205 protein-coding genes, 2 tRNA genes, 1 other RNA gene, 2 riboswitches and 1 other annotated feature (1 of these 211 cut by a window edge) are annotated in these 230,686 nt (G+C 44.3%); of the genes, 129 read left to right on the forward strand and 79 right to left on the reverse strand.

The window, feature by feature from the left end:
* A tRNA-Tyr gene (locus R7P72_RS09030) sits at positions 1 to 67 on the reverse strand.
* Between the two features lie 292 nt (positions 68 to 359).
* On the opposite strand from R7P72_RS09030, the gene R7P72_RS09035 reads away from it, so the two are divergent.
* Both R7P72_RS09035 and vmeF read left to right on the forward strand, forming a co-directional pair.
* A complete protein-coding gene (locus tag R7P72_RS09035) occupies positions 360 to 1,454 on the forward strand; it encodes an efflux RND transporter periplasmic adaptor subunit (RefSeq protein ID WP_005378593.1) in 1,095 nt (364 codons plus the stop codon).
* Positions 1,454 to 4,567 (forward strand): multidrug efflux RND transporter permease subunit VmeF, encoded by a 3,114-nt coding sequence (gene vmeF, locus R7P72_RS09040; protein WP_005378591.1) that lies wholly within the window; start codon positions 1,454 to 1,456, stop codon positions 4,565 to 4,567. The genes R7P72_RS09035 and vmeF overlap by 1 nt, the downstream gene beginning before the upstream one ends.
* An 80-nt stretch (positions 4,568 to 4,647) precedes the next feature.
* Here the strand turns inward: vmeF and R7P72_RS09045 are convergent, their stop codons facing one another.
* A complete protein-coding gene (locus tag R7P72_RS09045) occupies positions 4,648 to 5,223 on the reverse strand; it encodes a porin family protein (RefSeq protein WP_005378589.1) in 576 nt (191 codons plus the stop codon).
* A 214-nt stretch (positions 5,224 to 5,437) separates the two neighbouring features.
* Here R7P72_RS09045 and R7P72_RS09050 point away from each other — a divergent pair, with 214 nt between their 5' ends.
* Complete coding sequence (locus R7P72_RS09050) at positions 5,438 to 5,755, forward strand: DUF1244 domain-containing protein (RefSeq protein WP_005378586.1); 318 nt, start codon at positions 5,438 to 5,440, stop codon at positions 5,753 to 5,755.
* Between the two features lie 62 nt (positions 5,756 to 5,817).
* On the opposite strand, the gene R7P72_RS09055 is transcribed toward R7P72_RS09050, so the two are convergent.
* Positions 5,818 to 6,912, reverse strand: coding sequence for a PLP-dependent cysteine synthase family protein (locus R7P72_RS09055; RefSeq protein ID WP_005378582.1), 1,095 nt, complete (start codon positions 6,910 to 6,912; stop codon positions 5,818 to 5,820).
* Positions 6,913 to 7,051: 139 nt separating this feature from the next.
* Between R7P72_RS09055 and R7P72_RS09060 the strand changes: the two genes are divergently transcribed.
* Positions 7,052 to 7,516: an Lrp/AsnC family transcriptional regulator gene (locus R7P72_RS09060; protein ID WP_005378579.1), complete on the forward strand. Its 465-nt coding sequence runs from the start codon at positions 7,052 to 7,054 to the stop codon at positions 7,514 to 7,516.
* A 456-nt stretch (positions 7,517 to 7,972) separates the two neighbouring features.
* Entirely contained in the window at positions 7,973 to 11,014 is a 3,042-nt protein-coding gene (locus tag R7P72_RS09065; RefSeq protein ID WP_005378577.1) for a hypothetical protein, read from the forward strand.
* 68 nt (positions 11,015 to 11,082) lie between these two features.
* Here R7P72_RS09065 and tesB read toward each other — a convergent pair whose 3' ends face one another.
* The gene (gene tesB, locus R7P72_RS09070) at positions 11,083 to 11,943 is read right to left on the reverse strand and encodes an acyl-CoA thioesterase II (protein WP_005378575.1); all 861 of its coding nucleotides are present in this window, start codon (positions 11,941 to 11,943) and stop codon (positions 11,083 to 11,085) included.
* A 240-nt stretch (positions 11,944 to 12,183) separates the two neighbouring features.
* Between tesB and R7P72_RS09075 the strand changes: the two genes are divergently transcribed.
* On the forward strand, positions 12,184 to 12,618 hold the full coding sequence (locus R7P72_RS09075; protein ID WP_005378572.1) for a YbaY family lipoprotein: 435 nt from the start codon (positions 12,184 to 12,186) through the stop codon (positions 12,616 to 12,618).
* A 30-nt stretch (positions 12,619 to 12,648) separates the two neighbouring features.
* Here the strand turns inward: R7P72_RS09075 and R7P72_RS09080 are convergent, their stop codons facing one another.
* A complete protein-coding gene (locus R7P72_RS09080) occupies positions 12,649 to 12,951 on the reverse strand; it encodes a DNA base-flipping protein (protein WP_005378570.1) in 303 nt (100 codons plus the stop codon).
* Between the two features lie 257 nt (positions 12,952 to 13,208).
* Here R7P72_RS09080 and R7P72_RS09085 point away from each other — a divergent pair, with 257 nt between their 5' ends.
* The 7 genes from R7P72_RS09085 (at position 13,209) to udp (ending at position 21,506) form a co-directional block, all read left to right on the forward strand.
* Entirely contained in the window at positions 13,209 to 13,952 is a 744-nt protein-coding gene (locus tag R7P72_RS09085; protein ID WP_005378568.1) for a hypothetical protein, read from the forward strand.
* A 152-nt stretch (positions 13,953 to 14,104) separates the two neighbouring features.
* Entirely contained in the window at positions 14,105 to 16,108 is a 2,004-nt protein-coding gene (locus tag R7P72_RS09090; protein ID WP_213895473.1) for a GGDEF domain-containing protein, read from the forward strand.
* A 137-nt stretch (positions 16,109 to 16,245) separates the two neighbouring features.
* Positions 16,246 to 16,342: signal recognition particle sRNA small type (gene ffs / locus R7P72_RS09095), an RNA gene on the forward strand.
* Between the two features lie 212 nt (positions 16,343 to 16,554).
* On the forward strand, positions 16,555 to 17,289 hold the full coding sequence (locus R7P72_RS09100) for an RNA methyltransferase (protein ID WP_005378485.1): 735 nt from the start codon (positions 16,555 to 16,557) through the stop codon (positions 17,287 to 17,289).
* Positions 17,290 to 17,534: 245 nt separating this feature from the next.
* A complete protein-coding gene (locus R7P72_RS09105; RefSeq protein ID WP_005378483.1) occupies positions 17,535 to 17,954 on the forward strand; it encodes a CBS domain-containing protein in 420 nt (139 codons plus the stop codon).
* A gap of 172 nt (positions 17,955 to 18,126) precedes the next feature.
* A complete protein-coding gene (locus R7P72_RS09110) occupies positions 18,127 to 20,433 on the forward strand; it encodes a zinc/cadmium/mercury/lead-transporting ATPase (RefSeq protein WP_005378481.1) in 2,307 nt (768 codons plus the stop codon).
* A 314-nt stretch (positions 20,434 to 20,747) separates the two neighbouring features.
* Positions 20,748 to 21,506, forward strand: a complete 759-nt coding sequence (gene udp, locus R7P72_RS09115; RefSeq protein WP_005378479.1) for a uridine phosphorylase — start codon at positions 20,748 to 20,750, stop codon at positions 21,504 to 21,506.
* A 157-nt stretch (positions 21,507 to 21,663) separates the two neighbouring features.
* On the opposite strand, the gene R7P72_RS09120 is transcribed toward udp, so the two are convergent.
* Positions 21,664 to 22,824, reverse strand: coding sequence for a DUF1887 family protein (locus R7P72_RS09120; protein WP_005378476.1), 1,161 nt, complete (start codon positions 22,822 to 22,824; stop codon positions 21,664 to 21,666).
* A gap of 163 nt (positions 22,825 to 22,987) precedes the next feature.
* Entirely contained in the window at positions 22,988 to 24,979 is a 1,992-nt protein-coding gene (locus R7P72_RS09125; RefSeq protein WP_005378474.1) for a methyl-accepting chemotaxis protein, read from the reverse strand.
* A gap of 269 nt (positions 24,980 to 25,248) precedes the next feature.
* Here R7P72_RS09125 and hinT point away from each other — a divergent pair, with 269 nt between their 5' ends.
* From hinT to R7P72_RS09160, 7 genes are all read left to right on the forward strand, one after another.
* Complete coding sequence (hinT, locus tag R7P72_RS09130; protein WP_005378473.1) at positions 25,249 to 25,599, forward strand: purine nucleoside phosphoramidase; 351 nt, start codon at positions 25,249 to 25,251, stop codon at positions 25,597 to 25,599.
* 69 nt (positions 25,600 to 25,668) lie between these two features.
* Complete coding sequence (locus R7P72_RS09135; RefSeq protein WP_005378471.1) at positions 25,669 to 27,066, forward strand: COG3014 family protein; 1,398 nt, start codon at positions 25,669 to 25,671, stop codon at positions 27,064 to 27,066.
* A complete protein-coding gene (locus R7P72_RS09140; protein ID WP_005378469.1) occupies positions 27,066 to 27,458 on the forward strand; it encodes a YcfL family protein in 393 nt (130 codons plus the stop codon). The genes R7P72_RS09135 and R7P72_RS09140 overlap by 1 nt, the downstream gene beginning before the upstream one ends.
* 66 nt (positions 27,459 to 27,524) lie before the next feature.
* The gene (gene lpoB, locus R7P72_RS09145; RefSeq protein ID WP_005378467.1) at positions 27,525 to 28,115 is read left to right on the forward strand and encodes a penicillin-binding protein activator LpoB; all 591 of its coding nucleotides are present in this window, start codon (positions 27,525 to 27,527) and stop codon (positions 28,113 to 28,115) included.
* Positions 28,116 to 28,139: 24 nt separating this feature from the next.
* Entirely contained in the window at positions 28,140 to 29,021 is an 882-nt protein-coding gene (gene thiK, locus R7P72_RS09150; RefSeq protein WP_005378465.1) for a thiamine kinase, read from the forward strand.
* Positions 29,022 to 29,096: 75 nt separating this feature from the next.
* A complete protein-coding gene (gene ycfP, locus R7P72_RS09155; protein ID WP_005378464.1) occupies positions 29,097 to 29,639 on the forward strand; it encodes an alpha/beta hydrolase YcfP in 543 nt (180 codons plus the stop codon).
* A gap of 533 nt (positions 29,640 to 30,172) precedes the next feature.
* Positions 30,173 to 31,462, forward strand: coding sequence for an NAD(P)/FAD-dependent oxidoreductase (locus R7P72_RS09160; RefSeq protein WP_005378463.1), 1,290 nt, complete (start codon positions 30,173 to 30,175; stop codon positions 31,460 to 31,462).
* 76 nt (positions 31,463 to 31,538) lie between these two features.
* Here the strand turns inward: R7P72_RS09160 and R7P72_RS09165 are convergent, their stop codons facing one another.
* From R7P72_RS09165 to R7P72_RS09180, 4 genes are all read right to left on the reverse strand, one after another.
* Entirely contained in the window at positions 31,539 to 32,087 is a 549-nt protein-coding gene (locus R7P72_RS09165; protein WP_005378462.1) for a GNAT family N-acetyltransferase, read from the reverse strand.
* A 160-nt stretch (positions 32,088 to 32,247) separates the two neighbouring features.
* Positions 32,248 to 33,015: a peptidoglycan binding protein CsiV gene (locus R7P72_RS09170; RefSeq protein WP_021707672.1), complete on the reverse strand. Its 768-nt coding sequence runs from the start codon at positions 33,013 to 33,015 to the stop codon at positions 32,248 to 32,250.
* A gap of 7 nt (positions 33,016 to 33,022) precedes the next feature.
* Complete coding sequence (gene mfd / locus R7P72_RS09175; RefSeq protein ID WP_206958519.1) at positions 33,023 to 36,484, reverse strand: transcription-repair coupling factor; 3,462 nt, start codon at positions 36,482 to 36,484, stop codon at positions 33,023 to 33,025.
* 5 nt (positions 36,485 to 36,489) lie between these two features.
* Positions 36,490 to 37,059 (reverse strand): hypothetical protein, encoded by a 570-nt coding sequence (locus tag R7P72_RS09180; RefSeq protein ID WP_025766933.1) that lies wholly within the window; start codon positions 37,057 to 37,059, stop codon positions 36,490 to 36,492.
* 249 nt (positions 37,060 to 37,308) lie between these two features.
* Here R7P72_RS09180 and lolC point away from each other — a divergent pair, with 249 nt between their 5' ends.
* From lolC to lolE, 3 genes are read left to right on the forward strand one after another with little or no spacing between them, the layout of a single operon-like run.
* Complete coding sequence (gene lolC / locus R7P72_RS09185; protein ID WP_031778997.1) at positions 37,309 to 38,517, forward strand: lipoprotein-releasing ABC transporter permease subunit LolC; 1,209 nt, start codon at positions 37,309 to 37,311, stop codon at positions 38,515 to 38,517.
* Positions 38,510 to 39,217 carry a lipoprotein-releasing ABC transporter ATP-binding protein LolD gene (lolD, locus tag R7P72_RS09190; protein WP_005378457.1) on the forward strand — a complete coding sequence of 236 codons (708 nt, stop codon included), beginning with the start codon at positions 38,510 to 38,512 and terminating at the stop codon, positions 39,215 to 39,217. The genes lolC and lolD overlap by 8 nt, the downstream gene beginning before the upstream one ends.
* A gap of 2 nt (positions 39,218 to 39,219) precedes the next feature.
* Positions 39,220 to 40,464 carry a lipoprotein-releasing ABC transporter permease subunit LolE gene (gene lolE, locus R7P72_RS09195; RefSeq protein ID WP_005378456.1) on the forward strand — a complete coding sequence of 415 codons (1,245 nt, stop codon included), beginning with the start codon at positions 39,220 to 39,222 and terminating at the stop codon, positions 40,462 to 40,464.
* 149 nt (positions 40,465 to 40,613) lie between these two features.
* Here lolE and R7P72_RS09200 read toward each other — a convergent pair whose 3' ends face one another.
* Positions 40,614 to 41,123, reverse strand: a complete 510-nt coding sequence (locus tag R7P72_RS09200) for a DUF2062 domain-containing protein (protein ID WP_005387834.1) — start codon at positions 41,121 to 41,123, stop codon at positions 40,614 to 40,616.
* Positions 41,124 to 41,131: 8 nt separating this feature from the next.
* Between R7P72_RS09200 and R7P72_RS09205 the strand changes: the two genes are divergently transcribed.
* From R7P72_RS09205 to kdsB, 5 genes are read left to right on the forward strand one after another with little or no spacing between them, the layout of a single operon-like run.
* Complete coding sequence (locus R7P72_RS09205; RefSeq protein ID WP_025766929.1) at positions 41,132 to 43,387, forward strand: DNA internalization-related competence protein ComEC/Rec2; 2,256 nt, start codon at positions 41,132 to 41,134, stop codon at positions 43,385 to 43,387.
* 31 nt (positions 43,388 to 43,418) lie between these two features.
* The gene (gene msbA / locus R7P72_RS09210) at positions 43,419 to 45,167 is read left to right on the forward strand and encodes a lipid A ABC transporter ATP-binding protein/permease MsbA (RefSeq protein ID WP_005378453.1); all 1,749 of its coding nucleotides are present in this window, start codon (positions 43,419 to 43,421) and stop codon (positions 45,165 to 45,167) included.
* Positions 45,168 to 45,172: 5 nt separating this feature from the next.
* Entirely contained in the window at positions 45,173 to 46,180 is a 1,008-nt protein-coding gene (gene lpxK / locus R7P72_RS09215) for a tetraacyldisaccharide 4'-kinase (RefSeq protein ID WP_005378452.1), read from the forward strand.
* Positions 46,161 to 46,340: a Trm112 family protein gene (locus tag R7P72_RS09220; protein ID WP_005378451.1), complete on the forward strand. Its 180-nt coding sequence runs from the start codon at positions 46,161 to 46,163 to the stop codon at positions 46,338 to 46,340. The genes lpxK and R7P72_RS09220 overlap by 20 nt, the downstream gene beginning before the upstream one ends.
* Positions 46,340 to 47,095: a 3-deoxy-manno-octulosonate cytidylyltransferase gene (gene kdsB, locus R7P72_RS09225; RefSeq protein ID WP_005378450.1), complete on the forward strand. Its 756-nt coding sequence runs from the start codon at positions 46,340 to 46,342 to the stop codon at positions 47,093 to 47,095. The genes R7P72_RS09220 and kdsB overlap by 1 nt, the downstream gene beginning before the upstream one ends.
* Before the next feature lie 79 nt (positions 47,096 to 47,174).
* Here the strand turns inward: kdsB and R7P72_RS09230 are convergent, their stop codons facing one another.
* The 9 genes from R7P72_RS09230 to R7P72_RS09270 form a co-directional block, all read right to left on the reverse strand.
* Positions 47,175 to 48,734: a SpoVR family protein gene (locus R7P72_RS09230; RefSeq protein WP_005378449.1), complete on the reverse strand. Its 1,560-nt coding sequence runs from the start codon at positions 48,732 to 48,734 to the stop codon at positions 47,175 to 47,177.
* Positions 48,735 to 48,745: 11 nt separating this feature from the next.
* Positions 48,746 to 50,017 (reverse strand): YeaH/YhbH family protein, encoded by a 1,272-nt coding sequence (locus R7P72_RS09235; RefSeq protein ID WP_005378448.1) that lies wholly within the window; start codon positions 50,015 to 50,017, stop codon positions 48,746 to 48,748.
* Positions 50,018 to 50,064: 47 nt separating this feature from the next.
* Entirely contained in the window at positions 50,065 to 51,999 is a 1,935-nt protein-coding gene (locus R7P72_RS09240; protein WP_005378447.1) for a PrkA family serine protein kinase, read from the reverse strand.
* Positions 52,000 to 52,492: 493 nt separating this feature from the next.
* Entirely contained in the window at positions 52,493 to 52,993 is a 501-nt protein-coding gene (locus tag R7P72_RS09245; RefSeq protein ID WP_005378446.1) for a YfbU family protein, read from the reverse strand.
* Between the two features lie 136 nt (positions 52,994 to 53,129).
* Entirely contained in the window at positions 53,130 to 53,795 is a 666-nt protein-coding gene (locus R7P72_RS09250) for an energy-coupling factor ABC transporter permease (protein WP_005378445.1), read from the reverse strand.
* A gap of 154 nt (positions 53,796 to 53,949) precedes the next feature.
* Complete coding sequence (gene pflA, locus R7P72_RS09255) at positions 53,950 to 54,690, reverse strand: pyruvate formate lyase 1-activating protein (protein ID WP_005378444.1); 741 nt, start codon at positions 54,688 to 54,690, stop codon at positions 53,950 to 53,952.
* A 211-nt stretch (positions 54,691 to 54,901) separates the two neighbouring features.
* Positions 54,902 to 55,879: a lipid A deacylase LpxR family protein gene (locus R7P72_RS09260; protein WP_005378443.1), complete on the reverse strand. Its 978-nt coding sequence runs from the start codon at positions 55,877 to 55,879 to the stop codon at positions 54,902 to 54,904.
* Between the two features lie 152 nt (positions 55,880 to 56,031).
* On the reverse strand, positions 56,032 to 58,308 hold the full coding sequence (gene pflB, locus R7P72_RS09265) for a formate C-acetyltransferase (protein ID WP_005378442.1): 2,277 nt from the start codon (positions 58,306 to 58,308) through the stop codon (positions 56,032 to 56,034).
* 302 nt (positions 58,309 to 58,610) lie between these two features.
* On the reverse strand, positions 58,611 to 60,158 hold the full coding sequence (locus R7P72_RS09270; protein WP_005378441.1) for a DUF3360 family protein: 1,548 nt from the start codon (positions 60,156 to 60,158) through the stop codon (positions 58,611 to 58,613).
* Positions 60,159 to 60,611: 453 nt separating this feature from the next.
* On the opposite strand from R7P72_RS09270, the gene R7P72_RS09275 reads away from it, so the two are divergent.
* The 6 genes from R7P72_RS09275 (at position 60,612) to R7P72_RS09300 (ending at position 68,357) form a co-directional block, all read left to right on the forward strand.
* Complete coding sequence (locus R7P72_RS09275) at positions 60,612 to 62,087, forward strand: 54K polar flagellar sheath protein A (protein ID WP_318110452.1); 1,476 nt, start codon at positions 60,612 to 60,614, stop codon at positions 62,085 to 62,087.
* A gap of 264 nt (positions 62,088 to 62,351) precedes the next feature.
* The gene (locus R7P72_RS09280) at positions 62,352 to 63,122 is read left to right on the forward strand and encodes an ABC transporter ATP-binding protein (RefSeq protein ID WP_005378438.1); all 771 of its coding nucleotides are present in this window, start codon (positions 62,352 to 62,354) and stop codon (positions 63,120 to 63,122) included.
* An 83-nt stretch (positions 63,123 to 63,205) separates the two neighbouring features.
* Positions 63,206 to 63,976 (forward strand): ABC transporter substrate-binding protein, encoded by a 771-nt coding sequence (locus R7P72_RS09285; RefSeq protein ID WP_005378437.1) that lies wholly within the window; start codon positions 63,206 to 63,208, stop codon positions 63,974 to 63,976.
* 81 nt (positions 63,977 to 64,057) lie between these two features.
* Positions 64,058 to 64,798 (forward strand): ABC transporter permease, encoded by a 741-nt coding sequence (locus tag R7P72_RS09290; RefSeq protein ID WP_005378436.1) that lies wholly within the window; start codon positions 64,058 to 64,060, stop codon positions 64,796 to 64,798.
* Positions 64,799 to 64,801: 3 nt separating this feature from the next.
* Positions 64,802 to 65,479, forward strand: coding sequence for an ABC transporter permease (locus R7P72_RS09295; protein WP_005378435.1), 678 nt, complete (start codon positions 64,802 to 64,804; stop codon positions 65,477 to 65,479).
* Positions 65,480 to 65,633: 154 nt separating this feature from the next.
* The gene (locus tag R7P72_RS09300; protein WP_005378434.1) at positions 65,634 to 68,357 is read left to right on the forward strand and encodes an ImpA family metalloprotease; all 2,724 of its coding nucleotides are present in this window, start codon (positions 65,634 to 65,636) and stop codon (positions 68,355 to 68,357) included.
* 93 nt (positions 68,358 to 68,450) lie between these two features.
* Here R7P72_RS09300 and xthA read toward each other — a convergent pair whose 3' ends face one another.
* The 5 genes from xthA to dinG form a co-directional block, all read right to left on the reverse strand.
* Positions 68,451 to 69,257 carry an exodeoxyribonuclease III gene (xthA, locus tag R7P72_RS09305; RefSeq protein ID WP_005378433.1) on the reverse strand — a complete coding sequence of 269 codons (807 nt, stop codon included), beginning with the start codon at positions 69,255 to 69,257 and terminating at the stop codon, positions 68,451 to 68,453.
* Between the two features lie 95 nt (positions 69,258 to 69,352).
* The gene (gene rsmS / locus R7P72_RS09310) at positions 69,353 to 69,517 is read right to left on the reverse strand and encodes a pleiotropic regulatory protein RsmS (protein ID WP_005378432.1); all 165 of its coding nucleotides are present in this window, start codon (positions 69,515 to 69,517) and stop codon (positions 69,353 to 69,355) included.
* Complete coding sequence (locus R7P72_RS09315; protein ID WP_005378431.1) at positions 69,517 to 70,062, reverse strand: primosomal replication protein; 546 nt, start codon at positions 70,060 to 70,062, stop codon at positions 69,517 to 69,519. The genes rsmS and R7P72_RS09315 overlap by 1 nt, the downstream gene beginning before the upstream one ends.
* A complete protein-coding gene (locus R7P72_RS09320) occupies positions 70,059 to 70,844 on the reverse strand; it encodes a sulfite exporter TauE/SafE family protein (RefSeq protein WP_005378430.1) in 786 nt (261 codons plus the stop codon). Before R7P72_RS09320 ends, R7P72_RS09315 begins: the two co-directional genes overlap by 4 nt.
* A gap of 14 nt (positions 70,845 to 70,858) precedes the next feature.
* Complete coding sequence (gene dinG / locus R7P72_RS09325) at positions 70,859 to 72,934, reverse strand: ATP-dependent DNA helicase DinG (protein ID WP_005378425.1); 2,076 nt, start codon at positions 72,932 to 72,934, stop codon at positions 70,859 to 70,861.
* A 514-nt stretch (positions 72,935 to 73,448) separates the two neighbouring features.
* Here dinG and R7P72_RS09330 point away from each other — a divergent pair.
* Positions 73,449 to 74,528, forward strand: coding sequence for a porin (locus R7P72_RS09330; protein WP_005378424.1), 1,080 nt, complete (start codon positions 73,449 to 73,451; stop codon positions 74,526 to 74,528).
* Between the two features lie 76 nt (positions 74,529 to 74,604).
* Entirely contained in the window at positions 74,605 to 75,282 is a 678-nt protein-coding gene (locus R7P72_RS09335; RefSeq protein ID WP_017634732.1) for a DUF2057 family protein, read from the forward strand.
* Between the two features lie 85 nt (positions 75,283 to 75,367).
* Here the strand turns inward: R7P72_RS09335 and R7P72_RS09340 are convergent, their stop codons facing one another.
* Positions 75,368 to 76,069: a pseudouridine synthase gene (locus tag R7P72_RS09340; protein WP_213907072.1), complete on the reverse strand. Its 702-nt coding sequence runs from the start codon at positions 76,067 to 76,069 to the stop codon at positions 75,368 to 75,370.
* 311 nt (positions 76,070 to 76,380) lie between these two features.
* Between R7P72_RS09340 and R7P72_RS09345 the strand changes: the two genes are divergently transcribed.
* Complete coding sequence (locus R7P72_RS09345; protein WP_005378404.1) at positions 76,381 to 78,606, forward strand: NADP-dependent isocitrate dehydrogenase; 2,226 nt, start codon at positions 76,381 to 76,383, stop codon at positions 78,604 to 78,606.
* Positions 78,607 to 78,789: 183 nt separating this feature from the next.
* Here R7P72_RS09345 and cspD read toward each other — a convergent pair whose 3' ends face one another.
* Positions 78,790 to 79,008, reverse strand: coding sequence for a cold shock domain-containing protein CspD (gene cspD / locus R7P72_RS09350; RefSeq protein WP_005378407.1), 219 nt, complete (start codon positions 79,006 to 79,008; stop codon positions 78,790 to 78,792).
* A gap of 704 nt (positions 79,009 to 79,712) precedes the next feature.
* On the opposite strand from cspD, the gene clpS reads away from it, so the two are divergent.
* On the forward strand, positions 79,713 to 80,033 hold the full coding sequence (gene clpS, locus R7P72_RS09355; RefSeq protein ID WP_005378419.1) for an ATP-dependent Clp protease adapter ClpS: 321 nt from the start codon (positions 79,713 to 79,715) through the stop codon (positions 80,031 to 80,033).
* Between the two features lie 50 nt (positions 80,034 to 80,083).
* A complete protein-coding gene (clpA, locus tag R7P72_RS09360) occupies positions 80,084 to 82,351 on the forward strand; it encodes an ATP-dependent Clp protease ATP-binding subunit ClpA (protein WP_005387879.1) in 2,268 nt (755 codons plus the stop codon).
* A gap of 133 nt (positions 82,352 to 82,484) precedes the next feature.
* Here the strand turns inward: clpA and infA are convergent, their stop codons facing one another.
* The 3 genes from infA to aat form a co-directional block, all read right to left on the reverse strand.
* Positions 82,485 to 82,703: a translation initiation factor IF-1 gene (gene infA, locus R7P72_RS09365; RefSeq protein ID WP_001040192.1), complete on the reverse strand. Its 219-nt coding sequence runs from the start codon at positions 82,701 to 82,703 to the stop codon at positions 82,485 to 82,487.
* Positions 82,704 to 82,784: 81 nt separating this feature from the next.
* A complete protein-coding gene (locus R7P72_RS09370) occupies positions 82,785 to 83,486 on the reverse strand; it encodes an arginyltransferase (RefSeq protein WP_005378346.1) in 702 nt (233 codons plus the stop codon).
* The gene (gene aat, locus R7P72_RS09375; RefSeq protein ID WP_005378347.1) at positions 83,483 to 84,190 is read right to left on the reverse strand and encodes a leucyl/phenylalanyl-tRNA--protein transferase; all 708 of its coding nucleotides are present in this window, start codon (positions 84,188 to 84,190) and stop codon (positions 83,483 to 83,485) included. The genes R7P72_RS09370 and aat overlap by 4 nt, the downstream gene beginning before the upstream one ends.
* A 39-nt stretch (positions 84,191 to 84,229) precedes the next feature.
* Between aat and R7P72_RS09380 the strand changes: the two genes are divergently transcribed.
* Entirely contained in the window at positions 84,230 to 84,706 is a 477-nt protein-coding gene (locus R7P72_RS09380; RefSeq protein WP_005378348.1) for a glycine zipper 2TM domain-containing protein, read from the forward strand.
* Positions 84,707 to 84,996: 290 nt separating this feature from the next.
* The gene (gene aroA / locus R7P72_RS09385; RefSeq protein WP_005378349.1) at positions 84,997 to 86,277 is read left to right on the forward strand and encodes a 3-phosphoshikimate 1-carboxyvinyltransferase; all 1,281 of its coding nucleotides are present in this window, start codon (positions 84,997 to 84,999) and stop codon (positions 86,275 to 86,277) included.
* A 63-nt stretch (positions 86,278 to 86,340) separates the two neighbouring features.
* Here the strand turns inward: aroA and R7P72_RS09390 are convergent, their stop codons facing one another.
* The gene (locus tag R7P72_RS09390) at positions 86,341 to 86,589 is read right to left on the reverse strand and encodes a YciN family protein (protein ID WP_005378350.1); all 249 of its coding nucleotides are present in this window, start codon (positions 86,587 to 86,589) and stop codon (positions 86,341 to 86,343) included.
* Between the two features lie 434 nt (positions 86,590 to 87,023).
* Between R7P72_RS09390 and topA the strand changes: the two genes are divergently transcribed.
* The 4 genes from topA (at position 87,024) to R7P72_RS09410 (ending at position 93,827) form a co-directional block, all read left to right on the forward strand.
* Complete coding sequence (topA, locus tag R7P72_RS09395; RefSeq protein WP_005378351.1) at positions 87,024 to 89,654, forward strand: type I DNA topoisomerase; 2,631 nt, start codon at positions 87,024 to 87,026, stop codon at positions 89,652 to 89,654.
* A 595-nt stretch (positions 89,655 to 90,249) separates the two neighbouring features.
* The gene (gene glgC, locus R7P72_RS09400) at positions 90,250 to 91,467 is read left to right on the forward strand and encodes a glucose-1-phosphate adenylyltransferase (protein ID WP_005378352.1); all 1,218 of its coding nucleotides are present in this window, start codon (positions 90,250 to 90,252) and stop codon (positions 91,465 to 91,467) included.
* On the forward strand, positions 91,457 to 92,914 hold the full coding sequence (gene glgA, locus R7P72_RS09405) for a glycogen synthase GlgA (protein WP_005378353.1): 1,458 nt from the start codon (positions 91,457 to 91,459) through the stop codon (positions 92,912 to 92,914). The genes glgC and glgA overlap by 11 nt, the downstream gene beginning before the upstream one ends.
* A gap of 109 nt (positions 92,915 to 93,023) precedes the next feature.
* Positions 93,024 to 93,827: an alpha/beta fold hydrolase gene (locus R7P72_RS09410; protein ID WP_005378354.1), complete on the forward strand. Its 804-nt coding sequence runs from the start codon at positions 93,024 to 93,026 to the stop codon at positions 93,825 to 93,827.
* A gap of 31 nt (positions 93,828 to 93,858) precedes the next feature.
* Here the strand turns inward: R7P72_RS09410 and R7P72_RS09415 are convergent, their stop codons facing one another.
* The 5 genes from R7P72_RS09415 to torD all read right to left on the reverse strand — a co-directional run bounded on the left by R7P72_RS09415 (position 93,859) and on the right by torD (position 98,205).
* Positions 93,859 to 94,179: a DUF2007 domain-containing protein gene (locus tag R7P72_RS09415; RefSeq protein ID WP_005378365.1), complete on the reverse strand. Its 321-nt coding sequence runs from the start codon at positions 94,177 to 94,179 to the stop codon at positions 93,859 to 93,861.
* A 20-nt stretch (positions 94,180 to 94,199) separates the two neighbouring features.
* Positions 94,200 to 94,886 carry a TVP38/TMEM64 family protein gene (locus R7P72_RS09420; protein ID WP_005378366.1) on the reverse strand — a complete coding sequence of 229 codons (687 nt, stop codon included), beginning with the start codon at positions 94,884 to 94,886 and terminating at the stop codon, positions 94,200 to 94,202.
* Positions 94,887 to 95,000: 114 nt separating this feature from the next.
* Positions 95,001 to 95,591: a TfoX/Sxy family DNA transformation protein gene (locus R7P72_RS09425; protein WP_005378367.1), complete on the reverse strand. Its 591-nt coding sequence runs from the start codon at positions 95,589 to 95,591 to the stop codon at positions 95,001 to 95,003.
* 116 nt (positions 95,592 to 95,707) lie between these two features.
* Positions 95,708 to 95,797, reverse strand: a riboswitch (cyclic di-GMP riboswitch).
* A gap of 287 nt (positions 95,798 to 96,084) precedes the next feature.
* Positions 96,085 to 97,089, reverse strand: a complete 1,005-nt coding sequence (gene purR, locus R7P72_RS09430) for an HTH-type transcriptional repressor PurR (protein WP_005378368.1) — start codon at positions 97,087 to 97,089, stop codon at positions 96,085 to 96,087.
* A 468-nt stretch (positions 97,090 to 97,557) separates the two neighbouring features.
* The gene (torD, locus tag R7P72_RS09435) at positions 97,558 to 98,205 is read right to left on the reverse strand and encodes a molecular chaperone TorD (protein WP_005378369.1); all 648 of its coding nucleotides are present in this window, start codon (positions 98,203 to 98,205) and stop codon (positions 97,558 to 97,560) included.
* 266 nt (positions 98,206 to 98,471) lie between these two features.
* Here torD and torR point away from each other — a divergent pair, with 266 nt between their 5' ends.
* Positions 98,472 to 99,182 carry a two-component system response regulator TorR gene (torR, locus tag R7P72_RS09440; RefSeq protein ID WP_005378370.1) on the forward strand — a complete coding sequence of 237 codons (711 nt, stop codon included), beginning with the start codon at positions 98,472 to 98,474 and terminating at the stop codon, positions 99,180 to 99,182.
* 71 nt (positions 99,183 to 99,253) lie between these two features.
* Here torR and elyC read toward each other — a convergent pair whose 3' ends face one another.
* Positions 99,254 to 100,039 carry an envelope biogenesis factor ElyC gene (gene elyC / locus R7P72_RS09445; protein WP_005378371.1) on the reverse strand — a complete coding sequence of 262 codons (786 nt, stop codon included), beginning with the start codon at positions 100,037 to 100,039 and terminating at the stop codon, positions 99,254 to 99,256.
* A 114-nt stretch (positions 100,040 to 100,153) separates the two neighbouring features.
* Here elyC and cmoM point away from each other — a divergent pair, with 114 nt between their 5' ends.
* From cmoM to mukB, 4 genes are read left to right on the forward strand one after another with little or no spacing between them, the layout of a single operon-like run.
* Positions 100,154 to 100,945: a tRNA uridine 5-oxyacetic acid(34) methyltransferase CmoM gene (cmoM, locus tag R7P72_RS09450; RefSeq protein WP_031778994.1), complete on the forward strand. Its 792-nt coding sequence runs from the start codon at positions 100,154 to 100,156 to the stop codon at positions 100,943 to 100,945.
* 2 nt (positions 100,946 to 100,947) lie between these two features.
* Positions 100,948 to 102,285 carry a chromosome partition protein MukF gene (gene mukF / locus R7P72_RS09455; protein WP_005378378.1) on the forward strand — a complete coding sequence of 446 codons (1,338 nt, stop codon included), beginning with the start codon at positions 100,948 to 100,950 and terminating at the stop codon, positions 102,283 to 102,285.
* Positions 102,266 to 102,991, forward strand: coding sequence for a chromosome partition protein MukE (gene mukE, locus R7P72_RS09460; protein ID WP_005378379.1), 726 nt, complete (start codon positions 102,266 to 102,268; stop codon positions 102,989 to 102,991). The genes mukF and mukE overlap by 20 nt, the downstream gene beginning before the upstream one ends.
* 2 nt (positions 102,992 to 102,993) lie before the next feature.
* A complete protein-coding gene (gene mukB, locus R7P72_RS09465; protein WP_318110481.1) occupies positions 102,994 to 107,457 on the forward strand; it encodes a chromosome partition protein MukB in 4,464 nt (1,487 codons plus the stop codon).
* 143 nt (positions 107,458 to 107,600) lie between these two features.
* Here the strand turns inward: mukB and R7P72_RS09470 are convergent, their stop codons facing one another.
* The 7 genes from R7P72_RS09470 to R7P72_RS09500 form a co-directional block, all read right to left on the reverse strand.
* Complete coding sequence (locus R7P72_RS09470) at positions 107,601 to 107,753, reverse strand: hypothetical protein (protein ID WP_005378381.1); 153 nt, start codon at positions 107,751 to 107,753, stop codon at positions 107,601 to 107,603.
* Between the two features lie 227 nt (positions 107,754 to 107,980).
* On the reverse strand, positions 107,981 to 108,949 hold the full coding sequence (locus R7P72_RS09475) for an alpha-L-glutamate ligase-like protein (protein WP_005378387.1): 969 nt from the start codon (positions 108,947 to 108,949) through the stop codon (positions 107,981 to 107,983).
* Positions 108,950 to 108,952: 3 nt separating this feature from the next.
* Entirely contained in the window at positions 108,953 to 110,458 is a 1,506-nt protein-coding gene (locus R7P72_RS09480; protein ID WP_005378389.1) for an inactive transglutaminase family protein, read from the reverse strand.
* 11 nt (positions 110,459 to 110,469) lie between these two features.
* Entirely contained in the window at positions 110,470 to 111,216 is a 747-nt protein-coding gene (locus tag R7P72_RS09485; protein ID WP_005378391.1) for an ATP-dependent zinc protease, read from the reverse strand.
* Positions 111,217 to 111,493: 277 nt separating this feature from the next.
* Positions 111,494 to 112,465 (reverse strand): tRNA 5-methoxyuridine(34)/uridine 5-oxyacetic acid(34) synthase CmoB, encoded by a 972-nt coding sequence (gene cmoB / locus R7P72_RS09490; protein WP_017820038.1) that lies wholly within the window; start codon positions 112,463 to 112,465, stop codon positions 111,494 to 111,496.
* Positions 112,466 to 112,546: 81 nt separating this feature from the next.
* Positions 112,547 to 113,284, reverse strand: coding sequence for a carboxy-S-adenosyl-L-methionine synthase CmoA (cmoA, locus tag R7P72_RS09495; RefSeq protein ID WP_017635063.1), 738 nt, complete (start codon positions 113,282 to 113,284; stop codon positions 112,547 to 112,549).
* Between the two features lie 93 nt (positions 113,285 to 113,377).
* Positions 113,378 to 114,244, reverse strand: a complete 867-nt coding sequence (locus tag R7P72_RS09500) for a DUF72 domain-containing protein (RefSeq protein ID WP_047100838.1) — start codon at positions 114,242 to 114,244, stop codon at positions 113,378 to 113,380.
* A 273-nt stretch (positions 114,245 to 114,517) separates the two neighbouring features.
* On the opposite strand from R7P72_RS09500, the gene aspS reads away from it, so the two are divergent.
* The 21 genes from aspS to R7P72_RS09605 all read left to right on the forward strand — a co-directional run bounded on the left by aspS (position 114,518) and on the right by R7P72_RS09605 (position 133,527).
* Positions 114,518 to 116,296 (forward strand): aspartate--tRNA ligase, encoded by a 1,779-nt coding sequence (aspS, locus tag R7P72_RS09505; RefSeq protein ID WP_025766910.1) that lies wholly within the window; start codon positions 114,518 to 114,520, stop codon positions 116,294 to 116,296.
* 142 nt (positions 116,297 to 116,438) lie between these two features.
* Entirely contained in the window at positions 116,439 to 117,185 is a 747-nt protein-coding gene (locus R7P72_RS09510) for a YebC/PmpR family DNA-binding transcriptional regulator (RefSeq protein WP_005378402.1), read from the forward strand.
* A 92-nt stretch (positions 117,186 to 117,277) separates the two neighbouring features.
* Positions 117,278 to 117,799 (forward strand): crossover junction endodeoxyribonuclease RuvC, encoded by a 522-nt coding sequence (ruvC, locus tag R7P72_RS09515; RefSeq protein WP_005387909.1) that lies wholly within the window; start codon positions 117,278 to 117,280, stop codon positions 117,797 to 117,799.
* Between the two features lie 67 nt (positions 117,800 to 117,866).
* Positions 117,867 to 118,478: a Holliday junction branch migration protein RuvA gene (ruvA, locus tag R7P72_RS09520; protein ID WP_005378313.1), complete on the forward strand. Its 612-nt coding sequence runs from the start codon at positions 117,867 to 117,869 to the stop codon at positions 118,476 to 118,478.
* 287 nt (positions 118,479 to 118,765) lie between these two features.
* The gene (gene ruvB / locus R7P72_RS09525; RefSeq protein ID WP_085569636.1) at positions 118,766 to 119,770 is read left to right on the forward strand and encodes a Holliday junction branch migration DNA helicase RuvB; all 1,005 of its coding nucleotides are present in this window, start codon (positions 118,766 to 118,768) and stop codon (positions 119,768 to 119,770) included.
* 461 nt (positions 119,771 to 120,231) lie between these two features.
* Positions 120,232 to 121,818 (forward strand): cytochrome ubiquinol oxidase subunit I, encoded by a 1,587-nt coding sequence (gene cydA, locus R7P72_RS09530; RefSeq protein ID WP_005378311.1) that lies wholly within the window; start codon positions 120,232 to 120,234, stop codon positions 121,816 to 121,818.
* A 17-nt stretch (positions 121,819 to 121,835) separates the two neighbouring features.
* Entirely contained in the window at positions 121,836 to 122,972 is a 1,137-nt protein-coding gene (gene cydB, locus R7P72_RS09535; protein WP_006742909.1) for a cytochrome d ubiquinol oxidase subunit II, read from the forward strand.
* Positions 122,973 to 122,984: 12 nt separating this feature from the next.
* Complete coding sequence (gene cydX / locus R7P72_RS09540) at positions 122,985 to 123,092, forward strand: cytochrome bd-I oxidase subunit CydX (protein WP_000270284.1); 108 nt, start codon at positions 122,985 to 122,987, stop codon at positions 123,090 to 123,092.
* Positions 123,085 to 123,387 (forward strand): cyd operon protein YbgE, encoded by a 303-nt coding sequence (ybgE, locus tag R7P72_RS09545; RefSeq protein WP_005378304.1) that lies wholly within the window; start codon positions 123,085 to 123,087, stop codon positions 123,385 to 123,387. The genes cydX and ybgE overlap by 8 nt, the downstream gene beginning before the upstream one ends.
* A 172-nt stretch (positions 123,388 to 123,559) precedes the next feature.
* Positions 123,560 to 123,979 carry a tol-pal system-associated acyl-CoA thioesterase gene (ybgC, locus tag R7P72_RS09550; RefSeq protein ID WP_017820044.1) on the forward strand — a complete coding sequence of 140 codons (420 nt, stop codon included), beginning with the start codon at positions 123,560 to 123,562 and terminating at the stop codon, positions 123,977 to 123,979.
* Positions 123,969 to 124,667, forward strand: coding sequence for a protein TolQ (gene tolQ, locus R7P72_RS09555; protein ID WP_005378301.1), 699 nt, complete (start codon positions 123,969 to 123,971; stop codon positions 124,665 to 124,667). Before ybgC ends, tolQ begins: the two co-directional genes overlap by 11 nt.
* Positions 124,668 to 124,670: 3 nt before the next feature.
* Positions 124,671 to 125,114 carry an ExbD/TolR family protein gene (locus R7P72_RS09560; protein ID WP_005378298.1) on the forward strand — a complete coding sequence of 148 codons (444 nt, stop codon included), beginning with the start codon at positions 124,671 to 124,673 and terminating at the stop codon, positions 125,112 to 125,114.
* A 13-nt stretch (positions 125,115 to 125,127) separates the two neighbouring features.
* Positions 125,128 to 126,192 carry a cell envelope integrity protein TolA gene (gene tolA / locus R7P72_RS09565; protein ID WP_005378296.1) on the forward strand — a complete coding sequence of 355 codons (1,065 nt, stop codon included), beginning with the start codon at positions 125,128 to 125,130 and terminating at the stop codon, positions 126,190 to 126,192.
* A 15-nt stretch (positions 126,193 to 126,207) separates the two neighbouring features.
* Entirely contained in the window at positions 126,208 to 127,560 is a 1,353-nt protein-coding gene (gene tolB / locus R7P72_RS09570) for a Tol-Pal system beta propeller repeat protein TolB (protein WP_005387925.1), read from the forward strand.
* 30 nt (positions 127,561 to 127,590) lie between these two features.
* Positions 127,591 to 128,115, forward strand: coding sequence for a peptidoglycan-associated lipoprotein Pal (gene pal, locus R7P72_RS09575; RefSeq protein ID WP_005378293.1), 525 nt, complete (start codon positions 127,591 to 127,593; stop codon positions 128,113 to 128,115).
* 15 nt (positions 128,116 to 128,130) lie between these two features.
* Positions 128,131 to 128,883, forward strand: coding sequence for a tol-pal system protein YbgF (ybgF, locus tag R7P72_RS09580; RefSeq protein ID WP_005387926.1), 753 nt, complete (start codon positions 128,131 to 128,133; stop codon positions 128,881 to 128,883).
* Positions 128,884 to 129,134: 251 nt separating this feature from the next.
* A complete protein-coding gene (gene nadA / locus R7P72_RS09585) occupies positions 129,135 to 130,196 on the forward strand; it encodes a quinolinate synthase NadA (protein ID WP_042522106.1) in 1,062 nt (353 codons plus the stop codon).
* Between the two features lie 118 nt (positions 130,197 to 130,314).
* Positions 130,315 to 131,358: a potassium channel protein gene (locus R7P72_RS09590; protein ID WP_017635053.1), complete on the forward strand. Its 1,044-nt coding sequence runs from the start codon at positions 130,315 to 130,317 to the stop codon at positions 131,356 to 131,358.
* A complete protein-coding gene (locus tag R7P72_RS09595) occupies positions 131,358 to 131,774 on the forward strand; it encodes a DUF350 domain-containing protein (protein WP_005378281.1) in 417 nt (138 codons plus the stop codon). Before R7P72_RS09590 ends, R7P72_RS09595 begins: the two co-directional genes overlap by 1 nt.
* An 8-nt stretch (positions 131,775 to 131,782) precedes the next feature.
* Positions 131,783 to 132,352 (forward strand): DUF1190 domain-containing protein, encoded by a 570-nt coding sequence (locus R7P72_RS09600; RefSeq protein ID WP_053307470.1) that lies wholly within the window; start codon positions 131,783 to 131,785, stop codon positions 132,350 to 132,352.
* Positions 132,353 to 132,360: 8 nt separating this feature from the next.
* Complete coding sequence (locus tag R7P72_RS09605) at positions 132,361 to 133,527, forward strand: glutathionylspermidine synthase family protein (RefSeq protein WP_054866291.1); 1,167 nt, start codon at positions 132,361 to 132,363, stop codon at positions 133,525 to 133,527.
* A gap of 73 nt (positions 133,528 to 133,600) precedes the next feature.
* Here the strand turns inward: R7P72_RS09605 and R7P72_RS09610 are convergent, their stop codons facing one another.
* Positions 133,601 to 134,212 (reverse strand): YecA family protein, encoded by a 612-nt coding sequence (locus R7P72_RS09610; protein WP_005378278.1) that lies wholly within the window; start codon positions 134,210 to 134,212, stop codon positions 133,601 to 133,603.
* 51 nt (positions 134,213 to 134,263) lie between these two features.
* On the opposite strand from R7P72_RS09610, the gene R7P72_RS09615 reads away from it, so the two are divergent.
* The 3 genes from R7P72_RS09615 (at position 134,264) to R7P72_RS09625 (ending at position 137,868) form a co-directional block, all read left to right on the forward strand.
* Complete coding sequence (locus tag R7P72_RS09615) at positions 134,264 to 136,684, forward strand: hybrid sensor histidine kinase/response regulator (RefSeq protein WP_005378277.1); 2,421 nt, start codon at positions 134,264 to 134,266, stop codon at positions 136,682 to 136,684.
* A 502-nt stretch (positions 136,685 to 137,186) separates the two neighbouring features.
* Positions 137,187 to 137,636 (forward strand): L-alanine exporter AlaE, encoded by a 450-nt coding sequence (locus tag R7P72_RS09620; RefSeq protein WP_005378276.1) that lies wholly within the window; start codon positions 137,187 to 137,189, stop codon positions 137,634 to 137,636.
* Positions 137,637 to 137,780: 144 nt separating this feature from the next.
* Positions 137,781 to 137,868 (forward strand) — tRNA-Ser (locus R7P72_RS09625).
* Between the two features lie 273 nt (positions 137,869 to 138,141).
* On the opposite strand, the gene R7P72_RS09630 is transcribed toward R7P72_RS09625, so the two are convergent.
* The 3 genes from R7P72_RS09630 to R7P72_RS09640 form a co-directional block, all read right to left on the reverse strand.
* Entirely contained in the window at positions 138,142 to 138,270 is a 129-nt protein-coding gene (locus tag R7P72_RS09630) for a hypothetical protein (RefSeq protein WP_005378275.1), read from the reverse strand.
* Between the two features lie 349 nt (positions 138,271 to 138,619).
* Complete coding sequence (locus R7P72_RS09635) at positions 138,620 to 139,612, reverse strand: cytochrome d ubiquinol oxidase subunit II (protein ID WP_005378274.1); 993 nt, start codon at positions 139,610 to 139,612, stop codon at positions 138,620 to 138,622.
* 2 nt (positions 139,613 to 139,614) lie between these two features.
* On the reverse strand, positions 139,615 to 140,946 hold the full coding sequence (locus R7P72_RS09640; protein WP_005378273.1) for a cytochrome ubiquinol oxidase subunit I: 1,332 nt from the start codon (positions 140,944 to 140,946) through the stop codon (positions 139,615 to 139,617).
* Between the two features lie 820 nt (positions 140,947 to 141,766).
* Between R7P72_RS09640 and R7P72_RS09645 the strand changes: the two genes are divergently transcribed.
* Positions 141,767 to 142,015, forward strand: a complete 249-nt coding sequence (locus R7P72_RS09645) for a hypothetical protein (protein ID WP_005378271.1) — start codon at positions 141,767 to 141,769, stop codon at positions 142,013 to 142,015.
* 5 nt (positions 142,016 to 142,020) lie between these two features.
* Here the strand turns inward: R7P72_RS09645 and R7P72_RS09650 are convergent, their stop codons facing one another.
* The gene (locus R7P72_RS09650; RefSeq protein WP_005388404.1) at positions 142,021 to 143,010 is read right to left on the reverse strand and encodes a Solitary outer membrane autotransporter beta-barrel domain; all 990 of its coding nucleotides are present in this window, start codon (positions 143,008 to 143,010) and stop codon (positions 142,021 to 142,023) included.
* A 774-nt stretch (positions 143,011 to 143,784) separates the two neighbouring features.
* Here R7P72_RS09650 and R7P72_RS09655 point away from each other — a divergent pair.
* The 4 genes from R7P72_RS09655 (at position 143,785) to R7P72_RS09670 (ending at position 150,835) form a co-directional block, all read left to right on the forward strand.
* Positions 143,785 to 145,422 carry a methyl-accepting chemotaxis protein gene (locus R7P72_RS09655; RefSeq protein ID WP_054700793.1) on the forward strand — a complete coding sequence of 546 codons (1,638 nt, stop codon included), beginning with the start codon at positions 143,785 to 143,787 and terminating at the stop codon, positions 145,420 to 145,422.
* A gap of 466 nt (positions 145,423 to 145,888) precedes the next feature.
* Positions 145,889 to 147,028, forward strand: a complete 1,140-nt coding sequence (locus tag R7P72_RS09660) for an efflux RND transporter periplasmic adaptor subunit (RefSeq protein WP_213907075.1) — start codon at positions 145,889 to 145,891, stop codon at positions 147,026 to 147,028.
* 2 nt (positions 147,029 to 147,030) lie between these two features.
* Positions 147,031 to 150,192: an efflux RND transporter permease subunit gene (locus tag R7P72_RS09665; protein WP_132936549.1), complete on the forward strand. Its 3,162-nt coding sequence runs from the start codon at positions 147,031 to 147,033 to the stop codon at positions 150,190 to 150,192.
* 187 nt (positions 150,193 to 150,379) lie between these two features.
* The gene (locus R7P72_RS09670; protein ID WP_017635039.1) at positions 150,380 to 150,835 is read left to right on the forward strand and encodes a MarR family winged helix-turn-helix transcriptional regulator; all 456 of its coding nucleotides are present in this window, start codon (positions 150,380 to 150,382) and stop codon (positions 150,833 to 150,835) included.
* A 44-nt stretch (positions 150,836 to 150,879) separates the two neighbouring features.
* Here the strand turns inward: R7P72_RS09670 and R7P72_RS09675 are convergent, their stop codons facing one another.
* A complete protein-coding gene (locus R7P72_RS09675; RefSeq protein WP_005388415.1) occupies positions 150,880 to 151,836 on the reverse strand; it encodes an AEC family transporter in 957 nt (318 codons plus the stop codon).
* 601 nt (positions 151,837 to 152,437) lie between these two features.
* On the opposite strand from R7P72_RS09675, the gene trpS reads away from it, so the two are divergent.
* Positions 152,438 to 153,460 (forward strand): tryptophan--tRNA ligase, encoded by a 1,023-nt coding sequence (gene trpS / locus R7P72_RS09680; RefSeq protein WP_025766897.1) that lies wholly within the window; start codon positions 152,438 to 152,440, stop codon positions 153,458 to 153,460.
* A gap of 84 nt (positions 153,461 to 153,544) precedes the next feature.
* Here the strand turns inward: trpS and R7P72_RS09685 are convergent, their stop codons facing one another.
* Both R7P72_RS09685 and R7P72_RS09690 read right to left on the reverse strand, forming a co-directional pair.
* Positions 153,545 to 154,501 (reverse strand): hypothetical protein, encoded by a 957-nt coding sequence (locus R7P72_RS09685; RefSeq protein ID WP_054575121.1) that lies wholly within the window; start codon positions 154,499 to 154,501, stop codon positions 153,545 to 153,547.
* Positions 154,498 to 155,826, reverse strand: coding sequence for a sphingomyelin phosphodiesterase (locus R7P72_RS09690; RefSeq protein ID WP_047100810.1), 1,329 nt, complete (start codon positions 155,824 to 155,826; stop codon positions 154,498 to 154,500). Before R7P72_RS09690 ends, R7P72_RS09685 begins: the two co-directional genes overlap by 4 nt.
* A 291-nt stretch (positions 155,827 to 156,117) precedes the next feature.
* Between R7P72_RS09690 and R7P72_RS09695 the strand changes: the two genes are divergently transcribed.
* Both R7P72_RS09695 and R7P72_RS09700 read left to right on the forward strand, forming a co-directional pair.
* On the forward strand, positions 156,118 to 156,384 hold the full coding sequence (locus R7P72_RS09695) for a hypothetical protein (protein ID WP_017634954.1): 267 nt from the start codon (positions 156,118 to 156,120) through the stop codon (positions 156,382 to 156,384).
* A 155-nt stretch (positions 156,385 to 156,539) separates the two neighbouring features.
* Positions 156,540 to 158,168 carry a methyl-accepting chemotaxis protein gene (locus tag R7P72_RS09700; RefSeq protein WP_054575122.1) on the forward strand — a complete coding sequence of 543 codons (1,629 nt, stop codon included), beginning with the start codon at positions 156,540 to 156,542 and terminating at the stop codon, positions 158,166 to 158,168.
* Between the two features lie 125 nt (positions 158,169 to 158,293).
* On the opposite strand, the gene miaE is transcribed toward R7P72_RS09700, so the two are convergent.
* Both miaE and R7P72_RS09710 read right to left on the reverse strand, forming a co-directional pair.
* Positions 158,294 to 159,064 carry a tRNA isopentenyl-2-thiomethyl-A-37 hydroxylase MiaE gene (miaE, locus tag R7P72_RS09705; protein WP_047100806.1) on the reverse strand — a complete coding sequence of 257 codons (771 nt, stop codon included), beginning with the start codon at positions 159,062 to 159,064 and terminating at the stop codon, positions 158,294 to 158,296.
* Positions 159,065 to 159,161: 97 nt separating this feature from the next.
* Positions 159,162 to 159,926, reverse strand: coding sequence for a hypothetical protein (locus R7P72_RS09710; protein WP_005378247.1), 765 nt, complete (start codon positions 159,924 to 159,926; stop codon positions 159,162 to 159,164).
* A 313-nt stretch (positions 159,927 to 160,239) separates the two neighbouring features.
* Between R7P72_RS09710 and cysB the strand changes: the two genes are divergently transcribed.
* Both cysB and R7P72_RS09720 read left to right on the forward strand, forming a co-directional pair.
* Complete coding sequence (gene cysB / locus R7P72_RS09715; protein WP_005388967.1) at positions 160,240 to 161,214, forward strand: HTH-type transcriptional regulator CysB; 975 nt, start codon at positions 160,240 to 160,242, stop codon at positions 161,212 to 161,214.
* A gap of 53 nt (positions 161,215 to 161,267) precedes the next feature.
* A complete protein-coding gene (locus R7P72_RS09720) occupies positions 161,268 to 162,464 on the forward strand; it encodes a methyltransferase (RefSeq protein ID WP_053349491.1) in 1,197 nt (398 codons plus the stop codon).
* Between the two features lie 93 nt (positions 162,465 to 162,557).
* Here R7P72_RS09720 and ald read toward each other — a convergent pair whose 3' ends face one another.
* On the reverse strand, positions 162,558 to 163,682 hold the full coding sequence (gene ald / locus R7P72_RS09725; RefSeq protein ID WP_005378241.1) for an alanine dehydrogenase: 1,125 nt from the start codon (positions 163,680 to 163,682) through the stop codon (positions 162,558 to 162,560).
* Between the two features lie 156 nt (positions 163,683 to 163,838).
* On the opposite strand from ald, the gene lrp reads away from it, so the two are divergent.
* From lrp to R7P72_RS09755, 6 genes are all read left to right on the forward strand, one after another.
* Positions 163,839 to 164,333, forward strand: coding sequence for a leucine-responsive transcriptional regulator Lrp (gene lrp / locus R7P72_RS09730; RefSeq protein ID WP_005378234.1), 495 nt, complete (start codon positions 163,839 to 163,841; stop codon positions 164,331 to 164,333).
* A 152-nt stretch (positions 164,334 to 164,485) separates the two neighbouring features.
* Positions 164,486 to 167,533, forward strand: coding sequence for a DNA translocase FtsK 4TM domain-containing protein (locus tag R7P72_RS09735; protein WP_062730708.1), 3,048 nt, complete (start codon positions 164,486 to 164,488; stop codon positions 167,531 to 167,533).
* A 61-nt stretch (positions 167,534 to 167,594) separates the two neighbouring features.
* Positions 167,595 to 168,221, forward strand: a complete 627-nt coding sequence (lolA, locus tag R7P72_RS09740; RefSeq protein ID WP_005388103.1) for an outer membrane lipoprotein chaperone LolA — start codon at positions 167,595 to 167,597, stop codon at positions 168,219 to 168,221.
* Positions 168,222 to 169,577: a replication-associated recombination protein A gene (locus tag R7P72_RS09745; RefSeq protein ID WP_250159047.1), complete on the forward strand. Its 1,356-nt coding sequence runs from the start codon at positions 168,222 to 168,224 to the stop codon at positions 169,575 to 169,577.
* 91 nt (positions 169,578 to 169,668) lie between these two features.
* Positions 169,669 to 170,976 carry a serine--tRNA ligase gene (gene serS / locus R7P72_RS09750; protein ID WP_005437179.1) on the forward strand — a complete coding sequence of 436 codons (1,308 nt, stop codon included), beginning with the start codon at positions 169,669 to 169,671 and terminating at the stop codon, positions 170,974 to 170,976.
* Between the two features lie 196 nt (positions 170,977 to 171,172).
* The gene (locus R7P72_RS09755) at positions 171,173 to 171,439 is read left to right on the forward strand and encodes a DksA/TraR family C4-type zinc finger protein (RefSeq protein ID WP_033905078.1); all 267 of its coding nucleotides are present in this window, start codon (positions 171,173 to 171,175) and stop codon (positions 171,437 to 171,439) included.
* Between the two features lie 69 nt (positions 171,440 to 171,508).
* Here the strand turns inward: R7P72_RS09755 and bioA are convergent, their stop codons facing one another.
* A complete protein-coding gene (bioA, locus tag R7P72_RS09760) occupies positions 171,509 to 172,789 on the reverse strand; it encodes an adenosylmethionine--8-amino-7-oxononanoate transaminase (protein WP_213907076.1) in 1,281 nt (426 codons plus the stop codon).
* 130 nt (positions 172,790 to 172,919) lie between these two features.
* Here bioA and bioB point away from each other — a divergent pair, with 130 nt between their 5' ends.
* The 4 genes from bioB to bioD are packed head-to-tail and all read left to right on the forward strand — an operon-like array spanning position 172,920 to position 176,614.
* Positions 172,920 to 173,972 carry a biotin synthase BioB gene (bioB, locus tag R7P72_RS09765; protein WP_005378222.1) on the forward strand — a complete coding sequence of 351 codons (1,053 nt, stop codon included), beginning with the start codon at positions 172,920 to 172,922 and terminating at the stop codon, positions 173,970 to 173,972.
* Positions 173,959 to 175,110: an 8-amino-7-oxononanoate synthase gene (gene bioF, locus R7P72_RS09770; protein WP_053349495.1), complete on the forward strand. Its 1,152-nt coding sequence runs from the start codon at positions 173,959 to 173,961 to the stop codon at positions 175,108 to 175,110. The genes bioB and bioF overlap by 14 nt, the downstream gene beginning before the upstream one ends.
* On the forward strand, positions 175,110 to 175,931 hold the full coding sequence (bioC, locus tag R7P72_RS09775) for a malonyl-ACP O-methyltransferase BioC (RefSeq protein ID WP_005378220.1): 822 nt from the start codon (positions 175,110 to 175,112) through the stop codon (positions 175,929 to 175,931). The genes bioF and bioC overlap by 1 nt, the downstream gene beginning before the upstream one ends.
* The gene (gene bioD, locus R7P72_RS09780) at positions 175,928 to 176,614 is read left to right on the forward strand and encodes a dethiobiotin synthase (protein ID WP_005378217.1); all 687 of its coding nucleotides are present in this window, start codon (positions 175,928 to 175,930) and stop codon (positions 176,612 to 176,614) included. Before bioC ends, bioD begins: the two co-directional genes overlap by 4 nt.
* Before the next feature lie 81 nt (positions 176,615 to 176,695).
* Here the strand turns inward: bioD and R7P72_RS09785 are convergent, their stop codons facing one another.
* Entirely contained in the window at positions 176,696 to 176,899 is a 204-nt protein-coding gene (locus R7P72_RS09785; protein WP_054575128.1) for a hypothetical protein, read from the reverse strand.
* 473 nt (positions 176,900 to 177,372) lie between these two features.
* Between R7P72_RS09785 and htpX the strand changes: the two genes are divergently transcribed.
* From htpX to R7P72_RS09830, 9 genes are all read left to right on the forward strand, one after another.
* Entirely contained in the window at positions 177,373 to 178,242 is an 870-nt protein-coding gene (gene htpX / locus R7P72_RS09790; RefSeq protein ID WP_213907077.1) for a protease HtpX, read from the forward strand.
* 209 nt (positions 178,243 to 178,451) lie between these two features.
* Positions 178,452 to 178,871: a nuclear transport factor 2 family protein gene (locus tag R7P72_RS09795; RefSeq protein ID WP_005378211.1), complete on the forward strand. Its 420-nt coding sequence runs from the start codon at positions 178,452 to 178,454 to the stop codon at positions 178,869 to 178,871.
* The gene (locus tag R7P72_RS09800) at positions 178,868 to 179,593 is read left to right on the forward strand and encodes an SDR family oxidoreductase (protein ID WP_047100788.1); all 726 of its coding nucleotides are present in this window, start codon (positions 178,868 to 178,870) and stop codon (positions 179,591 to 179,593) included. The genes R7P72_RS09795 and R7P72_RS09800 overlap by 4 nt, the downstream gene beginning before the upstream one ends.
* Positions 179,594 to 179,605: 12 nt before the next feature.
* On the forward strand, positions 179,606 to 180,916 hold the full coding sequence (locus R7P72_RS09805) for an NAD(P)/FAD-dependent oxidoreductase (RefSeq protein ID WP_213907078.1): 1,311 nt from the start codon (positions 179,606 to 179,608) through the stop codon (positions 180,914 to 180,916).
* Between the two features lies 1 nt (position 180,917).
* Positions 180,918 to 181,736, forward strand: a complete 819-nt coding sequence (locus tag R7P72_RS09810; protein ID WP_053349497.1) for a DUF1365 domain-containing protein — start codon at positions 180,918 to 180,920, stop codon at positions 181,734 to 181,736.
* Positions 181,730 to 182,986, forward strand: a complete 1,257-nt coding sequence (locus R7P72_RS09815; RefSeq protein ID WP_025766883.1) for an SAM-dependent methyltransferase — start codon at positions 181,730 to 181,732, stop codon at positions 182,984 to 182,986. Before R7P72_RS09810 ends, R7P72_RS09815 begins: the two co-directional genes overlap by 7 nt.
* Positions 182,987 to 182,992: 6 nt before the next feature.
* Positions 182,993 to 183,505, forward strand: coding sequence for a DUF2878 domain-containing protein (locus tag R7P72_RS09820; protein ID WP_025766882.1), 513 nt, complete (start codon positions 182,993 to 182,995; stop codon positions 183,503 to 183,505).
* Positions 183,465 to 184,058, forward strand: a complete 594-nt coding sequence (locus tag R7P72_RS09825) for a chalcone isomerase family protein (RefSeq protein ID WP_053349498.1) — start codon at positions 183,465 to 183,467, stop codon at positions 184,056 to 184,058. Before R7P72_RS09820 ends, R7P72_RS09825 begins: the two co-directional genes overlap by 41 nt.
* Entirely contained in the window at positions 184,058 to 184,591 is a 534-nt protein-coding gene (locus R7P72_RS09830) for a DUF3833 domain-containing protein (protein WP_172677720.1), read from the forward strand. Before R7P72_RS09825 ends, R7P72_RS09830 begins: the two co-directional genes overlap by 1 nt.
* Positions 184,592 to 184,723: 132 nt before the next feature.
* Here R7P72_RS09830 and purB read toward each other — a convergent pair whose 3' ends face one another.
* The 3 genes from purB to mnmA form a co-directional block, all read right to left on the reverse strand.
* Positions 184,724 to 186,094 carry an adenylosuccinate lyase gene (purB, locus tag R7P72_RS09835; protein WP_213907079.1) on the reverse strand — a complete coding sequence of 457 codons (1,371 nt, stop codon included), beginning with the start codon at positions 186,092 to 186,094 and terminating at the stop codon, positions 184,724 to 184,726.
* Positions 186,095 to 186,247: 153 nt separating this feature from the next.
* Positions 186,248 to 186,865 carry a high frequency lysogenization protein HflD gene (gene hflD / locus R7P72_RS09840; RefSeq protein WP_005378194.1) on the reverse strand — a complete coding sequence of 206 codons (618 nt, stop codon included), beginning with the start codon at positions 186,863 to 186,865 and terminating at the stop codon, positions 186,248 to 186,250.
* A 10-nt stretch (positions 186,866 to 186,875) separates the two neighbouring features.
* Positions 186,876 to 188,000: a tRNA 2-thiouridine(34) synthase MnmA gene (mnmA, locus tag R7P72_RS09845; RefSeq protein ID WP_005378192.1), complete on the reverse strand. Its 1,125-nt coding sequence runs from the start codon at positions 187,998 to 188,000 to the stop codon at positions 186,876 to 186,878.
* A gap of 188 nt (positions 188,001 to 188,188) precedes the next feature.
* Between mnmA and R7P72_RS09850 the strand changes: the two genes are divergently transcribed.
* On the forward strand, positions 188,189 to 188,458 hold the full coding sequence (locus R7P72_RS09850) for a hypothetical protein (RefSeq protein WP_005378190.1): 270 nt from the start codon (positions 188,189 to 188,191) through the stop codon (positions 188,456 to 188,458).
* Positions 188,459 to 188,575: 117 nt separating this feature from the next.
* Positions 188,576 to 189,880, forward strand: coding sequence for an inosine/guanosine kinase (locus tag R7P72_RS09855; protein WP_005378187.1), 1,305 nt, complete (start codon positions 188,576 to 188,578; stop codon positions 189,878 to 189,880).
* Between the two features lie 127 nt (positions 189,881 to 190,007).
* Here the strand turns inward: R7P72_RS09855 and R7P72_RS09860 are convergent, their stop codons facing one another.
* On the reverse strand, positions 190,008 to 190,415 hold the full coding sequence (locus R7P72_RS09860) for an H-NS family nucleoid-associated regulatory protein (RefSeq protein ID WP_005378185.1): 408 nt from the start codon (positions 190,413 to 190,415) through the stop codon (positions 190,008 to 190,010).
* Positions 190,416 to 190,997: 582 nt separating this feature from the next.
* A riboswitch (Lysine riboswitch) is annotated at positions 190,998 to 191,180 on the forward strand.
* A 109-nt stretch (positions 191,181 to 191,289) separates the two neighbouring features.
* Between R7P72_RS09860 and tet(35) the strand changes: the two genes are divergently transcribed.
* The 9 genes from tet(35) to hisIE all read left to right on the forward strand — a co-directional run bounded on the left by tet(35) (position 191,290) and on the right by hisIE (position 200,437).
* Positions 191,290 to 192,891 (forward strand): tetracycline efflux Na+/H+ antiporter family transporter Tet(35), encoded by a 1,602-nt coding sequence (gene tet(35), locus R7P72_RS09865; protein WP_005378182.1) that lies wholly within the window; start codon positions 191,290 to 191,292, stop codon positions 192,889 to 192,891.
* Between the two features lie 180 nt (positions 192,892 to 193,071).
* Positions 193,072 to 193,209 (forward strand) — a sequence feature (His leader region).
* Between the two features lie 53 nt (positions 193,210 to 193,262).
* A complete protein-coding gene (hisG, locus tag R7P72_RS09870) occupies positions 193,263 to 194,159 on the forward strand; it encodes an ATP phosphoribosyltransferase (RefSeq protein ID WP_005378180.1) in 897 nt (298 codons plus the stop codon).
* Between the two features lie 5 nt (positions 194,160 to 194,164).
* On the forward strand, positions 194,165 to 195,457 hold the full coding sequence (gene hisD, locus R7P72_RS09875; protein WP_033905089.1) for a histidinol dehydrogenase: 1,293 nt from the start codon (positions 194,165 to 194,167) through the stop codon (positions 195,455 to 195,457).
* A gap of 18 nt (positions 195,458 to 195,475) precedes the next feature.
* Positions 195,476 to 196,516: a histidinol-phosphate transaminase gene (gene hisC, locus R7P72_RS09880; protein ID WP_213907080.1), complete on the forward strand. Its 1,041-nt coding sequence runs from the start codon at positions 195,476 to 195,478 to the stop codon at positions 196,514 to 196,516.
* Positions 196,517 to 196,585: 69 nt separating this feature from the next.
* A complete protein-coding gene (gene hisB / locus R7P72_RS09885; RefSeq protein WP_005378173.1) occupies positions 196,586 to 197,659 on the forward strand; it encodes a bifunctional histidinol-phosphatase/imidazoleglycerol-phosphate dehydratase HisB in 1,074 nt (357 codons plus the stop codon).
* A gap of 26 nt (positions 197,660 to 197,685) precedes the next feature.
* Complete coding sequence (gene hisH / locus R7P72_RS09890) at positions 197,686 to 198,300, forward strand: imidazole glycerol phosphate synthase subunit HisH (RefSeq protein WP_017821716.1); 615 nt, start codon at positions 197,686 to 197,688, stop codon at positions 198,298 to 198,300.
* Between the two features lie 12 nt (positions 198,301 to 198,312).
* Complete coding sequence (hisA, locus tag R7P72_RS09895; protein ID WP_005390889.1) at positions 198,313 to 199,050, forward strand: 1-(5-phosphoribosyl)-5-[(5-phosphoribosylamino)methylideneamino]imidazole-4-carboxamide isomerase; 738 nt, start codon at positions 198,313 to 198,315, stop codon at positions 199,048 to 199,050.
* On the forward strand, positions 199,032 to 199,805 hold the full coding sequence (gene hisF, locus R7P72_RS09900) for an imidazole glycerol phosphate synthase subunit HisF (RefSeq protein ID WP_004749837.1): 774 nt from the start codon (positions 199,032 to 199,034) through the stop codon (positions 199,803 to 199,805). The genes hisA and hisF overlap by 19 nt, the downstream gene beginning before the upstream one ends.
* A complete protein-coding gene (hisIE, locus tag R7P72_RS09905; RefSeq protein WP_005378160.1) occupies positions 199,802 to 200,437 on the forward strand; it encodes a bifunctional phosphoribosyl-AMP cyclohydrolase/phosphoribosyl-ATP diphosphatase HisIE in 636 nt (211 codons plus the stop codon). Before hisF ends, hisIE begins: the two co-directional genes overlap by 4 nt.
* Before the next feature lie 275 nt (positions 200,438 to 200,712).
* On the opposite strand, the gene R7P72_RS09910 is transcribed toward hisIE, so the two are convergent.
* The 4 genes from R7P72_RS09910 to R7P72_RS09925 all read right to left on the reverse strand — a co-directional run bounded on the left by R7P72_RS09910 (position 200,713) and on the right by R7P72_RS09925 (position 203,921).
* On the reverse strand, positions 200,713 to 201,228 hold the full coding sequence (locus tag R7P72_RS09910) for a YchJ family protein (RefSeq protein WP_005378159.1): 516 nt from the start codon (positions 201,226 to 201,228) through the stop codon (positions 200,713 to 200,715).
* Positions 201,229 to 201,315: 87 nt separating this feature from the next.
* Entirely contained in the window at positions 201,316 to 202,530 is a 1,215-nt protein-coding gene (locus tag R7P72_RS09915; protein WP_005378158.1) for an EAL and HDOD domain-containing protein, read from the reverse strand.
* Between the two features lie 98 nt (positions 202,531 to 202,628).
* Positions 202,629 to 203,366 carry a UDP-2,3-diacylglucosamine diphosphatase gene (gene lpxH / locus R7P72_RS09920; protein WP_005378157.1) on the reverse strand — a complete coding sequence of 246 codons (738 nt, stop codon included), beginning with the start codon at positions 203,364 to 203,366 and terminating at the stop codon, positions 202,629 to 202,631.
* Positions 203,367 to 203,426: 60 nt separating this feature from the next.
* Entirely contained in the window at positions 203,427 to 203,921 is a 495-nt protein-coding gene (locus R7P72_RS09925) for a peptidylprolyl isomerase (RefSeq protein WP_005378156.1), read from the reverse strand.
* Between the two features lie 202 nt (positions 203,922 to 204,123).
* Here R7P72_RS09925 and cysS point away from each other — a divergent pair, with 202 nt between their 5' ends.
* Positions 204,124 to 205,506 (forward strand): cysteine--tRNA ligase, encoded by a 1,383-nt coding sequence (cysS, locus tag R7P72_RS09930; RefSeq protein ID WP_005378155.1) that lies wholly within the window; start codon positions 204,124 to 204,126, stop codon positions 205,504 to 205,506.
* Between the two features lie 87 nt (positions 205,507 to 205,593).
* Entirely contained in the window at positions 205,594 to 206,172 is a 579-nt protein-coding gene (locus R7P72_RS09935; protein WP_005378154.1) for a thymidine kinase, read from the forward strand.
* Positions 206,173 to 206,232: 60 nt separating this feature from the next.
* Here the strand turns inward: R7P72_RS09935 and R7P72_RS09940 are convergent, their stop codons facing one another.
* From R7P72_RS09940 to R7P72_RS09950, 3 genes are read right to left on the reverse strand one after another with little or no spacing between them, the layout of a single operon-like run.
* Positions 206,233 to 206,871 carry a YdcF family protein gene (locus tag R7P72_RS09940; RefSeq protein ID WP_025766874.1) on the reverse strand — a complete coding sequence of 213 codons (639 nt, stop codon included), beginning with the start codon at positions 206,869 to 206,871 and terminating at the stop codon, positions 206,233 to 206,235.
* Positions 206,868 to 207,695: an NAD-dependent epimerase/dehydratase family protein gene (locus R7P72_RS09945; RefSeq protein WP_054729131.1), complete on the reverse strand. Its 828-nt coding sequence runs from the start codon at positions 207,693 to 207,695 to the stop codon at positions 206,868 to 206,870. Before R7P72_RS09945 ends, R7P72_RS09940 begins: the two co-directional genes overlap by 4 nt.
* An 18-nt stretch (positions 207,696 to 207,713) precedes the next feature.
* Entirely contained in the window at positions 207,714 to 208,592 is an 879-nt protein-coding gene (locus R7P72_RS09950; protein ID WP_005378151.1) for a LysR family transcriptional regulator, read from the reverse strand.
* 89 nt (positions 208,593 to 208,681) lie between these two features.
* Between R7P72_RS09950 and R7P72_RS09955 the strand changes: the two genes are divergently transcribed.
* Positions 208,682 to 209,128 (forward strand): PACE efflux transporter, encoded by a 447-nt coding sequence (locus R7P72_RS09955; protein WP_005378150.1) that lies wholly within the window; start codon positions 208,682 to 208,684, stop codon positions 209,126 to 209,128.
* Positions 209,129 to 209,171: 43 nt separating this feature from the next.
* Here the strand turns inward: R7P72_RS09955 and R7P72_RS09960 are convergent, their stop codons facing one another.
* On the reverse strand, positions 209,172 to 209,405 hold the full coding sequence (locus R7P72_RS09960; RefSeq protein ID WP_005378148.1) for a TIGR02647 family protein: 234 nt from the start codon (positions 209,403 to 209,405) through the stop codon (positions 209,172 to 209,174).
* A gap of 299 nt (positions 209,406 to 209,704) precedes the next feature.
* On the opposite strand from R7P72_RS09960, the gene focA reads away from it, so the two are divergent.
* Entirely contained in the window at positions 209,705 to 210,565 is an 861-nt protein-coding gene (gene focA / locus R7P72_RS09965) for a formate transporter FocA (protein ID WP_005378146.1), read from the forward strand.
* Positions 210,566 to 210,650: 85 nt separating this feature from the next.
* Here the strand turns inward: focA and R7P72_RS09970 are convergent, their stop codons facing one another.
* Both R7P72_RS09970 and R7P72_RS09975 read right to left on the reverse strand, forming a co-directional pair.
* The gene (locus R7P72_RS09970) at positions 210,651 to 210,788 is read right to left on the reverse strand and encodes a hypothetical protein (protein ID WP_005378145.1); all 138 of its coding nucleotides are present in this window, start codon (positions 210,786 to 210,788) and stop codon (positions 210,651 to 210,653) included.
* Between the two features lie 354 nt (positions 210,789 to 211,142).
* Positions 211,143 to 211,955 (reverse strand): ABC transporter permease, encoded by an 813-nt coding sequence (locus R7P72_RS09975; RefSeq protein WP_033905097.1) that lies wholly within the window; start codon positions 211,953 to 211,955, stop codon positions 211,143 to 211,145.
* 462 nt (positions 211,956 to 212,417) lie between these two features.
* On the opposite strand from R7P72_RS09975, the gene torE reads away from it, so the two are divergent.
* The 4 genes from torE to R7P72_RS09995 all read left to right on the forward strand — a co-directional run bounded on the left by torE (position 212,418) and on the right by R7P72_RS09995 (position 218,259).
* The gene (gene torE, locus R7P72_RS09980) at positions 212,418 to 212,597 is read left to right on the forward strand and encodes a trimethylamine N-oxide reductase system protein TorE (RefSeq protein WP_005378141.1); all 180 of its coding nucleotides are present in this window, start codon (positions 212,418 to 212,420) and stop codon (positions 212,595 to 212,597) included.
* Between the two features lie 50 nt (positions 212,598 to 212,647).
* Positions 212,648 to 213,832 carry a pentaheme c-type cytochrome TorC gene (gene torC, locus R7P72_RS09985; RefSeq protein WP_005378139.1) on the forward strand — a complete coding sequence of 395 codons (1,185 nt, stop codon included), beginning with the start codon at positions 212,648 to 212,650 and terminating at the stop codon, positions 213,830 to 213,832.
* Positions 213,833 to 213,858: 26 nt separating this feature from the next.
* Positions 213,859 to 216,321 carry a trimethylamine-N-oxide reductase TorA gene (gene torA / locus R7P72_RS09990; RefSeq protein WP_005378138.1) on the forward strand — a complete coding sequence of 821 codons (2,463 nt, stop codon included), beginning with the start codon at positions 213,859 to 213,861 and terminating at the stop codon, positions 216,319 to 216,321.
* A gap of 198 nt (positions 216,322 to 216,519) precedes the next feature.
* Entirely contained in the window at positions 216,520 to 218,259 is a 1,740-nt protein-coding gene (locus tag R7P72_RS09995; protein ID WP_005378135.1) for a glycoside hydrolase family 36 protein, read from the forward strand.
* 77 nt (positions 218,260 to 218,336) lie between these two features.
* On the opposite strand, the gene R7P72_RS10000 is transcribed toward R7P72_RS09995, so the two are convergent.
* Positions 218,337 to 219,551: a putative manganese transporter gene (locus R7P72_RS10000; protein WP_005378133.1), complete on the reverse strand. Its 1,215-nt coding sequence runs from the start codon at positions 219,549 to 219,551 to the stop codon at positions 218,337 to 218,339.
* Between the two features lie 186 nt (positions 219,552 to 219,737).
* Here R7P72_RS10000 and R7P72_RS10005 point away from each other — a divergent pair, with 186 nt between their 5' ends.
* Together R7P72_RS10005 and R7P72_RS10010 are read left to right on the forward strand one after the other, a co-directional pair.
* Complete coding sequence (locus R7P72_RS10005) at positions 219,738 to 220,643, forward strand: manganese-dependent inorganic pyrophosphatase (protein WP_005378131.1); 906 nt, start codon at positions 219,738 to 219,740, stop codon at positions 220,641 to 220,643.
* Between the two features lie 68 nt (positions 220,644 to 220,711).
* Positions 220,712 to 221,101, forward strand: coding sequence for a DUF2750 domain-containing protein (locus tag R7P72_RS10010; RefSeq protein WP_005378129.1), 390 nt, complete (start codon positions 220,712 to 220,714; stop codon positions 221,099 to 221,101).
* 82 nt (positions 221,102 to 221,183) lie between these two features.
* On the opposite strand, the gene R7P72_RS10015 is transcribed toward R7P72_RS10010, so the two are convergent.
* The 6 genes from R7P72_RS10015 to pspF all read right to left on the reverse strand — a co-directional run bounded on the left by R7P72_RS10015 (position 221,184) and on the right by pspF (position 227,635).
* Positions 221,184 to 221,975, reverse strand: a complete 792-nt coding sequence (locus R7P72_RS10015) for an ATP-binding cassette domain-containing protein (RefSeq protein ID WP_005378127.1) — start codon at positions 221,973 to 221,975, stop codon at positions 221,184 to 221,186.
* Entirely contained in the window at positions 221,972 to 222,967 is a 996-nt protein-coding gene (locus R7P72_RS10020; protein WP_005378126.1) for an oligopeptide/dipeptide ABC transporter ATP-binding protein, read from the reverse strand. The genes R7P72_RS10015 and R7P72_RS10020 overlap by 4 nt, the downstream gene beginning before the upstream one ends.
* The gene (locus R7P72_RS10025) at positions 222,967 to 223,854 is read right to left on the reverse strand and encodes an ABC transporter permease subunit (RefSeq protein ID WP_005378123.1); all 888 of its coding nucleotides are present in this window, start codon (positions 223,852 to 223,854) and stop codon (positions 222,967 to 222,969) included. Before R7P72_RS10025 ends, R7P72_RS10020 begins: the two co-directional genes overlap by 1 nt.
* A complete protein-coding gene (locus R7P72_RS10030) occupies positions 223,841 to 224,803 on the reverse strand; it encodes an ABC transporter permease (protein WP_005378122.1) in 963 nt (320 codons plus the stop codon). Before R7P72_RS10030 ends, R7P72_RS10025 begins: the two co-directional genes overlap by 14 nt.
* Positions 224,803 to 226,422: an ABC transporter substrate-binding protein SapA gene (gene sapA, locus R7P72_RS10035; RefSeq protein ID WP_213907081.1), complete on the reverse strand. Its 1,620-nt coding sequence runs from the start codon at positions 226,420 to 226,422 to the stop codon at positions 224,803 to 224,805. Before sapA ends, R7P72_RS10030 begins: the two co-directional genes overlap by 1 nt.
* Positions 226,423 to 226,627: 205 nt before the next feature.
* Complete coding sequence (gene pspF, locus R7P72_RS10040; protein WP_017820869.1) at positions 226,628 to 227,635, reverse strand: phage shock protein operon transcriptional activator; 1,008 nt, start codon at positions 227,633 to 227,635, stop codon at positions 226,628 to 226,630.
* 232 nt (positions 227,636 to 227,867) lie between these two features.
* Between pspF and pspA the strand changes: the two genes are divergently transcribed.
* From pspA to R7P72_RS10065, 5 genes are all read left to right on the forward strand, one after another.
* On the forward strand, positions 227,868 to 228,539 hold the full coding sequence (gene pspA, locus R7P72_RS10045) for a phage shock protein PspA (RefSeq protein ID WP_005378119.1): 672 nt from the start codon (positions 227,868 to 227,870) through the stop codon (positions 228,537 to 228,539).
* Positions 228,540 to 228,553: 14 nt separating this feature from the next.
* Positions 228,554 to 228,787: an envelope stress response membrane protein PspB gene (pspB, locus tag R7P72_RS10050; protein WP_005378117.1), complete on the forward strand. Its 234-nt coding sequence runs from the start codon at positions 228,554 to 228,556 to the stop codon at positions 228,785 to 228,787.
* Positions 228,780 to 229,169 carry an envelope stress response membrane protein PspC gene (gene pspC / locus R7P72_RS10055; RefSeq protein WP_025766867.1) on the forward strand — a complete coding sequence of 130 codons (390 nt, stop codon included), beginning with the start codon at positions 228,780 to 228,782 and terminating at the stop codon, positions 229,167 to 229,169. Before pspB ends, pspC begins: the two co-directional genes overlap by 8 nt.
* Before the next feature lie 161 nt (positions 229,170 to 229,330).
* A complete protein-coding gene (locus R7P72_RS10060) occupies positions 229,331 to 230,362 on the forward strand; it encodes an efflux RND transporter periplasmic adaptor subunit (RefSeq protein WP_005378114.1) in 1,032 nt (343 codons plus the stop codon).
* 1 nt (position 230,363) lies between these two features.
* A protein-coding gene (locus R7P72_RS10065; RefSeq protein WP_005378112.1) for an efflux RND transporter periplasmic adaptor subunit crosses the window boundary here: on the forward strand, positions 230,364 to 230,686 show its beginning. It continues 775 nt past the right edge of the window; 323 of the gene's 1,098 nt are visible here — the first part of the coding sequence; its start codon is at positions 230,364 to 230,366; its stop codon lies off the right edge, out of view.

Raw genomic sequence — 230,686 nt, forward strand, 5'->3', positions numbered from 1 at the left:
GGACGGATTCGAACCATCGAAGGCAGTGCCGGCAGATTTACAGTCTGCTCCCTTTGGCCACTCGGGAACCCCTCCAGAGGATTTTTATACTTAGTAAGATGTTTTCCCAACTCATCTCCCAAGTGCGGAGCGAATCATAGCAAACTCGCTCAGGCTGTAAAGCGTTTTTCTTACGTTTTTACGTTGAATGCTGTCTTTTTGGGCAAAGATGGTAGAAAGTCAGCGTTTTGTTTGTCCTTTGAACAGAAGAGAGGCGCGCTTTTTACTTGAATTTACACTACTTGACGTTAAACACCGTATCTACTGATAAACTGTAAGCAGTTTAATGACATAAGTTTATTCGTTTAGAAGTCAATATCATGAGCATGAAAGCCACGTTATCGTTATCTGTTTTAACGCTTTCTATATTACTGAGTTCTCCATCGGTTTGCGCTGCGATGCGAGGAGGCTCAGCGGTTACTGTTGTGACTGAACAAGTAGAAACGCATGAGATCAATCAATCCTTAACTCTTATCGGCAAATTAAAGGCAGCGGAGTCTGTGGTTGTCGCATCGGAAGTCGCCGGCAAAGTGAATCAAATCGCTGTTAAAGCGAATCAAAATGTCCAGCAAGACCAGCTATTAATTAAGTTAGATGACGATAAGGCTCAAGCCGCTTTGATTGAGGCAAAGGCGTATCTAAAAGATGAACAGCGTAAGTTAAAAGAGTTCCAACGTTTGGTTAAGCGGAATGCGATTACTCAAACTGAAATCGATGCACAAAAAGCCAGTGTTGAAATAGCACAAGCGAGGCTTGATGCTGCTCAAGCCAATTTAGCTGACCTCCATATTACTGCCCCATTTTCTGGCACTGTTGGTTTTATCGATTTTAGCCGCGGCAAAATGGTCAGTGCGGGTACTGAACTTTTGACGTTGGATGATCTTTCCGTCATGGAACTGGATTTACAAGTACCGGAGCGCTATTTATCGATGCTTTCTATTGGTATGGAAGTCATCGCTAAAACCAGTGCATGGGGTAGCCAGACCTTTACTGGTCAAGTCACAGGTATTGATACGCGGATCAGTGCCGAAACACTGAATCTTCGCGTGCGTATTGAGTTTGATAACCCAGAAAATCAATTGAAGCCGGGCATGTTGATGAACGCTTCACTAGCATTTCCTGCTATTAAGGCGCCAATCATTCCTGTTCAAGCACTTGAATACTCCGGAACTAAACGTTTTGTATATGTAATTGATGAAAATAACAAAGCTACTCGTCAAGAAGTGTCGCTAGGTGCTCGTGTTGGCAACGAGGTGGTGATCGAATCTGGTGTTGAGATTGGTGACAAGATTGTGGTTCAAGGCATTGTTAACATGCGTGATGGTGTCGAAGTGAAAGAAATTGTCGCGCCACTAAAAGCGAACACCACGGATGTGACACGCAATGACAGTGAATCGGATGAGGAAGAAAACTAATGTTACTGTCCGACGTTTCAGTTAAACGCCCTGTCGCGGCGTTGGTTCTGAGCATGCTGTTGTGTGTGTTTGGCTTTGTGTCATTCACCAAATTAGCCGTTCGTGAAATGCCTGATATAGAAAGCCCAGTCGTTTCTATCAGTACGCGTTATGAGGGTGCATCGGCGACTATTATTGAAAGCCAAATTACCTCCGTTTTGGAAGACCAGCTTTCTGGGATCAGTGGAGTTGATGAAATTAGCTCCACTACTCGTAACAGCATGTCGCGTATCACGATCACGTTTGAGTTAGGTTACGATCTCAACACAGGTGTGAGCGACGTGCGTGATGCAGTGGCTCGTGCTCAGCGCTCGCTACCTGATGAAGCGGATGACCCTATTGTTTATAAGAACAATGGCTCGGGAGAGGCGTCGCTCTACATCAATCTCAGTTCTGCAGAGATGGACCGTACTCAATTAACCGATTATGCCGAACGTGTATTGATGGACCGCTTTAGCCTGATCTCTGGGGTTAGCTCCATTGATCTCTCCGGTGGTTTGTACAAGGTCATGTACGTGAAGCTTAAGCCAGAACTAATGGCTGGACGTTCAGTTACAGCTTCGGACATTACATCAGCTTTGCGAAGTGAGAACCTAGAAAGCCCAGGTGGTGAAGTTCGCAACGACTCAACAGTAATGTCCGTGCGTACGGCTCGTACTTATAACACGCCTGAAGATTTTCAATATCTTGTCATTAAACGCGCAAGCGACAATACACCTATCTATTTAAAAGATGTAGCAGATGTCTTCATTGGTGCAGAAAACGAAAACTCAACCTTCAAAAGTGATGGTGTAGTAAACATCAGTCTTGGTGTGGTACCGCAGTCAGACGCAAACCCGTTAGAAGTAGCGAAGCTGGTTAGGTCTGAAGTCGATAACATCCAGAAGTTCTTACCAGAAGGTACACGTCTTGCGATAGATTACGACGCGACAGTGTTTATCGAGCGTTCAATCGAAGAGGTGTACAGCACGTTATTTATCACGGGCGGCTTGGTGATTTTGGTATTGTACATTTTCATCGGCCAAGCTCGTGCAACCTTAATTCCTGCGGTTACGGTTCCTGTTTCTCTGATTTCTTCGTTCATTGCCGCGTACTACTTTGGGTTTTCTATCAACTTGATCACCTTGATGGCGTTGATATTATCGATTGGTTTGGTGGTGGATGACGCAATTGTGGTTGTGGAGAATATCTTCCACCATATTGAACGCGGTGAATCGCCATTACTCGCCGCATATAAAGGCACAAGAGAGGTTGGTTTTGCTGTTATAGCAACAACATTAGTGCTGGTGATGGTGTTCTTACCGATCTCCTTTATGGATGGCATGGTAGGTCTACTATTTACAGAGTTTTCTGTATTGCTGGCTATGTCGGTCATATTCTCCTCTTTGATTGCCCTGACGCTGACGCCTGTATTAGGTAGTCAGATTTTGAAAGCGAATGTAAAACCAAATCGATTCAATGAAGCAGTTGATCGCTTGTTTAGCAAGCTTGAGAGTGGCTATCGCGCATTATTGAAAGGCGCATTAAAAGTACGTTGGGCTGCTCCCCTGGTGATTCTAGCTTGTTTGGGCGGTAGCTATTTCTTGATGAATCAGGTACCGGCCCAGCTGACCCCACAAGAAGATCGCGGTGTGATATTCGCGTTTGTGCGAGGTGCAGATGCTACGTCGTACAATCGTATGTCAGCCAATATGGATATTGTCGAAGACCGATTGATGCCATTACTAGGGCAAGGTTATCTGAAGTCATTCAGTATCCAAACGCCAGCGTTTGGTGGCCAGGCAGGAGACCAGACAGGCTTTGTGATCATGATTCTAGAAGATTGGAACGAACGTGATATCACGGCTCAGCAAGCCCTTAACAAAGTACGGAAAGAATTGGCGGGTATCCCAGATGTTCGAGTGTTCCCATTTATGCCAGGTTTCCAAGGTGGTTCGAGTGAGCCAGTTCAGTTCGTATTAGGCGGCTCTGATTACGATGAGCTCGTTGTTTGGGCTGAAATGCTAAAGAACAAAGCAGAAGAATCACCAATGATGGAAGGAGCAGAGATAGATTACTCGGAAAAAACGCCTGAGTTATTGGTTACAGTTGACCGACAGCGTGCCGCAGAGCTAGGAGTCAGTGTTAAAGACATTTCTGACACCCTAGAAATCATGCTCGGTGGTAAAAGCGAAACGACTTATGTTGAGCGTGGCGAAGAGTACGATGTGTATCTTCGCGGTGATGAAAATAGCTTTAATAATGCTGCAGATTTAAGTCAGATTTATCTACGCACGAATAGCGGTCAGCTAGTGACGTTAGATGCGGTCACAAAAATTGAAGAAGTGGCGGCCTCTATTCGTCTTTCTCACTACAACAAACAGAAGTCCATCACTATTACTGCCAACCTGTCGGAAGGTTATACATTAGGAGATGCGCTGAATTACCTAGACCAGGAAGCCATCGACAACTTACCGGGTGACATTTCGGTGAGTTATTCGGGGGAGTCGAAAGACTTTAAAGAGAACCAAGCGAGTGTTGCTGTTGTGTTTGCATTGGCACTACTAGTGGCGTATCTCGTGTTGGCGGCTCAGTTTGAAAGCTTCATAAACCCGTTAGTGGTCATGTTTACGGTGCCGATGGGTGTATTTGGTGGCTTCCTTGGTTTGGTTATTATGGGCCAAGGTATGAACATTTATAGTCAGATCGGCATGATCATGTTGATTGGCATGGTGACGAAAAACGGTATTTTGATCGTAGAATTTGCCAATCAGCTACGTGATCGTGGCGTTGGGTTTGAAAAAGCGATCATTGATGCTGCCGCGCGACGTCTACGTCCAATCTTGATGACTGCGTTTACCACACTTGCTGGCGCAATTCCGTTGATCGTATCGACAGGGGCGGGTTATGAGAGCCGTATTGCCGTGGGTACGGTTATCTTTTTCGGGATGGGGTTTGCGACATTGGTGACCTTGTTTGTTATCCCGGCAATGTACCGATTGATTTCGGCGAAAACACAAGCACCAGGTCATGTAGAAGCAGAGTTAAACAAAGCAATTAGCCATGATACGAAGGGCCGTATAGCGCACCCTTAAATCAAACGTTAAAACATAAAAGCCGAGGTAATAACCTCGGCTTCTCTTTATCGGTTTAAAGTTAGCTCGGAAGCGTTCGATTAGAAGCGTTTCCCTAGGCTGATTTGTACACCTTCGTAGCTGTCGTAAAAATCTTCAAAACCCATATCCGCGACATTATAAATGTACTCTGCGCGTAACCAGATATCTTTGCTCATATCCCAATGGACACCAGCACCGATGTTGAATAGCGCGCCTGAATCATCTGTGACTTTTTGTTCGTTTGGAACATACATTTCAGCTTGAGTGCCAAGCGCAGTTACGCGACCAAACAGTGACAGCGGCGTATCGCCTAAGTTATCACTTGTTACAACAGCAGACATACCTGCTTGGTAATAGTGAAGATCTAAGTCAGTTTTTAGAGCATCGTTCTTAAGTTCATTTTGTGAATAGCGCAGAACCCCTTCAAACGCGAGGTATTGGTTTACATGGTAACCCCAGCCAACTGTGATATGTGGTGTTGACCACTCATTGTCTCTATCCGAGCCGAAGTACGGTGTATCAAAACCAACGTTACCAGTACCCAGATAAAAATAAGATTGATGAGCTTGTTCTTGAGCAGCTAAAGTTGGCACGCTAATGGTCAAGGCAGACAATAATAGAATGGCGTTTTTCATAACTAGACGATAACCTTGGTAAAAGACCGTTGTAATGATTTGTTTAAATGTTAATTTAATCAATAGGATGGATGGTAATTATCATATCAGCTTTTATCAAAGGTAGTGATTTTAGAATGGGAATTGTTGCGCTAAAGCATACTTCTTACTCATGACTACCGACTAACTAGATATGGTGACGAAAGCTAGTTAAATAAGAGAGAAGGAAAGGAAAGTGGCTGAATTCAAATACAAAAACTTGACTCAAGAAGAACAAGATAAGTTAGACGCGGCGACATTTCGCCGTTTATTGGCGCATTTAGATGCCAACAAAGACGTACAAAACATCGACCTGATGATCCTTGCGGGCTTCTGTCGCAACTGCTTTAGCAAATGGTATAAATCTGAGGCTGAAAATCTCGGTTTGGATTTAGATATTGATGACGCTCGCGAACGTGTTTACGGCATGACTTACGATGAATGGAAACAAAATCATCAACCAGCGGCAACGCCAGAACAATTGGCTGCGTTTGAAGCGCGCCAGAAAAAGTAAAACCCAGCGATAAAAACAGCCCGCATGAAGTTGGGCTGTTTTTTTAAAGTCCAGTTTGCACGTTAAGCGTTAGTTGAGCCGCAACAAGCTGGCTCAACGCAACCTTTTGCTTGAATGACTTTGAGTTGAGCTAAGTAAGGTTGAATATCGCCGATGTTCTCTTTTACCCATGTTAAGTCATAATACGTATCTAGGTAACGCTCTCCAGAATCACATAGAAGCGTCACGATAGAACCCTTCTCACCGCGTTGTTTCATCTCACAAGCCAATTGCAGCACACCGTAAAGATTGGTGCCTGTTGATGCGCCGACTTTACGCCCAATCAGCTGAGATACCCAATGGGCGGTTGCCACACTGGCAGCGTCTGGAATTTTGCGCATCTCGTCAATAACACCTGCAATAAAGCTTGGCTCGACACGTGGTCGACCGATGCCTTCAATTTTGCTGCCGGTCTCACCTTTTAATGAGTGATTACCTGACTGAAAAGCATCGTAAAACACTGAGTTTTCAGGGTCTACCACGCAAAGCTTAGTGTCGTATTTTTGGTAACGAATAAAACGGCCAATGGTTGCTGATGTGCCGCCTGTTCCAGGACTCATCACTACCCAGCTAGGAATCGGGTGATCTTCTAACTCCATTTGGCTAAAGATAGAGTTCGCGATGTTGTTGTTACCGCGCCAGTCAGTAGCGCGTTCAGCATAAGTAAACTGGTCCATGTAGTGACCATTTAACTCTTGAGCCAAGCGTCGAGACTCGTCATAAATCTGATCTGAGCGCTCTACAAGATGCGCTTTACCACCATAAAACTCAATTTGTTCAATCTTTTTACGTGCGGTGGTTTTCGGCATAACAGCAATGAACGGTAAGCCAAGCAAGCGAGCAAAATACGCTTCCGAAACGGCAGTGCTGCCTGAGGACGCTTCAATCACTGTGGTTTCAGGACCAATCCATCCGTTACAAATCGCATAAAGAAACAACGAGCGTGCCAATCGGTGTTTCAGAGAGCCTGTTGGATGCGTGCTCTCATCTTTTAGGTAGATATCGATACCATCAAGAGAAGGCAGTTCAAGTTTAAATAAATGAGTATCAGCAGAACGTTGGAAGTCTGCTTCAATTTTACGCACTGCATTGTTGATCCAATTGTGGTCAGTACACATGGCGTCTCTCCTTGGGAAATCGATAGATAAGTATTAGATAGGGATAATTTATCTATAATTTTCGAGAAAAACTTTGCTATTGTTACTCTTAATAAAGATTTTTGTAGAAAAATTTTCTACATTTTATGGGTTTATAGAAATGAGTTTAGATCGAATAGATAAGCAGCTGCTTGCTTTACTACAAACCGACAGCACCTCGTCATTAAATGACGTGGCTGAGCGAGTCAATCTTACTACAACACCATGCTGGAAGCGCTTGAAAAGGTTGGAAGAAGAGGGCTACATCGAAAAACGCGTGGCGTTGTTAAGTGCAGAAAAGCTCGAGCTATCTTTCATTGCATTTGTTCAGTTAAAAACGATTGATCATTCCGAAGGTTGGTATCACCATTTTGTTACAACTGTGAGTGACTTTCCTGAGGTAATGGAGTTTTATCGTATGGCTGGCGAGTATGACTACATGATGAAAGTACTAGTCAAAGATATGAAGTGTTTTGACGAATTCTATAAGCGGTTAGTTAATAGCGTAAAAGGGCTATCTAATGTGACTTCAACATTTGCTATGGAGTCCATTAAATACACAACAGAGTTACCAATCCTAAAATAACTCGCCCTATAAGAATTCTATCTAATGTTAATTCTACCTTTTAGTATTTTAAATGTTAAAAGGTAGTTTGATTATGCTTTTAAAACTATTTCCTATCAGATTTTCATAAATATAAACGATATTTATTCTCTCTTCTATTTTTCATTAACCATTTGTTTTTGCAGTCCATTAGTCCCATATATCATAATGAAAGAAAAAATAACGCAATTTTTTCTCTTTCTTTTTCATGTTTTATTTTATTGAATATTAATTTTTACTAAATTAATGGAAGAGTTTGATTTAAACGTTTGCTTTTTGTGTTTTCATGTAATTTGGTCGCTATTTTTGAGTATTTGTTTTTAGGATTAATACAGTAGCAATTACTTAAGTAATAAAGTACTCAAAAATGGGGATAGTGATTAATAAAACATCGTATTATTATCGCCCCATCTTGTATGTAACAAAGTATTACTAAAAATGAACAGAAATTACTATTTGCTTTTTCTCGCAGCTTTACTCGCTGGCTGTGGCGGTGGGGGAGACTCTAAGCCGAACAATACGAAGACACCAACTACGGTAACAAAGCAGAACCGTCCGCAATTAAAAGTGGAAGACACGGTGTTGAAGTTTGAAGGAGTGGGAACGGTTACTGAAGCAAAACTGAGCAATGTACATGGGTCGGTATCTTACCAAGTCATTGACTCTAATCCGCCAAATGTCGTGAAAATTAATGACTCAGGAATACTACAAATTCTGCGCCCAGGAACGGCGACTATTCTTGCTACAGATAGTAGCTCTGCTTATGAATCTTCTGAAGCAAGATTTTCTGTCACTGTAGAGCGAGGCATCAATACTGAACTTTCAGTGAGTGATCTGAATTTCAATGCGATTGAGTCAGAAGGAAAAGCGTTGATCGTCCGTGGCCAAAAAGGCGAACTGAGTTATGAGGTAGAAAGTGGTCATAACTTGATTCGTGTTGATGAGAACGGTTCGGTATATTCATTAGGTTCAGTTGGTCAGGCATCGGTGCTGATTACCGATTCAGGTAACGACTTTTACTTGCCGAAACAAGTTCGCGCTACGGTTAAACTGCATGCAGTAGCTCCGGGGCAATTACAGTTCGCTTTGCTTGAAGACGAGTATCGAGAAGGGTTGACGTTAGAACCAGTGCGTTTAGATAAAGCTCAAACGCAACGTATTTCTTACAAAATCATAAATAGCGTACCAGACAGCAAGGTGGCCGAGTTGCTAGACCCTGAAACGGGTTTGCTTCTTGTTCATAATGTTGGGCGATTAACGGTTGAAGCGACTGCAACTTACAGCGACGCGTTTCTAGATAAACAGCAAACAGCGCAATTTTTTGTGGATATAAAACAAGGCAAGCGTCAAGAAATCAGCGCAGCGGATATTGTCACAACTTATGAGGAAGGTGGACGAATTTTCCCTAAGGTGACGAACGCCTACGGTGACTATGAGCTGAGAATCATTCGTGGTGAAGACGTTGTCGCTAAAACTGAAAATGGTGAAGCATTACTGATCAAAGGTGTTGGTGCTGCTGAAGTGGAAATTTACGAGCATGACATGCGTAATTATCCTGCAAGCAAAACTCGTTTTGATCTTGAAGTTAATCGCGCGCCTCATCCCGTTATAAAAGACATTGAAATGCCGCTTACCTATCAACCAAATCTTTCAATCCCTCTGGCGTTTAAAGGGCAAAAAGGTAACGTAAATCTAGTTAGCAGCTTACCTAATGGCTTACGAATGACTGACGGCAAGTTGGAGGTAGTGACTGCGGGTGAGTACGACCTTAAGTTTGAAGACGATGGTGGGGAGTTCTACCAACCTATTCAATTTAATGTCGTCATTAAAGTTGCAAAGGCTGAAGGCCAACCCATGGCAACGCACGATTATGACGTTGTATACAGCAACAAATACAGTTTTGATCTTCATCGTGATTTTGGTTTGAGTGCTGACGAGCAAATTGAGATTGTAGATAACACCGCACCAGATGTTGTCGGTGGTTTTAGTGAAGGACGTCTCCATGTGTATAAAGCGGGTAAAGCGACGCTAACTGTGCGCAGAAAAGAGAGCGCGAATTATACTGTTGGTCCTGATCAAAAAGTCTACGTGACAATTTTGAGTGCGCCGAGCCGAATTGAAGTTCAATCCGATGTGGAAGAGATTTGGAAGGTTGGCCAAACATTTGTTGCGCCGAAAATCTCTGGTACGGTTGGGGAAGTTACGTACCGATTTGCAGACAACGCAGCAACAGATGTAGTTTCCTTAAACAGCCAAACGGGTGCCATGCAAATTCTTAACGCGGGTAGCACAAAAATTATTGTTTCGGATGCGGGGGACGACAAAGTGGATCCGGGTGAAAGTAGCTTCTCGGTCACGATTAAACAAGGCACAAACCCTGTATCGGTTACTTACCCAACGGTAGAATTCTCCGCTGGTAGTGTTATCTCACCAGTGATGAGTGGTGGGACTGCGAAGGCAAGTTACCGTCTTATTAACCAAAAAGATCCTGTGGTCGAGCTAGTTTCCCCTGATACGGGGCGTTTGAAGATTTTGCACGCAGGCGAGTACCAAGTAGAGGTTACTCTTACTGGACGCAACTACAAAGCTAAAACAATCGTCGTAAATGGCACTATTAACAAAGCGAATCACCCTGGTTTAAGTGCTTCTACAATGAAGGTGGAATTTGAACCATTTAAAAAGGTTAAGCTAGACTTTGGTACACCAATAGGAAACCGCAGCTATCAAATATCCAGCTCAACAATTAAAGGAGTCGCTTCATTAGATGTTGATAAGGAAGAGCTGACGTTACTTGACCTCCCACCAGTAAAAAGACGTTGGATTTCTCTCGACGTTTCGGAAGGAGAATCTCGAGATTACAAAGCGCTGGAAAGTAAGAAAGTCCAGCTGTATCTAAGCTTTGCAGATGAAGGTGTTGCGGATCAATATACATTGCTTGAAACTGAACAAACAGTATTGTTTAGCACGCTAAATGCACGTGAGTTTTCTAACTTAGAAGAAAGTGAGTTTGGTTTGATGAACGTTCGTTCAGTGCGTGAGCCAACGGACGAAGAATTGAAATTATACGGCAAAGGTAAGATTGCACTACTTGCATTCAAGCCGGTGGGTAACGATGACCAAACTCTAATAAAAGGAGCGTGGGTACACTTAGCTCGATTTGATGGATGTACATCAGAGCTGTTCGAAGATGATCTCAAGCCTTTTGAAGCAATTGACTATGATGACCCAGGGTACTGCACCAACGGCAGCACGATTCGTATGACTCGGTTCTTAATAATTGATGACTCGAAGATGGAAAAGGTAGAGTATGAGTTAGTAGCACCTGTGATTACTTACCGTCGTGGGGTTCGTGAATTTTTAGCAACGAATAAAGGTGGATTCTATGCCGACCCAAATGTCATTTACGGGAAAAGCGAATATGGTTACCCGAAATCACTTTACGAATGGTCGGTTATTAACATGAAGTATCAACCAAATTAATCATCGTTTGATACCCCTTAAAAAAGGAGTGCGGAACAGCACTCCTTTTTTCGTCTGGCGAACACGAGCTATTTCGTGTAGCGCATCACCCCTTCTTGCACGGCGGTCGCCACTAAGTGACCTTGCTGGTTGTATATTTCGCCACGGACCAACCCACGAGTATTGCTCGCCGTTGGGCTCTCTATCGCATATAGAAGCCATTCATCCATCTTAAACGGACGATGGAACCAGATAGAGTGGTCAATGGTGGCCACTTGAAAGTTAGGCGTCATTAATGAGACTTCATGTGGATGCATTGCTGTCACAAGGAATCCCCAATCGGATGCGTAGGCCAGAAGGTACTGGTGAATTAGCTGATTCTCTGGCATTTCACCATTAGCACGAATCCAAAGGTACTGTTTGGGTTCTGCTTTTTTGGGCTTCAAAGGGTTGATAACCGTAACGGGGCGAGTTTCGATTGGCTTTTCCCCGCAAAATGTTTTGCGTAAGCGTTTGGGTAGAAATTCTGCAATATGGCTTGCGAGCTCACTCTCTGAGGCAAAGTTTTCTGGACCAGGGATATCTGGCATTTCTTTTTGATGATCAAACCCAGGTTGATCGCCATGGTAGGATGCGGTTAGGTAAAAAATAGGGCGTCCATTTTGAATTGCTTTTACGCGTCTAGTGCTAAAGCTACGGCCATCTCTCAGATTTTCTACATCATAAATAATAGGTTTTTCTGGATCGCCAGGGTACAAAAAATAGCTATGGAAGGAGTGTACCGTGCGTGTTTCTTCAACGGTGTAGCGCGCAGCAGAAAGCGCTTGCCCAATTACTTGACCGCCATAAACTTGAGGCAAACCTAGGTTTTCACTTTGGCCACGAAACAAGCCTTCTTCTAATTTTTCGAGTTGTAGTAGGCTGAGCAATTCTCGTAGTGGTTTACTCATTGTGTCTCCTCACCGTTGTCTTTCATTCCAAGTTACCTCAACAGCCTCACTCTTGTGAAGTGGCATAGTTAAGAACTATTGAGTAACTTAGAAATAGTATTGTTCCAATTATGAAACAAAATCAATTGTTTGATAAATTCTAACTCAGTCAAACTATTGTCAAATAAAGTGACAGGAAGCAGACAGTTTTATATTCCAGACCTATAATTGCTTCGGTTTAATGCTCTTTTCGAGGAATATATGAAAAAAACACTACTACTTGTTACTTCTCTACTCTTTGGGGCTGCGTTAGTGGGTTGCCAAACTTCTCAAAATACAGAAATGGAATCTACAGAAGCGTCAATGAAGACGATTACAGGTACAGTGGCTTATCGCGAGCGGATTGCCTTGCCACCAAACGCAGTGGTTACTATTGCGTTAGAAGATGTGTCCTTGGCGGATGCGCCAGCAAAAGTGTTGGCGAAACAGACATTCGAAACAGAAGGTAAGCAAGTTCCTCTTTCTTTTGAGTTGAGTTACGACAGCAATGAAATCAAACCAAACCATCGTTACAGCGTTCGTGCTCGCATTGAGGTAGATGGAAAGCTGCGTTTTATCAGCGACACACATAACGGTGTTATTACAGATGAAGCACAAACTCACCAATTAGATATTCGTCTAGTTGGAACACGTTAATACGACGTACTGAGAACAAAAAATGGCAGCTTAAGGCTGCCATTTGTATTTTTTAAGTGAAGTTTTGCCAACTTCCGATACTTCAATCCCTTCTGCTTCTAATTTCTTTTTTTGTCGCTCTAAGTCTCTGCCTTTTAAAGATATTTTTCCTTGGCTATTTACCACTCTAAACCAGGGGAGTTTGCTGCCTTCTGGTAGGTTACCCAGTGCTTTACCAACATGTCTCGCATAGCCCGGATAACCGGCCATTTTTGCAATTTCCCCATAGGTGGAGACTTTTCCTTTTGGAATTTGGTGAATTACAGCAAAGATTTGCGCTAAAAATTGGTCCATACTCAAAAGTGTCTATTTTGGATTACTAAGGAATGGTAAACCATTGGACTTGTATATTGCTAACGGTTCTTAACCCTTGTGTTGTCAGCGACTCACTTTGAAGAATTACATTTTCTGTTCTTTAGTGTCGTTGGTTGATGAGCCTTAAACAGCATGAAGCAAACGCAAGCTAAGCTTGAATCTAGACCCTCTCAACGACTTTCAATCCCAGTTTTTGCCGTTGAGTTACCAAGTAGGTGGGGAAGCCAGGAGGCGCTATGATTTTATCGACACTTCAATTTTTCGTTACGACCTTACTCGCTGTTGTCTGCGTTCGGGCGATGAGTTTGAGCGAGGGTGACATTCCCGTTCTTGCACTTATGATCCCCGCGCTGTGGGTTCTGCCACAAGGTGGGTTCGCTGGCCTAGTATTACTGGGCGCGATGATGGCTTTTGGTGCGACACTCTCAATGCAGCCAATTGCTTTGTCGGTTGGTGTTTTGATCCTTTTCCCACTTTTAATGGTGGTATTTTCTCGTAGAAGCTCTTTAGGTGTGTTGCTCACCGCTGGTCTTATTGTACTTACACTGCAAGTTGGTCTTATGGTCACACAGCAAGGCGGTAAGCTGGATGGTTTTGCTTGGGTTACAGTGGTTCAAACCATTGCGGTTATGGCGATGTGGTGGTCGGCTGCGCATTGGACGCCATCCAATAAACACAGCTGGTGGCCGTTGTTTTTGTTGCTCCCATTGTGGATTGCAGGCCTACCGTACGCCGTTCTTATGGCGTTAAGTTTGACGGGAATGTTAGCGTCAATGGAAGCACTTGCGAAGCTTCAACATACCATTCGTTGGAGCAAATTATTATGTTGGACATTGCCGACTGTGGGTTTTGCCGCTTTAGTCGTCAGCCCGACCACGGATGTGCCAAACCCTGTTTTCGTGGTTTGGATCTGTTTGTTAGGGACGGCTTGGATGACTGACTATATTTTACGTAGTAGCGATGAACAGGCTGAATTATGAATTTTTAGTCAGGTAAAAAGTGACATGTGCGGCAGAGTATCGAATTGGTTGTGGAACAAAATGGAGATTAGTATATGTTCTTCATTTCATATTTACTACACTTCCAATAATAATAACCACAATATAAGTGGTTGATTTAAGATAAGTTTGTCATGACAACTTTTGCTCGAACACTGTTGCTTTTTGCATGTTGCCTCTTGAGTTTGAATGTAAAAGCCGAAGCCCCTTTAATTGCTCATTATAAAGTCGCGACTGAAGCGGATGATGTCGTCACTCGTGTTCTTTTCAATGCTGCTTCAAAGGAGTTTGGCTTTACCGTTCAATACGTGAACTACTCCAGCTTTGATGCCATTCTAAATTCAGTAGCGAATGGGGAAGCGGACTTTGCTGCGAATATCACTTACACACAAGAACGTGCTCAACGTTTTAGTTATTCCCGCCCAACAAATATCGAATATACCTACCTCTTTGGTTTAAAAGATTCGACGTTGAGTGACATTTCGCGTGTTGGCATCCCCAAAGATACAGTTTATGCCCAATTACTTAAACAACACTACCCTGAGCTAGAACAGATCTCTTATCAAGGTCATGAACAAGCAGTAACACTGCTACGTTCAGGTGCTGTGGACGGCGTTGTCGATGCCATTAACCAGCTCAAGCCGATGCTGATGGAGGGGTTTGACGCCAAGATGCTCAATGATCAGATTTCGATAAAGCCCGTATCCATCATCAGTAAAAAAGATCATCATCTTGAGGAGTTGGACACGTTCGCTACGTTTATTCACGGGGAAGCGGTGCAAAAGCAGCTTCGCGAAGAAATTTCCCAGTATCAATTTGAATTAAGGCGAGCAGCGTTGCGTGATTCTATTCGTTTATTACCCCTTGATTTTAATGAACCAATACGGATTAAGCTCGAATCTATCTTTCCATATGTTGTATACAACGCAGATGGTAGTGTCGAAGGGATGACGGCTGATGTAGTCCTGAGAAGTTGTGAGATCTTGGCTTTAAACTGCTTGATCATTAGTGAGCCTGGTGAAAGCTGGGGTTCTATGTACCATGAGTTTATCCAAGGTAATTTCGAAATTTTGGCGCCGTTAACGGTCAGCCGTGAGCGGCGCGCATTTAGCTACTTTCCAAAGTCCCATTACGCGCCAGCATCGGTGATGGTCAAGCGTTTAGGTTACAAACCGAGCACATACTCTCATGTTTCACAGTTGATATCTGAGCGGATTGGCGTAGTTAAGGATGACTTTTTCGATCAAATGATGACGCAACTGTTACCGCTAAAAGAACTCAAACGTTATCGTACCCAACAAGAACTCATTCAGGGGCTATTAAATGAAGAAGTCGATTACATTCCGATGGATACGGCGATGCTCAATCATTTTTTACGTCTCAGTGAACTGGTTCCGATAGAGCAGGATACCGCTATTGGCGAGTTTTATGAGTCTCAACTCTCTGTTGGATTGGTCGCGAATGAAAAAGGAGCCATGCTTGCGCCTTTCTTCAGTCGAGCGATAGCGATGTTAGAAGTTGATAAGATCATTGCTCAGTACGATGTACGCCCAGATTGGCGTACCGCACTTGAATATGAGATTCGATTAGCGACGCAAACACAAGCTGTGTTTATCTTTGTATTATTGTTTGCTATTTGTGTTTCGCTTTATCTTTACCGTCAATCGAACACTGACAACTTAACAGGGTTAAGGAATCGTCGTGCGTTGCAAGTAAAGTATCGAAAGGGAGTAAACAAAGATCTATCCATACTTTACTTAGACATTAATCATTTCAAACGAATCAATGACACTTATGGGCATCGCGCTGGGGACGAAGTTTTACAACTACTGGCACTAAAAATTCATTATGTCTGGTCGGGAAGATGTTATCGAATTGGAGGGGATGAGTTCATATTGCTGGGTTATCCAACGCAAGCCGAGTTAACTAGAGCAATGAGAGAGCTCAGTAGAATCAACGTGAAAGGCAAATTATGTAGTGATTTGGAGTCTATAAGTATCTCTATTGGTTTCTCTGCAAAAAGGGAACGGCACATGAGCTTAGAGCAAGCGATGCATTTGGCTGATGAAGACATGTACATGAGTAAGCAGTCCTCACGGCACGACTCCTCTTATCGTGACTACACGGTTTCATCATAAAGGAATGAATTGATCGAGTTTTGTTCAAACGGTAATGAAATGATGAAATTCAAGGTTTTTGCTCTTGCATTATGAGAGCTGATACTGAATAATCGCCCCATCGATTGAGGCAAGACCTCTCGAAAAGAATTATGGGGCTCTGGTCCTCTCGCAACAATAGCTCGTGAACTCGGTCAGGTCCGGAAGGAAGCAGCCGCAGCGTGTGACTTGTGTGCCGGGATGTGGCTGGGGTCCCACCCTTTGAAAGCCCTGCGTTATCGCAGGGCTTTTTTCGTTTTTGAGCCTTCTTTTATTTTGGCTACGCTTGGTGTTCAACGTCTTCTGATGATCAAGCTTCTTGAGGTTATTTAGGTATAATTTATAATCTCATCCGCTCGATACCGAACTTTCGTGAAGATTGTTTAGGGTACACTCGCCGAATAACCATTTTCACCTGGGATACTTTAATGATTTCAAAAAACCAATTAAAACTGCTTCGTGCTTTAGGTCAAAAGAAACAGCGTAAAGCGCATGGCTTATTCCTAGTTCAGGGTGAAAAGAACGTACTAGAGCTAGCAAGTAGTTCATTGAAGGTGAAGCAGGTTTTTGCAACAGCGGCATTTCTCGAACAAAATGCTGGTACGCTAAATCGTTTTGATTGTGTTGAAGCATCGCTTGATGAATTGACCAAAGCGAGCACGCTTGTGAGCAATAATGCGGCCATTGCTGTGGTTGAAATTCCGAGTGTAAAAGAGCCTCAAGCGAAAGGCTTGATGATTGCGCTAGATGGTGTATCCGACCCTGGTAATCTAGGTACGATTATTCGTGTTGCAGACTGGTATGGCATCAAGCACATTATTGCGAGTACAGATTGTGCTGATCCTTATAATCCTAAAACGATCAGTGCGACCATGGGCAGCTTTGGCCGCGTACAAGTGAGTTTGGTGGATTTGCCAAGTTACTTGGAACACGCCAAATTGCCAGTATATGGCGCGTTTTTGGAAGGAGAGAGCGTTCATAAAACGGATTTCGCTGCTGAAGGTATTTTGTTGATGGGCAGCGAATCTCATGGTGTGCGCGAAGCCGCAGCAAAATTCGTGACAGATAAGATCACGATTCCGGCGTTTGGCGGTGCCGAATCACTGAATGTCGCGATGGCGACTGGCATTATTTTAGACAACATGCGCCGCCAACATAGCTAATGCAACAATTACTTAATAACAAAGCCAGTCTATTTGACTGGCTTTGTTGTATTTTGCCTAGAAAAATCAGCCTGGCTGAATCTTGCGTTTAACGAAATACAGTGAATGTTGTTCGGTGAGTTAATTTTGTTTTAGTTCAATAGGCTGTGCCTATAAATAAAATTACTCCTTTCCATTTAGTAAAATCAGGAAATTAGGCGACACTTATCTAAAGGCCGCAATAAAATGCCCTTAAGGAGATAAGAATGCATTCATTAAAAGTAAAAGATTACATGACGTTGCAAGCGGTGACTTTCACGAAAGATATGTCACTTTCGGCAGCTTTAAACAAAGTAATGCAAAGTGTCACACTAGGTGGCCCTGTCATTGATGAAAATGAAAAAGTGGTTGGGTTTTTATCGGAGCAAGACTTATTAGATAAGTTGGTGAAAGCAAGTTATCACTGCCAAGATACACATACGGTACAAGAGTGTATGCATGATGATGTCTTATCTGTTTCTCCAGAAATGTCAGTAATTGAACTGGCTGACATGATGAAAGTTGGAAAGCCGAAAATGTATCCAGTGGTGGATGGCAAAGGTAAGTTGGTTGGTGTTATCACAAGAAGAGACGTGCTGCGTGCCATAGGAATGACATTAAATGAGTGTTTTAAGCATCCCGTTTAACCTCTCTGTTTAAACTTTACGGAATATTGCTTTTAAACTGGTTTGGAAAGACGCTTCGGCGTCTTTTTTATTTTCTATCGCCGAACTGTACAAATTTGTCTTGACCTTGGAGCTTACTCTAAGGTTTATCCTTAGCAATAGGTAAATCACCGATACCAATAAGGAAAAAATTATGTGTACAAAACATCAAGGTTGCCAATCTAGCAAAATCAAAACTGCGGTGCCGCTTGGTGCAAGCGAGTCATGCTGTGCGCCAGTAAAATCTTCGCTCAATATCTCTCAGGCCAGTGTTGATGTTTCTGAAAGCTCTTGCTGTAGTGGAGGAGGCTGCAGCGTTGACACAGGCGAGGAAGACGATCCCACAAGGGAGAGTAATTCCTCCGTTCGGAACGCTTGGCTTGTGTCAGGTATGGATTGCCCATCTTGTGCGCAAAAGCTTGAGAAAGCCATTACGTCTTTACAAGGCGTCAGCCAAGCCAAGGTTTTGTTTGCAACAGAAAAACTGGTCGTCGATTTTGATGGTCTAGAGCTGATAGCTACGATAGAGCAGACAGCCCAAAAAACGGGTTTCCCGCTCTCTTCACTTGATGCTCCAAAACCAAGCACTACAAAGAAAGGCTGGCTTGGCGTCATAAGAGACAACATCCAAATTCTCTCGATTGCTGGTGCAATGGCTACTGCGGCAGTAATTTCTAAGATCGACCCTCAAATAAGCGCTTGGTTATTCACTTTGACGTGTTTACTTGGTTTATACCCAATCGCGCTCAAAGCATTTAAGTTGGCGCGTAGCGGTACGCCTTTTGCGATTGAAACGTTAATGAGTGTAGCGGCGCTCGGCGCTTTATATTTAGGTGAAACCGCCGAAGCCGCAATGGTGTTATTGCTTTTCCTTATTGGTGAAAAGTTAGAAGCATATGCATCATCTCGCGCGCGAAGCGGTGTCCAGGCGTTAATAGACTTAGTCCCAGAAAATTCAATTTTAATTATTGATGGAGAGCGTAAAGAAGTACCAGCTGCTCAGCTTAAACCAGGGGATATCATAGAAGTCGCACCCGGAGGTCGTTTGCCTGCCGACGGTGTTTTGCAAGATGCGCTTGCGAGTTTTGACGAAAGTGCGTTAACGGGAGAATCTGTTCCCGTTGAACATCAAACCGGTGGCAAAGTGATGGCCGGGGCTGTGGTTGTCGATAAAGTGGTTCGCTTACAGGTGACTTCCCGTCAGGGCGAGAATGCGATAGACCGAATTCTTCATTTGATTGAAGAAGCCGAATCTCGTAAGGCACCATTAGAACGCTTTCTTGATAAATTTAGCCGTTGGTATACGCCGCTAATGATGCTGGTGTCTCTGATGGTTATCGTTACGCCGCCATTACTATTTGCCCAACCGTGGGAAACGTGGATCTATCGAGGACTCGCCCTGCTGTTGATTGCTTGTCCATGTGCATTAGTCATTTCAACGCCTGCGGCGATCACTTCTGGCTTGGCGGCAGCTGCTAAGCGGGGCGCATTGATCAAAGGTGGTGCGGCGCTTGAGTTGCTTGGCAAGGTTGAGTCTGTCGCATTTGATAAAACTGGGACACTGACGCAAGGTAAACCAGAAGTGACTGACGTCTTTGCTTTTGATATGGATGAAGACAAGTTACTTAGCCTAACTGCGTCAATCGAGGTTGGTTCAAGTCATCCTCTAGCGGTTTCTTTAGTTACCAAAGTGCAAGAGCAGGGGCTTACTATTCCTGAAGCGTTGGATAAAACCGCGCAAGTAGGCTCTGGTGTCACAGGTTACGTCGATGGAAAAATGGTCCAAGTGGTCACGCCTTCAAAGGCAGACTTTCCACTTTCTCAAGAAGCCAAAGAGCAAGTGGTTACGTTGGAACAACAAGGTAAAACGGTTGTCATTGTGCGTTTCGATGACGAGGTCATTGGCGTGATCGCATGGCAAGATACATTGCGCTCAGATGCCCAGCAAGCTATCGCAATGTTGAAGGAACTTGGGGTCACGTCGGTGATGCTAACGGGTGACAACCCGAGAAGTGCAGAAGCAATGGCAAATAGAATAGGCTTGGATTATAAAGCGAGTTTGTTACCTGCAGACAAGGTGCATTACGTCGAGAAACTATCACAACAACATACCGTTGCGATGGTGGGAGACGGTATCAATGATGCTCCAGCCATGAAAGCTTCGAGCATTGGTATTGCGATGGGAGGCGGTACGGATGTTGCGCTCGAGACTGCTGATGCGGCGTTAACACACAACCGGTTGATTGAGCTACCTGCCATGATAGAACTGTCGCGTGCGACGCTAAGTAACATTCGTCAGAATGTCGCGTTAGCGCTAGGTTTGAAAGGTGTATTCTTAGTGACAAGTTTACTTGGGGTTACTGGGTTGTGGGTTGCAGTATTAGCTGACAGTGGTGCAACAGCACTGGTGACATTGAATGCGTTGAGATTACTTCGTTTTGAGTCCAAACAGATCAAATAACTGACCTAACCAATGATCCCACTCATTAATAGCCCGAGGCATTCGTGTATCGGGCTTTTTTTAACCGTATTAACCTGATGCGATCAGACGTTTTTCTTGTCCTTGAAATCACGCATTGCTATGCAACAAAATGATCTAACGCCCCTTAAAGTGTGATCAATACCAGTTTTGTTTGAAATTTCATTTTCATTACATTTTGTCATTGTGATTGTGATCACTCTATGTTGGTGAAAGGTTCGCTACAGTGCATCTGTACCCAATAACTGATTAATGAGCTTATTGTTCATAAAATAAGCCACAATAAGGAGCGACTTATGTCTCAAGCTGTATTCCATTTAGGTGTTACTGAAGCTGATCTTAATGGTGCGACTCTAGCGATCATTCCTGGTGACCCAGCGCGTGTTCAAAAAATCGCAGAACAAATGGAAAATCCAGTATTTCTAGCAAGCCATCGTGAATACACGCTATACCGTGCAGAGCTAGACGGTAAACCTGTTGTGGTTTGTTCTACAGGTATTGGTGGTCCTTCTACCTCTATCGCAGTTGAGGAATTGGCACAGCTTGGTGTTCGCACTTTCCTACGTGTTGGTACAACGGGTGCAATTCAACCGCATGTAAACGTGGGTGACATGATCGTAACGACGGGGTCAGTTCGTCTTGACGGTGCGAGCCTACACTTTGCTCCTATGGAATTCCCAGCAGTTGCTGACTTTGAAGTAGCAACCGCAATGAAAGCAGCGGTAGAAGAGTCTGGCGCTACAGTTCACATGGGTGTGACTGCATCAAGCGACACGTTCTACCCTGGTCAAGAACGTTACGATACGTTCTCTGGTCGTGTTGTTAAGCGTTTCCAAGGCTCTATGCAAGAATGGCAAGACATGGGCGTACTTAACTTCGAGATGGAGTCTGCAACACTGCTAACAATGTGTGCGAGCTCTGGTTTAAAAGCGGGTTGTGTGGCTGGTGTTATCATCAACCGTACACAAAAAGAGATTCCAGATCATTCAACTCTGAAAGAAACGGAAGCGCGTTCAATTAAAGTGGTTGTAGAAGCAGCGCGTAAAATGCTTTAAGCCGCTATAGTTGGCATTTAAACAAACAGAAAAAACCAGAGGCTAACCTCTGGTTTTTTTCTACTTATAGAAATGCGTACAGCTAAAATTTAGGTATAAAAAAAGCAGCATTAATGCTGCTTTTTATCGTTGTGAATTTTAGCTTTTCTTAATGGCACTATATCTCGTCTGAACCGCCCGCGTCTTTAAACCAAGCCGTTAAGTGCGTTCTTAAATCTTTAAGCTCATCAGGGCCAATCAGGGCTAGCCCTAAGTCTTCAGCACGAGTAATGTCATTGTGACGAAGAGGACGGAAGCTCACCAACATTGCGCGCGCTTGTAAGCCACCTAATAAATCGCGAAGCGATTCTAACTTATATAAAGTATCGTCGCCGTCATCTCTCATGCCTTTGGTTTTGCACTCGATGATGTGCAGCTTGTTGTTTACAACTGTTGCGACATCTAACTCATTGCGTACTTCACTTTCACCAAGTTTGCGATAAACCTGAACATTTAACGATCGATCTTGGATCGTCGGCATGGTGTCTTGGATTTGCTTCACGGTGCTGTGAACCAAAGTTTCTAACCACTCACCGTTTGAAAAGCGTCGAGCATCTTCATCTGCAAACGTTAAAACGCCATTCTCATAGGTGGCGATTTCTGCTTCTACTAAATCTGAAAGCAACATGTTGAGCTCACGGTAGCCCTGCTGTTTTTCGGAGAGCTCGACATCAAGCTTTTGTTCTTTGCGGCATGTGGTTGCAAGGTAGTTAAGTGTTGCTAGACCTGGCCCAAGCTCAAGCGCATTTGAGGCCCATCGTTCACCAAGTTCATACAATTTTTTATCAAGAAGAGGTGGTAAATCAACGTGGTGAAATTCGCCGCGTGCACCAAAGATAGTGAGGTAATCTGCAATCGTAATGTGATCTTCTACTTGGGTATCTTCTTTGCCATCAGGGTATAACCAACAAAGCTTATCGCTACTAGGCTCAACCACAAAAATTGGCCAGCGATAGGTACGGAAAACTTCGTACACCGACAACAAGCGATGACGAAGACCACAGCTCGCGTTCAATTTTACATCTTCGCCGCGTTCATGGAGATCTTTTGCCAGTTTTTGAATTGCTTGTTTGATCAGAGATGTATTAACAGCGGATGGAATTTCAAAAAATTCAGAAGTAATTTCTCGTTGATCTAAAACGGCACTCAGTCGGTCAAATATATCTAACTGGCTCTTGTCTCCGATGAAGACGATATGTGTGCTTAGCGTACGATTATCTAATAGAGGAGTGACCAATCTCACTGGGTCTTGGTCGATAATACCAACATGAACAGCCATAGATTTTCCTTTTTATGAGGCCGCTCGAAAAGAGTTGTGCAAGGGGATGAGCTGGCCTTATTAATCATATGTAGACATGGCCGACAAAAAACAAGGGCGACTTAACAAAAAGTCGCCCTTATACAGTTGATTGCACTAATTAATACTCTTAATTATAAAGTATTTATAACTTAAAGCGGTGGACCAATTCATTTTGCTGATGAGCCAAGTGGGTCAGTGATTCACTGGTTTGTGCGATACTCGACATGGCTTGGAAACTTTCATCGGCGATGCTGTTGATATCTTCAATACTGCGAGCAATGTCTGTTGATGTTTCACTTTGCTCTGCTGCTGCTTGTGAAATGTGCGTACTCATTTGGCTGATCTCAATGATTAGCGCCTGGATCTCTTCCATTGAGCTGTTCGCTTTTGACGCTTGCTCAACCGACATCTCCATATCGCTCATACAGCTTTGTATGACTTGGTTCGCCGATTGCGAGCTAGATTGCAGATTACTGATCATGGATTCAATTTCAGTGGTTGATTGAGTCGTTCTTGATGCGAGTACTCGTACTTCATCTGCCACTACCGCGAAGCCGCGACCTTGTTCACCAGCGCGAGCCGCTTCAATTGCCGCGTTCAATGCCAGTAGGTTGGTTTGCTCCGCAATGTTGCGGATCACATCAAGGATAGACCCAATTTGACCACTCATTTTTTGTAGCTCAGAAACTGCGGAGACCGATTCGTTCAAACGTGTTTCTAGTTGATTAATGGTTGAGATGTTACTGCTCATAACATTTCTGCCTTCTTCAGAGGCAGATTCGACGCGTTGCACCATTTCTAGCGAGCCTTGCGCACTTTGCGCGACTTCCTGCACTGAATGAGACATTTCTGTCATCGCGGTAGCGACGTTTGCCGTTTGTTCGCGTTGAGAGCTCAATTTAATTTGTGCTTGCGAAGAGGTGCGTTCGTTGGTTGTCGCGGTTGACGATAGGTTTTCTGACGCTTCGTTGAGTTTCACCAAGATCTCGTGAAGGTTGTCGGCGAGTGAGTTAATGTGTCCACTCACACGGCTGAATTCGTTGTTATAGCGAATGTCGATACGCTGTGTCATATCTCCTTCAGTCAGGCTTTCTAACACTTTTAGAATACGAGTCAACGGTTCGCGAACGCTTTGTGCGATGTGGTAGCCAATCGCTGTCGCGAGTAAAACGACAATAACGCCAATGATGATGGCTTTCGTTACACCTGCCGAATATATGTCACCAGCATCTGCCAATGATTCATTGAGCTTATCTGTTGCGGTTGTCGTGAATTGCTCAAGAATCGCCATGGTTGAATCCACTTTATTTGCTAGGTTGGCGATATTGTTATACAAAGCGGCGCGAGCATTGAGGTAATTATTATGTTGGTCTAGCACACCGCCACGCATACCAACGTCACGAGTAAATTGCTCTACAGATTCGCCAAAAGCTTTTTCTAGCTCAGGAAGCTGAGTCACCAACCCGCGGAATGCGTAATTCAAGTGCGTTACTGCTTTGCGGTTTTTAGCTACGGCTTGCGTAACAAACTCAGGGTTGGAACTGGCGAGGGCATCAGAGGTAATTACTTCGGCATCTTTTAACTTGATAAAGTAGCTCTTTGCCATGACTTTGACAGAAATGCTGGTTTGATCTGCCACATATTCTTTAAGACCAACCGAAAGTTCGGTATTCAGTTTTTGGAAGCGGCGTGAGGATTTTTGCACTTCTTCTTGAGCCGCAAACATTGCTTCGTAGTTGTCCATGGCCTCTAGAGCTTCTGTAAAATAGCTCTGCTCTAACGTTTTTAACTGTGAAAACGGTTCGGCAAGAGAAGGGTAGATTTGGCTTGCGGTTTTCAGTTGAGCCAATGTGGATTCGAAGCGCTGTTGAGATCTAGCAAATTCCTGACGCATTTCATCCATGCGTTGTTTATTCTCTGTCGTCAGGAAGTCTTTAAATGATTTGTCGGCAGAAAGCAGCTCAACACTGGTTTGATTAGATAACGATACCAACGGTAGGGATGATTTAGAAACCGTGCCAAATTTTCCGTGAATATCACTCATTCCTCCCATCATAATGGCAATTGTGACGGCAAATAGGATGATGATCAGTGCAAAGCCGGCATACATCCTTTTAATAACTGAACCTCGCATAAGTGAGCTTCCTCTCCCAAAAATAGACAAGCTACCCAAGTATTTTTGAATTTACTTGGGTATAAAAATAATAATTGTCTTAAAAAAGTAACAAAATTCATTGGATTGTATTCAGTTTGTGATGCGCATTTTATGACGCACACGACAAAAAAAGCTTCGTTAATTAGCATTTGATTAATAATGTTAAGTGAACACTGTTTTTATTGAGCTCCGCTTTTGGTTGGCGCATACTAATTGGGGTCTAATTACGTTTATAAAATGGAGTCCTCATGGCGGAAGAAACGATCTTTAGTAAAATTATTCGCAAGGAAATCCCTGCCGATATCCTTTATCAAGATGATTTGGTGACTGCGTTTCGCGACATTAACCCTCGCACACCAAGCCATATTCTCATTATTCCGAATAAACTGATCCCAACAACGAATGATGTAGAAGCTGAAGATGAAGCAATGATGGGGCGTTTGTTCACTGTTGCTAGAAAGTTGGCGAAAGAAGAAGGTATTGCTGAAGACGGCTATCGCCTGATCGTTAATTGTAATCCACATGGTGGCCAAGAGGTTTACCATATTCACATGCACCTACTAGGCGGCCGCCCTCTAGGTCCAATGGTATTGAGCTAAGCTTTTAAAAGTGGGTGGCGATTCACCCACTTCTTTTTCCTGTCGAATGACACATTTGTGGAGATAAATGTGAAACTAGGTGTAAAGCTGTTAGGGCTGATGAGCTGGGCTTTAATGGCCTCTGGCTGCGCGAATTTATCTGCGGGCAATCTGTTTAGTCATTACAGCAACCAGAATCAAGAAGTTTATCAAGCCGTTGTTGCAGGGGAATATGCCAAAGCAAAACAACTTCAATCAAGTGAAGTGGGTGGCGAGATACTTGGCAATTTTGAAAAAGGTCGCATCTCTTTTCTTGCTGAAGATTACCCAACAAGTTTGAATGCGCTAGAAAGCAGCGATCGTGCCGTACGTGTTCAACAAGATCGAGCGACGATATCTGTGTCAGACACGGCAACGAGCGTCGGCTCTCTCGCAGTGAACGACAATCTCCAAGATTATCATCCCGCCGATTACGAACTTGGCTTTTTGCACCTGTATCTAGGACTAAATTACTTACAGAAAAACGATTTAGAAGGAGCACTAGTTGAAGTGCGTCGAGCTAATCAAGTTCAGGAAGCGGCAAGAAATGCGCGTGAAAAAGAGCTAAAAGCAGCAGAGAAAGACCTTAACAAGCAAGGCATGTCTGCCAATTTAGGCAGTGTATTAGCGAACTACCCTGATGCTGGTAAAAAACTAAGCGCGGTACAAAATGGTTATCTGTTCTATCTTTCTGGCTTGTTATATGAAGCGTCGCGAGACTTAAACAGTGCTTATGTTGATTACCGACGAGCACTCGCTGTAATGCCAGACAACAAGCAAGTTGTAGAAAGCACCTTATACGCTGCTAAGAAGTTAGGCATGCGTGAAGACTTGCGCATGCTAGAGAAGCGGTATGGCAAAGCACCTTCTGGATTAACTCAGTCACAAGGGCGAGTCATCGTTATTGATGAGCAGGGTGTTGTTGAGGCGATGAAAGGGTGGCGTATTGATTTACCGATTTACGACAGTCGCGATAATGGCGCGATTTATTCGTTGGCGCTTCCTTATTATCAGAACCGAGGTGCTCAACGTTTTAGCGATGTTGTTTTAAATGGTCAGGTATTGCCTTCCAGTACGCTGACTGATGTTAATGCGATGGCGCAAAACGATCTTAATGAACGTCTTACTACAATAGTGATCCGTCAAGCTCTTCGTGTTTGGGCAAAAGATCGAATCCGAAAAGAGGCGGCGAAAAAGGGCGATGATGTGGGAAACATACTTTTCAATGTATGGAACACATTGACCGAACAGCCAGATACAAGAAGTTGGCAAACATTGCCAGCGCAAGTGAAAACGGCTTCAAAAATCGTGAAACCGGGAACACAAAGTTTAAACTTGGGTGATCAAACCTATCAGTTTGAAGTGCCTGCACAGCAGACTACATTGGTATGGGTATCTCGTCAGGGAGCACACTCAACCGTGTGGCATAAACAGCTAGGGAGACTGTAATGAAAGCATGGCTTGTTTGTTTAGCAATGGCTATTGGTTTAGTTGGATGCGCCGAAAACACGGCTGGTATTCGAATTGATGGCCAAACGCAAAAAGTATTTTTTAATGATAACGTTTTAGGTAGTCGCTTATTAGTTGACAACATCACCACCACTTACGTTGATGATCGCCCACGAGGAGTCGTGCAGCTGAGTAGCAATTACAAAGGTGATCAGCACATTCTTTACCGATTTTATTGGTATGACAACAATGGTTTAGAAGTGAATACCAAACCTGGTCCGTGGCGAAAAATGATTGTGCGAGGATTTGAGCAAGTCACGTTATCTGAAGTTACTGTGAATCCAAATGGCACAAAATTCCGTGTGCAAATTAGAGAAGCACAAGACGATTAATCTTAACGGCTCTGCCGAAGCTGCCGCGCTAACGATGCGCTGGTATTGAAAAACTAAGGAACTCTCATGAAAAAAAGTATTATTGCTCTTTTAGGTCTTGCCGTCATTTTAGGTGGCTGTTCTAACAAAGTCTCTTACGGCGATGCGCAAGCAACAGAAACCACGACTATCGATTTTGGCTCAACAGATTTACAAAAAATCGCGGCTGAAATGGTGGATAGCATGATGATGTCGGGCTCTGTAGCAGCAATTACTCGTGACCAACGTCCTATCGTTTTTGTTGAGCGAATTAAGAACAAAACCAGTGAACATATTGACACTGAATCCATTACCGACACGATCTCTACTAAGATGTTGAACTCAGGTAAGTTCCGCTTTGTTGATATGGATCGTGTTGAGTCTGTGCGTGAACAACTTAACTTCCAAAACACGGATGAGCTTGTTAACCAAAGCACAGCGATCCAATTTGGTAAAATGGTTGGTGCTCAATACATGCTTTACGGCAACCTATCTAGCATTGTGAAAAATGCAGGTAGCGATAAAGATGTATACTACAAGATGACCATGCGCCTAATGGACCTAGAAACAGGTTTGATTGAGTGGGCGGATGAAACTGAAATTCGTAAAGCGCAATCTAAGAGCCTATTCGGTCTTTAATCGAACAGGGTGGAGAAGTCATCAATGGCATGGTTTTCTTGGCAACAAGCAAAACAGTTAGATCCGAGTCTTAACGCTCTCGATGGCTTCTTTACGGAGCCTCCGGTAAAAGTACAAACTGTTACCGGGGGGCTCACCAACCGTTGTTGGCGGTTGGAATCTTCTCAAGGCCTTGCATACATCTGGCGACCGACCAGTCATGTCTGCAAGGCTTTTTCAATTTCTCGTCACAGTGAATATCAAGTGCTGAATGCAGTCTCTTCATTGGAAATTGGCCCCAAGCCAGTTTTTATTCATGAGCAAGGGTTGCTGGTGGAATGGATAGAAGGAGAGGCTCTGACGGAGTCAGGCTTAGCACTAAGCAATTTATTATCCATTGCGGCGAAGATTCATCAATATCCGATAAGCGCAATTCCTTTGGTTCCATTTTCATATATTTCTCGCATCGATCATTATTGGCTTGAGCTTGATGGTCAGTATGTGGGTACGGAGTTTGAGGCTTTGTACATGAAGTGGCGCACGGAACCGAACGTTGCACCTGTTCCGCTTGCCCTATGTCACTTCGATCTGGGGTGTTATAACCTAGTGCGAGGAGAGAATGGGGTGAAAGTCATTGATTGGGAGTATGCCGGGATTGCTGACCCTAGGCTTGATTTGACCTTAACTATTCAGGTCGCGAATGCGCCTGTGGAAGAAGCGGTAAAGCAGTATTGCCAAATTCGAGGTATCGAAGATGTGTCTCTTTGGCTGAGAGGTGTACACGCTTGGCAACCAAGAACCTTGGTGATGGCGATGCTCTGGTATCTACTTGCCTATAAATTGTGGGGAGATGAACAATACTTAAACAGTGCGTATGAGTTGAAAGGCTCATTGTGTATGGAAGATCACTGTTTTGAGAACTCGTGATATTTTCCCCTTTAACAGTAAGGAAATAGTGGTAGTTTTAATAAAAGTACCAGATACACACAGGGAGAGGTACACATGATTATTTACTTACACGGCTTTGACAGTACAAGCCCGGGTAACCACGAAAAAGTTCTTCAACTGCAATTTATCGACGACGACGTTCGTTTTATCAATTACAGCACCCTTCACCCAAAGCACGACATGCAACACTTGTTAAAAGAAGTGTCTAAAGTTATCGATCAATCTGATGACCCAAACCCGTTAATCTGTGGGGTTGGTTTAGGTGGTTACTGGTCTGAGCGAATTGGTTTTCTATGCGGTATCAAGCAAGTGATGTTCAACCCGAACTTGCATCCAGAAAAAACGATGGCTGGTCGAATCGATCGCCCAGAAGAGTACGAAGATATCGCAACAAAATGTGTTGATCAGTTCCGAGCGAAAAATCAAGCTCACTGCTTAGTGATTCTCTCTAAAGATGATGAAGTGCATGACAATTCGAAAACGGCAGCTGAGCTAGAAAAACACTATCAAATCATTTGGGATGAAACTCAGTCTCATAAGTTCAAAAAAATCTCTCATCATTTACAAGCGATAAAGGCATTTAAAAATACTTATTAATGTTGAGTGTAGACAGTAAAGCGGCGTTTTTATCGGCTGCTTTGCTGCGATTCCTTCTCTTGAGTATGCCGAGCCACTGTCTCTTTGAAAGGCACATTTTCTTGGTTTAACGCTTTGAATATTGTGTTCTCCTTACCGTTTTCTTACTTCCCTCCTATGTAGCACGAACACCTTGTTGTAGAGTAGTCGAAAAGTAGTCAATCCGTACTCGTTACACGGATTTTGGTTGCCTTCAAAGTTGGTCTCTATATAATGAACCGGACTAAAATAATTTGATAAATATCAAAAAAAATTGAGAGCGAGTAATAAACTTGCCCAAAAAATTCTGGCGTCGTACGCGTACCAGATAAACATGCCAAACCCTGACAAGTCATTGATAGATAAAGAATCAAGGTGAGTGGCAGTTTTTTAATCCAAGTAATTGAGACACCTCTAAGAACCAAGAATTCATCGGTTGGATGGATGCCACAAATATTTGTGAGTCATGCATCGAGCTGAACCCCATATATTCATTTTTGTAGAGGAAAATCATTGTGACACGCATTATCGTTGTAGGCGGCGGTGCAGGTGGTCTTGAGTTGGCAACTAAGCTTGGTCGAACTCTAGGTCGCAAAAACCGTGCGCAAATTACGCTAGTCGATCGAAAAGCGAGCCACTTGTGGAAGCCATTATTGCATGAGGTTGCTACAGGTTCTTTGGACGAAGGAGTAGATGCACTGAGCTATCGAGCTCATGCAAAAAACCACAGCTTCGACTTCCAAATGGGTAGCCTTCAAGACATCGACCGTGAACGTAAAGTGATCATCTTAAGTGAGCTTAAAGACGAACACGGTGAACTTCTTATGCCAAGCCGTGAGCTAGAATACGACATTCTAGTGATGGCGATTGGCTCGACATCAAACGACTTCAACACGCCTGGCGTTCGTGAAAACTGTATTTTCCTAGACAGCCCTGAGCAAGCACACCGTTTCCGTACAGAAATGAACAACGAGTTCCTAAAGCTGCACGCGAAAAACGGTAACGGTACGGTCGATATTGCGATTGTTGGTGCTGGTGCAACTGGCGTTGAACTATCAGCTGAGTTACATAATGCTGTTAAAGAGCTGCGCACTTATGGCTTCGGTGATCTTGATTCTAGCAAGTTGAACGTCAATCTGATTGAAGCAGGTGAGCGTATTTTACCAGCGTTACCTCCACGTATTTCTTCTGCTGCTCATCAAGAGTTGGTGAAGTTGGGCGTAAACGTGCGCACCGCCACTATGGTGACTAAAGCTGAAAAAGATGGCCTTACTACAAAAGATGGTGAGAAAATCCCAGCTCAAATCATGGTTTGGGCTGCAGGTATCAAAGCTCCAGACTTTATTAAAGATATCGCTGGCTTAGAAACGAACCGTATCAATCAGCTTGTAGTGAAAAACACACTACAGACAACACGAGATGATGACATCTTTGTTATTGGTGACTTAGCACAATGCACCCAGTCTGACGGTTCGTTCGTGCCGCCACGCGCTCAAGCTGCACACCAAATGGCAAGTCAGGCATTTAGTAACATCGTCGCGAAGATCAACGGGCGCGAGTTGAAAGACTATGTATATAAAGATCACGGTTCATTAGTGTCTCTAAGTCGCTTCTCAACCGTTGGTAGTCTGATGGGGAACCTAACTAAAGGGTCGATGATGGTAGAAGGCCGTATTGCTCGTGTCGTTTACATCTCATTGTATCGCATGCACCTAATGGCGTTGCACGGTGTATTCAAAACCGGTCTGATGATGCTCGTCGGCCGCATTAATCGCGTGCTGCGTCCAAACCTTAAGCTGCACTAAGGTTTTAAATCCACTCTGTGTGGATGTGTTGTATCTTAAAAAATGGAGAAGCCACCGCAAGTCGGTGGCTTTTTGTTTATGTTAGATCTGTCGGTAAAAGTGAGAACACAACGCCATCTTTAGGCTTACCATGAAAAATAAACCGGTTTCTGGCGATGGCTTCTTTTTGTGCACCGACGGACTCAATTAAGGCTTGGCTAGCTTCGTTGTCGGGGTCACAAACAATCTCTAGTCGAGTTAAACTTAGCTTTGCGAAGCAGAATTCTGCTAAGGCTTTAACGGCTTCTTGGGCATAGCCTTGCCGTTGATAGCGGTCGGCAACCCAGTAACCAATACTCGCCATATTAAACGTATGATATAACTCATTAACCGCTGCCATTCCAACCAAAGTGTTACTTTGCCGCTCATAGATACCGAAACCAAAAGCCTCAGTTTTGACCCAGTTAAGACGGGTTGCCAACAGAAAGTCCTGCGCGGTTTTCAATGTGACGTTTTTATCACACCAGTCAAGCCATTGGTGCAGCGAAGGGGATTCTGCAAGTAATCGTTGTAGTGAATGTGCTTCTTCAGCAGGGATGAGCTTGAGCGCTAAGCGGGGCGCAATGATTTCAAAGTCTGGACTCATGAACTAATACGACTTCCATGTTGAGTGTAAGTAAATTGAAAGCTGTCTATTTATACTTGAACGCAGCTATTTTCCTTGCTCTGCGTTGGTTAGGAATAACTGAGGTATAGCAGATAAAAACAAAGCGCAGCTTTGCTGCGCTTTGTCGAACCGCTCGTGCTTATCGAACCCGACGAACTTGAATGATCATACCCATCAACGGGTTATCTAGGTAATGAGTCTCGCTGCTACGCATACGACGTTTTTGATCCATTCGATAACTCTTCAGGAATTTCTCTTCGGTTACTGTCGGCGATATTTCTGCCAAGTTACCTACTTGGACGTTACCATCTACTTCACCTAAGTCATCCGCCAATTGCTCAGTTGAGGTTGGTTCAAAACGCACCTCTCTAACACTTGGTTCGCGCAGATCTAGTGTTGTTTCGGCGAAGAGGTAATGCTGTACGTATATTTGGAATCGACCATCTAGTTCATATAAAGGACCATTGACCGTCTCTTCACTGTAACCGTCGCTGGAAAATGTTTGATTGCCATTGATTGGGCGGCCATCTGCTTGATAAGAATCAGAGAAATCTCGCCCGCCGACGATGCGGAAAATTGGGGCGCTAGATTTACCTCGGTCACCTTGACGCCAGGCTACGTGTTTAAGCACTTTAAAGCCGGCATGATTATTTAGTGCCGCTTCTTGCGCGTTGAGACGGAAAGAAGAACTTGGCAAAAGTGTCACGCCTTTAGAGCGGCGGTAGGATTCACTCTCTAGGCTACCGACATTTTCCATATCGATTTTTGGCAGTTGATTCGGCCAAGATTCTGTTGTGCTTTCAGCGTCGACTGCTCGCTTGAAAATGATCACTTCAATATCAAATTGGCGCTGTGCCCAAGAGGGCATTGAGACACATAGAAGCAATAACGGGATCAGTATTCTCATTCGACTATTAGCTCGTTGGTAATAAATTCTGTTTAAAATCATTCAGTAAGTCTTGAACAAACTGAATGCGTTTACGTCGGTCCACCAATGGTACGCTAAACTTGAACTTAGTTGGACCTTCCATTGCAAATTTTTGCGGCTGTGATTGCAGCAGTTTAACTAAATACGCTGGATTTATGTCAGCATCAGGGTAAAACTCGATAAATCCACCTTTATCATGGGCTTCTATCTTTTTCGCTTTTAAACTACCAGCCGAAATTTTCAATTCTGAGACGGCAAGTAAGTTCTTTGTTGCGTCTGGAAGCAGACCAAAGCGATCAATCAGTTCCACTTTTAGCTCTGATAGTTCATCACTGCTTGTGACACTCGCAATGCGTTTGTACATCGACAGTCGTGTGTTTACATCCGGAATGTAATCATCTGGTAAGAGCGCTGGTATTCGCATTTCCACTTCAGTTTGCTCACGAAGCAGCTCATCCAAAGATGGCTCCTTGCCTTCTTTTAATGCTTGCACTGCTTGTTCCAGCATTTCCATATAAAGTGTAAAACCAACGGATTGAATTTGCCCACTTTGCTCATCACCAAGCAGCTCACCAGCACCACGGATTTCTAAATCGTGGGTTGCTAACGTAAAGCCAGCACCTAAGTCTTCCAGTGAAGCAATCGCATCAAGACGCTTGATGGCATCTTTGGTCATGGCTTTTGGATGTGGCGTTAATAAGTAAGCATAGGCCTGATGGTGTGAACGTCCAACACGGCCACGCAATTGATGCAACTGCGCCAAGCCAAGATTGTCCGCACGATCCATGATTATGGTATTTGCCGTTGGTACGTCGATACCGGTTTCGATGATGGTTGTACACACCAACACATTAAAGCGCTGATGGTAGAAGTCATTCATGATTCGCTCAAGTTCGCGCTCGCGCATTTGACCATGAGCCACGGTAATGCGTGCCTCTGGGATGAGTTTCTGTAAGTCTTCTGCCGTTTTTTCAATGGTTTCAACTTGATTGTGCAGGAAGTAAACCTGACCACCACGCATAATTTCACGCAGTACCGCTTCACGGACCACTGGCTCTTCTTTTTGTCGAACAAAGGTTTTAATGGCTAAACGGCGTGCAGGAGGTGTCGCGATGATCGACAGGTCTCGCATGCCACTCATTGCCATATTCAGTGTGCGTGGAATTGGTGTTGCGGTGAGGGTAAGAATGTCCACATCCGCACGCATTGCTTTGACTTTTTCTTTTTGACGAACCCCAAAGCGGTGTTCCTCATCAACGATCAACAAACCTAAATCTTTGAATTTAATGTCGCTCGAAAGCAGCTTATGCGTACCAACGACAATATCGACTTTACCATCGGCAACGTCTTGCAAAATGACTTTTTGTTCTTTGGCAGATTTAAAACGAGACAGTACTTCAACTCGGATTGGTAAGTTGGCAAAACGGTCACGGAAGTTTTCGAAATGCTGCTGAGCAAGCAAGGTTGTTGGTACGAGTACAGCGACCTGTTTACTGTTATCCGTTGCGATAAATGCTGCGCGCATAGCGACTTCCGTTTTACCAAAGCCCACGTCACCACACACTAAGCGATCCATCGCTTTTGCCTGGCACATGTCTGACAATACGGCATTGATGGCCATCGCTTGGTCATCTGTTTCTTCAAACGGGAATGTTGCTTTAAATGTTGCGTATTGCCCACGATCTAGCTCAAATTTGAAGCCAGGTTTTAATTCTCGTTTAGCATACACATCCAGCAATTCTGCCGCGACATCACGCACTTTTTCTGCCGCTTTACGACGTGCTTTTGCCCACGCTTCACCACCTAATTTATGCAGTGGCGCACTCTCTTCAGCGCCGCCAGAATAACGGCTGATAAGATTCAGTGATGAAACTGGCACGTAGAGCTTGGCATCGTTTTGATACTCAAGGGTGACGTATTCCGTTTTCATGCCACCAGCTTCAAGTGTTTGTAAACCGATGTAGCGGCCAATACCGTGATCAATATGAACCACAGGTTGACCGGGTTTTAGTTCCGCAAGATGGCGAATAACGGTGTCACTGTTGACGGCTTTTTTATCTTTGCGGCGTCGCTGGATAACACGGTCACCGAGTAGATCACTTTCACAGATCAGAGCGAAGTTCAGCTCTTCGTGAATGAAACCATGCTCTGCTGCGCCTAAGATCAAGCTGAATCGATCACCCGAGTCTAGAGCTTGGTAAAGTGAGCCATGTACGACTGGCCGAACTTTGATGCCTTGCAACAGCTCCGTTAGTGCTTCACGACGACCTTCTGACTCTACCGAGAAAACGATTTTGCCGCTGAATTGCTCACTAAACTGACGAAGGCGCGAGAGCGGCTCTTTATTTTGTTGTTGAACGCCAAGCTCGGCTAACGATTGTACTGGTAGGTTTTGCCGACCGGCACGCTTAACCACTTTATCTAGGCTCAATTGAGCGATAGGGAGCTGTTTTAGTTGACTGAAAAGTTCGTCTTTTTTCAACCAAAGCTGTTCAGGAGTCAAAAGAGGACGCAGCGGATCAACTTTTTTCTGGTCGTATCGATATTCGACATCGGTTAAGAAAGTATCGACCGCAGATTCGATATCACCATATGTGATGACTTGAGAGTCTTCTGGAAAATATTCAAATAAAGTCTCGGTATGGTCAAAAAACAGCGGCTGCCAATACTCAATACCAGCGGGCCACGTGCCTTTGGTCACTTGCATGTAGATTGATTCAGGCTCGCGGCGTGCGTCGAACTGGGTGCGCCAACGTGTACGGAAATCTTCAATCGCTTCTTTAGTGGTTGGGAACTCATGTGCAGGCAGCAATTGGATTTGCTGAATATCGTCGATAGAGCGTTGGTTCTCTGGATCAAACGTGCGAATGGTATCTATTTCATCATCAAAGAAGTCGATGCGGTACGGGTCATTGCTGCCCATAGGAAAGAGATCCAGAATAGACCCACGACTTGCATATTCACCTGGTCCAAATACTTGATCTACATGGCGGTAGCCAGAATTTTCAAGTTGTACACGTAACTTCTCTAGCGAGAGCCGATCACCAGTTTTCACCATTAAAGTGTGTTGCAACAGAAAATCACGTGGCGATTGGCGTTGCAATACTGTACTGACCGGGACGATGGTTATGCCATCACGTTGACTTGGCAGTTGGTATAGGCGAGCGATACGTTCAGAGATGATTTCTTGATGCGGAGAAAAGTTATCGTAAGGCAGCGTTTCCCAGTCGGGGAACAGGCTTACCGTTTGGTCGGTGAATTGCTCAATCTCTGCCTGAAGCTTTAAAGCGATTTGCGGGTCAGGCACAACGAGTAGCGAGTGACTCGAATGCTGTTTGGCTAGCTCTGCAATGGCTAGAGGTAGAGCTGCGCCCGGCAAATTACCTAGCTGTTTTTTGTCGCCACGCTCTGAAGGGTTGGTGACGGAAAGAATCGTTGCTTTTGTCATAGGAATTATTTTTTATCTCGCTCCATCGAGCGCTGACGTAAAAGTTTTTGTTGTTGATACAGTGCCGCCTTTATCAGTAAATCTTGATCAGATTCTCGGAGCATCTTGTATCTAAGCGTGATAATGAAATCTTGCTCTGAAGCATCACATTCTTCTACTTGAGCGTAACAGTAAATCGCCGCAGCAGGGTGATCGAGGAACAGTTTAACACGAACGAGTTGTTGAGTAGTTAACGCTGTATCTGAGCGGAAACTGAGTTGACTAGCACCAAACTGCGTCGTTTGATAGCGAATGGAGGCGTCATCTTGTTGTGAAAGCATAAAGCTCAACAAGAGGTTAAGTTTCGCGTTTTGCGTATCAAGCAAGTTGATCACATGCTTTAACTCTTTGTTTTTCAGCTCTAGACGCGCGTTGTCTGCCAACATATCTAAGTGACTAAATTCACTGGCGACAATAAATGGTGCTGGAATTTCGGAGACAAACGTTTCTTCATCTGGCAAAGCAAAGTCCTCACTTAACGTTTCGACGTTGATGGTGAGGTTATGATGGACGGTAAAGTATTCTTGCTCTGTCATATAGTCGATCCTTTTGCCAGTGAGCGCTCCCTGTTCACTCAACAAACAAAGAGAAATAGGGCACTGATTATCGCTAACTGAATGAAGTTATCAAGTTTAGCCGATTTGTCCTTGAACTTTTTGCCCTAAATACAGACTTATTGCATGTCGTTGACAAATTTAGCGATTCTCTTGTCTTCTTAATGAGAAGAGTAAGGTAAGATAATCCGCTAAAGCTTTATATCAAAACAACCAGTTGGTTTGTCTTATATGTATCATCCTATCTCATTGTTTATTGGCTTAAGGTATCTTCGGGGACGCTCTGGAGATAGGTTCAGCCGATTTGTTTCTTATATGTCGACGGCGGGTATTACGATCGGTGTAATGGCGTTGGTGACGGTTCTTTCTGTGATGAACGGGTTTGAATCGCAGTTAAAAGAACGCATTTTAGGTGTGCTACCTCATGCCGTTGTTTCGCAACACGATGGAAAAACGCCTATGACCGAGTCTGCTCCTCCATTTGTTCAAGCGATGTCGAGTGAATCCCAGCCGGAGCCTATCGTTAGAGGAGAGGCTGTTATTCAGAGTTCTGCACAGCTGACGGCTGGTTACCTCATCGGTATTGAACCTAAGAAAGGCGATCCGATTAGCAACCATTTGATTGCCGGACGATTATCGTCACTTCAAGCAGGTGACTACAATGTATTTTTGGGTCACAGTTTGGCGCGTTCACTAAAGGTCTCAATCGGGGATAAAGTGCGCTTGATGGTGACCAACGCAACGCAGTTTACCCCACTTGGCCGTATTCCTAGCCAGCGAAACTTTACTGTCTCAGGCATTTTCAATACGGGATCGGACGTTGATGGTCAATTAATGATTGTGAACATGACGGATGCATCTAAGCTGATGCGTTTCCCTAAAGACACGGTTTCTGGTTGGCGTGTCTTTTTCTCTGACCCATTTATGGTGACGGATTTTGCTGACCAACCCATGCCTGATGGATGGGAATGGAGTGATTGGCGCGAACAGCGTGGTGAGCTTTTCCAAGCGGTGAAAATGGAAAAGAACATGATGGGACTTATGCTAGGTCTAATTGTGGGTGTCGCTGCATTCAATATTATCTCCGCTTTAATCATGGTGGTAATGGAGAAGCAATCAGAAGTCGCAATATTGAAAACTCAAGGCATGACTCAATCTCAAGTGATGACCATTTTCATGGTGCAAGGTGCAAGCAGTGGTGTAATTGGCGCGATTGTTGGTGGCGCTGCGGGCGTGATCTTGTCACTTAATCTAAATGCGATTCTTGAATCTGCTGGTGTGGCGCTATTCAGCTTTGGTGGTCATCTACCCATCTTGATTGATTCACTGCAAATTCTTTTAGTGGTGGTGTTGGCGATTGCTCTTAGCCTTGCTGCTACGCTTTATCCTTCTTATCGAGCATCTTCTGTTAAACCTGCTGAGGCACTTCGCTATGAATAAGCTATTAGAATGTCGTGATATTCGTAAAGTCTACCGAGAGGGTTCGTTAGATACGGAAGTGTTGAAAGGCGTAAGTTTCGATATCGACAAAGGGGAGTTGGTTTCTATTGTTGGCTCTTCTGGTTCGGGAAAAAGTACCTTATTGCATATTTTAGGTGCGTTAGATGACGCAACTCATGGTGAAGTTGATTTTCTAGGGCAAAACCTATCAGCTTTGAGCTCGAACAAACAGGCGGCATTACGCAACAAGCACCTTGGTTTTGTATACCAGTTTCATCACTTATTGGCTGACTTTACTGCGCTTGAAAATGTGGCGATGCCACTGATGATTGGCGGTGCTAAAGTAGCGGATGCAAAACAGGCGGCTAAAGCGCTGTTAGATAAAGTTGGTTTGAGTCATCGGATGCAACATAGACCCTCCGAGTTATCGGGCGGTGAGCGTCAGCGTGTTGCGATTGCGCGTGCATTGGTGAATAAACCTGATCTGGTCTTGGCTGATGAACCTACGGGGAACTTAGATCACAATACGGCACTGTCTATCTATGATTTGATGCGCGAGCTCAATAAAGAGTCAAACATTGCATTTTTGGTTGTCACGCATGACAAAGAGCTGGCAGCAAAAATGGATCGTCAAATGCACATGCAAGATGGTTTGCTCGTAGATCGTTTTGTGACTGATACAGCATCTGCGGAGGGCTAGTTTTGTTTACCTCTTTAGCTTTGATGATTGGTGGTCGCTTCAGTCAAGCGAAAAAGCGCAACAAGATGGTGTCTTTCATATCGCTTTCTTCGACCATTGGTATAGCGGTTGGCGTTGCTGTGATCATTATCGGTTTGTCTGCAATGAATGGCTTTGAGCGCGAGCTGCAATCGCGTGTGTTGTCTGTGATCCCACACGGCGAGTTAGAAGGTGTTAATGGACCACTTCATGACTACACCAAAACGATGAATCAAGCTCTAAAACATGAACATGTTGTCGCGGCAGCACCGTACGTTCGTTTTACGGGTTTGGCAGAAAAAGGCAGTAAGCTAAAAGCGATAGAAGTTCGTGGCGTAGAGCCTACTTTCGAGCAAGCGGTGTCGAGCTTGTCGAATTTTATTGACCAAGAAGCTTGGCAAAACTTTTATGCCGGTCAGCAGCAAGTGATCTTAGGCCGAGGTGTAGCAAACGAGCTAAATGTCGCCGTGGGGGATTACGTTACGTTGATGATTCCGCAAGCAGGCGGCGCAAATAAAGTGCAGGCTCCTAAGCGTGTGCGCGTGAAGGTGTCAGGATTCTTAACGTTGAATGGCCAAATCGACCACTCTCTAGCGTTAGTACCATTAGCGGATGCTCAGCAATACGCGAGATTAGGGGAAGGGGTCACTGGCATTTCACTAAAAACGGACGATGTTCTCAATGCACCTACGATCGTTCGCGAGGTTGGTAGCATGGTTGATGTTTATGTGTATTTGAAAAGCTGGCAGCAAAAGTTTGGTTTTTTGTATCGCGATATTCAGCTCGTGCGCACCATTATGTACTTGGTGATGGTACTGGTGATTGGCGTGGCATGTTTTAATATTGTGTCTACGTTGATGATGGCAGTGAAAGACCGAGCGGCGGAAATCGCAATTTTGCGAACAATGGGAGCAAAAGATAGCCTAATCAAACGGATCTTTGTTTGGCAAGGTGTATTCTCTGGTGTATTTGGCAGTCTCGTCGGCAGTGTTATCGGTGTCTTAGTGGCGTTAAACCTGACTCCGTTAATTAAAGGGTTAGAGAGCTTAATTGGTCATCAGTTTTTATCGGGCGATATTTACTTCGTCGACTTCTTACCATCACAACTACACTGGCCAGATGTGGCATTGGTGTCAGTGACGGCGATAGTGCTTAGTTTACTTGCGACGTGGTATCCTGCTTCGCGTGCCGCAAGGTTGAATCCGGCGGCTGTACTGAGTTCTAAATAGCGGATTGTTTTACAATATGCGAAAAACAAAAAAGGACCGAATTCGGTCCTTTTTTGTATTTATCCGACTTGAGTAACATCGCGTTTCATTCTAACTGTTAGATGCCCCTCAACTGATAGCTCAAATGCTGATTTTTACGCAGTAAGGTCTTATCTTATTTTGCGTTTTTGCCAGCTCCGTACCACCGAGTAGCGCCAAAGCCCTCGAATTCCGAAGTAGCCAATAATCGCGGATACAACCCCACAAATTGCGCAGCCCAATAGAAATGGAGGTCCAATGGTGCTCATTTGCTGCATGATAAATTCCCACGATAGTTCAAAGTGAAAAGGTTGCGGGGGAAGACGCATCACTAGAGCACCTAGCTTGTACGCAAAGTAAAATAGCACAGGCATAGTGATAGGATTGCTGATCCATACCAAAGCGACGGAGAGGGGCAGATTGACACCCAACATAATGGCCAAACCAGCGGCCATGATCATTTGGCTCGGCAGCGGAACAAAAGCCATAAATAACCCGACAGCAAAAGCCCCTGATGCCGAGCGGCGGTTTAAGCACCACAAGTTTGGGTTGTACAACACATTGCCGAAGACCTTCAATGCTTTTTGGCGTTTGATCAATTCATGATCTGGCATGAAGCGTTTTATCAGCTTTCTAGGCATAGGACAGCATGACTCTCTCAGAAAAAAGTTGGACCTTGGCGTTATTTGTAGCGAGCGTAATCTCGTCGGCTTGGTGGCCGACAATACCAGATTGGCGTTGGTTGCTGCTGGGAATAATAACCACTGGCTCAATAATCAAATTACGTCGTGGCTTAATTAGCATAGGCGCAATTGCGGGCTTTATGGTTGTCATCGTCCACGGCAATGTATTGGAGTCTCAGAGACAAGCCCTTTTTCAAGCAGGGGAGAATATTACCATAATTGGTAAAGTTGACAGCCCTTTTACGCAAATAAGTCACGGTTATGAAGGTATTGTCGCTATAGAAGCGGTAAATTCTCAAACTCTGTTACCTTTTCTTAAACCTAAAATCCGTCTTATTACGCCTTTTCCACTCGATGTTAACAGTGAGTTTACGACATCCATCTCGTTAAAGCCGATTACAGGTCTACGCAACGAAGCTGGCTTTGATGCTGAAAAGCACGCGATGGGTAAAAATATTATCGCCCGAGCGGTTGTCAACAAAGACGCTAAGTGGATTGTTCGTTCTAATGTATCTCTGCGTCAATCCATTATTGCCGATGTCGCTGATGATGTGTCTTCCCTTCATCATTTCTCGTTAATAAGTGCGTTAGTTTTTGCTGACCGTTCTTGGTTGTCTAAGGAAGATTGGCAAGCGCTCAGGGACAGTGGTTTACTGCATTTGGTCTCCATTTCTGGTTTACATATTGGTATGGCGTTTACTTTTGGGCTAGTCGTGGGCGGTACCGTTCGTTATCTATTACCCCAATACCAGTTGTTACCTAGCTTATATGGGCTGATCTTCGCTGTTGCCTACGCTTGGTTAGCGGATTTCTCTCTGCCTACTACGCGAGCAGTGTCGGTATGCGTTGTTTACGTTCTCCTGAAGTATACTCTGGTGCACTGGACTTCTTGGCGAGTTCTTTTGCTTGCAGTATCCATACAACTGCTTGTTCAACCTTTTGCATCCTACAGTATGAGCTTTTGGTTATCATACCTATCCGTTTGTGCGGTATTGTTCGCAATTAATTTGATTCGACATCAAAGGGGAGGTTGGAAAGCGAGATTAAAAGCGTTATTGCTTACTCAATTGATGTTGAGCGCTTTAATCGTACCTGTTAGTGGCCATTTCTTCTCCGGTTTTAGTTTGTCCTCAATAGCCTACAACTTGGTATTTATTCCTTGGTTCGGATTTATCGTTGTACCTTTGATGTTTCTAGCCCTGTTCTCATCTTTGTTTCTTGAAATGATAGCGAAGCCTCTGTGGCATTTGGTGGACTGGTCATTACAGCCATTGAGCACGTCAATACAGTACGCAGTAGGTTCTTGGCAATCCATTAGCATGGAAATGACAATGCTGGTTATGGCGATAGTGGTTTGCTTAATATTTCAACGGTTCATGTCTCATTACGCGTGGTATTTGTTACTCGGCATCGTTATTAGTATCAAGCTTGCATCGAAGTATGAACCGCGTTGGCGTATCGATGTATTAGATGTAGGTCATGGCCTTGCAGTGGTTGTAGAAAAAGACGACAAGGTGTTGCTGTATGACACTGGTAAAGCATGGCAAAGCGGCAGTATCGCAGAGCAGGTCGTCACTCCGGTTTTGCATCAACGAGGTTATGAAAGCATAGATACACTGATTCTAAGCCATTCCGATAATGATCACGCAGGCGGCCGCTTTGTCATTGAAGATGCCTTTTCTCCACAACGTAAACTTAGTAGTCAATTATTTATCGAATATGAGCCTTGCACTAGAGGCGACCAATGGAAATGGCAAGGATTAAACATGGAAGTGCTCTGGCCTCCTGCACTTGTTCAACGTGCGTATAATCCGCACTCCTGTGTACTACGACTTACTGACCCTATTTCTAACTTTAGTATGCTTTTTACTGGTGATATTGAGGCCATTAGCGAGTGGATTTTGCTTAGAGAACCCGGAAAGTTACAAAGCGATGTGATGCTAGTCCCTCACCACGGGAGTAAAAGTTCATCGAATCCTCGATTTATTGAGGCGGTGAGCCCGAGTGTGGCGGTTGCTTCTTTAGCAAAAAACAATCGATGGGGAATGCCAGCGGAAAATGTCGTTGCTTCATACCGAAAGTTTGGTATTACTTGGCTTGATACTGGTGAGGGTGGTCAGGTAAGCTTCTTTATTCACCGTGATAATTGGCGCTCAGAAACCAAACGTAGCGATACATTTGAGCCTTGGTATAGGCAGATGCTGCGTAAGGGAGTAGAATGAGAGTCTTAATGTAAGAAAATAAAGCACTTCTATGTCGATAAATACTGATGAAACGACTTGGCAGACGTTTAAGCGTCTATGGCAATTTATTCGCCTTTATAAGTCAGGTCTTGTCGTTGCAGTCATTGCATTAGTTATTAATGCCATATCAGATACCTATATGATTTCCCTGCTAAAACCACTACTCGATGAAGGTTTTGGGAACGCTGAATCTGATTTTTTACGCACGCTTCCATTGATTATTTTTGCCATGATGTTCATCCGTGGCATAAGTGGATTTGTCTCCACCTACTGTTTGAGCTGGGTATCTGGCAACGTAGTTATGCAAGTCCGTCGCATGGTGTTCAATCACTTTATGCATATGCCAGTGTCTTACTTTGATAAGGAAAAGACGGGCAATTTATTGTCGCGTATAACCTACGACTCAGAGCAAGTGTCAGCGGCAACTAGCCAAGCGTTGGTGAGCATTGTCCGTGAAGGTGCAAGTATCATTGGTCTGTTAGTTTTGATGTTTTACAACAGCTGGCAATTGTCGCTAGTGCTGTTTGCTGTTGCTCCCGTTGTAGCATGGGGTATTGGTGTTGTTTCTAAACGTTTTAGAAAAATATCCAAAAATATGCAGACCATGATGGGTAACGTAACTGCATCAGCAGAGCAGATGCTGAAAGGCCATAAAGTTGTGTTGAGCTATGGCGGCCAAGACATCGAACGTAAACGATTTGAAAAAGTCAGCAACCAAATGCGTCAACAAAGCATGAAGTTGGTGACGGCTCAAGCGGCGGCTAACCCTATCATCCAAATGATTGCATCACTTGCAATTGTTGCCGTTCTTTATTTAGCAAGTATTGATTCGATTAAAGAGCAACTGACTCCAGGTACATTTACTGTTGTCTTCTCTGCAATGTTTGGTCTGATGCGCCCACTTAAAGCGCTGACTAACGTTACTTCTCAGTTCCAACGTGGTATGGCCGCGAGCCAAACGCTCTTCGCGTTAATTGACCTCGAGCCTGAGAAAAACGAAGGTAAGTTGACAGTTGAACGCGCAAATGGCGATGTTTCAGTTAAAAACATAAGCTTTACTTACACTGGTGCAGAAAAACCAGCATTGGAAAATGTCAGCTTCGATATTCCAAGAGGAAAAACGGTGGCGCTAGTTGGCCGTTCTGGCTCAGGTAAAAGTACCATCGCGAACTTGTTCAACCGCTTCTACGATGTTGACAGTGGATCTATCACATTAGATGGGCATGATATTCGTGATTACGAGCTAAAGAATTTACGCCAGCAATTTGCACTAGTATCGCAAAATGTTCATTTGTTTAATGACACGATAGCAAACAATATTGCGTACGCAACGGATGGCCAATACGAGCGCAGTGATATCGAGAAAGCGGCAACACTCGCGCATGCGATGGAGTTCATCGGCAAAATGGATGATGGACTTGATACCATGATTGGTGAAAATGGTGCTAGCTTGTCTGGTGGTCAACGCCAACGTGTTGCGATTGCGCGAGCTCTATTGCGTGATGCTCCAGTGCTGATTCTTGATGAGGCAACTTCAGCTTTGGATACCGAATCCGAGCGAGCTATTCAAGCTGCACTTGATGAGCTGCAAAAAGACAAAACGGTACTTGTAATAGCGCACCGCTTATCCACAATCGAGAAAGCCGATGAAATTCTTGTGGTTGATGATGGTGCCATCATTGAACGTGGCAACCACGCTGAGCTTATTGAGAAAAATGGTGCGTATGCACAATTGCACCGTATTCAGTTTGGTGAATAAGCGCGGTGATTGAAAAAATCTGGTTTGAAAACCATCCAATAAAATATCTCTTGTGGCCGCTTTTGTGGCCACTGAGTTTATTATTTGGAGCGATAAGCAAGTCAAAGCGAAAGCAATACCAAACTGGCCGCAAGCAAGCTTATAATGCGCCAATACCTGTTGTTGTAGTTGGCAATATCACTGCTGGTGGCAATGGTAAAACACCAGTTGTTGTGTGGCTTGTTGAGCAACTACAGCAAATGGGCTTTAAGCCGGGGGTTGTTTCTCGTGGTTATGGGGCAAAGGCTCCTGCCTATCCGTTAGTGCTACAAGAAGATACTCCAGCGAAGCATTGTGGCGATGAACCTAAGTTGATTCATCGCCGTACAGGAGCACCTGTTGCGGTAGATCCTGTGCGTTCAAATGCTGTGAAAGCACTGCTAGATTTGGATGTGGATATCATAATTACGGATGATGGATTACAACATTATGCGTTAGGCCGTGATATTGAGTTAGTGATTGTGGATGGGAATCGCCGGTTTGGTAATGAAAGCCTGATTCCATTAGGTCCTTTACGTGAAGGTATTGAGCGACTTAAAGAAGTCGACTTTACCATCACCAATGGCGGTCAAGCTCATACGGGCGAAATCGCAATGGCTTTAGCACCTTCTAAAGCTATTAATCTTAAGACTAAGCAACATGTGGATGTCTCGGAGTTGAAAGATCTCGTCGCATTTGCGGGCATTGGGCATCCTCCGCGTTTTTTTCATACACTAAACTCGATGAACGCAGATGTTAAAGTCACAAAAGGTTTTGCTGACCATCAAGACTTTGATCAACAAGAATTAGAAGCATTGGCTCAACAAGGGACCAATGTGATTATGACCGAGAAAGATGCCGTCAAGTGCAGCCATTATGCGCAAGATAATTGGTGGTATCTGCCTGTATCTGCCCAGTTTGAATCAAACGATGCAGCGCAAATTTTAAATAGAATAAAAGAGGTTAAAGCGGCTTATGGATCACCGTCTACTTGAGATTGTAGCTTGCCCTGTTTGCAAAGGTAAGCTGACGTACGATAAAGATAATCAAGAGTTGATCTGCAAATTGGATCGCCTTGCTTACCCGATCAAAGAGGGTATTCCAGTTCTGCTAGAGCCTGAAGCTCGCACTATGAGCATGGATGAGGGACGCTAATGTCTTTTACGGTTGTCATCCCTTCGCGCTACGCATCGAGCCGTTTGCCTGGTAAACCGCTAGCGGATATTGGTGGTAAGCCTATGGTTCAGTGGGTTTATGAACAAGCGCTACAAGCGGGTGCGGAAGATGTCATCGTTGCAACTGATGACGAGCGTGTTGCGAAAGCGGTTTCGTCATTTGGTGGTAAAGTTTGTATGACCTCTCCCCACCACGAATCAGGTACGGAGCGTCTTGCCGAAGTTGTTGAAAAGATGGCTATTCCGTCAGACCACATTATTGTTAATGTGCAAGGGGATGAGCCTTTGATTCCGCCGTCCATCATTCGTCAGGTTGCTGATAACTTATCTGGGTGTGAAGCCCCGATGGCGACGTTAGCTGTAGAAATAGACTCGGAAGAGGAAGTGTTCAACCCGAACGCTGTTAAAGTTGTCGCAGATGAGCAAGGCTATGCGTTGTACTTTAGTCGAGCAACCATCCCTTGGGATCGCGATAACTTTGCTAAACAAGACAAAACTATTGCCAACCCATTAATGCGTCATATTGGTATTTATGCTTATCGAGCTGGTTTCATTAATACGTATGTCAACTGGGCACCAAGTGCATTAGAGCAGATTGAGTGTCTTGAGCAACTGCGAGTGCTTTGGTACGGTGAAAAAATTCATGTGGCGGTAGCGAAAGAAGCACCAGCGGCAGGGGTTGATACGCCCGAAGACCTAGAAGCCGTGCGCGCGATTGTTGCAAAGCAAGCGTAACAAATGCTCATATAGATTTAAGAATAAACAAGGCTCCTGAATTAGGAGCCTTTTTGTTTTACTTGTATCGCGGTATTAGTTAAATGTTAGTGTCGTATTGGTTCCGTTTAGGGCAGGTTGCTAACACTTCTCGGTGACCGGTGTCTTTCACTTCTTGGAGAATGACATCAAAGCCCCATAATCGGTACACGTGCTTTAGAACTTCTTCGTAACTATCATCAAGTGGGATGCGGTTGTGAGGAACGTACTGCAACGTAAGCGATCTATCACCACGGACATCGACATTAAACACCTGAATGTTTGGCTCAAGATTAGATAAGTTATACTGAGCAGCTAAGGTTTCTCTAATGCGTTTATAACCCATCTCATCGTGTATCGCAGCGACTTCAATAAAGTTCTTATGATCATCATCGTTGATCGCAAACAGCTTGAAATCACGCATTAATTTCGGAGAAAGGTATTGGCTAATAAAGCTTTCATCTTTGAAATTATGCATCGCGAAATGCACTGCATCTAACCAGTCGGTTCCTGCTAGGTCTGGAAACCACTCTTTGTCCTCATCAGTTGGTTCTTCACAGATACGCTTAATATCTCGGAACATGGCAAAGCCTAACGCGTAGGGGTTAATGCCATTAAAGTAAGGACTGTTATAAGGCGGCTGAGCCACGACACTGGTGTGGCTATGTAAGAACTCTAGAATGAATTTTTCAGACACCAAGCCCTCATCATAAAGATGGTTGAGTATGGTGTAGTGCCAGAACGTTGCCCAGCCCTCATTCATAACTTGCGTTTGTTTTTGCGGATAAAAATACTGACTGATCTTACGGACGATCCGAACAACTTCACGTTGCCACGGCTCTAGCAACGGCGCATGTTTTTCGAAGAAGTAGAGCAAGTTTTCCTGAGGCTCGCTTGGGAATCGCTCTTTAATGTCTTCCTCTTTCGTCTTGGCTGTCGGTACCGTGCGCCAAAGCTCATTAACTTGAGATTGTAGGTATGCTTCGCGTTCTTCTTGTCTTGCTTTTTCCTCTGTAATTGAGATTTTCTCTGGACGCTTGTAGCGGTCTACACCAAAGTTCATTAACGCGTGACAAGAGTCGAGCAGTTTTTCCACTTCTTTTACGCCATATCGTTCTTCACACTCGGCTAAATACTTTTTGGCGAACAGCAGATAGTCGATAATAGAGCTGGCGTCAGTCCACGTTTGGAATAGGTAATTACCTTTGAAAAAAGAGTTATGGCCGTAACACGCGTGCGCTATAACGAGTGCTTGCATTGTTACCGTATTTTCTTCCATCAAATAAGCAATACAAGGGTCGGAGTTAATCACAATCTCGTAGGCTAACCCCATTTGACCATGTTTATAGTTCTGCTCTGTTTGAATGAATTTTTTACCAAATGACCAGTGGTTGTAATTGATTGGCATGCCGATACTTGAGTAGGCATCCATCATCTGTTCTGAAGTAATCACTTCTATTTGGTTAGGGTAAGTGTCTAGGCGATAATGCTCCGCGACACGCTTAATTTCTTTGTGGTATCGCTCTAACAGCTCAAATGTCCAATCTGGTCCATCTGGCAACACTTTACTGTTACGCTTTTTAGGCGCCTCTCCTGAGAGGTTTCTCGTTGCGGTATTCATCGCTAGCCTCCTTACGCCGTTTCTTTTTGGAATAGTTCACGAAAGACTGGGAAAATATCCTCCACAGAGCGAATGTTTTTCATTGCGAAATTAGGAAACTCTTCAGTGAGTTTTTCGTACTCATGCCATAGAGTTTGGTGCGATCGCCGCGTGATCTCTATGTAAGAGTAATACTGACAGTTTGGAAGTAATTTGTTCACTAACAGATCCCGGCATCTTGGCGAATCATCTGCCCAGTTGTCACCGTCGGATGCTTGAGCTGCATATATGTTCCACTGACCAATCGGGTATCGCTCTTTTACTATTTCATCCATTAACTTGAGCGCGCTAGATACAATGGTACCCCCGGTTTCTTGTGAGTAGAAAAATTCGTGCTCGTCCACTTCCTTCGCTTGGGTATGGTGGCGGATAAAGACGACTTCGACATTCTCGTAGGTACGAGTTAAGAACAAGTACAAAAGAACATAGAAGCGTTTTGCGATGTCTTTCGTTGCCTGGTCCATCGAACCGGATACGTCCATTAGACAGAACATTACCGCTTGGCTCGATGGTACCGGGCGTTTCTCATAGTTCTTGAAGCGTAAGTCGAAGGTATCGATGAACGGCACGCTTTCGATTTTCTTGCGCAGTTCTTCAATTTCAGCCTTCAAGCGGTTCTCTTCAAACTGCTGAGCAGGTTCAATATTTTTGATGCGAGCAAGTTCGTCTTCTAACTCTTTAAGAAGTCGTTTCTTACCAGCAGTCATTGCAGTACGGCGCGCAAGAGATTGTTGCAGAGAGCGTACTACGGCGATATTGGAAGGGATACCGGCAGTTTGAAAGCCTGCACGGTGCGTTTTCCATTCTGTGATTTTGGCAATTTGGTTTTTTTCTAGATTAGGCAGCTCGAGATCTTCGAACAAAATATCGAGGTACTCATCTTTTGATATTTGGAATACAAATTCGTCTTGGCCTTCTCCATCTGGACTGGCGTTCCCTTCTCCAGAGCCGCTACCTTGACCGCCACCTTTGGGACGCTCAATTTTATCACCAGTAATGAATTGGTCGTTACCGGGATGAACTCGTTCTCGAACACCACCTTTGCCTTGATGAAATATAGGCTCATTGATGTCTTTGTGAGGGATAGAGACGTCTTCGCCCGTTTCCGTATTCGTAATCGAGCGTCGATTCACTGCGTCTGCTACCGACTCTTTTATTTGCTCTTTGTGGCGCTTCAAGAAGCGCTGTCGATTAACAGCGCTCTTGTTCTTGCCATTGAGCCTTCGGTCTATAAATTGCGCCATGAAATAGCCCTCTTCATGTTTCACAAGCGACCTAACTCAATACTGGGTTAGGATGACTTACGTACTCGTAGGTACCACTCAGAAAGTAGGCGAACCTGTTTCTCGGTATAGCCTTTTTCCATCATGCGAGCGACAAAGTCGTCATGCTTCTTCTGATCTTCAGAAGAGGTTTTCGCATTAAATGAGATAACCGGAAGTAGCTCTTCGGTATTGGAGAACATTTTCTTCTCGATTACTGTGCGCAGTTTTTCGTAGCTGGTCCAAACCGGGTTTTGACCATTGTTATTCGCTTTCGCACGAAGCACAAAGTTAACGATTTCGTTTCGGAAATCTTTCGGGTTAGAAATACCAGCTGTTTTTTCGATCTTCTCTAGCTCAGCATTCAGTGAAGAGCGATCAAATAGCTGACCAGTTTCTGGATCTCGGTACTCTTGGTCTTGAATCCAGAAGTCTGCATAGGTGACATATCGGTCGAAGATGTTTTGGCCGTATTCAGAGTAAGACTCAAGATAAGCGGTCTGAATCTCTTTACCGATAAATTCAACGTATCGAGGTACTAGGTAGCCTTTCAAGAACTCGAGATATTTCTCTGCTGTTTCAGCAGGGAACTGTTCGCGCTCAACCTGTTGTTCAATCACATAGAATAGATGTACAGGGTTGGCTGCCACTTCGGTTTGGTCGAAGTTAAATACGCGTGACAAAATCTTAAAGGCAAAACGTGTTGAGAGACCGTTCATGCCTTCATCGACACCAGCATAATCACGATACTCTTGATAGCTTTTTGCCTTTGGATCCGTATCTTTCAGCGTTTCACCGTCGTATACGCGCATCTTAGAGAAGATGGACGAGTTTTCAGGCTCTTTAAGTCGAGAAAGAATACTGAATTGTGCCAGAGTCTCGAGCGTGCTTGGTGAACAAGGGGCTTGAGACAACTCACTGTTTTCGAGAAGTTTTTGGTAGATTTTGACTTCTTCTGAAACACGTAGACAGTAAGGTACTTTCACAATATAAACACGGTCCAAGAACGCTTCATTGTTCTTGTTGTTACGGAAGGTCTGCCACTCAGATTCGTTTGAGTGAGCCAGAATCATACCGTCGAATGGAATCGCAGAAAGGCCTTCTGTACCGTTGAAGTTGCCTTCTTGCGTTGCTGTTAACAGCGGGTGAAGCACTTTGATTGGTGCTTTGAACATCTCAACGAATTCCATTAAACCTTGGTTTGCTTTACACAGCGCACCGGAGTAGCTGTAAGCGTCTGGATCGTCTTGCGAATAGTGTTCAAGCTTACGAATATCGACTTTACCAACCAATGATGAGATATCTTGGTTGTTTTCATCGCCTGGTTCAGTTTTGGCAATACCGATTTGGTCAAGGATAGAAGGGCGTACTTTCACTACTTTAAATTTGGTGATATCACCACCAAACTCGTGAAGACGTTTAGCGGCCCAAGGAGACATGATCGAGCGAAGATAACGGTGCTCGATGCCATATTCTTTTTTCAAAATATCGCCATCTTCTGTGGCTTTGAATAGGCAGAATGGATGGTCATTCACTGGGCTGCGTTCGCCGTTAGCAGTAAGAACATAAATAGGCATCTGTTCCATCAGAGCCTTAAGCTTTTCTGCAAGCGAAGACTTACCACCACCTACAGGGCCGAGTAGGTAAAGAATCTGCTTACGCTCTTCTAGACCTTGCGCCGCATGTTTTAGGTAAGACACAATTTGTTCTATGGCATCTTCCATGCCATAAAAGTCTTTAAAGGTTTCATAACGAGAGATAACACGATTCGAGAAGATTCGGCTTAGTCTCGGATCCTTTGCCGTATCGATTATCTCTGGTTCACCAATCGCCATCAGTAGGCGTTCTGCTGCATTAGCATAAGCGCTTTTGTCATCTTTACACAGGGCTAAAAACTCCTGTAACGACATCTCTTCATCTTTTGCAGCTTCATATCTTGATTGATAGTGGTCGAAAATACTCATGTCGCTTTCCCCTTTAATAGTCAGTCTACCGACGAACGTTGATTCAGGCTTTCCACCAACAGTTATGCTCGTTGTTGTTTGAATATACGTCCTGTTATCACATTTGGTTCGTACAGAATGTAAGATTGGCGACACCAAAGACTTTGCTTTATGGACGGTTTTTTCGTTACAACGGTGAGCGGTGGATATGAATTTTTCAATCACAGCCTTTCTCTACTTAAGCCTAGTCGGGGATTTGCAATTTTGCTTAACAATTATGAATTTATTGTAAAAGTGACATTTGAATCACTCTTTTATTAAGGACGAATTTATGTCGTGAATAGGTGCAATAGAAATCAAATATTTGGCAAAGACAGAAGAGTCTCAGTGATTCGTTGTTCTACATTGAGCAAGGTAAGTGAAAGAGGTAGGAAGAGAGCAAAGTCTTAGATAAGTTTGTGACAGGGTAAATAACAAGGAGAGCGGGCGCTCTCCTCATTCTTAGACGACCATTTTATGCGCTGAAGATTTGCGCTAGTTCGTTTTCACATAAATGATACTGACGAGGGCAGTTACGCCAAGTTTGCAGCATACGGCGGTATTTATCTAGCATCGGCATTTGGCTGTTAAAGTGATGATCTGCCTTGTCAAACTGAGGGTACAAACCTTCAGAATCGATGAGAAAACGTACATAATGTACTTGTTGTGCTTCTGAAGCGATATCAAATCCCAAGAACTTCAAGCGGCGCTGATCTACGTTGCTGCGATCTTCATCGTCTAGCATGTTGTAAGATTCTTGCATCGCATGATACATCTCCATAACGTCGATGATCTCACGACATTCTGCTTCTGAGAGGCAGCCGAAATCTTTGTTCAACTCTCGCATTTGTAGTTCATAACCACGTTCAACGATCGTTTGTAAGCGTTTGTATTTGGCCGCATTACTTGGATCAAGTTGAGACATAAGGTTGTATTGGTTTGATAGAATCAAACGTTGAGCGTTTGACATTTCCATGGTGACCTCACTAGATATCTAATACATTTTTAATGTGCTTAGGTTAACGCTTAAGACACGAGTGAAACATGATCTCAACACATATTTAATACTAAAAAATGGCAAGAACTGTCACTTTTGACCAGTTTGAAAACACTTATTTATGGTAATGATTGTATATGTAGTCTCGGTCTGAAAATACTCTCAGCCACTCTGGCTTGAATACGGTTAAAACCGCCAGTGCCATACCATTTAATAGACCTTCTGGAAAGGCGAGCAACGGCACAAAAACAAAGTAGTTATGTTGAATGGTTTCCCAATCGTAGTGACCAACTGATAGGTGATAAAAAGAGTTAATGATGAGGTGCAGACTTCCTGTTATCGCGCCATTGAAAAATCCAGCAACGAAGATGAAAACAAAAATGTTTCGTGGCAAGTAGTGGTAACTCAGAAGAAACACTAAGTAACTAATGAAAATCGGAATTAGGGCTGATAGAACTAACGACGTGGGTAAGAGTAGCAAGGACACATCATGTAGTAGGTGGTTGACCAACATAGCGGGAATGCTGAGTAGAAATGCCATACGCCAACCATACATCATCGTCAGCGTTGTTAGTGCAAGAAAATGAATCTGTAATCCTTCTTTTACACCTGCTTGAGCTGTCCATAAAATACTGAAAAAGAAGAGCGTTGCAAAAACGAGGTGCTGAAATCCTTTCTCTTTTTCCAGTTTGGGCCAAACGACTTTTTTCCAATCTGGTAGGCAGTAGACTACTACTATCCAAATTGAGACAACAAGAGAGCCTAAGTTAAACAAATCCATGTTACTTCCTTCCTATGCGAACATGACGCAATCATTTCTATCGTTCTTTTTCTACCTAAATGACCGCAGAGAAACTCACTGATAAGGCTTAGATATAATCAAAAAAATACCAGCAATAAGCTGGTATTTTAAAGAGGTTAGTCTTGCGGTTCACTTAGTATTTTACGTTATCGTTGTATTGAGCAAGAATGGATTGAATTTCATCCATGGTTTCTTTCGGTGGCGGGTTTACGCCTTCGAGTGGGTATTCTAAGCCTAACGCTTCCCACTTATGAGCCCCTAATTTGTGGTAAGGAAGTAACTCGACCTTTTCGATGTTATCCATGTCTTTAATAAATTCACCAAGCATGTGTGCTGCTTCTGGGTCATCTGTGTAACCAGGCACGACGACATAGCGAATCCATGTTTTCTTTCCGATTTTTTGTAAGTAACGAGCAAAGTCCAATGTGCGTCGGTTGGATACACCGATGAGATCTTGGTGCACTTCGTCTTTCATGTGTTTGATGTCAAGCATGACTAAGTCTGTTGCATCCAGTACTTCATCGATAACATCAGTGTGCTTACGAACATAACCGTTAGTATCTAGACATGTATGAATGCCTTCGGCTTTAGCAGCGCGGAAAAAATCACGTACGAATTCCGGTTGAAGCATCGCTTCGCCGCCAGAACAAGTAACGCCACCACCTGATGCATTCATGAAGTGGCGGTAACTTTTCGCTTCGGAAATGATTTCTTCAACCGTGACTTCTTTGCCATCATGTGTGTCCCAAGTATCGCGGTTATGGCAATACTTACAGCGCATTAAACAACCTTGCAAGAAGACGATAAATCGAATACCAGGTCCGTCTACGGTACCACATGACTCAAATGAGTGAATACGACCAGCTGTTGACATCTTTTGCTCTCATTACTAGTAAATTCTAGCTGTTATTTTATTACAAAAAGCAGGGTTAAAACAGCTTTGTCGGTACTAAAGGCAAGGTTATTTGAAGAAAGAAAATAGATGGAGCCAATCTGCATAAACGCTTGAACACGAGGTGGTTAATACCTACCCCGAGAACTTGCCGTGTATCTAGATTGACTTCGATGCTGGGATAATCCAGTTTTTAGAAAAAGGCGAACACGGAGAACGAGCCTGTCCCATAAACATCGGTTTGGGCTTCTTCATAATCCGGTGTTTTAATTGTAAAGGTGATGCTTGCACCGTAATTTTGGTTGTACCAAGATACTCCCGCGACGGCACTTGCTTGCCAATTTTGCAGTGTGACGTCGTATGGCGCTGACGGTTCAGGAATGCCAGGACGATCTCCTTCGATAGTCATGTCATTAAAGCGGTAACGACCTTCAAACCCGGTGAACAAGAACCAACTCGACGTGTTCTGAGCGATCATACTTGCTGAGAAAGGGCTTTCGACACTGATATTGGCGGCTCCGATGCTATTCGCTAGGTTTGTACCCCAACGAAACATGACGCCTTGAGAGACATCACTACGGAAGTTACCCGCATTGATGTCGTTAATGTTGGTGATCTCCCATTGTGTTTTTTGTTCTTCGCTGCGCATCAATTTGTTAAATACGCGGTAACCAAGGCTGAACGCCACTTTATCTTCAATCTGGTAATCCCAACCTTGAGGGTCCGTCGATCCTGTTATGCCGTGAACGATTTCTTGCGCCTTTTCTGATAGCGAACTTTCACCCGTAGTTCCTATGGTGAAATTGTACCGTACAGCTTTGTCACTCGTTAGGGAAAGGTAGTTGATTTCGGTGTGTAGGTAACCGGCATATGGGCGATCATTGATTAGTGGATAATCGGCTTCAATGTCGCTTGGAGTCCACATCTTGTGGCCAAGAACCAACTCTATTTTATCGATATTGGCGTGCTCTGAGTTAGCTAGACTCAGCCATTTCCATTGGCTTTCTTGTGTCAGTTGGTCTGTCGCGTAAGAAAGGAAAACACCATTCGTATAGTCTTGATCGACGCCAAAAATACCATCGTTGTCGATGGTAAAAGAAACCGTAGACTTAGTGGATGCTATTGCAACTGGAGAAAGAAGGGTAAGAATAATTAATTTACTAAATCTCATAGACTTTATTTGCTAACTTTTTTCGCATCATACGTAAGAATGCGGGCAAAAGTCTTTCGCGATATCACAACTTTCATTCAAGAAATAAAAAAAGCTGATGCTACTTAGCATCAGCCTTTGTTGTATTACTAGAACGTTATTTCGCTATAGTCTTATAGAGACTCAGTGAATGTACGCGCGATTACGTCAGCTTGTTGCTCTGCAGTTAGAGAGTTGAAGCGAACAGCGTAACCAGATACACGGATTGTTAGCTGAGGGTATTTCTCTGGGTGCTTAACTGCGTCTTCTAGAGTTTCACGGTTAAGAACGTTCACGTTTAGGTGTTGACCACCTTCGATACCCGCTTCGTGGTGGAAGTAACCATCCATAAGACCAGCAAGGTTAGCGCGTTGTGAACCCTCATCTTTACCTAGTGCGTTAGGTACGATAGAGAATGTGTAAGAGATACCATCTTGTGCGTCAGCAAACGGCAGTTTAGCAACTGAAGTTAGTGATGCTACAGCACCTTTCTCGTCACGACCGTGCATTGGGTTTGCACCTGGAGCAAATGGAGCACCAGCACGACGACCGTCAGGCGTGTTACCAGTTTTCTTACCGTAAACCACGTTTGAAGTGATAGTAAGAATTGACTGAGTAGGGATTGCATCACGGTAAGTCTTAAGCTTACGGATTTTGCCCATAAATACAGAAACAAGTTCACATGCAATGTCATCAACGCGTGGGTCGTTGTTACCGAATTTAGGGTAATCGCCTTCGATTTCGAAGTCGATTGCTAGACCGTCTTCGTCACGAATTGGCTTAACTTTTGCGTATTTAATTGCAGATAGTGAGTCAGCCGCAACAGATAGACCAGCAATACCACAAGCCATAGTACGTTTAACGTCACGGTCGTGTAGAGCCATTAGTGCCGCTTCGTAGCTGTACTTATCGTGCATGAAGTGGATAGCGTTTAGTGCAGTCACATATTGTTTCGCTAGCCAATCCATGAAGTGGTCCATTTTCTCCCACAGTTCATCGTAGTTAAGAACATCGCCTTCGATCTTAGGCATTTGCGGGCCAACTTGGATTTTTAGCTTCTCATCCACACCACCGTTGATGGTGTAAAGCATTGTTTTCGCAAGGTTCGCACGAGCACCGAAGAACTGCATTTGCTTACCAACAACCATTGGAGATACACAACATGCGATCGCGTAGTCGTCAGAGTTCATGTCTGGACGCATTAGGTCGTCATTTTCGTACTGAATAGAAGAAGTATCGATAGATACTTTCGCACAGAACTTCTTGAAGCCTTCAGGTAGTTGCTCAGACCAAAGAACAGTGATGTTTGGCTCTGGAGAAGGACCCATAGTGTATAGTGAGTTTAGGAAACGGAAGTTTGTACGAGTAACTAGCGTACGACCGTCAAGACCCATACCACCCATAGACTCAGTTGCCCAGATAGGGTCGCCAGAGAATAGATCATCGTACTCAGGAGTACGTAGGAAACGAACCATACGTAGTTTCATTACGAAGTGGTCGATCATTTCCTGAGCTTGTTCTTCAGTTAGCTTACCAGCCGCGATATCACGTTCGATGAAGATGTCTAGGAACGTAGAAGTACGACCTAGAGACATAGCCGCACCGTTTTGAGATTTAACAGCAGCTAGGTAACCGAAGTAAGTCCACTGAATAGCTTCTTGCGCAGTTTCAGCAGGACGAGAAATATCACAACCGTATTTTGCAGCCATTTCTTTGATTTGACCTAGAGCACGGTGTTGCTCTGCGATCTCTTCACGAAGCTGCATTGTCATTTGTAGGTCTTCGCCGTTCTCAAAACGCTCTTGTAGAGAAGAGAACTGCGCGAATTTATCCTTCATTAGGAAGTCAATACCGTATAGAGCAACACGACGGTAGTCACCGATGATACGACCACGACCGTATGCATCTGGAAGACCAGTCAGTACGCCAGATTTACGACACGCCATGATTTGAGGAGTGTAGATATCGAAAACGCCTTGGTTGTGAGTTTTACGGTATTCTGTGTAGATTTTTTTAACTTGTGGGTCTAGCTCGCGGTCGTAGGCTTTGCATGAACCTTCAACCATGCGGATACCACCGTTAGGGATGATCGCACGTTTTAGAGGAGCGTCAGTTTGAAGACCTACGATAGTTTCTAGGTCTTTTTCGATGTAGCCTGCATCGTGAGCAGTGATGGTAGAGATAACTGAAGTATCAAAATCAACAGGAGCGTGAGTCGCGTTCTCTTGTTTGATGCCTTCCATTACCTTAGCCCAAAGCTTGTTAGTCGCTTCAGTACCTTCAGAAACTAGGAAAGATTCGTCGCCTTCGTACGGAGTGTAGTTCTTCTGAATGAAATCACGAACGTTTACTTCGTTTTGCCAGTCGCCTGCAGCAAAACCTTCCCAAGCTTTAGCAAATTGCTCTGCCATGACATACCTACCTTTTTAGTAGAAAAAATACGTACTGCTTCGCCGTTGAGCCAGCTATCCCCAGATAAAAGAGGGGAACAGTACACTCTTATGAATAACAATATTTATAGTCTTAAATTTACGTATTCGATTTACAAAACTATAAATATTGTCACTAGTTTTAACGTTTCTCTTTTTAAGCAACAGTTAGAGGTTAAACTAAAATTTTTTTGCAAACCTTAAACTAAATCAATAAATCCTCAAAAATCTCGATAAAAATGGGGCAGCGACGAGCGCTACCCACAAATTTCTAGACTGCTAGCTTATAGCCAAGCTTGGATGCCATACTGGCCTTCAAGCATACCAACTGCAAGCATAGCAACTAAACAGATAACAAGTACGCTTACTGGGATCACAATCTTGTCTACAAATGATAGGCGAGACGCGCGCTCTTTATCTCCAATTAAACCGTTGTTATCTAAAAGCATAGTTAGTGCCCAAGCTAGAACTGGGTTAACAACGGCAGAACCAAAGATACAGATACCTGCTGCTTGTGAGTCTTTCGAGTCCTTCACCATCTGCATGCCAGCTTCAAGCAGTGGTAGAGATACACCAACGAGAAGAGCAACGCGCATAACTGGAGGCCATACTGCAACGTCCATAGGAAAACCAAGGATTGCAACAATAATACATAGAGAGCCTAGTAAGATGGCACCAGCAGGAATAGGGCGTTTCGCGATTGCAGCAGGGATCATGTAAGTCCCCCAAGATGATGTGATGTTACCACCACCCACTGCAGTACCGACCATTTGGCGAACGGAACACATTGTCATTGTGTCATCAACGTCCATCAGCACTTTCTCACTCTTACGTGGGTAGTTCATCTCTTGGAAGATACGGTGACCCAAGAAGTCAGGTGACCACATTGCTACCGCAAGAATGGCGAATGGTAGTGAAGCGATGAAGTGTTCCATATTAGGAAGACCAAGCATCCAACCTTCTTCTGTTGAACCCCACCAGTAGATTGGATTTAGGTTTGGAAGGCCTGTCTCGGTTACGAATTTAATATCGAAGCCTGCGCCAAGAGCCAGTGCGATTGCAAGCCCAGTGAAGGCACAAACAGGGATCGCTAGCCAGCGTTTGTTCACTTTAGCAAGGAACGCGTATAAGCCAATGGTAACCGCAAGAACAATTAGACCGATGTAACCCATGCTACCAGCGGCAACCGTATCGGATTGCAAACCAACAGCCCAAGCTTGAATAGAGTTAATTTGGCTCATGGTTCCGGTTAAACCTAGGAAAATAAGAAGGCCACCAGCCGTACCTTCAGAGGTGAGGTTAACCAGTTTTGACCCACCTTTTAAGAGGCTCAAAATCAAACCAAACACACCAATGAGAATTGCTAATGCAAGAGGGTGAGCACCAGCAAGAGCGATGGTACCAATAAGAGGGATCATTGGGCCGTGGTTGCCTGCTAGGTTGGCTTTAGGGTTAATAAAACCAGAGGCAAGTACACAGAAAAGAAGTGCAGGGATGAGCATTTCTACACGCGCAACTTCGATAGCAAAGTCCTTGCCTAAGTTTACGTGGTCCCATGCTGCAGTAAGACCTTCAGCCCAAGACATCATTACCGCAGAGTACATTGCGATAATACCGATAGTACCAGCAAGTGCTGGAACAAGGTCTTCAAGCTCAAAGCGGAAGTCACGACCTGGCAAGTTCAAGCCAAAACGACGTGGCTTCATGATTTGTAGTTCGTGGTCTAGGTAGTCTGAACGGCTTGCGAACTCAGATGCTGGACGATGAAGCTCACGGTAGCTCTTGGTCTCGATATCTGAATCAGAGTGCGTTTTGTTAACTGCGTCTGACATAGATTCCTCATATATTTAAAAGTTATGAATTCTTCATTCAATTGTGTTAATCCGCATCCTGCGGCACGCTTATGCTAGCTATTGTTAGATTTGTTACACGTCGATACTGTGCCTAAGCATAGCTAATAACTTATTGTGTTGAGGCACAAAAAAAGCCTCATCTTTTGGCAGGAGTCTAGCAAGATAGCCATTTAGGGTGATTGATTTAGATCACTTTAAGAATGGTTGTGAAATAAAACTACAGAAAGTTTCTGGCATGCGAATGAGATGCGGAGATCTTGTGTAATTTCATTACACAAGTTGCATAAAATTAGAACTTTTTGTCCTTTTGCACGAGATGCAGATTAAATGTCAATATTCACGATGATTATATAAAGCTGGCTTTATTCTTGCTTTGGACAGAGCAAAGACAATTTTTTGGCTAATCATTGCCGCTCAGTTTAGGAAAAAGACATGAAACAGCTTAAAGTACTGCCACTAGTGGCAATCATCTCAGGGTTAATGGTCGGTTGCGGCGGCGGTGGCGGCGGTGGCGGTGGTGCAGCGCCGAAAACTGCGTTTACTTTTGATTTTGCTATACCAGCAACAATGACTGAAAGTGAAGCAACTACGAAAGGTTGTACTGTATATGACCACAAAACTGAGCTGAACGGCGATAAAACGGTTTTAACCTATAGTGCAGCGTCAAAAGAGCAAGTGACCAACTATGTTATCGGTTACTACTCTGATGCCGATGGCAAAAGATCCGGAGACATTATCAAACCTACCACTGATAACTTTAAGTTTTATCTTGAAGATATCCCTGACGGCGGCTTTGTAACGTTTCAAGCAATAGAATTTAACGGCAAAGAAGCTCGCGTAAACACGTTTTCAAAAGAGTTCTTGCAAGATAAGAAACTACGTAATGCTACTTTTGCACTAAACCGAGACTCTTTGAACAAATGCTTTACTGGCGGTAACTTAGCAAGCAATAAGTTTACTAACTTAGATTACCGAAACGCTGAATCAGGTGGCGGAGATTACAACTTTGTCTCGCAAACCGATATTTTCACGTCTCCGAACCCTGATATGTTGCCTACTGATGAACTGATGGGGCTTAAAGGTGAACCAACGGCATTGTTTCAGTATGAATCAGGTTCAAGCGACAAAGCGCTTTACCAATATGGTATTGGTTCGTGGGGAACTGGTGAGATAGCCTTAGTTAGAGCGGATAATACGTCAAACATTTATTCGTCTTCTGACTATACTTACGACTCGTTTAATATTGGCTTTGTTACTAACGGCTTTGCATATGACGCGTTGAAGCTGGATAAAACGGCCGTTGAATATAATCGCCCTAGTGCAACGAATAAAGAAACTTGGGTATACATGGCGTTCTCAGAGAATCAAGTTAATGGTTGGGAGTCTCTACTTAACGAAACGATCTCTGACGGATGGGATATTGACGTTGATCCGAGTGCTTACTTAAATATTGATAACCTGCCGAACACAAAACCAAGTGTATCAACGCAAGGAAGTGCAGAGTCCGTGATTGATCTGGACATGGGCTTAACATCGTCTACTGAAGGCTTTACTCGTGTCGCTTACTTTGCAACTTCAGGCGACTACAGAGTCACACATCGCATTTTCACAACAAGTGATAGTGATTTTGTTGTTGTTCCTGAATTGCATTACTACAACTTCCCAACATCGGCCGTTAACGGTTTGAAGGTTTCAGCTTCGGACGATTTTAATCGCACTGCTTTAGTAGTGAATGAAGATAGTAATATTGATTCTAAAGTTTTCATGAGCTTCTTCTCCAATGGTGAAGCGTCAGAGCCTGAACTAGATGAAGACCTAGATGGCATCATTACTTCTGAAAAAGAAGGCTTAGAAAATGAAGTGACATTACGTACTTCAAACTCGTTGGTAGTCAGTCGTTTTAATTAATTCATTGCGACCTCGAATAGGTTTCAATTAACACTTTTGTAAATTTATTAAGCCCCTTTGAAAGGGGCTTTTTTATATTTAATATTCAACTTTTGAAGAATATGTTGCTATATATTGCATATTAATTTGTCTATCGTATCTTTCTATTCGAATTATTTAGGTTAATAATTTGTTGCAAGTTTCAAAGGGCGGTGCTAATTTGTTCCGAATTAGAGAGGGCGGAGTCCCTTAATTGCAGTGACAAAAACACAGGGAGTAGGGCGCATGAATGATGTACCAGCGCTAGATATAAAAGACCTGCACAAAACATTTGGACAAAATGAAGTTTTAAAAGGCATTTCACTTGCCGCGCACAAAGGAGATGTTATCTCCATCATTGGCTCTTCCGGCTCAGGTAAGAGTACCTTTCTCAGATGTATCAACTTGCTAGAAACGCCTACCGCGGGCGAAATTTGGGTAAATGGTGAATTAATCCAAATGAAGAACAACAGAGCAGGTGAATCTGTTCCTGCTAATGAAAAGCAAGTCCAACGTATTCGCTCACGCCTGGCAATGGTTTTCCAAGGTTTCAACCTCTGGTCTCACCTAACCGTACTAGAAAACGTGATTGAGGCGCCTGTTCATGTCTTAGGCGTGCCAAAAGCTCAAGCGATTGAAAATGCAGAAGTCTTGCTTAAGAAAGTAGGCTTGTATGAGCGTAAAGATTATTACCCTGGGCACTTATCTGGCGGCCAGCAGCAACGTGCAGCTATTGCCCGTGCGCTAGCAGTTGACCCAGAGGTGATGTTGTTTGACGAGCCAACTTCTGCGCTTGACCCAGAACTTGTAGGAGAAGTTCTGGGGGTAATGAGAGATTTGGCAGATGAAGGGCGAACTATGCTGGTGGTCACGCACGAAATGGCGTTTGCGCGTGACGTATCAAACCATGTGATGTTTTTACATCAAGGCTTAGTGGAAGAACAGGGAAATCCAGCTAAGCTATTTACAAACCCGGATTCAGAACGATTACAGCAGTTTATCTCATCCATTTACTAATATTTGTTAGGCGGCAGACTATTGCCTCCTAAGCCAACACAACAAACAAAACGAAATAAAATAGCAATCACAGGAGTATGGAAATGAAAAAGTGGTTATTAGCAGCAACGATTGCTGCAACGGCAGTATCAGGTGTTGCCCAAGCGAAAGAATGGAAAACAGTTCGCTTTGGTATCGAAGGTGCTTACCCTCCGTTTAGCTGGACAGAAACTGATGGCTCAATAAAAGGCTTTGACGTAGACATGGCAAATGCACTCTGTGAAGAGATGCAAGTGAAGTGCAAAATCGTCGCTCAAGATTGGGATGGTATTATTCCTTCTCTGCTTGCACGTAAGTACGATGCCATCATCGCAGCAATGTCTATCACTGAAGAGCGCAAGAAAAAAGTCGATTTCACTGGCAAGTACGCACAAATTCCAAATAAATTTATCGCTAAGAAAGGTGCGGGTCTAGATTTTGATAATCTTAAAGATGTCAAAATTGGCGTGCAACGTGCGACGACACATGACAAGTACTTAACTGACAACTACGGCGATGATGTTGAAATTGTGCGTTATGGCTCTTTTGATGAAGCGTATCTTGATCTAGAAAATGGTCGAATTGCTGCTGTTTTAGGTGATGCTTCTGCTCTAGAAGAGGGTGTGATCAACAAAGCAGGTGGAGAAGCTTATGAGTTTGTTGGACCATCGTTAACCGATCCAAAATGGTTTGGCGAAGGTATGGGTATCGCTGTTCGTAAACAAGACAAAGATCTAACGAAGAAACTCGACGCAGCAATTATTTCACTACGTGAGAAAGGTGTTTACCAAGAAATTGCTGGTAAATACTTTAACTACGATGTGTACGGTGAATAAACCGTAATTAAGCGACCGTTGGCTTGTTCCTAGAAGTAGTCAACGGTCGATTTTTTGAGTTTAGGGATTAGGAACTCACCTATGCTAGATTTACAAGGATACGAAGCTTCGATTTTGAAAGGAGCTTTAGTAACAATAGAAGTTGCAGTGCTTTCACTCATTCTCGCCATGGTCTTAGGCATGCTTGGCGCATTAGCTAAGTTAGCGCCTTACAAATGGGCAAGGGCGATTGCCACTCTTTACACCACCGTCATTCGCGGCATTCCAGATTTGGTTCTGATGATGCTAATTTTCTTTGGTGGACAAATACTTTTAAATAACAGCCTTTACTCCATCAACGAAACGCTCAACGAGTGGTTTGCCTCGAGTGATCCAAACCATGAATGGACGTCTTACTTACCTGATTATATTGATGTCAGCCCATTTATAGCTGGTGTACTCACGATTGGTTTTATCTTTGGCGCCTACATGGCGGAGACTTTTCGTGGAGCGATCATGGCGGTGGACAAGGGTGAATTAGAAGCGGCGAAAGCTTATGGGATGAGCTCTGCTTTATCGTTTAGAAGAATCTTGCTTCCTCAGATGATTCGTCATGCATTACCTGGATTTGGTAATAACTGGTTAGTGTTACTTAAGACCACTGCGTTAGTTTCCATTATTGGTCTGGATGACATGGTGAGAATGAGCTCATTGGCAGCAGGTACGACCAAAATGCCGTTCACCTTTTACATGGCTGTCGCGCTCATCTTTCTATTTTTTACCAGCGTTTCGACCGGGCTACTCAAGCTTGTTGAGCGTAAGTTCAGTATTCATGCGAGGTAAGTTATGGACTTTTCTTTGATTATTGAAAGCTTTCCAACTTATCTTCAGGGACTTTGGACAACAGTTTGGTTAGTGGGATTAGCGTTGGTTATTGGCTTGTGTGTCTCTATCCCATTAGCCGTGGCACGCAATAGTACCAATTACGCTCTAAGCTTACCTTCTTGGGGATTCATTTACTTTTTCCGTGGAACGCCGCTATTGGTTCAGCTGTATTTGATTTACTACGGCATGGATCAGTTTTTCCCTGTGAAAGATACCTTGTGGGAGAACGCTTGGTTCTGTGCTTTGGTCGCTTTTATTCTTAATACATCGGCTTACACCGCAGAAATTATTCGTGGTGCGATTAATGGTTTGCCGAAAGGTGAGGTGGAAGCAGCGAAAGCGTATGGCATGAGTAAGTTTATGACATACAGACGTATTATCTTGCCGAGTGCATTGCGTCGAGCATTACCAGCTTATTCAAACGAGGTCATATTTATGCTGCACGGAAGTGCAGTCGCGGGCATCGTTACCATCATGGATTTAACTGGTGCTGCGCGTCTAGTTAACTCGCGCTACTATGCACCATTTGAGTCTTTCCTGACGGCGGGGCTGTTCTACATGGCACTGACGTTTATGATCTTGTGGTGTTTCAAAGTGGCAGAGAAGCGTTTCTTAGCTTATCTGCGTCCTTTAAGCTAATTATCAATAGAGGCAATAGCACCGGAATGGGTGCTATTGCTTTTGATAATTTTGTTATCTTCATTCCTATTTTTCCAGCCGATGTAAAAGACTCTTTCTTATTATTCATTAACTTACATTAACATTCGGTAAACTCATTGTTTAGTAAGTAAAAATGAAAAAAACAATTCTATCGTTGGGCATTGCCGCCTTAGCCACAGGATGTGGTGGGGGAGAGGGAGAATCACAACCTAATGCTCAAGTAAAACCAACGCCAGCTCCAGTTCAACAAGCTCTTGAAACTGGTAATGCACTGCTCGTTTCTGACCCGAGCGATTTCATTCGTGAAAGTCGTCAGGTTGTGGAAGCTCACAAGATGCAGTCGAATACGATCAAATCTGCAATTGCGAAAAACCTTTCAGGTCTTTATTGGGATCCAACCCATGATGCCGCGATCTTGGCACCTCAGTATGGCTTCAACGACACCATCTTGATGACCAATAAGGCCATGGTAAGCGGTTACAAAGATCAAGCTATGTCAATTGGCGTTGCCGGGGAAAAGTCTAATGGTCAACGTTACGCACTATTAGGGAGTAACCCATTTAGAACGGCACAACGTTTTCCCGACTCTTCCAACGCAGCGATGACGAAATGGTTAAGTAATCTGGTCACTTGGTTGTCGGGCGGAGTTACTTCAAACGTCGTCATCGCGCAAATGGACCAGTCTTATTACTTTCCGGATGAGCAAGCGACTCGGAATTGGCTGAAAGACAATGTTTCACAAGAGTTGGCGTTTAACGAGGCCAACCTATGCGATGGTTCGAAGCTAGTTAGCTGCTTGCAAACCAATACTCCAAACTTATTGATCTTGTCACAGCATCTGCAATCTGGCGACACCAACCAACAAGTACTCGATGCTCTGGCATACGCTGAGCAAGCCCAAATTCCTGTTCTATACCTGCATTGGGATGGAGGACTAACTGAACTTGGCCGAGACATTTTGGAAAAATTCCATGTTGATTATGTGGGAGATAACTATTGGCGTAAGTTAGGCTTGGTTGATTGGGCGCCTTCATCACTCATGAACTTCGTGCCAGACTCTGTTGCTACGCAACAAGCGCTGTTGTCTCGTTTTGAATCTCAAAACTTCAATGTTGACTTGTCACAGTGTGAGGACAAATCTTGTCCTGACACTGCGAATATGGAAAGTCAATTTTATGCAGGGGCAAACAGTATTCGCCATCGGTTGAAAAAGCTTGATGAACAAAAAGTAGATTTGTTTAATCAAGACGGCTACCAATACGAAAAACTCATGGTATTGCTGGCTGATCATTATCGTCAAACGGTTGTCTTCCCAATGGACAAACAGTCAACCCAAACGACCGAATTCCTAAAGTCGTACTTTGCCGATTACGTGCAATACAACAGCCGAAGCGTAAACCCAAAACAACCAAATATGGGGAACTTCAGCCGTAGTGAGTTTAGCCCTGAAGTAAAGAGAATCAGCGCAACTATTAATATGGAATCAAAGCGTAATTTCCGCTCTGCTGGTGTGTATGCGCTTCCTGGGGAGACCTTTACGGTCACGCGCAATGACAGTAATGAAGTGACGACTAAAATTGTCATCAACAGTTTAAGAAGTGGCGCAACTCATGAGTTCAGCAAAGATGGATACACGCGACCAAAAATGCTGACTTCTTTCGCCTATGAGGTGAAGCCGGGTGAAACCATCACGCTGACTTCACCTTATGGCGGGCCTATCCAGGTTCACTTTAACAATAATGATGTGCCAGTAGCTCTAACATTTAGCCATGTAGCGCAACACCCTGTATGGAGAAGTGAGAAGGACAACGACGCTTTTATTCAACAGTTAGAAGCCAATTTATTCGATTGGGCTGAGCTGATCACTCCTGGGTTTGAAGTACACTCAAAGCGCGACAAAATGTTGGAGTCGGTCAACGATGAAATGTGGTCTACCCCTTCGGAAATGGCGCTTGCAACAGAAGAATATGTTCACAACTACCCGCATGTGCTGGCAGGTTTCCAAGGGCCGGGCATAGATGAAGTGCCTGAAATTATTCAATACGCCCAAAACCAAGGTTGGGAAATCGCCAATATTGATATAGTGAAGCACATGAACGCCGACCAAGCGACGTGTGGTTATGGTTGTTCGGGTAACCCTTACGATGCTTATTGGTCATTCAGCCCACTCGGTCACGGTGATTTACATGAGCTTGGTCATGGTTTAGAAAAAGGTCGATTCCGATTTTCAGGCTGGGAAGGGCATTCAACGACCAATTACTACTCGTATTACAGTAAGTCTCGTTTCTTCCAGAATACGGGAAAAGTTTCAACTTGCCAAAGCTTGGATTTCAAAGGCCAGTTTGAATTATTGCAAGCTAGCCGAACTCAAGCGGATCCAAACGCATACATGGCTGCGCAAAATCAAACCAGTTGGAGTTGGGGCGCTCGTGTTTACATTCAAATTATGATGGCGGCGCAGCATGAAGGTGTGCTTAAAAGTGGTTGGCATTTATTGGCGCGCTTGCACCTGATTGAACGTGAGTTTAACCGCTTAAAATCGGATGACGCGCTTTGGGATGAGAGACGATTGAGCATTGGTTTTGCCAACTACTCTCGGGAAGAAGCAAATAGCATCTCGAACAGCGACTGGTTGCTTATTGCTCTGAGCTACATCTCTCAGCGAGATATGACTAGCTATCTCGATATGTGGGGGTTCTCGTTCACAGAAAAAGCGAAACAGCAGGTTGTGGAGCTGAATCTACCGCCGATGCCGCTCACTTACTTTGCAAGTAGTAATACAGGCTACTGTCTGAACGAATTTGCTCAAACACCGATAACTATTGATGGTCAAACGGTTTGGCCGCTGAATCAGTGATTAAATGGTAATTTGTATGAAAAAGGGAGACTGAGTCTCCCTTTTTATTGGACTAAGCTTAGCGTTGAGTCTCGCTTATAGCTTTGCAATATATTACTTAAATGTTGACCAGATTGGTGCGTGATCTGAAGGCTTCTCGATACCACGAAGCTCATAGTCGATACCAGATTCAATACACTTTTCCGCTAGAGAAGGGGTTGCCAAAATGACATCAATTCGTAGGCCACGGTTATCATCAAAACCGCGAGAACGGTAGTCAAACCACGAAAATTGATCGTTCACCTCTGGGTATAGCTTACGGAAGGTGTCCACAAAGCCCCAGTCTAGTAAGGTTTTCAACCATTCGCGCTCTTCAGGTTGGAATGAACATTTACCTGTTTTTAGCCAACGTTTACGGTTTGGCTCGCCGATACCGATATCTGCATCAATAGGGCTGATGTTGATGTCACCCATAACAATCAATTGCTCGTCGTTATTGTGATGATCGTTTAGGTAGGTCATCAGATCTTTATAGAATTGGCGCTTGTATGGGAATTTGGTTTCGTGGCTGATGTTATCCCCTTGAGGGAAATAGCCGTTTAGCACAGTGACCTTTTCGCCGTTTTCATTTAAAAACGTTGCCATGATCATGCGCTTTTGATGTTCCTCATTATCCGTCGGGAACCCTTTTTGTACGTGTAGAGGCTCTTGCTTACAAAGCATTGCTACGCCGTAATGTGCTTTTTGACCATGGAAATACACTTTGTAGCCCATGGCTTCGACAGCTTCAATCGGGAATGCTTCATCGTGAACTTTAATTTCCTGAAGACCAATCACATCAGGTTGGTGTTTGTCGATTAGCGCTTGGAGTTGGTGCAGTCGCGCACGTAGTCCATTGATGTTAAAGCTGATTACTTTCATTATTTATCCTTTTGGGGGCGTACTTTTTTATGAATAGTATCATTGTGTAAGAGCACTGAAAATGAGTCTCGGTGAAAGGATTGAAACGCTCTGAGCTACTTTGCTTTTAATTTGTTTTCTAAGTCGTTTTGCACGATCTTTAAAGCGTTAAGCGCAACTTCTGGATCTATCTCATTGCTCTCAAGCAAATAGATTAAATCGACAGCCAGTTTGATCTCTTCAGGTGCGTCATCTAAAGGCGAGGTTGGTTGGTCAGCCATTATTGATGTTTTTCCCTATGTGTAATTTGGTTCTCTAGCTTAAGAAGTGCTGCTTCACAACGCGCTAAACGTTGCTCGGTTGCTAGTAATACTTTTTGAGCGTCGGCACGCATAAAACTCGGAGCGCTTTCGACAGCACGTTCTTTTTCTAACACCATCTCGCGCAAGCGTCTTGCCCACTCTTGGTGTTGAGCGAGTTCCTGATAAAGCACGTTGATAGGCTTGCGGAAATGGCTGCTATGTTTGATTTCATTCTTACGAATTTTAGTGGTAGAAATCTCGCGTTGAATTGCACCGATTTGCGCCACTAACCGTTCAGTGAGGTACTCAGCACGCAAAGCGGTGAGCTTACCTTCATTTTGCTCACGCACAATCGCATCCAGCGTGGCTTTTGCTTCTTTTACGCAAGGAGTAAGTAAGCGAGAGCGGCAACCAAATAAACGCTCATCAAAAAGCGGAACATGATGTTCGCCTCTTTGACGGTCAAGAACAGCGGCTTGCTTCGCCATTTGTTCTAGATTTTCCTGGAGTTGAGAAATGTTCATGACAAGCCTACAAACCATGCGTCATAAGCCAATTTAATGGCTAGTATGCTGACGACAGTAACAAATACAGGACGAATGAATTTAGAACCAAATCTAATAGCGGAGTGCGCGCCAACAAAAGCACCAGCCATTAAACATACTCCCATTGTTAAGCCTAGCACCCAGTTGATGTGTCCGAGGAATGCAAAAGTGATCAAAGAGGTAAAGTTACTGGTAAAGTTCATTGCTTTTGCTAAGCCAGAGGCGAGCAAGATATTCAGTCGGTACAGCGCCATTGAACTTACTGTCCAAAAAGCCCCAGTTCCAGGCCCTGCGAGTCCGTCGTAGAATCCTATGGATAAGCCTTGCATGTACTGTTTTTTATGAAGTTTTGGGCAAGGCTCGGGTATTGGACTTTGATGAGCAGAGTGGGGCGTTTTATGAAAAACGGTATACAACGCTGCCGCCAAAATAACAAGCGGCAATCCTTTTTCCAGCCAATCCGTACTAATCGCATCTACAAATAGCGTACCTAATGTCGCTCCGAAGAGTGTCGCCACGAATGCACGCCGCCAGCATTGAGGCTTGAATAGACGTTTTTTGTAGTACGTAAATGCCGCAGTAGAAGAAGCAAAGGTAGCGGCAAGTTTATTGGTGCCTAGTGCAATATGAGGCGGCAAGCCCAGCGACAGTAGAGCAGGTACGGTAAGCATGCCACCACCACCGGCAACTGCATCAATAAATCCAGCGACAAAAGCGACAAGCGCCAACACCAACAGCATGGTTGGCTCAATCATTTCCATAAATGGTGATTCTTCTAATATTCTATTTTACGTTTAAATGGAGGTAGTGAGTCGATTAAGGCTTGTCCGTATCGCTTAGTGACTAGGCGTCGATCAAGAATCGTTACTCTACCAGAATCTCTCTCTTTACGCAGTAAGCGACCTACGCTCTGGATCAGCTTTTTGCTTGCGTCTGGTACAGTTATTTGCATAAACGGGTTTCCTCCTTTTTTCTCAATGTATTCGGAATGAGCCTGCTCAACAGGGGAGGTTGGAACGCCAAATGGAATTTTTGTAATCACCAAGTTTTCAAGTAATTCGCCAGGTAAGTCTAGCCCCTCAGAGAAACTGCCAGTACCAAATAAGACGCTGGTTTTATTTGATTCTATTAACTTTTTATGTTTTTTTAGAATTTCTTGACGTGAGCTTTCACCTTGAACTTGCAACGCCCAGCCTTTTTTTATGAACTCCGAAGAGAGTGCCTTCGCGACTAGGTTCATCTGCCAATAGGATGAGAATAATACTAAGTTGGCTTTCTTGTCTTCCAAGTACTTAGGCAAGATCTCAATAAGATATTCAGTAAATTGAGGCGCTGGTGGTTCATATTTCATCGCAGGGATGAGTAATTCTGCCTGGTTTTGGTAATCGAATGGTGACGCAAGCGCTAAAAACTGAGTGCCTGATTCTGGTTTTCCATCAATACCAACCTGATGGCAAAAGTAATGGAAAGAGTTTAATGCACGCATCGTTGCGGAAACCAAAATGGCGCCAATACATCTGCTCCAAATCTGTTGGTCGAGTTGCCATCCAATTTCAAGTGGCGAAACACTCATAATGAAATCACCCTCGCGATCGGGGTGGGTTTCTAACCAGCGAGCTAAAGGCGCACCTTTTTCACGAGTTGGTTCAGCCATTAAATGCCATACTTGCGCTAGGTTTTCTAACCTTTGAATGTAGAAACCGAGCTCTGCAAGCGCTGGTTCAGCCAACCTTGTCGCAAGCTCCCCGTCTTTTACTCTTTCCGCAATAAGGTCGGCAATTTTTGCCACACTCTGATTTGCTTTTTTACTGAACTGTTTTAGTTCTTTGGATTGGTTCTCTAACCACTCAGGTAGTTCACCGTGTTCGAAGCGGTAGATACCCTCTTCAAATTGAGCTGGGTCGAACTGTTTGGGCAATTGAGTCAGTGCCGGTATCAAGTTCTGAACCGCGTCTTGAAGGTCGTTGCGAAATCGAGCTACGCGTTTCTCGTCTGCGAGTGATGAAAACTTACTAATCGACTGATTTAACTTCTCAAGCCATGCTGCCGCGCCTTTTAAACTCGCAGATGCTGAAGCATGGTCACGAGCGACGTGAGGTAAGTGATGTGCCTCGTCGAAGACGTATATTGTATTTTCTGGCTCAGGTAAAATCACGCCGCCACCTAAATCTGCGTCTGCCATGACGAGAGAGTGGTTAGCAATGATGACATCGTTTTTATCCAACTCTGAGCGCGCTTTTTGGAATGGGCAGCCGCGGTGGCCTGGTAAACTGTTATTGCAACTGTGTTTATCACTGACAATCAGTTCCCAAAGCTTATCGTCGATGGGTTTAGGCCAAGAATCACGGTCACCGTCCCATTTACCTTGCGCAAGAGAGCGATGCATTGTTTCTAACAGCTCTATATCTTTTTGCTTAGGTTTGGTTTCAAACATGGCTAACTGGCCACCATCAGCACCGCTAGCAGTGGCGAGCTTTTCTGCACAACAATAGCGTTGACGGCCTTTTGCCAAAATAAAAGAAAACTCTCGGTCGGTAATCCGACGAAAAAGAGGGAGGTCTTTGTTTATGAGCTGCTCTTGCAGAGCGACGGTCGCCGTTGAGATAACCACTTTCCTATTGTTATGTACAGCCACGGGAATGGTCGCCATTAGATAAGAGAGCGATTTACCAATTCCAGTCCCTGCTTCTGCAACGAGTATTCGGTTAGATTTGTGATACTGACCGCACAGCGTTTTTGCAATCTCTGCAACAAGGTAGTTTTGTGCTCTTCTAGGCACAAAGTTATCAAGTTGATCTTGAAGGTTTTGATAGCTATTACGAATCGATTTTTGAATGTTACTGGTCAGCATACGGGCCTCAAATGCGTTGGAGGCGAATAGTAGCACACATCACTAGTTGTACAGTAGTTCACAAAACGGAATGCTTTTATAAGGAATGTAGATCTCCTTCACAAAAAAATATTGAACCTTATCTTAATGAAATTAATTTCATTATATGAAAAATATAAAACTCCAACTTTGTCTGATTTGTAGGGTTTTATTCTTTTTTTGTTTTTTTAAATTTACTTATTGGATTAAAAAACCATTTGTTAATAATTTTGTAGATTACAAATAATAATGGAGATTGGTTAGATGTTCGTCGAATAAATAAAGGCAATCTTATCAAGTTGTTGTTTTTTAATGGTATTTTGTTTTTTTTACATTGGTATTTAGAAAATTTGACAGCCAGAATAATCTTTTGCACTCTTAGCTCCAGATTTTGAGGAGGTGCTGTATAACGTTTTGTTAACGCTCTACCTCAAACATATAAAAAAAGGGAACCGGACAAGGATATCCCGAACTAAGAAAAGGCAGTGGATTAATTATGAAAAAAACTCTATTAGCACTAGCTGTAGTTGCGTCTGCAACTTCAGTGAACGCAGCTGAAGTATTCAAATCTGAAGAAGGTTCTGTAGATTTCTACGGTCAGCTACGTCCAACTCTTCTATTCACAGAAAAAACTGATCACACAGCAGAGCTAAACACTAGCTCTTCTCGTACTGGTGTGAACGCGGTTTACGTTGTTGACGAAAGCCTAAAAGTTCTGGGTGAAGTTGAAATCGGTGTTGCTCTAGGTGACAACTACGACGCAGGTGCTGATTCAAGCGAGCGTACAGATGACTCTGTATACGTACGTCGCCACATCATCGGCTTTGATATGGGTGATATGGGTACTCTTCGCTTCGGTAAAGAAGGTACTTGGGCTGATGACGTATACTTCGCAGATTACTCTTACTTCTTCGGTGGTAACGCAGCGGAAACTGCATACGGTCACGCTTGGAACAACGATTCTCAAATCAAATACGCTTACGAAAATGACGCATTCTGGCTAAAAGCTGGTTACGCGCTAGGCGAAAAAGATTCTAACGAAGAAGTACTAGAAGTATTCGTTGGTAAATCTTTCAATGACCTATCTCTACACGCTGGTGTACTTACTGCGAACAACGACATCAACGTAACTAAAGAGAAAAAACTAGTTCTTAACGGTGTAGAGCAAACAGTTTCTCACACAGAGCGTACTGATAACGAAAACCTATCTTTTGAAGTAACTGCTGAGTACGCACTAAACGAGCACACTCTAGGTGCTACGTACTACTACAACGAAAACGAAGATAAGCTAGGTAAATCAACAGTTGATTCACACTACATCGTTGTAGCTGGTATGTTCGCTGTTGCTCCTAAAACAACTCTATACTCTGGTTACGAGTACCTAGCTCAGTCTACTGACGAAGCAGGTAAAGTAGACGCAGACTCTTCTTGGTTCTACGCTGGTGTTGAATACAAGTTCTCTAAATGGGCACGTGTATTCGCGGAAGCGGGTTACACTTTCGAAGGTACTGACTTCGACAACAAAGACACAGACGACGCAACTAACTTCGGTGTTGGTGCTCGTTTCTACTGGTAATCAATACCCAGTTTGATATTGTAAGACCCAGCTATATGCTGGGTCTTTTACTATGAAGATAAGGATGAAAAACTCTATGCAGTTATCATTAAAAGTGGCAATGGCACTGTCTATTTTTGCCAGTACAAACCTCTACGCTGCAACGACTTTAGTGGTTCCAGAAGACGTGAAGTTATTGGCCGTCAACATGGAGAAGCCAGATCTAGAAGGTGGTCTTTTTTCTAGTGAGAAGACAATCGAACTACCTGACGGAACGAATCAAATTGTCTTCAAATATCAACCTACATTCGAAATTAACGAAAACCTTAAGACGGTTTACAGTGATGTAATCGTTGCTAAATTTGATGCTGAAAACGAAAAGCTAACGTTTGAACTGCCAGAGTTTAAAACTCTTCGTCAAGCGCAAAACAACATCTCGCCTCTAGATTGGCAATTACTGGATACCAAAGGCCAACCTATTGCTTTGGTCGAAGATGTATTAGAGTCAGATGGTGTTCAAATTGGTCGTAATTACCCTCAAGAATCTCGCAACTACAATATTGCTGGCGGTATCGCGAGTGTTGCCGTTAGTTATGTAACTGTGAATCAGCATCAACAATCAGTAAGTGATATCGAGCCTCGAGTTGAGACTAGTGATACCCGTTCAACAGCCGCATCGAACGACAGCCCAATGGTTGATGTATTAAAGACGATGTACCAGAAAGCGTCTCCGGCGGAAAAAGAGGCATTTAAAAACTGGCTTGCTGAGCAGTAATCCCTTAGTTCATTAGATAGGGCTTAACTGAAAAAGTACGAATCTAAAAAGCAGGCTTTAAGCCTGCTTTTATCTTTTCTGCTTATTAGAGAGAGATTTCTCTCCATTCACCAGGCATTAGGTCGTTAAGGACGATATCACCCATCGAATGACGAATGAGGCGCAAGGTAGGGAAGCCAATGTGCGCAGTCATGCGACGCACCTGACGATTTCTTCCTTCAATAATGGTAATGGCTAACCAAGTGGTAGGGATATTTGCGCGAAAACGAACCGGAGGCGTTCTGTCCCAGACTTGTGGTTTTGGAATAACTTCAACTTCGGCTGGTAGAGTCATACCATCTTTTAGCTCTACTCCCTTTCTCAATTTTTCAAGATCTTGCTCCTGAGGAGCGCCATCAACTTGAACCCAATAAGTCTTCGGCGATTTTGACTTTGGCTGCGTTAGCTTCGCCTGCAAGATGCCATCGTTAGTGAGTACCATCAAACCTTCGCTGTCTCGGTCCAATCGGCCAGCCGCATAGACATTTTTGATCGGGATATAGTCCGCTAACGTTTTGCGACCATCGCCATCGGTAAATTGACTGAGCGTATCGTAAGGCTTATTGAAAATAATGACTTTACGATCTTTAGGGGGCACTTTTGGCTTTTGGCTCTTTGTTGGGCGATTAGGGCGGCGGTCTTGCTGAGTACGAGTCTTCGAGCCATTGCGAGCTCCTGAGTGTTTAAAATGGCCCGTTTTAGACTGGTTACGACTGCGACCTTTTTCCTGACCTGTACGAGATGACATGTTAACTACCCTGCAAAAATGTAAATGAACTGTGTTTGAAAGTTTTAAGTTTTCTCATGATCGGATATGATTTGCGCGCCTAAAACTAACAAACGCGCACAGAATGATAGACTAATTCGTGTTATTTGTTTAATTATATCAGTGCACTCATGGATTCAGAGCTTAGAGCTTCAAACTACAACAAAGAGTGCGAACCGCATGTGGCGTTAGTGAGGAGACATGTACTGCTAACGCGCAGCAATGCGTCAATTAAACCAACTCAGACGCTGAGTTGATCAGCCAACAAGTTGATTAAAAAATAGGGAAATTTCATGCCTACAGAAAAACCTACAATTATCTACACCATCACTGATGAAGCGCCGGCGCTAGCAACTTATTCATTACTACCAATCATTCAATCATTCACAGCATCGTCTGGCATCAATGTAGATACTCGTGATATTTCACTAGCAGGTCGAATTATCGCTAACTTCCCAGAGCATCTAAAAGAAGAACAGCGCATTGGCGATGCGTTGACTGAGCTTGGTGAACTAGCTCAAACTCCAGAAGCAAATATCATCAAGCTACCTAACATTTCAGCTTCAGTTCCTCAGCTTAAAGCGGCGATTAAAGAGCTTCAGGCGAAAGGTTACGATTTACCAAACTACCCAGAAGAGCCGAGCACGTACGAAGAGAAAGCGATTAAAGCGGCTTACGACAAAATCAAAGGTAGTGCGGTTAACCCAGTACTTCGTGAAGGTAACTCAGACCGTCGTGCTCCGACTTCGGTTAAGAACTACGCGAAGAAAAACCCACACTCAATGGGTGCATGGTCAGCAGAATCTAAGTCCCATGTTGCGAGCATGTCAGACAATGACTTCTTTGGTAGCGAAAAGTCTACAACTATCTCTGGTGCAACAGAGGTCAAAATCGAGTTTGTCGGTAATGATGGTACAGTTAAAGAGCTTAAGTCTGCGTTCCCATTACTAGATAAAGAAGTCATTGATACTTCAGTAATGAAGAAGAAGGCGTTGGTTGAATTTTTCGAGAAAGAGATTGCTGAAGCGAAAGCACAAGACGTGCTGCTGTCTCTTCATATGAAAGCGACGATGATGAAAGTTTCTGACCCTGTCATTTTCGGCCATGCCGTAAAAGTTTACTACAAAGACGTTTTCGATAAGTACGGTAAGCTGTTTGAAGAGCTAGGTGTTGATGTAAACAATGGCATCGGTGATGTTTACTCAAAAATTGAGTCTCTACCTGAAGCGCAAAAAGCAGAAATTGAAGCGGCCATTCAAGCGGTTTACCAAACTCAACCAGAACTTGCGATGGTTGACTCTGATCGTGGTATCACAAACTTACATGTACCAAGTGACATTATTGTAGATGCTTCTATGCCAGCAATGCTTCGCTCTTCGGGTCAAATGTGGGGACCAGATGGTAAACAAAAAGACACCAAAGCGATGATTCCAGATCGTAGCTACGCAGGTATTTACCAAGCGGTTATTGATTTCTGTAAAGAGCACGGCGCATTTGACCCGACCACTATGGGTAGCGTGCCTAACGTTGGTCTAATGGCTCAGAAAGCTGAAGAATATGGTTCTCACGACAAGACATTCATTCTAGACGCTGCGGGTACTGTTCGCGTTGTTGATGCTTCAGGTAACGTACTGTTAGAGCAAGCGGTTGAAGAAGGTGATATCTTCCGTATGTGTCAGGTTAAAGACGCACCAATCCAAGATTGGGTTAAACTAGCAGTGACTCGCGCACGTGCAACAGGTGTTCCAGCTGTATTCTGGCTAGACGAAAACCGTGCGCACGATGCTGAGCTCATCAAGAAAGTAAACGCCTACCTACCAGATCACGATACTGACGGTCTAGAGATTAAGATCCTATCTCCTGTTGAAGCTTGTAAGTACTCACTAGAGCGTATGAAAGCGGGCCTAGATACTATCTCTGTTACAGGTAATGTTCTTCGTGACTACCTAACAGACTTGTTCCCAATTCTAGAGTTAGGTACGTCTGCTAAGATGCTATCTATTGTTCCATTGATGAATGGTGGTGGTCTATTTGAAACAGGCGCTGGTGGTTCTGCTCCTAAGCACGTTCAACAAGTAGAAAAAGAGAATCACCTTCGTTGGGATTCTTTGGGCGAGTTCCTAGCGCTTGCAGCTTCGTTAGAGCATTTAAGTGTAGCGACAAACAATCCTAAGGCTCAGGTTCTCGCAGATACACTAGATAAAGCGACCGGTGAGTTTTTAGACACCAACAAATCTCCGTCACGTAAAGTGGGTGAGCTAGATAACCGTGGAAGCCACTTCTATCTTGCACTTTACTGGGCGAAAGCGCTTTCAGAGCAAACGGATGATGCGGATCTTGCTGCTGAATTTGCACCAATTGCAAAAGCGCTGTCAGAGCAGGAAGAAACGATCGTTGCTGAGCTAAATAATGCGCAAGGCGTGAAAGGTGAGCTAGGAGGTTACTACTTACTAGACGATGCATTGGTTTCTAAATTGATGCGTCCAAGCGAAACCTTTAACGCAATCATTAACAAGTAAGTTAGTGTAAAAACACGTCGTTTTCGGCGTGTTTCCTATCCTGTAAGTGCGTTGTAAGTGTTCCTTTTGTAACACGTGCTCTAAATAGTAAGAAACCCGCTATCTTGGCGGGTTTATTTTTCTCTTCAAAACATCAACGTGGCGTTTCGAGAGCAATATTTTTATATTTCGACAGCGCTCTAATTATTTGGCTTGGCCTTCAAGAGGCACGACGCTACTCGCGTGACAGCCTTTGGGACCTTTTTCAATCTCGTAAGAGACTTGTTGGCCTGCTTTCAGTGTACGATAACCGTCCATCTGGATAGTTGAGTAGTGGGCAAAGATATCTCCCTCTTCTTCATCTGAACAAATAAACCCAAATCCTTTGGCATTGTTAAACCACTTTACTGTACCTGTAGCCATGCTTTACATCCCTCATGCATTTTTTACTGATGTTGTTACTGCAACCAAGTTATACCTTTAACTTGGTACTACCATTGTCAGCGAATGCCAACAAACGTCAAATCAATGATAAGTCACATTCATCAAACCACTTAAAGAAGAGAGGTTTCAAAATGATGATTTATGCATCGACACTTTCCACTGTAGTCAATGAATTTCGACAGTCAATAGCAGTGAGCAACAAACAGAAACATAATTGAAAACAAATCACTTTTGAGATTAACAAATTTGCAAACAGTTTTTCGTATATACGCAGAAGTTTAGTCAATTTGCCTATGAAGTGGCTCATACTGAAAAAGCCATACTGTCCGTGTTGCTTATGGGAGAAGAATCCTCTGACTGAATAAAAAATGAAGTTTTCGTGATAATTACCGTATTCTCAATGAGGAAGTGTGATCCAGATAGAAGATGATGGGGTGGTTTGCAATAGTCCGAAAGCAATAAATAGAAAGTTCTTTTATAAGAAAAAATGTGTAACTTATCGACAAGCATCTTTTATTTGCGCCGTATCAAGACGTGCATTAGTCTCTATATTAGGTAGCAACTTTTATCGATCAAAGATCGAATTCGGTGCCATAACTCACTACACCGCGCTGCACGCTTGTGGTAGATTGTTTTTATAGGTCGAAAACATCAACCCTTTGATACGATATCTTTAGATTGCCATGAGTAAAAATTTTGAATGGGTCACTCCGGACTCTGATCTTCTGGAGCGAGAAAGTACGAAAGTCCAGCCACCTAAGCTGTACAATGTCGTACTCAATAATGATGACTATACACCTATGGATTTCGTCATAGAGGTGCTTGAGCGATTTTTCTCACATGATATTGATAAAGCAACTCAAATCATGCTTCAGGTCCACTATGAAGGAAAGGCAATCTGCGGCACATACAGCGCAGAAATTGCCGAAACAAAAGTAGCGCAAGTTACGATGTACGCAAGGGAAAATGAACATCCGCTACTTTGCACTATGGAGCAAGCGTAAACAAAGAAGACTTGCTCGAACAACCCCAGTTGTTTTTTCGGGAGGTACTTATGCTAAATAAAGAACTAGAGTCAAGCCTTAACGGTGCATTTGCTCGGGCGCGAGATAAACGCCACGAGTTTATGACTGTCGAACACCTCCTACTTGCATTGTTGGAAAATGATGCAGCTAAGGAAGCCCTTCTAGCTTGTAAGGCGGATCTTGACGCTTTACGCAACGAACTCGATATTTTCATCGATCAAACTACGCCTCTTATCCCAGATAGTGATGAGACGCGTGAAACGCAGCCGACTTTGAGTTTTCAACGTGTACTACAACGCGCCGTCTTTCATGTACAGTCGTCTGGTCGTAATGAAGTAACAGGCGCCAACGTGCTTGTTGCTATCTTCAGTGAACAAGAGTCGCATGCCGCTTACTTACTGAAGAAAAATGACATCTCCCGATTAGATATTGTTAATTTCATCTCCCACGGTATTACTAAAGCATCAGGTGCAGGTGAGGATTCATCATCAGACTCGTTTAGCTCAGAAAGTGTTGAAGAGCCTAATTCTGAAGAACGCCTAGAAAGCTTTGCGACGAATCTTAATCAAGTCGCTAAAGATGGAAACATCGACCCACTCATTGGACGTGATAAAGAGTTAGAGCGCACTATTCAGGTACTTTGTCGACGCCGCAAGAATAATCCACTACTAGTGGGTGAGGCAGGAGTTGGTAAAACAGCCATTGCGGAAGGTCTTGCATGGAGAATTGTCGAAGGGCAGGTCCCTGAGGTTATTCAAAACAGCGTGATTTATTCACTAGATATTGGTTCTTTGCTCGCTGGTACCAAATATCGCGGTGATTTTGAAAAGCGCTTCAAGGCGATTTTGAAACAACTTGAAAAAGAAGAAGATGCCATTTTGTTCATCGATGAAATACATACCATCATCGGTGCAGGCGCGGCATCTGGTGGTCAAGTCGATGCAGCAAATCTTATTAAGCCTCTTTTAAGTAGTGGTAAGTTGCGTTGTATTGGTTCGACGACATACCAAGAATACAGCAACATTTTCGAGAAAGAGCGTGCGTTGTCTCGCCGTTTCCAAAAGATAGACGTTGTAGAACCTTCATTAGATGACACAACTAAAATCTTGATGGGCTTGAAGCCGAAGTACGAAGCTCACCATGAAGTACGTTATACCAATAAAGCACTGCGTGCCGCGGTAGAACTGTCGGCTAAATACATTAATGAACGCCATCTACCAGATAAGGCCATTGATGTCATTGATGAAGCTGGTGCTCGTAGTCGTCTTGCTCCTGCAAGCCGTCGTAAAAAAACGGTCGGAGTGGCTGATATCGAATCAATGGTTGCCAAAATGGCGCGAATTCCAGAGAAGTCGGTTTCTTCTTCAGATAAAGACATTTTGAAAAACTTAGATAGCAAAATGAAGATGTTGGTATTTGGTCAAGATAATGCGATTGATGCATTATCCGAGGCGATCAAGCTGACACGTGCAGGTTTAGGTGTAGACAACAAACCTGTTGGTTCATTTTTGTTTGCAGGCCCAACAGGGGTTGGTAAAACAGAGGTGACGGTGCAGTTATCTAAGCTTCTAGGTATCGAGCTACTTCGTTTTGATATGTCTGAGTATGGTGAGCGTCACTCCGTAAGTCGCTTAATTGGTGCGCCTCCTGGTTATGTCGGTTATGACCAAGGTGGTTTGCTAACTGATGCTGTTATTAAGCACCCACATTCAGTCGTATTACTTGATGAGATTGAAAAAGCGCACCCTGATATCTTTAACCTGCTGTTGCAAGTCATGGATAACGGTACGCTAACGGACAACAATGGTCGCAAAGCAGACTTCCGTAATGTCATTCTTGTTATGACAACTAACGCAGGAGTGGCGGAAACCGAGAAGAAATCAATTGGTTTGATTCAACAAGACAACAGTCATGATGCAATGGCGGAAATTAAGAAGGTGTTTACTCCTGAGTTCCGTAACCGTCTTGATAACATCATCTGGTTTAACAGCCTTGATGAAAGCGTTATCCATCAAGTGGTTGATAAGTTCATTGTTGAACTGCAAGTGCAACTTGATGCGAGAGGCGTTTCAATGGAAGTATCGCAAGACGCTCGCCATTGGTTAGCACATAAAGGTTATGACAAAGCTATGGGGGCTCGCCCAATGGGGCGTGTTATCCAAGAACAGCTTAAGAAGCCTTTGGCTAACGAACTGTTGTTTGGATCTTTAGTTGACGGCGGTACAGTGAAAGTAACGCTGGTCAACGATACGCTTGAGTTTGAATACTTAAGTGAGAAAGAGACAGCGATGCATTAATCGTTAGTCGGTAACAAACGCAAAAGCGCACGAGAAGATCGTGCGCTTTTTTATCTGAACTAAATCGGAAAAAATTATGCAATAAAAAACGGAGCAGCTTGCTCCGTTTTTTATTGCATCCGAAAATCAGAGATTAACGAGCGCGGAAGACGATGCGGCCTTTTGACAGGTCGTATGGAGTCATCTCTACAGTTACTTTGTCACCCGTTAGGATACGGATGTAGTTCTTACGCATCTTGCCAGAGATGTGAGCAGTCACAACGTGACCGTTTTCAAGTTCAACACGGAACATAGTGTTTGGTAGAGTGTCAAGGACTGTGCCTTGCATCTCGATTACGTCTTCTTTAGCCATTTAATCCTCTTTAGAAATTAGGCAATATTAGCGGGCTATATTCTGCCGCTAAATAGTAATTATGTAAAGTTGAGGCGTATTCTACCCTCGCCAACGCTGATTTACTAGCCTTTGGTGGCGTTGAAAGCGTGTTTTGTAGCTCATTGCTGGGCACTCATCAATCTGATATCCCAAATATAGCCACTGTTGTTTGTTTTCTTGGCAGTATTTAATTTGATAAAGCACCGCTAATGTCCCAAGAGATAACTCGTAGTCAGGGTCAAAGAAAGTATAAAAAGCACTCGAGCATTGTGGCATCAAATCTGTCACCGCAATGGCGAGCAATTGATCTGATTCATCGTAAATGTGTAAAAACGACGTTGTCAGCCAGCTAGTTTGAGCAAATCGAGCAAACTCATCACGCTTTGGTGGGTACATAGTGCCGTTTTTATGCCGTTTGCAGATGTACCGACTGTAAAGCTCAAACCATTCCTCATCCATTTCAGGTTTCATTTCCCAGCGTAAAGACTGTGCTTTATTAAGCAGCCTCTTCTGACTTTTTGATAGTCTAACGTCTGGAATCGAGACCCGAATTGGCTGGCAAGCGGTGCAATGCTCGCAATGCGGTTTATATATGGTATCTCCGCTACGACGAAAACCGTTAGCCATGAGCAACTGGTAATTTTCTTCAGTATGCAGCCTTTCATCAAGCGCCACCGCAACCCGCTCTTGCCGTTCAGGCAAATAACTACAAGGGTGATTATTCGTCAACCCTATTCGAATATGTTGTATATCCGTACTCATACTGAATCCTGCAAAACTTGGGGCTGATAGGCATCAAATAGTGTTTGCTTTTCTCTTAAAGATAGTAGTTTTTGCATAAATTCGTCACGCTCAAGTTCAAATGCGCCAAGTGATGCCAAGTGAGAATTCATAACTTGGCAATCGATTAATTGACCTTGCTTTGACGCCAAATGGTTGCATAAGTACCACAATGCAATTTTGGATGCGTTATCTTTTAGGCTAAACATCGACTCCCCGCAAAAAAGTTGGCCCACGCAGATGCCATATAGTCCGCCAATCAGGTTGTTGTCATGCCATACTTCTACAGAGTGACAGTGACCAAGTTTGGCTAACTCAATGTAGGAAGTTTGCATTTCCTCGTTGAGCCATGTTTCCTCTGCAGGGCGTGTTGAAGAACATAGTCTAATCACTTCTTCTGTCGCGAAATTGAGTGTTACTTTATAGTTATGTTTACGCTGAAATTTTTTGAGACTTTTAGATGGCTTAAACTGCAATGGGTCAAACACAGCGCGCGGAGAAGGGCTCCACCATAAAATAGGTTCACCAGGACCATACCAAGGGAAAATGCCTTGATAGTAACCATTGAGGATTCTCATGGGGTTTAAGTCACCACCAAAAGCCAGCAAACCATTGGGGTCGCTGAGTGCTTTATAGGGTGAGGGAAAGTTGAACGTTTCATCGAGTTCAGTTAAATAAATAGCCATAAGAAGTCGTTACCAACATTGGAGTCAGAGGAGTTTATGATGACCTGGTTAAGAAATATCGTAAAAGTATGGCTTGGGATCATACTGTTTTTACCACTTGTCGCCAACGCAGCCTATGAAAGAAATGTTGCCAAGCCAGTTAATGAAGTAGTTTACGGGAAGATTGACTCTGTCCGTTATATTACTCAACAAGAGGTTGTTCAATCGAAAAGTAACGGTTGGAAGACACTACTTGGTGCCACTATCGGTGGTTTAGTCGGTAATCAATTTGGTGGCGGTACGGGAAGAGAAGTCGCGACGGCAGTGGGTGCGCTTGCAGGTGCCGCAGTTGCTCAAAACCAAAGTAATTACCAATACACGGTTGAATATAAGTTAGTTGAGCTACTCATCAAAGTGAAGGGTGATAAGCTAATTAATGTCATCCAAGATGTTGATAAAAATATGTTATTTAGTCGAGGGGATGAAGTTCGTATTTTATATTTTGATGATGGAGTCAGGGTTGATATCACTTATTAACCCTAGGTTGTTTTAGTCTAACGAAGCCTAATCAGGCATGTACAGTCGGGCTGGCTTATCGTCAAATAAAGTCGAAATAGTTTGCTGTTTCGCCGTGCTTCTTTCGCTCTGATTTACATCGCTGGCAATGCCTTTAATTCTGTATCTTTAGGCTGCTTGAGGATATTCATAAATTAGCGCCGATTTACTCTGGTTTTGTCGTGTTTTTTTGGGTAGTCTGAATTCACGAAGAATTGTTTAGCCCTCATAAAAAATCGTATGTTGAGGGCACAAAGGATTATCAACTTTTAATGGAAAGCCTAACGTTACAACCTATCAATAAAATTCAAGGGGAAGTGAACCTTCCTGGCTCTAAAAGTGTTTCTAATCGAGCTCTTTTACTTGCTGCTCTTGCTAAAGGCAGAACTCGCCTTACTAATCTCCTCGACAGTGATGATACTCGTCATATGCTGAATGCGCTGACTAAACTAGGCGTTCAATACCAACTTTCCGAAGATAAAACAGAATGTCTCGTTGACGGCCTTGGGCGTCCGTTTTCTGTCTCAGAGCCGGTAGAGTTATTTCTCGGCAATGCTGGCACTGCGATGCGACCATTAGCTGCGGCTCTTTGTCTTGGAGAAGGGGAGTATGTACTGACGGGCGAACCTCGTATGAAAGAGCGTCCAATTGGTCACCTTGTCACGGCACTGAAAGATGCTGGTGCGAACGTTGAGTACATGGAAAACGAGAACTTTCCGCCTCTCAAAATAATTGGTACTGGCCTAAAAGCAGGTACAGTTTCTATCGATGGGTCCATTTCAAGTCAGTTCTTGACCGCTTTCTTAATGTCTGCGCCATTGGCTGAAGGTGAAATTCGCATCAACATCGAAGGCGATTTGGTTTCTAAGCCTTATATCGATATCACCCTGCATATCATGAAGCAGTTTGGAGTCGATGTGATCAACAACGACTATCAAGAGTTTGTGATCCCAGCCGGTCAGCAATACATTGCTCCAGGTGATTTCTTGGTTGAAGGTGACGCGTCTTCTGCTTCTTACTTCTTGGCGGCGGCAGCCATCAAAGGTGGAGAAGTTAAAGTCACGGGTATCGGTAAAAACAGCATTCAAGGTGATATTCAATTTGCTGATGCGCTTGAAAAAATGGGTGCAGAAATTGAATGGGGTGATGACTACGTAATTTCACGTGTTGGTCAATTGAAAGGCATCGATATGGATTACAACCATATCCCTGATGCTGCCATGACCATCGCGACAACAGCGCTATTTGCCGAAGGCACTACCGCTATTCGTAACGTTTATAACTGGCGTGTAAAAGAAACAGACCGTTTGTCAGCTATGGCGACTGAGTTACGTAAAGTTGGTGCGGAAGTGGAAGAAGGGGAAGACTACATCATCGTCAAACCTGTCTCTCAGTTAAAGCATGCTGCGATTGATACTTACGATGATCATCGAATGGCGATGTGTTTTTCGCTGGTGGCACTTAGTGATACGCCTGTGACGATTAACGATCCAAAGTGTACGTCGAAAACGTTCCCTGACTACTTCGACAAACTTAAGGCTTTAAGCTGCTAAATATTCTGACCTAAAACAGGAAAGCCAGAGTGAATAACACTCTGGCTTTTTTGTTTCCCAATACTATTTAACCAGCGTAAATTCCTTAGAAATGTGATGCGCTAAGTATTTGAACATATTGAATACTGCAGTCGTATTTGAAGTTGGTAAACCTTTGTCATCAAGGAAGTATTCACCTTTAAAAACTAAAACACCTTCTTTTTCTTCTACACTTGTTGCTCGCATTCCCTCGATGTAATCATCGTGCTCTTGGATGATTTGGTTAGCGATCAAAAGAAGGTCGAACTCTTCGATAAACGTTCTATCAGACATATTCTTTCTACCATTCTATTTAGTTAAGAATGCTGAGTATACCTACAACTAAAATGGGTTTGCATGATTAATTCAGTCAATCGTTCAGTAAGACTAAACAGATCAATTTTTAGAGTATAAGCATGATGCGGAGGAAGATGGCAGAGCATTGAACCAAACTATTTTGTGATGGGTAACAAAATTTATTGCATTGGATTAGCGGATGCTAAGTTTGCCTGTTTAGATATGCCGCTCAATACCTTTCAGAACCCTGTCTCTTTGAAGTATAAAGACGATGAATTGTCAACCAATCGGATCTGAATTTCAAAAAAGCAGTTGATCTTCTTTTCATCTCGCACAATAGTAAAAAAAGAAGCAATGAAATAGAACATTATGCGGGTGGCCTTTAAACAAGGTTTCTACCCGCATTATTATGAAGGACGTTAGAGTCAGTTATGGGTAAATCACTCGTTATAGTGGAGTCACCAGCCAAGGCAAAGACGATAAATAAGTACCTTGGTAAAGACTTTATTGTTAAGTCTAGTGTTGGTCATGTGCGTGATCTGCCTACGGCCGGTCAAAGCACTGGTGAGAAAAAAGCCGCCGCCATCTCAACTAAAGGGATGAGTCCGGAAGAGAAAGCGCGCGTTAAAAAAGAGAAAGACCGCAAAGCGTTGATCAAAAAAATGGGGATTAACCCATATCATGACTGGGAAGCGAATTACCAAATCCTTCCAGGCAAAGAAAAAGTTGTCAACGAACTACAAAAACTCGCCAAAGACGCAGATTGCGTTTATCTCGCAACCGATTTGGACCGCGAAGGGGAAGCAATCGCATGGCACCTTCGTGAGATCATCGGTGGCGATGAAGAGCGATACAAACGTGTAGTTTTTAACGAAATTACGAAAAACGCGATCCAACAAGCTTTCCAGACACCTGGCGAGCTGAACATGGATGGTGTAAATGCCCAACAAGCACGTCGCTTCATGGACCGTGTCGTTGGTTTTATGGTTTCACCTCTACTTTGGAAAAAAGTGGCTCGTGGCTTATCTGCTGGTCGAGTGCAGTCTGTTGCGGTGAAATTGTTAGTTGAGCGTGAGCGTGAGATTAACGCGTTTGTACCAGAAGAATTCTGGGACATTCATGCGAATACGAAAACGAAAGACAAAGCGGACTTTAAACTGCTTGTTGCTCAGAAAGACGGTTCTGCGTTTAAGCCAGTTAATGAGGCAGAAACCAAAGCAGCGATGTCTGTACTTGAGAATGCAAGTTACGAAGTATGTAAGCGTGAAGACCGCCCTACAAAGAGCAAGCCTTCAGCACCTTACATCACCTCTACGCTTCAACAGGCAGCGAGTACACGTCTGGGCTACGGCGTGAAAAAGACCATGATGCTAGCTCAGCGCCTCTATGAGGCCGGTTACATCACTTATATGCGTACTGACTCGACTAACCTAAGTGCCGAGGCTGTGGACGCTGTACGTGACTTTATTGGTTCTGAGTTTGGTGATAAGTACCTGCCAGCGAAACCATTGACGTACGGTAGCAAAGAAGGGGCACAGGAAGCGCACGAAGCGATCCGTCCTTCAAATGTGGGTGTTAAGGCGGAAGACCTGCAAGGTGTCGATGCTGATGCGCACAAACTTTACGCTTTGATTTGGAATCAGTTTGTAGCGTGTCAAATGACGCCAGCAGAATACGATTCAACAACCATCAGCGTAAAAGCGGCAGAATACACGCTTAAAGCGAAAGGCCGTATCCTTAAATTTGACGGCTGGACTCGTGTACAGCGTCCAATGGGCAAAAACGAGGATACAATCCTTCCAGCGGTACAACTTGGCGATAAGCTAAGCTTAGAGTCACTTGACCCTAAACAGCACTTTACAAAGCCACCTGCGCGCTACACTGAAGCAGCACTGGTTAAAGAGCTTGAGAAACGAGGCATTGGTCGTCCGTCGACTTACGCATCGATCATTTCTACGATTCAAGATCGTGGCTACGTGAAAGTTGATCAGCGCCGTTTCTACGCTGAAAAAATGGGTGAAATTGTTACTGACCGCCTTGATGACAGCTTTAACGATTTGATGAACTACGACTTTACTGCGCGTATGGAACAGAAATTGGACCAAATCGCTGAAGGTGAAGTGAACTGGAAAGCTGTGTTAGACAACTTCTTTGCTGATTTTACTGGCGATCTTGAAAAAGCGGAGCTAGATGAGTCAGAAGGCGGTATGAAGTTAAATCACATCGTCATGACGGATATCGAGTGTCCGACGTGTAGCCGTCCAATGGGCATCCGTACTGCTTCGACAGGTGTGTTCTTAGGCTGTTCAGGTTACGCGTTACCACCAAAAGAGCGGTGTAAGACAACCATCAACTTGGGCGACGAAGAAGGTATTATTAACGTTCTAGAAGAAGACGTTGAAACCGCAGCTCTTCGTGCTAAAAAGCGTTGTCCGATCTGTGAAACAGCGATGGACGCATACCTGATTGATGACAAGCGTAAGATGCATGTTTGTGGCAATAACCCGAACTGTGAAGGCTACCTTGTTGAATACGGCGAGTTCAAAGTAAAAGGCTACGATGGTCCAGTTGTTGAGTGTGACAAATGTGGCTCTGATATGGTGCTTAAGAACGGTCGCTTTGGTAAATACATGGATTGTACGAGCGAAACGTGTAAGAACACTCGTAAGATTCTTAAGAATGGCGAAGTCGCGCCACCGAAAGAAGATCCTGTTCATTTTCCTGAGTTACCTTGTGAAAACTCAGATGCGTATTTTGTGCTTCGTGATGGTGCTTCGGGGCTATTTATGGCGGCAAGCAACTTCCCTAAATCGCGCGAGACACGTGCTCCTTTGGTTGCTGAACTGGCGCGTTTTGAAGAGCGTTTACCTGAGAAGTTCAAATACCTAGCAACTGCGCCGCAAGAAGATCCTGATGGTCGTCCTGCTGTTGTACGCTTTAGCCGTAAAACAAAAGAGAACTACGTTCGTTCGGAAGAGAACGGCAAACCATCTGGTTGGACAGCGCTCTTTGTTGACGGCAAGTGGGAAGTCACTGATAAGCGTAAAAAAGCGAAAGCATAAAAACGTACGAACTAAGTAATGTAAAAAGGCAGCGATATCGCTGCCTTTTTTGCGTAAAGGCCACTGTTTTGTTCGTATAGATCTTTGCTGCTTTGACTGAGTTTTGCTGACGCGAGAAGATCCTAGCATCAATATTTCTTGGTCGCTGACGTATTTTTTATGTAAAAAATATTCGTTGTAACTTTCATTTTGCATTCACATATTTGTTATACATTGGGCTAAAAAATCGGCGGTGTAGTGAATCCGTTCGTAAATTGTTTTCATAATGTAATCGTTTGCTTTTCCATGTGTGATCTAGATATCGTCTTGAGTACGCAAGAGCTGTATGGTACACAGAATGGCGTATTAAAAATTGTAATTTAGAACCCGCTTAGATAATTTATTACAAAAATTAGTGCAACTGTGTGCATTGTTTGCGTCAAAAAATAAGGAAAGAGTGGACGTTGCATACTGGAAGTGCCGTAGCTTTTTTATCCGTGTTGTAAGAGTTCACAGAAACTCAGAGACGGTTGCTAAATGTATTCGCTTGACTCCCCGAGTATGACTCATTCAAGCGAGTACCAAATCCAAGCTATAACGATATGGAGAACAACAAATGGCTGGTGTTTTGGGAATGATTCTTGCTGGCGGTGAAGGCTCTCGTTTGAGACCTTTAACGGAATCTCGCAGTAAACCTTCGGTACCGTTTGGTGGTAGTTATCGATTGATCGATTTTGCTCTAAACAATTTTGTTAATGCGGATCTGATGCGCATTTACGTCCTAACCCAATTTAAATCTCAATCTTTATTCCATCACTTAAAAAAGGGGTGGAACATCAACGGCATTACAGACCGCTTTATCGATCCTATTCCCGCTCAAATGCGTACTGGTAAACGTTGGTACGAAGGGACGGCGGACGCGATCTATCAAAACCTGCGTTTTATGGAATTAGAGGAACCAGAGCAAGTTTGTATTTTTGGCTCTGACCATATCTATAAGATGGATATCAAACAAATGCTGAACTTCCACTCAGAAAAGAAGGCTTCTCTGACGGTATCTGCATTGCGCATGCCACTAAAAGAGGCGTCGCAATTCGGGGTTATCGAAGTCGATAGTGAAGGTCGTATGATTGGCTTTGAAGAAAAACCAGCAAATCCGAAGTCGATTCCTGGTGATCCTGATTACGCTTTAGTTTCAATGGGTAACTATGTTTTTGAAGCTCAGGTACTGTTCTCAGAGTTGGTCGAAGATGCGGATAATGAAGCTTCATCACATGATTTTGGAAAGGACATCATTCCAAAGATGTTCCCTAGAGGTGATGTGTTCGTGTATGACTTCAGTACCAACAAAATCAGTGGCGAAAAAGAAGAGGTGTACTGGCGTGATGTCGGAACTATTGATGCGTACTGGCAAGCGCATATGGATCTGCTAGAAAAAGATGCTCCATTTTCGCTGTACAACCGCAAATGGCCATTGCACACCTACTACCCACCATTACCACCTGCGACATTTACCGACTCTGATAATGGTCGTGTGCAGATAATCGATAGTTTAGTGTGTAATGGCAGCTATGTTAGAGGCTCAAGAATCGAAAAGTCGGTGCTTGGTTTTCGCAGTAATATTGCTTCTGCTTGCGATATCAGCGAATGTATACTTCTTGGTGACGTAAAAATTGGCGAAGGATGTGTTTTACGTCGTGTGATTGTCGACAAGGATGCCGATATTGCTCCTGGTACTCAGATTGGTGTGAATCTTCAAGAAGATAAAAAACACTTCCACGTGTCTGAGGAGGGCATTGTTGTTATTCCGAAAGGAGCTCGAGTTGGCTACTAACAACTTATCTATTCTGTTTGTAGCTTCTGAGGTTGAAGGCCTCATTAAAAGTGGTGGCTTGGCAGATGTTGCCAAGGCACTACCGGAAGCCCTTCAAAACCTACAGCAAGACGTAAGAATTACCATCCCTGCGTACAGCAGTATTGATAAACTCGCAGACGCAGAAGTTGTATTAGAAACAGAATTAACATCATGGCCGCATACGGAGTATCGAGTTTTGCGGCTCATGTTAGGTCAAAATCCTATTTACCTGATTGATTGTCCGCCGTATTTCAATCGACCATCAATGTATGCGGAGAACAACCAAGCGTATACTGATAACGGCGAGCGCTTTGCGTTTTTTAGTGCAGCATGTCTCGATATGTTACCCAAGCTCGCCTTTCAACCTAATATCATACACGCGAACGATTGGCACACAGGTCTTGTTCCATTTTTGCTCAAGCACAGGTATGGCAATGATCCGTTTTTTGCTCATACTAAAAGCGTCATTTCAATTCACAATGCGGTCTTTAAAGGCGTATTTAGTTATGAAGATGTGCAGTGTTTGCCAGAGTTTCATTGTAGAAACGTTCCCGATGCTGCGGTGAGTGCAACGCATATTACGATGCTTAAAGCTGGTGTAATGAATGCAGATAAGATAAACGCGGTTAGCCCTACGTACGCAGAGGAACTAAAAACAGAGCTTGGCAGTCACGGCATGGCTTGGGAGTTTCAGCAACGTGCGCAGGACTTAGTCGGCATCTTGAATGGTTGTGATTACAGCGCTTGGAATCCGGAAACTGATACCTACTTGCCGGTTAATTACTGCGCCGACCAGCAAAGTATGTCGCAAGGGAAGAAAGCTTGTAAAAAAGCATTACAACAACGACTAAATTTGCCCGAAAAAAATGTAGCTATGTTCGGTATGGTTTGTCGGTTGACCCAGCAGAAAGGCGTTCATTACTTGTTGCCTGCTTTGGCCGACTTTTTGAAGCACGATGTTCAGCTAGTTGTCGTTGGGACCGGAGACCCTGTTCTTGCCGCTCAGTTACGAGAGGTTGCCGCGCAGTTTTCTAGCAAATTTGCCTTTGTAGAAGCGTATGACAATGAACTTGCGCATATCGTTGAAGCTGGTTCTGATTTCTTCTTGATGCCTTCTGAGTTTGAACCATGTGGCTTAAACCAAATCTATAGTATGGCTTATGGGACATTACCGATAGTACGCGGTGTTGGTGGCTTAAAGGACAGCGTTAGCGATTATGATGTAAACCCATCTGAAGCAACGGGGTTTGTTTTTTTCGAACCGACACCGCAGGCATTGTTGTTAACGATGCTAAGGGCACTGTTGCTCTACGCTCAAAACGAGCCTGAAGTGAATAAAGTACAGTTGCACGCGATGCAACAAGACTTTTGTTGGCAAAAGGCCGCAGAATCTTATTTGCAGCTTTACCACTCAGCGTTAGTTTGACTTAAAATTGTAACGAAAGGCACCGAATGAGGTGCCTTTATTATCTTGAGTAAGGGGAGTGTGGTAGGATGGCTTTTTACTCAATAGCACGATCTTTTTGATACTCAATATGACCCAGCCGCTACTTTTTCATAAAACCTATTTGCACCCTACTAGTAATGAGTGGGTTGTATTTGTGCACGGTGCTGGTGGTAGCTCTTCTATCTGGTTCAAGCAAATTAAAGCTTACAAGCAACACTTTAACTTATTGCTGATCGATTTAAGAGGTCATGGAAAGTCAAATCAGTTACTTAAAGAGCTCATTGCTAACCGTTATACCTTTACGGAAGTTACCCAAGATATTTTGAAAGTATTGGACCATTTAAAGATCCAATCCGCTCATTTTGTCGGTATGTCGCTTGGTACTATTATTGTTCGAAACCTTGCTGAATTGTCATCAGAGCGCGTACGTTCGATGGTGCTCGGCGGTGCTGTCACAAGGCTTAACACTCGTTCTCAGATATTGGTGAAATTAGGTAATTTTTGTAAGCATATCCTACCGTACATGTGGCTCTACAAACTGTTCGCTTATATTGTTATGCCTCAAAGAAGCCAACGAGAATCTCGCCACCTTTTTATTCGCGAAGCCAAGAAGCTTTGCCAAAAAGAATTTAAACGTTGGTTTATTCTTGCTGCTGATGTAAATCCGTTAATGAAATATTTTAAAGATCGAGAGTTACCCATTCCGACTCTCTACTTAATGGGCGACAGGGATTACATGTTTATTAAACCTGTCAAAGAAATGGTTGCAGCACATAAGCTCAGCATTCTACGAGAAATCCCGAATTGTGGTCATGTATGCAATGTAGAGCGTCCAGAAGACTTCAATCAACATTCCATCGAGTTTATTAAACAGCAAGCAGCATGTGCTTAAAACTGAGTGCATCCACTGAATAGGAGAGCCGCTATAGCTCTCCTAATTGATATCCACATTGCCAACATGCACCAAATTGCCCTTCGTTTATTTCATGACATTTTGGGCATTGCCAATCTTGATACTCATGCCTATCGGATTGTTTTCGATATGCTTTTACTATTTCTTCAGCTTTCATCTTTTGTGCAGTTTCAAAAAGCCACACATAAGGATCGGTATCATCACCAAACGGCAGTTCTCCTTTTAAGCCGAAAATACCTTCTCCACGAACTTCACAGTAAATTTGTTCCACTTTAAGCAGCTCACATACAATGTGTGCTTCTGCTGGGTTTTTAGCGATAAATATTTTCATCAAAATACCCACTTCACCAATTACGAGTTTTGCTGACTTGGTGTCGGCCTTACTTTATTCATAACCCATTTAGTGATGATTGGAAATAGTCCCAATAGCGCAAAAGACGCTAATACTGCGGGTGAAACAATGCCCGATAGGCTTTCAATTGTTGCTAATTGAGTACCTGCATTCAGATATACGGCTGTGCCTGGCAGCATACCTATTTGGCTAGTGAGATAAAATCTACCTACAGACATCGGCGTTAAGCCCATCAGTAAGTTGATTAGAAAGAAAGGGAATACAGGGATTAGACGCAAGGAAAATAGATAAAAAGCTCCGTCTTTTTCGACACCTTGATTAATTGCGTTGAGTTTATTTCCGAATTTGTTTTGTACCCAGTCACGCAATAAGTATCGGCTGCTCAAGAAGGCCAGTGTTGCCCCCATAGTGCTAGCGAAAGAAACCAGTAGCAAGCTTGTCCAAAAACCAAATAAGGCTGCACCAAGTAAGGTGACTACTGCCGCTCCTGGGATAGAAAAAGCGGTAATTGCAATGTAGGTAAAAAAGTAAATCGCAGCCGAGAATACAAAATTCTGATCGATGTATGTAGTTAGTGCTTCTTGTTGGGCTTTTGCATTCTCTAAGGTTAAATACTGGCCAAAGTTAATACCTAAAAAGACGATAGCCGCTAGTAGGATGAGACCTAATATCAGTTTCTTATTCATAATTTTGATTCCAATTTGGGATATATGTAATAAGACAGTAGGAAAACCGAAAAAATTTCACAAAAAAACCGCAGATTAGACTGCGGTTTTACAAGATAGTTTTTAGGCCGACTTTTATTGGAGGCCGTTCATCAACTCATCTCGGCGAGCTTGAGGTACCACACTCCAATGAGTGCCGTTGATAGCACCTTCTAGTGCCCATAGCAACTCAATGTTGACGGTTGCAGAGTGCGTATCTCTTATCGCTTTATAGGCGTTAAGCGCACCTTCCTCTTCAAGCTTCTCTACGGATTCGATGCCGGCTTTTTTTAGCATGCGCTCGGTAGCCAGTCGTAAGTTAGGCAAATCTTTCAAACGGTTAGGCTTTGTACTTGCTTGCTGTTCTTTCTCAAGCTTTGCCTTTTTCAATGATTGATTCGCTACTTCGATTAAGCGTTCGCTTGATTCCCATAAATCGCTGGAAATAGCGTAGTACTTTGTAACGACTGGAAAGCCACGTTTTTTATAAACGTAAGGCTTTAGCCCTTGTTTCTCGAAGTCAGATGAAGTTTTTTGGTCTGCTCTGATATGAAGCTGATTGTTTACCACTAGTGCAAACATTGTTTCATCAGCGAATAGTCCGAAGCCACCAAACATTGAGCGCGACTTGATATTACCAAGTGCCTCAAATAGCTTCATAGAGTCTTTGAGTATCGGTTTATCCATGTTTTGTTATCTCGGTGTAATTAATATTACGCCACCAAAAGTCAGGTCCGAGAGAGTAGCAAACATGCGTAAAAACAATGTCATTACAGAGTAAAGTCATTGCTTACACACTTGCCATCGGTAACCCCGCTACCTTCCATATCGTAATATGGTTCAGGCCGGAGGCTTTGCGTCCCACTCTTTCGAATGGTTTGCCCTGTGCGTGACACAATGAGCATACTTCTTATATTGAATTAACATCACGGTTTAGCGTTAAAAGTGTGATTTCGGTTCAATAAAAATGATAGATTGAATGCTCTATTTTGCATATGGAAAGGTGCAAATTGGCCTTTGAAAAGGAGTTCTTAATATATATTACATTTATATAAAACAGGGAGTTAACGTTAGTCAATTGTTATTAGAGTGGTGTGAAGTATTAGAGAATGCTTAATTTTTCCAAAAAAATAAGCGCCCCTGTAGAGCGCTTATTTAACCGTGTTAAATACAGTGAAATTTAGTTCATTTTTTTCACAGTATTTCGAATTACAAGCTCAGGTTGCATTTCGAAAATTCGTTTTTCGTGTTCTTTATCTTTGATACGCTCAAGTAGAATTTCGAATGCATTTTTACCAACACGACGTTTAGGTTGGTGGATAGTCGTTAGCGGTGGAGAGAAGTATTCCGCAAGCTCGATGTTGTCGTAGCCGATCACTGAAATATCTTCAGGAATTTTGATCCCGTTTTGTTGCAAGCGGCTCATTAGGCCTAGAGCCATTGTGTCGTTAAAACAGAATACCGCCGTCGGGCGCTTGTCCATTGCGGTAATTTTATCTGCAACTAATACGGCCGTATCACATTCAAAGTTACCTTCAAGGATCCAGTCTTCATTTACAGCTAGGTTCGCTTCGCTCATTGCGCGACGGAAACCTGCAATGCGCTCTTGGCAAGCAAGCTTTTCAAAATGACCGCTTAGACAAGCGATATCCGTATGACCATTGTCAATCAGATGTTTGGTTGCAATGTAGCCACCTTCTTCTGAGTTATCCATGATCTTGTCTGCTTGTGAGCTCTCTGGGCCCCAATCCATGACCACTTTAGGAATGTCCGCATGACGGTCAAGCATCTCTTTTAGTTCTTCGGTTAAGTCAGAACACATCACTAGGATGCCATCAACGCGCTTTTCAGCCAGCATACGAATGTAATCGCGTTGTTTTTCGTAAATCCCGCCTGTGTTACATAAAATCAGAGTATAGCCTTGGCGGTAACAGTAGCTCTCAACGCCATCAATCACTTCTGAGAAAAATAGGTTAGTTGATTGAGTTACTAACATGCCAATCGTACGAGTTGAGTTGCATTTTAGGCTGCGTGCAACGGCACTTGGCGCGTAATTCAGCTCGTCAACGGCTTTCATTACTTTTTCTTGCGTTGCTTCTGCAACGAAACGCGTTTTATTGATAACGTGCGAAACTGTCGTAGTGGAAACGCCGGCTAAGCGAGCAACGTCTTTTATCGTGGCCATAAATGGTGTCCTGTATCGAGCTACTGAAATATGTCGTATTGGATGTACCTGATGCTCTAATGGTTTCACACCTAGCAATATAAAATTGGCGCTAAGTGTCTCGGCAGCGGTTGATCCAAGTGCGACAAAAGGGTACGTAGCAGCATCGGTCGATGAATTTTATCTTTTTTCTATCTGATGAGAAATTGCCATCAACCTGTTAAGAAAACACAAAAACCGCTATATTTCAGCGGTTTACATATAAATCATATTTAATCGTTTGCGCTCACATTTTAGCCCTATGTGGACTGACTAGCAATGTTTTCAGCAAGAGATTTGTGTATTTGAAGTCACATTTTGACTGCTAAATAACCAAGCGTCTTTGCGCTAAGTTAAGGCAAACGAATATTATACCCAAGTTACTTACAATTGGTCACTTTCAGGCATACAGGAAGCCCGATAGGCAGGCTCCCTAAAAATAGGCGGCAATTATTCACCAAGAAGGTAGGCGCTGTCTAGTTTACAAAATGCAACTAATAGTTTCGCGACACTCGAGTAAAATCCAAATTCGTCGAATTTTTTACATTTGTCTGAAAACTGAGGTAACCAAGACATCAATTGTTGCTGGATAAAGTCGTTTTGTTTAACGAAGGCTTCTTCCATGTGTTTTTCTTGTTCAAGCTCGTTTGAGCGGATAATCATGTTCCCGAGAAAGTCGAGCTCAACGGCTAAGTGATCCGCAGGTTCCTTTAGGTTTTCGTCTACTTGAACGCCAAATTCAGCCATCAACTTTTCCATTTCCTCAGCTGGCTTGTCATTCAGTAAACCTGATTCACCAATGTACATGGATGCGTAAGGAAGAGCGCCGTATTTTTCTGTCTTCAAAAACAGTTCACAAAAGTCAGCTGCAAGCTCTAGTTGTGCATCTTCACGATCTTGTAACCGATTCAATGCATCAACTAGGCTATCAACGGCTGGTTTTAGCGACTCATTTTCACCTAAACCTGCGAGAAAACTGCGAATTTCAACACTGTGATAGGCTTCCAATTCTTTCTCTGTTAGTTCTTTTGCGAACAAGCTCGAAAACCACCAGTAAATTTCAGCGCGTTTTTCATTAAAAGCTTTCACTTCTTGCATTTTGGGCTCCTGAATGATGCTTCAAGTCATGCATCACAAAGTCAATTAGGGATATCCCCTAAGTGTAATCAATTAAAATGAATAGCAGTAACTATAATTGTTATGTTTTATGGTCAAAAATGACCGTTTATTAATAGCAATGGGCAAGCTTGTTTTGAATCAATAAAAACGCTAAATCTTGCGTTTTAATGTATCTATGACTAGAAATGTTACTAGTTATGAATAGAATACGTCTTGGATAATAAGAAGACAGAAAAGTGGTGTAAATGAGCTATCACGTATTAGTCGTAGAAGATGATGTTGTAACTCGTAGTAAGCTTGCGGGATATTTCCAAAATGAGGGCTACCAAGTCAGCGAAGCAGAGAGTGGCGCAGAAATGCGTGAAGTTTTGCAAGCGGGCGATGTAGACCTGATCATGCTGGATATTAACCTGCCTGGTGAAGACGGCCTGATGCTTACTCGTGAGTTACGTAGCCAATCGGATATTGGTATCATATTAGTAACAGGACGCACGGATAGCATTGATAAAATCGTAGGCCTAGAAATGGGTGCTGACGATTATGTGACAAAACCTTTTGAACTGAGAGAGCTGTTAGTTCGCGTTAAAAACTTGCTGTGGCGTATTTCAGCAGCGCGTAGTGGCAGCTCGAAAGCGAATGAAACCAGTGAAGAGCACATTGTGCGCTTTGGGGAGTGGACATTCGACATTCAACGTCGCGCACTTAGCCGCAACGGTGAGCCAGTAAAACTAACTAAAGCAGAGTATGAACTTTTGGTGGCATTATCGTCTTACCCTAACCAGGTGTTAAGTCGTGAGCGTATTTTGAACATGATTAGCCATCGAGTGGATGCGCCGAATGACCGCACCATTGATGTTCTTATTCGACGTATGCGCGCAAAAATGGAGTTCGATCCTAAGAACCCACAGATTTTTGTAACGGTGCACGGCGAAGGCTATATGTTTGCTGGTGACTAGTTTGAACATAACTCAGTAGTAAAAAGAAAAGGAGAGCTTCGGCTCTCCTTTTTTGTGGCTTCAAGATAATACTAGTTTGCTTCAACCATTGGTGTTTGGCCGACAGTATCACGCAACCTTTGCCAAATACTGCCCAAGTACTCATGCCAATAAAGCTCTGTTTGTTCTAAGTAACGCGCTTTAGGTGAGTATTTATCCCAAGGTTGACTTATCTCTCTAATAGCTAAGAAGTTGGTCGGGGCTGGGATTGGTTTAATGCCTGCTGCGTTGAACTCATACAATGCACGGCTCATGTGGCTCGCAGAAGTGACTAACACAATCTCCTTTTGTTGAACGAATGCAGCCGCTTGACGCGCCTCTTCCCACGTATCTTTCGCATCTTCTAATAAAATGATATCGGACTTCGCGACTCCCAACGCAAGGGCAACGTTCGCCATCATTCTCGCGTGGCTAATTTCAGATCCGCCAGCATAGCCGGATAAGATTAATTTCGCGCCTGGATACATTCTTAAAATACGAATGCCCTCAGTTAAGCGCATTAATGCTGCACGGCTTAACTGCGAGGTGGGTGGAATTTCGTCATCGATAACATGACCATTCCCTAAAACCATCACGTAGTCGATGGTGCCAGAAACTGGCAAAAAGGCTTTATGCTCTCGCTCTAACGGCATAAGAAGCTTGGTTGAAACAGGTTGGAAGGCAACAAGAAAAATGCCAACAAAAGAGAATAGAACAACGAAGCAGCCAGTTTTACGTTTTGTAGTAAAACTAATGAGAGCAAGACCCAACAAGCCTATCAGCAGCAATGCCGGAAGGGGCATAAGCATGGCTGACACTACTTTTTTCAGCTCAAACATACATAAATAGTCCGAAAAAACATCAATTGATAATAAAAATGAGGGTATCCCTCTTTATTCCTGCTTTCCTTGTGCCAGAATAGCGGCACAATCCGTTATGATAACTCAGCAGAAGTGACAGAAGACCGCAATTTCGACGATATCGCCCACAAATTTGCAAAAAATATTTACGGCTCCGATAAAGGGGAGATCCGCCAAATCATTGTGTGGGAAGATTTTCTAAAGATTCTAAGTGAATTAGATGCTGACCAGCAACCCCTAGAAGTGTTAGACGCTGGTGGTGGTTTGGCACAAATGTCGCAAAAGCTTGCTAAGCTCGGACATCGAATCGCTTTATGTGATCTATCTTCGGAAATGCTGCAGTTGGCTAAGCAGGATATTGAAAAAAACGGTTTGCTTGAGCAGTATCGCCTGATTCATTCGCCTGTCCAATCCATCGGTGAACATATGGATGTACAGGTCGATCTGGTTATGTTCCACGCTGTGATGGAGTGGCTGGTTGATCCTAAGGCCGCACTTGAAACAGTTCTAGAGCAAGTAAAACCGGGAGGCATCGCATCAGTCATGTTCTACAACCACCACGGTTTAGTCTATAAAAATGTGGTTTGTGGCAACATTCCTCATATTTTAGACGGCATGCCTCACCGGAAAAGATTTAAACTACAGCCACAGAAAGGCCTAAAACCCGAAGAGGTCTATCAATGGATAGAAGATTCTGGTTTTAGTATTTGTGGCAAATCTGGTATTCGTTCCTTCAGTGATTACATAGGCAATATGCAATACATGGGCGATTACGAGTTTGAAGATGTGTTGGCGCTAGAAAAACAACTTTGTCGACAAGAGCCATACCTCTCATTAGGCCGCTACATACACGTGTGGGCTAAGAAGAACGATAAACAGGAATAACGATGAGTGAGATGACTCTCAATGCTGCAGAGCAACCAATCGATGAGTTGGTTGGCTGGGTTAAGCAGCACGATTTCTCGTTGAACCTGACCACTGAGCGATTGGCATTTTTGATTGCTATCGCTGTACTAAGTAATGAAAGGTTCGATGAAGAATTGGGTGAAGGTGAATTGCACGACGCATTTGCCATCGTCACTCGACTTTTTGATGAGACCGGCGAAGCTTCGGCTTTCCGTGCGAACAATGCCATCAACGAGATGGTTAAGCAGCGTCTTATGAGCCGTTTTGTCAGTGAGATTACTGACGGAGCGAGCATTTACCGCTTGTCGCCATTAGCGATAGGAATTACCGACTACTACGTGCGTCATCGCGAGTTCTCGAAACTGCGTCTTTCTATCCAGCTATCGATGGTAGCGGATGAAATGGCAAAAGCGATTGAAGCTGCACAAAAGGGTGGCACTCCGGGCCACTGGAAGAAAAACGTTTACGGAATTTTGAAATATTCTGTAGGCGAGATCTTCGATCAAATCGACCTTAACCAACGTGTGATGGATGAGCAGCAACAGTCTGTTAAACAACAGATTGCTGATCTGCTTAACAAAGACTGGCGTGAAGCGATCAACAACTGTGAAGCGCTACTGTCAGAAACATCAAGCACGTTGCGTGAACTTCAAGATACGCTGCAAGCCGCCAGTGATGAACTGCAAACTCAGATCCTCGATATTCAAGAAATTGTTTACGGTGACCCTGAGCTGGAGTTTATCGAAGAAGCCTTGTTTGGTCTGCAAATGAAGCTGGACCGAATCACAAGCTGGGGCCAGCAAGCTATCGACCTTTGGATTGGTTACGACCGACACGTGCACAAGTTTATCCGTACTGCAATCGATATGGATAAGAATCGTGCGTTTAGCTCGCGTCTGCGTCAATCTGTCAAAGATTACTTCGATGCGCCTTGGTATCTGACTTATGCAGATGCGGAGAGGCTTTCCGACCTTCGTGATGAGGCCCTAGTACTGCGTGATGACGAGGTCACGGGTCAAGTTCCGATGGAAGTAGAATACGAAGAGTTTCAACAAGTCAATGATGAGTTGGCAGAGCGAATTGGTGACATGCTGAAAGCGCATAAAGATCAAGGCACACCAATCGATTTGAGTGTGGTACTGCGAGATTACCTTGCACAGCACCCTTACACTCATCATTTTGATTTAGCTCGCATTATCGTCGATCAAGCTGTACGTCTAGGGTATTCAGAATCGGATTACCAAGCGATTCAACCAGACTGGAAAGCAATCAACGAATTTGGGGCAAAGGTACAAGCGAATGTCATCGACCGATACTAATGAATACATGTCAGAGAATCTGGCAAAAGCAATTTCTAACCCTCTGTTCCCAGCGCTAGACAGCATGCTTCGAGCAGGGCGTCATATCTCAAGTGAAGATCTAGACAATCACGCGTTGTTGTCGGATTTCGAACTTGAGCTTTCTTCTTTCTACCAACGCTACAACACCGAATTGGTGAAAGCGCCAGAAGGTTTCTTCTACCTTCGTCCTCGTTCAACGTCTCTGATTGGCCGTAGTGTTCTTTCTGAACTGGATATGCTGGTGGGTAAGGTACTGTGTTTCCTTTATCTAAGCCCAGAGCGTCTTGCGCACGAAGGCATCTTCACTAACCAAGAGCTGTACGACGAACTGCTTGCTCTAGCAGATGAAAATAAGCTGATGAAGCTAGTGACGAACCGTGCTACCGGTTCTGACCTTGATAAAGAAAAGCTGTTTGAAAAAGTACGTACGTCACTTCGTCGTCTGCGTCGCCTAGGCATGATCATCAACATCGGTGAAACCGGTAAGTTCAGCATCAGTGAAGCGGTATTCCGCTTTGGTGCCGATGTACGTATTGGCGATGACATGCGTGAAGCGCAACTGCGTCTGATCCGTGATGGTGAAGCAGTAGTGCACACCAAAGAGCCAAGCCAAGGCAGCCTATTGTCTGAAGAAGATCAAGACGACCAAGCCCAAGAAGAAACGACAGAAGAGGGTGAAGCATGAGCATGATTGAACGCGGTAAATACCAATCGCTGACCATGGTTAACTGGAACGGCTTCTTTGCCCGTACGTTTGACATCGATGGTCTGGTCACCACGCTATCAGGTGGTAACGGTGCAGGTAAATCAACCACAATGGCGGCGTTCATCACCGCATTGATTCCTGACCAAACGCTACTGCACTTCCGTAACACCACAGAAGCAGGCAGCAGCCAATCGTCTCGCGACAAAGGTTTGTACGGTAAGCTACAGCCGGGCGCATGTTATGCGGCGCTAGATGTGGTGAACTCACGTAACCAACGCCTATTGTTCGCAGTAAAACTGCAGCAAGTTGCGGGTCGTGATAAGAAAGTAGACATCAAACCGTTTGTTATCCAAGGTCTTCCAAGCCATGTGAAACCAACAGATATCTTGGTTGAAAGCGTATCTGCGACTCAAGCTCGTGTACGTCAAATCAATGAAGTAAAAGAATCAATCGCAGAATTTGAAGGCGTTCAATTTAAAGCCTTCTCTTCTATCGTGGATTACCACGCACAAATGTTTGAATTCGGTGTGATTCCGAAGAAACTGCGTAACTCTGGTGACCGTTCTAAATTCTACCGCCTGATCGAAGCATCGCTTTACGGTGGTATCTCAAGTGCGATTACCCGTTCGCTACGTGACTACCTTCTGCCACAAAACGGCGGCGTGAAGAAAGCGTTCCAAGATATGGAATCGGCGCTGCGTGAAAACCGCATGACGCTAGAAGCGATCAAAACTACGCAAGCAGACCGTGACTTGTTCAAACACTTGATCACAGAGTCGACTAACTACGTGGCAGCGGACTATATGCGCCATGCTAACGAGCGTCGTAAAAAACTAGAACAGACATTGTCTTTGCGTTCAGAGTTATTTGGTTCTCGCGAGACCTTGATTGAGCAAAACAATCTGCTTAATCGCGTTCAAGAAGAGCTGGAACTGCTGATCGAATCAGAATCTTCTTTAGAGCAAGACTACCAAGCGGCTTCTGATCACTTGCAACTGGTGCAAAACGCGCTGCGTCAGCAAGAGAAGATCGAACGCTACCAAGAAGATCTTGAAGAGCTGAGCGAGCGTCTTGAAGAACAAATGATGGTAGTCGAAGAAGCGCAAGAACGCGTGATGATGGCTGAAGAGCAAGCTACCGTTGCAGAAGAAGAGGTGGATAGCCTTAAGACGCAACTTGCTGATTACCAGCAAGCTCTTGACGTTCAGCAAACTCGCGCCCTTCAATATCAACAAGCAGTTCAAGCGCTGGAGAAAGCGAAGCAACTACTTGGCGATGACAGCCTAACGGCGGAATCGGCTCAAGCGCTTGTCTCTGAGCTTAAGAACAAAGAATCAGAAAGCACCAATGCGTTGCTATCGGTTAAGCACAAACTGGACATGTCTTCTGCAGCAGCAGAGCAGTTCGAAACGGCACTTAAACTGGTACAAAGCATCGTTGGTCAAGTTGAGCGCAAAGACGCGTCTGAACATGCGAAAACCGCAATTGCGAAAGCGCGTGAGTCACAACAAATTGCACAAAACGAACAACAATGGCGAGCACAACACCGTGATCTCGAACGCAGCCTTAACCAGCAGCGTCAAGCACGTGAACTGGTTGCTGAATACAAAAAGCAATATCACGTTGAACTAACCGATGAGGTTACGTTTGAACAAGAACGTGAACGTCATGCGACGCAAATCGAATCACTAGAGATAGCTCAAGAAGAAGTTCGTGATCAGCGTGGTGAACAGCGCCGTCTAGAGCAAAACGCGGTGGCAGAAATCAGTAAGCTTGAAGCAATAGCACCAGCTTGGATTGCGGCGAACGATGCGCTAGAGAAACTGAGAGAGCAGAGCGGTGAAGAACTTGAGGATCGCCATGCGGTAATGAACCACATGCAAGTTGTCCTTGAACAAGAAAGGGAGTTGTCTTTAGCTAAAGATAAGCTTGCTGAGCGCCGTAGCCAGCTAGACGCTGAGATTGAGCGTCTTGCTTCTCCTGGTGGTTCAAATGACCCTCGCCTGAAAGGTTTGGCAGATACGCTGGGCGGTGTATTGCTGTCTGAGATCTACGATGACATCATGATTGATGACGCGCCTTACTTCAGTGCGATGTACGGTCCGGCTCGTCACGCTATCGTTGTTTCTGACTTGTCAGGCATCGAAGAAAAACTGGTAGAGCTAGACGACTGTCCAGAAGACTTGTACATCATTGAAGGTGACATCGATGCCTTTGATGACAGCTCGTTCGATGCAGAAGAGTTAGAGGGCGCGGTTTGCGTTCGTATGAACGATCGCCAAATGCGTTACTCTCGCTTGCCTGAGATCCCATTGTTTGGCCGCGCGGCACGTGAGCAGCGTCTAGAGTTGCTGCGTAACGAACGAGAAGAAGTGGTAGAGAAACACGCAAAAGCGGCGTTTGATTCTCAGAAAATGCAGCGCTTGTACCAAGCGTTTAACTTATTTGTGTCTAACCACATTCAGGTTGCTTTTGACGCCGATCCAGAACAAGCACTGGCAACTATTCGTGATAAGCGTAACCAAATTGCTCGCGTGCTGGCGGATCTGGATGCGAAAGAGCAACAACAACGTTCTCAGCTTCAAACCAGCAAGCAAGCGTTGTCTTCTCTGGACAAGCTAGCGTCACACATGGTGCTTGTTGAAGATGAGTCATTGCAAGCGCGTTTTGATGAGCTAGAAGAGAAAATCGCTCAGCTTGCAGAGGCGAAGAACTTCTTAAGCAACCATGCAAAAGCCGTCGCGCAATTAGAGAATATTGCGTCTGCGCTTGATGCTGACCCAGAGCAATTCGATGCACTAGAAGCAGAATACAAAGCGGCAGACGAGCGGCTACAAGATCTTAAGAAGCAAATCTTTGCACTCTCGGATCTCGTTGAACGTCGTCACTACTTCGCTTACTCAGATTCAGTAGACCTACTGAACAAGAGTAGCGAACTGAGTGAGCAGCTAAAAGCTAAACTGGTTCAAGCTGAACAAATGCGTACACGCTCTCGTGAAGAGTTGAAACAATCGCAAGGTCAAATGAACCAATACAACCAAGTATTGGCATCATTGAAGAGTTCACACCAAGCGAAACTGGAAACGGTTCAAGAGTTCAAACAAGAACTTCAAGAGTTTGGCGTGAACGCGGACGAAGGTGCAGAAGAACGTGCAATGCGTCGTCGTGACGAACTGCACGAGCGTCTACACACGTCTCGCAGTCGTAAGAGCGAATACGAGCGCACGATCACCTCTACTGAACTAGAGATGAAAGGCTTGGCGAAACGCCTGAAGAAAGTTCAGAAAGAATATGTTGAGTTGCGTACCTTCGTGGTTGCAGCGAAAGCTGGCTGGTGTTCAGTACTTCGTTTAGCGCGTGAGAACGATGTTGAGCGTCGTCTACACAAGCGTGAACTGGCTTACATGTCTGCGGATGAGCTGCGTTCTATGTCTGATAAATCATTGGGGGCGCTGCGTCTAGCGGTTGCGAACAATGACGACCTGCGTGATGCGCTGCGTCTATCAGAAGATAACGCACGTCCAGAGCGTAAAGTTCTGTTCTATATTGCTGTATACCAACACCTTCGTGAGCGTATTCGTCAGGATATCATCCGTACTGATGACCCAGTTGAAGCAATCGAAGAGATGGAAGTCGAGCTGGCGCGTCTAACGGAAGAGCTAACGCAACGTGAAAACCGTCTAGCGATCAGCTCTGAGTCAGTAGCGAGCATCATCAAGAAGACGATTCAGCGTGAGCAAAACCGTATTCGTATGCTGAACCAAGGTTTGTCGAACATCTCGTTTGGTCAGGTGAAGGGCGTACGTCTAAACGTGAAGATTCGTGAAAGTCACGAAGTGCTACTGAACGGACTAGCGACACAGCAAGAGCAGCATAAAGATCTGTTTGAATCGACTCGCTTTACCTTCTCTGAAGCAATGGCGAAACTGTTCCAACGCGTGAACCCACATATCGATATGGGTCAACGTTCTCCTCAGGTTCTGGGTGAAGAGCTACTGGATTACCGTAACTACCTAGAGCTAAGTGTAGAAGTGAACCGTGGTACAGACGGTTGGCTACAAGCAGAGTCTGGCGCGCTATCAACAGGTGAAGCGATCGGTACCGGTCAGTCAATCCTTCTGATGGTTGTTCAAAGCTGGGAAGAAGAGTCTCGTCGTCTACGCAGCAAAGACATTGTGCCTTGTCGTTTGCTTTTCTTGGATGAAGCAGCGCGTCTGGATGCGAAATCGATCGCGACATTGTTCGAATTGTGTGACCGTCTGGATATGCAGCTTCTTATCGCGGCACCTGAAAACATCAGCCCAGAGAAAGGTACGACCTACAAACTGGTGCGTAAGGTGTTTAAAGATCACGAACACGTACACGTGGTTGGTCTGCGTGGTTTTGGTCAAACGGATAAGCCTAAGACTGAAGCACAAGAGATGATTGAAGAGTTTGAATCGTAAACTTCGAATCTAACAAAACGCCCGCAATGAACGCGGGCGTTTTTGTATCTGTTTGCGAGGCAGGCTTCGAACAACATAAGACAAGCCGAGACTGTAGGACGGCAGTCTCGGCTTATTAGCGGAACTTAATGAGGAAGCGACGTTTATTCCTCTGGAATATCGTCCCTGACTTCGATCATTTCAGCAAGCTCTTCAAGTGCTTGGACAGAAAGCTCAGACAAGCGTTGTAGGTGTTGGTCTAAGCTCTCTTGTTCTTCAAGCTCTGGTTCATCATTATTTGTTTCTTTTATTAGCATTTCCCAACCTCTCAAGTTGAGTAAGGGGAGCTCTCATCATACTCAAAAGGCAAAGTAGAAAAGAAACGATCTATGTTGATTTTGTTAGCTCGATCATTGATTCAACTTATATATGAGAAGGATGTGTTTAATAAGGAGAGCAAGTGCAAGGTTTTTGGATGCGGGAACAAAAACGCCAGTAATCATGACAATTACTGGCGAGTAATAACGAACATTATGTCGAAGGGTTAGAACAACGGCTTCACACCGAACTGCTCTGCCGCGTAAGCGACGCGTTCAATCGGTTTTGGATACTCAGCAGGTGTGCCAAGGCTCTCTATGTGTTTCAAACGAGGAAGCAAGCCTGCACCATTAGCGATTTGGATTGCCAGACCAGGGCGAGCGTTAAGCTCTAAAACCATAGGCCCTTCATCTTTATCCAGCACCATATCCGTACCCATGTATCCCAAACCTGTCATTTCCCAGGCACTTGACGCAAGCTCCAGCAAGCGCTCCCAATGCGGTACTTGAAGGGTCGAAAGGTCTTTACCTGTATCAGGGTGATGAGTCACTGGATGATCGAACTGCACCGCTCTGACGGCTTTACCTGTCGCGATGTCAATGCCTACTCCTACCGCACCTTGGTGAAGGTTTGCTTTGCCGTCGGAAGCCGCTGTAGAACAGCGCATCATCGCCATAACTGGATAACCTTTAAATACGATGATCCGAACATCTGGTACGCCTTCATAACTGAAGCCATCAAAACAGTCATCAAACTTGATTAAGTTTTCAACCACAGCAACGTCATTTTTACCACCAAGAGAGAAAAGGCCAGCAAGCGCATTACTAATGTGACGCTCGACCTCATCCCTACCAATTGTAGAGCCGGAGGGTTTGGTATATACCCCGTTTTTGTGAGACGTAACAACCAGAATGCCTTTACCGCCACTACCTTGTGCAGGTTTGATTACAAAACCAGGCCAGTTTTCAACCATTTTGTGGATAGTCTTAACTTCAGCTTGGTTATGAATGACACCGATCAGGGCAGGAACTGTTGCTCCTGCTGCCTGTGCAATAATTTTGGTCTTTAGCTTGTCATCGACAAGTGGGTATTTAGAACGATCATTGTAACGGCCAATATAGCTGTGGTTACGCTTGTTCATCCCCATAATGCCTTTATGGCGAAGCTTAGACGGCGAAGTAAAACTTTCGAACATCGTTTAGTCCTCCGCTAGTGGTTTGAAGCGTCGTAGCTCAGTGAGGCGGTAACCTGTGTAAGTACCTAGTAATAGAATACCGGCCAGAACAATCAACTGTAGACCAATGAAGTTAAAGGTTAAGTGTTGAATGTATGAGTTCGTCATTGCAAGGTAAACTAATACCGCTGTCAGCAATGAACCACCACCTTGCAGAGCAACTTCCTTCGCACCTTCTTCTTCCCATAGGATTGACATACGTTCAATCGTCCAAGACAAGATTATCATAGGGAAGAAGGTAATTGTTAGGCCTTCCGTTAAGCCCATCTTAAACGCAACAACGGTGAACACCGAGATGATCATGATAACGGTAATAATGACCGCAGATATCCTTGCTACCAGCAATAAGTTCAACCTAGACAAATAGCTTCGAATAATCAGGCCTGTACCTACAATTAGCAAGAAACCGACAATACCCGTTAATAGTTGAGTTTGAACAAAAGCAACGGCAATCAACACAGGCATGAAGGTACCGGATGTTTTCAGGCCGATAATCACACGCAAGAACACAACGATCAGAGCACCAATAGGGATGAGCATGATGGTTTTGAACATCGCTTGCTCTTCCAAAGGTAAGCTATGAATTGAAATATTCAGTAATCCATCTGCTTCTATTTTGTTGTTTGTAGCTTGTTGTGGTGTCATTTCTTGCTTAATCATCGAGAAATGCACTTGGCTATTTTTACCACCAACAAGGTCAAGTAAGGATACGTTTGATTCATCCCACACTAACAAGTTGGGTTTCACTGCTTTTTGTTCGGATTTTGGCGAAAACAGTACCCAATCTTTACCTGACCAAACCTGAACCATTGGTTGAATTGTTTGGCGTCGACGACCATCTTCTAGTTCGATAACACCGACGGTTTTGCTTTGTATACCTGCGGTAAGCAAAATATTATGCAGTGCATCAGTACGGCTGAAATCGTTCAGTAGTAGCGACGAGTTTTGGCTATCTGGGTCATTAAGCGCTTTGATAAGCTCACGAGTAAACGTCACATTATCGGCTGAGCGACTCATCGCACGTTCGATAAGGGCATTTGCCGCTGCTGCTTGTGGTGCTGATAGCGTTGGTGGCGTAATGTCTTCCGTTGGCGGTAAAGGAGTGACTTTAGCCTGAGGGTCTACTAAGAACTGGGCTTTGTAGTATATGGTTTGTGGACCTTGAGCTTGGCGAATTGACCATTCTGCACGACGGCCTGAATCGTCATTGATGTAGGAAACGCCATAACCTGATGAGGAAGCAGATTCACCGATAAGTGTGTAACCACTTTGTGTATGAGGTGCTGCAAGTGACGCTTTTACTTCGTTGCCGTTAGCATTGAACTCAATACGAGCTTCTACATCCCATACCTGGCGAGTTTCGCCTGGCGTCCAAGGCACGCCGTAGTTTTCATGTCTGAAAACACTCAGAGCAATGCCCGCAATCACCAATAAGATGATAGAAAGGTAAAACGGTATTTTTGACGTCATAATCTACCTTATTATTTTTTATCTTCGTCCGTTTGGATATAGGTACGACTTACATCGACAAGTGCTATGTCGCGCATAAATTCTCTACCCAGTAAAATAGGATGGTTCATATGTGAGCGATCTGCCAACGTAAATTGCGCTTTTTCATGAATTTTTCCAACGCGCACCCAAAGTTCTACCACAGCGCGGCGTTCTAACTCTTCACTGGTAACCTGGCGGATTTTGACGTAGCGAATGACAGGAGCTTCGATCCAAGTACTTTTCTCTTCTTCGGATTTACTGGTGTCTGCTAAGTGGAATCGGACCCATTTTTTGCCATTTCTTTCGAACTCTTCAATATCAACGGCATTTAAAGACGACGTCGCGGCACCAGTGTCGATACGTGCATCAAAAGTTTGCTTAATCGACTCTACAGTGACCTTTTCGATAGAGCCAAGGACAATATCGTGAGTTGGGGTTGGTTCCACAGGAGCGGGAGATTGGACAATAATCGGCTCTTTCGGTTTTTTTACTTCTGCCATTGCTTCATCGCGAAATGTAAGAAGTTCAACCTGTAGTTTATCGACTTGTTCTTCAAGGCTGTCGATATAGTCCGATTGGTTGCTGAGCTGTAGCTCTAGGTTGGTAATGCGATTATTGACATTCGCTTCTGAATTTTGAATCGCCGCTAACGTTTCTTGGTGGTACTGTTCGCCTTTGGTTAGTGAGCATCCAGATAGTAAGGCGATGGCAACAATCGGGGTCAATCGTAATAACATTGAAAACCTTGGGATTGGATTAAGTTGTTTATTTTTTAGGAGTTTAGCTTATATCGATAAAGCCTCACAAGTAAGAATGTTTCTCTATTACTTATTGTTTGAGGAATAGTGATGAAAAGCCAAAAATCAAGGACATAAAAGCGCATCCTTATTTAGAGCGTGCTTATATTTTGACGTGAAAAATGGATTCAAAAAAACAAACTCGCTCATTACGAGGAAAGAGGGTAATGTCTTAACTCGTAAAATGAGTTAAGACAATGTCAGGAATCTCAGCGAATTATGATTTGCGAGCGACAAGAACCGCGCGGCGAGGGGCAGGATAGCCTTCTACAGTTTTGCTTGGGTCGTTCGGATCTAAGTAGTCAGGTAGAGAGTTATGCGTCATCCAATCTGTGGTACGTTGTTCATCTACGGATGTGATGTTTTCATCAACGATACGAACATCTTCAAAACCGACCAATTCTAACCACACTTTTAGGGCTTTTGCTGAAGGGAAGAAATAGACATTACGCATTTGCGCGTAACGAGAAGTCGGGACCAATACTGCATTCTCATCACCTTCAATCACGAGTGTTTCCAATACGAGTTCACCACCAGATACCAATTGATCTTTTAGTTGTACTAAATGATCGAGAGGCGAGCGGCGATGGTAAAGAACACCCATGCTGAATACCGTATCGAACGCTTCTAACTTAGGTAGCTGTTCAATGCCCAATGGCAATAGGTGCGCACGTTGGTCATCGCCCATTAGTTTACGAATTGCTTCGAACTGAATTAGAAACAGGTGAGATGGATCGATACCGACAGTTAAGCGTGCACCTTCGCCTAGCATGCGCCACATGTGGTATCCGTTACCACAACCTACATCGAGTACGCTGCGATTCTTTAATGGTGAAATATGCGGAAGCACGCGGTCCCATTTCCAATCACTGCGCCACTCAGTATCAATATGGATGCCGTGTACGTTGTATGGGCCTTTGCGCCAAGGATGGAATGTACGAAGTAAGCTTTCTAGCTTTTTAAGTTCCCCTTGAGGCATGGGCTCATTGTTTGAAATCGTGACAGAATCAACAATGTCGATGTTGTCCGGTCTACCCGCTGGGATTTTGTTCAGGGCTTTCAACCAGCGACCAAAGTCACCGTGCTCTGCATTTTGCCAATCCGTTAGCTGTTGTGGAAGCACATTAAGCCAAGGTTGAAGACGGGTGTCTTGGGCAATCAATTGGTAGAAATTTGCAAAGTTAAACATAGTTAGTTAATCGCTGAGTTGATGGGTATAAATTATTAACAAAAGCCGAAATCGGTATAGTTCAGGCTTTGTATGCATGGTCTATTTAATCGCGAACATGGAGCCGAAGTTAAAGCATTGGAACCAAACATCGTAGCTAGAAAAGCCAATTTTAGCGAAACGCTCTTTATGCTCTTTCTTTGAATCTGGGCGCATTACGTTTTCTATCGCGCTACGCTTTTGGCTGATTTCTAGTTCGCTATAACCATTCGCACGTTTAAAGTCGTGGTGAAGGTCAATTAACAGTTCGTTCGAAACTTCATCTTCGAAGACGAACTTCTCCGATAGAATCAAAATGCCGCCTGGACGCAGGCCTGCGTAAATTTTCTCGAGCAAGGAGTAACGATCTTCTGGAGAGAGGAATTGCAAAGTGAAGTTCAACACCACCACTGACGCGTTTTCAATTTCGATATTGCGAATGTCTGCTTCTACTACATCCACAGGAGTGTCACTGCGGTAAGCGTTGACGTGAAGTTTACAACGCTCAACCATCGCAGGAGAGTTGTCCACTGCGATGATTTGGCAACCTTCTTGTTTGATATGGCGACGCATAGACAATGTTGCAGCACCCAAAGAACAGCCAAGGTCATAGATGTTTGAGTGAGGTTTTACAAAACGCTCTGCCAGCATACCGATTGCAGAAATGATATTGCTGTAACCCGGTACCGATCGTTGAATCATGTCAGGAAATACTTCCGCTACGCGTTCATCGAACGTGAAATCCCCAATTTTATCGATTGGAGCCGAAAAAATAGTATCTGGATTGCTCTTAGGGTTCATAACTAAGTCTCTGCATACAAGCCGCCTGAAAATGTCAGGCACCAAAAAAGGCGCGTATTTTATGGGAATTTCGCGCCTCTGTCATGTGTTGCGTTAGAACATCTGTAACTGCGAGTTGCCATCGTCAGCTGGGAAAGGTGCTAACTCAGGGAGCGTGATACGCTTTTGTATGTCTTTATATAGGTTTGCGGCCAACTCTGGCGCAATTATATTGTCTGCAGTATGGATCATGACATATGGCTGCTTACCTTCGGCAATCCATTGTGGCAACTTGCTGAGCCATGGTTTAAAAAACTCGTAGTTTTGCTGTTCTTCTGGATGACCAATAAAGCGAATCAAAGGGTGTGAAGCGGTAGCAATGGCGTGAACAGGGACTCGTGGTTTTTTCATTTGTGCATCAATAATCGCCTCATTGTCGGGCTTAGCGGCAAAGACTGGGCGGCTATCCATAATAATGCGGTCAATATTATTCTCTACTAACCATTGGTTAAGTGCTCGCTCTTCTTCGCCTTTGGAGAAAAATGCCATATGGCGAACCTCAACACCGAGAGGGAAGCTAGGTGGAAAGCTCGCACAGAACTTTTTCAGTCGATCAAGGTGCTCAGGACCAAATGCGGCTGGTAATTGAATTGTCCATTGGCCCACACGGTCATGCAAAGGCTCCATGACCTTCATGAAGTCTCTCAGTTGTTCGCTGCAACCTCTTAGCATTTGCTCATGAGTGATGGCTTTAGGAAGTTTGAAAGTAAAGCGAAAATCATCGTGGGTTGCGGCTCTCCAGTTTTGCACTGTATTGAGCGTCGGTGTGGCATAAAATGTCGTGTTGCCTTCCACGGTATGAAACACTTGCGCATACCTTTCTAAACGTTCAGCGGGCTTTGTCCCGCTGCCGTAAAAACTTTGTTGCCATTGATTGTGCGACCACATCGTCAATCCAAGTCGAAGAGGTAAGTTATCCATTATTCTTTACTGCTTGCTACTCGTGTGAATACTTTACGAGAGTTTTGCTGAAATAGGTAATTTCACGCTATAATCCTCCCCAATTTTTTCGCTTTGGTGCGCTTTTGAACATTTGTTGTACTAAAAAGCACCAGTGAATGATAAAACACACGTAATTGTATGTTGAGTAGTCGATTTTCGTGGACATTCAGCGTATAACTGAATCTTTACTCTGCTTAGCAATGAGGCTGACAGAGCGTAGTTAACAACATTTGAGAGATTGGGAATTTCATTATGCGTACCCATTACTGTGGTCACCTGAACAAGTCCCTTGCAGGACAAACTGTAGAACTTTGCGGCTGGGTTAACCGTCGTCGTGATTTAGGCGGTCTTATTTTTATTGATATGCGAGATCGCGAAGGTATCGTTCAGGTAGTTGTTGATCCAGATATGGCGGATGCGTATGAAGTGGCGAACACACTTCGTAATGAATTCTGTATCAAACTAACGGGTGAAGTGCGCGTTCGCCCAGAGAGCCAAGCAAACAAAGACATGGCAACAGGTGAAGTCGAGATCCTTGCGAAAGGTCTTGAAATCATCAACCGTTCTGATGTTCTGCCTCTAGATTTCAACCAAAAGAACTCTGAAGAGCAACGCCTGAAGTACCGTTACCTAGATCTACGTCGTCCTGAAATGAGCGACCGCATCAAGCTACGTGCTAAAGCGTCTAGCTTTGTTCGTCGTTTCCTAGATGACAACGGCTTCCTAGACATCGAAACGCCAGTACTAACAAAAGCGACTCCAGAAGGCGCTCGTGACTACCTAGTACCTAGCCGTGTTCACAAAGGCAGCTTCTACGCGCTTCCTCAGTCTCCACAGCTATTCAAACAACTTCTAATGATGTCTGGTTTTGACCGTTACTACCAAATCGTTAAGTGTTTCCGTGATGAAGACTTGCGTGCTGACCGTCAACCAGAATTCACTCAGATCGATATCGAAACGTCATTCATGACGGCTGACCAAGTTCGTGCAACGACTGAGAAAATGGTTCGTGAAATGTGGCAAGAGCTACTAAACGTTGACCTAGGTGAATTCCCAGTAATGCCGTTCAGCGAAGCGATTCGTCGTTTCGGTTCGGACAAGCCAGACCTACGTAACCCACTGGAACTAGTAGACGTTGCTGACCTAGTGAAAGACGTTGAGTTCAAAGTATTCTCAGGTCCAGCAAACGACGAAAAAGGCCGCGTTGCCGTTATTCGCGTTCCAGGTGGCGCTTCTCTGACTCGTAAGCAAATTGATGGCTACGGTGAATTCGTTGGCATCTACGGTGCGAAAGGTCTAGCTTGGATGAAGGTTAACGACCGTGCAGCGGGCATGGAAGGTATCCAATCTCCAGTCGCTAAGTTCCTAAACGAAGACGTGATCAACGGCATTCTAGATCGTACTCAAGCGGAATCTGGTGACATTATCCTATTTGGCGCTGATAAAGCGGGTATCGTTGCAGAAGCAATGGGTGCGCTACGTCTGAAACTAGGTAAAGACCTAGAGCTAACGGATGAGTCTGCATGGGCTCCACTATGGGTTGTTGACTTCCCAATGTTCGAAGAAGATGACGAAGGCAACCTACACGCGATGCACCACCCATTCACATCGCCTCTAGGTGTGACTGCAGAAGAGCTAAAAGCAAACCCTGCTGCGGCAAATTCTAACGCTTACGATATGGTTCTAAATGGCTACGAAGTGGGCGGCGGCTCTGTTCGTATCCACAACGCAGATATGCAAGAAGCCGTATTTGATATTCTAGGTATCACACCTGAAGAGCAACAGCTTAAGTTCGGCTTCCTGCTTGATGCGCTGAAATTCGGTACGCCTCCACACGCCGGTCTTGCATTTGGTCTAGACCGTCTAGTAATGCTGCTATGTGGCACAGAGAACATCCGTGATGTTATCGCGTTCCCTAAAACAACAGCAGCGGCGTGTCTACTAACAGACGCACCAAGTATTGCGAACCCAACAGCGCTAGAAGAGCTAGCAATCGCAGTAACTACAGCGAAAGAAAAAGACGCAGAATAAGCGCACAACATTTGAAGAAAACTCCCGCAACTGCGGGAGTTTTTGTTTAAATAAACCCAAGAAACTTCCAAAGCAATTTCCCAAGCAACGCTTTTTAGAACATGTCTGCTATTAAGCGTCAAAATACATTAAAAGGTGAATTATGGCTGGTCATAGTAAATGGGCGAATATTCGTCACCGTAAAGCAGCGCAAGATGCGAAGCGCGGCAAAATATTTACTAAATTAATCCGTGAAATCGTTGTTGCGGCAAAAGAGGGGGGTGGTGAGCCAGAAAATAACCCACGTTTGCGAGCAGCAATTGATAAAGCACTGTCTAACAACATGACACGTGACACTGTCAACCGTGCTGTCAGCCGAGGTGCTGGTGGTGAAGGCGACGACAACATGGAAACCGTGATCTATGAAGGTTATGGTCCAGGTGGTACGGCGGTCATGGTCGAATGTATGACGGATAACCGAAATCGTACGGTATCTGGCGTACGCCATGCATTCTCAAAGTCAGGCGGTAATCTGGGGACGGATGGTAGCGTCAACTATCTTTTCGACAAGAAAGGCGTGATTTCATATGGCCCAGGTTTAGATGAGGATGCGGTAATGGAAGTAGCATTAGAAAGTGGTGCTGATGACATTGAAACGGCAGAAGATGGCTCGATTGATGTCTACACGGCCCCAGGCGATTTTGGACTCGTAAAAGATGCTCTTGATGCCGCAGGGTTTGAGGCAGAGAACGCTGAGGTGTCGCTGATCCCATCTACGAAAGCAGATTTGGACGCGGATACTGCGCCAAAACTACTTCGTTTGATTGACGCTTTGGAAGATCTGGACGACGTTCAAGAGGTTTATCACAATGGTGATATCTCTGACGACGTTGCGGCTACGCTAGATTAAACTCAAGGTGTCGGGAGCGGTATTTGCTCCGAAGTTAGCAAGTAATAATAAAAAGACTGAGGCCGAATTAGGCCTCATTTTTAGGAACATTCATGTCAATTATTTTGGGCATTGACCCAGGTTCGCGCATTACCGGCTATGGGGTCATTCGTCAAAATGGACGCCACTTGCAATACCTTGGTAGTGGCTGCATTCGTACTTCAGAAAAAGAACTTCCGGGTCGGCTTAAACAGATTTATGCAGGCGTCACGGAAATCATTACCCAGTTTCAACCGGACGTTTTCGCGATCGAGCAAGTGTTTATGGCCAAAAACGCGGATTCAGCGCTAAAACTTGGCCAAGCTCGTGGCAGTGCAATTGTTGCTGCGGTGAATGCGGAGTTGCCGGTATTTGAATACGCGGCTCGTCTTATTAAGCAAGCTGTCGTCGGCACTGGTGGCGCGGACAAAGCGCAAGTTCAGCATATGGTTCAGCAGATGCTTAAATTGCCCGCCAAGCCTCAAGCGGATGCAGCCGATGCTTTAGGTGTGGCGATTTGTCATGCCAATACTAACAAGACTCTCGTTGCGTTAGCGGGCAAAGCAACCAGTGCCAGAAAAGGGCGCTACCGTTAAAATTAACTGGATGTCTATCCAGTTCTTTATTATCCTGTCGCAAATTCATTTCCAAAGAGTATTTATAGTGATTGGACGTCTTCGTGGCATACTGATTGAAAAGCAACCACCTGAAGTATTAATTGAAGTTAATGGCATTGGCTATGAAGTCCAGATGCCAATGAGCTGTTTTTACGAACTGCCAAATGTTGGCGAAGAAGCCATTATTTATACTCACTTTGTTGTCCGTGAAGATGCGCAATTGCTATACGGTTTCAACACGGTAAAAGAACGAGCACTTTTCCGTGAAGTGATCAAAGCCAATGGCGTTGGTCCTAAACTCGGTCTTGGTATTCTCTCTGGTATGACAGCAACGCAATTCGTTACTTGTGTGGAACATGAAGACGTTTCTACGCTGGTTAAGCTTCCAGGCGTTGGCAAGAAAACCGCAGAGCGATTGGTTGTTGAAATGAAAGACCGCTTGAAAGGGTGGGGCGCTGGCGATCTATTTACACCATTTACGGATGCTGCTCCTGCGGATTCTGGTGCGACATCCAACAACGCGGAAGAAGAAGCAATCAGTGCGCTTCTAGCTCTAGGTTACAAGCCGACTCAAGCGTCGAAAGTGGTATCTCAGATCGCTAAACCGGACATGAGCAGTGAGCAAATGATCCGTGAAGCTCTAAAATCAATGGTGTAACGCTGGTTGCACAGTGAACATTTGTTCAAGATAACTCATTCTCTAAGGTTAATGCCAATCGCTTAACGATGTTTTTTTGTGTCATTCCAGCGAGCCTGGCGAGACTGGGAATCTAATAGCAGCACGCTGAGCGGTTAATGAAACAATTTGACCATAAATCGCTCGGATAGAAGATCCTGTATCACGCTCCTTCGTCGCTGTACAGGATGACGAGATATAGAAATATGCCACTTGCTGTTAAACGAGCGGCATTATTCTCTCAGGTAACCATTTTTCAAGGTAAAAAGATGATTGAAGCCGATCGTTTAATCGCGCCAGAAAACCCTGCCTTTCGTGATGAAGATGTCATTGATCGTGCTATTCGGCCAAAAAAATTAGCGGATTACCAAGGTCAGGACCATGTCCGTGACCAAATGGAGATCTTCATTAAAGCTGCTCAGTTACGTAGCGAAGCACTTGATCACCTTTTGATTTTTGGTCCCCCAGGTTTGGGTAAAACCACACTTGCGAACATCGTTGCCAATGAAATGGAAGTGAACATTCGCACTACTTCAGGCCCTGTACTTGAGAAAGCAGGCGATTTGGCCGCGCTGTTAACCAACCTCGAAGAAAACGATGTGTTGTTCATCGATGAGATTCACCGCTTGAGCCCGATGGTTGAAGAGGTGCTGTATCCGGCGATGGAAGATTATCAACTGGATATTATGATCGGTGAAGGTCCGGCCGCTCGTTCTATTAAGATCGATTTACCACCATTTACGTTAATTGGTGCGACGACCCGAGCGGGCTCTTTAACGTCACCATTGCGCGACCGCTTTGGTATTACTCAGCGCCTTGAGTTTTATAAGATAAAAGACCTCCAAGATATCGTGCAGCGAAGCGCGGATTGTTTAGGTTTATCAATGGAATCTGAAGGTGCATTGGAAGTGGCAAGACGTGCGCGTGGCACACCACGTATTGCTAACCGTTTGCTACGTCGTGTTCGTGATTATGCGGAAGTAAAAGGCAATGGTCACATTTGTGCCGATGTTGCCGATAAGGCGTTGAATATGCTTGATGTGGACGCCGAAGGCTTCGATTACATGGACCGTAAGCTACTACTCGCGATTATGGAAAAATTTGGTGGTGGTCCGGTCGGGCTCGACAACATGGCAGCGGCGATAGGTGAAGAAAAGGACACTATTGAAGACGTTCTTGAACCTTATCTTATTCAGCAAGGTTATTTACAACGCACTCCGCGTGGAAGAATCGCGACAGATCGTGCGTATTTGCATTTCGGAATTGAAAAATAAGATTCCCTCGCTGGGCCTTTGTTGCCCAGCGCTTCATTAAAGTTGACCAAACTCACATTTTTTGAATTTTTTCTCATACTGGTTTAGTAAGTAAAAAGCATTGATTGTTAACTCGATGTTTGCTTGCAACTGGTTAATTTCTCTCCTGATTACTCTCTCTTAACATCCGTATCCAATACTGGTTGATCTAGATCAATGTGATGGATTTTTGTGCAAATTCCGCGCATAAACATTGATGTATATCAAAGCGCGTTACGGCTATAAACCTTTTGAAACAATCTGTTTTTACAAGTAATATTAGCCCCAGCTATATTAGCTGATGCTTAACAATTAACTAACCAATGAAGCACATTTTTGCAACAATGAGTTGTGATAATTCAACATTTTTCAAGTGTAAATAACACCTGAATATGGATTGCAATATGTAGAGAGTGTCATTCAGCCGACACATAGGAGTTACCATGATTGACGTAGTTGATCTATCGCGGTTGCAGTTTGCACTGACAGCGATGTATCACTTCCTATTCGTACCATTGACCCTTGGTATGGCCTTCCTTCTGGCCATTATGGAATCGATGTACGTAATGACGAACAAGCAAATCTATAAGGACATGACCAAGTTCTGGGGTAAGCTATTCGGTATTAACTTTGCACTTGGTGTGGCGACTGGCCTTACCATGGAGTTCCAGTTTGGTACGAACTGGTCTTACTACTCCCACTATGTAGGTGATATCTTCGGTGCACCGCTAGCGATCGAAGCACTTGTCGCATTCTTCCTGGAGTCAACTTTTGTTGGTCTATTCTTCTTCGGGTGGGATCGTCTATCTAAACGCCAACACTTAGCGGTTACCTGGCTTGTTGCACTAGGCTCTAACTTCTCTGCTCTTTGGATTCTTATCGCAAACGGCTGGATGCAAAACCCAGTAGGCGCAGATTTCAACTTCGAAACCATGCGAATGGAAATGGTGAGCTTCTCTGAGGTTGTACTAAACCCAGTTGCTCAGGTTAAGTTCGTGCATACGGTTGCTTCTGGTTACACTTGTGGCGCAATGTTTATTCTAGGCATCAGTTCATACTACCTATTAAAAGGTCGTGACATTGCGTTTGCTCGTCGTTCGTTTGCTATTGCTGCTTCTTTCGGTATTGCAGCTATCTTATCTACCATCGTTCTTGGTGACGAATCTGGCTATGAGCTTGGTGAAGTTCAAAAAGTGAAACTCGCTGCAATTGAAGCAGAGTGGCACACTGAACCTGCACCTGCCGCATTTACGTTATTTGGTGTTCCTAACCAGGAAACGATGCATACCGATTACGCAATTAAGATCCCTTACGTAATGGGTATTATCGCGACACGCTCTTTTGATGAGCAAGTAACAGGTCTTCGTGATTTACGTGATGAACACGTCGATCGTATTCGTGACGGCATGTACGCTTATGAACTTCTAGAGAAGCTTCGTGCGGGCGATAAGTCAGAAGAAAACATGACTGCGTTTGATGAAGTGAAAGGTGACCTAGGTTACGGTCTACTTCTAAAGCGCTACACAGACAATGTTGTTGATGCAACAGAAGAGCAAATCCAAGCTGCTGCGGACGACTCAATCCCAACAGTATGGCCGCTATTCTGGTCATTCCGTATCATGGTTGCTTGTGGCTTCATCATGTTGTTTGTCTTTGGTGCGGCGTTTATCCAAACGTGTCGTCAGAAGATTGAGCAGAAACAATGGATTCTAAAAGCTGCACTATTTAGCATTCCACTACCTTGGATTGCAATTGAAGCGGGTTGGTTCGTCGCTGAGTACGGCCGTCAACCTTGGGCTGTAGGTGAAATTTTACCAGTACATGTTGCAGCTTCTGCACTAACTGCAGGTGAAATCTGGACTTCACTCTTCGCAATTCTGGCGCTATACACGGTATTCCTGATTGCAGAAGTTTACCTAATGTTGAAATTCGCTCGTAAAGGCCCAAGTAGCCTGAAAACGGGTCGCTACCACTTCGAGCAAAATGCTGACTCTGTTGAAGACAAAGTTAGTCGCCAAGTAGAAGCGTAAGGTAAGGAGATAACAAGATGTTTGATTACGAAATCTTGCGACTCATCTGGTGGGTACTAATCGGTGTTCTACTAGTTGGTTTTGCAGTAACAGACGGCTTCGATATGGGTGTAGGCGCGCTTGTACCTATCATCGGTAAAAACGACACGCAACGCCGTGTCATGATTAACTCAATTGCTCCTCACTGGGATGGTAACCAAGTTTGGCTTATCACTGCTGGTGGTGCACTGTTCGCAGCTTGGCCTTTGGTTTACGCAACGTCATTTTCAGGCTTCTACTTAGCGATGATTTTGACACTAGCAGCGCTATGGCTTCGTCCTCTGGGCCTAGACTACCGCTCTAAAATCGAAGATCCAAAATGGCGCAATACCTGGGATATCTGTATCTCAATCAGTGGTTTTGTTCCGCCAATCATCTTTGGTGTGGCGTTTGGTAACCTTCTACAAGGTGTACCATTCCAATTGAGTGAGTTCTTGATGCCAACATACCATGGCTCATTCTTTGGTCTACTAAATCCATTTGCACTGTTGTGTGGTCTAGTAAGCTTATTCATGATTTTGATGCAAGGTTCTACTTGGCTACAAATGAAAACAACAGGCGAAGTGCATGTGCGTGCGCGCAACGTTGCTCAGTTGGCTGGTTTACTGACGGTTGCTGCGTTTGTAGCGGCTGGTTTCTGGATCCAAAATATCGATGGTTACGTCATTGTTGGCGGTATCGACACTAACGCTGCTTCTAACCCTCTAAACAAAGAGGTTATCCGTGAAGCTGGTGCGTGGATGAAGAATTTTGAAAACTACCCATTACTATGGGCTGCTCCTGTACTAGGTGTTGCAATGCCGCTTCTCGCTGTATTGGCATCTCGTCTTGAAAAATGTGCGATTTCGTTCATTACTTCAAGCTTGGGTGTTGCTGGTGTTATCTTTACTGCAGGTTTTGCGATGTTCCCATTCATCATGCCTTCAGACTTAATGCCAAGCCACAGCTTAACAATGTGGGATGCAACGTCATCTGAGCTGACTCTGAACCTAATGACAGGCGTTGCGTTTGTTATGGTGCCAATCATCCTTGGTTACACATCTTGGACTTACTACAAGATGTTTGGTCGCCTTGATGACCAGTACATTGAAGACAACAAAAACTCACTTTACTAAGGAGCATTTACTATGTGGTATTTCGCATGGATTCTAGGTGTACTACTTGCTTGTGCATTCGGTATCATCAACGCTCTTTGGCTAGAGCACTCAGAAATGATGGATAAAGACAGTGAGTAACCTCGCTGATAAGGTAGCGAAACTTCACGCACCAATGGATAAGACTCTGCTACGAGTCTTATCTCTCATCCTTGGCTTTATGCACGTAGGATTGGTGATGTGGGACCCTGAAGCTTACCATCAAGCAATTGGTGGTTTTAACTCAATCATCGCACCAGCACTGATTTGGTCTGTATGTTCAAGCATGGTGTATGGGGTGGGCTTCAAGCCAAGAAACTGGTACTGGCAAGTTTTGTTTAGTCCTTATTTCTCGTTAGCTATCTTAATTTATCTAACGGCACTTTATTTCATTTAGGCTGAAATATGCTGTAATAAAGTCGGTTACTAAATCACCGAATAAAAGCTAGGTATCTCGCCTAGCTTTTATTTTTTCTACAAATTTCAAAAATATTTCCTTAGCTCGGTACCAATTGCTGTCGCTTCAGTTATAGTAATTACTTTAAAGAATTGAATATATTGGTACTCCCTTGCAAGGCACATCAAATCTCTTTCACTGGCCGATCACTGTGTACTATGAAGACACTGATGCGGGCGGTGTTGTATATCATTCTAATTATCTAAAATTCTTTGAGCGCGCACGGACAGAGATGTTACGTGCTAAAGGCATTTCTCAACATGTGTTACTGGAACAAAATATCGGCTTTGTTGTCCGACACATGGATATCGATTTCAACCAAGGCGCTAGGCTGGACGAGCATCTGACAGTCGTAACCCGAGTGTCAGAAATAAAACGTGCTTCTCTGCAATTCTGTCAAGAGTTGGTCAATGATCAAGGCAAGATATTGTGCAAGGCCTCGGTTAAGGTAGCATGTATCGATAATAAGAAAATGAAACCAATAGCTATTCCAACCTTTATAAATTCGGAGCTAACAAATAGTGACTGCTGATATTTCCATTTTAGATCTCTTTCTTCAGGCCAGTCTGTTGGTAAAGCTTGTGATGCTGACGTTGCTTGGCATGTCAATTGTGTCATGGGCAATGATCATCAAGCGCAGCAAAGTGCTTTCTCAAGCATCAAAAAATGCAGAGCAGTTTGAAGACAAATTTTGGTCGGGTACTGATCTTTCTCAGCTTTACCAAAAAGTAAAAGCGCGTAAAGACGAAATTGAAGGCACAGAAGAAATCTTCTACGCAGGTTTTACAGAGTTTGCTCGCCTACGTAAGAGCAACGCAAATTCACCAGCTTACATCATGGAAGGCACTGGCCGCGCAATGCGCGTTGCTGTTTCTCGTGAAGTAGATGAGCTAGAAACAAGCTTACCGTTTTTGGCAACAGTCGGTTCTATAAGCCCTTATATCGGCCTATTTGGTACCGTTTGGGGCATCATGCACGCCTTTATTGCGCTGGGTGAAGTAAAGCAAGCTACGTTGTCTATGGTTGCACCGGGTATCGCCGAGGCACTTATCGCGACAGCGATGGGGCTATTTGCGGCTATTCCGGCAGTAATGGCGTACAACCGCCTAAGCAATAAAGTGAGTAAACTAGAGCACACTTACGCAACATTTTCTGAAGAATTCCACAGCATCCTTCATCGTCAAGCGATGGCTGGCCGAGACAGCGCGGATAAGGAATAAAGCATGGCGGGTTATCAACCTAAAAAGCGAAAAATGACAGCGGAGATCAACGTTGTTCCGTATATCGACGTAATGCTCGTACTGTTGATCATTTTTATGGCGACCGCTCCATTTGTGACTCAAGGCGTCGACGTTGATCTTCCGAAAACATCGACCGCAGAATCTATGCAAGACCTTGCTGGCGAGACTGACAGTAGCTTTATTATCATCGAAATTGATAGCGAGGGTAATTTAGGCCTAAGCGTAAATGATGAAGAAGTTCAGCGAGGTTTGTCGTTGCAAGATGTTATTGTGCGAGTGAAAGCGGAGCGAGAGGTTAAGCCGGATTCACCAGTTGCGGTAGGTGGCGACGCGGCAACACCATATGCCGATGTTGTTCTATTGCTAGATGAACTAAGTCGAGCTGGTATCCCTAAGGTAGGTCTAATGACCGATATCAGGGAATAGACATCAATTATCTATGAAAGATCACAAGAAGAAACCCAACCAATACGCCAAACCGATAGCAATATCGGTTGGTTTGCATGCAATTCTAGTTGCAGCCCTGCTTTGGGGGACGGACTTCAACATGTCTAAACCAGAGCCTACAGGGCAAATGGTTCAAGCTGTTGTCATCGATCCAAAACTTGTGCAGCAACAAGCGAAAGAAATTCGCCAGCAACGCGAAAAGGCAGCGAAAAAAGAACAAGAGCGTCTTGATAAACTGAGACGCGAAGCAGAGCAGCTAGAAAAAAACCGCAAAGCTGAAGAAGAGCAAATTCGCAAGTTGAAAGAGCAGCAAGCGAAAGATGCTCAAGCGGCGCGAGAAGCAGAAGCTGCACGTAAGAAAAAAGAGCAAGAGCGCAAGCAGGAAGAAGAACGTGTTCGCAAAGAAAAAGAGCGAGCTGCTAAGCTAGAAAAAGAGCGCAAGGAAAAAGAAGAAGCCGTGCGTAAAGCTGAGCAGGAGCGTTTAGCAAAAGAAGCGGCTATAGCAAAAGCTGAGCAAGAACGTTTGGCTCGTGAAAAAGCAGCAAAAGAAGCGGAAGAAAAAGCACGTCGTGAGCGTGAAGCTGCTGAAAAAGCTGAACAAGAGCGCATTGCAAAAGAGAAAGCGGCAAAAGAGGCAGCGGAGCGAGAGCGTAAAGCGAGAGAAGCAGCTGAGCGTGCCGAGCGTGAGCGTAAAGCTCAAGAAGCCGCGTTAGATGATATTTTTGCGGGTCTCGAGAGTGAGTCAGAACAGAATCAGCAAGCGAAAAATCAACATGTGCAATCTGAAGTTGACCGCTATGGTGCAATTTACAAACAATTGATAGAGAGTCGTATCATTAAGGACGATTATCTTGTGGGAAAGTCGTGTAGGCTTAATGTGAAGCTAGTTCCAACTGGGACTGATGGTATTGTGAGTAATGTTACTGTGTTAAACGGTGACTCTCGTCTTTGTAGTGCAGCCAAAAGTGCAGTAGCCCAAGTTGGCAACTTTCCGATGCCTAAAGATAGAGATGTTATTGATAAAGTTAGAGATATCAACTTAACCGTTGAATACTAGAATAAGGAATAAGACGTGATTAGACGCCTTTTACTAGGAATGTTTGTACTGTTTAGCAGTATGACAAATGTGGCGAATGCCGCATTAGAGTTGGTCATTACCGATGGTATTGATTCAGCACGACCAATTGCTGTTGTTCCGTTTAAGTGGGAGGGCACACAAGCGCTTCCAACGGATGTTTCTGCTGTTATCGCCTCGGATTTACAACGTAGTGGTAAATTCAGCCCAGTTCCAACGAGCAAAATGCCACAAACACCGTTCAGTGAATCAGAAGTTAATTTTGATGCTTGGACCAATTTAGGTGTGGATGCGCTATTGACTGGTTCAATCAAGCAAAACGACCAAGGTGACTACGTTATCAACTATCAACTTGTTGATATTGTGCGTGGTCAGTTAACAGGTGGGAAGAGTAAGGCGCTTGGTAGTGACGGTGAATTAGTCCTGTCAAAAGATCATGTGCTGTTCAATAAAGTAGCCACTGTTCAAGGGCCTCGTATGCGTGAGTACGCTCACCGTATCTCTGATTTGGTGTATGAGCAGTTAACTGGCGACCGTGGCGCTTTCATGACTCGTATCGCATATGTGGTAGTGAACGATAAAGACCGTTTCCCTTACCAACTTCGAGTCGCTGATTACGATGGCTACAATGAGCGTCTGGTTTTACGCTCTAAACAACCATTAATGTCACCAGCGTGGTCCCCCGATGGTAAAAAGCTTGCATATGTTAGCTTCCAAAATGGCCAAGCAGAAATCTTCATCATGAACATCTACACCGGTGAACGTGAGAAAATTACTTCATACCCACGTCACAATGGTGCGCCAAGATTTTCGCCAGATGGCAATAAGTTAGCGATTGTTCTTTCTAAAACAGGCTCGCTTCATGTTTATACGTTTGACCTTAACACTCGTAAGCTGACGCAAATTACGCGTGGCAGATCAAATAATACGGAACCGTTCTGGCATCCGGATGGAAAATCGTTGATTTTCACATCGGATAGGGGTGGTAAACCACAGATTTATCAAGTAAATTTGGGCAGCGGTTCTATTGACCGTTTGACTTGGCAAGGCAGCCAAAATTTGGGTGGTCAGATTACTCCTGATGGGCGATTCCTAGTTATGGTGAACCGCAGCAACGCAGGATTTAATTTGGCGAAACAAGATTTGGAAACTGGTGCTCTTCAAGTCTTAACTAAGACCTTGCTTGATGAGTCTCCTAGTATTGCCCCAAACGGTGGCATGGTTGTGTATAGCTCGATTTACAACAAGAAAAACGTACTATCGATGGTGTCAATTGATGGTCGATTCAAAGCTAGATTACCGGCAACAAATGGGCGTGTTCGAGCGCCTGCATGGTCACCGTTTTTGTAGTAATAAGTTTGATTAATAAAGGAAAATAAGATGCAACTGAACAAGGTTCTAAAAGGGCTACTAATCGCGCTTCCTGTAATGGCTGTTACAGCGTGTAGTTCAAGCGACGACGCTGCTTCTAACACTGGTGCAGCAACAAACAACAATGGCGCAGTGGAAACAACAGTAGCTACGCCAATTGATCAAAGCGGTCAGTTGACAGAGCAAGAGCTAAAAGAGCAAGCGCTACGTGAAACTCAAACAATCTACTTTGCTTTTGACAACTCAACAATTGCAGCAGATTACGAAGAGATGCTAGCGGCTCACGCTTCTTACCTAAGCAAGAACCCAGCACTTAACGTAACTATCGAAGGTCACGCTGATGAGCGTGGTACTCCTGAGTACAACATCGCTCTAGGTGAGCGTCGTGCACAAGCAGTAGCGAACTACCTACAAGCACTAGGTGTTCAAGCTGACCAAATCTCAATCGTTAGCTACGGTGAAGAGAAGCCACTTCTTCTAGGTCAATCAGATGAAGTTTACGCTAAAAACCGTCGCGCGGTTCTAGTATACTAATTCGAGGTAATCCTCATGTTCAGTAACACTAAGCGCGCTGTTGCGCTTACGTTACTGGCAAGTGCAGCGAACTTTGCGTTCGCTGCACCAGCTCCAGTATCCGATCTCAACAGCACATCATCCGTCTCTAAGAGCCGTTCATCTGAAACGGAAGTAGAGCGTCTAGAGCGCTTGCTACAAAACCGCAATCGCGTTCAGCTCCAAATGCAACAGCAAATTGACCAAATGTCACAAGAGATCAGTGAATTACGTGGTCAATTAGAGCGAAATAGCTACGAAATGAAGCAAATGTTGCAACGTCAACGAGAGTTGTTTGTCGAGCTGGATCGTGTTCGTGGAGAGATAAAATCCGCGCCTGCGCAAGAAGCGAAACCGGCTAAAACAGGTGGTCAGTACACACCAAATGTTGATGAGCAAACGGCATACCAAAATGCAGTCGACCTCATCCTCAAGAAACGTGACTACACTGGCGCAATTGCAGCGTTCCAGCAGTTCCAGAAAGATTATCCTGATTCTACATATTCAGCGAATTCTCACTATTGGCTAGGTCAGTTGTACTTCGCTAAAAAGCAGGATGAGGATGCAGTGAAAAGTTTTGCCGCTGTTGTGTCTTATAAAGACTCCAATAAGCGAGCCGATGCGTTGCTTAAGTTAGGCGAAATCGCTGAGCGTAATAACAATGCAGCTCAAGCGAAAAAGTACTACCAACAAGTGGTTGATGAATACCCAGGTAGTGCATCTGCAAAACTTGCCAGCTCTAAGCTGTAAGACGTTATGTTTTGAAAAGGAAGCTTCGGCTTCCTTTTTCTTTTCCATTTTCTGTTGGTGCAGAACGGCTAAGTCGATAGCAATGATGCAGAGCCTCTGACCTTATGTTGCACCGAATTTCGCTACTCGGAAATGCTACCTGTAACAAAGATATACGGCTAGACCGCTAGAAATCCCCGCGACAAGTTGGTTTTTGAAAATTAACGAGGTTACAATACTCGGATTAAAGGAAGTTGCGTAGAGCAAGAGCAATGAGCCATATATTAGATAAAATCGACACTGTTTACCCATTCCCACCGAAACCAGTTCCATTAAGCGAAGAAGAAAAAGCATCTTACATTGAGCGTATTAAAAAGTTACTCAAAGAAAAAGATGCGGTACTTATCGCGCACTACTATACCGACCCTGAGATTCAAGCCCTAGCTGAAGACACTGGCGGGTTTGTTGGTGACTCGTTGGAAATGGCGAAGTTTGGTAATCGTCACCCTGCAAGTACATTGATTATTGGTGGTGTTCGCTTTATGGGCGAGTCGGCCAAAATTCTGACACCAGAAAAGCGCATTCTAATGCCAACGTTGGAAGCGGAATGTTCGCTTGACCTTGGCTGTCCTGCGGATAAGTTCAGCGAGTTTTGTGATGCTCACCCTGATCATACGGTTGTAGTTTACGCAAATACTTCAGCAGCGGTTAAAGCCCGTGCCGACTGGGTCGTTACATCGAGCATTGCGCTTGAAATCGTGGAACACTTAGACGCTGAAGATAAGCCAATTATTTGGGGACCAGACCGTCACCTAGGATCGTACATCGCTAACAAAACTGGCGCAGATATGCTGCTTTGGCAGGGTGAGTGTGTGGTTCATGATGAGTTCTCTGCTGATGCGCTACGAAAAATGAAGAGCGTGTATCCAGATGCGGCTATTTTGGTTCACCCTGAGTCACCAGCAAGCGTCGTAGAACTTGCCGATGCCGTTGGATCAACGAGTCAGCTGATCAAAGCAGCGAAAGAGCTTCCTCACAAACAAATGATCGTTGCGACAGACAAAGGCATTTTCTTTAAAATGCAGCAACTTGTGCCAGAGAAAGAACTTATCGAAGCGCCAACCGCAGGTGCAGGCGCAACATGTCGCAGCTGTGCACACTGTCCTTGGATGGCAATGAACGGTTTGAAAGCAATTGAGAAAGCGCTTAGTGAAGGTGGTGAAGAGCACGAGATTTTTGTTAACGAAGAACTGCGTGTTAAATCCCTTATCCCGCTTAACCGCATGCTAGATTTTGCTGAGCAGCTAAATATGCAAGTGAAAGGTAATGCTTAAAAAGTAGGCGTAACTGAAAATAAATCTCAAAAACCAGCCGAATATGGCTGGTTTTTTTGTGTCTTACTATCAATGAGTTACTATTGATGCAATCAATGAATATCGAGGTCATAAATTTATGGCGGTGTGGTTAGTAGTTAAAAAGTGGCTTAGTTCCCACCTTTTTAAATTGAGCAACCGAAGCCTTCTCATCTTTAGTGGCTTATATGTGAGCCTTTCATGGTGGCTGCTGGTTCTCGCTGGTGAAACAGCATTAACAGACAGTTTCGCTAACTTTATCTATTACCTCATGGTTACGGCGAGTACGGTGGGTTATGGCGACCATTCTCCAGTAACAGATTTGGGTAAATGGGTTGTCGTACTATTTGTAATCCCCGGCGGTTTGAGCTTATTCGCCGCATTATTGGGGCGTGTCGCTGGAGCAGCGATGGACTATTGGCGAGCGGGTATTTTAGGAAAACGGAGAGTAAGAGTGGAAAACCATATTGTATTGTTGGGCTGGAATGGATCGAGAACGATGCACCTTATTCGCATGTTACAACATGAAGAAGAGGGAAAGCGTCCGATTGTTTTATGCAGCCGTTCAGAAATAGAGAACCCGTTACCTGGCGAAATCAGTTTTATCAAAGTGACCAGTTATACCGATTCGCAAGAAATGAAAAACGCCAATATTGCCGAAGCCGCTTGCATTATTGTGGATAATCTCTCGGACGACATTACCTTGTCAGCCGCTCTATACTGCGCATCTGTAAACCCTTCCGCTCATTTGGTCGCTTACTTTAAAGATGAAGCGCTAGGCCGACTTCTAAGTCAGCATTGCCCGAAAGCGGAATGCATACCTGCTGTTGGCGCAGAAATGTTGGCAAAAGCGGCGGTTGACCCGGGCTCAAGTGCGCTTCATCAGGAGCTTTTGGCTTCAACACGAGGTATGACGCAATACTCAGTTATTTATCCTGAGGGGCAGTCTGCCACCACTATTGAGAATCTCTTCGTTTTTCTCAAAAGACGCCATCATGCCACGCTGATTGCTTTTGATATTGGCGATGGTATTCAACTCAACCCAGATTTAGATGCTGAAGTACCCGCGAGTACCAAGCTGTTTTACATTGCAGATGAACGTATTGAAGATTTTGCCTGGAAAGAAATGAACAAGGAACAATAATGCACATGATTGCTGGCCTGTTAGCAGGCTTCCCAAACTTTTTACTCTATTTCTCTGTTTCTATTATTTTTGTATTGGCGTTTAAGTTCATCTACGTCAAGTTGACGCCATACGATGAGTGGCATCTGATCAAAGAAAAACAAAATACAGCAGCAGCGATTGCGCTAAGTGGGGCCTTCCTTGGTTACTGTCTCGCGATTTCGGGGGCGGCAAAAAACTCAGTCAATATCGTCGATTTTATGGTATGGGGCGTTGTTGCAATGCTTGCTCAAATTATTGCATTTGCAATTGTACGCTTTATTTTACTTCCGAAAGTGGCAGAGCGTATCGAAAAAGATGAACTGCCAGCCGGTATTGTATTAGCAGCAGTTTCTGTTTCGGTTGGCGTATTGAATGCCGCGTGCATGACCTACTAGGAGGAACGATGAAGCGGAGTTCTAACGTTAAACGTTCTTCCATGGACAAAAGCTTAAAGCTTGGGAAAATTCTTCCCTTTGCTGCCTTTGGTGGTATTTTCTTCTTTGCTGCGTACGAGTCAAAAACAGAAGGGTACATTTTTTCTGATGCTGATGAGTGTAAATCTAACTCGCCTGAGTTTAGTGAACAGTGTGACATTGCATACCAAGAAGCTTTAGCTCGTGCCGAACAAAATGCCCCTCGCTACCGCAGCGAGTTCGAATGCGAGAATGATTTCTACGAGGATGATTGTTACTACAGTTCCAGTTCCCGAGCTTATGTACCTAACTTTGGCGGTTTTTTTTACAGTCGCTCATTAAGCGGGTTGAAAGGTTATAACAAGAGCTATTACTCAGAGCCGATGTACCGTTATAAATCCAAATTCTATAATGGAGCAGGACAATTCTTTGGCTCCTACCGAAATCAGCCGACCAAAGTTGCGACGAATAGCCTTAATAAACGTGGCGGCGGCACCATTGGCAGGGCGATGTCTCGAGGCGGGTTTGGTAAAGCGGTGTCGGTCAGTCGAGGCGGTTAAAAAGCACTATGTTTCGACGAGAAATACAAGAGCGCGAAAACTGGCGTGAATTAGCACGCCAGTTTGGTTTTGGTTTCCATACCATGTATGACCAACCGTATTGGGATGAGAGTGCTTACTATCAATTCACGCTGGAGCAAATTGAGCGCGATATAGAAGCGCCCACTGAAGAGCTGCATCAGATGTGCCTGGCTATTGTGGATGAAGTCGTTCGGAGTGAGCGGTTGCTGACGCAATGTGCGATCCCTGAATCTATGTGGGAGCAGGTCGCTTCTTCATGGAGACGAAGCGAACCTTCGCTTTATTCGCGGCTGGATTTCGCGTACAACGGGACCTCGCCTGCAAAATTACTGGAAAACAATGCGGATACGCCAACCAGCTTGTTTGAAACTGGCTTTTGGCAGTGGGTGTGGCTAGAAGATGTTGTAAATAAAGGTCGAGTTCACCAGAGCGCGGATCAATTCAATATTCTTCAAGACTTTTTGATCGAGCGCTTTGCCGAAATAGCAAAATACCAACCAGGACAAACACTTCACTTTAGCTGCTGCAAGTACACTGAAGAAGATAAAGGGACTGTCCAGTATTTAGAGGATTGCGCGCGAGAGGCAGGGTTAGCAACGGCATTCGTGCATGTCGAAGATATTGGAGTGACGGAAGATGGTCTGTTTGTGGATGCTGACGACAGAGCGATTCGTTGGATGTTTAAGCTTTACCCTTGGGAGTTTATGTTTGAAGAGGAATATGCGAAGTACTTAGCGACTGCGAACGTAAACTGGTTAGAACCGATGTGGAAGTCGATTCTATCCAATAAAGCACTTTTACCGTTATTGTGGGAGCGCTTTCCTAATCACCCGAACCTTTTGCCCGCTTATTTTGCTAACGATTCAAAAGCGAACACTATGAGAGATTGTGTCATCAAGCCACTATTTTCTCGAGAGGGCGCGAACATCGAGATCGTCATCGATGGAAAACGTTTTGTTAAAACGTCAGGGCCTTATGAATCTAAATTCAATATCGTCCAGCAATACCATCCACTACCTAAGTTTGGGCAAAACCATACGTTAATTGGCAGTTGGTTGGTCAATGATAGAGCTGCCGGTATTTCGATTAGGGAAGACAGTAGCTTAGTGACTCAAGATATGGCGCGGTATATTCCACATGTAATTTTAACATGATCAAAAAAGCTCTCCATTTGGAGAGCTTTTTGTCTATTCAGCCGTTCAATCTTGATGGTCGACAGCGTTGCGTCTATTGTTCTTCAGCTAATGCAACACCGCGCTGGGTAAGACCACATAACATCACTGGCATTGCATTGAAGATCTCTTCAAACTGCTCTAAGCCTTCCATACCTTGTTCGGCCAATGTTTCAATGGTTGTTTCTGGGTCGTAAAGCATAGTAAGAGAAAGTAAAACACCACCGAGTAGGGCATTATCTTCGCTATCCTCAGGCATCAACGTTTCCCAGTCATCACGCGCAAGTTGCCAGCCTTGTAATACACCTTCACAGAAATCGCGAGCCTGACTTGTTACAATGTCTTGCTCATCTAGCGCGCACCCTGCAGGCCACTGCCAAGTGCCTTCTAGGAGAGCGGGACGAGTTTGGTTCCACATTTGTACAATCTCGTCAATGTACTGCTCTAGTTGTTCACCGTCAGTAAATGGCGCTGTTTCTTCTCCACCCCATAAGAATGGCAACCACTCTTGAGGCATTAATACGTTTGGCGCTGCAGCCATCGCTGTTACAAAGCCTTGAGTTTTTGCTAGGTTTAGTAGTTTACCGTCAAGTTCTGGGAGAGAAAGGATGTCTTGTAGTTTCAAAATAGAATACCATTTGTTAATGGGCTGGTTGATTGCGCTCATCTTACCAATCAATTAGTGATAAATCGATATTAGGGAATGATTCACACATCTATGGAAATTCGCTCATCACTTAGAAAAAAAAGCATTCTCGCCCTAACACTTTACCTGTGCTTCTTTATCGCCACTATCGGTTCTGTCGCCTATTTGGTTGTTGAGCCACCAGTTAGACAAAAGCTAGAGCAAAACCTAGAGTTACGTACCCAACTCCTGGCTCTTGAGATAAAAGAGCCCCTCCTCAGTTCTACAGGTGTATTGAGCAGCTTAGTAGGGCTAGCCCAAGGGACTGAAAATATTCAATCTCTCAACACAATAATTCCACATATTCTTCAATTGAGTGACAAGATGCTTGTTAGTGGTGGTGTATGGCCTAAACCCGAACTCAAAGCAGAACAATGGAGATATAAAAGTCTATTCTTCAATAAAAACAGTGATAGTGGTATTGACCAAATTCACTCCTACAATAACCCCGAATCTGGCGGTTATGATAATGAACCCTGGTATGTCGCTGCCGCCGATGCTCCGGTAGGTTCTGTTAGTTGGTCTACGGTTTACATCGATACCTTTACTCAGGTCCAGATGATTACCGCGTCTTCTCCGTACTACCAAAACGGTCGATTCGCTGGAGTTGTAACGGTAGACCTATCACTTGATGCACTTTTTCAGTTTATTCGAGAGCACACGAACCAGCATTCTTTGGGGGTAGTGGTTCGCGATGCTGACTCAAACGTGATTATTGAACACAACTTTCAACTGACGGACGAAATTTATGTCAGCGAGCTTGATTTCGGAGAGTTCGATTGGCGCATGGAAGTTGTCAACGCAAAAGCTAAAGTCGCTGATCAAGTGTTTGAACAAGTGATGAGCGTTGAGGGGAGGATCATTCCATTTTTGCTCTTGTGTGTCTTGGTCGGTTACTACTTACTGAATCGCTATATTGTTGAACCAATTGTTCGCATTGCCGCTAAGATTGATGACTCGAAAACTGGTGGGATCATAGATATTGACTATGATAGCGATGACGAAATCGGACAGCTTATCGAGAAGTTCAATGAAAAGACGATCTATTTAGAGCAGGAGAGAATAAAAGCTCAGGCTTCGACAAACGCTAAAACGGCATTCTTAGCCACATTGTCCCACGAGATTCGCACACCAATGAACGGTGTACTAGGAACTGCCCAGATACTGTTAAAAACACCACTTACCGATGAGCAGCGTAAGCACCTGAGAACACTTTATGATTCAGGTGATCACATGATGACATTACTCAATGAGATTTTAGATTACTCAAAAATTGAACAAGGGCATGTTGAGTTTGAAAATAAGCCTTTCCCAATTGAGTCGATTATCGGCAGTATCAAGAGTGTTTATCAAACTCTATGTGCAGAAAAAGGTCTTCGCTTTAGAGTAGTCTCGCATTTACCAACGGGTCGTTGGTACAACAATGACAAAGCCCGTTTGCGTCAAGTACTGTTCAATCTACTCAATAACGCTGTTAAGTTCACCGATCGTGGCATCGTAGAGGTAGAGCTAGCCGAGAAATCGAGTAAGGCAGGCACCAAGCTGATACTAAAGGTAAAAGATACAGGAATTGGTATTTCAAAAGAGGCACAAAAACGCATTTTTCGTCCTTTTGAGCAAGCGGAGTCATCAACGACTAGGCGGTTTGGTGGTACAGGGCTTGGTTTAGCAATAGTCAAAGAAATCGCGGAACATATGGGTGGGCAAGTGGTTGTAGAAAGTCAGGAGGACGCTGGAACGACTTTTACTGTCGAAATTGCCCTTACACCTTGCAAGCCGGGTAAAGTAGAGTCAATCAATACACATAAATTGAACTGTAAAGGGTTGAAAGCACTCATTGTTGAAGACAACCGAACAAATGCGATCATTATGGAAACTTTCCTCCGAGCCAAGGGCTTTGAGTGCACAAGTGTCGAAAATGGTCAGCTTGCAGTCGATGAGGTTGCGAGCAAACCATTTGATTTGATACTGATGGATAATCATATGCCTGTTCTAGATGGCGTTGGGGCCATATCAGCCATTCGAGCAATGAGTTCACCTGCTAAGTCGGTACTGATTTTTGGCTGTACAGCGGATGTGTTCAAAGAAACACAAGAGCGTATGATTAATGTAGGAGCAGACCACATAATAGCGAAACCAATAGTGGAGTCTGAATTAAATGATGCACTGTATCTTCATGCGACTCAGTTATATCAGTACCAATCGGACTTTGATGGAAATGCAGCAGATAGCTTTAATGCTGAAAAGTGGTTACTCAACTTCTATGTCGCTCTAGATAATGGACATCTTAATGAAGCACTTGAGGCTATTTCAGCGATCATTGCGGAGGCTCCCCTTGAACTCAGTGACGACGTTTCTTCAGTCGCCGAACGGATAAGAAGTAACTTAAAGCGTCAGCAATCCCCAGACCAAGATGATATCGATACATTAACGATTTTGCTGGCCTCACCATAATTTAATCAATATGGCGCAACTGTGAATTGTTCTTACTATTCATACGTCATCCAGCTTCGTGACAAACTCTTCTAACCCGCAATGAACAGGCTTGCAGTTTTACTTTTACGAGTAAAACAGCAAGACCTTCTACTGTGATTATATCGGTAATACTCTGAATTTTCGCAGCTTGGTAGCATAAGCTATAGGAGTGACTGTTTGCGGTCCGAGTTTTGTTCTAACTTTACGTCGAAATAATTATCGTAACCCCTTTTTATGTAAGTGAAATCCGTGTTTTTGTACCATTTTTACGTGATTTTAGGCGTTTTTACTCGCCATTGGTGAAAAAAACTACTTTTACTTTAAAATTTGGTTATAAATTTACAACTTAATTTTAAATACAGAGCCATAAGCTGGTTTTTGTGTGTTCTAATTGCATCATTAACTGGCTTGATGTCTTTTTGGTGGTTAATAGTTTTATTATTCTTATTAATTGCAGTGTTTGATTTTAAGGGTTTTGTAAATGAAGTCTCGTGGACCATTTTGTATTCGTCACGCCGCAGCGGATACCTTTGCTATGGTTGTTTTTTGCTTTATCACAGGGATGATTGTCGAGATTTTGATTTCAGGGATGACATTTGAGCAATCTCTAGCATCGCGTACGCTATCGATTCCAGTGAATATCGCTATTGCTTGGCCGTATGGGGTTTTTCGTGATTGGGTGCTGCATCAAGGTAGTAAGGTGTCGCCGTCTTCCTTTATGAAAAACATCTCTGATCTGGTCGCTTATGTACTATTTCAATCTCCAGTTTATGCGGGTATCTTATTCGCGGTTGGCGCGTCTACAGATCAAATTGTGACCGCAGTGGCAAGTAACGCTGTTATTTCTTGTGGCATGGGTGTGTTGTATGGGTACTTCTTGGATATGTGCCGCCGTTGGTTCCGTGTTCCCGGTTATTCTCAAAGCATGTAAATGCCCCAGTTTTGCTCAATTTAGTTACTTAGTGAGCAATCGATTCGAAAAGGGCGCTTTTTTTTATGTTTAGCCTTGACCATCAGGCACATAATCATTAAATTAGCGCCTCGTTAGCCAATGATGCTAACCAAAATTTGATTCGGTGAGTTGTCCGAGTGGCTGAAGGAGCACGCCTGGAAAGTGTGTATACGGCAACGTATCGAGAGTTCGAATCTCTCACTCACCGCCACATTCTAAAAGGTCTGATTTATCAGGCCTTTTTTCATATCTGCACTAAAGTAATGCGTCATTGAAAGTACATAAGAGTACTCAGAGTGCAAACGCAACTCTATCTACAAGCCAACTGTTCATATCTCACCTCGATACAACGCCAAAATTGAAGAAGCTATACAGAGGCAGCCATAATCTGATTGGTGCGGGTTAGCCCATCCGCTTTAATCTAGAATTTAGCACCCATATCACATGAGGTATGAATACGGCCACAAGAATGAACGTATTGCTACTAGATGCTAAGCAAAACAGCCATGAACACGAATACAACAGCAATCATACCAAAGAGATCTGTGTTTAGATTGAGGTCATCAGGGTTAAATTTTTCAATGCTTTGCGTCGTTTTGCATCTTATCTTCATGTTCTTGTCCTTATTTCATGTACGATTTCAACAGCAACATAACATGCAATTGAGTGTTCACAAGTCATAAAAAGCATAAGTATACTTGCACCACATTGAGCGCAAAAAATACTCAAAGCGTTTTAAAGTGGCGGTCTACCTTTTGTAACATCAAATATTCTTTCTGTTTTTGTGCCTGTATCGCTATAGTTGAGAAACGGTTATCTCGTTCTAGTTAGGAACAAACTACTGGCTGCCGCTACATTCTCTCAGCGTTCCCACTCAGTCGCCTTGGGTAGATACTTTAGTCGTTGAGTACTGCAAAAAAACGCCGCATGAGCAGCGGCGCTTTGTTGAGGAATTCCCTTTCCTACTTGTAGCTAAGTTCTGTCGCTTTGCCTTTGAAGATCCGGTATACCACAAAGGTGTAAAGCAATATCACCGGCATAACAATCATCACACCGTAGCCCACGATTATTAACGTCGCAGGCGAGGAGGCAGCTTGTTGTGCGGTCATTAATCCCGGCACAACTTCTGGGAAGAAGCTATACGCAAGCCCGAGAAAGCTCAACGCGAAAATGACAGTGACACCAAAGAAAGGCCAGCGCACACCCAGATCATTCACCATTGGAACCTGACGCAAATAGCGATCAACTAGGAAGATGGTTGCCAATACAATTAACGGAACTGGGGCAAGCAACAAGATTTCTGGGAAGCTGAACCAACGCAAGGCGACTTGTTGATTTACAATCGGGTTTACAACGCTCACCACTAGGATTCCCAACGCCGCTAACCAACCAGCACGGCGAGACCAACGCGCCGAGCGTATTTGCAAATCACCTTCCGTTTTCAGTACCAACCATGCGCCACCGATGTAAACATACGCCGCCGTTACACAAAGTGCGCTTAACCATGCAAAGCCAAATGCTTCTGTTGATTGCTCAAATCCCATGATGTAACGACCAACCATGTAACCTTGGGTTAGCGCGGTGACTAACGAGCCAATTCTGAAGCACCAATCCCAATGAGGTTTATGATCCGAGTTCGCTTTGGCGCGGAAGTCGAACGCTACGCCACGCATGATCAGTGCGATAAGCATGATAGCGGTCGGCATATAAAGCTCCGTCAAAATCAAGCTATGGGCAGTAGGAAAGGCAATCAGCAGAATACCGACGGCTAACACTAACCACGTTTCATTTGCGTCCCAGAAAGGGCCGATAGACGCTATCATTCGGTCACGTTGCGCTTCATTATCACTTGGCAATAGGATGCCGACGCCAAGGTCGTAGCCGTCGAGCACGGCATACATAAAGACCGAGAAACCAAGCAGCAGAAGGTATATTTCTGGTAGATAGTCGAGCATGATTAGGCCTCTTGTTGTGTCAGTGGGACTTCATGGGCTGCAACGTCTTTGCGCGCCAAATAGAACAGGGTATGGATGTACGCAACCAGCAATGCTGCGTAAATGGCCAAGTACATAATGAGCGAAGTCATCACACTGCTGCTCGCAACCGTGGTGACAGCTTCTGATGTGCGCAATACACCGCTGACCAACCAAGGCTGTCGACCAATCTCAGTAACATACCAACCCGCCAGTGTGGCTATCCAACCAGAGAACGTCATAGCTAACACTGTGTACAGGTAAGGTTTAGGTAGCGCTTTTTTGCGTGCTAGCTTCACCGCGCCATACCAGCTAACCAGCAGCATAAGAACACCTACACCAACCATCACGCGGAAACCAAAGAACAAGGGCTTCACTGGCGGGTGATCAGGTGCAAACTCGTTAAGTCCTCGGATTTCTCCGTCTAAGTCATGAGTAAGAATCAAACTCGCTAACTTCGGGATGCCAACTTCAAAATCATTGCTGCGAGTTTCTTCATTTGGCATCGCAAACAGAAGAAGGGGCGCGCCTTGCTCGGTCTCCCACACGCCTTCCATTGCTGCAATTTTTGCAGGTTGATGTTCAAGCGTGTTTAACCCGTGAAGGTCACCGACAAAGATTTGTACCGGGATGAACCCAGCCGCCGCGAACAGCGCGACTTTTAGGCCAAGTTTGGCTGAGCGGTGATCTGACTTTTTCATTATTTGATAAGCCGAGATACCTGCAATCAAGAAGCTGGCAGTCAGCGCCGATGCTAATAGCGTGTGTAGAAGACGGTACGGTAAAGAAGGATTGAAAATGACTTCTTTCCAACTGGTCACATGAACAATGCCGTCAATCACTTCATAGCCACTTGGTGTGTGCATCCAGCTGTTAAGCACCAGAATCCAAAATGCGGACATACTTGTCCCAACAGCAACCAGAACGGTGGCGAGAGTATGAACCCATTCCGGTACTCGTCCTCGCCCAAAAAGCATTACACCCAGGAAGGTGGCTTCCATAAAGAAGGCGGTCATCACTTCGTATCCGAGCAATGGTCCAGCTACGTTTCCGACTCGTTCCATAAAGCCTGGCCAGTTGGTACCAAACTGGAAACTCATCGTAATGCCGGATACCACACCCAAGGCGAAAGTGAGAGCGAATATCTTGACCCAGAAGTAATAAACATCGAGCCATACGGGGGCTTGTGTGCGGTTATATCGCCACTTGAAAAACACCAACATCCATGCCAACGCGATGGTGATGGTCGGGAAGAGAATGTGAAAGCTGATATTGGCCGCGAACTGGATCCGCGACAGCATGAGGGTATCTAACATCTTGGTTCCTCAAAAACGTGCCATACTAAAAATCGTGTCTATCTGTAATTTAGTTACGAAAAGTCGGGCAGTTTGGATTCATGTATCGAGAAATACAGGTGATTCTGTTTTCTTCTAACAATGATTTATATCAACTAAGACAAAGAAAGGAGTGTAGGAAATTGTCTCAAAATGCCACTAATAGTCGCGAGAAGTGAGTAAAAGAAAGCAAATGTAACTGAAGGAGCATGGATTAAGATTAGTTCGAATTATCCTTATGATGGTTTCGATAATCCTGAAATAAAATTACAGAAACAATATTTTTAGTAAGGAAATTTGCCTTGCCTTCACTTTGAACCTCCATACTATTTATACACTAGTCATGTCGAGATCGTCTCAAACACAGCAAGCTTACTGACAGTTAAGGTGGGAAACTTTAGCTAATTGATAAACTTAAAATTGCACCGCTAATGACATATGCATCATAAGTTTGTTAGGACTCGACCAGAAGTGCGATAGGCTACATTTTTATACTAGCGAACGATTTAAAGCTAGGTAATTCGGCTTTCACTAGATCAACAAGTCGACTGTGGACCATTTTCGATTCCTGATGAGTTTCAATCCAAACTGACACTTACTTTTCAGCAAGTGTGCTAGTGTCTTTCTTGTTATTTATTAAATAATTAATAAATGCCGATATGGTAAAGAGAGTTGTGGACAGCTATCTCGAGCAGTAGACTGACGCTAGCCAGAGAGTCTGACTTTGAGGGGGGGGGGCATTCTACATGAATCTTGGATTCTGCCACCGCAAAGCTGATATTGAATTTGATGGAGATGGATAATGAACGACAGTTGGGCTAATTTCTTTCCTTACTTTGCTGGAGCTTTTAAGCTTATTGTATTAGGGATAGGAGCCTACTTAGCCATTAAATGGCATTTTGACGAAGAGCGAAGGGTAAGAGAAGCGGAAGGTGTGGTGTTTGATAACCCAAGTCTCATGAAAAAGTTTGCGAAGACGCTAACTCTGCCATTCCTTTTGTGTCTTCTAGTTCTTCTTGTTATATATGCTACCAACTGGTTCCTGTACTGACAGCGTTATTGTTTGTTGTAGTAAAGTTGAATGCTGCCACCTCTGAGAGTCGAGCCGTAGTTGAAGTTAACGCCTATGCCGAAATTGTCCAACCAATCAAAGGGCTTTGGTGCATAAAATAGCCATCCTATAGAAGCTTCGTAGTAATGCGGACTTCCCAGTTCATCGCTTAAATCATGCGAAAGGTCGACTCTTTTAATCCCAGTAAATAAAGCTTGCTCACCGTGATAAATATTGTAGTAACCGGTGATTTCATTAGATAGGTACCAACCTTTAGGGTTGCCTATATTGCCGTTATTTGCGCTTCCCCAGCTGTGCCCAATGAATGAATTCAATGTCGAACTGGCATGCCATTTCCCCCAACTTGTGGGAGACGTGTATTTGGCTTTAATGGATGGTTGAACTATTGCCGCCCATGCTGAAACGTTAACGGCACGGCCGTCTAGGATTCTTCCAATGATGGAGGAAAGTTTATTATCGGTAGAGAATGAGTTTTCATAACGCATAAGGTGAGTCGTCGTTCTGGTGCTAAGGGTGACGTTTTCACTTGCTTTGTATAGATACCCATAACCAATCGATGCACCGTATGTCCTTTCCTTGAGAAGATCCTTACTTGTGCCGAATAGTTTGAGATCATTCTCTGTTTGTATCGTAAATGCCTTAAACGACAGCTCATGTAAATCCTCGCTGCCCTCTATGTCAAAGTTAGTCGTGTAAGGGAGAACATATACGGATTTGCTTCGACGTTCATTGATTGACTCGTCAGTCCCGAACTCTGGGTTGGCGGTATCAAATAATGCATTCGGATCAAAGTCGCCAATACCAAACGCAATTGCGTCAGTATCGGACAGCAACACCGCGATAGAAAAACGTTGTTGAAGAAGGTTGCTAATTTCCTTATCTAGTGGATCCGCATGAGCAGTATGAGGTAGAGAGAGTAGGAGAGCGAGCGAAACGACTCGCCACTCCACTGAGGCGAAGTTGGGTTGGAACATTTTGGCTCTTTTAAATGGTTCATGCATGGAGTTTTCGGACGTACCGGTACGCTAACATTAGTTTAATCGTTGAATGGTTGATGTAACTTTGAGAAATCTATGTTTTCTCATATTGATATGAAAAAGTTCCTTAAACGAGTTTAGCTTCAATGTGTATGCTGCACCAGATTTGTTTAGCAACATCATTCTTTTCTGAAGATGTAGCAAGACTTTGTGACTAGGTTGCATTATTTTCTTTAATGCGTCTCTTGAGAGGAAAATAGCAAACTTTTTTATTGCCTTGGCGCTCAAGAAAATCTGAATCGTTCACTGTGCTACTGGTTAACTTCGAAAACTTGTAAGCATCCTGTCTGCCAACATCACGACTAACATCATAAAGGAGTACCCTTAAACACGTCAGATAAACAATGGTTTTTTTGAGCTTTAGAAGAAATGTTCGGACCTTTGCATATTCCGCGGTGGTGCTCAATCCAAGAACTGTGTTTTGTATGTGTTCTCAGTAAATCATTGATTCGATCTATTCTTCAAAATGTGGTCCCTTTTAATTCACTTTCTGTTACATATTTTTCGTTTTGAAAGAGCATTTTAATTTGCATATTTTGAAAAGATCTATTTGTTAAATTTTCTATAAAATCAACTAATTGTTGAAATTAGAACCCTTGTCAAAAAGTCATTAGATTTCATGTTGAATAGTCTATTTTACCTAATAGTATACTCTATTTGTTTGATATAATTTTCGGCAGTTTGTATACCATAAATAAAGAGAGTCTATTCATGTTCCAGAACTTAACGATCAAGCAGAAGATAGTGATTCCGCTGTCATTGATTATTGGATTGTTTATTGTGAGCTCTGTATTAAACGTTATGACAGGTTGGAAGCAATCTGAATTGAGTGAGACACTCAACGAACAGATCGTGCCGAACTTATTAACGATTGAGGATGCTTACCGCGATCTTTACCAAGCTACATCTGCAATCCAAGGTGTTGCTCTTTCTGATACTCAAACCGATATTGATCACCACATCGGTGAATACAAAGACAACGCATACAAAGCGCTGCCGCGTATGGAACAAATGATTGAGCTATCGCAAGCCGGTGTGACGCCTTCTACACATGGTAATGAAGTTCGAACGCTTGTCTCTTTGGGTGAAAAATGGTTAGCAAGTTATGAGGCGATGCTACGTTTACCTCAATCTCAATGGCGTGGTTACTACAATGAGCACAAACATACCTTTGAAGACCAATTTATCGAGGTTAGAGCGCAGCTTAACGTTGTAAAAGATGCAATAGAAGAAAAGCAAAGCCAATTGAAGGACGAAATATCAGCGGCTGCAACAAGAGCAGAACTCATTCTTGAGGCTGGCATTGTGATTGTTATTTTTGCCGCTATCGCGATGGCTTTTTTGTTGTTACAAACGGTTGTGAAGCCTATCAATGATATTAAAAATGCGATGACAGAAATTGCGTCCGGTGAAGGTGATCTAAGTCAGCGAATCGATGTAAAAACACAAGACGAAATTGGCAATTTAGCAGACGCATTTAACCAGTTTGTGTCCAAAATTCAAATGACAGTCGCTCAGGTAATTGAAAGCTCAAATACCTTACGTAACGAAATGGCAAATCTTAGCTCGTTGACCACGACCATCGCGAACTCGACCGTTTCTCAGCAAAAAGATAGCGAGGCGGTAGCGGCGGCAGTGCATGAAATGCAAGTCACCAGCAGAAATGTAAGCGATAGCGCTAACGAAGCTGCGGTTGCGAGCCAAACAGCGAATGATGAACTTACCAATACCAATGTTATTTTGGATCAAACGGTTAGCTCAATTCGTAGCCTCGCAAGTGAAATCGAAAGCGCAAGCCACGTCATTAACACATTGGATCATGATGTGAGTAACATTGCGTCCGTACTGGATGTAATTCGTGGTATTGCCGAGCAAACAAACTTATTAGCGCTTAACGCAGCCATTGAAGCGGCTCGCGCTGGAGAGCAAGGGCGAGGCTTTGCTGTGGTAGCGGACGAGGTTCGTTCTTTAGCCAGTCGTACGCAACAGAGTACGGGAGAAATCCAAACCATGATTGAAAAGCTACAATCTGGTGCAGGACAAGCTGTAGAAGTGATGCGCGGTAGCCAAAATAGCAGTGATGAAACGATCAAGTCCGCTGGCCGAGCGAGTGAATCCCTTTCTGAAATCTTGAACGCGATTTCACGTATGAACGAGATGAATACACACATTGCAACGGCTGCGAGCCAGCAAAGTACAGTAAGTGACGAAGTAAATAGCAACGTACAAGGCATTGCAGACAGTAGCACTTCAATTGTGGAAATCGTAAACCAAGCGCAAGCTTCTTTAGCCATGTTGTCAGAGCAAACTCAACGTTTAGATCATCAGGTCAGTCAGTTCAAAGTATAAGCTTGAGAACAGCAATCTCACTGACGAAATAACCCGCTTCTTAGCGGGTTATTTTTTAGATAAGTGGCGAACCTGACTTGTGAAATTTCGACTATATTTACATTCCTTTCTCACTTTAGTTCGTATACCAGAGTGGGCAAATAACCCTAGACAGCGGTAACAAACTCTGTACAGCGTGATGATGCTTTTATCATCACTTTTGCTGCTTTTTAACCATTGCAATTGCACACAGGAAAATGTGATTTCCAACCCAAAATCTTCAAATTTGAGAACTTCATAACACCTTTACCATAAACGTTTTTCGTAAGCGTATAGAACTGTAAATTTTGTTGTATGTACAACACTGGGTATTTATCATCCTAATTAATTTGTTCTGGATATACATCCATTAGTCATTATTAAGTCATTCTAGAAGCTTTTAATAAGGAATCTTGAAGGCTTGTCGGTAGATAAGAGAGAAAAATTCATGAGACGTAAAACCACGCTATCTCTGCTGATTGCGTCGAGCCTTTTTGTGGTTGGATGTCAACCTAGCGAAGAAGGATCGAGCCAAGGTGGGGGGCCTGCGCCCGTAACCGAAGTAGAAGTGTTAACAGTGCAGCCAACGCGCCAAGCATTGACAGTAGAGTTGCCGGGTCGTAGCAGAGCATTCAAAGAAGCAGAAGTTCGTCCGCAAGTCACTGGCATTATTTCGGAGCGAAATTTTGTTGAAGGTGGCCTTGTTGAACAAGGACAGTCGCTATATCAAATTGATGATTCATCATTTCAGGCGGATTTGCTGAGCGCTGAAGCGGAATTAATTCGTGCGCAAGCTGCGGCAGAGTCGACCTATGCCACGGTGAAGCGTTACAGAACCTTGATCACCAAAAAATCCATCAGCCAACAAGACTTGGATGAAGCAGAAGCGGCATACAAAGAAGCGAAAGCGCAGGTCCTAGTCGCAAAAGCCAAGATCAACACAGCAAAAATCAACTTAGATTATACGCAAGTCAAAGCTCCGATTAGCGGGGTGATCGGTAAATCGAGTGTGACAGCGGGTGCGTTGGTTACGGCTAACCAAGCTGCCAAATTAGCGACCATTCAGCAGCTTGACCCTATCAATGTTGATATTGTGCAATCATCCGCGCAACTGCTGCGTTTGAAAGCATCACTCTCCCAAGGCCATATGCAAGAAGATGACTCTGCGCAAGTTACATTGATGCTTGAAGATGGCAGCACTTACGAACACAAAGGCGCAATGAAATTTACTGAGGTCAATGTGAACGAAAGTACGGGCAGCGTGACGCTTCGTGCCGAATTCCCAAACCCTGACGGTTTGTTGCTACCTGGAATGTTTGTTCGTGCGACGGTCATTACTGGTGTCGACCCTGATGCGATTCTAATACCACAAAATACGGTATCTCGTGATGCGACAGGTAAAGCGACAGTGATGACGGTTAATGGCGAGAACAAAGTGGAAGCGAAACCAGTGAAGACTGCCGAAGCGATCAATAGCCAATGGCGCATTATTGATGGTTTGAACGCGGGTGATAAAGTCATTACCGCCGGTTTACAAAAGGTAGGGCCAGGCAGTTCGGTAACTATCCAAAACGGTGAACAGGAGTAATCATGGCACGATTTTTTATCGATCGTCCGGTATTTGCTTGGGTTCTCGCGATTCTAACGATGTTGGCGGGGGTAATGTCATTATTCAATTTACCCGTCTCGCAATACCCAACGATTTCACCGACGACGATCACCATCAGTGCTCGCTATCCAGGTGCATCAGCAAAAACCGTTGAAGACTCGGTAACGCAGGTTATCGAGCAAAACATGACAGGATTAGATTACCTTCGCTACCTATCATCGAGCAGTGATGCATTTGGTAATGCGACAATTACCCTGACGTTTGATAGCGAAGCTGATCCTGATATCGCGCAAGTACAGGTGCAGAACAAACTGCAATTGGCATTGACTTCATTGCCGATGGAGGTACAAAACCAAGGTATTGTCGTCAATAAATCCAATACGGCATTTCTCATGGTTGTCGCAGTTTATTCTGAAGATCCTGACTTTACAGAAAACGATATCGGCGACTTTGTTGTAACGAATATTCAAGACCCGATAAGTCGTGTAACTGGCGTAGGACAAGTGCAGGCGTTTGGTGCGCAGTATGCGATGCGAGTTTGGCTGGATCCATTTAAGCTTACGCAATTCAACTTGACCGCGATCGACGTAGCAAATGCAATCAGTGAACAGAACGCGCAAGTTTCTTCAGGTCAACTTGGTGCGGCACCTGCGCAGGAGGGTCAGTTGTTGAATGCTACGATTTCTTCTGCAAGTCGTTTGAGCAGTGTAGAAGAGTTCCAAGACATCATTCTTAAGTCCGACGCCAGTGGTTCGAATGTTTATTTGAAAGATGTAGCTCGCGTTGAGCGTGGTGCAGAAAGTTATGATATTCGAGGCCAATATAATGGCTTCCCAGCATCGGGGTTAGGTATTTCATTAGGTACTGGCGCAAACGCGCTTGAGACAGCCAATGCGGTAAAAGAGCGCTTAGAACAACTGAGTGCAACGTTCCCAGAAGGGTTGCAGATTGCTTACCCATTTGAAACAACACCATTCGTCAAAGCCTCGATTCAAGAAGTGGTTAAAACGCTATTAGAAGCTATTCTTCTTGTGTTCTTAATCATGTACCTGTTCTTGCAGAACTTCCGTGCGACGATCATTCCAACGATCGCAGTGCCTGTCGTGTTGCTCGGAACCTTCGCTATTTTGTACGCGACTGGATTTAGCGTAAACACGTTAACCATGTTCGCGATGGTTCTGGCTATCGGTTTGCTGGTGGATGATGCCATCGTTGTGGTGGAAAACGTCGAGCGTGTGATGCATGAAGATGGTTTAGAGCCCAAAGAAGCGACCAAAAAATCGATGGGGCAGATCACTGGTGCCCTGATTGGTGTGGGGTTGACGCTTTCAGCGGTATTCGTCCCTATGGCGTTTATGTCTGGTTCTACCGGGGTTATTTACCGTCAGTTCTCGATAACTATTGTGGCGGCTATGACGCTTTCCGTTTTGGTTGCGATAATTCTGACTCCGGCATTGTGCGCTACGTTGCTGAAAAAAGGCGATGCTGAGCTTCTAGAGAAGAAAGGCTTCTTTGGCTGGTTTAACCGCAAGTTTGATGCGATGACAGCAGGCTATGAAACCGGCGTTGCCAAACTTCTAAAACGCACAGGTCGCATGTTGGTTGTATTTTTGGCAATGAGTGCAGGTGCTGGCTGGTTATTTATGAACCTTCCAACGTCATTTTTGCCAGATGAAGACCAAGGCACAGTATTCTCAATGGCTATTTTGCCGCCTAACTCAACACAAGAACAGACGGAAAAAACACTTGAGAAAATGCGTGACTTTTACCTAGTAGACGAAAAAGACAATGTAAAATCCGTCTTCTCTGTTGCGGGCTTTAGTTTCGCAGGTCAAGGCCAAAACATGGGGATGGCATTTATCGGCCTGAAAGATTGGTCTGAGCGTGAAGCGTCTGGCGCTGATGCGGCTTCCATTACGGGCCGAGCGATGGGGTACTTCTCTACCATTAAAGAAGCTTTGGTGTTTGCGTTCGCCCCTCCAGCGATTCAAGAGCTAGGTAACTCGACAGGTTTCGATTTCTATCTCCAAGACTCGTTGAATAAAGGGCACGATGCATTAGTTGCGGCTCAAGGGCAACTTCTGGGCATGGCAGCACAAAACCCGAAACTTGTCGGTGTTCGTCCAAACGGTCAGGCAGATGCGCCAATGTACAAAGTGAACATTGACCACGTCAAACTTCGTGCTTTGGATGTCAGTATCAATGACGTAAACCAAATCCTGTCAGCTGCATGGGGCGGGGCTTACATTAACGATTATATTGACCGCGGTCGTGTGAAGAAAGTGATGGTGCAAAGTGATGCGGAATACCGCATGCAGCCAAAAGACTTCGATTCATGGTACGTACGCAACGCTAAAGGAGAGATGGTGCCTTTCTCTGCTTTTGCGAGTGGCGAGTGGACCTATGGTTCTCCTCTTTTGCAGCGCTTTGATGGTTTGCCAGCAATGAACATTCAAGGCGGCGCAGCCCCTGGTGTAAGTACTGGTGAAGCCATGAAAGAAATTGAAGCAATGGTAGAAAAGCTACCAGAAGGTTTCACGGTGAACTGGAATGGTATTTCGTATGAAGAGCGCCTTTCCGGAAACCAAGCGCCAATGCTATATGCGCTATCTATCCTCGTCGTATTCTTAGTTCTTGCCGCTTTGTATGAAAGTTGGTCAGTACCTTTCGCCGTGGTGTTAGTTGTTCCTCTTGGTGTGCTTGGTGCTGTGCTTGCGGTAATGACGCGCAGTATGGATAACGATGTGTTCTTCCAGGTGAGCTTATTAACGACGGTCGGCTTGGCAACCAAAAACGCCATTCTGATTGTTGAGTTTGCAAAGGACTACTACGAGAAAGGCGCTGGGCTTATCGAAGCAACCCTGCATGCCGTTCGTGTTCGTCTGCGCCCAATTATCATGACATCGCTTGCTTTTGGTTTGGGTGTGGTACCACTTGCTATCAGTTCAGGTGTGGGATCGGCAGGTCAAAACGCAGTAGGTACCGGCGTACTTGGTGGCATGATCAGTGCCACGATATTGGGTATATTCTTCGTCCCAATCTTCTTTGTAGTGGTTGAGCGATTGTTTGATCGACGTGCGAGAAAAGAGTCGGAGGCAGAGTTGTCTGAGACCAGCACTAAACCCACTCAGCAAAGCGAGTAGGACTTGGTTGTTTTAACTGAGTTATACTAGTGATAATAAACACGATTAAAGGGCGCTTCGGCGCTCTTTATTTTATGTTTTCACTTGGTGGTTACCGTCTATGACGCGAGCCTGAAAGACGGCGTGTTGTGTGCAGTATCAGCACAGCCTTTTCGGCCGAATGAAAGCCTAAAGAAGAAAAACGACGATGAAAGATCAGAAAATTTCCCCAATTTCCGTTTTGGATCAAAGTCCTATGTTTGTTTGTGGTGTGATGCAGCGCATGTACCGCAATCGTGCCCAAGCTGAGCTCTCTCGGCAAAATTTGATGACACTAGAAATGGCAAGTGCACTGGCCGCTTTAGAAGAATTTCAGCCTATGAGCCAGCAAGCGTTAGCTGATGCGGTTCGAACTGAGCGAAGTGTAGCAAAGCGGATGGTGGACAATCTGGAAAAGAGAGGGTTTGTTCAAGTTTCTAAAAGTAAATCGAATCAGCGCCTTAAAATGCTAAGCATGACAAAAGAGGGGGCAAATGCTTTAAAGCAAGTTCATCAAATCATGACGAATTTACAGAAAGAGTTTTTTTCTTGTTTGTCGGAATCTGAAGCGAGTGAATTTTTTCGTCTGGTAAGAAAGCTCACTTTTGCGAATCACGACCAGTAACTGACATCAATGCCGTCTAGCGTCTTTATTTTATCGCTGGCCAATTATATTAAGTTGTAGAACTTAAGAAATAGGATGCCCAACGTACAGGTCACGGTAGAAAGCACCGTAGTGAGTGCGATGATATTTGCAGCTAACGTGGCATTGCCTCCCATGGAACGCGCCATGACATAGCTGGCAGCAGCGACTGGAGAGGCGTTCATAAAGAAAAGAATACCTAGCTCAATTCCTCGAAATCCTACTAAGTAAGCTCCCATGGTGATGATGACTGGCGCTACGATGAGCTTGTAACTGCTCGCAAACCAAGATGGACCTTTCTCTTTTCTCATCAAGCTAAAATCAAGTGAGCCACCCGTACACAACAGCGCCAAAGGCAATGTCATTTTGGACAAGTAGTCTCCTGCGTCAATAACCACATTCGGTACTGGAATAGCGAGTAAATAAAAAGCCATTCCTAGAACAATGGAGATTATGAGCGGATTCCTAGTCAGTGTTCGGCCCATCATCTTTGCTGCTTGCGAGGCAGACGTTGCCCCCTTGGGCGATAAGCAAATTACCGCTTGGACGTTATAAATAAATGTGGTGACCGCGACATAGAGAGCCGCTAACGCCACACCTTGAGAACCATACGCATTGGCAACGTAAGCGATACCAATAATACCTGTATTTGCTCGGAACCCACCTTGGATGAGAACGCCTTGGTCAGGCGACGCTTTGAACAGAAGTTTGACGGAAAGGTAGGTGAAAATGAAAAACGAAATACTAGCGATGACGCCGAAATTGACGAATCCACTTGCCGCGGAAAAGTCGTGTTCTGAAGCCACAATGCTGACAAATAACATTGCAGGCAAGGTAACTTGAAACACCAGTTTAGAGCCTACTTCGATAAAATTATCGTTGATTAGACCAAAGCGCTTAAAAAGAACGCCAAGTACCAACATCAAACAGATAGGTCCGGTTATCGACAAAGAGAATTGCAACTGATGTAAAACAGCTTCCATGTAAGTATCCGCAGTAAAAGAAAAAAGTGTTCCTGCTGCCTATTAAGCCACAAACCCGGAGGGTAGGACAGTAACGTGATGAAATTTTCTTCTGTTGTAGGTTCCGGAGTCATTTACACTCCAAGTTATGGACGAGGTCCCAATTTAACAAAGCGGTACTGGTCCTACGTGCGATATGTTGGTTAACTCGTTGTCGTGATGCATCCACATGCGTATTAGATGTGAGGGCTGGTCATCGTAGTTATGGATAGGAGTTCATCAATGAAAAGGAAACACAACAAAACTGTACTGTGTGCGTTTGTCTCTGGTTCGGTATTTGGTGCGGTTTTGGTCATTGCGATGTCTTTACCAATGTAATCCTCTTAATTGGCTGTTGGAACACTCACACTAATTCAGTACAAAACAGATTGAGTTCTGCGGTGTGTGCTGTTAGTTTAAAAAACATGAAAATACACGTTCGCCCTTCATTAACAACCTTCTCTTGGTGGCGCTCTAAATAGAGCGGCGCGGAATACTTACATTCTTAAGCTGCTGGATGGTAGCTAAGAGTGTTTGATCTTTTTATCTCCAGTAGCGATCTATTAAATACTTGGAGACAAATATGAATAGCCATAAAAATACATCTCAGCGTGAAATTATACTTACCGGAGATCGAGCAACAGGTCCATTACACCTCGGGCACTATATTGGTTCATTGCAACAACGAGTCAAATTGCAAACGGAGCACGAGCAAACGATCTTGGTTGCGGACATGCAAGGGCTGACGGATAACGCGCATAACCCATCAAAGGTATCCTCTAATATTCTCAATGTCGTTGCAGATTATTTGGCTGTTGGTATCAACCCCGCTCAAACGACGATCACGTTGCAGTCTCAAATTCCAGCGTTAGCCGAGTTGACAATGTATTACAGTAATCTTGTTTCTATCGCACGATTAGAGCGAAACCCTACGGTTAAAAATGAGATTCAAAGTAAAGGCTTTGAACGCTCTATTCCCGCAGGCTTTTTAACGTATCCAATTTCTCAAGCTGCTGATATTACGGGGTTTCATGCGACGCTAGTACCAGTGGGTGATGACCAGCTGCCGATGTTAGAGCAAACTAATGAAATCGTGAGAAAAATAAACCACCTGGGTGGAAAAGAGGTTCTTAGGGAATGCCGTCCATTACTTAGCGATGCACCTCGTTTGCCGAGTACTGACGGTAAAAATAAGATGTCTAAAAGCATGGGGAACGCAATCAACTTAGGCGCCTCCGAAAAGGAGATTTCCGCGGCAGTGAAATCTATGTATACCGATCCCAATCATCTGAAAATTGAGGACCCTGGCCAAGTCGAAGGGAATATTGTATTCATCTACCTCGATGCTTTTCATCCTGATAAAAATTATGTCGAACAGCTAAAAGACCATTATCGACGAGGTGGATTAGGTGATGGTTTGACCAAGAAAGTGTTAGAAGAATGCTTACAAGAGATGCTTCGCCCTATTCGAGAAAAGCGCGCTATGTATTTGAATGATAAAGCGCAGCTGATTGATATTTTAAAACAAGGTAGTGAGCGTTCTCGCGAGAAAACCGAAAAAGTGCTATTTGATGTGAAAGATGTATTTGGTTTAAATTTGTTCTGAATTAAAAGTAGAGAGTTGAACATAAGGCACGACGGCTGGTTAGCAACGTGCCTTTTTAAGTTCCCAGTCAGTCAAAGCGCATTATTAAGAAGAAAAAAATTCACGACGAAAATCCGCGACTTCTTGTTGGTAATAGCTTTGCCATTCCGGTTCTGACAAATGTGAATGGCTAGAGGCTCTTTGCGTTCTTAGTTTGGACTCAAGTTGCTGTAATGCTTGTTGATAATCTTTGACTCGTTTTTTTTGCTCTGTAATTTGCTGCTGACGAGCATGAATGTTTTTACTTTCTTCTTTCGTTAAGTAAGTTCGTTCTAGCTCTGCGATGAGCGCCAAGCGATCTGGTAGGCTTATACTATTAGGAATCAGGGTGACCGCACGCTCATATTTTTCCTGGTCGCTTGTTAGCCCGATAGCACCTGCATGTTCTTGCCAGTCAATGGTGAGTTGCTCGAAAGCTCGCAAAAAGTTATCTGGGCTTTGAGTGTCCAGCTTTTGGGCTTCTAAGTTGAAATCGTACAGCGCGAACTCATCCGCGAAAACAACATCAGCCAATTCTCCCCAGATGCGTCTTGCTTCGTTCTTCAGCTGTGCAATACGCGACGCCAGTGATTGCTGCTCATCAAATAACAAATTTCCTACACTCTCTTGCCATTGGCTGCTGAGCTGAGGGTAGTTCGCCAAAAGCTGGAATCGAGCTGAAGATAAATGCGCCTCAAACAAGGCGACCTGCTCTTCACAACTACGGTTCAACATACACTCTTGCCAAAACGTCTCAAGTTGGGCGACAAGTTTCCTGCCTTTGAGTTGAGTTAATCGCTCAGTCGTTATTTGAACTGTGGAAGGGAGCTTAGCTGTTTGTGGTGAAGTATCTGTATCGGGCACGATGCTGCTTGTTTGTGGTGATGTACTGGAGACACTCTGATTTTTTGTCTTAGGGGAAGGAGAGGAAGCGAGCTCTTCTTTTTGAACATCGTGACTGAAAGTTAAAAATATCATGCCCGCCATAATGGCGGACATGATTATCAAAGCGATTTTCTTCATGGCTTGATTGTTGCGCTTACTGGGAAATGGTCAGAAAGGTTATAGTGTTTCCATAAACTCTCTGCGGTTGTGCGCGGCACGTCTACACGGTTGTCATTGAATGATTTCACCCCGTATTCACTACTCACCATAACATAGTCAAGGTATTCCACGTTTTCGCCACCTGATAACGCTTCACCTGCGAAGTTATTGATACGGGGATCAAAGGTTGACTCCGTGTAACCAGAGTAGTGAGGCTCTATGGCACTTAAGTTAGCGATCATTTGTTGGTAGTCACCAGGGAACTTTCTTTTGTTTACGTTAAAGTCGCCGCTGTATACCACAGTTTCGCTCGAAGGAATGTCAAGAGATTGGGCGAGTGCGCGGATTTGTTTGAACTGGCGCTGACGATACTCACGGGCGGTGTCTGTATCGAAAGATGCGGTATGGGTAGCAAACACATGGTAAGCCTGACCACCTTTAATTATTTCCGCATAATTTACGCCTTTATCGGCAAAGCAGTCTGTACCAGAGCAATCGGGAAAGACATATTGCGCTTCATTCACGATAGGGTAGCGACTAACTATGATTACGCCACCATCATGAATATTAACGCCTTCTTTATCTAACATCTTTGTTTGGTAAGGATATTCCTTGGCTAACTCACGTAAGAATGCTTCACGGCCGCTGGCAAACACCTCTTGCAGCGCCAAAACATCGTAACCTTTTACATGTTGAGGAATCAGTTCGTAACGATCTCCAATGTGCGATGCAATAGCCGTCAACGCCCAGATGTTATAAGTCATCAACTTAAGGTTTTGTTCTTCGTTGTCGACAGACTCCGCTACCTTGCTTGGCGTGATGGTGTAGTAAAGATCATCATATCGAGCGGTACTGTCTGACTTAAATGCCAGTTCGGTTTCTCTCGTACCAAAAGCGTTAGTGTTGGCACGATGAATGTTACGATCATCTTTGAGAGATAACTCGACATCGGCTGCGGATAAGCCGTATTCAATGGTCGAATTGTACCAATGGCCTTCCATTATTTGATTGAGTGTTATGCTTTCACCTTCGGGGCTAGAAACCACAGTTTCAAAACGGTAAGTTTGATTTGATTTCACGCCCTCCCAGCGGTTGAAGCTTAATACAGATTTAGTTTCCCACGGACCAAGTACCTGCACATGTTGTTGCCACTCGTCTCCGTATTGAAGCAAATCACTGCCTTCATGTTTTACTTGAATAGTTAACGGTTGATCAGAGTTATTCGTTAGGTAAACGTCGGTATCTGCAATGCTGGGTAACGCTATCAAGCTACTTAATAAAAGGCTCCACTGCGAAAATTTCATCTTATTTTTCCATCATTTGAACTAGAGCAATCATTCTTGTTTATAAATGTTACTTGCACGTTAAATATGGATGACATCTAAGCCAGCGCTGAAAATTGTTATCAGAATGTGATCTTTATTCAATGGTGAGAATGGGGATATTGAGTGTGTGGCCGTTAAAGCGGTGGAAAATAGTACCAACAGTCAACGAATTGCATTCACTGCAATCAAGCTGTCATCTTTGCTCTATAAGTTGTGCGGCGTCATTCATCTAGCTATATGGCTAGAACTCAAATTGATAGATGGAGCACCATGGCTAGAGCAGTAAATCCAACCGATGAAACCATCATTAAATTGTTACAAGAGCAAGGTTTGATTAGAAGTGAAGCAGAAGCGCGTTTAAAGAAAGAGGTGTACCGCTTGCAACCTAATGAGATAGCAAAAGTAAAAAATTATGCCCAGCATTTTGGGATAAATGCGAAAGAAAAGCTCATCGATGAGATCTTGGATCTGCGCCGAGAAGCGCTCATGAAAAGATGTAGACACAATACGGAGCATGCGAGCCTATCTCTAAAATAGCATGTGATAAAACTATCAATTACTGGTCAAGATTTGATCTCTCAAGCCGATGTATATAAGAGCGTTCAATGATATCGAGCGCAAAAAACAGTGTGTTTTAGAGGTTAAGCTTTCACTTAAGTGAGAGGTTTGGAAAGGCTGCGGGGAGAAAGTGCATGCGTATTAAAGACTTAAGTGTCGTAAAGAAAATATCGGTTAGTTATTTAACCGTTTTTGCCGTGTTTGGTTTAGTGTCAGTAATGTTGGTGCAAGGTTTGTTAACACTGAATAAAGACATTTCAGTGTTAACAGATAAAAGTTTACCTTCTGTTGCGATTTTGAAAGGTATCCAAGTTGATATTACTAAAGTGCGTAAAGATGAGTTCTCTTTATTGCCAAACGCAAATCACCCCAAAATTGGTGAGTGGTTAAAAGGCCTCGACCAATGGCGTTCTGATGTGCAGGCTGGTATTGCAGAATACGAAAAGCTCGACCTTAATAAGCGTGAAACGCAGTCCTTTAGCGTTTTTAAAGAAACTTGGAATCAATACATCAAAGAAACGAAGACTTACAACGTATTGCTAAGCCAAGGCGATGCTGAAAGTGCAAATGATGTAATTTTATCAAGTTTCGATACCTACTCAAAAGCGTTGAGCAGCTTGGATGATACCCTCGCGTTGAACGATGAGTTGGTGAGTTTGATTGGTGAAGAAGTACAAAGTGAAGCGGCATTTACACAATACAGCGCTGCTGTTGGTGCGCTTGTCGTCGCATTGGTCATGGTAATGTCTGCCATGCTGCTTTCTCGAGTCATTTGCGGGCCTGTTGATCGAGCATTGGAATTCGCTTCTAAAATCGCCAAGGGTCAATTGAATAATCAAATCGACGAAAGTGAATTGAGCAAAGACGAGTTAGGAACGTTGCTTAAAGAGCTTGTCGGTATGCAAACAAACTTACATTCGCTGGTTTCTGAGATTAATGACTCAACGATTCAGCTAACGGCAGCAGTAGAGGAAGTGAGTGCTATTTCTTCTCAGACCGCCTCTGGTATGCAAAATCAACAAATTGAACTTAGCTCGGTGGCTTCTGCGATGACAGAGATGCAAGCTGCTGTAAGTGAAGTGGCACAAAATACCGAAGTTGGCGCAACCTCTGCTTATTCGGCTGCGGAAGTGGCAAAGCAAGGAACGGCGACGTTACAACAAACTATCGCAGTAATTGAGCGTGTATCACATACGATCCAAGAATCAGATGAACTGGCACGTGAGCTTGAATCGAGCTCAAACAATATCAATGTGGTCGTCGATGTGATCCGCGGGATTGCCGAGCAAACAAACTTGTTAGCACTGAACGCCGCAATTGAAGCCGCTCGGGCTGGTGAACAAGGACGTGGGTTTGCTGTTGTGGCAGATGAGGTTCGTTCTCTGGCGCAACGCACTCAAGACTCCACTTCACAAATTGTGGAAATTGTTAATCAGCTACAAGAGAGCAGCAGTAAAATAGGGCATTCAAGCCGTGATTGTCAGGAGGGTATTTCTCAGTGTGTTGAGCAAGTTAATGACGCTGATAGCCAGATAAAAGAAATTGAACATTCTGTCGATAACATAGCGCAAATGAGCACACAAATCGCAACGGCGTGCAGTGAGCAGAATTCTGTATCCGAAGAGCTGAATCGCAGTGTGGAGCATATTAATAGTGCTTCAACAGAGATGGCTGAGGGAGCTTCACAAACGGCTGTGGCTTGTCAGCAGATTAGTAGCCTAGCGCACAACTTGAAAACTCGAATGGGTTCATTCCAGCTCTAGTTGTTGTGTTTCAGCTTTATTCCTAACCTCATTGCTACAATAAATAAGCCGGACGAAATGTCCGGCTTATTTATTCTCTGTCTATATAAGTTCAGAGTATGCTCAACCTTGGGAGAATATGCTCGCTAGGCTGGGATACCACTGTGAAACTTAAAATCTGTATCTGGCGTAGAAATTAAATCTGCCTCTATACGTCCAAAGTAGGCGATGCGCTCGCTGATATCTTTGCCTGCGATTTGCTCCGCTAATACAAGATAATCCTGGTAATGGCGTGCTTCTGAACGTAATAAAGAAATGTAGAACTTTGCGATATCGTCATCCATATGTGGTGCTAGTTTGGCAAAACGCTCACAAGATCGAGCTTCGATGTACGCACCAATGATGAGTTTATCGATCAGCGTTTCCGGCTCATGAGTCTTCATATGCGAAATCAGTCCTTTAGCATAACGACTTGCTGGAATATTTTTGTACTCAATTCCACGACTTTCCATGATCTCTAAAACTTGATAAAAGTGGTGTAACTCCTCTTTTATCAAAAGCACCATCTTATCGATCAAATCTTGGCTATATGGTGAGTCGGACTTAGCCATGATTGCCTTAGAAATATTGCTCTTGCCTTTTAAAGTTTCCAATGAGCCTACGTTACGGTAAGCAAAATCTTCGTAGGGCTTAAACCAGTCAAGTAGAGCATGTGAACTGGATTGATCAACGGCATACTTACGAATTAAAAACATGGCAGATTGGCCAGCTTTTAGTTCGCACAGTAGGTGGTCTAACAAAATGGTTTGAAGGTTCTCTGGTTTCTTTGCTTCCTCTACCCATTCATCAGGTGTACTGCATTGCAGAAATTGGTTAATGGGAGCAAGAAGATCTTGATAGGCGTCTAGATTCATCATTTTAGTTTTAGTACTTCACATTTTTATTGGGCATATCCGTTGTCTTGCGGATAGAAAAAAGGCTGCAATTGCAGCCTTTCTTGACCTGAAGTGAATGTTACCACTTTTTCTTCTCGCCGAAGAGTGCTTCCATGTCATTGTCACGCTCTTTGTCAGCAATCTGCTGCATTTCAGCATCGCTTTTATCTTGGCGCTTTTTATCTAAGTCACCCAACATCTCTTCAAGCTTTTGTTTCGCTTGAATAGAATAAGGATCGCTCTTAGTGCTCAAAGCATCGATACCTTTACGCAGCAGTTGAAGCGCGGTGCCTGGTTGACCACGAGCGATAGAGTCGTTTGCTCTTTTGATGACATTTTCAATGTTGATGCGAATTTGCATCGTTTCCAAGCGCGCATTTTCGGTGACGTAGGTCTGGGTATCTAATCGGCCTTTGTTGTGCTCGTTACGGATAGTGTCGCGAAGTCGTTTAACCAGCTTAAGCATGACGATAGCTTGTTTATCACTACTCGGCATCTTGAAAGTGGTACTCTCGCCAGTAGGGCCATTCTCTTTTAGCTGCGTAATCTGCTGCTTCATATTTTCGATACGTTGAGCAAGTTGCTTGTTCTTCGGGTCCAGCTCATGCATGCTCTCTAGCGCGTCAAGAATGCGATTGTTTAGACACAACAACAGCTCTTTACTAAAAGGGATATGGTGCGCATGACCAATCAACTCTTCAGTACCATCTATCAAGGCTACATATCGTGCTGATTCCTGCCTTTTTGCGGTTTCAACTTTAACCTTATATTGCAACATAATGTTATAGCCTAGGATTAACACCAGTAGGATGGCTACCAAAGCGATTATTAAACCAATATTCATATCTTTGCGTCTGCTTTACTTTTCTGCGGCTAGCGTTAAAGAATACATGAATCTTATCTTACTCGGCACCTTATTTGTTTGATTATTTTGTCTCTCCCACGTTTTAGTTACTGATAGAAGTCACATCATAGAACTTCGGTCATTTATTGGCTCAACTTTGTGCATATTGTTTCTTGCTTGAAGATTATTAGTATGTGATTGAGGTATAAGTTAGAAATTGCTGTTCATTTCGATTTGAACGCGTTATAACTAATTATTATATCGCTCGCTTGAGTGGCCAATAAACTCTCTCATGAATAAGTAAGGGATTACGATGAAACTGCAGCAGCTGAAGTATATTGTTGAGGTTGTAAACCATAATCTGAATGTATCTGCAACGGCGGAAAGCTTATATACCTCTCAGCCAGGTATCAGTAAACAGGTTCGGTTGCTGGAAGACGAGTTAGGCATTCAGATTTTTGAACGTAGCGGTAAGCACTTAACGCAAGTGACGCCAGCTGGAGAAGAAATTGTACGTATCTCTCAAGAAATTCTCGCTCGTGTAGAAAGTATCAAAGCGGTGGCTGGAGAGCACACCCATCCAGAAATGGGGACACTGAATATCACCACGACACATACGCAGGCTCGTTATGCACTGCCAGATGTCATCAAAGGTTTTACTTCTCGTTATCCAAAAGTGTCGTTACACATGCACCAAGGTACACCGTCACAAATGTCTGAGGCGATAGCTAAAGGCACAGCGAATTTTGCGATTGCGACAGAAGCGCTTCACTTATATCAAGATGCCATCATGCTGCCTTGTTATCACTGGAATCGTTCAATAGTTGTGCCTAAAGACCACCCACTAGCGAAGAAAGACAAAGTAACGATCAGTGATCTTGCCGCTTACCCATTAGTCACTTACGTGTTCGGTTTTACTGGCCGTTCAGAGCTGGATACAGCATTCAACCGCGAAGGTTTAACCCCGCGAGTGGTGTTCACTGCAACTGATGCAGATGTCATTAAAACTTACGTTCGTATGGGTATTGGTGTGGGTGTGATTGCAAGCATGGCTGTGGATGAAGAGCAGGACGGTGACTTGGTTGCAATAGATGCGAGCCATTTGTTTGGCGCGAGCACCACGAGCATCGGCTTCCGCCGTGGTACATTCTTACGCTCTTACATGTTCGATTTTATGGAACGTTTTGCACCGCACTTAACGCGTCCAGTGGTTGAGCAGGCGATTTCGTTGAAGTCTAATGCAGAAATCGAAGAGATGTTTAAAGACATCGAGCTTCCAGTGAGATAACACTTCATTGATGTTTCGATTCCCTCTACAATGCGCTCGTTGTAGGGGGAGCTATGAAAACGCAATTTCAATTTATTAATGACTGCTTAATCGAAAACCAATCTTTGTGGCGATTCGAGCCTTTTAAAAGCAGCATTCACACATCATTACCTTGGCAGGAGCAACATCCTCGACTGTGCCAATGGCTAGCGTCTCTTACTCCCTCTCAAATCGAAGAATACAAAGCAGCACCAGAACTCGCGTTAAAAGCACTTAGTCCGTTTTTGCCTGAGCTTGAACAACTCGCAGAACTGACTCATTTAGAGCTTTTGTCGTTAAACGGCTTGGAACTCGCTCGTGGTTTAGATAACGGTATTCCGGGACGTAAGTTGGAGCAAATTAGCTCGATGGGTGAAGCTGCAATTCAACAACACTGTGGCGAAGAATGGCTAGAATGGTGCTCAGGTAAAGGTTACTTGGGGCGAATCCTGACCGCGCAAACCGATCAGCCTGTAACCAGCTTTGAATACCAACAAGCACTGTGCGATTCGGGACAACAAGCAGCCAATGAACATCATTGGAAGATGACGTTTATTCAAGGCGACGCGTTTGATAGCAAAGCGAAAGCCGTGTTTAAGCCAACGCAACACGCAGTAGCACTGCATGCATGCGGTGACCTTCACGTTCGTCTAATGCAGTACGGCAGTGAAAATGGGATTGCTGCGATGACCATATCACCTTGTTGTTACCACTTGATTCAGTCGGAACAATACCAGCCGATGTCGGAATCGGGCAGGGCTTCTTCTCTCTCATTGTCTAAGCAAGAACTGCGTATCCCATTACAACAAACGGTGACAGGAGGAGAGCGCGTGCGTCGTCATCGTCAGCAGGAAATGATGTTTCGTCTTGGGTTTGATTTGATCACGCGACAAGCTTTGGGAATGGCAGAGTATCAGCCTGTGCCGAGTATCCGTAAGTCGCAATTAAGTGATGGTTTTGAATCTTTATGTCGCTGGGCAGCGGAGCAAAAAGGCATTGTTCTTCCTCAAGAAATCGATTTCTCTCATTTTGAAAAGTTAAGCGAACAACGCTTCTGGCAAATGGAGAGAATGAGCTTAGTGCAACTTGTTTTTCAACGTCCGTTGGAGATCTGGCTCGCATTAGACAAAGTGCTTTATCTTGAAGAACGTGGTTACCGTGTTAGATTGTCAGAGTTTTGCCCTAAATCGGTCACGCCTAGAAATATTTTAATTTGTGCATATAAGATTTAGTTATTCTTTATAGCCAAACGCTCTATATGAAAAAGCCCACTTATGAGTGGGCTTTTGTAAACAAAACGTGACAAGTTATGTTTTATTTTGTCATTAATTAAACATAGCGATAGCTTGAGTTGGTTCAACGTATTCCAAGTCAAAGCTTTCTGCTACTTCTTTACACGTTACTTTTCCGTGAATAACGTTTAGACCTTCAAGGAAGCCTTTATCTTCTAGAAGTGCTTCGCGGTAGCCTTTATTTGCTAACTTCACGATGTATGGAAGTGTAGCGTTGTTGAGTGCAAATGTTGAAGTGCGAGCAACTGCGCCAGGCATATTTGCTACACAGTAGTGAACCACTTCATCAACGATGTAAGTTGGATCTGCGTGAGTTGTTGCGTGCGAAGTTTCGAAACAACCGCCTTGGTCAATTGCCACGTCAACCACTGCCGCACCAGGCTTCATCTTAGCAATGTGCTCTTTAGTGACCAGTTTAGGTGCTGCTGCGCCAGGAATTAGAACGGCACCGATAACAAGGTCCGCTTCTAGAACATGCTTCTCGATAGCGTCTTCAGTAGAATAAACCACTTTTGCGCGACCTTGGAATTCTTCGTCAAGCTTACGAAGTGTGTCTACGTTACGGTCTAGAATAGTGACGTCAGCGCGAAGGCCAACCGCCATACGAGCAGCGTTTGCACCAACAACGCCACCACCAACGATAACGACTTTTGCAGGTTCAACACCAGGTACGCCGCCTAGGAGTAGACCACGACCGCCGTGCGATTTTTCCAACGTTTGCGCGCCAGCTTGGATAGACATCCGACCTGCCACTTCTGACATTGGTGCTAACAGTGGCAAACGACCCATATTATCTGTTACAGTCTCATAGGCTATACAGACAGCTTTGCTCTTGATTAGCTCATCAGTTTGTGGAAAATCTGGTGCTAGGTGTAAATAAGTAAATAAAATTTGCCCTTCGCGGAGCATTGCTCTCTCTACTGCTTGGGGTTCTTTTACTTTTACAATCATGTCTGCTTGCGCAAATACGTCAGCAGCATGAGGGAGAATGGATGCGCCGACAGCGATGTAATCATCGTCTGAAAAACCAATGCCGGCACCTGCATTGGTCTCAACTAAAACTTGGTGACCATGTGAGATGAGTTCTCTCACGCTAGCTGGGATCATACCAACACGATATTCGTGATTCTTGATTTCCTTAGGTACGCCAATGATCATCCTGTATCCTCTTTCTATAATGGTTGTATTAACTGTTAGTAGGGTGTTATTGTCGAATTAATAACTAGTATAGTTATAGATTTGTAAAATTTGGCACCAAATATTAAAAAGTTGTAGTATATTTTTTTGCAAGGAAGTAATAAGGTGGAATAAAAAATGGCAGACAACTATAAAAAGCCGTCCAAGGAACTAGACCGTATCGACCGCAACATTCTTAATGAGCTGCAGAAAGACGGTCGTATTTCAAACGTTGAGCTTTCAAAACGTGTGGGACTTTCTCCAACGCCATGTTTGGAGCGTGTACGTCGCTTAGAGCGTCAGGGTTATATCACAGGGTATACTGCATTATTGAATCCGCAGTTCCTGGATGCATCACTATTAGTATTCGTTGAGATTACGCTAAACCGTGGTGCGCCGGATGTGTTTGAGCAGTTTAACTCAGCTGTTCAAAAGCTAGACGACATACAAGAGTGTCATCTTGTTTCAGGTGACTTTGACTATCTTCTTAAAACCCGTGTATCAGATATGGGTGCTTACCGCCGACTATTGGGCGATACGTTACTACGTCTACCTGGCGTAAATGACACTCGCACATACGTTGTTATGGAAGAAGTGAAACAATCTAACCAGCTTGTGATCAAAACTCGTTAATTTCTTGCAAAGAAAGCGGTATATGCTTCCGCTTTCGCCAGAGAGTAATTGGGTTTTTCTCCTTGATATGGTTAAATCAATTTACCGAGCGGCTTGATGCCGCTCGGAATGTTTTGCAATTTCCTATTTCATTTCCATATTCAAGTTGATTTATGTTCAAAGAGAACGCAAAGAAAGTCGAAACCATTATCAAAACCAGTGAAGAGCCCCAGTCTTCACGCTTAAATGGCTTCCAACGCTTAAAAGAGTGCTGCTTTATCGTTGGCGTTCTTAGCTCGGTATTGCTTGCGGTTGCACTATTTACCTTCAGTCCGGCCGATCCTTCTTGGTCCCAAACCGCATGGGGAGGGGATATCGATAATGCTGGTGGCCTTTTCGGCGCTTGGCTAGCCGATACTCTATTCTTCACATTTGGCTCTCTCGCTTACCCAATCCCTTTCTTGCTAGCGGCGGCTGCATGGGTGATTTGCCGTAAACGAGGAGAAGATGAGCCCATTGATTTCATGCTATGGGGTACAAGGCTGCTCGGTCTTGTAGTCCTTATTATGACCAGTTGCGGTCTTGCCGATATTAATTTTGATGACATTTGGTATTTTTCATCCGGAGGTGTGGTCGGGGATGTGTTGTCTAGCCTCGCTTTACCTACATTAAATGTACTCGGTACCACATTGGTACTGCTGTTCTTGTGGGGAGCGGGCTTTACGCTCTTCACTGGCATCTCATGGCTTAACATCGTGGAATGGCTTGGTGATCGTGCATTAGCACTAATCGCCGCGCTTGCAAATAAGGCAAGAGGTTCAGAGCAGGAAGTTTTAGAACCTCAGCTTGATGAGTTTGTAGAAGATAAAGTCTCTACGCCTAAACATAATGTAGACCATGAAATTGATGATGAGCCGCTTCCTCATTTAACGGCGTACGATGTCGATGAACCGAAAGAGTCGGCGCCAGCGCATGAGTATCCTATTTATATGCCGCAAGCGAAACCTGATAAGCCTGCGGAACAGGCGATGGTAGAACCGACTCCACCACAACGCAAGGCTACGGTTAATGCTGCGCCAGTTTATTCTGAACCTGAGCCTAAAATACAACCTATCCATACGGTTAACACTGATAACGTTGATCCGCTCTTGGAACGCACCAAGCAACTGAATGTTACGATAGAGGAGCTTGAAGCAGCGGCGCAACAAGCAGATGACTGGGGAACTGAAGAACAGGCTACCCCATCATTTGCAGACACTTATTCTTCCTATGTCGAGCAACATACAGCTACAGAAGAACCGATCAGTGTTGAACCAGATTATGCGGAGTACGAACAATTTGAAGCAGAGCAAGTACAGCAGCCAAGTATTGAGCATCCTGTACATGAAGAGCCTGCAATTGATTCTGCTGTATTAGATAGCATCACGGCGCAAACGGAATCGAGCCAACATATTGAGCCTACGATCTCTGACTTTGATGTGTTAGATGATGAAGACGAAGTGGAGTCTCAGCCTGCGCAGCAAGTACAGCCAACAACGCCTCATCAGCAAGTTGCAACACCTTCAACAACATTTGAACCTGCACCTCAAAAAGTGGAGGTAGAAGAGGTCCAAGACAACGACCAAGACGTTACCGCATTCCAAGATATGGTTTCCAATGCGCAAGCCAAAGTCGCTGCAACACAGAACCCATTTTTGGTACAGAAAGAAGAAAACTTGCCAGTTCCGGAAGAGCCACTCCCAACGCTCGAGTTGCTTTATCATCCAGAAAAACGTGATAACTTTATCGACCGTGATGCGTTAGAGCAGGTCGCTCGATTGGTAGAGAGCAAACTCGCTGACTACAAAATCAAAGCCGATGTGGTTGGTATTTATCCTGGTCCAGTGATCACTCGTTTTGAGCTTGATTTGGCGCCGGGGGTGAAAGTAAGTCGTATTTCTGGTCTTTCAACTGACTTAGCGCGTGCATTGTCTGCGATGGCGGTACGTGTCGTGGAAGTAATCCCTGGCAAGCCTTACATCGGTTTGGAACTGCCAAACATGAGTCGTCAGACGGTCTATTTATCTGATGTCATCAGTAGCCCTCAGTTTGAGCAAGCAACGTCACCAACAACGGTTGTGTTAGGTCAAGACATTGCGGGTGAAGCTGTGGTGGCCGATCTTGCGAAGATGCCTCACGTGCTAGTAGCAGGTACAACAGGTTCTGGTAAGTCGGTGGGTGTGAACGTGATGATTTTGAGCATGCTGTATAAAGCAGGCCCAGAAGATGTACGCTTCATCATGATTGACCCGAAAATGCTAGAGCTTTCTATTTATGAAGGTATCCCTCATCTTCTTTCTGAAGTTGTGACTGATATGAAAGACGCATCAAACGCTCTACGTTGGTGTGTGGGCGAGATGGAACGTCGTTACAAATTGATGTCGGCATTAGGTGTACGTAATGTGAAGGGCTTCAACGAAAAATTGAAGATGGCAGCAGAAGCGGGCCACCCAATCCATGACCCGTTCTGGCAGGAAGGCGACAGCATGGATACTGAACCGCCATTGCTAGAAAAGCTGCCTTACATCGTCGTTGTTGTTGACGAATTTGCTGACCTGATGATGGTGGTAGGTAAGAAAGTTGAAGAACTGATTGCTCGCTTGGCGCAAAAAGCGCGCGCGGCAGGTATTCACTTAATTCTTGCGACTCAGCGTCCATCGGTTGATGTTATTACCGGTCTAATTAAAGCGAACATTCCAACTCGTGTTGCGTTTACGGTATCGACTAAAACGGACTCTCGTACAATCCTAGATCAAGGCGGCGCAGAATCACTACTTGGTATGGGTGATATGTTGTATCTACCGCCGGGATCAAGTCATACAACTCGTGTTCACGGTGCATTTGCATCAGATGATGATGTTCATGCTGTTGTAAACAACTGGAAAGCGCGTGGTAAACCGAACTACATTGAAGAGATCATCAGTGGAGATCAAACTCCAGAAAGTCTATTGCCAGGTGAGCAAATGGAAGCGGATGAAGATGTAGACCCGCTCTTCGATCAAGTTGTTGAGCACGTGGTTCAATCACGTCGAGGTTCGGTTTCCGGTGTTCAGCGCCGATTTAAGATAGGTTACAACCGTGCCGCCCGTATTGTAGAGCAGCTTGAAGCGCAGGGCATCGTAAGTGCTCCGGGTCATAATGGTAACCGTGAAGTACTGGCACCTGCGCCACCAAAAGATTAATGAACTTGTGTTACTCACCTCAGTCCAACTGAGGTGAGTGGTTCTAATAATAGGTATCTGAATGAAAAAACTATTTTCAGCGAAACTTTTCTCTGCGCTTGTTTTAAGCTTTTCCCTCTTTTCTACCGCACACGCAGCATCTCCTAAAGATGAATTAAACAAACGCCTTTCTATGAATGATGGCTTCAGTGCGGATTTCTCTCAGCAGGTTATCAGCCCTGAAGGCGAAACGGTGATGGAAGGAGAAGGTACGGTTGAAATCGCTCGCCCAAGCCTGTTCCGTTGGAGTACAACATTCCCCGATGAGAACCTATTGGTCTCTGACGGTAAGACATTGTGGTACTACAGCCCATTCATCGAGCAAGTGAGCATCTACTGGCAAGAGCAAGCAACAGAGCAAACGCCATTTGTTTTGCTAACGCGTAACCGAGCAAGTGATTGGAATAACTACAAAATATCTCAAAAAGGTGACCAGTTCACTCTCATTCCTACCGCAGTAGACTCCACACAAGGTCAATTCCAGATTAATATTGATGCCAAAGGTGTGGTGAAAGGCTTCAACGTGGTTGAGCAAGACGGTCAAAAAGGTTTGTTCACCTTTAACAACGTGAAGCTGGGTAAACCAAAAGCAGACAGATTCACATTCACAATTCCAAAAGGTGTGGAAGTGGATGACCAAAGGAATTAATTGGTAGTGAGTAATTACACATTAGATTTCTCGGGGGACGAAGATTTTCGTCCCCTTGCTGCTCGTATGAGACCGGAAACGATCGAACAATACATCGGACAGCAGCACATTTTAGGCCCCGGTAAGCCACTGCGCCGTGCGCTAGAGGCGGGTCACATTCACTCTATGATCCTTTGGGGACCACCAGGCACAGGCAAAACGACATTAGCGGAAGTGGCTGCAAACTATGCCAATGCTGAAGTAGAGCGTGTGTCTGCGGTAACGTCTGGTGTGAAAGAAATCCGTGCTGCAATCGAGAAAGCACGTGAGAACAAAATGGCGGGCCGCCGCACCATCTTATTTGTGGATGAGGTGCATCGCTTCAACAAATCTCAACAAGACGCGTTTTTACCGCATATCGAAGATGGCACGGTTACCTTTATTGGTGCGACGACAGAAAACCCATCGTTTGAGTTAAACAACGCATTGCTGTCACGTGCACGTGTCTACAAGCTGACGTCTCTTGATAGAGATGAAATCTCACTGGCGCTGAACCAAGCGATCAGTGACAAAGAGCGTGGCTTGGGCAATACACCTGCACACTTCGCTGATAACGTATTAGACCGCCTAGCAGAACTGGTAAACGGTGATGCTCGCATGTCTCTCAATTATCTTGAGCTGCTCTACGACATGGCAGAAGACAATGCGCAAGGTGAAAAAGAGATCACGCTTAAGTTGCTGGCTGAAGTGGCAGGGGAGAAAGTCTCTCGCTTCGATAACAAAGGTGATATCTGGTACGACTTAATCTCTGCGGTCCACAAATCCATTCGTGGTTCAAACCCGGACGCTGCGCTTTACTGGGCTGCACGTATGATTGCAGCGGGATGTGATCCTCTTTACATTGCCCGTCGATTACTTGCGATAGCATCGGAAGATGTCGGCAATGCGGACCCTAGAGCCATGCAAGTGGCACTCTCCGCGTGGGACTGTTTTACGCGCGTTGGTCCAGCAGAAGGTGAACGTGCGATTGCTCAAGCTATTGTTTATCTCGCGTGCGCTCCAAAGAGTAATGCCGTTTACGTTGCTTGGAAACAAGCGCTAACGGACGCTCATAACTTACCTGAATATGAAGTGCCGCATCACCTTCGAAATGCGCCAACCAGTTTGATGAAAGACATGGGTTTTGGGGCTGAATATCGTTATGCTCACGATGAGCCTGGTGCTTACGCAGCCGGTGAGCAATATTTGCCGCCTGAAATGGACGATCGTAGGTACTATCAGCCGACAAATCGTGGTCTAGAGACCAAAATCGGCGAAAAGTTAGATTACTTGGCTACTTTAGACGCAAATAGCCCACAAAAGCGCTATGAAAAGTAGGCGTTTTTGGATACATTTGTTCAGTAAATTTTTTTAACGCGTACGCTTGGAAAGTGCGCGTGATTTCACAACAAAAAGCATAGGATTAACAATGCTGGATTCTAAATTACTTCGTACAGAGCTGGATGAAACAGCTGCTAAACTGGCGCGTCGTGGCTTTAAGCTAGACGTAGATACTATTCGTAAACTTGAAGAACAACGTAAGTCCATTCAAGTAGAAGTAGAAAATTTACAATCCACGCGTAACTCCATCTCCAAGCAAATCGGCCAAAAAATGGCGGCTGGCGACAAAGAAGGCGCAGAAGAGATCAAGAAACAAATCGGTACGCTAGGTAGCGATCTTGATGCGAAGAAAGTTGAACTTGAGCAAGTAATGGCTCAACTAGACGAATTCACGCTTTCTGTACCAAACATCCCAGCAGATGAAGTGCCAGATGGCAAAGATGAAAACGACAACGTTGAAATCTCTCGTTGGGGTGAGCCAAAGTCTTACGACTTCGAACTGAAAGATCACGTTGACCTAGGCGAAATGGGCGACGGTCTAGACTTCGCAAGTGCAGTTAAGATCACTGGCGCACGTTTCATCGTGATGAAAGGCCAATTTGCTCGTCTACACCGTGCAATCGCTCAGTTCATGCTGGATCTTCACACTGAAGAGCACGGCTACACAGAAATGTACGTACCTTACCTAGTAAACTCTGACAGCCTATTCGGTACTGGTCAGCTTCCTAAGTTTGGTAAAGATCTTTTCCACACTGAGCCGCTAGTAGAAAAAGTAAACGACGAAGAGCCACGTAAACTGTCTCTAATCCCTACTGCAGAAGTACCTGTAACGAACCTAGTTCGTGACACGATTTCTGACGAAGCGGATCTACCAATTAAGATGACAGCTCACACGCCATGTTTCCGTTCAGAAGCAGGTTCTTACGGTCGTGATACTCGTGGTTTGATTCGTATGCACCAGTTCGACAAAGTTGAGCTAGTACAAATCACTAAGCCAGAAGATTCAATGAACGCACTAGAAGAGCTAACAGGTCACGCTGAGAAAGTTCTACAACTTCTTGAGCTTCCTTACCGTAAAGTGGTTCTATGTACAGGTGACATGGGCTTCGGCGCTCGTAAGACTTACGACCTAGAAGTTTGGGTTCCTGCTCAAGAAACTTACCGTGAAATCTCTTCATGTTCTAACATGTGGGACTTCCAAGCTCGTCGTATGCAAGCGCGTTTCCGTCGTAAAGGCGAGAAGAAACCTGAGCTTGTACACACGCTAAACGGTTCTGGTCTAGCTGTAGGTCGTACAATGGTTGCTATCCTAGAAAACAACCAAGAAGCAGACGGCCGTATTGCAATCCCTACAGTACTTCAGAAGTACATGGCGGGCGCAACGCACATCGGTTAATTCATTAACCACTAGAACACCAAAACCCAGCCTTAGTGCTGGGTTTTTTGTTATCTGCGTCGAGTGAAAATTGATTATTACTAAGCTGCAATAGTGTTTTCGAATTTACCCTAATTATCTTGTTATTTGTAATCGATATAATCATCCACCTTACCACGGTAAGTAGATTTTCTCATTCAAGTAACGAGGAGGGCTTATGGCCGTAGGGTGGGCAAACGACGATAGCGTCAGCCAACAAATTCAAAACACAATAGACGACGAGATTTCCCGTGTTCGTGGCAGTATCACAAAGGGTGAGAGCACCCATTACTGCGATGAGTGTGGTGATGAGATCCCAGAAGCGCGTCGTCTTGCAATGAAAGGCGTTCGTTTGTGTATCGAATGTCAGTCAACAATCGAATTGGTATCTCAACGCCAAGCATTGTTCAATCGACGAGCGAGTAAAGACAGTCAACTTCGATAGCTTTACTGCTCTAATAAATAACGAGACGGTTTGAGTCTCATACTCAAACCGTTTTCGTATTGAATGGAACTATGAAGCGAAGCAGTCTTTACGTTGCAACGCTGCATCAATCCCGTTAACTAGCTTCTCAATATCTTCTGGCTTGCTGATGAACGGCGGCATCATATAAATCAGTTTGTCAAATGGACGAATCCACACTCCGTGTTCAACAAACAAGGCTTGGATGGTTTCCATATTCACAGGGCGAAGCGTCTCCACTACGCCAATAGCACCCAACCAACGGGTGTTTTTCACCAAGTCGTATTCTTCAAGTTTTGGTAGTAACTCAGAAAACAGCGTTTCAATTTGTTGGGTTTGTTGCTTCCAATCACCTTGCTCGATCAATTCCAAACTTGCAGTAGCTACGGCACAAGCGAGTGGATTCCCCATAAAGGTTGGACCGTGCATAAAACAACCAGCATCACCACCACAAACAGTGTCTGCTACGTGTTTGCTCGCGAGGGTCGCAGAGAGGGTCATGTAGCCGCCAGTAAGTGCTTTCCCGACACACAGAATGTCTGGTTGAATATCCGCATGTTCGCAGGCAAACAATTTACCTGTGCGTCCAAAACCGGTAGCGATCTCATCTGCAATCAATAACAGACCGTATTTGTCGCAAAGTCTACGCACGCCTTTGAGAAATTCTGGATGGTAGATACGCATGCCACCTGCGCCTTGAACGATAGGCTCAAGGATCACCGCAGCAAGTTCTTGATGGTGCGTCTCAATCTTGTGCTCGAAGTCGGTAAGGTCTTCTGGCTTCCATTCATCCCAATAACCACAAGTTGGTGACTCCGCAAAGATATGCTCAGGCAAAAAGCCTTTGTAGAGAGAGTGCATTGAGTTGTCAGGATCGGTGACCGACATCGCCGCAAACGTATCGCCGTGATAACCGTGTCGCAAAGTAAGAAACTTCGGTCGGCGTTCGCCTTTTGCATGCCAATATTGAAGTGCCATTTTTAAGCTGACTTCTACGGCAACAGAGCCTGAATCGGCAAGGAATACATGTTCAAGATTACTTGGTGCTAGGGATAGCAACTTCTTACACAAACTGATTGCTGGCTGGTGGGTAATCCCGCCAAACATCACGTGAGAGACCTTATCGATTTGCTGGTGAGCGGCTTGATTTAAGTGCGGATGGTTATAGCCGTGGATCGTCGACCACCAAGAAGACATGCCATCGACCAGCTCAGTACCATCTTCCAATTTAATGTGCACACCATTTGCCGATGCCACTGGGTAGCAGGTCAGAGGTGTCAATGTAGAAGTGTAAGGATGCCAGATATGCTGGCGGTCGAAGGCGAGATCCATGTGCGATTCCAATAGTAATTGAGGTTAAAAAATAAACAGGTGTAAACTTTGCTCTTTTGTGTTGTGTTGACAGTTTATCGAGACTCAGTAGACTGTCAACACAACAACAAAAGTGACTAAAGGAATACACGTGGAAGTTCGTCATAACTGGACGCATGCTGAAGTGCGCGATCTCATGGAAAAACCATTCATGGATCTCCTATTCGAAGCGCAGCTTGTACATCGTCAATATCAACAAACCAACCATGTTCAAGTAAGCACGCTTCTGTCGATTAAGACAGGTGCTTGTCCAGAAGATTGTAAGTACTGTCCTCAGAGTGCTCGTTACACCACAGACATCGAAAAAGAGCGTCTGATGGAAGTAGAACGCGTACTCGATGCTGCGCAAAAAGCCAAAAATGCTGGTTCTACTCGATTCTGTATGGGCGCAGCATGGAAAAACCCGAAAGAGCGTGACATGCCACATTTGACCGACATGATCAAAGGCGTGAAGGGCATGGGTTTAGAAACGTGTATGACATTAGGCATGTTGACGCCAGATCAAGCAAAGCAATTGGCAACCGCAGGTCTGGATTACTACAACCACAACCTAGATACCTCACCTGAATTTTACGGCAACATCATTACCACACGTACTTACCAAGACCGTTTAGATACTTTGTCTCACGTTCGTGATGCTGGCATGAAGATTTGTTCCGGTGGCATCATCGGCATGGGTGAAAGTGCTAACGACCGAGCTGGTTTGTTGGTTGAATTGGCTAACTTACCGGTACACCCTGAAAGCGTTCCAATCAACATGCTCGTGAAGGTAAAGGGGACACCACTGGAAGAAGTGGATGATGTTGAGCCTTTCGATTTCATTCGCCTGATTGCGATTGCACGAATCATGATGCCTCAATCAGCCGTTCGTTTATCCGCTGGCCGTGAAAACATGAACGAACAAATGCAAGCGCTGTGTTTTATGGCGGGTGCAAACTCCGTTTTCTATGGCTGCAAGCTTCTGACCACGCCAAACCCTTCTGAAGACAAAGACATGATGCTGTTCAACAAGCTCGGTATTAACAGCCAAGAGGTGTCTCAAAAGCCTGATGAAATCGAAGAAAACGAGTTACTCGATCGCGTCGTAGAGCGCGTTGCTGCCCGTCCGACAAAAGACGACCTTTTCTACGATGCCAGCGTTTAAATCTCGTATCGAGTCCGCCCTTGCTGAGCGTAAAACGCAAGGGTTGAATCGTTCTATGAATGTGGTGTTTGCCGGTAACCAGTCCGTTTTGGAACACGAAGGTAGACGCTACATTAATTTCTCAAGTAATGATTATTTGGGATTGGCTAATGACCAAGCGCTTGTTCGGGCTTGGCAGCAAGGTTTAAGCGTATATGGTAGTGGCAGTGGAGCATCACCGATGGTGACTGGCTTTAGTGCCGCGCACAGCAATTTAGAAGCCGCACTGACCGAATGGTTGGGTTACGACAGAGCAATTCTGTTTGGTTCTGGATTCAGTGCTAATCAAGCCTTGTTGTTCACCTTGTTGGAAAAATCAGACGTATTGATCCAAGACCGTTTGAACCATGCCTCACTGATGGAAGCGGGGGCGTTGTCACCAGCTAAGATGAAGCGCTTCAAACACAATGACATCGAGCACCTAAAGTCGCTGATTAATAGCGAAGACAACCACCTAGTTGTGACTGAAGGGGTATTCAGCATGGACGGCGACTGTGCGCCGCTCAGTGATATAGCTGAAGTCACTCGCAGTCATGATGCTTGGTTTGCTGTCGATGACGCTCATGGTATTGGCGTTCTTGGTCAATCCGGTGGTGGCTCTTGCGAGCTTGCCGCGGTTAAGCCTGAGTTATTGGTCGTTACCTTCGGTAAAGCGTTTGGTACGTCTGGCGCAGCTATTTTATGTGACCACGCAACGGGGGACTTTTTAACTCAGTTTGCTCGTCACCATGTGTATTCCACGGCGATACCGCCAGCACAAGCGTATGCGTTGACTCATGCAGTCTCGATGGTTCAAGAGCAGTCTTGGCGACGTGAAAAGCTCTCTGAGCTTAGTGAAGTATATCGAGATAGTCTTAGCGACCTTGAGGGGTTTGTTGAGACTCAAACTTCGATTAAGCCCTTTTTGATTGGTGAATCTGAATTGGCTTTGCGAGTAGCAGGAGCTTGTCGCCAAAACGGTATTTGGGTGACTGCTATTCGCCCTCCGACGGTGCCTAAAGGAACGTCTCGTCTTCGAATCACACTCACTGCCAATCACACTAATGAACAAGTTAAAACGCTTTCAATCGCATTGAAGCAAGCATTAGGAGCGCTGTAATGGATAATGCAACTACCGCATTAGCGCAAACGCTCGCGTTAGAGAGTCTCCATCAAGATAAAGACGCGATTGCCTCTTCGTTTGGTAAAGCAGCAGAAACATACGATAAACATGCGGCTTTTCAACGTGATGTCGGGCATCAGCTGCTTGATAAACTTCCTGAAAACTTGACGGGAAAACGTGTATTGGATTTAGGTTGTGGCACGGGTTATTTCTCCCAACTACTTCAACAACGCGGTGCGGAAGTAGTCTGCGGCGATATCTCTCAAGCCATGTTAGATAAAGCAGAGCAGCGTTGTGGTGCAGTACGAATGCATTACCAAGTTGCTGATGCTGAAAACTTACCATTTGACGATGATAGCTTCGATTACGTGTTTTCAAGTTTAGCGCTGCAATGGTGTACAGATTTAAGTTACCCACTAAAAGAAGTGCGCCGCGTGCTAAAAAATGGTGGGAAAGCGTGGTTCTCTACACTGGTTGATGGATCACTGTATGAGCTGCGTGCATCATGGGAAAAAATTGATGCATATCAACACGTCAATAACTTTCTAACGCTCAATCAGGTAAAAATTGCGTTAGCGCAATCTCGATGTGACAGCCATCAACTAGACTTGACCACCATCACAGTTTGGTACGACTCTGCATTTTCAGTTATGCGTGACCTCAAAGGTATAGGTGCAAATCACGTAAGCGGGCGCTCACACGGTTTAACTAGTCGCGAGACTTTGTTAAAAGTTGAGCATGCGTACCAAGCGTTTAAAAACGATCAAGGTCTTCTACCTGCAAGTTATCAGGTTTGTTTTGGAGTAATACATCTATGATTGATGCTTTTTTTATTGCTGGTACGGATACTGATGTTGGAAAGACGGTAGCGTCTAAAGCCATTTTGCAAGCGATCGCTGCAAAAGGACTAAACACTATTGGTTATAAGCCAGTGGCAGCAGGGAGTGACAAGACTGAAGCCGGATGGCGTAACTCTGATGCTTTACACTTACAAGACGCCGCAACACTCGATGTGGCCTATGATGATGTGAACCCATACGCTTTAGAGTTGCCTGCTTCTCCCCACATTGCAGCGAAGCATGAACATGTCGAAATAAGTTACGATGTTCTGAGTCAAAAACTGGCTCAACATAAGCAGCAAGCCGATGTTGTTCTCGTTGAAGGTGCTGGAGGCTGGCGTGTGCCAGTATCCGATACGGACTGTTTATCTACATGGGTAAAAGAAGAGCAGTTACCTGTTGTACTGGTGGTTGGCATTAAATTAGGCTGCTTGAGCCACGCTTTACTCACAGCGGAGAGTATTAAAGCGGATGGTTTGAATCTTGTTGGCTGGGTGGCAAACCGCGTCAACCCAGGCACAGAGCACTACGCTGACATTATCGAGATGCTAGAAGCACGTATCGATGCACCTAAGCTTGGGGAAATTCCATATATTCCAAGTGCTAAACGCAAAGAGCTAGGCAAGTACATTAATGTAGAGCCGTTGCTAAACACTGACTAATGGTGTTTAGGATAAAAGACTAAAAAACCAAAGGGCTGCGCAATGCAGCCCTTTCTTGTTGGTGTAACCTAAAAAGTCAGATTACTTATCTTGGCTGAGCCCCATCAATGCTTGTTGTGTTTCTGCAACACGCTGAGACATATGATGATCGGTTGAAATACCAAGTTGTTGCTTTGCCTCGTCCTCTGAGATGCCTAGGTGACAACGTAGTAAATCAATAGCCATTTGATAGTCGTTAGTTTCTACCATGGTTTTTCCCTCAATACATGGAGTTTTTGAGCTCACCCAATGCACTTTTTGCAATGTACTTAGAGTGGCTCTGTTTTGTTCATCTCATTCGAATTTAGCATGTCCATGTAGCCGCACAATAAGACCAAAGTCTATAGCAGAGCTAACGTACTGTTTTTGGTCTATTAAAAAATTTCTAGCTAAGTTGCTAAGAGGTGATAGATTTAACACCAAGATCATCTATCAATAGATGATGGGTAGCTCAGAGCTTATTTTATCATTTTGATAAATGTATATGAACGGAGGTTCCAGCTCCTACCAAAGCATGTTTTGAAATCGCTTGAATCAAATATTTCAGTCCCGAAAACAAATGTTGCAATTTATTGCTTAACCTTGTTTTTATCGCGGATAGACTATATCTATAACGCACGGAACATGAAAATCAACGGAATTGGCTTTTATAGCGATTACCATTTGTTCCTTATAACAATCCGTTTTAAAAAAACGATAAGCTTCCTCGGAGAAAAGTAATGAAGCGAATTATGTTATTCCTAGCAACTAACCTAGCTGTCGTGCTAGTGCTTAGTGTTGTTCTGAATATTGTTTACGCTGTAACTGGAATGCAACCAGGCAGTCTGTCAGGTTTACTTGTAATGGCTGCTGTATTTGGTTTTGGTGGCGCATTTATTTCGTTGATGATGTCAAAGGGTATGGCGCTACGCTCGGTTGGTGGTATGGTCATTGAAAGCCCGCGCAACGAAACGGAGCATTGGTTAGTCGAAACTGTGGGTCGTCAAGCTCAACAAGTGGGTATTGGTATGCCAACGGTGGCTATTTATGATTCACCAGATATCAATGCATTTGCGACAGGTGCAAAACGAGATGACTCTCTTGTCGCAGTTTCTACTGGTCTTTTACACAATATGACTCGTGATGAGGCAGAGGCAGTACTTGCACACGAAGTGAGCCATATTGCAAATGGTGATATGGTCACGATTACGTTGATGCAAGGTGTCGTGAACACGTTTGTTATCTTCCTATCACGCTTTATTGCTAATATTGTGGCATCGAACGATGATGAAGAAGGCCAAGGTACAAATATGATGGTTTACTTTGGCGTATCCATGGTGCTTGAACTGGTATTTGGTTTCCTAGCTAGCTTCTTGACTATGTGGTACAGCCGTCATCGCGAATTCCACGCGGACGCAGGTGCAGCGCGCCTCGTTGGCAAAGAAAAAATGATTGCGGCTCTAGAGCGTTTGAAGGTGAGTCATGAATCTCAACTGGATGGCACCATGATGGCATTTGGTATCAACGGTAAGCAGTCGCTGACTGAGCTACTAATGAGTCACCCTCCGCTAGATAAACGTATTGCAGCGTTGCGAGGCCAGCAATACTAACTGTGTCTACTTAAATAATTGTTAATTTGCTGAAAAGGCTTGGTTTTGACCAAGCCTTTTTTTTCGCCGATTGATCGCGTGCGAACTTCATCACGTACTACTTACAGAAATAAAGTTATACAAAATTATTTTTGTACAACTTTGGTGGAATGAACTATCTTGTACATATAATAATTTTGTACAACTTAATGGGCGTGTAGGAGTAAAAAATGGACATACAGTCTGTTGGCAATATCTATCAAAAGCTCAACAAAGCGAACTTACATCTGCTTAAGGATATATATCACCAAGATGTAGTATTTGAGGACGCAGCGCATCGTTTAGAAGGATGGCCAGCACTTTCGGATTATTTCACCTCATTATATGCCAACGTCATCAGTTGTGATTTTGTAATCCATGAGCATCAACAAGTCGGAGATACAGGCTTCCTAACTTGGACAATGGACCTTCAGCATCCCAAACTTCAGAAGGGTGCGCCTATTCTCGTCAATGGTGTTTCGCACCTCAAATTTAGCGAAGGTCAGGTCATTTATCACCGAGACTATTTTGATCTCGGAGAGATGCTCTATGAGCATTTACCGTTACTTGGTTCAGTCGTTAAAACCATCAAGCAGAGGTTAGGACAATGAACAACACCATCTTAATCACAGGCGCCACCTCCGGAATAGGAAGGCAGCTTGCCCTAGATTACGCGAACTCAGAATGGAATGTGATTGCTTGTGGTCGGAATCAAGATGTTCTTGCAGAACTGGAGGCAGTTTCCTCCAAAATTCATACATTGCAGTTTGATGTGACAAATTATGAGGAAACTCAGCAGGCGCTCTCTAATTTGCCATTTACGCCAAACACATGGGTTTTTAACGCAGGCGATTGTGAGTACATGGATGAGGGAGTGGTCGACGCGAAACTCATGGCGCGTGTGATGAACGTAAATGTTGTCGGTGTTGCCAACTGCGTTGAAGGCTGCCAAGTGCATTTAGAGAGAGGGCACCGCATTGTTATTGTTGGCTCTATCGCATCAGAAGTGGCATTGCCTCGTGCTGAAGCTTACGGCGCATCCAAAGCGGCAGTCAGTTATTTTGCACGCACGCTCGCCGTCGACTTGAAAAAGAAAGGGATCAAAGTGGTAACGGTGTTTCCTGGTTTTGTTGAAACGCCGTTGACTGACAAAAACGACTTCGAAATGCCAATGATCATTTCTACTCAGCAAGCGTCGGACTCTATCAGGAAGCAGTTAGCCGCCAACAAGACCTATATCTATTTCCCGGCGAGATTTACCAGTATTTTACGTTTTATCTCGTTACTTCCATACAGTTGGCAAGCTCGCCTAACTGCTAAACTCGTATCATAAGAAGGAATAAAAATGAAAACAGCAGGAAGAAAGAAGATAGCGATTGTGGGAACGGGAATCTCTGGCCTTACTTGTGGTTATTACTTGCATAAAGAACATGATGTAACGCTGTTTGAAGCGAACGATTACATCGGTGGCCATACTGCAACCGTTGATGTGAGCCTTGATGGTAAAGAATACGCGATAGATACTGGGTTCATCGTCTATAACGACCGTACGTACCCTAATTTCATTAAAATGATGAGCGAGATTGGCGTTGAAGGTCTGCCGACTCAAATGAGCTTCAGTGTCAGAAATGATGGGAACGGACTAGAGTACAACGGCCACACAGTGTCGACATTGTTTGCTCAAAAACGTAACTGGGCAAACCCTAAATTTTATCGATTTATCTTCGAGATACTTCGTTTCAATAAACTTGCCAAGCGCTTCGCTAGCGAGCAGTCCACGCACTCTCAGACGTTAGGTGAGTTCCTTGACGAACACAAATTCAGTGCTTTCTTTACCGATAACTACATATTACCGATGGGCGCTGCGATTTGGTCGTCGACTTTGGCTGACATGCGCGCATTCCCTCTTATGTTCTTCTTACGTTTCTTCCTCAACCACGGTCTGCTAGATGTGACTAACCGACCACAATGGTATGTGATTAAAGGTGGTTCACGTTCATACATTCCACCATTGACTAAAGGCTTTGCGGAGAATATTCGTCTTAATAGTCCTGTCGAAAAAGTGGTTCGCAACGAAAAAGGGGTTGGCGTTCAAGTTCGCGGAGAAACACATTGGTTTGATGACGTTATCTTTGCTTGTCACAGTGATCAAGCAATGAGAATGCTAGAGGATATCAGCCCAATTGAGCAGGAAATCTTGGGGGATATGACATACCAAGCAAATGAAGTTGTTCTTCATACCGACTCTGCCGTACTACCAAAACGTAAGGCAGCATGGGCATCATGGAACTACCTATTGGAAGGAAGTGAAGAGGAACAGCAACGCCTCCCTTCGCTCACTTATAACATGAATATTCTTCAGCATATTCAATCAGAACACACGTTTTGTGTAACGTTGAACAGTACTGAGCAAATTAACTCAAATAAAGTCTTGCGTTCGTTCACTTATCATCATCCAGTATTCACCACTGAGTCTATTGCAGCGCAGCAGCGCAAAGATGAGATACAGGGCAAACAAAGTACCTGGTTCTGCGGGGCTTATTGGTACAACGGTTTTCATGAAGATGGCGTGCGTAGCGCGCTTGATGTTGTGAAAGAACTAGAAGAAAAGTACCGCGAACAAAATGTGGTTCCTTTCGAAAAAGGCGCAGCGTGATATGGATAGCCAAATGAACAGCCGATTGTTTATAGGCAACGTTCGTCACCGTCGATTCACGCCGGTGAATCATGAGTTGAACTACTCTTTATTTATGCCCGCCATTGATGTAGACGAGATCGATGCTTTAGAGAAAAAAGTATGGGGTTTTGGTTCGCGTTGGTGGCATTGGGCTCGCTTCAAGCGCAGTGATTACATTGGTGAAGGTAGCGTCAAGTCGGCAGTGCACAGCAAAATTGAAGAACTGACAGGTGTTCGCTGTACCGGCAAGGTAATCGCAGTCTGTCACTTGCGTTATCTAGGACTTTATTTCAGTCCCGTTAATTTCTACTACGTTTATAACGCGGAAGGAGAATGGAAGTATCTCCTCGCAGAGGTGAGTAACACTCCTTGGAATGAACGACATTACTACGCGGTGTCAGCAGATAAAGAAGAAGAAAAGTTTGGTTGGGAACAAGTTAAAGCATTCCATGTTTCACCATTCAACCCGATTGACCAACTCTACCGCTGGAGAATTAAACCTTTGACAGACAAGTTGAATATTCATCTTGAATGTCACAAAGGAGAGAAACACTTTGATGCCACCATGGTTATGAAAGCCAAGCCACTTTCAAGCAAAACCTTATTGAGGTGTTTGATCGTTACACCAATACAAACGGTAAAAGTAATGGTTGGTATTTATTGGCACGCATTAAAACTTTGGGTGAAAGGCGCACCTTTTTATTCTCATCCTAAATATTCAACGCATGAAGAAATAGAAGCCGATACTGAAAAAACAGACAAAAAAAATAAAAAGCACAAGGAGAATTCTGCATGTTAAATACTAGTTCTATGACATTGCCGCGTAAATTGACGACAACGCAAAAAGCGGCTCGCGGAGTTATTTTTCAATGTCTGCAAAAAATGGAAATCGGCTGCTTAACAGTTATTGAAAGTTTTAAGACGGAAACGACAGAGCGAAGCGAGCGTTTTAGTGCGCCAAATGGGGAGTACAGTGGTCAACCTGTTGTCGCTACTATAGAGGTAAAACATCCAGGCTTTTATTCACGGATCTTGCAGGGCGGCAGTATTGCTGCTGGTGAGGCTTATATGGATGGGTGGTGGGATAGCCCCGATTTAACCTCATTAATGAAACTGATGGCCCTTAACATGCGTGCTCTAGATAAACTCGAAGAGCAAGGCAGTTGGTTGACTAAAATACTGTACAAGTTCAGCCATTGGTCAAACAGAAACTCTGAAGAGAACTCACGTAAAAATATCCATGCGCATTACGACTTGGGTAACAACCTATACGAAGCGTTCCTTGACACCAATATGCTGTACTCGTCGGCGCTTTACAATCATGCGGACGACTCTCTAGAGCAGGCTCAAATCAACAAAATGGATCGTCTATGTCAGCAACTTGAGCTGAAATCTACCGATCATGTTGTTGAAATTGGCACTGGGTGGGGCGCTATGGCGATTTACATGGCTGAACAATACGGTTGTCAGGTCACCACAACAACGATATCTGAAGAGCAACACGCGTACGCGGAGCAAAAAATCAAAGAGCGTGGCTTAGAAGACAAAATCACTCTACTCAAAGAAGATTACCGAAACCTAACCGGCACTTATGACAAGCTCGTTTCTATTGAAATGATTGAAGCTGTGGGCAAACAATTCCTGCCTTCGTACATTAAGGTCTGTGAGTCTTTATTGAAGTCTGGTGGCTTGATGGCGATTCAAGCGATTACGATTGCCGATCAGCGTTACGATTACTACAGTAACAACGTCGACTTTATCCAAAAGTACATTTTCCCGGGTGGTTTTTTACCGTCGGTAACCTCACTAACCCAAGCAACAACAAAGTACAGTGACTTAGTGACGCGAGACTTGTTCGATATTGGTTTGGACTACGCCAAGACGCTGAACGAATGGCACCTTCGTTTTAATCGAGCAGAGAATGAAGTGCGCTCGTTTGGCTACGACGATCGCTTTGTGCGTATGTGGCGCTACTATTTGAGCTACTGTGAAGGGGGCTTTTTGGCTCGCACGATCAGTGCAGTTCACATGACGTTTCAACGCCCGTAGTTCGTTATGAAGGTATTTCTTGCTTCGACATGGTTCCAACTCTGCTGGTTTGCAGCGGTGCTTGGAACCTATCAATGGCAATGGGTGACGTTATTCCTTACTTTGGCAACCCTACTATATTGTTTGAAAACTGACGCATCTTCGCTCAAAAGTATTGGTGTGATCGTCACGAGCGGGCTCGTGCTTGATACGCTCAATCAACAACTCTCGGTCTTTGTCTTTCCAACCCCATGGCTGCCAGTCTGGTTATTATGCTTGTGGGTTTTGTTTTCTTGGTATGCCTATCAACTTAAGTCAATTTTGTACCGTTTCCCAAAAACCTACGTATCAATAGTAGGCGGACTCGGAGGAACAGTGAGCTACTTTGCTGGCTATAAGCTCCAAGCCGTTGAATTTGGATTTAGCACTGGCGCTACACTGGCAATGTTGTTTGTCGAATGGTGCGTCATGATGCTCTTGATACTCAAGGTGTACGGAAATGAAAAGCTTGAAGAGAGTTTTAACTCAGAGACTGACTAGGTTGCTTGCGTTGGTAATAGTAACTGGTTCTTTTGCTCTGCAAGCTCAACCTGTTGGAAACAGCGAAGCTGCCAGCAACATTGCGAATTGGAAGGGGTGGAAAACTGTTGGAGAAGCCCAACTTACTTGGTTCATCTTCGATATTTATCACTCAAGATTAAAAGCGCCTGATGGAAAGTTCATCGTAAGCGATGACGTATCGCCACATCCCCTTGCGTTGGAAATTAATTACAAGAGAGACATCAGTAAGCAACAGCTGCTTGATGTGACGGATGAGCAGTGGGCGAAATTGGGTTTTACTGACTCATATCGAAAAACTTGGATCAGCGAGCTCGATCGTATGTTTCCTGATATTCAAAAAGGTGACGAGCTTACTTATCTAACAGATGGAAAATCTGGTCAGCTGTTTTATAAGCAGGTTGGGGACGTGCAAGTAAAGAACGTTGGCATCATTGAAGACGAACGAATGAACGATGCATTTTTAGCTATATGGTTATCACCCAACACAGAATTCCCGAAACTCCGAAAACAATTGATAGGGCAGGTTAGATAGTGCTTAAACGAATTTTTAAATCAGCGACTTTAGTGGCAGCTGTTTTTCTTTCGGCATGTTCCGCAGACATTGATAATTACCGCTCTTCTAAACCGACTTTTGACGTATTCGGTTATTTCGAAGGCGACATAAAGGCGTGGGGGATGGTGCAAGATTATACCGAACAGCAAACCCGTCGCTTTGAAGTCGATATAGTGGGTACTGTAGAAGGTGATACGCTGACGCTGGTGGAAGACTTCGTGTTTGATGACGGAGAGGTGGACCAGCGAATTTGGGTTATCACTAGATTAGAAGACGGTAGTTATGAAGGTAAGGCAGACGATATTATAGGTGTAGCAACAGGGGAAGAGCAGGGCAATGCGCTACAGTGGCAATATGACTTTGAGCTACAAATGGAGGATTCATCAGTGACGGTTGCTTTTGATGATTGGCTTTATCGTCAGGATGACAGACACGTTTTCAATCTAACGAAAATAAAAAAGTTTGGTGTGGAAGTAGGAACAATAACCTTGTTCTTCCAAAAGCAGCCATAACAAATGGGGCTGACCTTCATTAATAATCCATGCCATATAACTAAAATTATTTTCTCCCGACCTAACTCTCCTAACTAAAAAAGGTTGACGCTTTCGCGTCAACCTTTTAGGTATCTGGTCGTTACAGGAGGATTACAGCTTATCTGTCAGCTCGATTGCTTGACCGATATAGTTCGCTGGCGTCATCTCTTTCAGACGTGCTTTCTCGTGCTCAGGAAGCTCAAGACCGTCGATGAAGTTACGCATTGCTTCGCCGTCTACACGCTTACCACGAGTTAGCTCTTTCAGCTTCTCGTATGGCTTCTCGATGCCGTAACGACGCATAACTGTTTGTACTGGCTCAGCTAGTACTTCCCAGTTCTTGTCTAGTTCAGCAAGAAGCGCTTCACGGTTTACTTCTAGCTTGCTGATGCCTTTAAGCGTAGAAGTGTAAGCGATGATAGCGTAGCCAACACCAACACCAAGGTTACGTAGAACCGTTGAGTCAGTTAGGTCACGTTGCCAACGAGAGATAGGCAGTTTCTGTGCTAGGTGGCCGAATACAGCGTTCGCAAGACCTAGGTTACCTTCTGAGTTTTCAAAGTCGATTGGGTTAACTTTGTGAGGCATTGTTGAAGAACCGATCTCACCTGCAATAGTTTTTTGCTTGAAGTGGCCTAGTGCAATGTAACCCCAAACGTCACGGTCGAAGTCAATCAGGATAGTGTTGAAACGAGCGATAGCGTCGAACAGCTCAGCGATGTAATCGTGCGGTTCGATTTGAGTTGTGTAAGGGTTCCAAGTTACGCCTAGAGACTCTGTGATGAACTCTTCAGAGAACTTGTGCCAATCTAGCTCTGGGTAAGCAGAAAGGTGTGCATTGTAGTTACCTACTGCACCGTTGATTTTCGCTAGGATCTCAACGTTTTCGATTTGCTTGAATTGACGCTCCATACGGTACGCCACGTTTGCCATTTCTTTACCCATAGTAGATGGAGAAGCAGGCTGACCGTGTGTACGAGATAGAAGAGGAATGTCGCGGTATTCCACTGCTAGTGCTTTGATAGCGTCGATTAGGTTACGGATTTCTGGAAGAATCACGTTCTCACGCGCTTCTTTAAGCATTAGAGCGTGTGATGTGTTGTTGATGTCTTCAGAAGTACATGCGAAGTGGAAGAACTCGTTTACTGCGTGCAGTTCAGGAACGTCTGCTACTTTCTCTTTTAGGAAGTACTCAACCGCTTTTACGTCGTGGTTAGTTGTACGCTCGATCTCTTTGATACGGCGTGCATCTTCTTCAGAGAAGTTTGCAGCAAGGTCGTCTAGGAATTGGTTTGCTTCTGCGCTAAACGCTGGCACTTCTGAAATTTCAGCAGTAGCAGCAAGCTTTTGTAGCCAGCGGATTTCAACGATAGTACGGTACTTTAGTAGACCGTATTCACTGAAAATTTCGCGTAACGCAATTGTCTTGCTTCCGTAACGGCCGTCTACTGGTGAAACAGCAGTCAATGCTGACAGTTCCATGATGTTCTCCTGAATTGGGTTTCTAAATTTCGTGAGCTTTATACCAATAACTGTGGCAATTGTCACGAATATTGCGCAAACGTTTGCGCGAGATTTGTTTTAGTCGAAAAAAATGAGCTCGCGATAAACGCGAGCTGCTTATTTGATATTTTACTACAGACGAGCAAGAAGGATTTGTGCTTGCTCTACCATCTTCTTGCGCCCGAAGATTAGGTGGCGACGCTTACCACCAACTTGACGCCAAAGAACTGCACTACGAATGCCAGATAACAACAGCGCACGAACTTTGTGTTGGCTTGCTGTCTGCTGCAGTACAGATGGCGTGCCCGTTACTTGAATGCGAGGGCCAATAGGGCTAACGACATCCAGATAGATGCTCGCTAAATTGCTGATCATTTGATCGTCTAGTAGCTCAAAGTGCTCTGACTGACGCTTGGCCATTTGAATACGATCACCAAGCTGAGACATAGCATCGTTACGAGAGCTTAACTTACGCTCTAACGCCATTAAACTAATAATGTAACGAGTAATTTCACTGCCTGATGGTGTGCTATCAATCCCTTTAACCAAGCATTCTAGGCCGAGCTTTAGATCGGCTTCGCGACCGAATACGCCAACTGTGTTAGCAGGGTTCGTGCTCAAAATAGCGTTGATTGATGTTTCAAAAGCATCTTGATCACAATGTCCGTTTCTCGCTACCTGTTGAACTAAAGCAACAGCTTGGCAAATCCCAGCGAAAGCGATAGTACGGTCATAAAGTGTATTCGCCACGTAACGACTCCTAAGCTTGAGAATATTTAATGCGTTGCTCGATGATGCCGCCACCTAGGCACACGTCACCTTTGTAGAACACTGCTGATTGACCTGGAGTTACAGCAATTTGTGGCTCGTCAAAGATAACTTTAATGTTTTCATCATCGATAGGGATGATTGTACAAGGAATATCTTCCTGACGGTAACGAGTTTTCACTGTGCACTTCATAACATCGCGAATTGGCTCACGATCTACCCAGTGAAGTTGTGATGCAAGTAGACCTTCTGATTTCAACATTGGATGGTCTTTACCTTGAACGGCAATCAAAACGTTACGTTCTAGATCTTTCTCACCAACGAACCATGGGTCCTCGTTACCACCGCCGCCTTTACGGCCACCAATGTGTAGGCCTTTACGCTGACCAAGTGTGTGGTACATCAGGCCTTGGTGTTGACCAATCACTTCGCCTTCTGGAGTCTCGATATTACCAGGCTGAGCTGGAAGGTAGCGACCCAGGAATTCCGTAAACTTACGTTCACCGATGAAACAAATACCCGTAGAGTCTTTCTTCTTCGCCGTGATTAGATCTTGCTCTTCCGCAATGCGTCGTACTTCTGGCTTCTCTAGGTCACCAACAGGGAATAGGCTACGTGCGATTTGCTCGTTGCTTAATGTGTACAGGAAGTAGCTTTGATCTTTGTTGCCATCTAGACCACGTAGCATCTGTGGTTTTTCACCGTTTTCTGGGAAAGAGCGACGCACATAGTGGCCCATTGCAATGTAATCAGCATCAAGTACTTCATCAGCGAATTCTAGGAATGCTTTGAACTTGATTTCTTTGTTACAAAGAATGTCAGGGTTCGGAGTACGGCCAGCTTTGTATTCAGCAAGGAAGTACTCAAATACGTTATCCCAGTATTCGGCAGCAAAGTTGATAGTGTGTAGGTGGATGCCTAGCTTGTCACATACTGCCTGAGCGTCAGCAAGATCTTCTGCCGCTGTACAATATTCTTCGTTGTCATCTTCTTCCCAGTTCTTCATGAAAAGGCCTTCTACTTGGTAGCCTTGCTGCTTTAGAAGATACGCGGAAACAGATGAATCAACGCCGCCGGACATACCGACGATGACTTTCTTTTGGCTGTTATCAGACATTACTAAACACCACTTAAATAAACGGGATGCAGATTCTATCAGAATCCACAGACCGGTGACAGATCCGAGATCGAAATCACAATTCGTTTCGCTGGATTTTTCTTCAACAAAGATTCGAACGAGTAATTTCGCAAGTATAGAAGAGGTATATATGGCATAGTTGGCCAAAATCCAAGAGGAAACACCAAATGACAGAAGAAAACCAATTTATGCAAGAAAGTGAGTTGATTGAAATTGTTGAAAATCAGCTCGAAGATGGCAACCCGCTTAAAGTAAAAGAAACCCTTATGCGTTTAATGATGACTGGCACACCACGTGAAGATGCGGTTGCGATGATGGCATGTGCGATGTCAATTGAGATTTTTGATGTGATGAAGAATGAAGGTGAGTTCAACCTAAAGCGTTATAGCGAGCACCTTGAGCAACTACCAGATCTCAGCTTTATGGAAGGTGAATAAGCCACCTAAAAGAAAAAAGTAGTCAGCAAACGTTTGCTATAATCGCTTTTATTGCTGCTTTATTATTAGCGGTATAGAATCCGCTCTCCTTTTCATCCCCTTACTCAGACTGACAATATGAAATTTCCTGGACAACGCAAATCGAAGCACTATTTTCCTGTTCATGCTCGTGACCCGCTGGTGAGCCAAGCACAAGAAAGCAAGAAGATGACGCGCACTCACATCATTGGTATTGACCAAACCTTGGTTGATATTGAAGCAAAAGTTACAACGGATGTGATTGAAAAGTACGGTCTGAGTAAAGGTCACTCTCTGGTTATCGATGACGAAAGAGCAGAAGAGTTATACCAGCAACTGAAAGAAGAGAACTTGATTACCAATGAGTATGCGGGCGGTACAATTGGTAACACGCTACATAACTACTCCGTGCTAGCGGATGACCGCTCCACACTACTTGGAGTGATGAGCCAGGATATTAAGATTGGCAGCTACGGTTACCGTTATCTTTGTAATACATCAAGCCGCATGGACTTGAACTACCTACAAGGTGTAGATGGTGCAATTGGCCGTTGTTTTGCTCTTATCACAGAAGACGGTGAACGTACTTTTGCTATCAGCGAAGGGCAAATGAACCAACTCCATCCTGATAGCATTCCAGAGAAAATCTTTAAAAATGCATCAGCACTTGTACTGACGTCATATCTAGTACGTTGCAAAGACGGCGACCCAATGCCGGAAGCAACAATGAAAGCGATTGAGTACGCGAAAAAGAATGATGTGCCTGTTGTTCTGACTTTAGGCACAAAGTTTGTTATTCAAGATGACCCTAAATATTGGCAAGAATTCATTAGAGATAACGTTTCAGTCGTTGCGATGAATGAAGATGAAGCAGAAGCTCTGACGGGGGAATCTGATCCACTTGCTGCGTCTGATAAAACATTGGAGTGGGCTGATCTAGTATTGTGCACGGCGGGTCCTGTAGGTCTATTTATGGCTGGGTATACGGAGGATAGCGCGAAGCGCGAAACTTCTTTGCCATTACTTCCAGGGTCAATTGCTGAATTTAATCGTTATGAATTCAGTCGTCCGGCGAAAAAAGACTCATGCGAGACGCCAATAAAAGTGTACTCGCATATCTCGCCATATATGGGTGGCCCAGAAAAAATTAAGAATACAAATGGCGCAGGTGATGCTGCGTTATCTGCTGTTCTTCATGATATGGCAGCAAATAAATACCATAAAGAAAATGTGCCTAATTCAAGCAAGCACAGTAACGAGTATTTAACTTACTCTTCTTTTTCTCAAGTCTGCAAATACGCAAACCGTGCTAGCTACGAAGTTCTCGTGCAACATTCACCACGATTGTCGCGCGGACTTCCTGAGCGAGAAGATAGCCTAGAAGAAGCATACTGGGAACGTTAATACGAAGCGATTTAATTAACTATTCTGTAACTAAAGTAAAAGGCACATTAAGAAACGTGCCTTTTTTATTTGTAATGGTTTAAATAAAAAAGGCTCCCTATGGGAGCCTTTTAAAAATAGCACGGATCTAGATTAGGAACTCATCCAGAGATTTACCTGCATCAAGTTGCTCTTGAATCGCCGAAGGTGTACGACCTTGGCCAGTCCAAGTTTTCTCATTACCGTTTGAATCTGTGTATTTGTATTTAGCAGGGCGAGGTGCGCGCTTCGCTTTGCCTTTCGTCTTAGTTTCGCCAGATAGCGCAGTAATAAGTGCTTCTACGTCAATACCGTCTTGAGCGATTTTCTCAGCAATCTCTGCAAGCTTAGCTTCTTGCTCTGCTTGTGCTGCGCGTTCTGCTTCTTCTGCTTCACGACGCTCATCTACGACAGTAGTGAGTTTATCTAGAGCTTCTTCCAATTGTTCTAGAGTCAGCTCACGAGAAAATGCACGAAGGCTACGGATATTTAGAAGGGTTTTAGTCAGCTCTGACATAACGATTCCTATTAAAAGGTTAATGTGTTGGGCACTTTTTATCGTTACGATTAAATAATGCCAATCTATAAATAAACAAAGAGTCCTTATATTTAACTTTATCTTTTCCTTATGTGCAAATGCTAAATCAAGATTTTGTTTAAATTTGACTATTTTTTAAAGCAATTAATATTATTACACTCGAAATAAATCATTATTAGATGAGAACTAAAATCAACAATCATTATTGTATAGAGAGAGTGACAGCTTGGTTTTTTATAAAAAAATTTGAGTTATTACTTAAAAATATGAAGCATCCATCTTTAATGGTGTGTCATATATCCTTAATTTATTGATATAAGATAAACCATGATATTTCTAAGGTAGTAATAATGTTTCATAAATAACATGATTGATGTGATTTCAGTTGCACAAAACTTATGGAAGTAGGCAAGGTTTATAAATTATCTCAGTCATTATTTATTTGTTTAATTTAGTTTGATGTGTTGCATTGACTCTCATCATAAGTACAATGGCTGCCACCTGATGCAATATTGCAGACAATTTGTTGTTAATTTGTACAGTTAGTGGTTAATTGTTTGTTGTTGCCGTAGAGGCGCGGTCTCGAAGAGTAGCTATTATTGGGGTGATGCCAATGAATAATAGTGGAAGGCGAAGATTGCCGAAGTAAGTAACTCATCAAAGTTACTTGCTGGGGTTGTATCTGAAAGGAACAACACTGCCATAGTATATATTCACATTAAACTATGGAGCGCTACTGTAGGGTTGGGTGGAGTGTTCGCTTCCCTGTCGCTAAGTTCAACATGAGCACGTATCGTATGCTACGTGACTTGTCTGCAGTAGATCTCTAGCCAAACTTTGGTTTTTGAAGATCATGAATTTAATAGATTTTTCTAGTTCTCCTGTTTCATTATTGCCACCTATTGTCGCTTTGACTTTGGCGATTTTGACTCGACGTGTATTAGTTTCCTTGGGTGTAGGTATCGTGCTAGGTGCGGTGCTACTTAATAGCTGGTCTATCAGCGATACCGCAGGTTACGTCAGTTCTCAAGTTTCTTCTGTCTTTATTGAAGATGGCGGAATTAACACTTGGAACATGAGCATTGTTGGTTTCCTAATCTTATTAGGTATGACAACAGCTTTATTAACGCTATCTGGCGGTACTCGTGCTTTTGCTGAATGGGCACAATCTCGAGTGAAGAGTAAACGCGGCTCCAAACTTCTTGCCGCCTTTTTAGGCGTATTCATTTTTGTCGATGATTACTTTAATAGCCTTGCTGTTGGTGCGATCTCTCGCCCAGTAACCGATCGCTTTTATGTGTCTCGCGCTAAGCTTGCGTACATTCTAGACTCAACCGCTGCTCCAATGTGTGTAATTATGCCTGCTTCTAGCTGGGGTGCTTACATTATTACTATTATTGGCGGGATCTTAGTCTCACATGGGATCACAGAGTATTCGGCTCTTGGCGCATATGTTCGTCTTATTCCAATGAACTTCTACGCCGTTTTTGCGCTGCTAATGGTGTTCGCTGTTGCGTGGTTTGGTCTTGATATTGGTAAAATGCGTGAGCATGAGATCTCTGCATCGCAAGGTCGTGGCTTTGATAAAGACAAAGAAAATGACTCGCAAGAAGCGCATGACCTAAACGAAGAGCTAGATATCCGTGAAAGTGAAAAGGGTAAAGTGTCAGATTTGATACTTCCTATCGTGACGCTGATTATCGCGACTATCGCTTCAATGCTTTACACGGGTGGCCAAGCATTGGCTGCTGATGGTAAGGAATTTGCGCTTCTTGGTGCTTTTGAAAATACAGATGTAGGTACATCACTAATCTACGGTAGCTTGCTTGGCTTAGCAGTTGCACTGTTTACTGTTGTGAAGCAAGGTCTACCAATGGCTGAGATCGCACGTACACTTTGGATTGGTGCTAAGTCTATGTTTGGTGCGATTCTAATCTTAGTATTTGCCTGGACCATTGGTTCTGTTATCGGTGATATGAAGACTGGTACTTACCTTTCGACAATGGCGCAGGGCAACATTAACCCACACTGGCTACCAGTTATCCTATTCTTGTTGTCTGGCCTAATGGCGTTCTCAACAGGTACTTCATGGGGTACGTTCGGCATTATGCTACCAATCGCGGGTGACATGGCTGGCGCAACAGACGTAGCGCTAATGCTACCGATGCTGAGTGCGGTTTTAGCTGGTGCGGTATTCGGTGACCATTGTTCACCAATCTCAGATACGACTATCTTGTCATCGACGGGTGCACGTTGTAACCACATTGATCACGTATCAACACAGCTACCTTATGCATTATCAGTCGCGCTTGTTTCATGCGTCGGCTTTATTGCCCTTGGTATGACTGCTTCAATAGCGTTCTCGTTCATTGCAGCGTCGATAACATTCGTTATCGTTTGCGCTATTTTGTCATGGCTTTCAAAGTCTAAAATAGCGTCTTGCCAGAGTGCGTAATTCACTGATTTAAAAAGTGAAATTGTAGGAGGCTTCGGCCTCCTTTTTTATTTGTATTATACAATTCGAATTTTTTTAAAATTAAGGGTTGAAAAAAGTAATCAGCTTGGTTAGTGTGGTTGGTAACAAAGCAAATGAGAAGAGCCTTGAAATAAGTATGCGTAATTTTGTAATTAACATTCATCACCATCATCACCCAATCTAGTCTTTCGGGCGATGTACGCATACCCGGGAGGCAGGAAACTCCCGGAGGTAAAATCAAAGTAAAAGCAGATTTTAAACCCTCGGGAGACTTCAATCTCCCGAGGGTTTTTTAGTTTTATTAGTTTGAAAAATACTTAGATATCAAAATCTTGCATAGGGACAAAGCAATGCAAACACAACGTTTAAGAATCGCAATTCAGAAAAAAGGTCGTCTTAGCAAAGAGAGTCAAGCTCTACTAAAACAGTGCGGCGTAAAGTTCAACGTAATGGGCGAGCGTTTAGTTGTCCATTCTGAAAATATGCCAATTGATTTACTCTTGGTTCGTGACGACGACATCCCAGGTTTAATTATGGATGGCGTGGTTGACCTTGGCTTTATTGGCGAAAATGAGCTAGAAGAAGTTCGCCTTGACCGCAAAGCATTAGGTGAACCCTGCGAGTTTGTTCAGCTTCGTCGACTTGATTTTGGTGGCTGTCGTTTATCTATCGCAATCGACAAGGACGAAGAGTACAACGGTCCACAAGACTTAGCTGGCAAGCGTATTGCTACAACGTATCCTCAACTTCTAAAAGCGTACATGGATGAAGCCGGCGTTCCATTCTCTACATGTATGCTGACAGGCTCTGTAGAAGTTGCGCCTCGCGCGGGTCTCGCTGATGCTATCGCTGATTTGGTTTCTACAGGTGCAACACTGGAAGCGAACGGCCTTAAAGAAGCTGAAATTATCTTCAAATCAAAAGCGACATTGATTCAACGCACAGGTGAGTTCGACGCAGACAAAGTGGCGCTAATCGAAAAGCTGTTAACTCGCATGCAAGGTGTGCAGCAAGCGAAAGAATCTAAGTACATTATGCTTCACGCCCCAGCAGAGAAGTTAGATCAAATTAAAGCACTACTGCCAGGTGCTGAAGACCCAACTGTTCTTCCTCTTTCTGCAGATAAGCAGAAAATGGCTGTTCACTTAGTGAGTTCTGAAAACCTGTTCTGGGAAACAATGGAACAGCTGAAAGAGTTGGGCGCAAGTTCAATTCTCGTTCTACCAATTGAAAAAATGATGGAGTAAGCATCATGAGAACAGTCGTTTGGCAATCATTAAGTGAGAATCAGCAAGACTCTATTTTGGAGCGCCCTGCTATTGCAGAAGGTGCCAATATCACCACTGCTGTGGCCGAAGTTATTGCTAAAGTTCGAGAAGAAGGTGACTCTGCTCTTATTGAGCTGACCGAAAAGTTTGACCGTGTTAAGCCTGAATCCATTCGTGTTTCTTCTCAGGAAATTAAGGCAGCGTCAGAGCGTTTGTCAGAGTCAATGAAGAGCGCATTAGAGCAAGCTTACGCCAATATTTCTAAGTTCCACAAAGCGCAAAAGCCGCAACCGATCAAGGTGGAAACCCAGCCAGGTGTCCTTTGTGAACAAGTAACACGCCCAATTCAAAAAGTGGGTTTGTACATTCCGGGTGGCAGTGCGCCTTTGCCATCGACTGTTTTGATGCTCGGCGTTCCTGCAAAAATTGCAGGTTGTCGTAAAGTCGTTCTTTGTTCTCCACCGCCAATCGCTGATGAGATCCTTTATGTCGCGAAACTGTGTGGCATTGATGAAGTGTACAACGTCGGCGGTGGCCAAGCGGTTGCTGCAATGGCTTACGGCACAGAGACTGTATCTAAAGTTGATAAGATCTTTGGTCCAGGTAACGCTTATGTGACAGAAGCAAAACGTCAGGTAAGTAATGATTTCCGCGGTGCTGCGATTGATATGCCTGCAGGGCCGTCTGAAGTGCTTGTGATTGCCGATGAAACCGCAGATGCAGACTTTATCGCTGCGGATCTTTTGAGCCAAGCAGAGCACGGTCCTGATTCTCAAGTGGTACTTGTGACTCCTTCTCCTGTGATTGCTGATCAAGTGACGGATGCGGTTCAACGTCAGCTTAAGGAGCTATCTCGTGCAGACATCGCAGAAAAGGCTCTGGCATCAAGCTTGATCATTATTTCCGAGTCGATGACGCAGTCAGTTTCTATTTCCAATTACTACGGTCCTGAGCACTTGATTGTTCAGACTAAGAACCCTCGTGAGCTTCTACCTCTACTTGATAATGCAGGCTCTATCTTCCTTGGAGATTGGTCGCCTGAATCTGCGGGAGATTACGCATCGGGGACTAACCACGTCCTTCCTACTTACGGTTACACACGTACTTATTCAAGCTTAGGTTTGGCGGATTTCTCTAAACGAATGACGGTTCAGGAGCTTTCTGCTGATGGTTTAAAGAACCTTGCACCAACGGTAGTCACGATGGCTGAAGCGGAAGGTCTGGACGCTCACAAACGTGCTGTTACTATCCGCGTAGAAAAATTAGCAAGTAAGTAAGAATAAGAGAGTAATGAGATGGAAAAGCTAGCGCGTAAACAAGTCCAACAGCTTACCCCTTATATGTCGGCTCGCCGAATCGGTGGTACGGGTGACGTATGGATAAATGCCAATGAATCACCATTTAACAATGAATACAAAACAGACTTTGCTCGTCTTAATCGTTACAGCGAATGCCAACCGAAAGAACTGATTTCCGCTTACGCAGCGTATGCGGGTGTTAAACCAGAACAAACACTGACTTCTCGTGGCGCAGACGAAGGTATTGAGTTGTTAATTCGTGCATTCTGTGATCCGGGTGAAGATGCGATTCTTTACTGCCCACCGACTTACGGTATGTACGCCATCAGCGCTGAAACCATTGGTGTTGAGCGCAAAACCGTGCCGCTAACCTCAGATTGGCAACTCGATCTTGCAGGCATCGAAGCTAATCTGGATAACGTGAAGCTGGTTTTTGTATGTTCGCCAAACAACCCAACGGGTAACTTGGTTAAGCGTGAAGACATTGTGTCTCTGCTTGAGATGACAAAAGACCGTGCAATTGTGGTGATGGATGAAGCGTACATCGATTTTTGTCCAGAAGCGTCAACGGTGGACCTACTGGCGCAATACTCGAATCTTGCGATTCTGCGTACTCTGTCGAAAGCTTTTGCGCTTGCAGGTCTGCGTTGTGGATTTACGCTTGCGAACGAAGAGCTTATTAATGTACTTCTTAAAGTTATCGCACCTTACCCAGTCCCAGTTCCAGTGGCAGAAATTGCGACTCAGGCGCTTTCGGAAGCTGGTTTAGCACGAGCGAAGTTTCAAGTTCTCGATTTGAATGCAAACCGTGCTTACTTGCAAGTTGGCCTTTCAATGATTCCGGGTTTGGAAGTGTTTGAAGGGTGGGGGAACTACCTATTGGTGAAATTCCCAGATGGCGATGACCTTTTCAAAGCGGCTTGGGATACGGGCATTATTTTGCGTAACTCGCCAATTGAAAACTGTGTGCGTATCAGTGTGGGTAACCGTGACGAGTGCGAAAAAACGCTTGGATTTATCAGAAACTACTACGCATAGATAGAGACAGAATTTATCGCTCTCGCTCAATAGCGGGAGCGCCAAAAGAATAGCAATAAGGAAGTTCGAGTGAGCAAACAACAAAAAATCCTTTTTATCGACCGTGATGGCACCTTAATTGTTGAGCCGCCGATTGATTTTCAAGTAGACCGTTTAGATAAGCTAAAACTAGAACCATTTGTTATCCCAAGCCTGCTGTCGTTGCAGGATGCAGGATATCGTCTAGTGATGGTCACGAACCAAGATGGTTTGGGTACAGACAGCTACCCACAAGCTGATTTTGATGCACCGCACAACATGATGATGGAGATCTTTGAGTCTCAAGGTGTGAAGTTCGATGACGTACTGATTTGTCCTCACTTTGATGAAGATAACTGCTCTTGCCGTAAGCCTAAACTAGGCTTGGTAAAAGAGTATCTTCAAGGTGGCAAAGTAGATTTCCAAAACTCTGTTGTGATTGGCGATCGTCAAACCGATCTTCAACTTGCAGAAAACATGGCAATTCGTGGTATTCAATACAACCCAGAAACCATGGGCTGGAAACAGATCCTAAAAGATCTCACAGTGAAGGCGCGCGTGGCTGAAGTGGTCCGCACCACAAAAGAAACAGACATCAAAGTATTCGTTAATCTTGACGAGCAAGGCGGTAATGACATTTCTACAGGTCTTGGCTTTTTTGACCACATGCTGGATCAAATCGCGACGCACGGTGGATTCCAAATGGTGTGCAAAGTGGAAGGTGACCTGCACATTGATGATCACCACACAGTGGAAGATACCGCTCTTGCGTTAGGTCAAGCGTTGAAGGAAGCACTGAGTGACAAGCGTGGTATTGGTCGCTTTGGCTTTAGCTTGCCAATGGATGAGTGTTTGGCGCAATGCGCACTAGACCTATCAGGTCGTCCTTACCTTAAGTTCGACGCGCAGTTTAGTCGTGAGCAAGTGGGTGATCTTTCAACAGAGATGGTGGTTCACTTCTTCCGCTCTCTGACTGACACATTAGCGTGTACGTTGCACCTTTCTTCTGCGGGCAACAATGATCACCACATCATTGAAAGTCTATTTAAAGCGTTTGGTCGTACGTTACGCCAAGCAATCAAAGTAGAAGGCACAGAGCTACCAAGTAGTAAAGGCGTGCTTTAAGGCTAACGTTAGCAAGGAGAAAAACAGTGACAGAACAGAAAGTTGTCATTATCGATACTGGCTGTGCCAACGTTTCTTCGGTGAAGTTTGCCATTGAACGCCTAGGCTATGACGTAACGATTTCAAAAGATCCGCAAGTCGTATTATCCGCAGATAAGCTATTCCTACCGGGTGTGGGAACCGCCAGCGAAGCGATGAAGAACCTAGAAGAGCGCGATCTGATCAGCTTGGTAAAACAGGTAGAAAAGCCATTACTAGGTATCTGTTTAGGCATGCAACTGTTGGGCAAAGTGTCTCAAGAGAAAGGGCAGAAAGCCGACGAGTTAGTTGAGTGTCTTGGACTTTGTGATGGCGAAGTGAAGCTACTACAAACTGGCGATTTGCCGTTGCCGCATATGGGGTGGAACACGGTCTCTGCAAAAGCAGGTAATCCACTTTTCAAAGATATTGAAGAAGGAGAGTATTTCTACTTCGTGCACAGCTTTGCGATGCCTGTTGGGGATTACACGATTGCGGAATGTGAATACGGCAACCCGTTCACAGCAGCAGTACAAAGCGGTAACTATTACGGCGTGCAATTCCACCCTGAGCGTTCTTCAAAAGCGGGCGCGAAGCTTATTCAAAACTTCTTAGAATTATAAAAGGGATTTAGTGTGATTATTCCAGCTCTTGATTTAATTGAAGGACAGGTGGTTCGCCTTTATCAAGGTGATTACGGCCAAGTAACTGAGTACAAAGTCGACCCAGCAGAGCAGTTCAACTTGTACCACCAAGCTGGTGCTAACTGGCTGCACTTGGTGGATTTAACTGGCGCGAAAGACACGACAGCACGTCAACTTGATTTAATTGCAAAGCTACTAGCAAGCACGCCAGCGAACATCCAAATCGGTGGCGGAGTGCGCACAGAGCAAGACGTGATTGATCTGCTAGAAGCGGGGGCTCAGCGTGTTGTCGTTGGCTCAACAGCAGTAAAACAGCCAGAGCTTGTGAAAGGTTGGATGGAAAAATACGGTGCAGAGAAAATCGTTCTCGCGCTAGACATCAACATCGATCAAGACGGCACACGTAAAGTAGCGATTTCTGGTTGGCAAGAAGATTCAGGCGTGACTATCGAAGCTCTGATCAACGATTACCTGACGGTAGGTTTGCAGCACGTGCTTTGTACGGACATTTCTCGTGACGGTACGCTAGAAGGCTCAAACGTAGAGCTTTATGTCGACCTATGTAAACAGTACCCACAAGTGCAGTTTCAATCTTCAGGTGGCATTGGCTCATTAGCAGATATCGAAGCGCTAAAAGGCAGCGGTGTGGCTGGTGTGATTGTTGGTCGTGCGCTGTTAGATGGTAAATTCACAGCAGAGGAGGCATTTGCATGCTGGCAAAGCGAATAATTCCATGTCTTGATGTTCGTGATGGACAAGTGGTGAAGGGCGTCCAGTTCCGCAACCACGAAATCATTGGCGACATCGTTCCTCTGGCGCAGCGTTATGCGGAAGAAGGCGCTGACGAGCTTGTGTTCTACGATATTACCGCTTCAAGTGATGGGCGTGTCGTTGACAAAAGTTGGGTCGCTCGCGTTGCTGAAGTGATTGATATTCCCTTCTGTGTCGCTGGTGGTATTAAATCAGCGGAAGATGCAGCGCGCATTCTTGAGTTTGGTGCAGACAAAGTGTCTATTAACTCACCTGCATTGGCTAACCCGCAACTGATTACTGACCTTGCTGATAAGTTTGGTGTGCAATGTATCGTCGTTGGTATCGATTCATACTACGACAAAGAGACAGGCAAGTATCAGGTTTACCAGTTTACTGGTGATGAAGAACGCACCAAAGCAACTCAATGGGAAACACGTGATTGGGTGCAAGAAGTACAAAAGCGTGGCGCTGGTGAAATCGTACTGAACATGATGAACCAAGACGGCGTACGTAACGGTTACGATATTGAACAACTTAACATGGTGCGTGAAGTGTGTAACGTGCCATTGATTGCATCGGGTGGGGCAGGTGCTATGGAGCACTTTGCGGAAGCATACCAAAAAGCAAATGTGGATGGCGCGCTTGCCGCATCGGTATTCCACAAACAAGTCATCAATATTGGTGAACTAAAGCAGTATTTGAAACAACAAGGCATTGAGGTACGACTATGAGTGTAAAAGCCGCCGAAGTAAGTTCGCTAGTTGAGCGAATCAACTGGGAAAAGGTGGATGGTCTGGTACCTGCTATCGTACAAGATTTCCAATCAAGCCAAGTGCTGATGATGGGTTATATGAACCAAGATGCGTTGGCAAAAACGGGCGAAACAGGTCAAGTGACGTTTTTCTCTCGTACCAAGCAGCGTCTTTGGACGAAAGGTGAGACCTCCGGCAACGTATTGCAACTAGTGAACATGCAGCTCGATTGCGACAACGATACGCTACTGGTGAAAGTGAATCCCATTGGTCCTACGTGTCACTTGGGTAACACAACTTGCTGGGATGTGGACCCTCAAGAGGAGTCACAAATGGTGTGGCTTCATCAACTTGAGCAGCTATTGGCTGCCCGCAAGAGTGCCGACCCAGATTCCTCTTATACTGCCAGTCTTTATGCCCGTGGCACCAAGCGTATTTCGCAAAAAGTGGGCGAAGAAGGCGTTGAAGTCGCGCTTGCGGCGACGTCGGGCGATAAGGCGGAGTTAGTGTGTGAATCTGCAGATTTGATTTATCACTTAATGGTATTGCTTCAAGACCAAGGCTTATCGATGAATGACGTAGTGAATAAACTGAAAGAGCGTCATAAGTAAGCTTGCGATAAGTGAAAGCCCCTATGCTCTCGAGCCTAGGGGCTTTTTACTTTAGTGTTCTTGATTCGGGGCAAAAACCGGCAACAGTGCTGGTGGCGATTAGATTCTGAATCACGCTCGTCCCTAGCTGTTCAGAATGACGGTATATTTTCTAATGGTACTTGCAGTAGAGTTATTTACTTCAAATAGGTACATATATTCACGTCACTCCAACGAACCTAGGCGAAGTCAAGAATCCAATTAAATCGAGCTCAATAAGCTAGGAGTGGATGATCTTACCCACAACACTTCTTAAATTTCTTACCGCTTCCACAGATACACGGGTCGTTACGACCTACTTTTAGGCTACTCACTGGTTGGTTTAGGCGAGGATCTTGTTCTGGTTCTTCTTCTAGCTCTTCTTCTGGAAACGTGCCGTCAATGTAGTACCAAAGCCCATTTTCTTTTACAAAGCGAGAACGCTCTGTCATGCAGTAGCGTTTGCCGTCTTCGTCAAAGTAAGCGTTGAATTCAACAAAACCTTCATTCTCGTTACAACCCGCTTCAGCTTTCACTACCTCAAGCTTGCACCAATCGCTGTCGATAGATTGGGCAATGCCTTCACGTTGCTCTTCTGCATTACAGCTTGGGTGGTATGTGTTCACCACGTAATCCACTAGACCTAACACATGCGCGCTGTAACGAGAGCGCATTAGCTGCTCCGGAGTGGTGACGTCAGCGTGGTTATTGTGGGCAATTTCACAACACTGTTGGTAGGTGCGGTTAGAGCCGCAAGGACAAGAAGAAGCCATAAAATGAAATCTCGATTAATTAAGCGGTAAAAACAAACAACCCCACATAAGTGAGGTCGCAGGTATTCTTTGGGGCATTATAGCCGTTTAGGGCGTTTGAGACAGCAGTTCTTGAGCCCATTCCGTCGATTGATTAAAAGCGTCTGCTAATTGAGGTTCGGTTAATTTAAGAACGGTGCAATATCGCTCGGCTAACTCCCAGTCCGCTTGTTCGTAGGCGATCGTCATCGAAAGTAAGTGACCAAGTACGCCTTTTCGACTGGTTAATGCGAGTTTTATATCTTCGTCAACGGGGATATCTTCAATGACATCCGAGAGCGGTTGATCGAGCAAAGATCCGAGCAAAGAAAACATGCCTGTCAAAAAAGCCTGCCCAGGGTCATACCTAGTGTTCATTTGACTAAGTAGCAGTTCACACATTCGTGCACGCTGAATCGCTAAAGAGTAAAGAGAGTCAGGTTTATCTTCTTGAACGGAGGCAATTGCAACTAAGGAAATAAAGCGTCGTAGTCGCTCTTCACCCAGATAAATAAGCGCCTGTCTGAACGATTTGATCTTAGTCGTTAATGTATAGCCTGAATTTACGTAAGTAAGCAGCTTGTATGACAGCGTCACATCAATCGAAAACAGACGTTCAACCTCATTGAAGTCGATGGGCTTATCTGCAATCTCTTTACAAAGTTGGATGACGGTAAGAAACGCGGGGTTCAACCGTTTTTTCTGGATCATCTCAGGTTTGCTAAAAAAATACCCTTGAAAATAGTTAAAACCGGCTTCTAGAGCTTGCTCAAACTCTTCATAGGTCTCTACCTTTTCCGCAAGAAAGTCGATTTTAAATGGGCTCAACGCCTGAATAAAAATGGCAGCTTTCTTGATCGGCACAAGTCTAATATCAAACTTGATCATGGAAACGTATGGAAGAAAACGCTTCCAAGCTTTCGTCGGAACAAAATCATCCAGAGCAATTTTGTACCCGCACTCATGAAGGTGCTTGATGGCTTCTAACAGTTCTTCTGTCGGTTCGCAGTCTTCAAGGACTTCAATGACGAGAGATTCTTTAGGAAACAAAGTTGGGACCAAGTTCACCAAGCTTTGATGCGGAAAGTTAACAAAGCCAAGTTTGTTTCCTAATGTGTTGTAATGCGTCGACAAAAAATGATCGGATAGCAGTCGACTAGTAGCCAGCTCTGGTTCTACTTCAGGGAAGGTATTTTTAGGGCCGTCTCGAAAGAGGAGTTCGTAACCTATGGTTCGTTTTTCTCTATCCAGAATCGGTTGGCGAGCTACGTAAGAATACTTCAATTAGGTACTTCGTTCTGTTTAACTTAGTATTATGATAATAGCGATTTTTTACAAAATATCTACGACTTGAGCGTGAATCTTCTACACGCTCTACATGCTTAACGCAAATTCTGTATGAACGGTCTCGTTTGCAGGTCAAAACTATCAGAATTTACTTTTAAAACTGAGCCTTGCGTATACCAATCCCCTAAAACAATTCGGGTCTTTTTAATGCCATCGACGTCAAAAAAATGTGTGTTCGGGCGATGTGTGTGACCATGAATCATTATGTTGACGCAGTTCTGAGACATCACTTTCTCGACCTCATTTTGGTTAACGTCCATGATATCTAATGACTTGCTCATTTTATCATCACGAATATCGGATTGAACTTTTGAGACAATTTTCTTCTTAATGAACCAAGGAATACGGTTAAACAACCATTGTAGCCATGGCTTGTGAACGGTTTTTCTAAACTCTTGGTATTTCACATCGTCAATGCAGAGCGTATCGCCATGTAGGATTACGGCTTTTTGACCATAAAGATCAATCGTGCAGACATCGTCGAGTAATGTCATACCGGTTTCTTTGCAAAAGCGTTTGCCGAGTAAAAAATCTCGATTGCCTTGGATGAAAAAAGTTGGCACACCCGCATCCGTCAGTGCTTTAAATTCTGCACGGATTTGGTCTGCAAAAGGGGTGTTGTCATCGTCACCAATCCAGAACTCAAACAGATCGCCGAGTACATAAAGTGCATCAGCTTTTGTTGCTTCTGTTCGCATGAACGTCACAAAACATTCCGTGATATCAGGACGTGATGGGGTAAGGTGAAGATCGGAAATAAATAATGTCGTCATAGAAATAAGGGGAAGCTATGCCTCCCCATTAACTTATCTTTTAAAAATAATTCCTAAGAATTACTCTTCAATTGTTGTACCAGTGATTACTACGTCTTCTAGAGGTACGTCTTGGTGCATGCCGTAAGAACCAGTGCTAACGCCTTTGATCTTATTTACGATGTCCATGCCTTCGATTACTTCACCGAACACACAGTAACCCCAACCGTCTAGGCTTTCGCTACGGAAGTCTAGGAATGTGTTGTTGTTTACGTTGATGAAGAACTGAGAGCTTGCTGAATGCGGCTCCATAGTACGTGCCATAGCAAGTGTACCCACTTTGTTGCTTAGGCCGTTGTTTGCTTCGTTCTTGATAGGTGCACGAGTCGCTTTTTCACGTAGACCAGACTCCATACCACCACCTTGGATCATGAAGCCGTCAATAACACGGTGGAAAAGCGTGTTGTCGTAGAAACCGTCGCGGCAGTACTGAAGGAAGTTTGCGCTTGTCTCTGGCGCTTTCTCTTCGTTTAGTTGAATCTTGATGTCACCAAAATTAGTGTGAAGGGTGATCATGCTACTTTCCTTTACTGTGTTGTGTTGAGCCCGAGATTCTAGCCTAAGTTCTAGTGCTTTAAAAACTCAGGAAGAGGAAATTCTTCGTTTTGTGCTTGAAGTTTAGCCGATTATCGTTTTATCGGTTAATTGCTATTACCTAACTAGGTTGGAGTTGATATACTCATCTTCTTTTATTCATTCACAATCATAGATAGAGATCATGTTAAAGATATATAACACACTCACAAGACAGAAAGAGGAATTCAAACCAATTACAGCTGGCAAAGTCGGTATGTATGTCTGTGGAGTTACCATCTACGATCTCTGTCACATTGGTCACGGTCGTACTTTCGTCTCTTTTGACGTTGTATCACGTTACCTTCGCTACTTGGGCTATGATCTGACGTTTGTACGTAACATCACAGATATCGACGATAAGATCATCAAACGTGCCGCAGAAAATGGTGAGTCTTGCGATTCATTGACTGAGCGTTTGATTGGTGAAATGCACGCTGATTTTGATGCTCTGAACATGAAACGTCCGGACGTTGAACCTCGTGCGACACAGTTTATTGCTGAAATCATCGAATTGGTTGAGAAGCTAATCGAGCGCGGTTTTGCATACGTTGCAGATAACGGTGACGTAATGTTTGAAGTGGGTAAGTTCAACGAATACGGCAAGCTTTCTAAGCAAGACCTTGATCAGCTTCAAGCTGGCGCGCGCGTTGATATCGAAACAGCAAAACGCAGCCCTCTAGACTTTGTACTTTGGAAGATGTCTAAGCCGGGTGAACCAACGTGGGAGTCACCATGGGGTCCTGGTCGTCCAGGTTGGCACATTGAGTGTTCAGCAATGAACTCTTCAATCCTAGGTAACCACTTCGACATTCACGGCGGCGGTTCTGACCTTCAGTTCCCACACCATGAAAATGAAATCGCGCAATCATGCTGTGCACACGATACACAATACGTGAACACATGGATGCACAGTGGCATGGTAATGGTAGACCGTGAGAAGATGTCTAAATCTCTAGGTAACTTCTTTACTATCCGTGACGTTCTTGGTCACTACGATGCTGAAACAGTGCGTTACTTCCTAATGTCTGGTCACTACCGTAGCCAGTTAAACTACAGCGAAGATAACCTAAACCAAGCACGTGCTTCGCTTGAGCGCCTGTACACATCTCTACGTGGTTTAGACCTAAACGCGGCGCCTGCTGGTGGTGAAGAATACGTATCTCGCTTCACTGCAGCGATGAACGATGACTTCAACACACCAGAAGCGTACTCAGTTCTGTTCGACATGGCGCGCGAAGTTAACCGCCTGAAGACAGAAAACCTAGAGAAAGCGAGCGAACTCGGTGCGCTAATGCGTGAACTAGCTGACGTGATCGGTATTCTTCACCAAGATCCTGAAGCCTTCCTAAAAGGTGATGCGGGTAACGATGATGAAGTGGCTGAAATCGAAGCTCTGATCAAGCTGCGTAATGATTCTCGCGCTGCGAAAGATTGGGCGAATGCAGATATGGCTCGTGACAAGCTGACCGAAATGGGCATTGTTCTGGAAGATGGTCCAGAAGGCACAACGTGGCGTCGTAAGTAATTGAATTTTCATTTTTAAAGGGCTGATAATTCAGCCCTTTTATTTTCCATTTCCATAAATTAAAACTTTAACTTTAGGTAATGCTCTGTGGCTCAGATGTATTTCTATTACTCAGCAATGAATGCGGGTAAATCAACAACGCTTCTTCAATCCTCTTTCAACTATCAAGAACGCGGCATGACGCCAGTTATTTTTACGGCTGCGCTAGATGATCGTTTTGGTGTCGGTAAAGTGAGCTCTCGTATTGGTCTTCAATCTGACGCACATTTATTTCGTCAGGATACCAATTTGTATCAGGAGATCGCAGCTCTGAATGAGGTTGAAAAACGTCACTGTATTCTTGTTGATGAGTGTCAGTTCTTGTCGAAAGAACAAGTTTATCAACTTACTGAAGTCGTTGATAAGTTGCATATTCCAGTATTGTGTTACGGCCTTCGCACCGATTTTCTAGGCGAACTTTTTGAAGGCAGTAAGTATCTATTATCTTGGGCAGACAAGCTGGTTGAGCTCAAAACAATCTGCCATTGCGGCCGCAAAGCGAATATGGTTATTCGTACCGATGAACACGGCGTGGCAATTAAAGAAGGCGATCAAGTTGCGATCGGCGGTAACGATAAGTATGTCTCCGTATGCCGCCAACATTACAAAGAAGCGCTCGGTAAATAAGCCGTATTGATACAGAAAAGCCACCGAACTTGGTGGCTTTTTGTTGTCGGTTAGAAAAAGTTAGACTAAGTCAAAACCAAACCGCTCGAGTAAAACCTGGTAAGAAGATTCGACTTGCTGAGGGATGTTCTGCTCGGTTTGAAATCCTTTCTCTGGATAGCTTTTTACGCGAGAGAAATCTTCCATTAGTGCTTCTAGCACCATCATTAATGGCATGTCTTCATTAATGTATTCAAAAAATGGAAGAGCCGCAGAGCTTACTTGGAGCTGAGTGTAGGGTGACTGCCACTGTTTTTCAAATGTCGCGATTGCTCTACGCTCCATAAACGGTTTTTGTACCAGAATAAACGAGGAACACTGTTTTCCTTCCTCTTTTAATCGTTGCTCAGTAAAGCGAACATTTTCTCCACTGTTTGTGGATTCAGTTTCGAGCAAAATTGCTTCACTTGGAACGCCCGACATCTTTGCAATCTCGGCAAAGGTTTCTGCTTCGCTTTTTTCAAACAGTCCATCTGTGAAGCGACCTTCACCCCCTGAAAATACAATCAAAGGTGCCAACTTTTGGTGGTAGAGCTTGGCAGCGTGCTCCGCTACACGCACATCATTACTGCACATCACAAACAAACAGTCCGCAGGTTTCAGTTCATGTTTGAGTTGCATGTAATCCCAAAGCGTTTCTATATGTCTATAGAGTCTCATAGCGCATCCAAAGTTGAATTGAAGTGAAATCGATAACCAAGTGAGAGTAGTTTGTCAGCAAGAATACGCTTGTCAGCTTGCTCTGTGACGGGTGGAAGAGGTATCTCACTTCCGATTTTGTTTATGGCAGCTTGGTAGAACTCAGCCTTGCTGACAGTATGAGGTGTAGTAACGTTAATGACTTGGTTGCTTAAATTGCCTAAGGCAAATTTCGCAGCCGAGACAGCATCATCTTGATGAAGCATATTAGCTGGTGCTTTACGACTAACTTGTTGAAGCCTTGCTGCAAAGCGAGATGGGTGTCTATCTGGCCCGATTAATCCGCTACAACGTAGAATAACAAAGTTAATATTCGAGTCGATAACATGCTGCTCTGCTTGAAGCATAATACGTGCATTGTCAGAGAAATAAGGGCTTTCGGCTGCTAAAGAGAGTGACGCGTCAGCTTCTTCCATATCGGAAGCAAGGTTAGGGTAAACCGTGGTAGAGCTGATCATGAGAAGTTTTTCAACGTTGTTTTGCTTAGCTGCGTTGGCAAGTATTTGCCATTGCTGTGCATATTCTTGACCGCGTCCTTTACGAAATCCTGGAGGAAAAGCACCGATAACGTGCGTAATTTGATGCTGTTTGAGCAGTTCATCTAGCCGTGCTGTGGCGTTCAATTGATTGAAATCGAACAATACGGAGTGAGTTAATGAGGTGGGTAACTCTTTTAATCGAGTTTGGCTACGACGAGTGACGACAACATAGTGTCCATCTTTCATCAATGTTTCTGCTAGCGGAGTTCCGAGCCAGCCTGCACCTACGATCAATGTATTTGCCATTTGGGTCTTCCTACTTACTTATGTCTGCCCGAATAGGTTGAGCAGTTCTGCTTTGGCTTGTTGATGGAGGGGATCTGAATGCCATTTCTGGTGCTGAATAAGGTCAACATTGACTTGCCAAGCCAGTTTTGTGAAATCATCCCCAACTTTTTTTAATGTATTAGGTGAATACGCGACTAAATGCTGTGGTAGAAAGCACCAACCAAACCCTTTATTCGCCAATTCCAACAAAATATAGTAGTTATCAGCGTACCAGATATCTGGGCTAAATGCTTGATTGAGACCACATGGCTCTGCACTTTTGGATCGTATGACCAATTGACGATGTTGTTTTAGTTGATCAATGTGAGTGATTTGCTGCTTTGCTAAAGGATGTGTTGAAGAGACATAGACATCAAATGCAATATTGCCAAGATTGGTGAAATCGATGTGCCTTGGCATTTGTAAATCACTCAAAATAATCCCAGTCGTGGCGCGTTCCGACTTAACCAATTCAATGATATCAGGGCTTGATGCCGTTAAGCATTCAACTTGTAAGTGTGGAAAGCGTTGCTCTAACTTCTTTAGCACATCCGGCAAGCGAGTCAGAGGAATCCCTTCATCAATAGCTAAGACTAATTTGTTCGTTGGCGTGGAAAAGAGCTGCGATGCCCTATTGTTTAGGCGGTCGAGTTGGCTGATTGTTGCTTGCGCATAGGGTACGAGAGCGAGGCCATTCTCAGTTAATTTAGGGTACCTGCCTGATCGATCGAAAAGCTCAACGCCACAGTCGATCTCCATATTCATGATGTGCTGGCTCACTACAGATTGAGCTCGCCCCAGTTTTCTAGCTGCTCCTGAAAATGATCCTGCTTCTGATGTAGCAATGAAAGCTTGCAGTTGTTCGATGGTAAACATATCGCTTAAACCGATGGTATCTAACTTTTGATTATCTAAATAATAGATAAAATTCTAAGCATTGAGTAGAACTATTTGGATAGAGAAATATGACTCGTAACGAACGAATTTTTCATGCAGTACTTTTTGAGTTAATCGCACTCGCGATTATTGTACCAGCGGCTTCATTGATCACTGGAAAGGGCTCTAGTGATCTCGCGTTAGTTGGGGTCGGGTTGAGTATGTATACCGTGATATGGAACTACATCTACAACTTGTACTTTGATAAGTGGTTTGGTGGCAATCGAGCTGAGCGAAGTTTAGCGATGCGGCTTGGACACACTGTTGGTTTCGAGGGAGGATTGATCTTTATCTCTCTACCTGTGATTGCCTGGTTCTTAGAAATTACGCTTCTTCAAGCTCTGATGCTGGAAGCCGGCTTCCTCGTTTTCTTCCTATTTTATGCTACTGGTTTTAACTGGTTGTATGACAAGGTTCAACCATTTAGCAAAATGAAAAAGCGATTATTGCCGCAGGCATCGACAGGAAAAATATAGGACTAAAAAACGCCACCGAGTTCGGTGGCGTTTTTTGTTCAAATTACACAGACAAAACTCTTAAAATCTTATCTGCATGTTCTGCAACTTCAATGCCTTCGTCTGTTAGATAACCACCGTCAGGCTGTGTACAAAGTTGCTTCTCATATAGACGAGCAACGGCTGCCTGCATTTCTTCTGACGCGTCTGTATGAACTTTAATACCAGTTGCAGCACTACTTAGGTCGAACTGAAGAAGTAGATTCAATTCGGCGATATGTTCAGCTGAATATTTCATAAATGATTCCTTTGCGCTTTTTTTACCAAGCTAGTCTGAAAAGTAGCGTTGGGCAACATTCAACGACAAGAAGTGTTAAGTATGGCGCTATCAGGCTGATATAACGCAGGATCTTTGTTCGAAAGGCCGAATACTTGTTAAGTATCAATGATACTTACGGTAGCGAATGATAGGCGCTATTTATTGCTTGATCTCCCAATAACAACGATTTTAGTAAACACGCCAAATAGCACTTGAAAAAATAGGGAAATAGAGCGATTATCCGCGCCTCTTTAAATGTTTCTAAATGTTACACCAGAATGAACTTTAATCAGTTTGACTCACTATTACCGCCACAAGCTGCGGAACGCGCAGCTGAAGTGGGGGTAGGCAAAGCAACGAAAGCCCCAATCAAATCTTTTCTGCTCGCCATTTCTGCGGGGCTTCATATTGGTATTGCTTTCATCTTCTATACCACAGTAACGACAGGCGCAGGCGAGCTGCCTTGGGGCATTACACGACTCATTGGTGGTCTGGCATTTAGCCTTGGTTTGATTTTGGTGGTGGTTACTGGCGGCGAGCTTTTCACTAGCTCTGTACTGACACTAGTTGCGCGTGCGAGTGGAAAAATCTCTTGGCAAGCACTTATCAAAAACTGGTTGGTGGTTTACTTTGGCAATATGGTTGGGGCCATTTTGCTCGTGGCCTGTATGCTAGTTACCAAGCAATATATGTTTGATCATGGCCAAGTTGGTCTTAACGCGATGGCGATCTCCCAACACAAATTACATCATGGTTTCTTTGCTGCTGTTGCGCTTGGCATCATGTGTAACGTATTAGTTTGTATTGCAGTTTGGATGACGTTTAGTGGGCGAACATTGACAGATAAAATAGCGGTCATGATTTTGCCTGTGGCTATGTTCGTGTCGGCAGGTTTTGAGCACTGTATTGCGAACATGTTCCAAGTACCTATGGCGATTGGTATTAAGTACTTTGCGCCAGAAGCGTTTTGGCAAATGACAGGGGCAGATATTGCAAACTACGCGGACTTAAACATGATGGGGTTCATCGTAAACAACCTAATTCCTGTTACGATAGGAAACATTATTGGTGGTGGCGTATTTGTTGGCATGTGGTATTGGATGATTTATCTACGCGATGAAGATAACCATTTGCGATAAGTTTAGAAGATCACAAGAAAGGCGAACCAGATGGTTCGCCTTTCTTTTTATTTGTCTCTGCAAATGTCAAATAAGTCGAGTCATGCTAAATCAACTCTTCGTTGATGCCAAAATCGGTTGGGAGCCAATGAGAAGTTACTTCCTTTGGTTCTTGAACGAGCCAATCCAGAGGTGCATCGGACAGGAGTTCATCGTAATTTTCTTTGATCATTAAGACATCCATGTACGTCTCTCCAAGTTTGTGGTCACTGCCTTTACTTTAAAATTAGAACATGTCAGTCACGTGATCAATGCATGACGATTCGATTGATCACTTATGTTGCTATGTTTCTGGTTGCGTATGGGTTTTGGGGGCTTATCCACATTTTCTGTGGATAACCTGTATCAAAGGTCGTGCGTATCTAAACTTGCAAAGAAAATTTCATAAAATTAGAGGCTTATATCAAAAAGAATTCTGCCTGACTTTTCATCTGAAAGCGTCTTGATGAGTGCTCGAAGAATAGTTGAGTTATTCAGTTATAAGTACGTTCGACTTGGCAACATAAGTTGTTTAACGGGCTTTACCCACAAGCGCCAACTAACCGTGAGTTTTGGTCGATTCGGGTTGCTCGATTTTTATCTTGATTCGGCCTTCTTTGGTTTGTACCCAGCGCAATGTCATTTCTAACGTTATGGTTACGGAGGCACTCAACATAACGAAAATAGCCAGCATAATTACTAACTGGTATTTAATCGCAACCATCGGGCTCGCGCCACCTAGAATTTGACCGGTCATCATACCCGGTAAGGTAACCAGCCCTGTAGTGGCCATAGAAGCTAAAGTCGGGGCAAGGGACTTTCTAAGAGCCTCCTGAATGAAGGGGAAGGATGCGTAGCGAGGAGAGGCTCCAAGTGAGATTGCAGCCTCATATTCTGCTTGTCTCTGCTCAAAAGCCGTAAACAAATTCTGAAGAGCGATGATATTACTACTCAAGCTGTTACCCAATAACATACCAGCAAGTGGGATCATGTACTGCGCATTGTAAATAGGGGATGGTTGCACTAGGCCTGCTGTAATTGCAATCAGAAGTGGTATTAGACCACAGGTAAGGCCCGTTAGTAGCGGAAGCATAAGTGGCTTTTTAGGTAACTGAGCTTTTCCCGCAATTGAGCTGGCACCAATCAGTAGCATGATGGCAAGCCAAAGTATATTGACAAGTAAACTGTTTAATTGAAAAAGATATTCTAAATACACGCCAATCAATATGAGCTGAAATGTCATTCGGATAACACTGATTATCGTGTCTTTTGCTATCCCTAATTTGTAGCGGGCATTGATAAAGAAGGGGACCAATAAAATCAAACCAAACAGTGCCAGTTTGACCCAGCTTATATCCACCACGTTATCCATAATCGCTCCTTGAAAATACGCGAATAATTGTATCTAAGCCTCCCCTTTATATGAACCACTATGTGCACTTTTTGCTGTTCTTAAAGTAAACCTTGAGTGCTATTTTAGACATTAATACGCAGCATTCTGTTTACAAGTGGTTATCTTTTTCGGAGTTTTTAAGTCGATTTATGGCATGGTAATTACGATTTAAATGTGATCGATGTTTCTTAAATGTTGTTTATTTAACAACTCCTTAAAAGACTTATTTTGTCACATCTGTTCATGTTTTTTAATAAATAACATCAATCCATCATATCTCTGGATGAGCTCAAAAAAGTGTTGAATTACAAGGTCTGAGGTCGCTTATTTGATTGAACCCTACTATTAGTATGGTCTAACATTTTCCATTAGAGATTGTAAAAAACTTAAGCTTGGTTACGCGGGCTTTTCAATAACACTAGATACAAAATAGGCAAATGTATGAGTGATGTTAATAAAATTGAGAGTGGTGAAAAACGCTCCCTGGAGTGGAAGTCGTTCCTCTTCATTGCAGTTGTTCTCTTCCCAATTCTGAGTGTGGCCTTTGTTGGCGGCTACGGGTTCATCGTTTGGATGTTGCAAGTCTTCTTCTTTGGACCTCCAGGCGCGCACGGCATGTAAGCCAGTGAGCTCATAACCACACTTTTGAAAAGATTTTAAGAGAGCAAATAATGAAATCATTAATCATTAAACTGTGGCGTACTATGACGCGCCCAGCTGTACATATCAGCCTAGGTGTGCTGACTATGGGCGGCTTTATTGCTGGTGTTATCTTTTGGGGTGGCTTTAACACCGCTCTAGAAGCAACCAACACAGAAGAATTCTGTATTAGTTGTCACACAATGCGTGACAACGTGTACGTTGAGCTACAAGAAACGGTGCACTGGAAAAACCACTCTGGTGTTCGTGCTACCTGCCCTGATTGTCACGTTCCACATAACTGGACAGATAAGATCGCTCGTAAGATGCAAGCTTCTAAAGAAGTATTTGCACAAGTATTTGGCAACTACGACGAACCGGGTGTGTTCGAAGAGCGTCGTATCGAACTTGCTAAACACGAATGGGATCGTTTCTCGGCAAACAAATCTCTGGAGTGTAAAAACTGTCACAACTACGAATCGATGGATTTCGAGCAAATGTCTCCTACGGCTCGTATCCAAATGAAGCAAGCCGCTGAGAAAGATCAAAGCTGTGTTGACTGTCACAAGGGTATTGCGCACAACCTACCAGCAGGCATGGACAGCATTGGCGGTATCGTGGGTGATCTAGAGGGTATGACTTCTAACACGGATTACGGCGTTGGTCAGCAACTCGTGAGCGTTCGTCACCTACCAATTTACTTTGATGCGCAAGGCAGTAAAGAAGCTGGTCTTCTTAATCCTGCATCGACCGTTAAAGTTCTTGAAGACAAAGGCGAGTTTGTTGAGATCGAAATTGACGGTTGGCGCAAAGCAAAAGGTTTTGGTCGTGTAATTCAAGAAGACTTCGGTAAGAACATTGCGACTGCGTCTCTGATGAAAGAAGCAGCAACAGACAGCAACATTGTGACGACTGGTGAGAAAAAAGTGGATGAGTTAACAGGCCTTCCTTGGGAAAAAGTAGCGGCGAAAGTATGGATTAAGAAAGAGTCTATGCTGAACGACATCAATCCTGTTTGGGAAAAATCTCGTGAAGCCTACAAGACCAATTGTTCTGTATGTCACACTCAACCTGCGGAAGCGCACTTCGACGCGAACACCTGGCCAGGTATGTTCGACGGTATGTTGGCGTTCGTTAACCTAGATACAGACAGTGAAGCACTGATCTTGAAGTATCTACAGAAACACTCTTCAGATTATGCTGAAGGTCACCACTAATAAGCGTCGGATTGGAGTAATTTTAAATGGCTATTACACGAAGAAGTTTTCTTAAAGGTGTAGCAACCACAAGTGCAGCGTCAGTAATTGGCCCTAGCTTATTGGCGTCCGCCTCTGCAAATGCCGTTGAGACGACAGGTACTTGGAAAGTAACCGGTTCTCACTGGGGCGCGTTCCGCGCCCACATCTACGCGGGTAAAGTTCAAGAGATCAAGCCGCTAGAGCTAGACAAAAACCCAACAGAAATGTTGAACGGCATTAAGGGTATTATCTACAGCCCTTCACGTGTTCGTTACCCAATGGTTCGTCTAGATTGGTTGAAGAAACATAAATACAGCGCAGATACTCGCGGTAACAACCGTTTCATCCGAGTAACTTGGGATGAAGCGCTAGACTTGTTCTACCGTGAGCTAGAACGTATTCAAAAAGACTACGGCCCATGGGCGCTGCATGCAGGTCAAACAGGTTGGAACCAAACGGGTTCATTTAACAACTGTACAGCGCACATGCAACGTGCAGTAGGTATGCACGGCAACTTCATCACTAAAGTAGGTGACTACTCGACGGGTGCAGGCCAAACCATTATGCCGTACGTGCTAGGTTCAACCGAAGTTTACGCACAAGGTACGTCTTGGTCTGAGATCCTAGAAAACTCTGACAACATCGTTCTTTGGGCTAACGACCCAGTGAAAAACCTTCAAGTAGGTTGGAACTGTGAAACGCATGAGTCGTTTAAGTACCTTGCACAACTAAAAGAAAAAGTGGCGAAAGGTGAGATCAACGTTCTATCTGTAGACCCAGTGAAGAACAAAACTCAGCGCTACTTAGAGAACGATCACTTGTACATCAACCCGCTGACAGACGTAGCGTTCATGCTCGCTGTGGCGCACGTGTTGTACAACGAAAACCTGTACGATAAGAAATTCATTGATACTTACTGTCTCGGCTTTGAAGAGTTCATTCAATACGTTCAAGGTAAGACAAAAGACAAAGTAGAGAAGACGCCTGAATGGGCAGCAGCGATTTGTGGTGTGAAAGCGGACAAGATCCGTGAATTCGCACGCATGCTAGTCAGCGGTCGTACACAGATCCTGATGGGTTGGTGTATCCAGCGTCAAGAGCACGGTGAGCAGCCATACTGGGCAGCGGCTGTGGTTGCTGCAATGGTTGGTCAAATCGGTCTACCTGGCGGTGGTATCTCTTACGGTCACCACTACTCAAGTATCGGTGTGCCTTCTACTGGTTTCGCGGGCCCTGGTGGTTTCCCTCGTAACCTTGACCAAGGTATGAAACCGAAGTGGGACAACAACGACTTTAACGGCTACAGTCGTACTATCCCAGTTGCACGTTGGATCGACTGTCTGCTAGAACCTGGCAAAGAGATCAACTACAACGGCGGTAAAGTGAAACTGCCAGACTTCAAGATGATGGTTATCTCGGGTTGTAACCCATGGCACCACCATCAAGATCGTAACCGCATGAAGAAAGCGTTCCGCAAACTTCAAACGGTTGTAACGATCGAGTTTGCTTGGACTGCGACATGTCGTTTCTCAGATATCGTTCTACCGGCGTGTACGCAATGGGAACGTAACGACATCGACGTATACGGTTCATACTCGAACAAAGGTCTGATTGCGATGCATCGCCTCGTTGATCCATTGTTCCAATCTAAGCCTGACTTCCAAATCATGAGTGAACTAACTCAGCGTTTTGGTCGCCGCGAAGAATACACTCGTGGTATGAGCGAGATGGAATGGATCGAAAGCCTTTACAACGATTGTAAAAAAGCGAACGAAGGTAAGTTTGAAATGCCAGAATTCAACGAGTTCTGGGAGAAGAGCGTACTAGACTTCGGTGAAGGTAAACCTTGGGTTCGTCATGCGGACTTCCGTAAAGACCCTGAGCTTAACCCACTAGGTACACCGTCTGGCTTCATCGAGATTACATCACGCAAGATCGGCCGTTACGGTTATGAACACTGTCAAGAGCACCCAATGTGGTTCGAAAAATCAGAGCGTTCACACGGTGGTCCTGGTTCAGATAAATACCCATTCTGGTTGCAGTCTTGCCACCCTGATAAGCGTCTTCACTCTCAAATGTGTGAGTCTGAAGAGTTCCGCGCGACTTACGCGGTACAAGGTCGTGAGCCGGTTTACATCAACCCAGCGGATGCCAAAGCAAAAGGCATCAAAGATGGTGATTTGGTACGAGTATTCAACGGTCGTGGTCAGCTGTTAGCTGGTGCTGTTTTGACTGACAGCTACCCACGTGGCGTTATTCGTATCGAAGAAGGTGCATGGTACGGTCCTCTAAACGAGAAAGAAGGCGCAATCTGTACCTACGGTGATCCTAACACGCTAACGCAAGACATCGGTTCTTCTGAGCTTGCACAGGCGACTTCTGCGAACACATGTATCGTAGACTTCGAGAAGTTCACAGGTAAAGTGCCGCCAGTCACTTCATTTGGTGGTCCGATCGAAGTTGCTTAATTAGTGCAGTTTGCATAAATCGAAATACCAGCCTCAGGGCTGGTATTTTTTTATCAAAATTTCAGTGAGCGTTGTCTCAATAGTAACTTCATAACGTTAAACGAGACTGGTATTCGTGATGATGGTAACGAATTGGGTGAGACAAGCAGGAGATAATGCGCCAAGCTAAACAATAATAATTAAGTGAGTAGACCCATTATGGCTCAGAGCATTCAATTAGCAAATCACACTGAGATCACTGTGAATAACAATGACTTCCAAGTTGAAGTCGAGGGTAATCAATTACATTTTTCTTTTGCTGGTCTTCACAATAAAACCTTTACCGACCGTGAAGTGTTGCTCGAAATGCCGTTTTTGTACGAGCACGAGGCCAACGTAATTGGGGATGGTTTTCAAATGTTGGCGCAAACGGCGGGAACGATCAATCACCCCGTTGATATTGGTCGCTGCCCAGACAATAATCCTTCTTATCGAATCTACCCTAAAGATGCCCCTAAGCGTTATTACAACTATTTAGTGGTGGAAGGCTCGGCTGGCTACACATTGTATGGCTTCACATCATGTCATCGCTTTGCTGGCTATTTTGATGTTGTACTGCGTGATGGGCATTGGGTTTTATCAGCCGCAATTGATGGTGAGTTGACTCAAGTGGCGGATTGGGAAAGTAATCAACTTGAATCCGTGGCGGTACTCTGTGGTCAATCGCTGTCCGAGCTTTATCAAACCTATGGCGAGATGATTGCAGAGCATCATCCTGTTCGCCAAGGTGTGACACAAGATGCGCCTGTTGGTTGGTGTTCGTGGTATGCGTACTACGCAGACGTGACAGAGCAAAACATCATGCAGAACGTTGATTGCATGCAAGATAAGCTCGAAGACCTAGAGTGGGTACTTCTGGATGATGGCTATCAAGCCTTTATGGGCGATTGGTTAATCCCATCGGATAAGTTTTCTGGTGGTGTGAAAGAGCTCATTCATAGTATCCGTGCAAAAGGCAAAAAGCCGGCGATTTGGATGGCGCCTTTCATTGCACAGCCTGAGTCGGAGATCTTCAAACAGCATCCAGATTGGTTTGTTCGCCACAAGGATGGTGGCTTACTTAAAGCAGAAGATGTCACATACGGTGGTTGGCGATGCACGCCTTGGTACATTCTCGATACTTCAAACCCTGAAGTGCAAGATCACCTAACTCATGTGGTCTCTGTTATGCGTCAAGAGTGGGGCGTTGAGCTATTCAAATTAGACGCAAACTACTGGGGCACGTTAAAAGGTAAACGAAGCCAATCGGGTGTCACCGGTGTAGAAGCCTACCGCATGGGTATGGAAGCGATCGCTAAAGGGGCAGGGGATGCATGGCTGTTAGGCTGTAACGCGCCAATGTGGCCATCTCTGGGACTTGTGGATGCAATGCGTGTTTCTGACGATGTAGAGCGTCATAGTCGTCGATTCGAGCAGATAGCCAAAGAAACCTTTTACCGTAGTTGGCAGCATCGAAAATTGTGGCAAATTGACCCGGATTGCGCCACGTTCACTTCATTAGCTAATCAATCTGCATCCAGAGAAGAGTATAAATTTCATCGCACGGTGTTATTAGCGAGTGGTGGTTTGCTGCTGTCTGGTGACCCGCTCCCTGAGATTACGCCGTTTGCTAAGAAGACACTGTCTAAGCTCATGTTACGTCAACAACGTAACCAACAATCTGCAAAGTTTACCGCTTTGAGTTTAAATCACGCGTTTTTAAAACTAACGACGAAGAATGACCTCCATTGTTTGTTTAATTATGCGAGTTACGGAGCGATGGAATTTACGCTGACGTCTGATCAACCGGTGGACTGGTATGATTACTGGACAGGGGAAAAGCTAAACCAAGAACCTTGCCAGTTGTTAATGGTGAGCGTGGATAAAGGGCTCAATGCGAAAGCGATCGTTACAGCATAACGTGAAGTAAATCGCCCAATACCAAGATCAAGAAAGGAGCCTATTGCGGCTCCTTTCTCGTTTTGATGCTCTGGGCGTTAGAACTCGAATAAAAAGTAATACCCGTATCCAACAATAAACGCAGGAATGGACGAGTAAATAGTCGCGACCAAAGCAGCTTTCGGTGCCATTGCAATGGCGGGGAATAGGGCGTCACCATCGTTAGAAATCGCATTGGCCAGTTGCGCAGAAAGTGGCGCTGCACCAGAGATGTACAGGCTAGTGACTAAAATTTGCGGACCACAACCAGGTAGCATACCAATGGCTAAGCCAGCTAATGGCATCCATATCCCCCAATGAGAAAAGGTTTCTACAAGGTCGAGTCCAGAAAAATAGGTCGTCAGTTCAAACGCCAGAAACGCCACGATCACCCAAGCACTGACGAAGTTTGTGTCTTGAGCCGCTTTTTGAATTGGGTGCGAGTCCACAATTTTTTCATCTTCAGAGACTGTTGACTGATAATCGCCGAGCTCTTTTGTCATCGCCCACAACGACATTGTGATCACTGCAAAGATAGCGCCCAGCCATTCAATGGTGTTGGCTTTCAAAGATAGCAACTGATTAATATCGATTTGGAAAGACATTAACACAGCAACGACACTAGCAGGCACAATAAGCCATTTCCAAAATGCGCCTTGTAGATTGATTGCACGTTGTTCAAGGGGTGTATGTCGGTCTGTCTGGTGTTGGCAACAAGCATGTGTCTGAGGTGCTTCTTTTGGTTCTGGTCGCAGAAAGTTATCAGCATGAAAAGCATTAACGACTAACCCTGAAAGAGTACCCACGATAATGCCTAATCCAACCACGCCTAATCCAACACTTGGTTTGGCGGCCAGAAGTAAAAAGGCAGCGTCACCCATTGTTGAAGTAAGTACCGCGACAATCGCACCAAATCCTACTCGGCCACTAATAAATTGCGTTGTCACAACAATAGCGCCACCACAGCCAGGCAAAGCACCCAACAAAGAAGCAAAGAAAACCTGATGATTACGCGAGCGATGATATAGCTCGGTAATTCGATTGGTTTTCGACATAAAGTTTGAAAGATAATGATAAATAGCCAATGTGGCAGCAACATAGCATGACACCGCCCAGAATGAGTCGGATAGCGTCTGTACGGCTACGTCACGTGTATTTTCATTGCCTAGCAAAATGAGCATGACGATAGGGATCAGCAATCGCTTATAAGCTAAACGAAACTGAGTAGGCTGAAACAACTGTTGTGCAGAGTGTAATAATTGGGTCGCGTTCATCGTTTACTCAAATGCAAATAGGAATAATTATCATTATATGTAAATGAGATTTATTCGCAATAGCATTGTGAACTTTTCTTCGTGTCAAACTCTCTGAAATCAGGTAAAGTATCGGCCTTTGTGAGCAAACACGCCCTAATTAACTGTATTAGGCGGCGTATAAAATTGACTTGAATAGGAAGAAACATGATTCTAGTTGTAGGTCATAAGAACCCAGACAGTGACAGTATTTGTAGTGCACTCGTTGCAACTGAACTTCTAAAAGCGCGTGGCGTTGAAGCTATGCCAATTCGCCAAGGCGAAATCAACCGTGAAACTCAGCACATCCTAGAAGTTGCTGGCGCTGAAGTTCCTGAGCTTCGCACATCAGTTGCGGGTGAGACCGTTTGGCTAGTAGATTACTCAGATCTAGCACAAGCACCAGACGATATCGCAGAAGCTGAAATTGCGGGTATTGTTGACCACCACCGCCTAGGTGACGTGATGACAGTAAACCCAATGGAAGCATGGATCTGGCCTGTTGGTTGTACCAACACTGTTCTATTCAACATGTTCAAGATTGAAGGTCACGCGATTACTCCAAAAATCGCTAAGCTAATGATGTCAGCAATTCTATCTGACACAGTAGGCTTCGCTTCTCCAACTTGTACACAAAAAGACAAAGATGCCGTTGCTGAGCTAGCGGTAATCGCAGACGTACAAGATGTTGACGCATTCACTAAAGATCTTCTAATTGCTAAGACAAACATCGAAGGTCTATCAGCGGCTGAGCTTGTTGAGAAAGACCTTAAAGGTTACCCATTCAACGGTCGTGACGTAGTGGTTGGTCAGGTTGAACTTGCAACTCTTGAGCAAGTTGACGGTATGATCGAAGCACTAGAAGCAGACCTAGAATCTCGTTGTGAGAAAGATAACCTAGCGTTCGCTGCTGTAATGCTAACAGACATCACGACTGCTCAAACTCGTCTTCTATACAAAGGTGAGTGGGCTGAGAAGCTTGTTAAGCACGAAAAAGACGGCATGCTAATGATGGAAAACACGCTAAGCCGTAAGAAGCAAGGTTGGCCTTGGCTTCAAACTGAGCTAGCTTAATTTTCTAGCATATACTTTAAATGCCCGCCTAGCTGCGGGCATTTTTCTATGGGAAATAGGAGACGAATATGTCTGAGCAACTGACCCAAGAGCAGATGGATACCATTAATCGCTACAATGAAGAGCAACGTTTAAAGTACTGCGTAAAAGAGATTGTGGCGAATCGTAAGGTTTGGATTCTAAAAGACGAACATGGCTGTGTCATGTTAAATACAGAAGATGATGATTGTGTACCAGTATGGCCAAACGAAGAGTTTGCTTTGCAATGGGCGAATGGTGATTGGGAAGATTGCGAGCCTGAGGCGATCTCTTTAAACAAGTGGCACAGCCGTTGGACCTCTGGTCTAGAGGATGACGAGCTATCGATTGTTGTATTCCCAAATCAAAATGAAGAAGGGGTCGTATTGTTTCCTGACGAGTTTGATTTTGAACTGCGCAAACAAGCGAGCCGCCGTTAGTTCTTTGATTAGTACCCATGCAATAAAGAAGCCTGCGTTAAAGCAGGCTTCTTTACATTTGCACGATTACATCTTTGATAAGCTATTTTGTTTGATGGCTTGGCGCTTTATAAAAGTGGCTTTCGACTAGTCGTTGAGTAATAGGATGCTCGGGATGAGTCAGTACTTGGTTGGTCTCGCCAAACTCGACCACTTCACCTTCATGCATCACCATCACTTTATCAGTAATATGCTTAACAATGCCAATATGCTGAGACACGTACACAAATGACAATCCCATCTCTTCTTGCAACTCGAGGAATAAGTTAATGATCTGCGAGCGCATTGCCATATCCAAACCGTTTAACGCCTCATCAGCGACAATGATGGAAGGTTGAAGAATAAGTGCACGAGCCAAACACACGCGCTGTTTTTGACCTGCCGCTAGCATTTGTGGATAAAAATAGGCGTGCTCAGGCAGCAATCCTACGCGGAGTAGGGTGTTCTTTACACGCTGCATGCGCGCATCTGGCGGCATGTTGGTATTTCGCTTTAGCGGACCTTCTAAAATACGACCAATCTGGATTCGTGGGTTTAACGATGTGTTTGGATCTTGGAAAATCATGCGGATGAGCTTGCAGCGTGTCGCGTAATCTTTGTGCTCCAATCGTTCGCCATTCACACGCATCTCTCCGGAGCTTGGTTCAACAACGCCAGCAAGCATACGAGCTAGTGTGGATTTTCCTGACCCGTTTTGACCAATAAAACCAATAGTTTGTCCTGGCTCTAAAGTAAAGCTTACCGGTTTAACTGCCTCATTAACCTGACGTTTGAACAGACGGGAGCGCGTAACAAATTGCTTCGATAAATTATCGACTTCAAGTAACGCACTCATGACTTTTTCTCCGTGTTCAATGGAAAGTGGCAGTTAAATTTATGATTCTTAATTCGTCTGGTGTGTGGAATTTCTACACATTGTTTCTGCGCATATGGGCAACGTGGTCCGAGGCGACAACCGATAGGCAGATGCTGCAATGGCGGAATCGAGCCCGGTAGGGATTGGAGTTTTTGCTTGTGTGGTACCCAATCATTAAAGTCAGGCATCGCTTTAAGCAAGGCATCGGTGTACGGGTGCTTGGGTGCCGCAATGATTTTACTGGTATCGGCAGACTCCACCGACTGACCACAATACATTACCGTAATACGTCCTGCCCACTGTGTTATGGTCGCTAAGTCGTGGCCGATAAGCAAAATGGTTGTGTTATTAAGTTGGTTCATGCGGCTCAACAGACGCAAAATTTGCGATTGGGTAATCGGGTCTAAGTCGTTGGTTGGTTCATCTGCGATCAGCAATTTAGGTTTGGTCGCTATCGCCATGGCAATCATGACCTTTTGACACTCACCATCAGTCAGTTCATAAGGGTAGCTACCCATTAAACGCTTGTGATCTTTAATACCCACTTTATGCAAAAGCGCGATGGCCTGTTTTTTACGCCATTTAAATCGCTCCCACCATTTCCCTTCAAATGCGCGAGATGGAATGGATTCAATCAATTGACGCCCGACTTCCTCTGAAGGGTCAAGACAAGTTGAAGGCTCTTGGAAAATCATCGCAATATCACGAGCAATGACGCGCCGACGCTCTTTTGGCGTAAGCTGAAGCAAGTCAATATTGCCAAGGCGCATACGGTCAGCGGTGATGCGCCAGTTATCTTTACTCACACCGACAATCGCTTTTGCAACTAAGCTTTTTCCAGAGCCAGACTCACCTACAAGACCACGAATTTCGCCTTCGTTCAAAGTTAGGCTCATTCGGTCAACGGCTTTGACCAACCCTTGAGGTGTTTCGATCTCAATGGTCAAATGTCGAATATCTAACAACGGCATTATTCGATCCCCGCATTAAGCGCTTGACGTACACCTTCACCTACTAAGTTTAGGGTAATAACAGTAAACATGATGGTCAGGCCGGGTAGGGTTACTGTCCAAGGTGCAATATAAATAAGCTCGACAGAGTCACCTAATATTGCTCCCCACTCGGTGCTTGGGGCCTGTGCACCTAGGCCAAGAAAACCCAGTGCCGTAATATCTAAAATCGCAGCAGACAGCGCGAGTGTTATTTCAGCGGCAATGACCGTCAGAATGTTAGGAAGAATTGAACTCCACAGTAAGTAGAAATCATTAGCGCCATCAAGGCGTGCCGCCATTATGTAGTCTTTTTCAACTTCGGTGTGGACTGCGATATAAACAGAGCGAATAAAACGCGGAATCAATGCCAAGCAGATTGCGAGTAAAATATTGAACCCACCAAAGCCGAGAAATGCTACAAAAATGATTGCTAATAAGAGCGACGGGATAGACATGACGGTATCGAGCAAGTGGTTGAGAGTACTCGACAGTAAGCCTTTCGTCATACCTGCCAATACGCCAATTAAACAGCCTACAACGGCAGCAATTGCGGTGATGGCGACAGCAGCGCCAAATGTTAGCTGAGAGCCCATAATCAGGCGCGAAAGAATATCTCTACCTAAGTCATCGGTCCCCAAAAAGTAATCAACCGTTCCTGCAGGGGCCCATGATGGCGGCACAAGCAACTCACCTGACTGTGCTTGGGCGTCAAATGGTGCAAGTAGGGGCGCAAAAATGGTAATAAGGACGATAAACACCAAGCACCACAAGCCAAACATGGCTAGTCCGTTGGCGCGGTAGCTTCGCCAAAAACGCTCAAACTGTGTTGGAATGCGCTCTTCCTGATAAACGTTATTTGTTAGCATACCATTCCTTTCGAACTAAAGGGTTAATCATCGCGCCAATCAAATCCGAGAGTATGTTAGCGGTAAGAACCAAAGTCGCAAGTACCATCACGCCAGCTTGGATAGATGCATAGTCTTGGCTTGCTAGCGCATCTAAAAGCCAACGACCAATACCTGGCCAGTTAAAAATAGACTCCGTGATGATAGCTAAGGTAATCATACTCGAAAGTTGAACACCAACTTTGGGAATGATAGGCGGTATCGCATTCCGCAATACATGTTGAGTTACGATTTCGCGGTTCGAAAGACCTTTGATTCTCGCTGCACGGATGTAGTTTTGGCTCATCACTTCCGCTACCGAGGAGCGCATTAGTCCGACAACCTGGGTGGTTGGAGCCAAAGCGAGCACCAAACATGGCAGTACCATATGCTCAATAACGCTTTGCAGTGCGTGAGCGCGGTATTCGCCTTTCGCCATGAATGCGTCGATAATGGCAAACCCGGTTACATGATCAATTTCGTAAAGTAAATCATACCGTCCCGCAACGGGAAAGAGTTGGTATTCCAATGAAAAGACCATGATAAGTAACAGAGCAACCCAAAAGATTGGGGCGGAATAACCAGACATTGACATGAATGAAATGCTGGTATCGAGCCATTTACCTTGCTTCATCCCAGCCACGGTTCCAAGTGGAATGCCGATCAAAAGGGACACCAAAAAGGCAAAGAAACACAATTCCAAAGTGGCTGGGAATACAACGGCGAGCTCGTCGTAAATCGCATTGCCGTTTTTACTTATGCCAAAATCGAGTTGAGAAAGGTTGATCAAGTAAGTTTGCCAGCCAGACCAAAAATCAACGTTTGCCCAGTGCGAGAGAGGGTCAAGGCGCAGCAGAGAAAAACCCACTAATGTAAGGATCATCAAAGTGATGATAAATAGGTTAAAGCGTCGAACGGTATACCAAAACATCAGTGAATTCTCTCAACTCTATCAAACGGTTGGGCATTGAAAGGGCTTGATTTGAAGCCTGTCAGCGATTTGTCGTGCACACGGAACTGCACGCCATGCGCCAGAGGAATAACCGGGAACTCTTGATTCAAAATGTTCTGTGCTTGGCGATATAGGTTCAAACGGTAACGCGGTTCTTGAGTTTCTAAAGCCAAATCGAGCAAGAAATCGAAGTCATCGTTACACCACATGGACACGTTAAGGCCAACGCGGTCAGACTCGCAAGATAATAAAGGGCGGAAAAAGTTGTCAGGATCCCCGGTATCACCAATCCAACCAGTTAAAAGTAAATCGATATCGTTGATGTTCTCCAAATCCACACGTTCAAACCTATCATCGGTAAGTAGCGTTAATTTAACCCCAATATCGGCAAAATTCGCTTGGATTAGCTCTGCGGTCTTGCGAGGGCTTGGGTTAAAAGCACGTGGTTCAAGTGGTACCCACATGGTCAATTCTAGGCCGTCTTCGTAGCCTGCATCTCGAAGTAGTGCCAATGCATAATTCCGGTCATAACGAATTTTTACGCTGTCTTTTTGATAAGCCCATGAATTAGGTGGTAGCAAGGTATAAGCTTGGGAGCCAGTTCCGTAGTAAACCGAATCTAAAATATTTTGACGGTTGATCGCTAAGTTAAGAGCTTGGCGAACTCGAGCATCACTCAGCGCGGTGGTTTCTGTGTTTATCGCAATAAAGGAAACGTTGTTAGCTGGTGTAGCCGTCAGCTCAAGGTTGTCATTTTCTTGAATGACAGGTATTTGGCTCGAAATAGGTGAAGAGAGTACGTCACACTCGTTTCTTAAAAGTTTAGCTAATGTACCCGTCCCTCTGTGAGAGATATCGAACACCACTTGTTCCATTTTTGCTGGTGACTTCCAGTAATTTGAATGACGCTCTAATCGAATCAAGTCGTTCACTTGGTACTCTTTTAATTGATAAGGGCCGGTACCGATAGGAAGTTGGTCGATTTCTTCTTTATGATCTTTTGCTGCCAATTGCTGTCCATACTCCGCAGACAAGATAACCGCATGGCTGGTGGCAATATTGGCCAAGAAAGAAAAGTTTGGCTGAGATAACGTAAACCTTACCGTATACTCATCTATTGCAACCACGTCTTGGAGTAGGTTTTGAAAATCTAACCCTGCAAACCATGGATAAAAACCACCACCTACTTGGTGAAAAGGATGGTCTACATCGATGATTCGCTTGAAGCTAAATACCACATCTTTTGCATTCAATGGGCGAGTGGGTGCGAACCAAGGCGTGGTTTGGAATTGAACACCACGTTTAAGCTTAAACGTGTATTCCGTCCCTGATTCATTTACTGACCAACTCTCGGCGATGCTTGCCACGGGCTGATGTGATTTAGGATCGAGCGTGAGCAGCGTATCGTACAGCTGCGGGCTCAGAGCCTCTGCGGTAATACCGCTATCAATAAGCTGAGGGTTAAACGTGGTCGGCTTACCTTGTCCGCAAAACACAAAGCCAGCTTTGCGAATATCATTGTGGTCAATTTCATCGCCACAAGCGGTCAGTAGGCTAATCCCAATAAGGCTCAGCGATAATCTTATAAAAGCATTCATAATATGAAATGTTCATTGGATCTTGCTCGTTTCGTTTGATCTTACTCTTTCAAAGCTAACAAGCGAAAATGATCTCGCTAATTTATCACCTTTGTGAACTCGCTCCAAACATAAAATCCATACACTGTAAGGTGTTATGCCATAAATGCATGCGAATTAGAGCGCAGTCACGAGCTCGTGTATTGATTGAGTACTCTCGGTCAAGTTAGCTTTGTCCGACCAAACCATATTTTCTAACCATCCCTCGTAATTGGTGATAGCTCAAGCCAAGTAGCTCGGCTGCTTGTCGTTGATTAAACTTGGCTTCTTCCAATGCACGATTGAGTAAATGGATATCTTGTTCCTCTTGCCATTGTTTATAGTCTAGAGGGAATTGGATGGTGTTGCTTGATGCTTCCTCTTCTTGTTGTTCTGCTTGTTTTGCACTATGGCCAAGCGCGCTGTGCCAAACCGTTTCAAAAGGATTGAAAACCAGTTCATCAATTGGGTGAGCATTCAGACCATGTTGGTAAATCGCACGTTCAATCACGTTTTTTAGTTCGCGGACGTTACCGGGCCATTCATATTCAATAAGCGACTGCTGCGCTTTTGGGGTAAAACCGACAAAGTATTCCAGTTGCAGTTCACGACACATTTTCATCGCGTAGTGCTCTGCTAAAGAGAGAATGTCTTCTTTGCGCTCGCGAAGAGGCGGTAACATAATGACATCGAAGGCTAGCCTGTCGAGCAGATCTGCACGAAAATCACCTTGCTCTGCCAATTTTGGTAGGTCGGCATTGGTTGCACAAACAAGTCGAACATCCGCATTGAGAGCGGTATGACCGCCAACTCGCTCATATTCACCATATTCAATGACACGTAATAGCTTTTCTTGAACTAAAAGTGGTGCGGTTGCCAGTTCGTCAAGGAACAAAGTACCGCCCTCGGCACGCTCGAAACGCCCTTTATGCTTACCTTTAGAGCCCGTGAAGGAGCCGGATTCATGTCCAAACAATTCGGAATCTATTAGCCCTTCGCTTAATGTCGCACAGTTGAGTGATAGTAGTGGTTTATCCCAACGTCTTGATAAATAATGCAAACGCTGAGCGATGAGTTCTTTACCCGTACCTCGTTCACCAATGATGAGGACAGGGCGCTCAATGGGTGCAAGTTGTGATACTTTATCTAGTACAGCGAGAAAAGCAGGTGATTCACCAATCAGGTTTTGCTTCATAAAGTCCTTCTTATTTAACAGCCGAGCCATGATTTAGGGATAGAGTTGGTAAATTTCACCAACAGTTGGTGAAAAACATCATAGCACAATAGTGTATAACGACAACAAAATGCATAACACTCTGATTTTAAAGAAAATTATAAGTTGGCACGTTACTTGTTATATATTCAGGGAAACACAAGGTTAATCACCACCTTGTCGAGTTTTAATAGGAAAAAAGAGGAGTTCCGTTATGGGTATTTTTTCTCGATTTGCAGATATCGTTAACTCAAACATCAGTGCATTACTGGACAAGGCGGAAGATCCTGAAAAAATGATCCGTCTTATCATTCAAGAAATGGAAGACACACTTGTTGAAGTGCGTACTAACTCGGCTAAAGCGATTGCAGACAAGAAAGAGTTGGCTCGTAAGGTTGAAACGTTAGAAGAGCAAATTGGCGAATGGGGCCAAAAAGCGAGCTTAGCATTAGTTAAAGAGCGTGAAGATCTAGCTCGTGCAGCGTTAATTGAAAAGCAAAAGCTAGAGCAAGTGATTAAAGGCCTCCACACTGAGCAAACCTTAGTGGAAGAAACGATCGATAAGCTTACTGGCGAGATTGGTAAGTTGGAAAGCAAAATTGCCGAAACGCGCGCAAAACAGCAAGCACTAGCAATTCGTAACCAAACTGCATCTAACCGTCGTGATGTGCAAAAACACCTGCACACTAGCCGCACTAATGAAGCGATGGCGAAATTTGAGCAGTACTCACGTAAAGTGGATGAAATGGAAGCGGAAGCAGACCTGTATGCTCAAACTGGTAATGCTAAATCGCTAGAACAAGAGTTTGCAGAGTTGCAGGCACAAGACGAAATTGAAAAAGAGTTGGCAAAACTGAAAGAACAGATGTCATCGAAAGATAAATAAGAAAGGAGCCATTTATGTCGGCATTTTTTATAGCAGGACCAGTGATTGTCTTTTTAATCTTTGTCGCTCCACTATGGCTCTTCTTACACTATCGCAGCAAACGCAAAACAGATAGTGCACTGTCGAGCCAGGACTTAGAGCGCCTTCAGGTACTATCTGAAAAAGCAGAAGCGATGCAGTCCCGAGTTGATACATTGGAGCGCATCTTGGATGCTGAGTCACCAACATGGAGACGAAAGTATGAATAATCGAGAACTGTATCGTGATCCAGTAAATGGCAAAATCTCCGGTGTTTGCGCCGGAATTGCCAACTACTTTGGTGCAGAAGTTTGGTTGATTCGTATTGTAGTGATTTCTGCAGCGCTGTTAGGTGGTACGTTTTTGGTATTGTTAGCGTACATCGCGATGGCGTTTATGTTAGAAAAGCAACCAGTAACGTATTCTGAAAATATCAGAGCGCAGCAAGAGCATACGCTCAAAAGTAAGCCTTGGCAGAAAGGGCAAAGCCCTGATCAACTGCTCAGTGTGTTGGAAAGGGATTTTGACCGTCTTGATGGCAAAATTCGTAACATGGAAGCTTATGTTACGTCTGATACATATAGGGTGAACAGAGAATTCAGTAAGCTCTAGGCATTTTGTATCCAAAGAAGATTTAACTGAAGCAGGCATAAAGCCTGCTTTTTTATCACAAATTACTAATTTTAAAGCAATATTAATCTTTTCTGCTCTGGAAGTTCGTTCAAAATTCATCTACTTTAAAAATAATCCCCCAATTTTTATGGATGAATGTAATGAGAAAATTGCTCATTCCTATTGCCATCTCGGCTGTCTTGTCGGGGTGCGGTAAAGAACTTCCTCCTGTTCCTGAACCTGAATCGCGCCCTGCGAAGCTATTTACAGTATCTGTTGGCAATGCCCAGTTTGAGCGACATTTTCCTGCCACGACGGAAGCTGGCGATAGAGCAGTACTGACATTTCGAGTTCCTGGGCTTCTTCAAACGATAGAAGTGAATGAAGGTCAAGTCGTCAGTAAAGGTGATGTTTTGGCGTCATTAAACCCTGATGAATATTCTCTGCTCGAACAGCAAGCTCGGGCAAATTTTTTGCTCGCAGATGTGCAATACAAGCGATACCAAAAGCTACGTAAAGACCAAGTAGTATCTGAGCAAGATTTTGATGAGGCAAAAGCGAATCACAACTCGGCAAAAGCTCAGTGGAATCAAGCAAAGGCAAACTTAAGGTATACCAAACTTGTCGCGCCATATGATGGAACCATTTCGTACATTCCAGCAGAAAACCATGAATATGTTGCCGCGAAAGAAGGGGTGATGAATATTCAGTCCAACCAACTCCTCAAAGTGATATTCCAAATCCCAGACTATCTTCTAAATCGTTACACGCAGGGGAGCGATGTCTCTGCCAGAATGATATTTGATGCGTTCCCCGAGCGAGCCTTTGACTTAACCTTTCAGGAAATCGATACAGAAGCCGACCCTAAAACGGGCAGTTACAAAGTCACGATGGTCATGGAGCGGCCAGCAGAAATAGGCCTTTTGCCGGGAATGTCTGGCAATGCTTACCTCCTGTCCAAAAGTGCAGGAGCGACAAAGATTCCTAACTCCGCGTTGCTAGAAGAGAACGGCAAAACATACGTTTGGCGTGTCGATGAGCAAGGCATTGTGTCCAAAGCCGCAATTGAGATGAATGACAAAAATCAAGTGTTAGCTGGGCTTAACGATGGCGACCAAATCATTATCTCGGGTGTCAGTGTAATTGAACCCGGAATTAAGGTAAGAGCGTGGATTAAGGAAAGAGGGTTGTAATATGAAAGGAATCATCTCTCTAGCGACTTTACTTTCAACGCTTTTTCTCGTCGGCTGTGGGGATAAGGCGCCAGAAAAAGAGCTCGAAACGCCACGAGTTAGGGTTACGTCATTAGCGGGAAACAAGGTGGACGACAACTTGTACTTCCCTGCGGTTGCGAATGCAGCGGATCGCTCTCATTTGAGCTTCAGAGTCGCAGGAGAAGTCAGCCGCATCATGGTAAAAGAGGGCGACAAAGTCACGAAGGGTGATGTTATTGCAACGCTAGATCCCACTGACTATGAGTTGGATGTAGATAATGCGAGTGCGCGTTTTTCTGTTGT

The sequence above is a fragment of the Vibrio sp. Vb0888 genome (assembly GCF_033338835.1).
In the GTDB taxonomy this organism is placed as follows: Bacteria; Pseudomonadota; Gammaproteobacteria; order Enterobacterales; family Vibrionaceae; genus Vibrio; species Vibrio alginolyticus.

Coding starts and splice junctions, on each gene's coding strand:
- R7P72_RS09035 (WP_005378593.1), top strand. CDS start 360: ATGAGCATGAAAGCCACGTTATCGTTATCTGTTTTAACGCTTTCTATA.
- vmeF (WP_005378591.1), top strand. CDS start 1,454: ATGTTACTGTCCGACGTTTCAGTTAAACGCCCTGTCGCGGCGTTGGTT.
- R7P72_RS09045 (WP_005378589.1), bottom strand. CDS start 5,223: ATGAAAAACGCCATTCTATTATTGTCTGCCTTGACCATTAGCGTGCCA.
- R7P72_RS09055 (WP_005378582.1), bottom strand. CDS start 6,912: ATGTGTACTGACCACAATTGGATCAACAATGCAGTGCGTAAAATTGAA.
- R7P72_RS09060 (WP_005378579.1), top strand. CDS start 7,052: ATGAGTTTAGATCGAATAGATAAGCAGCTGCTTGCTTTACTACAAACC.
- R7P72_RS09065 (WP_005378577.1), top strand. CDS start 7,973: ATGAACAGAAATTACTATTTGCTTTTTCTCGCAGCTTTACTCGCTGGC.
- tesB (WP_005378575.1), bottom strand. CDS start 11,943: ATGAGTAAACCACTACGAGAATTGCTCAGCCTACTACAACTCGAAAAA.
- R7P72_RS09075 (WP_005378572.1), top strand. CDS start 12,184: ATGAAAAAAACACTACTACTTGTTACTTCTCTACTCTTTGGGGCTGCG.
- R7P72_RS09080 (WP_005378570.1), bottom strand. CDS start 12,951: ATGGACCAATTTTTAGCGCAAATCTTTGCTGTAATTCACCAAATTCCA.
- R7P72_RS09085 (WP_005378568.1), top strand. CDS start 13,209: ATGATTTTATCGACACTTCAATTTTTCGTTACGACCTTACTCGCTGTT.
- R7P72_RS09090 (WP_213895473.1), top strand. CDS start 14,105: ATGACAACTTTTGCTCGAACACTGTTGCTTTTTGCATGTTGCCTCTTG.
- R7P72_RS09100 (WP_005378485.1), top strand. CDS start 16,555: ATGATTTCAAAAAACCAATTAAAACTGCTTCGTGCTTTAGGTCAAAAG.
- R7P72_RS09105 (WP_005378483.1), top strand. CDS start 17,535: ATGCATTCATTAAAAGTAAAAGATTACATGACGTTGCAAGCGGTGACT.
- R7P72_RS09110 (WP_005378481.1), top strand. CDS start 18,127: ATGTGTACAAAACATCAAGGTTGCCAATCTAGCAAAATCAAAACTGCG.
- udp (WP_005378479.1), top strand. CDS start 20,748: ATGTCTCAAGCTGTATTCCATTTAGGTGTTACTGAAGCTGATCTTAAT.
- R7P72_RS09120 (WP_005378476.1), bottom strand. CDS start 22,824: ATGGCTGTTCATGTTGGTATTATCGACCAAGACCCAGTGAGATTGGTC.
- R7P72_RS09125 (WP_005378474.1), bottom strand. CDS start 24,979: ATGCGAGGTTCAGTTATTAAAAGGATGTATGCCGGCTTTGCACTGATC.
- hinT (WP_005378473.1), top strand. CDS start 25,249: ATGGCGGAAGAAACGATCTTTAGTAAAATTATTCGCAAGGAAATCCCT.
- R7P72_RS09140 (WP_005378469.1), top strand. CDS start 27,066: ATGAAAGCATGGCTTGTTTGTTTAGCAATGGCTATTGGTTTAGTTGGA.
- lpoB (WP_005378467.1), top strand. CDS start 27,525: ATGAAAAAAAGTATTATTGCTCTTTTAGGTCTTGCCGTCATTTTAGGT.
- thiK (WP_005378465.1), top strand. CDS start 28,140: ATGGCATGGTTTTCTTGGCAACAAGCAAAACAGTTAGATCCGAGTCTT.
- ycfP (WP_005378464.1), top strand. CDS start 29,097: ATGATTATTTACTTACACGGCTTTGACAGTACAAGCCCGGGTAACCAC.
- R7P72_RS09165 (WP_005378462.1), bottom strand. CDS start 32,087: ATGAGTCCAGACTTTGAAATCATTGCGCCCCGCTTAGCGCTCAAGCTC.
- R7P72_RS09170 (WP_021707672.1), bottom strand. CDS start 33,015: ATGAGAATACTGATCCCGTTATTGCTTCTATGTGTCTCAATGCCCTCT.
- mfd (WP_206958519.1), bottom strand. CDS start 36,484: ATGACAAAAGCAACGATTCTTTCCGTCACCAACCCTTCAGAGCGTGGC.
- R7P72_RS09180 (WP_025766933.1), bottom strand. CDS start 37,059: ATGACAGAGCAAGAATACTTTACCGTCCATCATAACCTCACCATCAAC.
- lolC (WP_031778997.1), top strand. CDS start 37,309: ATGTATCATCCTATCTCATTGTTTATTGGCTTAAGGTATCTTCGGGGA.
- lolD (WP_005378457.1), top strand. CDS start 38,510: ATGAATAAGCTATTAGAATGTCGTGATATTCGTAAAGTCTACCGAGAG.
- R7P72_RS09200 (WP_005387834.1), bottom strand. CDS start 41,123: ATGCCTAGAAAGCTGATAAAACGCTTCATGCCAGATCATGAATTGATC.
- R7P72_RS09205 (WP_025766929.1), top strand. CDS start 41,132: ATGACTCTCTCAGAAAAAAGTTGGACCTTGGCGTTATTTGTAGCGAGC.
- msbA (WP_005378453.1), top strand. CDS start 43,419: ATGTCGATAAATACTGATGAAACGACTTGGCAGACGTTTAAGCGTCTA.
- R7P72_RS09220 (WP_005378451.1), top strand. CDS start 46,161: ATGGATCACCGTCTACTTGAGATTGTAGCTTGCCCTGTTTGCAAAGGT.
- kdsB (WP_005378450.1), top strand. CDS start 46,340: ATGTCTTTTACGGTTGTCATCCCTTCGCGCTACGCATCGAGCCGTTTG.
- R7P72_RS09230 (WP_005378449.1), bottom strand. CDS start 48,734: ATGAATACCGCAACGAGAAACCTCTCAGGAGAGGCGCCTAAAAAGCGT.
- R7P72_RS09235 (WP_005378448.1), bottom strand. CDS start 50,017: ATGGCGCAATTTATAGACCGAAGGCTCAATGGCAAGAACAAGAGCGCT.
- R7P72_RS09240 (WP_005378447.1), bottom strand. CDS start 51,999: ATGAGTATTTTCGACCACTATCAATCAAGATATGAAGCTGCAAAAGAT.
- R7P72_RS09245 (WP_005378446.1), bottom strand. CDS start 52,993: ATGGAAATGTCAAACGCTCAACGTTTGATTCTATCAAACCAATACAAC.
- R7P72_RS09250 (WP_005378445.1), bottom strand. CDS start 53,795: ATGGATTTGTTTAACTTAGGCTCTCTTGTTGTCTCAATTTGGATAGTA.
- pflA (WP_005378444.1), bottom strand. CDS start 54,690: ATGTCAACAGCTGGTCGTATTCACTCATTTGAGTCATGTGGTACCGTA.
- R7P72_RS09260 (WP_005378443.1), bottom strand. CDS start 55,879: ATGAGATTTAGTAAATTAATTATTCTTACCCTTCTTTCTCCAGTTGCA.
- pflB (WP_005378442.1), bottom strand. CDS start 58,308: ATGGCAGAGCAATTTGCTAAAGCTTGGGAAGGTTTTGCTGCAGGCGAC.
- R7P72_RS09270 (WP_005378441.1), bottom strand. CDS start 60,158: ATGTCAGACGCAGTTAACAAAACGCACTCTGATTCAGATATCGAGACC.
- R7P72_RS09275 (WP_318110452.1), top strand. CDS start 60,612: ATGAAACAGCTTAAAGTACTGCCACTAGTGGCAATCATCTCAGGGTTA.
- R7P72_RS09280 (WP_005378438.1), top strand. CDS start 62,352: ATGAATGATGTACCAGCGCTAGATATAAAAGACCTGCACAAAACATTT.
- R7P72_RS09285 (WP_005378437.1), top strand. CDS start 63,206: ATGAAAAAGTGGTTATTAGCAGCAACGATTGCTGCAACGGCAGTATCA.
- R7P72_RS09290 (WP_005378436.1), top strand. CDS start 64,058: ATGCTAGATTTACAAGGATACGAAGCTTCGATTTTGAAAGGAGCTTTA.
- R7P72_RS09295 (WP_005378435.1), top strand. CDS start 64,802: ATGGACTTTTCTTTGATTATTGAAAGCTTTCCAACTTATCTTCAGGGA.
- R7P72_RS09300 (WP_005378434.1), top strand. CDS start 65,634: ATGAAAAAAACAATTCTATCGTTGGGCATTGCCGCCTTAGCCACAGGA.
- xthA (WP_005378433.1), bottom strand. CDS start 69,257: ATGAAAGTAATCAGCTTTAACATCAATGGACTACGTGCGCGACTGCAC.
- rsmS (WP_005378432.1), bottom strand. CDS start 69,517: ATGGCTGACCAACCAACCTCGCCTTTAGATGACGCACCTGAAGAGATC.
- R7P72_RS09315 (WP_005378431.1), bottom strand. CDS start 70,062: ATGAACATTTCTCAACTCCAGGAAAATCTAGAACAAATGGCGAAGCAA.
- R7P72_RS09320 (WP_005378430.1), bottom strand. CDS start 70,844: ATGGAAATGATTGAGCCAACCATGCTGTTGGTGTTGGCGCTTGTCGCT.
- dinG (WP_005378425.1), bottom strand. CDS start 72,934: ATGCTGACCAGTAACATTCAAAAATCGATTCGTAATAGCTATCAAAAC.
- R7P72_RS09330 (WP_005378424.1), top strand. CDS start 73,449: ATGAAAAAAACTCTATTAGCACTAGCTGTAGTTGCGTCTGCAACTTCA.
- R7P72_RS09335 (WP_017634732.1), top strand. CDS start 74,605: ATGCAGTTATCATTAAAAGTGGCAATGGCACTGTCTATTTTTGCCAGT.
- R7P72_RS09340 (WP_213907072.1), bottom strand. CDS start 76,069: ATGTCATCTCGTACAGGTCAGGAAAAAGGTCGCAGTCGTAACCAGTCT.
- R7P72_RS09345 (WP_005378404.1), top strand. CDS start 76,381: ATGCCTACAGAAAAACCTACAATTATCTACACCATCACTGATGAAGCG.
- cspD (WP_005378407.1), bottom strand. CDS start 79,008: ATGGCTACAGGTACAGTAAAGTGGTTTAACAATGCCAAAGGATTTGGG.
- clpS (WP_005378419.1), top strand. CDS start 79,713: ATGAGTAAAAATTTTGAATGGGTCACTCCGGACTCTGATCTTCTGGAG.
- clpA (WP_005387879.1), top strand. CDS start 80,084: ATGCTAAATAAAGAACTAGAGTCAAGCCTTAACGGTGCATTTGCTCGG.
- infA (WP_001040192.1), bottom strand. CDS start 82,703: ATGGCTAAAGAAGACGTAATCGAGATGCAAGGCACAGTCCTTGACACT.
- R7P72_RS09370 (WP_005378346.1), bottom strand. CDS start 83,486: ATGAGTACGGATATACAACATATTCGAATAGGGTTGACGAATAATCAC.
- aat (WP_005378347.1), bottom strand. CDS start 84,190: ATGGCTATTTATTTAACTGAACTCGATGAAACGTTCAACTTTCCCTCA.
- R7P72_RS09380 (WP_005378348.1), top strand. CDS start 84,230: ATGACCTGGTTAAGAAATATCGTAAAAGTATGGCTTGGGATCATACTG.
- aroA (WP_005378349.1), top strand. CDS start 84,997: ATGGAAAGCCTAACGTTACAACCTATCAATAAAATTCAAGGGGAAGTG.
- R7P72_RS09390 (WP_005378350.1), bottom strand. CDS start 86,589: ATGTCTGATAGAACGTTTATCGAAGAGTTCGACCTTCTTTTGATCGCT.
- topA (WP_005378351.1), top strand. CDS start 87,024: ATGGGTAAATCACTCGTTATAGTGGAGTCACCAGCCAAGGCAAAGACG.
- glgC (WP_005378352.1), top strand. CDS start 90,250: ATGGCTGGTGTTTTGGGAATGATTCTTGCTGGCGGTGAAGGCTCTCGT.
- R7P72_RS09410 (WP_005378354.1), top strand. CDS start 93,024: ATGACCCAGCCGCTACTTTTTCATAAAACCTATTTGCACCCTACTAGT.
- R7P72_RS09415 (WP_005378365.1), bottom strand. CDS start 94,179: ATGAAAATATTTATCGCTAAAAACCCAGCAGAAGCACACATTGTATGT.
- R7P72_RS09420 (WP_005378366.1), bottom strand. CDS start 94,886: ATGAATAAGAAACTGATATTAGGTCTCATCCTACTAGCGGCTATCGTC.
- R7P72_RS09425 (WP_005378367.1), bottom strand. CDS start 95,591: ATGGATAAACCGATACTCAAAGACTCTATGAAGCTATTTGAGGCACTT.
- purR (WP_005378368.1), bottom strand. CDS start 97,089: ATGGCCACGATAAAAGACGTTGCTCGCTTAGCCGGCGTTTCCACTACG.
- torD (WP_005378369.1), bottom strand. CDS start 98,205: ATGCAAGAAGTGAAAGCTTTTAATGAAAAACGCGCTGAAATTTACTGG.
- torR (WP_005378370.1), top strand. CDS start 98,472: ATGAGCTATCACGTATTAGTCGTAGAAGATGATGTTGTAACTCGTAGT.
- elyC (WP_005378371.1), bottom strand. CDS start 100,039: ATGTTTGAGCTGAAAAAAGTAGTGTCAGCCATGCTTATGCCCCTTCCG.
- mukF (WP_005378378.1), top strand. CDS start 100,948: ATGAGTGAGATGACTCTCAATGCTGCAGAGCAACCAATCGATGAGTTG.
- mukE (WP_005378379.1), top strand. CDS start 102,266: ATGTCATCGACCGATACTAATGAATACATGTCAGAGAATCTGGCAAAA.
- mukB (WP_318110481.1), top strand. CDS start 102,994: ATGATTGAACGCGGTAAATACCAATCGCTGACCATGGTTAACTGGAAC.
- R7P72_RS09470 (WP_005378381.1), bottom strand. CDS start 107,753: ATGCTAATAAAAGAAACAAATAATGATGAACCAGAGCTTGAAGAACAA.
- R7P72_RS09475 (WP_005378387.1), bottom strand. CDS start 108,949: ATGTTCGAAAGTTTTACTTCGCCGTCTAAGCTTCGCCATAAAGGCATT.
- R7P72_RS09480 (WP_005378389.1), bottom strand. CDS start 110,458: ATGACGTCAAAAATACCGTTTTACCTTTCTATCATCTTATTGGTGATT.
- R7P72_RS09485 (WP_005378391.1), bottom strand. CDS start 111,216: ATGTTATTACGATTGACCCCGATTGTTGCCATCGCCTTACTATCTGGA.
- cmoB (WP_017820038.1), bottom strand. CDS start 112,465: ATGTTTAACTTTGCAAATTTCTACCAATTGATTGCCCAAGACACCCGT.
- cmoA (WP_017635063.1), bottom strand. CDS start 113,284: ATGAACCCTAAGAGCAATCCAGATACTATTTTTTCGGCTCCAATCGAT.
- R7P72_RS09500 (WP_047100838.1), bottom strand. CDS start 114,244: ATGGATAACTTACCTCTTCGACTTGGATTGACGATGTGGTCGCACAAT.
- aspS (WP_025766910.1), top strand. CDS start 114,518: ATGCGTACCCATTACTGTGGTCACCTGAACAAGTCCCTTGCAGGACAA.
- R7P72_RS09510 (WP_005378402.1), top strand. CDS start 116,439: ATGGCTGGTCATAGTAAATGGGCGAATATTCGTCACCGTAAAGCAGCG.
- ruvC (WP_005387909.1), top strand. CDS start 117,278: ATGTCAATTATTTTGGGCATTGACCCAGGTTCGCGCATTACCGGCTAT.
- ruvB (WP_085569636.1), top strand. CDS start 118,766: ATGATTGAAGCCGATCGTTTAATCGCGCCAGAAAACCCTGCCTTTCGT.
- cydA (WP_005378311.1), top strand. CDS start 120,232: ATGATTGACGTAGTTGATCTATCGCGGTTGCAGTTTGCACTGACAGCG.
- cydB (WP_006742909.1), top strand. CDS start 121,836: ATGTTTGATTACGAAATCTTGCGACTCATCTGGTGGGTACTAATCGGT.
- cydX (WP_000270284.1), top strand. CDS start 122,985: ATGTGGTATTTCGCATGGATTCTAGGTGTACTACTTGCTTGTGCATTC.
- R7P72_RS09560 (WP_005378298.1), top strand. CDS start 124,671: ATGGCGGGTTATCAACCTAAAAAGCGAAAAATGACAGCGGAGATCAAC.
- tolA (WP_005378296.1), top strand. CDS start 125,128: ATGAAAGATCACAAGAAGAAACCCAACCAATACGCCAAACCGATAGCA.
- pal (WP_005378293.1), top strand. CDS start 127,591: ATGCAACTGAACAAGGTTCTAAAAGGGCTACTAATCGCGCTTCCTGTA.
- ybgF (WP_005387926.1), top strand. CDS start 128,131: ATGTTCAGTAACACTAAGCGCGCTGTTGCGCTTACGTTACTGGCAAGT.
- nadA (WP_042522106.1), top strand. CDS start 129,135: ATGAGCCATATATTAGATAAAATCGACACTGTTTACCCATTCCCACCG.
- R7P72_RS09590 (WP_017635053.1), top strand. CDS start 130,315: ATGGCGGTGTGGTTAGTAGTTAAAAAGTGGCTTAGTTCCCACCTTTTT.
- R7P72_RS09595 (WP_005378281.1), top strand. CDS start 131,358: ATGCACATGATTGCTGGCCTGTTAGCAGGCTTCCCAAACTTTTTACTC.
- R7P72_RS09600 (WP_053307470.1), top strand. CDS start 131,783: ATGAAGCGGAGTTCTAACGTTAAACGTTCTTCCATGGACAAAAGCTTA.
- R7P72_RS09605 (WP_054866291.1), top strand. CDS start 132,361: ATGTTTCGACGAGAAATACAAGAGCGCGAAAACTGGCGTGAATTAGCA.
- R7P72_RS09610 (WP_005378278.1), bottom strand. CDS start 134,212: ATGAGCGCAATCAACCAGCCCATTAACAAATGGTATTCTATTTTGAAA.
- R7P72_RS09615 (WP_005378277.1), top strand. CDS start 134,264: ATGGAAATTCGCTCATCACTTAGAAAAAAAAGCATTCTCGCCCTAACA.
- R7P72_RS09620 (WP_005378276.1), top strand. CDS start 137,187: ATGAAGTCTCGTGGACCATTTTGTATTCGTCACGCCGCAGCGGATACC.
- R7P72_RS09630 (WP_005378275.1), bottom strand. CDS start 138,270: ATGAAGATAAGATGCAAAACGACGCAAAGCATTGAAAAATTTAACCCT.
- R7P72_RS09635 (WP_005378274.1), bottom strand. CDS start 139,612: ATGCTCGACTATCTACCAGAAATATACCTTCTGCTGCTTGGTTTCTCG.
- R7P72_RS09640 (WP_005378273.1), bottom strand. CDS start 140,946: ATGTTAGATACCCTCATGCTGTCGCGGATCCAGTTCGCGGCCAATATC.
- R7P72_RS09645 (WP_005378271.1), top strand. CDS start 141,767: ATGAACGACAGTTGGGCTAATTTCTTTCCTTACTTTGCTGGAGCTTTT.
- R7P72_RS09650 (WP_005388404.1), bottom strand. CDS start 143,010: ATGTTCCAACCCAACTTCGCCTCAGTGGAGTGGCGAGTCGTTTCGCTC.
- R7P72_RS09655 (WP_054700793.1), top strand. CDS start 143,785: ATGTTCCAGAACTTAACGATCAAGCAGAAGATAGTGATTCCGCTGTCA.
- R7P72_RS09660 (WP_213907075.1), top strand. CDS start 145,889: ATGAGACGTAAAACCACGCTATCTCTGCTGATTGCGTCGAGCCTTTTT.
- R7P72_RS09665 (WP_132936549.1), top strand. CDS start 147,031: ATGGCACGATTTTTTATCGATCGTCCGGTATTTGCTTGGGTTCTCGCG.
- R7P72_RS09670 (WP_017635039.1), top strand. CDS start 150,380: ATGAAAGATCAGAAAATTTCCCCAATTTCCGTTTTGGATCAAAGTCCT.
- R7P72_RS09675 (WP_005388415.1), bottom strand. CDS start 151,836: ATGGAAGCTGTTTTACATCAGTTGCAATTCTCTTTGTCGATAACCGGA.
- trpS (WP_025766897.1), top strand. CDS start 152,438: ATGAATAGCCATAAAAATACATCTCAGCGTGAAATTATACTTACCGGA.
- R7P72_RS09685 (WP_054575121.1), bottom strand. CDS start 154,501: ATGAAGAAAATCGCTTTGATAATCATGTCCGCCATTATGGCGGGCATG.
- R7P72_RS09690 (WP_047100810.1), bottom strand. CDS start 155,826: ATGAAATTTTCGCAGTGGAGCCTTTTATTAAGTAGCTTGATAGCGTTA.
- R7P72_RS09695 (WP_017634954.1), top strand. CDS start 156,118: ATGGCTAGAGCAGTAAATCCAACCGATGAAACCATCATTAAATTGTTA.
- R7P72_RS09700 (WP_054575122.1), top strand. CDS start 156,540: ATGCGTATTAAAGACTTAAGTGTCGTAAAGAAAATATCGGTTAGTTAT.
- miaE (WP_047100806.1), bottom strand. CDS start 159,064: ATGATGAATCTAGACGCCTATCAAGATCTTCTTGCTCCCATTAACCAA.
- R7P72_RS09710 (WP_005378247.1), bottom strand. CDS start 159,926: ATGAATATTGGTTTAATAATCGCTTTGGTAGCCATCCTACTGGTGTTA.
- cysB (WP_005388967.1), top strand. CDS start 160,240: ATGAAACTGCAGCAGCTGAAGTATATTGTTGAGGTTGTAAACCATAAT.
- R7P72_RS09720 (WP_053349491.1), top strand. CDS start 161,268: ATGAAAACGCAATTTCAATTTATTAATGACTGCTTAATCGAAAACCAA.
- ald (WP_005378241.1), bottom strand. CDS start 163,682: ATGATCATTGGCGTACCTAAGGAAATCAAGAATCACGAATATCGTGTT.
- lrp (WP_005378234.1), top strand. CDS start 163,839: ATGGCAGACAACTATAAAAAGCCGTCCAAGGAACTAGACCGTATCGAC.
- R7P72_RS09735 (WP_062730708.1), top strand. CDS start 164,486: ATGTTCAAAGAGAACGCAAAGAAAGTCGAAACCATTATCAAAACCAGT.
- lolA (WP_005388103.1), top strand. CDS start 167,595: ATGAAAAAACTATTTTCAGCGAAACTTTTCTCTGCGCTTGTTTTAAGC.
- serS (WP_005437179.1), top strand. CDS start 169,669: ATGCTGGATTCTAAATTACTTCGTACAGAGCTGGATGAAACAGCTGCT.
- R7P72_RS09755 (WP_033905078.1), top strand. CDS start 171,173: ATGGCCGTAGGGTGGGCAAACGACGATAGCGTCAGCCAACAAATTCAA.
- bioA (WP_213907076.1), bottom strand. CDS start 172,789: ATGGATCTCGCCTTCGACCGCCAGCATATCTGGCATCCTTACACTTCT.
- bioF (WP_053349495.1), top strand. CDS start 173,959: ATGCCAGCGTTTAAATCTCGTATCGAGTCCGCCCTTGCTGAGCGTAAA.
- bioC (WP_005378220.1), top strand. CDS start 175,110: ATGGATAATGCAACTACCGCATTAGCGCAAACGCTCGCGTTAGAGAGT.
- bioD (WP_005378217.1), top strand. CDS start 175,928: ATGATTGATGCTTTTTTTATTGCTGGTACGGATACTGATGTTGGAAAG.
- htpX (WP_213907077.1), top strand. CDS start 177,373: ATGAAGCGAATTATGTTATTCCTAGCAACTAACCTAGCTGTCGTGCTA.
- R7P72_RS09795 (WP_005378211.1), top strand. CDS start 178,452: ATGGACATACAGTCTGTTGGCAATATCTATCAAAAGCTCAACAAAGCG.
- R7P72_RS09800 (WP_047100788.1), top strand. CDS start 178,868: ATGAACAACACCATCTTAATCACAGGCGCCACCTCCGGAATAGGAAGG.
- R7P72_RS09805 (WP_213907078.1), top strand. CDS start 179,606: ATGAAAACAGCAGGAAGAAAGAAGATAGCGATTGTGGGAACGGGAATC.
- R7P72_RS09810 (WP_053349497.1), top strand. CDS start 180,918: ATGGATAGCCAAATGAACAGCCGATTGTTTATAGGCAACGTTCGTCAC.
- R7P72_RS09815 (WP_025766883.1), top strand. CDS start 181,730: ATGTTAAATACTAGTTCTATGACATTGCCGCGTAAATTGACGACAACG.
- R7P72_RS09820 (WP_025766882.1), top strand. CDS start 182,993: ATGAAGGTATTTCTTGCTTCGACATGGTTCCAACTCTGCTGGTTTGCA.
- R7P72_RS09825 (WP_053349498.1), top strand. CDS start 183,465: ATGAAAAGCTTGAAGAGAGTTTTAACTCAGAGACTGACTAGGTTGCTT.
- purB (WP_213907079.1), bottom strand. CDS start 186,094: ATGGAACTGTCAGCATTGACTGCTGTTTCACCAGTAGACGGCCGTTAC.
- mnmA (WP_005378192.1), bottom strand. CDS start 188,000: ATGTCTGATAACAGCCAAAAGAAAGTCATCGTCGGTATGTCCGGCGGC.
- R7P72_RS09850 (WP_005378190.1), top strand. CDS start 188,189: ATGACAGAAGAAAACCAATTTATGCAAGAAAGTGAGTTGATTGAAATT.
- R7P72_RS09855 (WP_005378187.1), top strand. CDS start 188,576: ATGAAATTTCCTGGACAACGCAAATCGAAGCACTATTTTCCTGTTCAT.
- R7P72_RS09860 (WP_005378185.1), bottom strand. CDS start 190,415: ATGTCAGAGCTGACTAAAACCCTTCTAAATATCCGTAGCCTTCGTGCA.
- hisG (WP_005378180.1), top strand. CDS start 193,263: ATGCAAACACAACGTTTAAGAATCGCAATTCAGAAAAAAGGTCGTCTT.
- hisD (WP_033905089.1), top strand. CDS start 194,165: ATGAGAACAGTCGTTTGGCAATCATTAAGTGAGAATCAGCAAGACTCT.
- hisC (WP_213907080.1), top strand. CDS start 195,476: ATGGAAAAGCTAGCGCGTAAACAAGTCCAACAGCTTACCCCTTATATG.
- hisF (WP_004749837.1), top strand. CDS start 199,032: ATGCTGGCAAAGCGAATAATTCCATGTCTTGATGTTCGTGATGGACAA.
- hisIE (WP_005378160.1), top strand. CDS start 199,802: ATGAGTGTAAAAGCCGCCGAAGTAAGTTCGCTAGTTGAGCGAATCAAC.
- R7P72_RS09910 (WP_005378159.1), bottom strand. CDS start 201,228: ATGGCTTCTTCTTGTCCTTGCGGCTCTAACCGCACCTACCAACAGTGT.
- lpxH (WP_005378157.1), bottom strand. CDS start 203,366: ATGACGACATTATTTATTTCCGATCTTCACCTTACCCCATCACGTCCT.
- R7P72_RS09925 (WP_005378156.1), bottom strand. CDS start 203,921: ATGATCACCCTTCACACTAATTTTGGTGACATCAAGATTCAACTAAAC.
- cysS (WP_005378155.1), top strand. CDS start 204,124: ATGTTAAAGATATATAACACACTCACAAGACAGAAAGAGGAATTCAAA.
- R7P72_RS09940 (WP_025766874.1), bottom strand. CDS start 206,871: ATGAGACTCTATAGACATATAGAAACGCTTTGGGATTACATGCAACTC.
- R7P72_RS09945 (WP_054729131.1), bottom strand. CDS start 207,695: ATGGCAAATACATTGATCGTAGGTGCAGGCTGGCTCGGAACTCCGCTA.
- R7P72_RS09950 (WP_005378151.1), bottom strand. CDS start 208,592: ATGTTTACCATCGAACAACTGCAAGCTTTCATTGCTACATCAGAAGCA.
- R7P72_RS09955 (WP_005378150.1), top strand. CDS start 208,682: ATGACTCGTAACGAACGAATTTTTCATGCAGTACTTTTTGAGTTAATC.
- R7P72_RS09960 (WP_005378148.1), bottom strand. CDS start 209,405: ATGAAATATTCAGCTGAACATATCGCCGAATTGAATCTACTTCTTCAG.
- focA (WP_005378146.1), top strand. CDS start 209,705: ATGAACTTTAATCAGTTTGACTCACTATTACCGCCACAAGCTGCGGAA.
- R7P72_RS09970 (WP_005378145.1), bottom strand. CDS start 210,788: ATGGATGTCTTAATGATCAAAGAAAATTACGATGAACTCCTGTCCGAT.
- R7P72_RS09975 (WP_033905097.1), bottom strand. CDS start 211,955: ATGGATAACGTGGTGGATATAAGCTGGGTCAAACTGGCACTGTTTGGT.
- torE (WP_005378141.1), top strand. CDS start 212,418: ATGAGTGATGTTAATAAAATTGAGAGTGGTGAAAAACGCTCCCTGGAG.
- torC (WP_005378139.1), top strand. CDS start 212,648: ATGAAATCATTAATCATTAAACTGTGGCGTACTATGACGCGCCCAGCT.
- torA (WP_005378138.1), top strand. CDS start 213,859: ATGGCTATTACACGAAGAAGTTTTCTTAAAGGTGTAGCAACCACAAGT.
- R7P72_RS09995 (WP_005378135.1), top strand. CDS start 216,520: ATGGCTCAGAGCATTCAATTAGCAAATCACACTGAGATCACTGTGAAT.
- R7P72_RS10000 (WP_005378133.1), bottom strand. CDS start 219,551: ATGAACGCGACCCAATTATTACACTCTGCACAACAGTTGTTTCAGCCT.
- R7P72_RS10005 (WP_005378131.1), top strand. CDS start 219,738: ATGATTCTAGTTGTAGGTCATAAGAACCCAGACAGTGACAGTATTTGT.
- R7P72_RS10010 (WP_005378129.1), top strand. CDS start 220,712: ATGTCTGAGCAACTGACCCAAGAGCAGATGGATACCATTAATCGCTAC.
- R7P72_RS10015 (WP_005378127.1), bottom strand. CDS start 221,975: ATGAGTGCGTTACTTGAAGTCGATAATTTATCGAAGCAATTTGTTACG.
- R7P72_RS10020 (WP_005378126.1), bottom strand. CDS start 222,967: ATGCCGTTGTTAGATATTCGACATTTGACCATTGAGATCGAAACACCT.
- R7P72_RS10025 (WP_005378123.1), bottom strand. CDS start 223,854: ATGCTAACAAATAACGTTTATCAGGAAGAGCGCATTCCAACACAGTTT.
- R7P72_RS10030 (WP_005378122.1), bottom strand. CDS start 224,803: ATGTTTTGGTATACCGTTCGACGCTTTAACCTATTTATCATCACTTTG.
- sapA (WP_213907081.1), bottom strand. CDS start 226,422: ATGAATGCTTTTATAAGATTATCGCTGAGCCTTATTGGGATTAGCCTA.
- pspF (WP_017820869.1), bottom strand. CDS start 227,635: ATGAAGCAAAACCTGATTGGTGAATCACCTGCTTTTCTCGCTGTACTA.
- pspA (WP_005378119.1), top strand. CDS start 227,868: ATGGGTATTTTTTCTCGATTTGCAGATATCGTTAACTCAAACATCAGT.
- pspB (WP_005378117.1), top strand. CDS start 228,554: ATGTCGGCATTTTTTATAGCAGGACCAGTGATTGTCTTTTTAATCTTT.
- pspC (WP_025766867.1), top strand. CDS start 228,780: ATGAATAATCGAGAACTGTATCGTGATCCAGTAAATGGCAAAATCTCC.
- R7P72_RS10060 (WP_005378114.1), top strand. CDS start 229,331: ATGAGAAAATTGCTCATTCCTATTGCCATCTCGGCTGTCTTGTCGGGG.